The sequence below is a fragment of the Streptomyces sp. AF1A genome (assembly GCF_047340315.1).
Taxonomy (GTDB): domain Bacteria; phylum Actinomycetota; class Actinomycetes; order Streptomycetales; family Streptomycetaceae; genus Streptomyces.
In genome coordinates, this window is the sequence record NZ_JBLEBI010000001.1 from 1 (window position 1) to 230686 (window position 230686).

The window sequence follows — 230686 nt, forward strand, 5'->3', positions numbered from 1 at the left end:
GTCCCCGGCCATCATCCAGACGGTGACCAGCTCGTCTCCCGCAGCCACCCACCTCACGGCCACGGCGGGGACCGCGACCATCGGAACCGACAGGCTGGCACACATCTCCCCGCTGTCGGCGACGCTCACCGTGCTGAGTTCCGGCGTACCGGTAACCGGTCAGACGATCACCTTCAAGGTAGGCACCACGACGCTGGGGACGGCCGTCACCAACGCCAGTGGTGTGGCCACGCTGAGCAACGCCACAGTCGATCCGCAAACGATCATTCGCTCGGGCAGCCGCTACACTGCGACGTTCGCCGGCACTGCCGCCTTCGGCTCCTCCACCGCGACTGCTGCACTCGTCCTCGCCTGACAAGTGCTCGCGGACCCTTCCAGCGATAAACGGGTCCGGTGGCCGCGTGGGCGTACCCGCGCGGCCACCGGACCCGTCGTTGAGGGGACAGCTACTGTAAGCGCCGTGCCTTGGTGGGGCGCGGGACCGATTCTCATCCGCGCATCCTTCCCACGGCGTTTGAGGCGAGGCCACCGCGCCACAGGCCTGACTGAACCGTTCCGGGTTCGGTAGAGATCTCAGATGTTGGGTGTGACCCGGGGCTTCGTGGTTGCCTCTCAAATGATCGAGTCCCTACCGAACCCGGAACGGTTCAGACCCGCGGTCCATGCACCCCGACGTGGCCGGGCTGTTGGACCGGGAACCGTTCGACGCCCGCCTCCGGGCTGTCACCGACACCGCCACCACTTCCAGGCCACCTGTCCACGTTCTACTTCGACCGGCCGTCCCTTTGCCCAGCGGATAGCGGATTCCGGTACGCGCCCGATCCGACTGCCGCCCCCGAATAGACGCTTCCGGCTCACACTCGTCCAGCCGATCTTTTGTCGCGCAGCGTGGATGTCTGCAGGACGATCTGTACTGACGGACCGATACCCATGTCGTGAGACGACCTGGGATCACCGTCACCCCCTTCGCGCCGCACTATCTGATGATTTTCGCGTGAAACCCTCTGCGGAAGGGAGTCGCAGTCGGTGCTCCGAGAACTCCGCCAGGCAACGTCACGCGGCGAATCTCAGCCGTGCGCCACAGAGTCTGTCTGGAGAAACCATGCTTCCCACCAACGAAGGACCACGCAGACGGCCGTACCGCAATTCCCCGATGGCCATGAGCGGTCAATGCAGAGTGTGGTCCTTGGGACTTCTGGCCCTTCTCTTCTCCGTGCTCGCGCCAACCGCCACAGCACACGGCTCGTCTGACGATTGCTCAACGCCGCCCTCGACGGTGGCGGGCGTGGGCCAGGTGAAATCCGAGCCCAGTGGACCGGACCGGTGCCGGGACGGGGCTCAGGGCCCGCAGTCGCAGTGCTCTCACCGGGCCTTCGTGGTGAACCAGGGCGCGAACACCGTGTCGGCAGTCAACACGAGCACCAACAACGTGACCCGAACGATCCCGGTCGGCGCGGCTCCTTACGGTATCGCCCTCGACCACAGCCGCCACCGGGCCTATGTGACCAATCACGCTGCGGACAGTGTGTCGGTCATCAACACGGACAACACCCGGGTGATCGGAACGGTCCCGGTCGGTGCCGGGCCGTTTGGTATCGCGTTGGACGAACGTCATAAGCGCGCGTACGTGGCCGACGAGACCGCCGGTACTGTGTCGGTGATCAACACGAGCAACAACACCCTGGCCGACACGGTGACCGTCGGCGGCAACCCGCTCGGCATCGCCGTGGACGAGGGCCGAAAGCGGGCCTACGTCACCAACATCGCCTCGGACACGGTCTCCGTGATCAACACCGCCACCGACCAGATTGTCGCGACGATCGCGGTCGGCAGCGCTCCGGTGGCGGTCGCCGTCGATGACAAGCATGGTCGCGCCTATGTCAGTAACCAGGCCTCAGACACGGTCTCCGTGATCAACAATGCCAGCAACACCGTGATCGCCTCGATTCCGGTACGCTCCCTCCCGCTCGGTATTGCGCTGGACTCGCGGAACAACCGTGCCTACGTGGCCGGTGAGGGCTCGGACACACTGTCGGTGATCAACACCACGAGCAACACCGTCCAGGCCACTGTCCCGGTCGGTCAAGCCCCGGTCGGCGTGGCGACCGACCCCAGCCGTGGCCGCGTCTACGTGACCAACTTGCTCTCCGACACTCTGTCGGTGGTCAACTCCGCCACCAACCACGTGGTGTCCACCATTGCGGTGGGGTCCGGTCCTGTGGGAGTGGCGGTCGGCTGAGACACCCCCGCGTCCGGTTCCCCGGGATGGTAGGAGACGGTCGTCGCTGGTGTTACCGCGACCCGCCGGCAGGTCCGACGTCGGCCGCGTGAACCGTCTCCAGGATTCGGGACCAGGCCTGGTCCAGTCGTGCTCCAGGATTCGGGACCAGGCCTGGTCCAGTCGAGTCAACGACTCGTCATCCGCTTTGGGTAGCCATCACCTACCGCCAAGTGGGGGAAACGACCCACCCGATCGTTACGTTGCGATACCCGCTTCGTTCTCCATGCGATGATTTCCTGCCACCCAGGGCAATAAAACGCATAGAGGAGGTTTCTCCATGTCTTTCGCACGAAAGATCCCCCTCGCCGTACTTGTAGGCGGCATGGTGATGGCCGGAGCTGGTGTCGCGCAGGCAGACAATAACGCAGCGGCTGCCAGCAAGAACAGTTCCGGGCTCCTGTCGGGGATCGCTGTGGCCAACATCGTCTCCGAGCCTTTGAACAATTGCGCCAACCACATGCCGGCCGGCGCCAGTATGCTTTCGGGCACCGCTGAAAACATGTGCCTGGCCGAGTAGTTCGGCCCCACCACGAAGCGCGGGCCGAGGATCAGACATTCCGGCCCGCGTTTTGTGTGCCGGGGTGAGGATTCGGCCGGTCCGCCAGGTCGCTGTGCCTCACCGCTTGGGCGCCTGTCGTCGGATCTCATGCTCGGTGCGCGAAGCAGGGAGACATTGCATGCGTATAACTGGCGGACCGGCTCCGGCCAAAGGGGTGTCCCCGAAGGGATGGAAGCCGTATTCGGGGCTTGTCACGGTGAACCGGCTGTGAGTGGCTGCAAGGCAGCCGGCGGTCCAGCCTTGTGCCGCGCCGGCATCAGGGAGCCTGGGCGGGCCGCCGGCCTTTGGTTTGCCAGGTCGTCCCTGTGAGACCGAAGTGCTGGAGGGCGCCCCGGATCACCGGGACTGCGTCCTCACCGAGGAGGAGCGGGCGGCCGGTGACACGATGATGATCTGCGTGTCCCGGTGCCGGGGCGCCCGGCTGGTGCTGGATCTGTGACGGGCGCCGGACTCAGGAGGTCAGGTACGCCTCCACCTCGCTGAACTGCCCGGCCGGCCAGCCGGTGTTGGCGCTGACGGTGAGTCGCAGATAGCGCAGGTCGGTGCCGCCGGGCAGGGACACGGTCGCGGTGTTGCCGGTGGCCGGGTCGAAGCGGTAGGCCTGCGCCCCGACCACGGTGGAGTACGACGAGCCGTCGGTGCTGCCGAGCACGGCGACGGTCTGGGTGCGGGCGCCCCACGCGGTGGAGGGCGGCAGCTTCAGCACCAGGCGGCGCACGGCGTAGGACGAGCCGAGGTCGACCGTCCAGGACTGCGGGAAGGCGTTGTTGGTGGACTCCCAGTAGGAGTTCGCGTCGCCGTCGACCGCCTTCCCGGGCGTGTAGACGTCCTGCGAGCCGGTCGCGGTGGCCGGGCGGCCCTTGGCGAGGTTGCGGTTCGGGTCGGGGTCCGGGTTGCCCTGGCCGGGCTGGGGCCAGGTGGAGCAGTCCGACCAGGTGCTGGACCAGCCGGAGTTGCCGCCGCCGTCGGTGAGCGTGAAGGAGCCGGAGTTCGCCGGGTAGGGGCAGTTGTAGACGCCGGCCGCGCCGACGGCCGTGGCGGTGACGTTGCGGAAGGTGGCCGCGCCCTGCGCCTCGGCCTGGACCACGACCGTCCCGGTGTTGCGCACGGTCGCGCCGTCCACGGTGACGTTCCGCACCGGGTACCCCTGTCCGCCGCCGGAGACGAACTCGAAGGCGCTGTACGGACTGTCGGTGATCGTCGTGTGGGTGATGTTCACGGTCGCGTTGATCGCGCTGTCGTAGGAGTCGACGCGCAGGGCGCCCATCGGGTGGTTCCAGTTGGGGTTCATCGCGCCGGTGCGCACCAGCGTGTTGCCGTCGACGGTGATGGTGCCGGCCAGCGGCGAGAACGGGTCCAGGAACTTCTGGTTGGAGATGGCGATGCCGCTGCCGAGGGCATTGGTGTCGGAGACCAGGTTGTTCCTCACCGTGATGTCCGTGCCGCCGTAGATGGCGATGCCGTTGGCGAGGTTGGGCTGCGAGACGGTGTTGTTCTCGAAGCTGGAGTTCGTGTCCGGGGAGTACAGCGACCACATGGCCAGGGAGTCGTCGCCCTGGTTGCGCAGGAAGTTGTTGCGAACCCGGACGCCCTTGGCGGTGCCGTTGAGGTTGATGCCGTCGGCGGTGGTGTCGAGGATGCGGTTGTTCTCGACGACGAGGTTGTCGTTGGTGCCGGTCAGCCACAGCCCGCACTTCATGTGCTGGATCCACATCCCGGAGACCGACGAGCCCGGCCCGAGGGAGCCGTTGACGAAGTTGTCCGGGTTGGAGTCGACGCGCTCGGTGACCTCGCCGAGGACGGCGAAGTCCTTGATGTGGACGTTCCCGGCGGAGCCGGACTGGTCGATGAACCGTGAGGTGTGCACGACCGAGTACCAGCTGCCCGCGCCCTGCAGGGTGACGTTCTGGACGCCGTTCAGCGAGGACGTGAGCCGGTAGTCGCCCGGCGGAATCCAGACCGTGCCGCCCTGGGCGGCGGCGATGGCGTCCCGGAAGGCCTGGGTGGAGTCGCCGGCGCCGCTGGGGTCGGCGCCCTTGGCCACGACGGACACCGAGCCGGCGGGCTGGGTGGCCGCCGCGTCGACCTGCTCGAAGTCGGCGACGTCGACGGTGACCTGAGTGCCGGACGCCTCGACGGCGACCTTGTCGCCGGCCTGGACGTTCCGCCCGAGCAGCAGCCGGGTGTCGTCGAAGAAGTGGTGGGTCCTGGAGCCGGGGATCCAGCCGGTGTCGATGTAGGAGTACCTGGAGGTCACCGGGAGCGTCTTGGCGAGCCTCGCGCCGTTGACGTACACGTTCAGCGAGCCGGACTGGCCGTCCGGGACGCTGTAGGCGACGTTCACGGCGTTGACGGCGCGCGGCACGGTGAACTCCGCCCGCTGCCCGGGCGCCAGCCGCACGGCCTGGCGTCCGGAGGCCTCCGAGGCGAGGCTGCCCTGCGTGTGGTCCGGGCCGATCTTCGTGCCGTCGGTCACCGCCGACTCCGCCTCGACCGACGTGAACGGCAGCGTGGCGCCCGCGGCCGCGTGGGCGGCGGGGGCCACGGTGACGAGCATGCCGGCCGCGAGAGCGACGACCGCGCCGATGGCTGGCATGCGCCTGACATATCTCGGGGTGCTGCTGTGCATGGGCTGATCCCTTCGTGGTGGGGGTGCGGGGGACAGCGGTGCGGTGCGGCTCAGGCGTGCAGCCAGGCCGCCGTGTCCTGCGGCAGCCGGCCCGCGTCGTCCAGCGGGCCACTGCTCAGCAGAAGTCGGGAGTGGGCGGGGAGGTCGGCGGGCGCGGCCGCGAGGTTGACCACGCACACGACCCCCTCCGCACGGGCGAAGGCGAGTACGCCGTCGGGCGCGGGGAGCCAGGTCAGGGGGCCGGTGCCGAACACCGGGCGCAGGGCGATCGCCTCACGGTAGAGCGTGAGCATCGAGCGGGGGTCGCGCTGCTGGCGGTCGACCGCGTACGACGGCCAGTCGGCCGGCTGCGGCAGCCACGGCTCCTGGTGCGAGCCGAACCCCGCGTACGGCAGATCGGCCGCCCAGGGCAGCGGCACCCGGCAGCCGTCGCGGCCCGGATCGGCACCGCCCGAGCGGAAGTACATCGGATCCTGGATGCGGCCGGCCGGGATCTCCGCCTCCGGCAGCCCCAGCTCCTCCCCCTGATAGAGGTAGACCGAGCCGGGCAGCGCCAGGGACAGCAGGGCGGCCGCCCGCGCCCTGCGGGTGCCGAGGGCGAGGTCCGTCGGGGTGCCGAAGGCCTTGGTGGTGAAGTCGAAGGCGGTGTCCTGGCGGCCGTACCGGGTGACCGTGCGGGTGACGTCGTGGTTGCACAGCACCCAGGTGGCCGGGGCGCCGACCGGGGCGTGCTCGGCCAGGGTGGTCTCGATCGAGGCGCGCAGCCGCTCCGCGTCCCAGGGGCAGGAGAGGAAGGAGAAGTTGAAGGCGGTGTGCAGTTCGTCGGGGCGCAGATAGCGGGCGAAGCGCTCGGTGTCGGGCAGCCAGACCTCGCCGACGAACACGCCGTCGTAGGCGTCGGCGACGGCGCGCCAGGAGCGGTAGATGTCGTGGAGTTCGTCGCGGTCGACGAATGGGTGCGGCTGCGGGTGCGTGGCCAGGTCGGGCAGGTCCGGGTCCTTGGCGAGCAGGGCCGCGGAGTCGATGCGGACACCGGCGACGCCCCGCTCGAACCAGAAGCGCAGGATGTCCTCGTGCTCCTGGCGCACGGCGGGGTGGGCCCAGTTGAGGTCCGGCTGCTCGGGGGTGAACAGGTGCAGGTACCAGTCGCCGTCGGGCAGCCGGGTCCACACCGGCTCGGTGGAGCCGGCGAACTGCGAGGGCCAGTCGTTGGGGGGGAGTTCGCCGCGCGGCCCGCGCCCGGGCCGGAAGTGGAACAGCTCCCGCTCCGCGCTGCCGGGCCCGGCGGCGAGCGCCGCGCGGAACCAGGGGTGCTGGTCGGAGACGTGGTTGGGCACGATGTCGACGATGGTGCGGATGCCCGCTTCGCGGGCCTCGCCGATGAGCTTCTCCGCCTCCGCCAGGGTGCCGAACGCCGGGTCGATGGCGCGGTAGTCCGCGACGTCGTAGCCGCCGTCCTTCATCGGCGACAGGTACCAGGGGTTGAACCACAGGGCGTCCACGCCGAGTTCGGCCAGGTACGGCAGCCGGGCGCGGACACCCGCGAGGTCGCCGGTGCCGTCGCCGTCCCCGTCCGCGAAGCTGCGGACGTAGACCTGGTAGATGACGGCGGAACGCCACCAGTCGCGGTCCCTGGGGGCATGGGTGGGCTGTCCCACGGAGCTTGACCTTTCTGTAGGCGAGGCGGCGGCGTCAGCCCTTGGTGCTGCCCGCGCTGATCCCGGCGATGATGTGCCGCTGGAAGACGAGGAACAGCGCCACCATCGGGATGCTGGCGATCACCATCGCGGCGATGAGCACGGTGAGCTGGATGTTCTGCGACAGCTGGACCAGGGCCACGCTGATGGGCTGCTTGTCGGTGTCGGAGAAGACCATCAGCGGCCACAGGAAGTCCTGCCAGACGGCCACCAGCGCGAAGATCGACACGACCCCGAGCACCGGCCGGGACATGGGCAGCACCACCGACCACAGGATGCGCAGCTTGCCGGCGCCGTCCATCTCGGCGGCCTCCAGCACGTCCCGGGGCAGCTGGTCGAAGAACCGCTTCAGCAGATACAGGTTGAACGCGTTGGCGACGGCCGGGAGCCAGATGCCGAGGGGGTCGTTGAGCAGACTGGTGTGGAGCAGCGGCAGGTCGGCGACCGTGAGGTACTTCGGTACGACGAGGGCCTGCGCCGGGACCATCAGGGTGGCGAGGATGCCGCCGAGGATCACGGTGCCGAAGGCGGGTCTCAGCTTGGACAGGGCGTAGGCGGCGGCCGTGCAGAACACCAGCTGGAACGCCCAGGCGCCGGCCGCCTGCACCACCGTGTTCCACAGGTGCTGCGGGAGCTGCATCAGGTCCCAGGCGTCGGTGTAGCCGCCGAGGTGCCAGTGGGTCGGGATCAGCGTCGGAGGGGTCTGCGCCACCTCGTCCGGGGACTTCATCGCACCGGTCACCATCCAGTAGACCGGGAAGAGGAAGGCGAGCGCGAACAGGACGACGACGGCCGTGAACACCGTCCAGTAGACCGCCCGGCCGCGGGGGCGGGCGAGGGTGGCCGGGGAGATCAGGGTGCGGGTGGCGCTCATGCGTCCCCCTCGGAGCCGGTGAGCCGCAGATAGACGGCGGAGAAGGCGCCGAGCAGGACCAGGAGCATCACGCTGAGGGCGCAGGCGCCACCGAAGTCGTTGTAGAGGAAGGCGTACTTGTAGATGAGGTACAGGACGGTGACGGTGGCGTTCTCGGGGCCGCCTCCCGTGATGACGAACGGTTCGGTGAACACCTGCATGGTGGCGATGATCTGAAGGAGCATCAGCATCAGGATCACGAACCGGGTCTGCGGGACCGTGACGTGCCGGATCCGCTGGAGCAGGCCCGCTCCGTCCAGTTCGGCCGCCTCGTACAGCTCGCCGGGGATGGACTGCAGGGCGGCCAGGTAGATGAGGACGGTGCCGCCCATGTTGGCCCATGTGGCCACGATCACCAGGGAGATCAGCGCGGTGTCGGTGCCGTTGGACCAGTTCGAGGTGGGCAGGTGCAGGAAGCGCAGCGCCTCGTTGGCGAGGCCGGCCCCGGGGTCGTAGAACCACTTCCACAGCAGGGCGCTGACCACCGGCGGGATCATCACCGGCAGGTAGACCATGACCCGGAAGAACGCCTTGGCGTGCCGCAGTTCGTTCAGGACGAGGGCGAGCGCGAAGGGGATCGCGAAGCCGATGAGCAGGGCCAGCAGGGTGAAGTAGAGGGTGTTGCGCCAGGCCGCGGAGAACTCCGGGTCGTGCAGCACGCGGGTGAAGTTGGCGGTGCCGACCCACTGGGGCGGTGAGCCCGGCGTGTACTTCTGGAACGCGATCACGACCGCGCGGATCGCCGGGTACCAGGAGAACAGGGCGAAGCAGACCAGCCCGCCGAGGAGGAAGGCGTAGGCGCGGGCCTGGTCGAGGAGGCGGCGCCGCCTCCGGCCCCCTACCGGAGGCGGCGCCGGGACCGGATGGGCGGCGGTCTTCGTCAGGGGCCGCCACTCGGCCGTCTTCGTCATCGCGGTCAGCTCCGGGCCAGAATGCCGTCGATCTTGCCGGACGCGTCCTTGAGGAGCTGGTCGATGTCGGCGTCCTTCTTGGTGAGGACGGCGGAGACGGTGCCGTCGAGGACGGAGTAGATCTGCTGGGCGTCCGGCGGCTCGATCTTCATCTGCAGCTTCTGGTTGCCGTCGAGGAACGCCTGGTAGTTGCCCACCGGGACGTTGGCGTTGGCCTTCTTGACCTGCTGGTCCCTGGCGTCGGCCGCGCCGGTGAACAGCCGCGGCTCGGGCAGGCCGACGGGGGCGTCGTTCTTCTTGGCGCGGGCGTAGTCGCCGAGGAAGCCCGATCCGGGGGTCAGGAACATGTGGTCGAGCCACTTCAGGCCGGCGCGTATCTGGGCGGGCGTGTCGTGCTTGTTGAACATGTACCCGTCGCCGCCGATGAGGGTGGCCCGGCCGCCGGGCATGGGGCCGATGGCGATGTCCTCGTAGTCGGCGCCCTTCTCCTTGACCAGGATCGGGATGTTGTCGGGGGCGGCGAGGTACATGCCGAGCCTGCCCGCGCCCATCATCTGCTGGACGTCGTTGATGACGAGGAGCTGCTTGCTGCCCATCGAGTTGTCGGTCCACCGCATGTCGTGCAGGTTCTGCAGGACGGCGTGGCCCTCGGGGGTGTCGATGGTGGCCTTCTTGCCGTCCGGGCCGACGACGTCGCCCCCTTGCGCGTACAGTTCGGCGGCGAAGTGCCAGCCGCCCTGGTTCTGGGCGCTGTAGTCGGCGTAGCCGACGGTGCCGCCGCCGAGGGCCGCGATCCTCTTGGCGTCGGCGCGGACCTCGTCCCAGGTGGCCGGCGGCTTGTCGGGGTCGAGCCCGGCCTTCTGGAAGAGCTTGCGGTTGTAGATCAGGCCCATGGAGTAGCCGGTGCGCGGGATGCCGTAGACCTTTGCGTCCACGGTGTAGATGTCCCGCAGCTGCTTCTGGATGGTGTCGTAGGACTTCAGTTCCTTCAGGTACGGCGTGAGATCGGCCGCCTGGCCCGTGTCCACGACGTGTTTGGCGTCGGTGAAGTACGTGTAGAAGACGTCCTCCATCTGACCGCCGGCCAGCTTGGCGTCGAACGTCTTCGGGTCCTGGCACGGGAAGGCGTCGTGCGCGACGACGTCCACGTCCGGGTTCTGCTTCGCGAAGGAGGCGAGGTCCTCCTCGAAGAACTTCCGGTCGACCTTGGCGCTCTTCGGCGGTTCGCAGTTGACGGTGATGCGGGTCTTGCCGCTCGCCGAGCCGTCGTCGCCCGATCCGCAGGCGGTGGCGGCGAGGGCGAGGGAGGAACAGACGCCGATCGCGACGAAGGTACGGCGGAACCCGGTGCGTGTCATCGGTGACCCCTCATGGCACTCATGGCAGGAGCAGTGGGCGCCGCACACTCAAGCACCGCCAACATCCCTCCGCAAGATGTCGCGCGAATTCTGTAATTATTCGACAGTTGATTGGATCTCTTGGATCTCAGTCGCGCGGGGCTTGCGCGGTGGATCCGCGCACCACCAGCTCGGGCTCGAACAGCAGCTCCTCGGCGGGCACGGCGGTGCCGCCGATCCGCGCGTTCAGCAGCTCCACGGCCGCGCGGCCCATGGCCTCGATGGGCTGGCGCACGGTGGTGAGCGGGGGTTCGGTGCAGTTCATGAACGCCGAGTCGTCGTAGCCCACGACGGAGATCCGCCCCGGCACGTCGTGGCCCTTGCGCCGGGCGGCCCGGATGGCGCCGAGGGCGAGGGGGTCGCTGGCGCAGATGATGCCGGTGACGCCGCGGTCGATGAGGCGGGAGGCGGCGGCGTGACCGCCCTCGATGGAGAAGATGGCCCGCGCGACGAACTCCTCCGGCAGGTCCCCGGCGATCGCCCGGGCGGCTGCCAGCTTGCGCGCCGAGGGCACGTGGTCGCCGGGGCCGAGGACCAGCCCGATGCGCTCGTGGCCGAGCGAGGCCAGGTGCCGCCAGGCCTGCTCGACGGCCACGGCGTCGTCGCAGGACACGCCCGGGAAACCGAGGTCCTCTATGGCCGCGTTGACCAGCACGACGGGGATGTTGCGGTCGGCGAGCCGCCGGTAGTGGTCGTGCGGGGCGTCGGCCTGGGCGTAGAGGCCGCCGGCGAACACGACGCCGGACACCTGCTGCTGGAGCAGCAGCTCGACGTAGTCCGCCTCCGAGACACCGCCCTTGGTCTGCGTGCACAGCACCGGGGTGAGCCCCAGCTGGGCCAGCGCGCCGCCGATCACCTCGGCGAACGCGGGGAAGATCGGGTTCTGCAGCTCCGGCAGCACCAGCCCGACGAGTCGCGCCCGCTCGCCGCGCAGCTGGGTCGGCCGCTCGTACCCGAGCACGTCCAGCGCCGTGAGCACCGCCTGCCGGGTGGCCTCCGAGACCCCGGGCTTGCCGTTGAGCACCCGGCTGACCGTGGCCTCACTGACTCCGACCTTCTTCGCCACTTCCGCAAGTCGTCGCGTCATGCACGCAAGCGTAGCGCAATTTACGCAAGCGGTTTGCGTCGCCGCGGCGAAAATCTGGCGGACCCCGGGTCGTGGATCAATGAGCTGTCGTCGGCCGAAACAGGCCCCGCCCGGAAGGTGGGCCGGTTCCCGACGCCTGCAAGCGCGAGGCTTGAAGCCGACCTGTTCTCGACACCTGCGGGGCAGGCCCCAACCTCGACGCCGACCGGTTCCCGGTACCTGCGGGGCAGGCCCCAACCTCGACGCCGGCAGGCCCCAACCTCGACGCCGACCGGTTCCTGACATCCTGGGCAGGCCCCAGCCTCGACGCCGACCGGTTTCTGACATCCTGGGCAGGCCCCAGCCTCGACGCCGACCGGTTCCTCACAGTTGCCGGGCAGGCCCCAGGCATGCCGCCCACCGGCTCCTGACACCCGGAACGGGCCCGAGCCACACAGCCCGCCCGCTCCACCCGCCCGCGGCGGTTCGCAGTCGGAGGCGACCGGCGAGCGCCGGTCACTGGTCGCTGGCCGCTGTTCAGTCCTCCGGCGGTGGGACGACCGTCAGGTGGGCGGCCGTACCGCGTGGGCGCCGCTGGCGGCGTGGTGGGGCGGTGGCGCGGCGGGTGTCGCGGGGGATCATCGTCAGGCGCAGGTAGCCCAGTCCACGGAGGGTCTGGGGGGTCTCGTCGATGATGCGGCACTCCGCGGGACCCCGGCGCGGGTCGGGGTGGAGCAGGAGGCGGACGGCGCCGTCGAGGCGGGTCGCGGCCTCGCCGACGGCACGGATCCAGTGCGGCAGCCCCTGCCGGTAGGCGGCCTCCATGATGGGGTCCTGGGCGATGTCCCGGCGGATCGCCTGGAGTTCCTGATCGTGGCCGTACCTCTCCAGGGCGCCCTTCAGCTGGGCCAGCATGGGCAGGCACCAGCCCGGCTCGTGGTCGCCGAGCACGTCCGCCGCGTCCGGGTGGAACAGGACGAACCGCAGGAAGTTCTCCCCTGGCATGGCCGTCGGATGCGGGCGCAGACCGCGGAAGAGTGCCTCGAACGCGCCGTTGGCCATGACCACGTTCCATCGGTGGTCCACGACCAGGGACGGGAAGGGCAGGGAGTTCAGCAGCGCGGCGTAGTCGTCGACGTACTCCTGGGTCTCGGAGGTCTCGGGGACGGGCCGCGGTGCCGGCCGCTGCCCTCCTGCCTGATGTGCCATCGGGAGGTCACCCCTCTTGCCTCTGCGGCCTTCACGCGGCGATGCGATCCTGCTTCCCCTTGCGATCCATGTCAACTATCGTGGCATTTCACGGCGGTTGACGGCTGAAATTCGCCACAGTTGTGGCGACACCTGGATGTGAGTTCGAGGCACCGGCTACTCTCCGGGAAGTTCACGGCGACCGCCGGACCCGCCGAGCAGGCGGGAAGCACGGACGCACCTGTTGCCCTCGAGAGACGTAGGAGTTCTGTCGGTGACGGATGGCTACGAGGATCCGGGCGCCTCGGCGACCGCCCAGCTGCCGGCCGTCGTCGCCCGCGTCACCGCGCTCGCCGACCGGCTCGGCGTGCCGCACGCCGAGGTCTTCGACGTCGCGCGGCTCTCGGTAGCCTGCGGGGTACCCGAGCCGGTGGTCAAGGCGCTGCTGAACGGGCGCCCGGCGGGCGAACCGGACGTGCAGGCGCGCTTCCTGCAGCGCCTGGACCTGCTGCGCCGCAGCCGGCTGAAGCCCAACGGCCGCAAGTACACGCAGCAGGAGATCGCGGACGGCGCGGGCATGTCCCGGCAGCAGGCCGGCGCCCTGATCAACGGCGACCGGCGGCCCACCATGGAGCACTGCGACGCGCTGCAGCGCTTCTTCCGGGTGCACGCCGGCTTCCTCACCGCGGAGGACCCCGAGGCGCTCGCGGGGGCGCTGCAGCGCACCGAGCAGGAGCTGCTGCAGAAGCTCGCCGACCGCGAGCGGGCCGCGGCCGAGGCCTCCGAGGACCCGCTGGAGCGGCTGCTGCAGGACCACGGGGTGCGCGGAATCGCCTGGCGGGCCGCGCAGTTGCCCACCGACCAGCACCGGGACAAGGTCGCGGAGTGGCTCGACATGCTCCTGGAGAGCGTCAAGCGGCCCGAGAGCTGACCGGAAGACGCGGCACCCGGAGCGACGGCTCGCCGCCCGGTGACGTGCGGGTGCCGTTTCACCCCGCCAAGCGGGCGAACCGGGCCGGAGCCGGACGGCGTTGTCAGTGGTGGACGGCAAGCTGGATGGGTGCGCCGCAGGGCGCGTGACCGTGACGCCTATTCGGGGAGAGCCGATCGATGCCCACCGCCGTACTGACCGACCGTGAGCGCACCGCCGTCCAGGCCTATCTTCGGCTGCTGCACACGGTGCGCGCCGCCTTCGACGGGCCGCCGGACGGCGCGTCGCCCGCCGTCGTCCCGCCCACCGTGCTCGCCGAGGCGGAGGCGGCCCTGGCGCGGGCGGGACTGGCGGGGAACGAGGCGGAGTTCTTCCGGCTGCTGGGCGAGTGGTGCCCGCCCGCCTGAGGCGCCTCGGCGCGCACCGCGTCAGGGATGCGGTACGACGACGGCGGTGGTCACCACGCCATCCCGTACGGCCCAACCGCCGTCGAAGGCCCGCAGCCGACGCGCACCGACCCGGGGCCCGGGGACGAGGAGTTCGGCGTGGAGGGTGCCGCTCGCCGCGCCGTCGGCGCCCGGGTGCAGCGTGATGTCGGCCTCGGAGAAGTCCAGCCACGTGCGGGTGAGGGGGTACCAGGCCTTGTAGACCGACTCCTTGGCGCTGAACAGGATCCGGTCCCAGTGCACGGCGGGCCGCTGCGCGGCGAGCCGGACGAGCCGCTCGGTCTCGGTGGGCAGGAAGACGGTGGGGCCGACGCCTTCCGGCAGCGGCCCGTTCGGTTCGGCGTCGATGCCGAGGGAGGCCAGGTCGGCGGCGCGGACCAGGGCGGCGGCGCAGTAGCCGTCGCAGTGGGTCATGCTGCCGACGAGGCCGTCCGGCCACCGCGGGGCGCCCCGCTCGCCGCTGAGGACGGGCTGCGCCGGCACGCCCAGCTTCTCCATGGCGCGCCGGGCGCAGCCGCGTACGGCGGCGAACTCGCGGCGCCGCTTCGCCACGGCACGGACGACGAGCGCCTCCTCCTCCGGGTGGAGCGGGGCGTCCCACAGCGGGTCGTCAGCCTGTGCCTCCACGGCCACGACCGACTCCGGGAGCAGCTCCTCGATCACCGGCTTCGACCTCCATCGGCAGAATGCGGCGCAGCCTTCCCGGTGGTTCCGGGCGCTTGCGCCACTCACGGGGGTATCCCACGGAGACCTCGGTGAAGCGGACTCCGTCGTGCCAGGTGGTGCGGGGGATGTGCAGATGGCCGTAGACCATGGTGGCCACGCGGAACCGGCGGTGCCAGTCGGCGGTCAGCCGGGTGCCGCACCACATGGCGAACTCGGGGTGCCACAGGACCTCGGTCGGGTGCCGGTCCAGCGGGTAGTGGTTGGCGAGCACGGTCGGCAGGTCGGCGGGCAGTGCGGCGAGTCTGCGCTCGGTCTCGGCGACCCGGGCCCGGCACCACGCCTCACGGGTCGGGTAGGGGTCGGGGTGCAGCAGGTACTCGTCGTTGCAGACGATGCCCGTGCTCTCCGCGTAGGCCAGGCCCTCGGCCTTGGTGGCGCAGCCGGCGGGCAGGAACGAGTAGTCGTAGAGCAGGAACAGCGGGGCGACGGCGACCGGGCCGCCCGGACCGTGCCACACCGGGTACGGGTCCTCGGGCGTGACCACGCCCAACTCCCGGCAGACCTCGACCAGGTACGCGTAGCGGGCGACGCCGCGCAGGGTGACGACGTCCCTCGGGTGGGTCCACAGGTCGTGGTTGCCGGGGGCCCACAGCACCGTGCGGAAGCGGCCCGCGAGCGTGGCGAGGGCCCAGCGGATGTCGGCGACGGTCTCGGCGACGTCACCGGCCACGATCAGCCAGTCCTCCTCGCCGTGCGGGCGCATCTCCTCGACCAGGGCGCGGTTCTCCGGGTAGGTGATGTGCAGGTCGCTGATGGCCAGCAGCTGTCCGGCCCCGGCCGTCGACTCCACCCCGCGCCCCTTCCGATCATCAGCCCGCCGGCACCACGAGAACACATTTCGGGGACGAGGGACAAGAGGCTCCCCCGCCGCGTGTCAGACCCTGACCCGTTCCGCCGACCGGGGCCCGGTGCGGGCCGCACCGCGAGGTGCACCGGCCGGTCCGGGCGCTTCCCGGGGATCCGCAACACGCGCATCCCACCAGCCGACCCCGGCGGTCCCCAGGGATCCGCAACACGCGCATCCCACCAGCCCGCCCCAGCGGTCCCCAGGGATCCACAACACGCGCATCCCACCAGCCGACCCCGGCGGTCCCCAGGGATCCGCGACACACGAGGAGCACCGGCCAGCCCCCGGCGGTCTCCGGGGATCCGTAACACGCGCGTTGCACGCGGGGTCCCTTGAAAGCCGTATGATCGCCCCAACACCGAAGCCCTCGTCCCCCTTCGCACAGGGCCGTTTGGTGTCCCTTCCTTCCTCCTGCCCGGGCACGGGTCGCTGCGCCCTGCCCGCACACCCCGAAAGGCGGCCTGCATGCCCTCTCGCGTACGCGTCTGGCTCAACCGCACGTACGCGGAGAACGTGTTCTTCATGGATCAGCTGCGCCGAAATCCGAGCGACCGCGCGGTCGAGATCCATGCCACCCACGGCGACCCCGACTCACCCGTGCTGGCCGCGGCGGACACCGCCGACCTGGAGCCGGAGGGCCTGTCCCCGGCGGCGTACGTCGAGTACGCCCTCGACCAGTGCGCCCGGCGCGGCATCGACGTGTTCGTGCCCCGGCTGCACCAGTCCGCGATCGTCGCGCACCGCGCGGAGTTCGCGGCGGCCGGCACGGCGCTGCTGGCACCGACGCCCGAGGCGGTCGCCGTGTTCGAGGACAAGGCCACCGCGTACGAGGCGGTGCGCTCGGTGGGCGTCCCGGTGCCGCCGTGGTGGCGGGTCCGCACGGCGGACGAACTCCTCGCCGCGGTCGGGGAGTTGGAGGCGGCCGGGCACACGGCGTGCTTCAAGCCGGCCGCCGGTGCGGGCGGGGTCGGCTTCCGGATGATCACCCGGGCCCCCTTCTCGCTCACCCACCTCTCCGGCTTCCCGGGGCCGTACGTGCAACTGGACCTCGTCGTGGAGGCGCTGCGGCGGGCCGAGGAACCGGTGGACTGGCTGGTGATGCCGCGCCTGGAGCAGCCGGAGGTGTCGGTCGACTGCCTGACCGGTCCCGACAACCGCGTCCGGCTGGCCGTGGGCCGCACCAAGAACGGCCGCCGCCGGGGCTTCACGCTGCACGAGCAGTGGCTGGAGCCGGCCCGGCTGGTCGCGGAGGGATTCGGGCTGCACTACCTGTCCAACGTCCAGTTCCGGATGTTCGGCGACCGCCCGGTGCTGATGGATGTCAACACGCGCCCCGCGGGCGGCCTGCACCAGCTGTCGCTGTGCGGGGTGAACGTCCCCTGGGCCGCAGTGCAGTTGGCGCTGGGCGAGGACCCGGGACCCGTCGAGCCGCCGTTCCTGGGACAGGACTACACCGTGGTGGCCGGCCCCCGGCCGCTGCGACCGGTGTCGCTGCCGCAGCAGAGGGTGGACACCGAGGTGCTGCTGCCCGCCGTGCCGGCGCCCGTGCAGCCGTCCGCCGCGGCGCAGGCCCTCCCCCTCTAGGGCCGGCCGCCCCGGCCCGGGGCCGGACTCAGCGGCGCTGCCCGATCCGGTCCACCACCCGCAGGTCCCGCAACGTCCTGGTCTCGTAGTACCAGTCCGTCCGCGTCCACGTGCCGTGCACCCTCTTCGTTCATCTCGTCTTCCTCCGGGCGCGGTTGTGGTGGACGTCCGCTGTTCGCCGTTGCGCGGCGGGGAGTTCCACCCTCTCTCGCGACCTGCCTCACATTCCGCGACAGCGTCCACCGGTATGGACCAATTCCGTCGTTCTCCTTGACAGCGAGATTGGTCCATACCAAATTCGAAGGTGCACCACCGCACCTCCGTGCACTCCCAACACCCCCATCCCCACAGGGAGATCGCGTGCGCCAGACACTCGGACGTTCCAGACGCCGGCTGCTCGCCCTGCTCGGCACCGCCGCTCTCGCGTTCGGCGGAGCCATCGCCCTTCCCGGCACCGCCGAAGCGGCCAACATTCTCACCAACCCGGGCTTCGAGTCCGGCGGTCTCTCCCCCTGGAGCTGCACCGGCAACCTCGGCTCGGTCGTCTCCTCCCCCGTGCACGGCGGCTCGAAGGCGCTGCAGGGCGCGGTGACCGACAGCGACAACGCGCAGTGCAGCCAGACGGTCGCGGTCCAGCCGAACACGACGTACACCCTGAACGGCTGGGTGCGCGGCAGCTACGTCTACCTCGGCGTGAACGGCGGCGCCTCCACATGGACGACGTCGCCGTCGGCGTACAGCCAACTCAGCGTCTCCTTCACCACCGGCGCCTCGCAGACCAGCGCCACCATCTACGTCCACGGCTGGTACGCCCAGGGCACCTACTGGGCCGACGACATCAGCCTGGACGGCCCCGGTGGCGGCGGCGGTGGCGGTGACACCCAGGCCCCGACCGCGCCGACCGGGCTCACCTCGACCGGCAAGACCTCGACCAGCGTGTCGCTGAAGTGGAACGCCGCCACGGACAACGTGGGGGTGACCGCGTACGACATCTACAGCGGCCCCAACCAGCTGCTCAGCGTCTCCGGCACGTCGGCCACGGTCAGCGGGCTGTCGCCGAGCACCGCCTACACCTTCACCGTGAAGGCACGGGACGCCGCCGGGAACACCTCGCCGGCCTCCAACTCCGTGACCGTGACCACCGACGCGGGCGGCGGTGGCGGCGGCACCGGGTTCAAGCAGGCGGCGCCCTACCTCTACGAGGGCTGGGGCGACCCGCCGAGCCCGTCGACGGTGATGAGCGCGACCGGCATCAAGTGGTTCACGATGGCGTTCGTGCTGGACTCCGGGGGCTGCACGCCCGCCTGGGACGGCAGCCGGCCGCTGACCGGCGGCGCCGACCAGAGCGCCATCAACGCCGTCCGCTCCGCCGGCGGTGACATCGTGCCGTCGTTCGGCGGCTGGCAGGGCAGCAAGCTCGGCGCCAACTGCTCCTCCGCGGGCGCGCTCGCCGGGGCCATCCAGAAGGTGATCGACGCCTACGGCCTGAAGGCCGTCGACATGGACATCGAGAACACGGACGAGTTCGAGAACGAGGCCGTCCAGGCGAAGATCCTCACCGCGCTGAAGACGGTCAAGGCGAACAACCCGGGCCTGAAGACCATCGTCACCTTCGGCACGTCCACCACCGGGCCCACGTACTACGGCAACCGGCTCATCGAGCAGGCGCAGTCGCTCGGCGCGAACATCGACGTCTTCACCATCATGCCGTTCGACTTCGGCGGCGGCTCGGACATGTACGGCAACACGGTGAACGCGGCCGAGGGCCTGAAGAACAAGCTGAAGTCCACCTTCGGCTGGGACGACGCGACGGCCTACGCCCACATGGGCATCTCCGGCATGAACGGCCTGTCGGACCAGCAGGAGACGACCACGCCGGCGATCTGGACCCAGATCCGCGACTGGGCGAACTCCCACCACATCGCGCAGCTCGCCTTCTGGTCGGTCAACCGGGACCGGCCGTGTCCGGGCGGTGGCGTGGTGAGCAACTGCTCCGGCATCAGCCAGAACAACTGGCAGTTCACCTCGATCACGTCCGGGTTCACCGGCTGACCGCACATCCGGAGACCGCGGAGGGCCGCCCGGCGGAGCGGCCCTCCGTTCCGCGTACGCCTCGTGGGACCGGAGGTGCGCCCCGCGGAACCGGCTGCGGGCGCCTGCGGTCACGGTCGTCCTCCAACGGCGCGCGGCTCCCGTCGCCGCCGTCCCCGACGGTTGTTGCGGACCTGGGGATGCGGGATGCTCGGACGACCGGAAGCCGATCCGCCGAGACAGGGAGCCCGCCATCGCCCAGCCCCCTTTCTCCCCCGCCGACCGGCGCGGCAAGGTCGCCGTGCACACCGGGGAGGGCCGCCGTCCGGCGGTGACGGACCGGTCCGCGGCCGACCGGCTGCTCGCCGTGCTCGCCGCGTTCGACCAGGAGCACCCCGCGCTCCGCCTCACCGACATCAGCCGCCGCGCCGGGCTCAGCCTCACCACCGCGCACCGGCTGGCGGGCGCCCTGACCGCGTGGGGCGCGCTGGAGCGGGACGCGTCGGGGGTGTACCACGTGGGGCTGCGGCTGTGGGAGGTGGCCGCGCTCGCGCCGCGCGGCCTTGGCCTGCGGCAACTCGCGCTGCCGTACCTGGAGGACCTGTACGAGGCCACGCACGAGAACGTGCAGCTGGCGGTGCGGGACGACACGGAGGTCGTCTACATCGAGTGGCTGTCGGGCCGTTCGGCGGTGGGCGTGCACATCCGGGTCGGCGCCCGCTGGCCGCTGCACGCCACCGGCGTGGGGCTCGCGCTTCTCGCCCACGGCGACCCCGGCCTCCAGGAGGCCTACTGCGCCGCACCGCTGGCCGCCTTCACGCCGCACACGATCACCGATCCGGTACACCTGCGCCGCGCACTCGCCGAAGTACGGCGCAGCGGGGTGGCGGTGAGCGACCGTCAGGTGGCCGACGACGCCCTGTCGGTGGCGGCCCCCGTGCGCGGCCCGGACGGCGTCGTCGCCGCGGCCGTCTCCGTGGTGGTGCCCCACGACGGCGCCCGGATACCCGCCCTCGTACCCGCCGTACGCCTGGCCGCGCGCGGCATCTCCCGCGCCCTCGGCTGGCAACCGACGGCGCACTGAGCCCGGCGGCCACGGCCCGGCGAACGGGCTCAAAGGGCGGACCCCTGTTGCGAACGGGCTCAAGGCGCGGACCTGTTGTGAACGGGCTCAAGGCGCGGACCTGTCGTGGGCGGACCGGAGGCCGACGGACCGGGGACCGGCACCGCACTCCGAGCCGGTACCGGTGACTTCACCCGGTGAACTCCCCCTTCACTCGGTGAACTCCCCTACAAAGAAGGGACTTTCCTTGTTTCAACTCTTGACGACCGACGGGCCGGGGAGCACATTGGCGGCACCTTGAGAGCGCTCTCAAAGCGTGGGGGCGCCCTCGGGGACTCCCGCACACCCCCCATATCCGAGAGGCTCCCCATGAGCGAAACCTCCGGCATACCAAGACCCCGCCCCGTGCGGCGCGCGCTCGTCGCCGTCGTCGCCACCCTCGGCCTGGCCGCGGCCGTCGCCACCGCCGCCACCGCTCCCGCGGACGCCTCCGCGCCCGCCCCGCCGTCGGGCTGGAACCAGGTCTTCGTGGACGACTTCAACGGCGCGGCGGGCTCCGGCGTCAACACGGCGAACTGGCAGTACGACACCGGGACCTCCTACCCGGGCGGGGCCGCCAACTGGGGCACCGGCGAGGTCGAGACGATGACCTCGAGCACCAGCAACGTCGCCCTGGACGGCAGCGGGAACCTGCTCATCACCCCGCGCCGCGACGCCTCCGGCAACTGGACCTCCGGCCGCATCGAGACCACCCGCACCGACTTCCAGCCCCCGGCGGGCGGCAAGCTGCGCGTGGAGGCCCGCATCCAGATGCCGAACGTCACCGGTGACGCGGCCGCCGGCTACTGGCCCGCGTTCTGGATGCTGGGCGCGCCCTTCCGCGGCAACTACCAGAACTGGCCGGGCGTCGGCGAGCTGGACATCATGGAGAACGTCCAGGGCCTGAACAAGACGTGGGCCACCATGCACTGCGGCACCAGTCCGGGCGGCCCGTGCAACGAGACCTCGGGCCTCGGCAACTCGACGGCGTGCCCCAACTCCGCCTGCCAGTCCGGCTTCCACACCTACACGATGGAGTGGGACCGCTCGGTGAGCCCGGAGGCGATCCGCTTCTCCGTCGACGGCGTCACCTACCAGACGGTGACCGCGAACCAGGTGGACGCCACGACCTGGGCCAACGCCACCAACCACGGGTTCTTCGTCATCCTGAACGTGGCGATGGGCGGCGGCTTCCCGGGGGCGTTCGGCGGCGGCCCGACCGGCGCCACGGAGTCCGGCCACCCGATGGTGGTCGACTACGTGCAGGTGCTCCAGTCCTCGGGCGGTGGGGGCGGTACCACTCCCCCGCCGCCGGGCAACCGGGACGCCTACAGCCCGATCCAGGCCGAGTCGTACGACAGCCAGTCCGGGGTGAGCACCGAAGCGGCCTCGGACACCGGCGGCGGGCAGGACGTCGGCTACATCGCGAACGGTGACTGGGCGCTGTACAAGGGGGTCGACTTCGGCTCGACGGCGGCCACCCAGTTCTACGCGCGGGTGGCGAGCGGCGCGGCGTCCGGGGTGAGCGGCCTGGTGGAGGTGCGGCTGGACAGCCGCGGCAACGCGCCCGTCGGCAGCTTCGCGGTCGGCAACACCGGCGGCTGGCAGAGCTGGCGGACGGTTCCCGCGAACATCGGCTCGGTGACCGGCACGCACGACGTCTACCTCACCTTCAGCAGCGGCCAGCCGGCCGACTTCGTGAACGTGAACTGGTTCGACTTCGGGCACTGACGCGCGCGGAGCACCCGGCGCCGGGGGCCGGCCCGCACCACGGGCGGCCCCCGGCGCCGCCGCGTGCCCGCACTCCGGATGCCCCCTGGGGTCAGCGCAGTTCGGCGCGGAAGGCCACCGGTGTCCGGCCGGTGTGCAGATGGAAGAACTTGGAGAAGTTGGCGGCGTCGGGGAAGCCCACCGCCGCGCCGACCCGGCCTATCGGCATGTCGGTGTGGGCGAGGAGGCGTTTGGCCTCCAGGACGACGCGCTTGTCGATGAAGCCCTTCGGGGTCTCACCGGTGGCCGCGCGGACCGCGCGGACGAGGGTGCGGCGGGAGTAACCCAGGGCCTCGGCGTAGGCGCTGACGCTGTGATTGCCGGCGAAGCCCTGCTCGACCGCGTCCCGGAAGCGGGTGAAGGTCGTGTCCGCCTGGCTGCCGGAGGCCTGCGCGGAGCTGGCCGCGAGATGGGCGAGGCGCAGCAGGAACGCGGTCAGGCTGTGCCGCAGCACGGCGGTGTGCAGGCCGGGCGGGAGCGTGGCGGTGTCCTCGTACTCGCGGCGGAGCTGGCCGAGGGCCGCCTGAAGGGCGGTGAGCTGGGCCGGGCCGGGGTGCAGCAGCGGCGGGAGGTCGTAGCGGTACAGGCCGGTGGCCTCCACGGTGGTGCGCGGCAGGAAGCCGGGCTGCATGGCGAGGACGGTTCCGCGGTACACGCACGCCCGGGAGAAGCGGTGGACCTGTCCGGGGCGGATCCACAGCAGGTCGCCGGCCGCCGCCTCGTACTCGGTGAAGTCGATCATGTGCCGCACGGGTCCGCCGGTGAACAGCATGACGATGTGGAAGTCGATGCGGTGCACGCGGTCCAGGGGGGCGTCGGCGTGCCAGGTGTGGCCGGCTCCCATGGGGCCGATCTGCATCCCCACGCCGCCGAGCGCCAGTTCCACCGGGAAGGGGAAGGTTCTGATTCCGTCGCCGTCAGCGCCGTCGCCGCCGGCTTGGGGCGTTGTGCCAGCCATGTCGTTTTCGCGCCGTCCCTCTCCCGCGATCACTGTCCCAGATTCACCACAGACTGACACACCCCGCCCTACCACCGAAAAAGTCAGACTTTTAAGTTTGAACGCGTCCGGCCAGCCTTCCCGCACTGAACGAGGACTTCTTGAAGATGAGCACGCACACTTCCGACGGCTTCGAGTGGACCGACCTGGACCGGCGTGCCGTGGACACCGCCCGTCTGCTCGCGGCCGATGCGGTGCAGAAGGTCGGCAACGGCCACCCGGGCACCGCGATGAGCCTGGCCCCGGCCGCGTACACGATCTTTCAGAAGGTGATGCGGCACGACCCGGCGGACCCGGAGTGGACCGGCCGTGACCGGTTCGTCCTCTCCCCCGGCCACACCTCCCTGACCCTCTACACCCAGCTGTTCCTCGCCGGGTACGAGCTGGAGCTGGAGGACCTGAAGGCGTTCCGCACCCACGGCTCGAGGACGCCGGGCCATCCCGAGTACGGGCACACCGCGGGCGTGGAGACCACCACCGGCCCGCTGGGCCAGGGCGTCGCCAACGCCGTCGGCATGGCGATGGCCGCCCGCTACGAGCGCGGCCTGTTCGACCCGGACGCCCCCCGGGGCGCGTCCCCCTTCGACCACACTGTCTGGGCGATCGTCTCCGACGGCGACCTGGAGGAGGGCGTCTCCGCCGAGGCCTCCTCGCTGGCAGGCCACCAGAGGCTCGGCAACCTGGTCTTCCTCTACGACGACAACCACATCTCCATCGAGGGCGACACCGCGACCGCCTTCTCCGAGGACGTGCTGAAGCGGTACGAGGCCTACGGCTGGCACACCCAGCGTGTGGAGCCCACCGCCGACGGTGACATCGACGTCCCGGCCCTGTACGCGGCGCTGAAGGCGGCGCAGGCCGAGACCGAGCGGCCCTCGATCGTCGCGCTGCGCACGATCATCGCCTGGCCCGCCCCGAACGCGCGGAACACCGAGGCCTCCCACGGCTCGGCGCTCGGCGAGGAGGAGATCGCGGCCACCAAGCGGCTCCTCGGCTTCGACCCCGAGCAGACCTTCCAGGTCGACGACGAGGTGCTCCGGCACACCCGCCGGGCGCTGGACCGGGGCGCGGAGGCGCACGCGGCCTGGGACAAGCACCTCGCCGAGTGGCGCGCGGCACACCCGGAGCGGGCCGACCTCTTCGACCGCATCGGCAAGGGCGAGCTGCCCGAGGGCTGGGAGGACGCGCTGCCGGTCTTCGAGGAGGGCAGGTCCGTCGCCACCCGCGCCGCCTCCGGCAAGGTGCTGCAGGCGCTCGGCCCGGTCGTCCCCGAGCTGTGGGGCGGCTCCGCCGACCTGGCCGGCTCGAACAACACCACCATCGACAGCAGCAGCTCGTTCCTCCCCGAGGGCAACCCGCTGCCCGAGGCCGACCCGTACGGCCGTACCGTCCACTTCGGCATCCGCGAGTTCTCCATGGCCGCGGAGATGAACGGCATCGCCCTGCACGGCAACACCCGCGTCTACGGCGGCACCTTCCTGGTGTTCTCCGACTACATGCGCAACGCCGTGCGCATGTCGGCGCTGATGCAGCTGCCGGTGACGTACGTGTGGACGCACGACTCCATCGGCCTCGGCGAGGACGGCCCCACCCACCAGCCGGTCGAGCACCTGGCCTCGCTGCGCGCGATCCCGGGCCTGAACGTCGTCCGCCCGGCGGACGCCAACGAGACCGTCATCGCCTGGGCCGAGATCCTGAAGAGGCACGCCACGAACCCCGCCCCGCACGGGCTCGCGCTCACCCGCCAGGGCGTGCCGGTGTACGCGCCGAACGAGGACGCGGCCAAGGGCGGCTATGTGCTGCGCGAGTCCTCGACGGAGGTCCCGGAGGTGATCATCATCGCGACGGGCTCCGAGGTGCAGCTGGCCGTGGCCGCGCGGGAGCGGCTGGAGGCCGAGGGGATCGGCACCCGGGTGGTGTCGATGCCGTCCGTGGAGTGGTTCGAGGAGCAGCCCCGCGAGTACCGCGAGCGGGTGCTGCCGCCGGCCGTGCGGGCCAGGGTCGCCGTCGAGGCAGGTATCGGCCTGACCTGGTACCGGTTCGTGGGCGACGCGGGGCGGATCGTCTCGCTCGAGCACTTCGGCGCCTCCGCCGACGCCAAGACCCTGTTCGCCGAGTTCGGCTTCACCCCCGAGAACGTCGCCGCGGCGGCCCGCGAGTCGCTCGCCGCCGCCCGCGCCTGACCCCGACACCCGCAACCGACCCGAAAGAAGAATGATCACTGTGACCGAAGCAATCGCGACCCCGGGAGCCCTCAAGCGCCTCGCCGACGAGGGCGTGTCCGTCTGGCTGGACGACCTGTCGCGGAAGCGGATCACCTCGGGCAGCCTCGCCGCGCTGGTGGCGAGCGGGAGCGCCGTCGGTGTCACGACGAACCCCTCGATCTTCCAGGCCGCCATCGGCTCCGGCGAGGGCTACGAGGAGCAGCTCACCGACCTCGCCGTCCGCGGTGTGACGGTGGACGAGGCGGTGCGGATGATGACGACCGCCGACGTGCGCGACGCCGCCGACGTCCTGCGGGACGTGTACGACGCCACGAACGGCCGTGACGGCCGCGTCTCCATCGAGGTCGACCCCCGTCTGGCGCATCGCACCGCGGCGACCGTCGCCGAGGCCAGGCAGCTCGCCTGGCTGGTCGACCGCCCGAACGTGATGATCAAGATCCCGGCGACCAGGGCGGGCCTCCCGGCCATCACCGAGGTCATCGGCCTCGGCATCAGCGTCAACGTGACCCTCATCTTCTCCCTGGAGCGCTACCGCGAGGTCATGGACGCCTACCTGGCCGGCCTGGAGAAGGCCCGCGAGCGCGGCGTGGACCTGTCCACGATCCACTCGGTGGCCTCCTTCTTCGTCTCCCGCGTGGACACCGAGATGGACAAGCGGCTGACCGCGCTCGGCACCGACGAGGCCCTGGCGCTCAAGGGCCGCGCGGCCCTCGCCAACGCCCGTCTGGCCTACGAGGCGTACGAGGAGGTCTTCGCCTCCGAGCGCTGGCTCGCGCTGGCGCCGCAGGGGGCGAACAAGCAGCGTCCGCTGTGGGCGTCCACCGGGGTGAAGGATCCCGCGTACAAGGACACGCTGTATGTGGACGACCTGGTCGCCCCGGACACGGTCAACACGATGCCGGAGGCCACCCTGAACGCCGTCGCCGACCACGGCGAGATCACCGGCGACACGGTGACCGGCGGCTACGCGCGGGCCCGCGCCGACCTGGCCGCCGTGGAGCGGCTCGGCATCTCCTACGACGAGGTCGTCCAGCAGCTGGAGGACGAGGGCGTCGCCAAGTTCGAGGCGGCCTGGCAGGACCTGCTGGACGCCGTTGCGAAGTCCCTGGAGAACAAGGGAGTTGACGCGTGATGACCGAGAACGCAAGCCCCGCCCAGGCGCAGGCGGAGGTGCCGGTGCCGGTGGGCCCGGCCGCCGAGTGGGCGAACCCGCTGCGGGACGAGCGGGACCGCCGGCTGCCCCGCATCGCGGGTCCGTCCGGACTGGTCATCTTCGGGGTGACCGGTGACCTGTCCCGCAAGAAGCTGATGCCGGCCGTCTACGACCTGGCCAACCGCGGCCTGCTGCCGCCGGGCTTCTCCCTCGTCGGGTTCGCCCGCCGGGACTGGGAGGACCAGGACTTCGCGGAGGTGGTGCACAGCGCGGTGAAGGAGCACGCCCGCACCCCGTTCCGCGAGGAGGTGTGGCACCAGCTCGCCGAGGGCATGCGGTTCATCCCCGGCGACTTCGACGACGACACCGCCTTCAAGCAGCTGAAGGACGCCGTCGAGGAGCTGGACGCCTCCCGCGGCACCGGCGGCAACTTCGCCTTCTACCTGTCGGTGCCGCCGAGGTTCTTCCCCAAGGTCGTCAAGCAGCTGAAGAAGGTCGGCCTGGCCAGCCCGCCCCAGGGCTCCTGGCGGCGCGCGGTCATCGAGAAGCCGTTCGGGCACGACCTGGCCAGCGCGCGGGAGCTGAACGCGATCGTGCACGACGTGTTCGATCCGGAGCAGGTGTTCCGGATCGACCACTACCTCGGCAAGGAGACCGTCCAGAACATCCTGGCGCTGCGCTTCGCCAACCAGATGTACGAGCCGATCTGGAACCGGTCGTACGTCGACCACGTGCAGATCACCATGGCGGAGGACATCGGCATCGGCGGCCGGGCCGGCTACTACGACGGCATCGGCGCCGCCCGCGACGTCATCCAGAACCACCTGCTGCAGCTCATGGCCCTGACCGCCATGGAGGAGCCCATCGCGTTCGACGCGGAGGCTCTGCTCACGGAGAAGCTGAAGGTGCTGAAGTCGGTGCGGCTGCCGAAGGACCTGGGCGCCTCGACCGTGCGCGGCCAGTACGCGGGCGGCTGGCAGGGCGGCGAGCAGGTCGTCGGCTACCTCGAAGAGGAGGGCATCGACCCGAAGTCGAAGACCGACACGTATGCGGCGATCAAGTTGGGCATCGACAACCGCCGCTGGGCGGGCGTCCCCTTCTACCTGCGCACGGGCAAGCGCCTGGGCCGCCGGGTCACCGAGATCGCGGTGGTCTTCCAGCGGGCCCCGCACTCCCCCTTCGACTCCACGGCGACGGAGGAGCTGGGCCAGAACGCGGTCGTCATCCGCGTCCAGCCCGATGAGGGCATGACCGTCCGCTTCGGCTCCAAGGTGCCGGGCACCTCGATGGAGATCCGGGACGTGTCCATGGACTTCGCCTACGGCGAGTCGTTCACGGAGTCGAGCCCGGAGGCGTACGAGCGGCTCATCCTGGACGTGCTGCTCGGCGACGCCAACCTGTTCCCGCGTCACCAGGAAGTGGAAGAGTCCTGGAAGATCCTCGACCCGATCGAGGAGTACTGGGCGGCACACGGCAGGCCCGCACAGTACAAGTCGGGCGGCTGGGGACCGAGTGAAGCCGACGAGATGCTCGCACGAGACGGACGGAGCTGGCGCAGGCCATGAAGATCGACCTGACCGACACCACGGCAAGCAAGATCAACAAGGCGCTGGTGCAGGGCCGCCGCGCCATCGGCACGCCGGCCGTGGGCATGGTCCTGACGATGGTCATCGTCACGGACGAGGAGAACGCCTACGACTCGATCAAGGCCGCCGAGGAGGCCTCGCACGAGCACCCCTCGCGCACCCTGGTCGTCATCAAGCGGCACGCCCGCACCCTGCGCGACCGCACCCACTCGCGGCTGGACGCCGAGGTCCGCGTCGGCTCCGAGGCCGGCACCGGGGAGACGGTCGTGCTGCGCACCTACGGCGAGGTGTCCGACCACGCCGACTCGGTTGTGCTGCCGCTGCTGCTGCCGGACGCGCCGGTCGTCGTGTGGTGGCCGGTGGACGCGCCCGAGACCCCGTCGAAGGACCCGCTGGGCGCGCTGGCGCAGCGGCGGATCACCGACCTGTACGCGGTCGAGCGGCCCCTGGAGGTGCTGCAGAGCCGCGCCCGCAACTACGCTCCCGGGGACACCGACCTCGCCTGGACCCGGCTCACGCTGTGGCGCTCCATGCTCGCCGCCGCCCTGGACCAGGCGCGGACCAAGGTGACCTCGGCGGCGGTCGAGGCCGAGGCGGACAACCCCAGCGCCGAGCTGCTGGCCCGCTGGCTGGAGGCGCGGCTGGGCGTGACCGTGGACCGCGTGGTCACCGCCGGGCCGGTCGTCACGGCCGTGCGGCTCGGCACCCACAGCGGCGAGGTGGTCGTCGACCGCCCCGAGGGCCCGCTCGCCACGCTGACCCTGCCCGGCCAGCCGCCGCGCACCCTGGCCCTGAAGGTCCGCTCCACCTCCGAACTCATCGCCGAGGAGCTGCGCCGCCTCGACGCCGACGAGATGTACGCCATCGCCCTCAAGGGCGAGGCCGCCGAGGAGAACGCCTGAGATGGCCGACGCACACTTCCCGAACCTCACCCACCGGCCGCAGTGGACGGCGCTGGCCGACCACCGCGCGCAGGGGCAGCCGCATCTGCGCGAGCTGTTCGCGTCGGATCCCTCTCGCGCCGAGCGGTACGTCGTCAGGGTCGGCGACCTGTACATCGACTACAGCAAGCACCTGATCACCGACGAGACCCTGGCCCTGCTCCAGGAACTCGCCTCCGCCACCGGCGTGTTCGCGCTGCGGGACGCCATGTTCCGCGGTGACAGGATCAACATCACCGAGAACCGGGCGGTCCTGCACACGGCGCTGCGCGCCCCGCGGGACGCGGTGATCGAGGTCGACGGCGAGAACGTGGTGCCGAAGGTGCACGCCGTGCTCGACAAGATGGCCGGCTTCGCCGACCGGGTCCGCTCCGGCGAGTGGACCGGCCACACCGGCAAGCGCATCCGCAATGTCGTCAACATCGGCATCGGCGGCTCGGACCTGGGCCCCGCGATGGCCTACGAGGCCCTGCGCCCGTACACCGCACGGGAGTTGACCTTCCGCTTCGTGTCGAACGTGGACGGCGCCGACCTGCACGAGGCCGTCCGCGACCTGGACCCGGCGGAGACGCTGTTCATCGTCGCCTCCAAGACGTTCACCACGATCGAGACGATCACCAACGCCACCTCCGCGCGCACGTGGCTGCTCGACGGGCTGGACGGCGACCAGAAGGCCGTCGCCAAGCACTTCGTGGCGCTGTCGACGAACGCCGGGAAGGTCACCGACTTCGGCATCGACCCGGACAACATGTTCGAGTTCTGGGACTGGGTCGGCGGCCGGTACTCGTACGACTCCGCGATCGGCCTGTCCCTGATGATCGCCATCGGGCCCGAGCGCTTCCGGGAGATGCTCGACGGCTTCCGGATCGTCGACGACCACTTCCGCACCGCGCCCGCCGAGGCCAACGCCCCGCTGCTGATGGGCCTGCTGGGCATCTGGTACGGCAACTTCTACGACGCGCAGTCGCACGCGGTGCTGCCGTACAGCCACTACCTGTCCAGGTTCACGGCCTATCTGCAGCAGCTGGACATGGAGTCCAACGGCAAGTCGGTGGACCGGCAGGGCCGCCCGGTGGAGTGGCAGACCGGGCCGGTCGTGTGGGGCACCCCGGGCACCAACGGGCAGCACGCCTACTACCAGCTGATCCACCAGGGCACCAGGCTCATCCCGGCGGACTTCATCGGCTTCGCCCGGCCGGTCGCCGAGCTGAGCGGTGAACTCGAGGCGCAGCACGACCTGTTGATGGCCAACTTCTTCGCCCAGACCCAGGCCCTCGCCTTCGGCAAGACCGCCGAGGAGGTCCGAGCGGAGGGCGTGCCCGAGGAGCAGGTGCCGCACCGCACCTTCCGCGGCGACCACCCCACCACCACGGTCCTCGCCACCGAGCTGACCCCGTCCGTGCTGGGCCAGCTGGTCGCCCTCTACGAGCACAAGGTGTTCGTGCAGGGCGCGGTGTGGAACATCGACTCCTTCGACCAGTGGGGTGTCGAGCTGGGCAAGGTCCTCGCCAAGCGGGTGGAGCCCGCCCTGACCGAGGGCGCCGACGTCCCCGGTCTCGACCCGTCCACCACGGCCCTGGTCGCCGCCTACCGTTCTCTCAGGAAGTGAAGCTGACATGACAGTCATGCAGTTGGGCCTCATCGGTCTCGGCAAGATGGGCGGCAACATGCGCGAGCGGATCCGCCGCGCCGGCCACACCGTCGTCGGCTACGACCGCAACCCCGCCGTCTCCGACGTCAAGAGCCTCGAAGAGCTGGTGGAGAAGCTGGACGCGCCCCGCACCATCTGGGTGATGGTGCCGGCCGGCACCGCCACGCAGGGCGTCATCGACGAGCTCAAGGACCTGCTGTCCGCCGGTGACACGGTGGTCGACGGCGGCAACTCCCGCTGGACGGACGACGAGAAGCACGCGGCCGAACTCGGCATCAAGGGCATCGGCTTCGTCGACGCCGGCGTCTCCGGCGGCGTGTGGGGCCTGCAGAACGGCTACGCGCTGATGGTCGGCGGCGACAAGGAGCACGTGGAGCGGCTGCGGCCGATCTTCGAGGCGCTCAAGCCGGAGGGCCCGTACGGCTACGTCCACGCGGGCCGGGTCGGCGCCGGGCACTTCTCCAAGATGGTCCACAACGGCATCGAGTACGCCATCATGCAGGCCTACGCCGAGGGCTGGGAGCTGCTGGAGAAGGTCAAGTCGGTCGACAACGTCCGCGAGGTGTTCCGCTCGTGGCAGGAGGGCACCGTCATCCGCTCCTGGCTGCTCGACCTCGCGGTCAACGCCCTGGACGAGGACGAGCACCTGAACAAGCTGCGCGGCTACGCGGAGGACTCCGGCGAGGGCCGCTGGACCGTCGAGGCGGCCATCGACAACGCGGTGCCGCTCCCGGCCATCACCGCCTCCCTGTTCGCCCGGTTCGCCTCCCGACAGGACGACTCGCCGCAGATGAAGATGGTCGCGGCGCTGCGCAACCAGTTCGGCGGCCACGCGGTCGAGAAGAAGGCCTGAGATGGGCGACCTGCTGCTGGTCCGCCACGGTGAGACGGAGTGGAGCCGGTCGGGACAGCACACCAGCTGGACCGACCTGCCCCTGACCGGGCACGGCGAGGAGCAGGCCAAGTCCCTCGCCCCGCTCCTCGCCGGCCGGGCCTACGCCCTGGTGCTGTCCAGCCCGCTGAGCCGTGCCCTGCGCACCGCCGAACTGGCGGGCCTGCCCGGGGTCGCGCCCGACCCCGACCTGCACGAGTGGGACTACGGCGGCTACGAGGGCATCACCAGCGCCGAGATCCACCGCACCCGCCCCGGCTGGGACCTGTGGACCGACGGCGTGCCGCCCGGCCCCGAGGGGCATCCGGGCGAGTCGCCGGCCGAGGTCGGGGCCCGCGCCGACCGGGTGCTGGCCCGCGTCGGCGCCGTGCTCGCCGACGAGAGGGCCGGCGACGTGGTCCTGGTCGCCCACGGCCACTTCCTGCGGGTGCTGACCGCCCGCCGGCTGGGCCTGCCGCCCGCCGAGGGCCGGCTGTTCCAGCTGGCCACGGGGACGGTCGGCCGGCTGTCCACCGAGCACGGCCGGCCCGTGATCGCCGAGTGGAACCGACAGCCCTGACCGATCACCCCGTGCGGCCCGGGTCACTCCTGTGACCCGGGCCGCACCGCGGTACGGCGAGCGCGGGCCCGTCCGCCTTCGGCAGGTGCGGCGCGACGGGACCCGGTGGGACCTGGCCGTGACCGGGTGGACCCCCCGGGTCGCCCGGGCCGGGCCCCGGTTCGGCCCCCTGGGCGACCGGACAGGCCCCACGGGTCGACCGGGCGGGGCCGGCCGGCTGCCGAGTGGCCGCACCGGGGATATTCCGCCAAGGGCGGGTCACGAAGAACACAGTGGCCGCCGTCGGCTCTGCTTCTAGAATCACCGGACGCGAACGAGTGCGCCCACCCCGGCGTGGGACAGTGCGAAGGAATCCGATGGCCAGCGTCGACGAACCGGTACGGCCCGACGGGCACGTGCGCGACACCGCCCGGACCAAGGCCGAGATCCTGGACGTGGCCACGCGGGAGTTCGCCCGGGCCGGCTACGACGGCGCCCGCGTGGACGAGATCGCCGCCCGCACCCGCACCACGAAGCGGATGATCTACTACTACTTCGGCGGCAAGGAGCAGCTGTTCACGGCCGTGCTGGAGCGGGCCTACGGCGTGATCCTGGAGGCCGAGCGGCGGCTGGACGTGGAGCACCTGGACCCGGCCGCCGCGATCCGGCGCCTCGCCGAGCTGACCTTCGACCATCACGAGCAGCACCCGGACTTCGTCCGCCTGGTCAGCATCGAGAACATCCACGGCGCCGAGCACATCGCGGCCTCGCGGAAGCTCGGCCGCATCGGTTCACCGGCGCTGGACGTGATCCGCCGGATCCTCGCCGCCGGCCAGGAGTCCGGGCTGTTCACGGCCGACGTCGACGCGGTCGACCTGCACGCGATGATCGCCTCGTTCTGCTTCTTCCGGGTCGCCAACCGGCACACCTTCGGCGCCCTGTTCGGCCGGGACCTGGCCGACCCGGCCCGGCGCGAGCACTACCGGACCGTGCTCGGCGACATGGTCATCTCCTACCTGACGGCCGACCGGTCCGCCGGCCGGGCTCCGGCGCCGACCGGGCCGGGCCGGTCGTAGACACCGCACCCGGTCAGGTGGGCGGACGGCCTGCGTGCGGCCGGAGGAGAGGGGCCCGGCCGGCTCTCACGGCCGCGGATGCCGCGGCTCGTACAGGGCGACCTCGCCGCCGCCCGGCAGCCGGAACGCCGTCACCCGGCCCCACCGCGGCTCCTCCACCGGGCGGGTGAACTCCACTCCCCGCTCGGCGAGTTCGCGCCGGGTGGCGTCGAGGTCGTCGCACATGAGCATCAGCTCGTGCGCGGGGGCGCCGTCGGTGGGATGGCAGGCCACCTCCGTGGGCGGCGCCTGGAAGATCAGCCATCCGTGGCCCGCGTCGACGTGCGCCCAGCCGAGGACGTCCCGAAGAAAGGCCCGGTCCGCCTCCGCGAACCGGCTGTGGAGCACCACATGAGCACCGTTGATCACGCCCGGAGGCTAGTGCCGCCGGCCATGGCGGACAAGCACCGGCGTGCTCAGCGGGTCACGGCGGCGTCGAGCAGCGGCCCCAGTTCGCGGACCACCGTGGTCAGGGGCCGTACGTCCCGTTCGGCGCGGGCCATCAGGATCGCGCCCTCCAGGGCGCTGATCATCAGCGTGGCGAGGGACTCGGCGCGGGCGGCCGGAACGCCCATCCCGGCGAGGGCCTCGGCGAGGGGGCTGCGCCAGGTGGTGAACGCGGCGGCGACGGCCTCCCGGGTGGAGCCGCCGGAAGCGGCGCAGTCGACCGTGGCGGCGGCGACCGGGCAGCCCGCGGCGAAGCCCTCCCTCTCGTACTCGTCGGTCCACTGCGCGGCCATCGCCGCGAACAGGCCGCTCGGCGTGGGCTCGGCAAGACCGGCGAGGAAGCGGGCGATCCGCCGGCCCGCGTAGTGCCCGGCCCAGGCCACGGCCTCGTTGACCAGCTGTTCCTTGCCGCCCGGGAAGTAGTGCTGGAGCGAGCCGCGCGGCGCCCCGGCGTGCGCGGCGACCTCGCGCATGCCCGTCGCGGCGACGCCCTCGCGCCGGATGAGCTGGGCCGCGCTGAAGACCATCCGCTCCCGCGGTCCCCGCTGCGCCTCGGCCATCCGCACCCCTCCGCTCCTCGCCTCGCCCCACTCTATGACCGTCGTCATAACACTCGCTACTATGACGACGGTCATAGTCGGCCATGGAGCGAAGGGCGGCCCCGCATGCACGTCGGTTTCATCGGTCTCGGAGTCATGGGCCGGCCCATGGCACTGCGCCTGGCGGCCGCCGGCGCCCCCCTGGTGGTGTGGAACCGCACCCCGCACCGCACCGAGCCGCTGCGCGCGGCCGGGGCCGAGGTCGCCGCCGACGCCGGTGAGGTGTTCGCGCGGGCGGAGGTGGTGCTGCTGATGCTCGCCGACGAGGCGGCGGTCGACGCGGTGCTCGGCCGGGGCACCCCCGCGGCGGCCGCTCGCGTCGCGGGGCGCACCGTCGTCCACATGGGCACGACCTCGCCTCAGTACTCCCGCGCCCTGGAGGCCGACGTCCGCGCCGCCGGCGGCCGGTATGTGGAGGCGCCCGTCTCGGGCTCCCGCGTCCCGGCCGAGGAGGGGCGGCTGGTGGCCATGCTCGCGGGCGAGGAGGCCGCGATCGAGGTCGTACGGCCGCTGCTCGCGCCGATGTGCCAGGAGACGTTCGTGTGCGGCGCGGCGCCGGGCGCCCTGCTGATGAAACTGGCCGTGAACCTCTTCCTGATCACCCAGGTGACCGGGCTGACCGAGGCGTACCACTTCGCCGAGCGCCAGGGCCTGGACCGGCGGCTCTTCCTGGACGTGCTCGACGCGGGCCCCATGGCCAGCGCGGTCTCCCGGATGAAGGCGCCGAAGCTGCGCGAGCGGGACTTCGCGGTGCAGGCCGCCGCGCTCGACGTGCTGAAGAACAACCGGCTCATCGCCGATGCGGCCCGCAAGGCCAACCTGGCCTCCCCGCTCCTCGACGTCTGTCACGCACTGTTCGAGGAGACGGTGGCCCAGGGGTACGGCGGCGAGGACATGGTCGCCGTGCTGCGCGCGATCGAGACGCGGACCGCCGCGGCGCCCTGAGCGGTCAGCGCTTCGGGTTGCCGTACACCCGCTCGACGCGCAGCCGCACCACCAGGCGCTTGTCGCGCACCATCGCGGCCCGGAAGTCGTCCCAGTCCGGGTGCTCGCCGAGGACGGCGCGGTAGAGCCGGATCAGCTCCTCGACCGTCTCGTCGTGCGGGTCCCGGGCGACCGGGGACAGCTCGGCCGTGCCCTCGGCGACGGCGTACGCCCAGCGGTCGGCGGTGGTGACGTGGTAGGAGGCGCGCGGGTCCCGGCGCAGGTTCCGGGTCTTGGCGCGGTCGTCGGTGACCGAGATCCGGATGATCCGCTCGTCGGGGTCGTAGGCGTGGGCGACGTTGGACAGCTGGGGGCGGCCGTCGCGCTTGAGGGTGACCAGCACGCCGCCGTGGCCCTCGGCGAACAGCTGGAGCAGCGCGTCCTGCGTGGAGTCCTGAGTCATGAAGGAATCAACTGACCGGAGCCGCACTCGCATTCCCGGCGGCCCGGCCCGGTGGACACCGGCCACCGGGCCGGGCCGGGCCGATCCCGCGCGATGAGCGGCGCGGGTGTCCCGTCGCCGCGGGCGGGGCACACCGCGTACGACGGAACCGGAGGAGAGCGATGGCACAGCTGCGACAGGAAGCCGACCCGGACGAGGCGGGGCTGGACGCGAAGGCGCTGGACCGCCTGGACGGGCACTTCGCCCGCTACGTCGACGAGGGGCGGCTGCCCGGCTACCTGGTGGCCGTGGCCCGCGGCGGCCGCGTCGCCCACCTGACCGTCTACGGCCGGCGCGACCTCGCGGCCGGGCTGCCGGTCGAGGCGGACACGCTGTGGCGGATCTACTCGATGACCAAGCCCGTCACCGCGGTCGCGGTGCTGCAGCTGGTGGAGGAGGGCCGGCTCTCTCTGGACGACCCGCTCCACCGGCACCTGCCGGCGTTCGCCGAGCCCCGGGTGTACGAGGGCGGCTCCGGCGCCGGCCTGCGCACCCGGCCGGCCGCCGGCCCGATCCTGATCCGGCATCTGCTCACCCACACCGCGGGCCTGACCTTCGGCTTCTACCACCGGCACCCGGTCGACGCGCTCTACCGCGCGTCGGGCCTGGAGTACTCGGTGCCGCCGGGCGCCGACCTGGCCGAGACGGTCGAGGTGTACGCGCGGATGCCGCTGCAGTTCGACCCGGGCACCCAGTGGAACTACTCGGTCGCCTCCAACGTCCTCGGGCGCGTCGTCGAGGTGGTGTCCGGGCAGCCGCTGGACGCCTTCTTCGCCGAGCGGATCCTGCGCCCGCTCGGGATGACCGACACCGGCTTCCACATCGAGCCCCACCAGGCCGGCCGGCTCACCGAGCTGTACCGGGAGACCGACGAGGGTGGGATCGAGCCGGTGGCGGGGCTGCCGGTGCACGGCCGGCCCCGGTTCCTGTCCGGCAGCGGCGGCCTGGTCTCCTCGGCCCACGACTTCCACCGGTTCATGGAAATGCTGCGCCGGGGCGGCGAGTTGGACGGCGCCCGCCTGCTGTCCGCGGACACCGTCGCCCTGATGACCCGCAACCAGCTGCCGGGCGGCGCCACCATCCGCGAGGTCGGCGCCCCCGTCCACCAGGAGCCCGGCAATGGCGGCCTCGGCTTCGGCTTCAACGTCTCCGTGGTCGTCGACCCCGCGCACACCTTCGCCCCGTCCAGCCTCGGCACCCACGGCTGGACCGGCGCCGCCACGACCGCGTTCTGGATCGACCCCGCCCACGACCTGACCGTCCAGTTCCTGTCCCAGGTACGCCCGAAGACGCTGAAGGTCTTCCCCGAGCTGCGGCGACTGGTGCACGAGGCACTGCCGGACTGACGGGCTCCCCGCCACGGGGATCACCAGCGCTCGTCCCGTTCGACGGGGGCGACGTCGCGCACTCCGGCGCGCCGGGTGGTGGGCGGGGCTCGTGCCCCTCACCGCCGCCGGACGACGGCCACCCGGGCCCTCGGGTGCACCCGCCGCCTTCACCGCGCGGACCACGGCCGTCCTGGCGACCTGTCCGCGCGGTGGCCCCGCGAACCAGGTGCGCGCCTCACGAACCGTGGGCGACGGCGTCCAGATGCGGCAGGTGGTGGTCCATCCGCTCCCGCTTGGTCCGCAGATAGGTGATGTTGCTCTCGCACGGCTCGATCAGCAGCGGCACCTGCTCGGCGACCTCGATGCCGTGCCGGACGAGCGCCTCCCGCTTGCGCGGGTTGTTCGACATCAGCCGCACCGAGCGCACCCCGAGGTCCTGCAGGATCTCGGCGGCCACGCCGTAGTCGCGGGCGTCCACGGGCAGGCCGAGCGCGAGGTTCGCCTCCACGGTGTCCAGCCCCTCCGCCTGCAGGGCCATCGCGCGCAGCTTGGCGAGCAGCCCGATGCCGCGGCCCTCGTGGCCCCTCAAGTAGACGACGACGCCGCTGCCTTCGGCGACGACCGCACGCATCGCCGCCTCCAGCTGGTCGCCGCACTCGCAGTGCCGGGAGCCGAACGCGTCCCCGGTCAGGCACTCCGAGTGCAGCCGGACGAGGACGCTCTCGGAGCCGATCTCGCCGTACACCAGGGCGACTTGCTCGTCGCCGCGGTCGTGGTCCAGGTAGCCGATCGCCTGGAATTTCCCGTACACGGTGGGCAGCGGCGTATTCACGACGCGTTCCGCGCCCGAACGCCGCGGGGACTTCTTGCCGAGGACGCCGATGTTTTCTGTCATGATCTGATTCCTAAGCAGAGACGAAAGGCCGTGGAAAAGATGAGTGGTTCGGGCGCGCGCACTGCCGGCTTCGGGGTGGTGCCGACGGACACTACGGAAGACGTACGGACGCGGGGGGCGGACGTTTCAACACAAGTGGCCGTCCTTCCCGTGGGCAGCTTCGAACAGCACGGTCCGTTCCTTCCGCTGGCGACCGACACGCTGGTCGCGTGTGCCGTGGCGCGGGAGATCGCCGCGGCGTACCCGGTGCACCTCCTTCCTCCGGTGACGGTCTCCTGCTCGCACGAGCACGCGGCCTGGCCGGGGACCGTCAGCATCTCCGCCGTCACCCTTCACGCGGTGGTCTCGGACATCGCGGCGTCGCTGCGCCGTTCCGGGGTCGACGCGCTCGTCGTCGTCAACGGCCACGGCGGCAACTACGTGCTGGGCAACGTAGTCCAGGAGGCCTCGGCGCGTGGGGAAAAGGCGGCACTCTTCCCGGCCGCCGAGGACTGGGAGGCGGCGCGGGAGCGGGCCGGCGTCACCACCTCGCTGCTCACCGACATGCACGCGGGTGAAATCGAGACCTCGATTCTGCTGCACGCTCATCCCGAATTCGTCCGCCCTGGATACGAGTCCGCCGATTTCACCGCCGACGACCGCCGTCAGCTGCTCACCGTGGGAATGTCCGCCTACACCGAGTCGGGCGTCATCGGCCGCCCTTCCCTGGGCTCGGCGGAAAAGGGGAGGGTACTGCTGGAGAGCCTGGCCGATTCCTTCAAGCCGTATTTCGAGTTGCTGACCTCCTCCGGGGGGCGCGGGTAGTCCGCCCGGGGGGCGTCGCCGGCCTCACGCGCCCGAACGGGGGCTGCCTCGCGGTCCCCCGCGCGCAGGTTCGCGTACCAGCGCGCGACCAGGACGGCGGCGCCCGGCAGGCTCGCCACGAAGCTCAGCACGCCGTACACGACGGCGACGGCGACTCCGGTGCTCGCGCCGAGGCCGGCCGCGGCGAACGCCCAGGCGGTGACGCCCTCGCGGGGGCCGAAGCCGCCGACGTTCAGGGGCAGGCCCATGGCGACCAGGGCGAGGACGGCGAGTGGGAGGAGCACCGAGACGGGGGCGGCGCAGCCGGCGACGCGGGCGGCCACGACGAACATCGCCAGGTGCCCGGCCAGCACGACGGCGGAGGACAGCGCGACCCCCGGTCCGGCCTGCCGGGACAGCAGGCCCTGGCGTGCCTCGCGCAGGGTCCGGCCCAGCGCGCCGCCGCGCCGGCCGGGCGGGCGGTTCAGCCGGAGGGCGAGGACGACGGCGAACGCGCCGGCGGCCGCGAGCGCCGCCGGCGGGGCGAAGCTGCGGACCTGCGCGCGGACCGGGGACGGCAGGGTCAGCAGCAGCGCCGCGCCGCTGACCGCCAGCGCGATCTGCCCGGCGACCCGCTCCAGGACGACCGCCTTCACGCCGCGCCGGAGGTCACCGGCGCTCTGCCCGTGCCGCACGGCCCGGTGCACATCGCCGAGGACTCCACCGGGCAGGGCCGCGTTGAGGAACAGCGCGCGGTAGTAGTCGCCGACGGCGGCCCCGAACGGCAGCCTGATGCGCAGCGCGCGGGCCACCAACTGCCAGCGCCACGCGCTGAACACGGTGGTGACCGCACCGATGCCGAGCGCCGCCAGCACGGTCGCGGTGTCGATCCGCCGGAGCCCGTCCAGGAGCACTCCGGTGCCCAGCCGCCACAGGAGCACGGCGAGGATGAGGGCGCCGGCGACGGTGCCGAAGTGGGTGCGCAGGGCGCGGGTGTTCAGGCGCCGGCGCACGGGGGTCTCCGGGGGCGCGGGAGGGGCGTACGACGGCGGTTGAAGGAGCGTGACGACCGGGCGCGGGCCGCCTTCCGCGGGCCGGGCGGCCGTCGTCGCGATGCCCGCGGTGCGCGCGCTCATGACGCGCCGTCCGTCGTCCGGGGCAGCGCCAGCAGGTCCGTGTGGTGGATGACGGCCTGCAGCTCACCGGCCGCGCAGGCGGCGAGCCGCGCCTGCAGATAGGACTCGGCCCGCTCGCGCAGCTCGGGCCGCTGCTCGACGGCCGCGCCCACCCAGCCGCGCAGCCACTGCTCGATCAGCGCGGAGTCCTCGGGGCCTAGCCGCCACGGGCTCGGGTTCAGCCGTACGGTCGCCCCGCGCGCGGCGAACGCCTCGCAGGCCTCGGTGACCGCGTCGGGGCCGAGCAGCCCGTCGCGCCGCTGGTGGGCGTTGAACGCCTCGGCGATCTCGGTGTCCAGCGGGTCGGCGGGGGTGAGTTCGACGCGCCCGGCGACGGACAGGGTGAGCAGCGCGGGGCAGTCGGCCCCGGTGCAGGCGTCGGCGAGGGTGGCGACCTCCTCGTGGGTGAGGACGTCGAGCAGCGCGGACGCGGTCACCAGTGAGGCCCCGGCCAGCGCGTCCGGGGTCAGCCGGGCCACGTCGCCGCGGCGGGTCTCGACGGTGACGTGGCTGCCGTCGGCGGCGGAGCGCGGCGAGGCCACGGCGGCGAAGTGCAGCAGATAGGGGTCCCGGTCGTGCAGCACCCAGTGCTGGGCGCCGTCCAGCCGGGGCGCCAGCCAGCGGCCCATCGACCCGGTGCCGCAGCCCAGGTCGTGCACGACGAGCCCGCCGGGCAGCTCGGCCAGCCGCGCGCGCAACACGTCGAGCAGCCCCTGCGCCCGGGCCGCCGCGTCGGCGCCCTCCCGCAGCTGCAGCCACTCGGGCGCGTACCGCGGCGGCTCCTCGGGGCCACCGTCCCGCAGCCGTACGGTGGCCCGCTCACCGGGCCTGGTCACGGGCCCGGCACCGGCGATGACCGGCACGCAGGCGCCGTCGGCACCGGCCGCCTCGCCCCGCGGTCCGTCCGCTGCCCGCGCCTCCTCGGCCACGCGTTCCACCCCGCTCGCCCCGGCCTCCGCCGGAACCGGTCCGCTCCTCACGGTCTCCGAGCCCCTCATGCCGCCCTCCTCGGTGCCACGCAAGCCACCGCCCGCGCCCCGTCGGCCACACGCTCCACCACGCTCGCCCCGGCCTCCGCCGGAACCGGTCCGCTCCTCACGGTCTCCGAGCCCCTCATGCCGCCCTCCTCGGTGCCTCGGGGAGTCGCTGCAGGACTCCGGCCAGGCTTCGGGCGGTGGCCGCCCAGCCGTCGAGCGCCGCGCGGCGGCCACGGGCCGCGGCCTTCAGGCGGCGGCGCACGTCGGGCTCGCCGAACCAGCCGCGCAGTTCGGCGGCGAGCGCGGCCGGGTCCTCCGGCGGGACCAGGATGCCGGGCACTCCGCCGTCGGGGGCGCGGCCGACCGCCTCGGGCAGGCCGCCGACGTCGGTCGCGAGGACCGGGATGCCCCGGGCGAGGGCCTCGGTGACCGCCATGCCGTACGTCTCGGCGTAGGAGGTGAGGACCATCAGGTCGGCGGCGGCGTATTCGGCATCAAGGTCGGCGCCGGAGCGCGGACCGGTCAGCCGCAGCCGGTCGGTGAGGCCGTACCGGGCGATCAGGTCCCGCAGGTGGGCGACGTACTCGGGGTCGTGCCCGAGGCCGCCGACCAGCGCGCAGGTCCACGGCAGGTCCCGGACCGCCGCGAGCGCCTCCACGAGCCGGTGCTGGCCCTTGCGCGGGGTGACGGCGGCCACGCACAGCAGGTGGGAGACGCCGTCGGTGCCGGGCGCGAGGGGCGCGATGTCGGCGCCGGGGGCGGCCACGTGCACCCGGTCGGGGGCGAGTCCGTGGTGGGAGACGAGCCGGCGCACCGCCCAGTCGCTGGTGGCGATCACCGTGCCCGCCGCCCGCAGCACCGCGCGCTCGCGGGTGTCGAGGTCGGCGGCGACGGCCGGGTCGAGGCCGGTCTCGTCGCCGAGCGGCAGGTGCACCAGGACGGCGGTCCGCAGCCGTTCGGCCTCGGGGACGACGATCTCCGGGACTCCGCAGGCGACCAGCCCGTCGAGCAGCACGGCGCTGTCGTCGGGCAGTTCGCGCAGCGTGCGGGCGAGGGCCGCACGGTCCTGCCCGCCCGGGCGGGGCCAGGTGCCGCCGGCGGCGTGCCGGGTGACCTGCCAGCCGAAGCCGGGCAGGTCGAGGCAGACCCGGCGGTCGTAGGCGTTGCCGCCGCTCGGGGCGGCCGGGTCGTCGACGCCGCCCGGCATGACGAAGTGCACGGTGCGCAGGGACATGGGGATGATTCCGGCGTTCTCGGCGGGTGCGGACTGCGCGGGCACGTAGGTCAGCCGCGCCTTCTCGGCCTTGTGCAGGGTCACTTCGGTCACAGGCCACGCTCGTAACTCGCCCAGGCGATGTGCGACTCGTGGAGCGTGACCGTGATGCCGGAGAGCCCCTTGGCGCCCTCGCCCAGGGCGCCCTTGTGAACGCGTTCGGCGAGCCGGTCGGCGATGACCTTCGCCAGGAACTCGGTGGAGGTGTTGACGCCGGCGAACTCGGGCTCCTCGTCGAGGTTGCGGTAGTTCAGTTCCGCGACGACGGCGCCCAGTTCCTCCGTCGCGAGACCGATGTCGACCACGATGTTGTCCTCGTCCAGCTGTGCGCGGCGGAATGTCGCGTCCACGAGGAACGTGGCGCCGTGCAGTCGCTGAGCGGGCCCGAACACCTCGCCGTGGAAGCTGTGGGCGATCATGATGTGATCGCGGACGGTGATGCTGAACAACGGACGACCCTCCAGGTGCGGCGCGTCTGGCCCCCCTTGCCCTTGCCTGCCGGGGGATGCCGTGTAGTACGGCTCCTCGCTTCCCCGCGTTCAGCGTCCTCTCACCCTTTTCTCAGGTCAGGCCGGGTCGCTGTACCGGATGCGATGGCACAGCGCGGGGATCTCCCCGGAGGCGAGCCGGGGCATGACGTCCGGGAGTTCGTCAAAAGCGCTCTCACCGGTGATGAGCGCGTCCAGCGCCGGGTCGGCGAGCAGGTCGAGGGCGAGAGCCATCCGTTCGGCGTAGCCGCGCCCGGGGCGGGCGGCCGGGGACACGGTGCCGACCTGGCTGCTGCGCACGGTGAGCCGGCGCGAGTGGAACGCCTCGCCGAGCGGGAGGGTGACGCGCCGGTCGCCGTACCAGCTCAGTTCCACCACGGTGCCCTCCGGGGCCAGGAGTTGGAGGGCGCGGGTGAGGCCGGCCTCGGTGGCGCTGGCGTGCACGACCAGGTCGCAGTCGCCGAGCGCGTCGGCGGGCGCGGCGAAGTCGACCCCGAGCGCCTCGGCGGTCTTCGCACGGGCCGGGTCGGCGTCGACGAGTTGCAGCCGCACGCCGGGGAAGCGGGCGAGCAGCGCGGCCACCGAACAGCCGACCATGCCGCCGCCGACCACCGCGATCCGGTCGCCGATCAGCGGCGTCGCGTCCCACACGGCGTTCACGGCGGTCTCCACGGTCCCGGCGAGAACGGCCCGCTCGGCGGGCACCCGCTCGGGCACCACGGTGACGGCGCTCACCGGAACGACGTAACGGCTCTGGTGCGGATACAGACAGAAGACCGTACGGCCCCGCAGCGCGTCCGGTCCCTCCTCCACGACGCCGACGCTCAGATAGCCGTACTTCACCGGGCCCGGGAAGTCGCCCTCCTGGAACGGCGCCCGCATCACCGCGTGCTGGCTCTCCGGCACCCCGCCGCGGAAGACCAGGGTCTCCGTGCCCCGGCTCACCCCGGAGTACAGGGCGCGGACCAGGACCTGCCCCTCACCGGGCCCCTCGAGGGTGACGTCACGCAGCTCGCCGTGGCCGGGTGAGCGGAGCCAGAACGCGCGGGCCGAACGGTTCATCGGCATCCTCCTGAACGATCGGGAAGTTGTTCACGTACCGAGAAGTGCACAGGCCGCGCACAGTACGCGGCGTTGATCGACTCTGTCACTCGGCCGGAGGGTGTGCGGTGGCCCTGAACAACACGTACGACGCGAGGATCCAGCAGGAGACCGCTGTGGGAGCGGGCATCCAGATCCTGCTGCTCGCGCTGCTCGGCACGGCGATCGGCATGGGACCGGCCGGGTGGCTGACCGGGCTCGCCTTCGCGTTCGCCAGCTGGGCGGTCCTCTCCCGAGCCCTGCACCGCTCCCGGCTCAGCTCCTTCGGCCCCGCGAACCGCGTCACGCTCGGCCGGGCCACCCTGGTCGGCGGGGTGACCGCCCTGGTCGCCGACTCCTTCGAGAGCGCGCCGCCGGTGACGCTGCTGGTCGGCCTGACCGCCGTCGCCCTCCTCCTGGACGGCGTGGACGGCAAGGTCGCCCGCCGCACGGGCACCTCGTCCGCGCTCGGCGCGCGCTTCGACATGGAGGTCGACGCGTTCCTCATCCTGGTGCTGAGCGTGTACGTCGCCACGCAGCTCGGCCCCTGGGTCCTCCTGATCGGCGGCATGCGCTACGCCTTCGTCGCCGCCGCCCGCGTCGCCCCCTGGCTGAACGCCCCGCTCCCCGCGTCCTTCGCCCGCAAGACCGTCGCCGCGATGCAGGGCGTCTGCCTGCTGGTCGCGGGCGCGGAGCTGCTGCCGCACGGGGCGAACCTCGCGATCGTCCTGCTGGCGCTGGGCTCGCTGATGTGGTCCTTCGGCCGGGACGTGCTGTGGCTGTGGCGCACCGCGCACACGACGGCGGAGGAAGGCCCGGCAGGGCAGGCAGCTGTGACGGCGGCTACCGCTGCGGCTGCGGCTGGACAGGCTGCGGGTGTGGCTGCGGCGGGACGGTCCGCGGCAGCCGGGGCCACGGCGGGACAGGCCGCGGTGGAGCCCCGGGTGGTGGAGCTGGCGGCGGGGTGACCCCGTGCCGGGTAGGGTCTCAGCGCCCGGACCCGGCCACGGTGAGCAGCGCCCGCCGTACCTCGGCCGCGGGAAAGGGGGTGCGCTTGCTCCGCGTGAGCAGCCGGTGGTGGAAGTCGTCGAGGACGACGGCGTGCGGCGCGTGCCGGTCGATGACCCCGGCGAGACCGGACGGCACACTGCCGGGCCGGCGCCCCGCGACCCAGGCGCGCAGAAAGTCCCCGGGCCCCGCCCCGCCCCGCACCTCCTCCGGGAGATGGTGCCGCAGCAGGTGGGTGGGGGCGTACGACCGGTCGTACACCAGATGGTCAGCGAGGAACTCCCGCTCCCGCGCGGAGAGTTCGAAGTCGCGGCTGAGCGCGAGCCCGAAGTCCGCGAAGTACACCTGGCGGCCGTCGGTGAGCAGGTTGTCGAAGTGCGCGTCGAAGTGCACCAGCCCGCGGCCACTCATGAACTCCGTGCCGCGCACCAGCGCATCCTCCACCCACCGGTACGCCGCCGAGCCGTCCCCTCGCCCGGCCTGCTGGGCACCACCCGCGTCCCGGGCGTCGCGGAGCCACGCGGAGAGCGTGCGCGGCACATGCTCCAGGAAGAGAACCAGGCTGTACGAGGCCTTCCCTATGGCCTCCAGCCGCCGGCGCACGGCTGATGACCCGTCCCAGTGCGCGACGGCCCCCTCGACGCCGCCGAGCGCATCGGCGAAGCCGACGGGCGGACTGTCCGGCAGGACCCGCCAGTGATACAGCAGCGGAAACCCCGCGTACTCGTTCCTCAGCGCCCAGCCGGTGGTCAACTCGTGTGCGGCCAGCTCCCGCCAGGCTCCGAAGCCGGACGAGCCGACGCCGTACTGGTAGAAGAGGGGCAGCCGGAACAGGTTGGCGGTCGACCTGACATGGTCCGCGGCCAACTCGAGATCCGTGAGCGGCACGCGTTTGACGAACACCGGTGTCCCCTGGACCTCCATCGCGGCCGACCTGCCACCCACGCCGGACCCGAGCTCCGGCGCGGCGGCGACCGCGTCCCGCAGCCGTCGGTCGCTGAGCTGGGCCAGTCGCGCTCCTACGGCGGCGCAGGCGGACACGCGGGCGGCATGCCCCGACTCGGACGGACCCATCGGCGCACCTTCGATCACTCGGCTCTGCGACACGCGCCCATCCTGACCGTGCGCCACGCGGACGCCATCACTTTTCCACTACGCCGGACGGCGGGGCGCTGCGGCAGGGCGCGCCCGGCATGGCGAAGGGCCCGGACCGGCAGGCATGCCGCCGGACCGGACCCATGACCACGACTGCGCGCAGGCGCGTCCTTGCCGGACGAGGAACCCTACGACCGAGCCGACCGGCTCCGTACGAGCGCGAAGGCGCCGGCCGCGAGGCCGAGGACACCCACGACCAGGCCGGCGATGCCGAGCCCACGGGCCGTGGAGTCGCTCACGTCGGCCGCCTTGGCGGTGGCGGTGCCGGTCTTGGCCGGGGCGGCGGCCGCGGAGGCGTCGTCGGCGGTGAGCTTCAGCACCGGCGCCGGGTTCTCCGGCTCGTCGTCGCCACTGGTCGGCGCCTCGATCCAGCGGACGACCTTGCCGTCGGAGTACGTCTGCAGGGTCTTGAAGACCAACTGGTCGGCGTCCTCGGGCAGCTGGCCGAAGGCGACGTCGAAGTCCTCGTACTGCCCGGCGCCGATCTTCCCGCCGGTGAAGGTGATCTGGGACGCGGCCTCGCTGATGGTGCCGTCGTCGGTCTTGACCGGCGTCTTGAGCTTGGTGGTGGTGACCTTGGCGGTCCAGCCGTCCTGCGGGTGGACCATGATGCCGAGGACGGGGTGGTCGGTGGGCAGGAAGACCTGGACCTTGGTGGTGGAGGCGCTGTCCTCCTCGTTGGGGACGCGGAAGGTCAGCACGCCGTCGGTGGCGCCCTTGGCGTAGCTCTCCGGGTGGACGGTGACGTGCGCGGAGGCGGCACCGGCGGCGAGCAGGACCGAGGCGGCGGCGACGGCGGTGACGGTCCCGGCGCGGCGCAGCGTGATGCGTGAGATGGACATGGCTGTTTCGATCTCCGTACGAGTGACGTGTGAGGGGTGTCAGAGCGAGTACGGGATCGGGACAGGGGGCCCACGCCGGGTGACCGCATGCCGCAGCGGCACCTTGCGGGGCGGCTCGGGACCGGCCTGAACAGGCAGCACCGGTCCGGCGGGAGCGGGCAGCGGGGCGTCCCGCCACCAGGCGACGAGCCCGGGCACGAGCGCGGCGGTCCGCCGCAGCAACGACCAGAGCGCGGCCTCACCCCGCCGCAGCCACCAGGCGGCGACGAGGGCGGCGAGGAGATGGGCGACGGTGGCGTGGGCAACGGTGTGCCCGTGCACCGCGACCCCCTGCATGCCGGGCATACCGGCCATGGCAGCCATGGGGTGCCCTGACATGCCGGCCATGGGGTACCCGGTCATGCCGGCCATGGCGTGCCCGGACAGTAGGTGCCCGGACATTCCGACCATGGCGTGCCCCGGCAGGGCCGGCATCCCGGCGAGGCCGGACACGGCCGGCATCCCGGCCAGGCCAGTCCCGCTGTGGCTCTGATGAGCCGCGCCGAAGCCGAGGTGCAGGCCCGCCTGGGTGAGCAGCATGGCCGCGCCGATACCGGGCAGCGACCGCTCCCGCCCACCGAGCGCCGAGCCGAGCGCGAACACGGCGAGAAAGCCGGCGCCGTCGGCCCACAGCGGCGGCATGTCCCCCATGGCCATCCCGTGCCCCGCGGCAGCGAGCAGCACGCACACCGCGGCGAACACCGCGGCGCGCAGTCCTCTCACCGCGGGGGATGCGCTCATGGGGAAGGATCCTCTCACGGAGAAGGGATACGGACCGTGACGACGCCCGGTTCACCGACGTGTGGTCGCCCCCGTCTACTCCACGCCGGTCGCGTCAAGCAGACGGATCAGATCCTTGCGCCTGTACCCCAAGAGGGAGGCCCGGTGAGCGGCCAAGAGCAGCAGATGTCCCACAATCTGCGCCGCGTAGCCGTTCTTGTCGTTGCCGAGCCACTCCTGAGGCTTCTCGATGCCCATGCTGTTCATGACCAGGCCGTGCTCGCGGCGAATCTTCGCCACCGTACTCGTCACCGCGTCCAGCAGGGTCTTCTTCGGGCGCTCGCACGTCAGGGCGAAGCAGCCCCAGTCCTCCGGTTGGCAGCCCTCAGGCGGGTGGGAGCGCAGACCCGCGTACCGCCCGTCCTCGAAACCGGCCCCTGCGAACTCGTCGTGCACCAGGGAGAACCGGTGATACCCGGGCGGGGCGGGAGGCGGAGGGGGCGTGTACTTCCACCCTGCGTCCTCGTACAGCCGCTGCTCGACCTCCTCGTCGTCGGCGAGGGTCACGGTGAAGCCCATGTCCTCGTTGCGCCCTGTCGTCGTGCCGCCTGGGTTGCGGCAGAAAGTCAGGGACAGCACGAAGTCCGAGGTGGAGATGGACTCCTTGATGTCGATGACATCGCACAGGAGGGGCGGCTGGGCCATTACCTGTCACGCCCCCCGTCTGGCGGCTTCCGCCGCCGCTTGTACTCGCTCGCTGGTTAGACCCTAGGCGAGGATCCCGGAAGTACGGGTCGCCGGTCAGCGCGGCGACGTGCCGACGGACGCGGTGGCGGGGAATCGACGAGATCGCGAGCATCCCGAGCGGTCCGCCTGGCCCTGTCAGCTGATGAGAGGCAGTGTGCGGACGCCCAGCAGCGTCTCCGCGAACATGCGGTCCAGAGGGCTGACGTCAGGGGGACAGGGGCCGATCAGGACGTCGGCCACGCTGCTCAGGTTGTAGACCTGGAAGGCGAGCTCGGGATCGATGTGGTGGGTTCCCCGCAGGGGCTCACGGAGGCCCATGACGGTGACCAGGGTGCGGCCCGTCTCGTCCTGCTGGGAGGCGTACACCGTCCACCGGTCCTCGTCCACGTCGATGAGCGCGGAGTTCGCAGGTACCGTGATCTTCACGGGGGCCGCCGTCCAGCGGTCCATGTTCAGACGGTAGTCGGCGGGGCTCAGGTAGGCGCCGGGATCGGTCAGGAACTGGTCCACCATCGCAGAACGCGCCCGGACGATCTGGCCGATACCGGCCAGAAAGTCGCCATACGGCTCATCCCGGGACGTTTCGGCCACTCTCGCGCGAACTTTGGCGAACGACAGTTCCATCTCGCGAACCGAGCGGCCCAGGTCGTCCATCGTGGCGGGCTGGTCCGTCAGTTCGTCCCAGCGCCCGAAGAGACGGTGCCAGTCGCGGGGGGTTCGCGGAGCGGTGGTGGGGATTGCCTTGTCGGGGTTCTCCAGGAGCACTTGGCCCAGTCTGGCGAAGCGTACGACCGGGAACGCGTCCGTGCCTGATGCGTAGTTGCCGAAGAGGCACCAGCCCAGGAAGGCCGCGACCAGGCGCGCGTCCACCCGGCCCCTTTTGCGGAAGAGGAGACCGACATGCGCCAGTGCCATGCCGTAGCGGTTTCCCGGTGCGAGGAGCATGGCGGTGAATCCGTTGGCGGTCTCCGCGTCCCAGGCGCTCATGATCTCCGCCTGCTGGCAGAGGATCGCCGACGCCTCCGCGAACTGCTGGGGGTAGTACGGCGCCTGTTCCAGCCCTTCCGGCTTGCCGTTGAGCCGGCGGACGCGCTCCTGGTAGTAGCCGCAGAACTGGAGCTGCCGGGCGAGCACCTCCCAGGAGACGTCGTGCGCGCCGGCCAGCGCGCGATCGGGCGGCGACCAGCCGTCGGCGAAGTAGGGCAGTTCGGGCGGGCAGTAGTGGGCGCCGGCCCAGTTGAGGCCGTCGATCTCCGCCCGCCGCTGCTCCGGGTCCAGCCGGCACCAGTCGGACAGTGGGGTGAGGACGACGTTGGCGTCCCGCCAGGTGTCCAGACGCCGGAACGCCTGCACGACCTCCAGCATGTTCAGTACGACCTGGAGCCGGGCCCGCACGAGCCGGGCGCCGTAGTCCGAGATCAGGAAGTCGTGGAAGTGGCGCAGTTCGTGAATCGTCACACTCAGGCTGGAGACCGCGTCCAGGAACGCGTCGGGCGTGGATGCGGCGCCGAGATCAGGGGTCTCGGGGCCGAGGGAGTAGCGGACGATCCGCTCCCAGGCCGCGGCGGAGTCCGCGTGGAGGGAGATCCCGGGGAACTTGGGGTCGAACTCACCGTATCCAGAACTCATTCGTCGTCCCCCGAAGTCGATCGTCACTCACCCGCGACGTCCCGAACCCGGTCGTCACTCGTTCGCCGTGTCCGGAACCCGGCCGTCGCCTTCCGGCGCCCGCCCCGCGCCCGCCACCAGTTCCACGGCCGCCCTGATCTCGCTCTCCCCCAACGGCCGTTCGCCGGATCCGAGTTCGACCCGGCCGTGCGGGCCCTCGATGACCACCTTCTGACCGTCGCCGCGTCGGCGCAGCAGGCGACACAGCTCGGGAATCACCGGCTCCTTGAACAGCAGAGCACTGGCCAGCGTCACCACGGCGGTGACCGTGCCGAAGTCGAAGGCGAACCTTCCCGGATCCTCCGCGGGACCCTTGGACAGGATGTCGCCGCCGTTGTCCGTCACGATCCTGACGATCTCCTCGCCGACCTCCGCGTCGGTGAAGAACCGGATCTTCGGGCCTGCTCCTTGCGTCATGCCGCTCCCCACTCGCACAATCGCCTGACCGCTGCCGACCACCGTAGCGGGATCCGCAGCGCAAAACGACCGGAACCTGGCTCAACTCCCTGTATTCACCGGCGGTTTAAGGCCATACTGGACGCCTCCCCCTGCAGAACCTCGCGCGCCGTTCGCACCTCCCCGGCACGCGACCCACCGTGACGACGCACGCACGGGCAGCCGCTCCTGCGTCGCCGTGCAGTTCTCCCACACGATTCCCCCGAGGGCAGGGACATGGACGAACAGGAAGACGCCGACGGCCGTTTCGTCAAGGCGGAGCGGCTGCTGCAAGGGCTCGCCATGGCCCTGATGCGGCTCGGTGTGGAACTCGACATCAGAGGCGCCGACAACAGCGACTGGCTGGTTCTGGTGCGGCAGCTCTACGTGCTGAGCTCGCTCGGCGAGCACCAGTTCGTCTCGATCGCCGGCGAGCAGGGAGCCGGAAAGACCCTGCTCGCCCGCAACCTCTATCCGGGCACGGACACCTGGCTCGAGGACAACACCGGCCTGGGCGAGAAGTGCCCGGTCGCCATCGTCGAGCGGGCCGGCCTCCAGGAGCCGCGCGGAGTGGTGGTCTTCCGGCGGCCCGGCGCCGACGCGGAGCGCAGCGGCCGGCTCGTGGAGAAGCAGTACTACTCCGCCGAGCAGCGCGAGGAGTGGCGTCGGCATGTGAAGAGCCAGGATGCCCGGGTGCTGCTCACCCAGCTCGAAGTGCCCCTGAGCTTCTGGCAGTTGGAGGGTACCGGTTTCGTGCTGCTGCCCGGCCTGGAGCGGGGCCGGGCGCAGGAGCACTGGCAGGATCTGATGAAGATCGTCCTGGCCACCAGCCCGGCTGCGCTCCTGGTCGCCGACGAACGCCGGCTGGCCAACGCCGGACAGCCCGAACTGCTGAGCCTGCTGCGCCGGGACGAGGACGAGTTGCACCTGGTGGTGGCGGTGACCCGCTGCGAGGCGTCCACGCCCGACGCGATCGAGGAGCGCACCGCCCGCGCGGTGGAGGTCTTCGGGGTCGACCCGGTGGACGTCGTACCCGTCGGCAAGGACGGCAGCAGTCCCAAGGGCTGGATCGACACGCTCAGGGCGCGCATCGACGCCAAGCGCGGCAGCGCCCGGGACAGCCGGCGGCTGGAGACCGATCTGATGCGCGCGCTGATCCGGTCGGATCTGGCGGGTGTCCTCAGATCGGCGAGGGCGGTACGTGACCGCAAGGCCCTCGACAGCGAGGTCGCCGACCAGATCCAGGGACTGCTGGAAAAGTACGACGAGGCGAGCGACGGTTTGCGGCGCACGCTCACCGCCAGGGTGGCCGAGCACTACGGCCGGCACATGGAGCGGGCTTCGGCCAGGTTGACGCAGCTGTTGCGTGACGGCGGAGGGTTCAGGGAGGGAGCCCGCCGGACCGGCGAGTTCCTCCGGCTGCGCAGGGACGAGCGCGACGAACGCTTGGCCGAGCTGGTGAGGCAGGCGTGGCTGACGCCTGCGGAGTCGGAGCTGCCGGGGCTGCCCGGGCCCAACGCCGCCTACCTGGGCAGCATCGAGGCGACCGTCCAGGTCCAGCGCCAGGTCCGTCTGGCAGCCTTCACCGGGTCGCTGACCCAGGGCCGTCTCGACCGGGATGTCGCACTGGTGCTGACGGGCCGGCCCCCCGTCGACGGCGCCGACGCGCAACCGGACGCCGCCCAGGACGCCGCCAAGGGCACCGCGTCACCCGTCGTGAAGGTCGGAGGGCAGCTGAGCGAGGCCGTCAAGGCGCTGCCGTACATGACGCTCGACGCCCGGGCCTTCGCGGTCGGTGAGCTCGCGATGCCCGACGGGTCGCTGGAGACGACCAAGTCGCCCGAAGAGCTGTCCCACGCGCTGCGCGGCCTCGCGGACGAGCGCAAGGCGCTCCTGGGCACCGTCGGCCTCCTGCTGGGCACGGAACGGTTCGTCGACGAGGACATCGACCTGCTCGCGAACGTGGGACAACTCTCGGCAGGTCTGTTCGCTGGAGGCACGAGGACGGCCGGGATGGGTGCGGCCGCCTCGGGGCTGCTGCTCACCACGCTCGGCGTCGGTGTCGTCGGAGCCACGCTCCTCAACGCCGGGAACAACGCGATGGCCGAGCGCAGCCGTCTGGCCAGGACGCTGCTGGCCCGGCACCGGGAGGCGGCGGAGCGGCAGGTGCTGGAGAACGTGGACGAACTGCTCCGTGTGACCCGGGAGATCCTTGAGGCCCGGCTGCAGCAGGCGCTGGGGGCGGACAGCAAACTCAACGGCCAGTTCCGGCTGGTGTCGGCCACGCGTGCGGTGGAAAGCTACCGCGAGCGCATGCTGGAGGCGCTCGGCCATGACGAACTCGGCTGACCTCGACCGGCTGCGCTGGGCGTGGTCGGCCGAGGCCGTCGCACAGCTGCGGGCCCGGCTGCGGGGCGTGGACGAGGCTATGGAGCAGTCCGATCTCGCCCATGTGATGGTGCTCGGGGACTCCCAGGTGGGCAAGACGACCCTGCTGCTCAGGCTGCTCGGCGTGACCGACCCGGAGGCTGCGGCCGAGGCTGCCGTCCCCTTGCGGGCCGGACGGGGCCGCGGCCGGTCGGCGACGCCGGTGCCCATCCGCTACCAGTGGTCCGGGGACCCTGACCGATGGTCGCTGGCCTACGAGGACCCGGACGACGCGTCCGGCGGGCAACGGGAAACCGCCTGGCTGACCTCCGGGCAGCTGAAGAAGCGGCTGAGGTCGTTCCGGACCGGCGCCACCGGAGACCGGCTGCGCTGGGAGCCGCGGGCCCGGCCGCTGGAAATCGGGCTGCCGGACCGCTTCGCGGGCCCCGAGCGGAGGACGGACCTGCGGGTCTTCGACCTGCCGGGGCTGCACGGCGCCGGAGCCGAGGAACGGGAGGCGGCCAGGGCACTGCTGGCCGTCTACGCCCCCGTCGTGGACCATGTCGTGTTCGTCGTGTCGGCGGACCAGTTCGCCGAGATGGTCCGGGACCCGGCGATCACCGAGAACCCCTTCCTGCTCGGCTGGGGTGAACAGGCGCACCGCTTCAGCCTGGTGTTCACCCGGGCGTTCAGCGGGGACAGCGTGCGCAGGCACCTGCCCGCGGTGCTCGGCGAGCCCGGCTCCCCCGGCTGGACCCGCGACCGGGTGATCGTGGCCGTCCAGGAGCACTACGCGGACCAGTGGCTGGTGTCGGAGCTGCCCCCGGTCGCACCGAGCGCCTTGTTCCCGGTCGAGATCGGCGACTCCTGGAAGGAGTTGCTGGACAGCGACCCCGGCTACGCCGAGGCGGTGGCCCCCGTCTGTGACGAGCTGCTGCGCAGGCTGAGCGACACCATCGCCCGTTACTCCGACCCCGACCGCAGGCATCTGGCCGCGGCGGAGATCGCCGCCAGGGTCGAGATGGTCGTACGTGACAACGTCAGACGCCGTGAGCAGGCACTGAAGGCAGCGGCACAGGCCCAGCGGCGGGCGAAGCGCGAGCACGAGGAGGCGCTCGCCTTCCTGGACCGGGCCCAGGAGGCGGCCAAGGCCGCCTCCCGGAAGGCCGGGGCGCTGCGGAAGAGCCTGAAGAGACTCACCCGCTGGCCGGTCGTCTACGTCCGCCCGGAAGCCCCGGAGATGCGCGGCAACCTGGTCCGCGCGAAGCAGGAGGAGGAGCGCGCCGCCTGGACGGAGGCCGCCCGCAGGGCGTGGGCCGAATGGCGGGAGACCCTCGAAGGGGCGGAGGCGCCGTGGCAGCCGCCACACGACCTGAGCACAAGGATACGGGAGAAGTACGACGAGCTGTGCGGCTGCTGCGAGCTGTGCGAACAGGGGTGGTGGAAACGCTTCGTACGGAACTCGGAGACCCCGGACCACTGCTACGAGCGGATGACCGGCGTCGGCACGCACATGCCGGCCTGGATCCGGACCACCCTGCGCGAGCACGCCGGCTCCGCGACCGCCCGCCTGGCCAAGGCCGAAGCCGACGCCGGGCAGCAGTGCGCGGTGGCGTCCCGGTACGCCGACCGGACCACCGAGGCACTGGCGCGCGCGACCGCCCGTCTGGAGGACCTGCGCGAACGTGCGGCCGAAGAAGAGGCCGAGGACACGGCCAACCTCGCGGTGGCTCGGTCGGTACGGGCCGTCCACAGCCAGAGAAACGAGAGATACGTACGCCACTTGCTGGGCCGGGCGGCGCAGTCGGACGGGGACGAGCGGTCCTGGTTCGTCCTCGCTGCCCTGCGCGGGATCCACGACCTGAACCGGATGTTCCCATGACCGATGAGTCTTCTGCCGCCCAGCCGCTGTGGGCCTCCTTCCAGGATGTCGTCGAGCAACTCACCAGTCCGCTGGCCCAGAGCGCGGTCGAGCGCATCTCCGAAGAGGTGGGGCGACTCGACAAGTCCCTGGCCGAGCTCAGGAAGGACGTGAACGGGGCGGCCGTCGAACAGGAGGACACCGCCCGCGCGCTGAGGAAACAGTACGAGGCGCTGGCCCGGGAGAACCAGGATCTGCGCCGCCGGCTGGACACCGTCGGGAACGACCTGGCCGAGCAGCTGAGGCTGAACCACAAGGCCCAGTCGGCCGCCGCGCGCGAGGACACGGCCGCCGTTCTCAGCGACGTGAACCGGGCCGCCGAGGAGTCCCGGTCATCCGCGACAGCGCTTGGAGCATCGGTCGACGAACGGCTGACCAGGCTCGAAACGTCCTGGGCCGCCGCCATCGAGGCACTGCGCAGCCGCCAGTCCGCCACCGAACGGCTTGCAAGGGTCACGGTGGTGCTGCTCTCGCTGGTGCTCGTCGTCGGAGTTGCCGGAGTTGTCGGAGTCGTTCTGCGGTGACCGACAAGGTGCGCCAGTAGCCATTGTTGCCGATGGTGCCTCGACCGGCAGGCCGCCGTGCTCCACGAGGTCGTCGAGCACGGACAGCGGTGCCCAGGGCAGTACTTGGGCCAGGACGGCGTTCGGCAGGGGAATCGCGGACGATCCGGCGCCGTCGGTCAGGGCGCCGGGTCGGTCTTGGCGGTGTCGTTGACGTTGTTCAGGCAGGCCTTCATGAAGAGGTCCCTGTGGACGGTGCCGCCGTTGGGCTGCTGGGAGATGTCGGAGTACTCCTGCGAGCAGGTGCTGTCGGTCGCGGTGTAGGTCGTGTTGCCGTCGTCGGTGTACACGCCACCGGAGATGACGCCGGCCGCGTAGGCTCCGAGCAGCGTGGAGCGGCCGAAGACGGGCTTGTCCACGGTCTTGGTGACGACCTTGGGCGGGCGGGTCTCCGCCTGCCGGGCGCGGTGGTCGGCCGCGGCGGCCTGGCGGCGGGCGGCGGCCAGCGCGGAGCTGCTGCTGACGTGATCCGCGACGGCCGCGGTGACCGACAGGGCGGTCAACCCGCAGGCGGCGATGGCGATGACGTTGGCTCGGTTCACTGGTGTCTCCTTCGTGCGTGAGGTCGAAGCGGGCCACGACCGGGCAGGCTTGGGCGGCGAGGTCCGCGTGCGGACGTGGCGTCGGGTCACTCGGCGGGGTGGACCTGCGCGTAGACCGTGAGGAACAGCTCCAGTTCGGCGCGCTCGTCGGGCGAGGCCTTGCCCGACGCGAGACGCGTCCGGACCTCTTGATGGGCGCGGCTCAGATGGCCGCTGCGTTCCAGGTGGCGCCACAGCAGGCGAAACGTCTGCTGGTGGTCGTAGAGGGTGGTCTCGTAGCACCGGCTGGTGATGTGGCGGGCCTGGACGAGCAGGGCCTGGAAGTTGTCCCGGTCGTCGCGCTTCAACACCTGCGCCAAGTGGCGGTGGTACACGGTCAGTTCGGGCTCGTCCGTCTCGGTCAAGCGGTTCTCCCGAATGAGGTTCTGAGGGATCGGCCCGGACGGAACCGTCCGGGCGGGAGCGGCGGGGCACGGTGCGAGAGGTGGCCGGCGGGACAGACGCCGGACGCCCCCTCGCACGGAGGGCGGGCGGAGGGCTCTGGGCGCCTCTCAACCGGCGTTCGTGTCGGTCCACTTGCCGCTGAAGAGGTCCTTGCTGATCTCGCAGGTGGCGATGTTGTAACCGCCCGAGGCGGTGGACTGCGAGATGACCTTGCCGTTGACCTTCAGCCGGCAGGTGACGTGCCCGCCGCCCTGCAACTGCGCGGTGATCGAGTAGTACTGCACGTCGCGCAGCGGCTTGGTCACGGTCATCGGCACGCTGCCCTGGGCGGAGGACCCTGCCGGGCCGTACTGGACGTCGGCGCCGGCGGTGCCGGTCACGGAGTAGGTGACGGTCTGCGGCTTCTTCTTCTGCGGCTTCTTCTTACGAGTGGCGGACGGCGGGGCGGCCTTGGCGCCGTGCCCCGAGTCCGAGGAGGCGGTGGCCCGGCTCTCGGCGGCGGGCTTGTCGCCCGACTTGCCGCCGGCCACGGACATCACGCCGCCCAGAACCAGGACGCCCACGATGCCGAGGCAGCCGGCGCCGAGGCAGGACGCGGCCTTGCTCTTCTTCTTCGGCGGTTCCGGGACCGGCGGCTGCTGGCCCCACACGGGCGTGGACATGACCGAGTACCCCCCCATGAGGTGGTGCGGGAAAAGAACGGATTCGGCCGCCAGGGATGCCGAAGACACGGCTCCGCGGCCTGGGATGCGCTTCCAACCGGAAGCAACACCAGAGAAGCATGTCATTGAAAGCACTGTCAATCACGTTGACAGATTTGACGGCTGCTGTAGGTTGTTGCCATGTCCCCCATCGAGGAGTCAGCGACACCCTCCGCGCCTCAGCCGTCCGCCCAGGTGACCGCCGCCGACATCTCCCGCATCGCGGGGGTCACGCGCGCCACCGTCAGCAACTGGCGCCGCCGGCACGACGATTTCCCGGCGCCGGCGGGCGGTACGGAGGCCAGTCCGCTGTACGACCTCCACGCGGTGCGCGACTGGCTCGCCTCACGCGGCCACACGTCGGCCGCCACCGCGTCGGAGGAGCTGCGCACGACCCTCCGCCTGCACACACGCACCGCCGGCGGTACGGCGGACCTGCTGCTCCTGGTCCTCGCGGCAGCCGGCCACACGCGCGAGGAACTGACCGCCGCCGCGCAGTTGCCGGACGCTGAGCTCACCGCCCGCGCCCAACGCGACGCCGAGGCCGTGGCCGACGCCGTACCCGAAGGCGGGGAAGCCGTCCACTTCGAGGCGGCCGACGCGGAGGTGCTGCGCGCGCTGTACGCATGTGTACGAGAGGAGGGCGGCCAGGCCGCCCTGCGCGTGCTCGCGGAGCGGGAGCTGGAGGAGAGCGCGGCGAGCGGCGCGTACCGGACGCCCACGGCGCTCGCGGACCTCCTCGCGCGCCTGATCCCCGGCACTGCGGCCCGCGTCCTCGACCCGGCCTGCGGCAGCGGCTCCCTCCTGGCCGCCGCCGCCCGCCGGGGCGTGCGGGAGCTGTACGGCCAGGACGTGCTGCCCGTACAGGCTCAGCGGAGCGCGGTGAGCCTGATGCTGACGGCACCGGACGCCACGGTCACCGTGCGCGCCGGCGACAGCCTCCGTGCGGACGCCTTTCCCGGCCTCGTCGCGGACGCGGTGCTGAGCAACCCGCCGTACGGCGTCCGCGACTGGGGACACGACGAGCTGGCCTACGACCCTCGCTGGGCGTACGGCGTTCCGGCCCGCGCCGAGTCCGAGCTGGCCTGGGTGCAGCACGCCCTGGCCCATGTGACGCCCGGGGGTCACGCGGTGCTGCTCCTGCCTCCCGCCACGGCGGGCCGTGCGTCGGGGCGCCGCGTACGGGCGGAGCTCGTCCGCAGCGGTGCGCTGCGCGCGGTCGTCGCCCTGCCGCCGGGCGCGGCCGTACCGCTGCACATCGGGCTCCAGATCTGGATCCTGCAACGGCCCGAACCGGCCGGCGCGGAGCGCAAGACAGTGCTCTTCGTCGACACCGCGGAGGCGGAATCCGCGAACAGCACGGCGCTGGGCACGCGCACCCGAGGCGGCAGCCGCTCCGCCTCCCTTGACTGGGACCGGATCACCACCCAGGCCCTCGGCGCATGGGAGGCGTTCGCCGGCGACCCGGACGCGTTCGAAGGCGAACCCGGCACCTCCCGGGCCGTCGGGGTGGTCGACCTGCTGGACGATGTCGTGGACCTGACGCCCGCACGGCACGTGAGGACGTCACGCGCCGACATCGATCCGGCGGAACTCTCGGCGGAGGTCGACACCACCCGCCGGAACCTCGTCAGGGCCGCGAAGTCCCTCGCTCGGGCTGCCGGTCACGAGGGCTGGAGCGCCTCGGGCAGCGCGGCGCGCGAGTGGCGGACGGCGACGGCGTCCGACCTCGCTCGCGGTGGAGCACTCACCATCCTGCGGACACTGCCCGAGGGCGCGCGTGGCCGTGGGGACGGCACGGCTGACGGGCTCACGGCTCGCGCGGTCCTCACCGCGTCGGACATCGCGCGCGGGTCGGGTCCCACCGGCGACCCGGCGGGGCTGCGCAGCGACGCGCCTCGCGTGATCGCCGCCGGCGACGTCCTGGTACGAGCTGTGGCGAGCGGAGGCGGCCCGATGACCCGGGTCGCGGGAGAGGAGGACGCAGGCGCGCTGCTCGGGCACCAGGTCCACCTCTTCCGGCCGGACCCCGGCCGCCTGGACGCCTGGTTCCTCGCCGGGTTCCTGGGCGCGGAGGAGAACGTCGCGGGTGCTTCGACGGGCAGCAGCGTCCTGACGGTCAGCCCGGGTCGGCTGCGCGTGCCGCTGCTGCCGTTGGCGGAGCAGAGGCGATACGGGGAGGCGTTCCGGCACGTTGAGGAGCTGCGGACGCAGGCCCGGCGGGCATCTCGACTGGCGGAGGAGACGGCGCGGCTGCTGGCGGGAGGGCTCACCGGGGGTCAATTGCTCCCGTCCCGGGACACGACTCGGCATCCACCGGGCGAGGCCCCGGCCGGAGAAGTCTCCACACATTCTCCACCTGCGTCAGGTTGATATCTCCATCCCGCAATCCCAGCATCCGCCCGCGACCACATCCACTACCGTGTCCCATGGCGCCGTCGCGGTTGATCAGGCGCCTCGCCATAACGGAATTTCGAGGACATACGTGCAGATCACGCCCCTGAATCCCGACGACCCGGCCTCGTTGGGAGACTTCGAACTCCTCGGCCGGATCGGCCAGGGCGGCATGGGCCAGGTCTATCTCGGGGAATCCCTCGGCGGCGAGCCCGCCGCGGTGAAAGTGATCAAGCCGTCGGTCGTGGACTCCGAGTCCCGCCGGCGGTTCGCGCAGGAGATCGAGGTCCTCAAGACCATCTGGGGTCCGCGCATCGCGGCATTCCTGGGAGCCGACGCGGAGACGGAGCGGCCGTGGCTGGCCACCGAGTACGTGGCCGGCCCCGACCTGGCCCGGCACGTGGAGACGCACGGGCCGCTGCCGTCCGTCCTCACCGCCGCGCTCGGCGCGATCCTCGCCGAGGCACTGGCGGCCGTGCACACGCAGGGTCTGCTGCACCGTGACCTCAAGCCGGCGAACATACTCCTCGGGCCCAACGGTCCGAAGATCATCGATTTCGGCCTGGCCGCCTTCGCCGAGTCGAGCGTGTCCCTGACCGCGCCCCACCAGGTGGTGGGCACCCCGGTCTGCATGGCCCCGGAACAGGCGGCCGGTGAGAAGCCCCTGACGCCCGCCGTGGACGTCTACGCGCTCGGTGCGGTGCTGCTGTTCGCCGCGACCGGCCACTACCCGCACCAGGCGGCCACCCCCTACATGGTCTTCCACCTGGTCACCGACCCGGATTCCGCTCCGGACCTGTCCGGCGCGCCCACCGACCTCGTCCCCCTGCTGACGGCCATGCTGGCCCACCGCGCGCAGGACCGTCCCCCGCTGGTCGAGGTGGTGCAGCGGTGCCGTTCGGTCGTCGAGGCCCACGGACTGAAGATCGCCCAGGCCCGCCGCCGGCTCACCGCCCACACCGCACGTGAGCACGGGCCGACCGTGCCGCCGCCCATCCCCGCCCCGCCGCTCACCGCGCCCTTCGAGGACCTGCCCACGGAAACCGCTCCGGCCGCACAGGAGCCGGCGCCCGAGGCCGGCCCGGTCGTCCCCGCACCCACACTCCCGGCACCGACCGTCGTCACGGACCCTCCGGAACCCCGAGCGTCCGTCACCACCGAGCCCGGCGACACCCCGCACCGCTCCCCTGCGGAGCAGTCGGCGCCGAGCCGCCCCGTGAAGCCGCCCCGGCACGGCGCGGAGGCGTCGCGCGCCCCGCGCCACTCCGCCCAGGCGCGCATGACGGCCCAGCGCATCAGGGCCGCATACGCGGCGGGAGCACCGTTCGCCCCGAGCCGCAGCGCCTGACCATGGCACGGCAGCACGTCCCTTGACCCGGGCCCTCCGCGGCCGCACGGTGGCACCACCGTCGAGCCGGACGCGGCACGCCCAGCACTACGACCCCACGATCCAGGAGGCACCCGAGTGACCGCCGACCTCGCAACAGCCCCCGCAACGAGCGAGAAGGACGCCCAGTTCCCGCCGGGCGCCCAGATCCTCGTTCGCGACGAGGTGTGGCTGGTGCGCAACTCGACGCGGACCGAGCACGACGGGGTCCGCGTCGAGGCCGTCGGCGCCTCGGACTTCGTACGCGACCAGGAGGCGGTGTTCTTCACCGGCCTCGACCGGATCGAACTGCTCGACCCTCGCCGGACCCGCCTGGTGCGCGACGACTCGCCGAACTTCCGCCGCTCGCGCCTCTTCCTGGAGGCGGTCCTGCGCAAGACCCCGCTGCCGCAGGCCGAGCGCGGCCTGGCGCTCGCGGACTCCTTCCTCCTGGACTCGCTCCCCTACCAGCAGCGTCCCGCGCAACTCGCCCTGTCCGGCCGCAACCTGCGCCCGCGCCTGCTCATCGCGGACGTCGTCGGCCTCGGCAAGACCCTGGAGATCGGCCTCACCCTCGCCGAGCTGATCCGCCGCGGCCGTGGCGAGCGCATCCTCGTCGTCACCCCACAGCACGTCCTGGAGCAGTTCCAGCACGAGCTGTGGACGCGGTTCGCGATCCCGCTGGTGCGCCTGGACTCGGTGGGCATCGAGCGGATCCAGCGGGAGATCCCGGCGGGCCGCAACCCGTTCACGTACTTCAAGCGTGTCATCGTCTCCATCGACACGCTGAAGAACACCGACCAGTACAAGCACCACCTGGAGCGGATCACCTGGGACGCGGTCGTCATCGACGAGTCGCACAACCTCATCAACAAGGGCTCCCTGCGCAACCAGCTGGCCCGCACCCTCGCCCCGCACACGGACGCGCTCCTGCTGGCCTCCGCGACCCCGCACAACGGCGACGCCCGCTCCTTCGCCGAGCTGATCTCCCTCCTCGACCCGGCCGCGATCCGCGACCCGGAGCACTACCGCGCCGAGGACATCAAGCACCTGTTCATCCGGCGCACGAAGGTCAGCCCCGAGGTGCGGGAGCAGATGAAGGGCCAGTGGGCGGACCGCGGACCCTCCCGCTCGATCCATGTGACGGCCACCCCCGCCGAGGAGAGGATCTTCGAGGAGCTGGCCGCGGTCTGGCTGCCGTCCGACGGTTCGAAGTCGGTCAGTGACGTCCCCCTGTTCCCGTACACGCTGCTGAAGTCCTTCCTCTCCTCCCACGCGGCGCTGAAGGCCACGGTCACCACGCGCATCAAGACGCTGGAGAAGAAGAACGCCCCGCAGGCGACGGCCGCCGAACGCGCCGCGCTGCACCGGCTCCTGGAGCTGTCCTCGGACATGACGGAGACCGACTCGGGCAAGTTCCGGGCCCTGCTGGAGCAGCTGCGGGAGATCGGGGTCGGCCCGAAGTCCGACACCCGGGTCGTGGTCTTCTCCGAGCGAGTGCAGACCCTGGAGTGGCTGGCACGGACCGTGCCGCAGGCCCTCGGCTTCAAGGGCAAGGCCGCGCAGGAGGCGGCCCGCGTCATGCACGGCGGCCTGTCGGACGAGCAGCAGATGCAGTGCGTGGAGGACTTCGGCCTCGCGGACACCCCCGTCCGCATCCTGTTCACCGGCGACGTCGCCTCCGAGGGCGTCAACCTCCACCGCCAGTGCCACCAGCTCATCCATTACGACGTGCCCTGGTCGCTCATCCGCATCGAGCAGCGCAACGGCCGCATCGACCGCTACGGGCAGGCGCACGAGCCGCAGTTCCGTGCGCTGATCCTGACCAGCGCGGTCGACGGCGCCAAGGACGACACCCTCGTCGCGGAGCGCCTGCTGGAGCGCGAGGCCCAGGCCCACCAGTCGCTCGGCACGGCCGAGGCGGTATCCGGGCTGTACCGTGCGGAGGCCGAGGAGAAGTCCCTCATCCAGGACCTGCTGCGGGGCCGCAGCGTGGACGAGTCCCTGGACACCCGCCGCTCCCCCGGCACCGGCGCCGCCGCCACCGACGACGACGCCATGGACGACTTCCTCGCCGACTTCTTCGGCGCGGTGAACGACGAGCCGGAGGACACCGCCGGCACCAGCGCGGACGACGGCGACGGCACCACGTCGGTGCCGAGGGCGCACGTGCCCCGACTGTTCGCCTCCACCCGCGAGTTCCTGGACGAGGCGCTGCGCGAGGTCTACCCGGACGCGCACGACCGCCTGGACCTGTCCGCCGACCCCGAGACCGGCCTGCTCTCCTTCGTCCCGCCCTCCGACCTGGTCCACCGCCTCAAGGCGCTGCCCCCGGACTACGTCCGCGAGCAGGGCCTGCGCGACCGCCTGAAGGTCACCTTCAACCGGCGGCTGGCCGACCACAGCCTCACCCGCGCCCGCGCCTCCGCGACGTCGAGCTGGCCGGACATCTCACTGCTGACCGACCTGCACCCGGTCATGGAGTGGCTCACGGACAAGGTCCTGGTCCGCCTCGACCGCCAGGAGGCACCCGTCCTGACGGCCGACGTGCCCCAGCCCACCTACCTCGTGCAGGGCATCTACTCCAACGCGCTCGGCCGCCCGACCGTCGTGAAGTGGATGGCGGTGACCGAGGACGGCGAGGTCGACGATGACATGGTGGCGGTCCTGCGCCGCGCGAAGGTCGGCCCGACGATGGCCAACCCGGGCCTCGCCCACGACACGGACCGCCTCGCCGAGGCGATCCCCGGCGTCCTGGACACCGCGGAGGCGTTCCTGGAGCGGCACCGCGAGGCGTGGGACGAGCCGCTGCGGGCGCCGATCGAGGAGTACAAGACCCGCCTGGGCGCGTGGGAGCAGCCGACGCTGACGGGCGGCGGCTCCGCGCCCACCGGCACGCGTGAGCGTCTGGCGTCCCTCGCGGACTCCCTCCTCACCACGGGCCGCCCGATGCTCCGCGTCCTCGCCGTCCTCGCCCCCGCCAACGCCGCCTGACTCATCACCCAGAGGTTCACCACGATGACGTTCGACTCCCTGGTCAACCGCGGCGACTACTTCTCCGCGCACTACCTCGCCGAGGTCCTGCCCAAGGACCTCAAGTCCGGGCTGCTCGCCGAGTGGAAGCAGCGCGAGGAGGACGCCGCCGGCGCCGAGCGCCCCGAGGGCGCCCTGCCCGTCACCCCGCGCACGGGCCTGCGGGCCCTGCGCCGCACCTACTTCGCGGCCCGCTCCTACTTCACGATGGACGAGGAGCGGGCGGCGACCGGCGACGACGCCGTGACGTACGACGCCCCCGAGTGGCGCGACCGCGTCCGCGCCCTCAACGCGGAAGTGCTGCGCGCCCTCGGCTTCGACGCCAAGCCGGGCACGCTCAGCGTCGTCCGCGCCGACCAGTCGTACGAGGTGAAGGTCGCGCACACGGAGAAGGACCTCGTCGCCCTGGACTGCGGCTGGTCGGCCGAGCCGGACGACGCCCTGGACCCCGACGGCGCGGGCCGCCTCCTGGACGAGCTGCGCCTGGACGGCCAGCACACCATCACCACCGGCTCCAAGCTGGCCTCCTTCCTGTTCGCCTGCGAAGACGCTCCGCGTTATGTGCTGCTGCTGGTCGGCGGTGTCGTGGTCCTCGCCGACCGGGCCGCGTGGGGCGAGGGCCGCTACCTGGCGGTGTCGCTGGACCGGGTGCTGGAGCGCAACGACACCAAGGCGGGCGGCGAACTCGACACGGTGGCCGCCCTGTTCGGCGCGGACTCGCTGCGCACGCCGGAGGAGGGCGGCGAGAACCCCCTCGCCACGCTCGTCGACAAGTCGACCAAGCACGCGGTAGGCGTTTCGAGTGAGCTGCGGGACGGCCTGCGGCTGAGCGTTGAGTTGATCGCGAACGAGGTGCTGGACCGGATCCGAGAGGCGGGCGTCCGCCCGGAGCAGGTCAAGGAACTTTCGGAGCTGGGCCGCCAGTTGACTCGTGAGTCGCTGCGCTACCTGTACCGCATCCTGTTCCTGCTGTACGCGGAGGCCCGCCCGGAGCTGGGCATCCTGCCCTCGGACTACCCCGAGTACCAGATGGGCTACGGCCTCGGCCGCCTGGGCGAGCTGATCGCCGAACGGGATCTGGTGGACGAGAAGTCCCGCAAGGGCTTCTACCTGTACGAGTCGCTGGACCTGCTGTTCCGCAAGGTCCAGGAGGGTTACCGCCCGCGCCGTACGCACGGGGTGGATGCGGAGCCGGAGTCCACGGACCCCGTGACCGCGAAGACCTCGGAGGGCCTGGGGCTGCGGTTCGAGCCGCTGCACTCCAAGCTGTTCGAGCCGGACGCGATCCGGCTGATCGGGCGGGACGCGGTTCCGGACCCGCGCCTCGACAGTGAGGCAGTGGCCGAGGCGGGCGCTGAGGGCGGGGAACGCTTCATCGACACGCGGTTGCGCAACGAGACGCTGTACCGGGTGCTGCGCCTGCTGATGCTGACGCGCGGCAAGAAGCGCGAGCGCGGCGGCTTCATCTCGTACGCACAGCTCGGCATCAACCAGCTCGGCGCGGTGTACGAGGGCCTGATGTCGTACTCCGGTTTTGTCGCGGGCGAGGAGCTGTACGAGGTCGCGAAGAACGGCGACCCGAAGGACGGCTCCTGGCTGATCCCGGCCAACAAGGCCGACGAGTACCCGGACGAGGTGTTCGTCCGCCAGAAGGACGAGGACACGGGTGAGGAGCGGCGCGTGCGGTACGCGCCGGGCGCGTTCGTGTACCGCCTGTCGGGCCGCGACCGGCAGACTTCAGCGTCGTACTACACGCCGGAGTCGTTGACCCGCGTGACGGTCCAGCTCGCGTTGCAGCACCGCCTGGACCAGGACGGTACGACGACCGAGGCGCGCGAGCTGCTGGAGTGGAAGATCTGCGAGCCGGCGCTCGGCTCGGGCGCGTTCCTCAACGAGGCGATCAACCAGGTCGCGGCGGAGTACCTGCGGCGGCGGCAGGACGAGCTGGGCGTCGCGATCGACACGGAGAGGTACGCGGTCGAGCTCCAGAAGGCCAAGGCGTACATCGCGCTCCACAACTCCTACGGCGTCGACCTCAACGACACGGCGGTGGAGCTGGCGGAGGTGTCGCTGTGGCTGAACACGATGCATCCGGGGATGGAGGCACCGTGGTTCGGGCTGCATTTGCGGCGCGGCAACTCGCTGATCGGCGGGCGCAGGGAGATCTACTCCGCTGAGCGCCTGAAGAAGGGCGGCTGGCTGGGTACGACGCCGGAACGCTTCCCGCTGTCGGAGGCGCTGGCAGGGGCCCCGTTGCCTGAAGGGGCGGTGCACCACTTCCTGCTCCCAGCGAAGGAGTGGGGCGCGGTCGCGGCCGAGAAGGAGGCCAAGGCGCTGGCCCCGGCGGAGGCGAAGGCGCTGGCCGCCTGGAGGAAGGCGATCACCAAGTCGCCGAGTGCCACGCAGACGAAGCGGTTGCAGGGGCTGGCGCGGCGGGCGGAGTACCTGTGGGGGCTGGTCGTGCGCCGGCTGGAGATCTCCGAGCGGGAGATCTCGCGTCGGATTGATGTGTGGGGGGCGGAGGACGGCTGGCTGCGCTCGCCCGAGGTCGCGGTGCCGAGGGAGAAGGTCAAGGTCGACTTGGAGGCCGTCGACACTCCGTACTGGCGCTTGAAGACGCTGATGGACGCGTGGTGCGCGCTGTGGTTCTGGCCGGTGCAGGAGGCTGCGCTGCTGGACGGTTCGCATGAGGTGTACGCGCGGGCGGCGGAGGTCGCTTCGCAGTCGGGTGAGTGGGTCGTGCCGTCGGCCCCGGCTTCGTTTCCGGCTCAGTCGGGTGCACCTGCGCGGGAGACGTATGAGAAGGAGGACCTGTTCGGCGGGGTCGAGGTCGTCGAGGTCAAGTCGAAGAACGCGCGGGGCGGCAGCCGTAAGGAACAGATCCGGGGCGAGCGCCGCCCAGTGATCCCGCTCGCCTCGCTGGACGACTGGCTGGACTTCGCCGAATCACTGCTGGGCACGCAGGACGTGGCTGCGGACTCGCTGGTGTCCCAGTTCGACACGCTGGACGAACTGGAACGGTACGAGGACGAGTTGCCCGAGTGGATGGGCATGGAGCGGTTCTACTCGCTGGAGTCGCGGTATCCGTGGGCAGCGGTCGCGAAGGATGTGGCTGAGCGGCAGGGGTTCTTTCACTGGGAGTTGGAGTTCGGTCACGCTTTCGCTGCAAGGGGCGGGTTTGATCTACAGGTGGGGAATCCGCCTTGGGTCCAGCCGGACTGGAACGAGGACGCGGTTCTGGCGGAGTTGGATCCATGGTTTAAGTTGTCGGAGAAGCCAAGCGCTGAGGAATGGCGAGTGCGCAAGGCGCAGGTGCTGGAAGATCGGGCCTGCGGCTGCTTCGTCCTTAATGACCTAGCAAGCAACACTGCCTTGGCAGATTTCCTCACGTCACAGCCCATGTATCCCTTGCTGGACAAAACCCGGCCGGACCTTTACCGGGCTTTCATGGTACAGGTATGGCGTCACACAAACCTGGCGGGAATGGCGGGACTCATCCATCCGGACACACACTTTGGCGGGGTAAAGGAAGGGCCGCTACGCGGGTCGGCCTACCGGCATCTGCGCGTGCATGCACACTTCTCCAACCGCCTTCAACTCTTCGACGAGGTCGAAGGCACGCGGCAGTTCGGCATCAACATCTACGGCGAAGAAACTCCCGTCTCCTTCATCCACCTCAGCTGGCTATTCTCTCCAGACACCCTCAGCAACTCGCTCCGCCATGACGGCCGAGGACCACTGCCTGGCATTAAGCACGAGGGTAAGTGGGAACTGCGCCCCCATCGCGGTCGTCTCATCCACGTGGACGGGGCTCGACTTGCGGAATGGAACCAGCTTTCAAGCTCGAATAACGTGCCAGACGCCGAAGCTCCTCTGCTCTACCCGGTGACGTCTGAGGAGCAAGGAGCCGTCTCGGCTCTTGCAGTTACAACGTATCGCATGTCGAGTCGCAGCATCCACCTCACTCAGGGCTACAACGAAACAACCGCCAAGAAGGACGGTTTCATCCGATGGGGTACTGCCGACATCTCAAACCTCCGCGATCTCGTACTCCAAGGTCCACACTTCGCTGGTGCCACCCCATTCAACAAACAGCCGAACATCCCATGTAAAACAAACCGCGATTGGTCCGCTCTGGATCTGGTAACCCTCTCCGATGTAGCCGTCCCCCGCACGAATTACGTACGAGCGTCTTCCGAATTCGCCTACCGTGCCGCTCAGGACGTCTGGGATCCGGATAGGAACCTCCGCTACACGGACTACTTCCGTATCGCCTGGCGGAAGATGATCCCCTTCGATACAGAGCGCAGCCTCTTCGCTTCCCTCATCCCACCAGGGCCCGCCCATGTCCACGCCGTCTACTCAATGAAACTCCCAGACAACCGGCAGACAGTCCTTACTGCCGGCTTTTGGGCATCCCTGCCGATTGATTATCTCCTGCGTATTACAGGCCGCGCCGATCTCACACCCGCAGGCGTAAAACAACTGCCCGCAGCCCACCCCACTCACCCTCTAGCCCCTGCCCTACTGCTCCGCTCCCTCCGCCTGAATGCCCTTACGGCCCACTACGCCCCCCTCTGGGAAGAACTCTACGACCCCCGTTGGGCGGGCTACGAGGACTGGGCCAACCCGGGCTGGCCACATCTCCCGCCCCTGGCTGGGGGGCTCACCGCCACCTGGGAGTACGGCACTCCCCTTCGTACTGAATACGAACGCCGCGCCGCCCTTGTCGAGTTGGACGCGCTCGTCTCCGTCTGGCTCGGGATGACCGCCGATCACCTCGTCGCAATCTACAAGTCTCGTTACCCGGTTCTCTCCGACTACGAATCGGTGATGTACTTCGACGCCAACGGTCGCAAGATCGCGGGAAATCACAATACGTACGGCTTCGGTCAGACCAAGCAGGACTACGTAGACCTGCTCGCCCACTTGGAGAATCCGGAGACCACCCCACCCCCGGCCGGCTACACCGCACCTTTCTACAAGGCGGACCGCGAAGCCGAGATGCGCGCCGCACACGCCCACTTCCAAGCTCGCCTGGACAAGGAGATCGCCGCCGGGCGCTGGGCTCCCCCTGGGAACCGTGAGGCCTAAGTACCGTTCCTCACAACGACGGTCGGCGCTTCCTTCAAGGAAGCGCCGACCGTCGCAGGCAGCCGTACACCTCACATCGTCTCAAGCAACGCTGCCCACGCCGTCGAGCTGACCTTCAGCACTGGTCCGCCCTGCGCCACGCACTTCGAGTCACGCACGTGCACGCCGACAGCCGTAAGGGCGACCTCAACGCACTCGCCGCCCGACCCAGTGCTGTAACTGCTGGTGCGCCAGGGCAGGTTGGCCCAACCGTGCGCAACATCTTCCGCGTTCATAACTCTCCCAGCATCTTTTCGAGGAGCCCCAGCGACTCGCGTGGAGTCAGGGCCTGAGCACGCAGGATGCCGTACTGCTCCTCATACTCGCGTACCGACCTCCGCTCACTGAAGAGACGGCTGTCGTTACGTGCCTCGACGTACGCGAGTCGCTGGCCCTTCTGCGTCTCGTAGAGGGTGAACGGTCCATCCAGGGCAGCATGTTCCACGCAACCGACAGGCATGACCTGTACGACCACATTCCGCTGTTGCGCGCGCAGCAGAACCTCCTCCAACTGACCGCGCATGACGCTCCACCCGCCGAGCGGCCTCCGCAGCACGTGCTCCTCGATGACGAAGCTGATCGTGGGTGACGGCCGGCGGTCAAAGATCACCTGGCGAGCGAGACGGGAGCCCACACGCTGGTTGACCGTCTCAGGATCAAGCAGAGGCAGCCACATCTCGCAGACCGCCCGCGCATACTCCTCGGTCTGCAACAAGCCGGGCACCGCCTTACTGGCGTACACGTGCAGCTCGACGGCCTCCGCCTCCAACTTCGCCGCATCCCGGAAGAACGCCGGATACCGCGCCCGCGCCACCTCCTCCTTCATCACCGCCAGCAGCCCGCCGGCATCCAGCACCTCATCCGCCCGGTCGATGAACTCCGGCCTCGGGATGCGCCGCCCCAGCTCCACCGACGTCACCATGTCCTCGCCGTACCCGAGCCTCGCGCCCAACTCCGCCCGCGTCAGCCCCCGACTCGTCCTGAGCAACCGCAACTGCTGCCCGAAGCACCGCAGAATGCCCGCCTCGCTCTCCCCGTGCACCGCCATGGTGACCTCACCTCACCCACCCGCCGGGAAGCACCCGCCCGACCTCGTCCCGCCGCAGGCGCCGCACCCGTCCGTCACTCACTGCACACTGTACGGACACGCAGCGTCGCCACGGCCCCACTTCGCGCAGATCCCCCGCACCGCGTACGAGCGTCCGCCCCACCCTGTACAACCCCCGCCTGTACACGCACACCCGCGTGACTCACCACGGCACCGATCGCCTCATGGCGCGCTAATGTTGCGCCTCAAGGGGAGGACAGAGCGGCCGTTGGACCGCTCGCCGCATCAACGCGCGGACACGGCAGCAGGGGTGCCCACACCCCGCAGCTCAGCCGCCGCGAAACAGCCTGGGGGGTACGCGCCATGACAGACGCGCCGACGCACGCCGCCGACACCGACACCGACACGGCCGAAGCCGACGAAGCCGCCGACCAGAAGGTCGTCGAGCAGGAGCAGGCCGAGATCAAGGACTTCGTCAAGGGTCTGAGCGCGGACGACATCAAGTCGGGCAACTGGTTCACCAAGCTCGCCGCCCACGCCATGAACTCGTACACCCAGAAGGTCGACTGGCAGTACTTCCAGGACCGGTACGCGGGTGTGCCTGCGGACGCCATCGTGGATCAGCGGATCAAGATGGCGGCCCGGTACGCCGCGCTCGAAGGCGGGCTCTCCGCCGGGGCCTACACGGCGACCGTCGCAGCCACCATCGGCAGCCTCGGGGGCGCCTCACCGGCGACCGTCCCCGCCGCCGTGGCGACGATGATGGTCGACGTCGCGTTCACCTCCCAGCTCCAACTCCGCCTGGCCTACGACATCTCCGTCCTCTACCGGGTCCCCCTCGACGCGCACGACCCCGAGGACCTGTGGAAGCTGATCCGCGTGGCCTTCACGATCAAGAGCGGGGAAGCGGCCCGCGAAGGCGTCGCCAAGGCGGTCCCGGCCCTCGTACGGCCGTTGGTCAAGCGCTTCTACTCGGGATCGGTGCTCAACGCGGGGAAGGCGCTCCCGGTTGTCGGGAAGCACCTCCTCCAGCGCAACGTCATCAAGATCGGCATCCCTCTGATCGGCGTCCCCCTCGCCGTGCTGCTGAACCGCTACACCACGCTCGTCGCCGGCCGGCACGCGCGGGCCGTGTTCCGGAACGAGGCGCGGGTGATCGAGATCGCCGAGGGGATCAGCGAGCGCACCCGGCACCCGCAGTTGATGCTGTGGGTCGCGTGGCTCGTGCTCAGGGCGAACGCGAAGGCCAAGATCGCCGACGACGAGGCGCTGCTGATGCGGCATCTGGTGCGGCTGGTCCGGGAGCGGCACGAGGTGGTCGACGACAGGCTCGCGAACGTCGTCGACATCGACCCCGCCGAGGTGTGGAAGCGGGTGGACGCCGAGCCGGGCGATCTGGGCGATGTCCTGGACGCGGCGGAGCGCGTGGCCACCGTGGACGGTGACGTCACCTCCCGTGAGAAGGCGGTCCTCGCGGAGCTTCGGGAGCGGTGCCGCCGGGGCTGACACCGTCGCACGCCCCCTCGCACAGGTGCTTGCCGGGTGGGCACGTCGAACGGTCCGCGCCGTCCTGCTGGTCGAGCCGCGGTCAGCCGCGTCCTTCGTACCGGTAGTTGTAATAGTCCTTGCCGCCCACCAGCACCGACGTGACGTACCTCGGAAGGCCGTCGGCGTCCCGCTCGACCTCCTGGGAGGTCTGCCGGGTGAAGCCCAGGGACACGCCGGGGATCACCGGGTACTCGGGCTGCGACGTGTCGACCGTCCAGCCCCGCTCGGTCGCGCGCCGGAAGAGGTCCTCGGCGGGGGTGGTGAACACCTCGTCCCCGTCGAGCAGGACGCGGGTGCTGGACGTGCGGCCCTCGCCGGGCCACCACAACTCGATCGCGGTGACCTGGTCTCCACCCTCGGCCAGGGCCTGCACACCGACGTGGTCGAGGGTCCAGGACGCCTTCGCCGAGTTCCGGCTCGGGCGGCGCAGCACGCGGGGCTCGCCCCAGTCGGACGCCGCGGCGAGGGCCTCGTCGAGCGTCATGCCCAGCAGGATCGGCGCGACTCCGCGCGGCGGGTCGAGTACCAGATCCATCGCCTACCCCTCGCTCCCTCACGGTGGCGTCATTTCAGGATGTCGTAGTTTATCGTCCAGCCCTTCTTCTCCAGCATGGCCTGGAACTTCCTGTTGTTCTTCAGGCTGTCGATCATGTCCTTGATGTGGGTGTCGTACTTGTCGCCGTACAGCTCGCGGATCTCGTCGATGTCCATCTTCATGGCCAGGTCCCAGCGCCCGGCGTCGATCAGCTCCCGCTGCTTCGCGCGCCACTCCTCGCTCTCCTTGCTGGAACCCGTGCTGGTCAGCTCTCGGTGGTCCGCCGCGTCCATGCGGATCGCCGGTCCCATGCCGGCGCCGCCGTTCTTGGTCGTGCGGAAGCCGGGCATGTCCAGGTGGGCGTACGACGCCTTCGCCGGGATGTGGTTGATCTCCTGGTCGACGGGGTTGACCCGCTCCCCGCGGTCGTTCAGGAGGTTCGCGGGCTTCAGGCCGCTGTACCAACCGCCGTTCTCGGTGCACCCCTTGGCGATCAGGCCCTCGGGGTCCATCCGGGTGTGCGGGTTGGTGACGTACGCGACCGGGTTGGGCGCCGGTCCCAGGCCGAGTGGGTCGGGGCTGGTGTAGCGCGCCGTGTCCGGGTCGTAGTGGCGCTGGTAGTTGTAGTAGAAGCCGGTCTCGGGGTCGTCGTACTGGCCGGGCAGGCGCAGCGGGGTGTACGCCTCCGCGTCCCGTGTCCAGCCCATGATGCCCCAGGTGGTGGACCGGCCGCGCCAGGCGATCGCGCCGCGCTCGTCGACGAGTTCGCTGGGCGCTCCGACCAGGTCGGTGACGATCGCGAAGAAGCGCGCGTCGACATCGGCCTGCGGTTCTCGCGCGTGGTCGAGGCGGCGTTCGAGCTGGGTCAGGGGGCGGTGGCCCTCGTAGTCCCAGGTGATGGTGACACTCTGGGCGGTGTCCAGCTGCTCCGCCAGGCGGGTGCCGTCCCAGGTGAAGTGGACGGACTGCACGACGGTGCGCCCGTCGTCGGCGAGGCGGTGCTTGGCGGTGCGCCGTCCCAGCGGGTCGTAGGAGTAGGTCCACCGGGTGCCGTCGGGGGTGACGCAGGCGACGAGGCGGTTCTCCTCGTCCCAGGTGTAGCGCCAGGTGTCCGGCTTCTTCGACAACCGTTTCTTCTGGCGCAGGACGGTGCGGCCCGCGGCGTCGTACTCGTAGCGGATCCGTCCGGCGGTCACGACGCGGGTGCCCTCGTAGGTGCGCTCCCCCCGGGCCTCGGTGCGCGCGGCCTGGTCGGGCCACTCGGCGCTGGTCTCGTTGCCGGCGCTGTCGTACGCATAGGACTCCGACCAGTTCTCGGCCGTGACGCGCAAGGGGCGTCCGACCGGGTCGAGGTCGAAGTGCCGGCTCGTGCCGCGCAGTTCATCGGTGATCCGCTCCAGGCAGCCGTCGGGCCGGTAGCCATAGGCGCGGGCGCGCAGGGCCCGACCACCCGCGGACAGCTGCTGCGAGGTGAGCCGGCCCATGTCGTCCCACCGGGACGTGAGGGTGACAGGTGACTCGGCGGGTCCGAGGCTGCGGGCCAGTTCCCTGCCCCAGGCGTCGTGGGTGAAGGTCAGGGGATGGCCGTCGCTGAGCAGTGCCGTACGGTTGCCCACCGCGTCATACGCGGACCGTGTCACGGCGCCGGTGGGGGTGGCGCGCATGGTGCGCCGTCCGGCGGCGTCGTAGGCGAACCGGGTGGTGCGTCCGTCGACGGTCTCGGCGACGACCCTGCCGACCGCGTCTCGCTCCAGGGTCAGCGTGGAGGTGGGCGAGGTCACCGAGCCGACGCGACCGGCGGCGTCGTACGTGTAGACGGTGCGCCGGCCCGCCACGGTCTTGGCGATGACGCGGCTCATGGCGTCGTACTCACTCGTGACCCGTGCTCCGAGGGGCGTCGTGCGCGCGACGGGCCGGCCCATCGGGTCATGCTCGTAGGTGACCGTGCGTCCGTCGAAGTCCGACTCGGAGGTCAGGTTGCCGTTCGCGTCGTAGGTGTAGGTCCAGCTCAACCCTTGCGGGTTGAGGACTTCGGTCAGGCGGAGTTCGGTGTCGTACACGAAGCGGTAGCGGGCACCGTCCGCGCCGGTGCGGGCGGCGAGCCGGTCGAAGTGGGTGTATTCGAAGCGGGTGACGGCGCCGGAGGGGCCGGTGTGCGAGGTGCAGTTGCCCTCCGCGTCCCAGGTCCAGCGCTCCTCGGTGCCGTCCGGTGCCACGCGCCGGGCCAGCCACCCCTGCGGAAGCCACTCCAGCACGGTGGTGGCGCCACCGGGGGCGGTGGCGCGGACGGGCCTGCCGAACGCGTCGCGCTCCACCGACGCGGTGTGGCCGAGGGCGTCGGTGCGGGAGAGCACGAGGCCTGCCGCGTCGTGGGTGAGGTGCTCGGTCGCGCCGGTCGGATCGGTCTGGGTGAGCAGCGCGCCCCGCGTGTCGTAGGTGAAGTGGGTCTCGGTGCCGTCCGGTGCCGTGATCCTGGTGCGGTTGCCGCGCTCGTCATAGGCCTGGCGCCAGGTCGCTCCGTCGGGCTCGGTGATCTCTTCCGGGAGGTTGAGGGCGTTGTAGCGGGTCGTCGACTCGGTGCCGTCCGGGAAGGCGATCCGGATCAGGTTCCCCCGCTCGTCCCAGGTGAAGCGGGCGGTGTTGCCCAACTGGTGGGTGCGCTCGAGCAGGTTGTCGTAGCGGTCCCACTGGAAGTGGACGGTATGCCCGAGGGGGTCGGTCTCGGAGACGGTCTGCCCCAGTGCGTTGAACCGGGTGATGGTGACAGCGCCGGTCGAGTCGGTGAACCGGGTGACGCGTTCGGCGGTGTCGTACGCGAAGCGCGAGGACAGCGCGCCGTCGGGGCCGATCGTCTCCACGACCCGGCCTTCCGCGTCGTACCGGTAGGCGTAGGTGTGGTCGTTGCGGTCGGTCCACGACGTCACCCGGTGCTCGTCGTCGTAGGTGAAGAGCAGCGGGACGGTGTCGGAGAAGGACGTGACCTCGCTCAGGTCGCCGTCGTCATAGCCGAAGGAGGCGACTCTGACGGGGCCGTCCGCGGTGCGCAGCTCCAGGGCCGAGACGCGGCCGCTCGCCCGGTCGCAGGTGACGCGCACGTCGTAGCCGCCGTGGTGCAGGACGGCGGTGGGGAGGCCCTCGTCGTCGCGGACGATGTGTACGGCGTTGCCGTTGCGGTCCTCGATCTCACTGAGCCAGTACAGGCCACCGGAGGTGTAGGGGCTGCCGACGAAGCGGCGTATGTGGCCGGAGTACGGGTCCGTGGTGGCGTAGGTGACCTCGCCCAGCACGTTCCGGTCGACGTGGGTGAGCGGCACACGTTCGCCTTCGACCGGCTCGACGGAATCGTCCGGGGACACGGGCACACGCGGGTAGACGAGCAGCGAGCCGTCCTCCCGGGCCCAGACCGCGCCGCTGCCTGTCAGTTCCAGCCGTTCGTCGAGCGTCGATGCCCAGCTCGGCCCGAAGCAGTGGCCGTAGCCGTAGCCGGACACATGGGTGCGCCGCAGGATCAGGGGCAGGATTCCGGGCAGGGCGATGTCCGTCTGGGACATCACCATCTCGCCGCTCGCGACGTCGACCGGATCGGTCTTGCAGCGTCGCCGGGTCAGGGCGATGGACTTCGCGCGCGCGTCGGCCAGTACGTCCCTCAGGGATCGGGGGCGGCGTCTGCCCGTGCCGTCCAGGCGGGTGCGTCCGCCGCCGTCACCGCCGCCTCTCCTGCCGGCGTCGATGGCGTCGATCCTGCTGCGGACGTCGAGGTCCGTGCCCTTGTGCAGGCGCGAGGTGGCCCTCACGCGGTCCGGAACGGTCTCCGTGACATGCTTGGCGATCTTCTTGAGGGCCTTTTCCGAGCCCTCGATCGCGCCGTGCAGCACACTGTCGAAGGCCTGGGTGAAGGGGTCGCGGCCCCTGCTCCGGCCGAACGCTGCCCTGGCCCGCCCCAGCGGCGATGATGCCGCGGTGTGCAGCTCGCCGCCGTGCCGGGAGACCTTGCCGGCGCCGTCCTCGAACTCGTCGTAGTCGATCATGGTGGTCTTTCCGCCACTGGACGACCCGGAGTCACCGGCCGAGGCGAGCCGCATCCCGCCGTGCCGGCCTCCCCCGTGTCCGCCGCCACCGCCCCCGTCCCCGGGTGGCATGGAGAACGCGCCCTCGGCCAGGTCGAGGACCATGTCCTCGACCATTGCCTCCAACTTGGCGTTGACCGGCTCGGTGACCTTGGCGATCACCTCGTCGACGATCCGGTCCACGGCCTCGTCGAGGATGCGCTTGACCGCCTGGCGCATCGCCGCGATCTCGGCCGCGCCGAGGACTGCCGACAAGCCACCGGTCACCCAGGCGAGCCCGACGGACAGGCCCACCGACCCGGCCATGACGGCCAACTCGGCCTCGGCCTTGGTCTTCATCCAGAAGATGATGTCCGCGAGCACGTCACAGGCGTCCGCGAACAGGCGGGCCAGCTCGGGAAGTTTTTCCAGGTGGCCTGCCTTGACCTGGTTCCAGTGCTGCTCCATGGCGTCGACGGCCCACCCCTGGGAGGAGGACAGAACCCGGGAGAACGCCCTGTGGGCCTCGGCGCCGTGGCCCTCGAACTTGTCCGCGAACTCCCGCATGGCGTCCGCCATTTCGCGGTAGTCGTCCTCGTCCACGTTGGGGAAATTGATCCCGATGAAGTCGAGTATTTCGTCCAGCCAGTTGGGCAGCGTGTAGCCCATCCCCCGTTACCCTCCGCGCCTGCCGAAGCCATGACGTTGACTCATTACTCAGATCATCATTTTAGTAAGTGTCAGCAACGATGGCAGTCAGGGGGATTGCCCGGACACCGGATCCCGGACACACATGCCGGTGCGGAGAGCGATGGTCCCGAGGTCACACGCGAGGCGCTCCTCGCGGACCGCGCCTGCCCCCGGACCTCGCGCCGCACACCGTTCCTCCGGCGCGGCCGAACGCCCGTGTACAGCGCACGGCCGTACAGGCGTCGCTCCTGGTGACACGCCCGACGCGGCCGCAACGCTGACCCCATGCACACGACGCTCTTCCCTCTCTCCGGCCCCACGGGGACCGGCGAGTTCGCGATGTCGTTCACGTCGACGCCGCGGGGCGCCCGCCTCGCCCGGCGGTTCGTCGCACACTGCCTGGACACCTGGGGCCACCCCTACGACAGCGAGGCCAACGAGACGCTGAGCTTGATCACCGCCGAGCTGTGCGCCAACGCCGTACGGCACGGCCGGGTCCCCGGACGGGACTTCCACGTACGGCTGACGAGCGAGGCCGACGGTGCACTCCGCCTGGAGGTCTCGGACACCCGCGGCGAACGCCGGCCCGTCGTCCCTTCCGCGGACCCCGACGCCGCATCCGGCCGCGGCCTCCTCCTCGTCACCGCCCTGGCCGACGACTGGGGCGTCACCGACCGCCGTAGCGGCCCGGGTAAAACCGTCTGGGCGTCGTTCACAGCGGGCCGGCACTCGACGGAGCCGACCGTGGCGGATCGGTGACCGGATGTCAGCCGTGGCGGATACGCTGAGCCACGATCGTCCACGGCTGGTCGATCATCGTCCGTCCATGGACGCACGACACGGCGGAGGAGGCGCGATGCCCGCTCAGTGGGACGTCCGCGTGCAGCGCTCGTGCAGGAGCGCGCGCCTCGCGTCGGCGCCGCCCGCGCCGGTGTTTCCGCCGTGCCGTGCATCGACTCGATAGGTTGCCCATGCCCGGCCGTCTGCTAGAACTCCACGTCGAGAACTTCCGCAGCCTGCGGGATGTGACCGTGCCGCTCGGTCCCCTCACCGTGCTGGTGGGCCCGAACGGCGCGGGCAAGTCCAATGTGCTGGCGGTGTTCGACTTCCTCGCCGACATCATCCGCACCGACCTCCAGCCGGCGCTGGACTCGCGCGGCGGGTTCGACGAGGTGGCCTTCTGGGGCGGAGGCAGGCCGCCGACCTCCATGCGCATCCAGCTGAAGGCGACCTGGACCAGCAACGCGTCGCTGAACGCGCCGGACGAGTACAACCTCGTCATCCGGCGCCGCTCCCTGCCGTCGCACCGGGACGACAGGGGGACGCGGTACACCCTGTCGCGTGAGGAGAGGTTCGCGTTCAAACGCAAGCAGGGACGCGGCCGGCGCATCAGCATCTCCGGTGAGGAAGCACGTGTCGTCGACGAACGTGCGGGACAGACGAAGGACAGCGGCAACTTCAGCATTCGGAGGCTGAGCAGCGGCCTGTCGACGCTGCCCCGGCTCGGTCCCGCCGACGGCGGCGACGAGGTGACGCGGGTGGCGGACCGGCTGTCGTCGTTCCGGGTCTTCGACGTCGACGTGGCGGCGGCGCGTCAGCCGACACGACTGCGCGGGGCGGACTTCGGGACGCTCTCGCCGCGTGCCGAGAATCTGGCCGGGTTCCTGATCCATCTGAGCGGCCGGGAGGACATCTGGGTCGATTTGGTCGCCGACGCCCGGACCGTCCTGCCCCAGTTGGAGAACATCGAGTTCGAGGAGGTCGGCGGTTCCACGGACCAGCTGACCGTCGTCCTGCGGGAACGCGGCCTGCGCCGACTGACTCCGCTCGCCGACGCGTCGTACGGGACGGTCCGTCTGCTGGGACTGCTCGCCCTGCTCTACGACCCGAACCCGCCGGCGTTCACCTGTATCGAGGAGATCGACCACGGGCTGCACCCGCAGGCCCTGGAACTCGTCGTGCAGCGACTGCGCGAAGCCGCCGAGGGGACGCAGTTCATCGTGGCCACCCACTCCCCCGCGCTCGTCAACCGGCTGCGGCCGGAGGAGTTCGTGGTGTGCGACCGCGACGACGACGGAGCGTCGATCATCCCCGCGCTGACCGTGGACGAGGTGCAGGCCATCGTCGAGGAGTCCGGCGAACAACCCCTCGGGGAGCTGTGGTTCTCCGGTGTCCTCGGCGGTGACCTGACCGGAGGTGAGCTGTGACCTCGGGCGGGCGCCAGGGCGGCGGGCGGACGTCCAGGAGCCAGGGGCGGGGCGTCATCGTGCTGGCCGGTGAGGACCAGAACGACTGCCGGATCCTCGCCGAGCTGATACGGGCGCACCGGCCCGATCTGAGCGAGACCGCCAGACTGGTCCGTATCAACGACCCCGTGCGGCTGCGCAGGAAGTCCGGCGCGGAGCTCGCGGCCGCCGTGAGGACCCTGGCCGGGAAGGCCCGTGCCAAGGCCCTCCGGGAGCACGCGGACCTGCTCGGCTTCGTCGTCCACGAGGATCTGGACGGGTACGCGGATGCCGGCTACGACCGGATCCGCAAGGCGCTCGCCGACGAACTGGTCCGCCAGTGCCCCGGGTTCCGCACGGCTCTCGCGCTCGCCGCCTGGGAGAGCGAGAGCTGGCTGCTGCTGTTCCCGGACGCCTTCCCACATGTGCGTCCGCGGTGGAAGGTGCCCGCGAAACTCCTGGACAAGGACACCGGGCGCATCAGGGACGCCAAGGAGGAACTCAAGCGCGGGCTCGGCCTGCCGGTGTTCCGGGAGAGCGACGGCCCGGCGGTGGCCCGTGAGGCGCTGGCCCGCCGGCTGATCCCCTCCCCACGCGGCAGCAACCGCTCGTACGACGACTTCGTGGGCGACCTCACAAGCTGGACCTGACCGACATTTCGGCCGCATCGGGGCATGCGTGAGGCGGCCACCCCGGACCGGAATATGCCGGGGCGGGTCCCGTTGTCGGAGGTGAGCGGTATTTTTGGTGCTGATCGTCACGCCGCTCTCGCCGACCGTCACGGCGGTGCGCTCCCGGCGATCCCGGAAGCCGTCCTGTCCGAAAGGTCCTCGTGAAGCCCACCCTGGCCGCCGCTCAGCTCCGCGGCAGTCTGACGCAGTACCTCACGACGACGTACGCGCTGGCCGACGAGGACACGCGGCTCGCGCTGGAGCGGTTCCTCGGGGACCCGGAGACGGGGATCTTCCGAGGGCCGTACCTGCGGATCAGGACGCCGTTCCACCCCGCCGAGGACGGGTGGCAGTCGGCGCTGGAGTGGCAGCCGTCGTTCACGCCGTGGCGGCACCAGGCGAAGGCGTGGGAACGGCTGAGCACCTACCGGGGGGCGGCCGAGCCGACGCTGGTGACGACCGGCACCGGGTCCGGCAAGACCGAGTCGTTCCTGATTCCCGTGCTCGACCACTGCCGCAGGCAGAAGGCGCTGGGGCGGCGCGGGGTGAAGGCCGTGCTGCTGTACCCGATGAACGCGCTCGCCACCGACCAGGCCGGCCGACTCGGCGACTATCTGGCACAGCCCGAACTCGCGCAGGTGACGGCCGGTCTCTACATCGGCGACAAGCCGGACACGGACTTCCGTCGGGTGATGACGCGCCGCGAGGAGATGCGCCAGTCGCCGCCGGACGTGCTGATCACCAACTACAAGATGCTGGATCTGCTGCTGCAGCGGGCCGAGGACCGGCCGCTGTGGGAGGGGGCGGACCCGGCGTACGTGGTGCTGGACGAGTTCCACACCTACGACGGCGCGCAGGGCACCGACGTGGCGATGCTGCTGCGGCGGCTGGCGGCGGCCGTGGGCGCGTCGAAGCCGGAGCGGCCGCTCGGGTCGATCTGCCCGGTGGCGACGTCGGCGACGCTCGGTGAAGGTGGCGGCGACACCGGTGGCATCCTCACGGTCGCCGAGCAGGTTTTCGGGGTGCCGTTCGGTCCGGACTCGGTGATCGGTGAGGAACGGCTGAACGCCGACGAGTTCGTGGGGGACATCGACTACGAGCTGCCCGAGCCTCCCGGGCCCAAGGAGGTCATCGAGGTCTCGGGCGGGCCGGGCGTGGAGTCCGACCCGGACCGCCTCGACCTGGACGGGCTCGCGGAGCGGCTGCTGGGGCGGCGCGGCCTGGACGCCTTCCAGATCGGGCGCCTGCTGAAGAAGCACGACTTCACCCACGGTGTGCTGGCGTTGCTGAACGGCGATCCGCTCGACGAGTGGGGGCTGCGGGACCGCATGGCCCGCTTCGGGTACGCATGGGCGCGCACCGCGCGGGAGAACCCCCGGCTCGCGCTGGAGGCGCTGTCGCGGTTCGTGGCGCTGCTGTCGTCCGCGCGGGACCCGGAGTCCGACGAACGGCGGCCGCGGCCGCTGTTGCACATCGAGGCCCACCTGTGGGTGCGGCCGGTGGGGCGGGTGCTCAGCGGGGTGAGCGGCCGTCCGGAGTTCCGCTGGTACGAGGACGAGCGGGCCCTCGCGCGGCGTTCCGCGCTCACCGCGGCGTCGGTGTCCGAGGAGCCGTCCGACAGCGACGAGTGGCCGGCGGCGGACTCCCGGCGGCCGGAGGCGCTGCCCGGTTCGGACACTGTGCAGCGCCCGGCGCAGGCCCATCTGCCCGCCGTCTACTGCCGTGTGTGCGGCCGGTCGGGCTGGGCGGCGCTGTCGCCGGAGGCCGATCCGCAGAAGCTGGAGACCAGCCCGCCGAAGATCTGGTCGGCGTCCGTCGGACGGGACAAGCGGCGGCTGCGGTACTTCATCTCGGCGACGCCGGCCGAGGCGCGGGACGCTCTGGCAGCGCTGACCGGCACCGGTCCGAAGCAGGCGGGCGGCGTCGATCCGCAGACCGTGGTGGTGCTGGACGGGGCGCAGGGCACCTACCGGCTGCCCGTCGCCGAGGACGCCGACGGACTTCAGGACGCCTGGTTCGCGCGGGCCATTCTCGACAAGAAGAGCGCCGACCAGGCCGCCAAGGACGACACCTGCCCGGCGTGCAACACGGACAACGGCATCCGGTTCCTCGGCACCGCGCTCGCCGCGCTGGCCTCCGCCACCGTCACCCAGCTGTTCACCGGCGGCCACGAGATCGCGCTGGCGCCGGAGGAACGCAAGACGCTGCTGTTCAACGACTCCACGCAGGACGCGGCGCACCGGGCCGGCTACGTCGCGAACGCCTCGTACAAGTTCTCGCTGCGCTCCCTGCTGGCGCACCAGCTGGACGAGGCCGGTGCGTCGCTGCCGCTCAACGACCTCATCGGCGACGTCCTGGACTCGGTGGACGACCCGCAGACACTGGCCGCGGTCGTCCCGCCGGACCTGCACGACGAACCGGGCGTGGACCGGCTCCTGTCGGGGCGCGGCACCGGTGACGCGCGCACCTGGAAGCTCATCGGGGAACGGCTCGCGTTCGCGACCGTCATGGAGTTCGGGCTGCGCTCCCGGCTCGGGCGCACCCTGGAGCTGACCCGGACCACGGCCGCGGAGGTGGTGGTCGACGATCCGGACCGGATCGTCGCGCTCGCCCGCGACCTCCACCTCACGCTGCCGGGGCAGCTGGGACTGGACGGCGGACTGCCCACGCCCGAGCGGTACATGGCGTTCGTGCGCGGACTGCTGGAGCGGCTGCGGCTGCGCGGCGGGGTGCGGCACCGGTGGCTGGACACCTGGATCAGGGAAGCAGGCGTCAACCAGTACCTGATCTCCGGCCGGCGGCCGGACGGCATGCCCGCCTTCCCCGAGGGGCGCGTGGCGCCGCCGAGGTTCCTGCTCGACGGGCCGAAGGAGAAAACCAAGTTCGACACGATCACCGGTAAGAACAACTGGTACCAGGACTGGACGCGGCGCTGCCTCGGCCTGGACGCCGCGCAGGCGACCGAGTACCTGCGCAGGCTGCTGCCGGTCCTCGCCGACGAGGGCGTGCTGTCGGTGCGCACCGCCAAGGACCGCACCACCCGGGTCTACGGGCTGCAGCCGGGTCGCATCCACGTCAGGCTGCTCGCGGACGACCTGGTCAACAAGGCGTTCGTGTCCTGCGAGGAGTGCGGCTGGCAGGAGGTGGTGCCGCCCGAGCGGCGCACCCGCTGGTACGGGCACCCCTGCCCGCGCTGGCGCTGCACCGGCGTCCTCACCCCGCCGCAGCACGGCATGTCGTCGACCGGCGCGGGCAGCGGGGGTTTCGGCGGGAAACTGGAGCGCGACTACCGGGCCGACTACTACAGGCGGCTCTATCTGACCGGCGGCACCTACCGGGTCGTCACGGCCGAGCACACCGGCATGCTGACCCGGCCCGAACGGGAGCGCGTGGAGCGGACGTTCCGGCAGGGCATCCACTACACCGACCCCAACGTGCTGTCCTGCACGCCCACGCTGGAGCTGGGCATCGACATCGGCGACCTGTCGGCGGTGCTGCTCGGTTCGCTGCCGGGCGGCCCGGCGAACTACGTGCAGCGGGCCGGGCGGGCCGGACGCCGGACCGGCAACGCTCTCGTGGTCGCCTTCGGCGGGCGCCGGGCCCGCGACCGGTACTACCTGGACGACCCGACCGAGATGATCGCCGGTGACATCGTGCCGCCGGGCTGCTACCTGTCGGCCGTCGAGATCCTGCGCCGCCAGTACACGGCGCACCTGCTGGACCGGGCGGCACGCGGCGAGCTGACCACCTCGGACGGCGAGCCGCTGATGCCGCTGCCGCGCCTGTCGTCGGCCCTGTTCGGCACCACCGGCTGGTGCCAGGACCTGTCGGACGCGGCGCTCACCCACGGGGCCCGGCTGGTGGAGGAGTTCCTCGCCCTGTTCCCGCAGGCACCCGGCGGGGCGGACGACGACCGGGGGGTGTCCCCGCACGCCGCCGACGAGCTGCGCGCGTACGCCACCGGCGGCATCGCGCGCGCCCTGCAGGAGGCCGAGGAGGAGTGGACCGCGCGCCGGGAGGAGTTGCGCCGCCGTATCGCCGCCATCGACACCGCCGTGGACGGCCTGCTCGCCGACGACCGTGAACAGGGCGCCGAGCGGCGGGAACTGCTCGCGGAACGCCGCGCCACCGGCGAACTGCTGCGCCAGCTCAGCCAGTCGAGCGCGCACGGCGCCCTCGTCGAAGTCGGTCTGCTGCCCAACTACAGCCTCACCGACACCACCACCTCGCTGGAGGCCACGCTCTACTGGAAGGAGGCGGCCGGCGACGACGAGGACTCGGAGGCCGCGGAAGGCGACGAGGAGCGCCGGCAGTGGGTGTACCGCAGCGAGGTCCGGGACTACGAGCGGTCCCGCAAACTGGCCCTGACCGAACTCGCGCCCGGCAACAGCTTCTACGTCAACGGCTACCGGCACGTGGTGCGCGCCCTCGACATCGGCAGCCCGGAGCGGCGTGCCTGGGCGGTGTGGCGCATGTGCCCGGCCTGCGGTTACGCGCGCACGCACGGCGACCCGAAGAGCGACACCTCGCCCTGCCCGCGGTGCGGTTCGCGGGAGATCGCGGACGCGGGCTGCGTGCACCGCGTGCTGGAGCCCCGGCGCGTGATGTCGCGGGACAAGCGGGACGACGCACGAGTGCGGGACGACCGTGACGAACGGGAACGGAAGCGGTACGCGGTCCTCACCACCGTCGACATCGACCCCGCGCACCTGGCGGCCGGATCGTGGCGGCACGACACGGCGGTGTTCGGCGCCGACTTCACGCGCAAGGCCGTCATCCGCACCCTGAACCTCGGGGTCGACCGGCAGGACGGCAGCAGCACGGTTCCGCTGGCCGGGGACGACGTGCGCCTGAATCCCTTCTACGTGTGCGCCAGTTGCGGTGGCGCGACCGCCGACGGGCGGCCGGTCGTCGACCAGTCGCAGCACGCGCTCACCGCGTCCCTGGCCCGCTCCACGCGTGCCAGCGCCCACCACCAGCTGTGGTGCCCGCGCCGCCGGCTGCACGGCAGCGGGGAGGAGCAGGGCGCCGGACTGGACGTACCGCTGCTCCTGGCGCACGAGCTGACGACGGAGGCCGTCCGCATCCTGCTGCCCGCGTCGGTGGCGCGCGCCAAGGAGCGGCTCGCGTCGTTCACCGCCGCGCTGTTCGCCGGCATCGCGGCCCGCTACGGCGGCGACCCCGACCACATCGACATCACCGCCGCGTCCATGCCGGACGGCGAGGACCGCGACTGGCCCCGCCGCTTCCTGGTGGTGTACGACCGGCTGCCCGGCGGCACCGGCTATCTGCACCGCCTGGCGACGTCCGAGGGTTTCCGCGAGGTGCTGCTGAAGGCCCGCGAGGTGATCGAGGACTGCGACTGCCTGAAGAAGGGACTCGACGGCTGCCACCGCTGCCTGCTGCGCCGCGTGCCGCCGGCCGACTACGACAAGGTCAGCCGCAACGAGGTCCGGCAGATGCTGGACGAGCTGCTCGGGGCGGACGGTGAGCGCTGGCGCACCTCGCCCGTCGCCACCACCCAGCACATCCCGATGCACAGGCAGGCCGAGAGCGACCTCGAGGTCCTGTTCATCGACACCCTGCGGGAGTGGGCCGGGCTGCCCGAAAGCCGTGCCAGCGGCGACGCCTACATAACGCCGGCCGGCACCCACGCGCTGGATCTGCGGCTGACCGCGGCCGACGGCACCACGCTGAGCTGGCGGGTGTCGCAGCAGCGTGTCCTGGACGGCACCCGCCCCGACGTCCTCTTCGAACGGGTCGACGCCCCCGGCCCCCGCGTGGCGGTCTACCTGGACGGTTACGAGTTCCACGCCGGCCGCGAACACAACCGCGTGGGCGACGACGCCGACAAGCGCACGCGGCTGCGCACGGAAGGCCTCCGGGTCTTCCAGCTCACCTACGCCGACGTGGCTCAGTGGCAGCGCCACGTCCGGGACACCGGACACACGGGCGCGGGCCCCGCCGACCCGGTGTGGGAACCGTACGGCGACCAGGCGCGCGCCAGGGCCCGCGACTACTACGCCAAGGTGTGGCGCGCCCTGCCCGGTGAACTCGCCGAGACGCTGTGGGTCAATCCGGCCGTGCAGCTCGTGGAGTACCTGCGCCGACCGGACGCACGGCGTTGGCAGGGTCGGGCGGAGGCGGCCCTTGCGGGCTTCATGGGCGCCGGGGCCCGCCCCGTCCCGCTGCCGCCCGACGTGCTCGGCGAGCAGATCACAGCGGCGCTGCGCGGCGGTACGCCCGCAGGGCCCCGCGGCCCCGTGCAGCTGTTCTCGGTCACCGACCGCTCGGGGCTGCCGTTGGTCTTCGCGGCGGACGGGCGGGCGAAGCCGCCCACGTGGACCGGCATCGTCCTGCTCGACGACGCGCCGGGCGTCCACGCCCAGGAGGAGGCGCACAAGCGCCGCTGGCGGGCCTGGCTGTACTGGTCGAACGTGCTCCAGTTCCTGGACGCGGGCGGCGGCGACGCCGTCCAGCTCACGACCGGCCGCGTCGACGGGTTCCCCGTCGAGACGCTGGCGGTCACCGGCGGCCATGGAGTCCTGGAGAGCGTCCGCACCGCGCTCGGCTCCACCGCCGGCCCTGACACCGCGACCGCCATCGCCGGTCGCAGGTCCGCCCGGGCCGAGGCGACCGCACCTTCGGTCCCGGGCGCCGCGGAGGCGTCCGCGACGGGGCACGCCCCACCCACGCGTGACGCCGCGTGGGACCGGGTCGTCGAATACCTCGACCCGGACGAGCCCGGCCTGCTCGCGCTCGCCGAGGCACTCGCCGCACGCGGCCTTCCGGTCCCCGAGGACGGCTACGAACTCGACGAGAACGGCTGGCTGGCCGAGCTGGCGTGGCCGGGCGCACGCATCGGCGTCGTCCTCGCCCCGCGCCCGCCCACAGGCCAGGAGGAGGACCCGGAGGCCGCCGACCGCGACCGGGCGTTCGCCGCGGCGGGCTGGGAGGTGCGTCCCGCAACCGACTGGACCGCGGACGACCTGGCGGACCGGCTCGGCGGCACACAACCATCCGGCGGCCGGGAAGGTCGTAACCAGCCAGACGGCACCACCACGGACAGCGGGGAGAACGAACAGCTGTGACCGGCAAGAACGTGACGCTGCGCCTGCTCGACAAGGCGGACCGGGAGATCCTGAAACTCCCCCGCCCGGTCAAGGGCGCGATCTACGACTTCCAGCACAAGTTCAAGACCAACCCCGACTCCGCGGGACTGCGCCTCAAACAGCTGCAGGGGCACGACAAGCTGTACTCGGCGCGCGTCAACGACGAGTACCGTGCGCTGCTGCTGCGGCTGGCCGACGACGACTGGCTGATCGTCTCGGTCAAGCACCGCAAGGACGTGTACGCGCATCTCGACCGGCTCACGTACTCCGTCAACCGCGTCACCGGCGGCATCGAGTACGTGGACCTGCAGGTCGTACAGGAGGAAGTGCTCACTCCTGCGGCACCGCGCACCACCGCGGCCCAAGAGCCGACGCGTCCCGCCGAGCCCGCCGCTCCGCAGCCGCTGTTCGAGCAGTGGTCGGAACAGCAGCTCACGGACCTGGGTGTGGCACCCTCCCTGATCCCTGTGGTCGCGGCCCTGACCACCGAGGACCAGCTCCTCGGGCTGGTCGAGTACGCGCCGCAGCTCACCGGCGAGGTGCTGCTGGCGCTGTACGACGGCAAGGCGTACGACGACGTCCTCGAGCAGGTCACGGCTCCCGTCGCGGCACCGGAGCCCGTGGACACGGAGGACTTCCGGGCCGCCGTCGAACGTCCCGCCACCATCGTCACCACGACCGACGACGCGCTGCGCGAGGCGCTGGAGGGCGAGGACTTCGGACGCTGGAAGGTGTTCCTGCACCCCACGCAGGCCAAGCTCGTCACGCGGGACTACAGCGGTCCGGCGCGCGTGGGCGGCGGGCCCGGCACCGGCAAGACGATCGTGGCACTGCACCGGGTCAAGCACCTCGTCGAGCAGCTCCCGGCCGGCCGGACCAAGCCGGTCCTGCTGACCACGTACAACAAGAACCTCGCGGCGGATCTGCGGTCACGGCTCCTCGCCCTGGGCGGCGAGCCGTTGCTGTCGCGCGTCGAGATCAGCCACGTCGACCAGCTCGCGCTGCGCACGGTCCGGGAGGCGGAGCCGGGCAACCGCAAGCGGATCATCGACGAGGCACAGGCCGTCCGTGAATGGCGCTCGCTCCTCGACGAACTCGGCGAAGACGGCTGGGACGCCGAGTTCCTGAACGACGAATGGACGCAAGTCATCCTCGGCCAGGCCGTCACCTCCCGCACGGACTACTTCCGGGCCCGCCGCGCCGGACGCGGACGCACGGTCAGCCGGTCGGAACGCGCCGAGATCTGGCAGCTCGCGGAACGGTTCACGCAGCGCCTGGACCGGCTCGAGGTCCAGACCTGGGATCAGATCGCCGAGCGGGCGGCTCAACTGGAGACGGAACGTGCACGCCGCATCCAGGCCATCGACCGTCAGCGCGAGGAAGCGGGCGGGCTCGACAACATCCATGTGGCCGACGGTTCGGGCGGCTGGCTGCGCTACCGATACCGGCACATCGTGGTGGACGAGGCCCAGGACCTGCGGCCCGCGCACTGGAAGATGCTCCGTGCGATGACCGCGCCCGACCGGAACGACCTCTTCCTGGTCGGTGACACCCACCAGCGCATCTACAAGAACCAGGTGACCCTCGGCAGCCTCGGCATCAACATCCGCGGACGGTCCTCGAAGCTGTCGCTGAGCTACCGCACCACTCGGCAGATCCTGCGCTCCGCGCTGAACGTGCTCGGCGAGGAGACGTACGACGACCTCGACGGCAGCACGGAGACGCTGGCCGGTTACCGGTCCGTGCTCAGCGGCGCCGTCCCGGACCTGCACCGGCTCGACGACTGGGAGGACGAACGCGAGGCGATCGCGGCGCTGATCGAGTCCTGGGGCGACGTGCCGCACGAGCAGATCGCGATCGCCGTGCCGACCAACCGAATGGCCAGCGAAGCCGCGAACACGCTGGCCCAGCACGGCATCCGGGCCCTGGAGATCGGGCCGGACGGACCCCGCGGGGACAGCGGCGTCCACATCGGCACGATGTTCCGGTTCAAGGGCCTCGAATACCAGCGCATGATCATCGCCGGGGTGACCGACGGGCTGGTGCCGCGTGCGGACGTCCGGCAACGGCGAACCACGGACCCCGCGCGCTACCGGGCGGAGATGCAGCGCGCCCGGTCTCTGCTCTTCGTGGCGGCCACGCGTGCCCGGGACAGCCTGGACGTCTTCTGGCACGGCGAGCCCAGCCCGTTCCTGGAGGAACTGATCAAGGTCCGGCCGCCGGTCGCGGTATGAGGGGCCGAGGGGATCGTGCCGTGGTCGGCTTGGGCTACCGCGGCATGATCGGCCCCTGGGGCACGAGGAACGGCCGCCGGGGATCCTCCGGCGGCACCCTGCGGGTCGCGAGCGCCGGATCGGGGTCCGGCAGGTACGGGGCCAGCGCCGCGTACACCTCCGCAGCCCCGCTGGGACGGCCCTCGGGTCGTTTTGCGAGCAGTGCGTGCAGCAGGTCCTGAAGAGCGGCCGGGACGTCGACACCGCGGTCGGCCAGCCGGGGCGCAGCCGCGGTGAGGTGCTGGGTGACCAGTTCGGCCGGGCCCTCACCCTGGAACGGAGGGCGGCCGGTGAGCATGTGGTGCAGCAGGCAACCCACCGCGTACAGGTCGCTGCGAGCGTCCAACGGCTGCTCACCGGCCAGGAGTTCGGGCGACGCATAGGTGAGGTTGCCGAGCGTCTCACCCGTCATGGTGAGCCTGGGGTCGGTGTCCGAGAGGACCTTCACGAGACCGAAGTCGAGGATCTTCACCACGCCGGTGATGCCGACCATGACGTTCTGAGGCTTGAGGTCGCGGTGGACGAGACCGGCCGCATGGGCCGCGGACAGCCCGGAGCACAGTTGCGCGGCCACCGAGACAGCGGCGGGCACGGGCAGCAGCCCGGCGTCGGCGCCGTCGATGACGTTGTCGAGGGTCGTACCGTCGACGAGCTGCATCACCAGACAGCAGACGTCCTCGGTGACGGCCGCGTCGTACACGGTCGTGACATTGGCGTGGTCCAGACGAGCGGCGGCCTTGGCCTCCCTCTCGAACCGCGCCAGAGCGGTGTGCCGCCAGTCGGGAAGAGCCAGCAGGTCCGCGGCGACGGTCTTCACCGCGACAGGCCGCTCCAGATAGACGTCCGTCCCCTGCCAGACCTGCCCCATCGCCCCTCTGCCCAGGACCCGGTCCAGTCGATATCTGCCCCGCAGAACCTTGCCCGCAGCGAACTGCTCCACGTTCACTTCCTTACGTGCACCCCAGCGACAGGTAGCCGCTGTCCGCGCGCCCATACGGCTCGCCCTCGGAGCCCCGTGGAACAGTGAACCAGGGCCGGGGTGCGGCAAGGAACGCGGAGGCGCATCGGGGGGCCGGTCCTGGTGGGGCCGGGCACCGAGTCCGACCCCGCGACCGTGCCGGTGAGCAGCCGAAGGCGTGTCGCCAGATGATCCGACGGCACCGGCTGCCGCAACGCACACCCCCGCACCCGTCCGCCGACACCGCGGAGGCGGATCCGGCACGACGGTGTGAGTGGCGGCGTGCGCCGCGGAGCACGGGTGCTCGTGGTGCGGGGTCAGACCACCCCCACCCCGTTCGAGTACGACCTCATGTTGTACGTTCCGAAGCCGTTCTCGACGGGGTCGCCCGTGTTGTTGATGCAGTGCAGGATGCCGCCGCCGCCCGCGCCGTTGAGGCAGACGGTCATCAGTGAGGTGAAGACGACGCCCGGGGTGTCGGGGATCTCGTAGGCGCGGTCGGTGTAGATGTTGGCGTTGAGGTTGAAGAAGGCGTAGCTGCCCAGGCCCCACGCGTGGTGGTCGGTGACATGGTCGCCGACCTTGTAGGCGGCGAAGCCGTTGGTGTTGCCGTGTCTCCACGCCGACTGGGTCGGGACGTCGTACGGGTGCTCGTTCTGGAAGAAGTAGGTGCGGCCGTGGTTGCCGTTCCAGAGCACCTCGTAGTTCTGGTGGTGCTCGACGAACAGGCCGTAGGTGGTGACCCGGTCGCCATTGACGAGGAAGCCGACGCCCGCCGGGTTGACCGACCAGCCGACCGTGCCGTCGAGGCCGTGGTCGGCGCGCCAGGCCCAGACGTGGTCGACGATCACGTCGTTGCTGTCGATCCGGATGCTGACGTCGGTGCCGCCGGGGACGGCGCCGCCGATGCGCGGGAAGATGTCGAAGAGCGCCGTGGGCTGGTGCGCGTGGTTCCTGCGGGAGTGGCCGTCGCCCACGCGCAGCAGCACGGGGGAATGGGCCGAGGCGGCCTCCAGGATCACGCCGGCCACGGAGACGTCACCGATGTCGGCGACCTCGATGAGCGAGTTGCCCTTGACCGCCTGGAGGGTGGCCAGGCCGAGGCCGAGGGCGACGGTGCCCGGGCGGCGGATCCGCAGCGGCGCGGACAGCGGGTAGATGCCCGGGGTGAGCAGGAGGTGCTTGCCGCGCGCGAGGGCCGCGTTGATGCTCGCGGCGGAGTCGCCCGGCTGTGCGACATGGAACTCGGACAGCGGGATGCTGTGGCCCGCGGTCCGCCCGCCCTCCCAGGACGTGCCGGTGGTGTTGCGGCGCAGCGCGGGCACGAAGACGTGGTAGGCCCCGCGTCGGTCCACCGTCAGGAACGGCTTCTCCCGGATCACCGGGGTGCGGTCGACGGTCGTGTAGGGCGGGGCCGGAAAGGACGTGGCGGGTGCGCCCTGGACGCCGACGAAGACCATGTTCCAGTTGGCGCCCGTCCAGCTGCCGATGGTGTCGTTGCGCGACAGCCACTGCTGCTGCGAGCCGGAGTTGATCTGGCCGTCCACCACGCTGTCGGCCAGGAAGCCGCCGCTGGACCAGCCGTTGCCGGGCGGGCTCGGCATGAGGATCATGTCGCCCTTGACGTGGACCCGGCGCATCGGGCCGGCCTGGGCCACGGCCCAGCGGTCGAGGCCGTCCGGCGGCACGATGGTCAGGTTCTCGGCGGCCCGCCAGAAGTCCTGGGTGCCGTTGCCGTCGAACCACTGGGCGTCGACGGTCACATGACCGTTGATCACGACATCCTCAGGACTGGCGCCGAGGCCGAGCACGTGGGTGTAGAAGCCGACGTTGATCTCTACGTTGTAGGTGCCCGGCTTGAACGCCAGGGCGTACCGCTCGGCGCCGAACTGGTTGGACTGCTGGACGGCGAACACGGCGTCGATCTGCGCCTGGATCGCCGCGTCGCCCATCGACGGGTCGAAGACCAGGACGTTCGGCCCCAGGCCGCCCGTGCCGTGGCCGACGGCGCCGTGGCCGCCCGGGCCGGCGGGGGATGCGGACGCGGAGGCGGCGGGGGACGCGACGGCGGATCCTGCGGTGGCGCCGGCCAGCGGCACCGATGCGGCAGCGGCCGCCGCCCCGCGGAGCAGGGCACGACGAGAGGGAATCACGGACACGGCTCTCCCTGAACCTGGTGGGTGAACGGGACCGCGGCTGGTCCCCAACCGCGAGAGAGCGCTCTCAGCCACGGAGTGAATCATCGCCGGTAGGTAGGGTCAATAGGTCCGCACCAATAACTGGCGGCCCTACGTGACCAGTTGCCGCGCAGGCGGGTCGAGCGCTATCCGCGGATCAAGCGCATGACGGGCGATCCGTCAGCGCGGCCCTCATGCCCTCCCTGTCCATCGCCACCAGGCCCGGCACCGTGGCGTTCCACGTCTCGGCCAGGTCGTCCAGCGTGCGGGCCACGGAGCGGCGTATCCAACGGCCGGCCACGCCGAGGGCGACGGCCGCGAGGGGCCGTAGGAGACCGCGACCGCGGAGGGACAGGGTGACGCGCACGTCCCAGCCGCTGGTGTGGCCGTCGCGGTGCGGACTCGGTACCGCGCGCGCCTCCGCCCGGGCCCACCGGTGGTCGACGCGTGCCGTGGCCGGAGCGGAGTGCGCAGCGCCCTCGGTGTCCGCAGCGGCCCACCAGTCGTCGAGTTGCAGTCGCACCCGCCCCTTCAACCGGGACAACCCCAGCGGCACCCCGTCGAACCGCGACCGGCCGCCGACCTCGACCAGGCGGGGGTGGTCGGGACTCTGCAGGACGGCGTGCAGGTCCACCTTCCCGTCGTCCGCCGCGATGGCGAGCGCCAGTCGGACAGCGCGCCGGCGGTCCCATTCCTCGAGCCGGATCGTGGCCGTCTCGCCGCTGCTCATGCCCTTCGCGTCCTCGCGTCCGCCCCCGTTGTCGGCGGCCTCGCGCTCGTCCTCGTCCGAGATCAGGTATTCGGCTCCCGGCCGCAGGTGCCGTCCGCGGGTGAGCCGGACGTCCGGGATCACCTGTCCGTCCGGCAGTATCAGTCGCCGCCCCTTCGCCTGGCTCTCCTCGACCAAGGAGCGGACCACGGCGAGGGCGTCGACGAACCATGCGTAAGGCACCGGTGCGAGCACCACGGTATGGCTCATGGAAAGCATGAGGACAGCGTGGCCCACCTGATGTGCAGTCACCAGGTATGTGTGCAGCAGTGGTCGAACGGGCCGGCATGCCGGGGTCCGGCAATCTCGGAGCCGGTGCGTGCCGGGGGCACGGGCTCCCGCTCCCGTACCCCCGGCCGTCCGGGCCCGGCTCAGGCGGCCCGGCGTCCCTGGGCGCGGTGCACGCGGACGATGTCCGCGTACCGGCGTCCGCTGCCCTTGATCGTGCGCACCTGGGTGCGGTAGTCGACGTGGACCAGGCCGAAGCGCTTGTCGTAGCCGTAGGCCCACTCGAAGTTGTCCAGCAGGGACCAGGCGAAGTAGCCGGCCAGCGGGGCGCCCTTGCGGACGGCGGAGGCGCAGGCGGCGAGGTGGCGCTCCAGGTAGTCCTGGCGTTCGGGATCGTCGACGCTGCCGTCGGGGCGGACCACGTCGGGGAAGGCGGAGCCGTTCTCGGTGACGTAGATCTTGCGCGCGCCGTACTCCTCGGTGAGCCGCAGGAGCAGGGTCTCGATGCCGGTCGCGTCGATCTCCCAGTCCATGCCGGTGCGCGGGACGCCCTCGCGGCGCACGGAACGGGCGTACGGCGCCGGGCCGTCGGGGTCGTCGGCGACGTACGCCGGGAAGTAGTAGTTCAGGCCCAGCCAGTCGAGCGGGGTCGCGATCGTCTCCAGGTCGCCGTCCAGCAGTGGGAGTTCGACGCCGTAGGTCTCGACCATGTCGGCCGGGAAGCCGCGGCCGTGGACCGGGTCGAGCCACCAGCGGTTGACGTGGCCGTCGTGCCGGCGGGCCGCCGCCGCGTCCTCGGGGCGGTCGGTGGCCGGGTGCACGGTGGAGAGGTTGTTGACGATGCCGACCTGGGCGTCCGGGGCGGCGGCGCGGACGGCCTGGGCGGCCAGGCCGTGGCCGAGGAGGAGGTGGCAGGAGGCGCGCACGGCGGCGGTGAGGTCCGTCCAGCCGGGGGCCATCGTGCCCTCGTAGTGGCCGATCCAGGCGGAGCAGGAGGGCTCGTTGAGCGTCGCCCAGAGCTTGACGCGGTCGCCGAGGCGGGCGGCGACCGCGGAGGCGTAGTCGGCGAAGGCGAAGGCGGTGTCCCGCTCCGGCCAGCCGCCGCGGTCCTGGAGCACCTGAGGGAGGTCCCAGTGGTAGAGGGTGACGGTCGGGGTGATGCCGGCCTCCAGGAGGGCGTCCACCAACTCGTCGTAGAAGGCGAGTCCCTTGGGGTTCACCGGGCCCGTCCCGCCGGGCACCACGCGGGGCCATGCCACGGAGAGCCGGTAGGCGTTCGTGCCCAGGCGGCGCATCAGGCCGATGTCCTCGCGCCAGCGGTGGTAGTGGTCGCAGGCGACGTCGCCGTTGTCGTCGTTCGCGATCTTCCCGGGGGTGTGCGAGAAGGTGTCCCAGATCGAGGGCGTACGGCCGTCCTCGGCGACGGCCCCCTCGATCTGGTACGCCGCTGTCGCCGTGCCCCACAGGAAGTCGTGCGGGAGTGCGGCGAGGTCGATGCGTTCGGACACGGAAGTCCCTTCGGGATCAGGGGTTGGGGTCACTTGACGGCGCCCGCCGTCAGGCCCGCGACGAGATAGCGCTGCAGCAGGAGGAAGCCGGCCACCACGGGCACGCTGACGACCAGCGAGGCGGCCATGATCTGGTTCCAGTAGACGTCGTTGAGGGTGGAGTAGCCCTGCAGGCCGACGGCGAGGGTGCGGGTGGTGTCGTTGGTCATGACGGACGCGAAGAGCACTTCTCCCCACGCGGTCATGAAGGCGTAGACGGCGACCGCGACGATGCCGGGGATCGCGGCCGGTACGACGATCCGCAGCAGCGCGCCGAGCGGGCCGCAGCCGTCCACGAGCGCCGCCTCGTCCAGGTCGCGCGGCACCGAGTCGAAGTAGCCGATCAGCATCCAGATCGAGAACGGCAGGGAGAAGGTGAGATAGGTGATGATCAGGCCGCCGCGGGAGCCGAACAGGGCGATGCCGGTGGCGTTGCCGATGTTGACGTAGATGAGGAAGAGCGGCAGGAGGAAGAGGATGCCCGGGAACATCTGCGTCGACAGGACCGTCACCGTGAAGACCCGCTTGCCGCGGAAGTCGTAGCGGCTGACGGCGTACGCGGCGAACACCGCGATCACCACCGAGCAGGCGGTCGCGGCGCCGGCCACGATCAGCGAGTTCACGAAGTACCGGGCGAGCGGGACCGTGGACCAGATGTCGATGTACGGCCGGATGGTCAGCCCGCTGGGCAGCCACCGGAACTTCCCACTCACGTCCGCGAGCGGCTTCAGCGAGCTGGAGACCATCACGTACACCGGGATCAGCACGAAGCCGGTGAGCAGGGTGAGGAAGACCCGCCTCGACCAGAGGAACGAACGCGGGGGCGCCATGGGCGAGTTGCGCGTCGGCGGGGCAAGGGGCGGGCTAGACATCGGCGGTCCTCCGTCCGCGCGAGGTGAGCAGCAGGTACACGCCCGTGACGACGAGCAGGAAGAGCAGCAGCAGGACGGACATGGCGGAGCCGGTGCCGAAGTTCCAGGTGACGAAGGAGGCCTGGTAGATGTGGACCGAGATGAGGTCGGCGGCCTCCGGGGCGGACTTGCCGAACAGCACGTACGGGGTGTTGAAGTCGTTGAACGTCCACAGGAACAGGACGAGGACCAGCACCTGGTTGACCGGGCGCAGCGACGGCAGGGTGATGCGGCGGATCTGCTGCCACATGCCGGCGCCGTCGAGGGCGGCCGCCTCGTACAGCTCCCGTGGGATGTTCTGGAGTCCGGCCATCACGATGAGGAAGGCGAACGGCCAGCCCTTCCACACCGACACGGTCAGCAGGGCGTAGAAGCTGTTGTCGCCGATGAGCCAGAAGGAGGGCTTGCCGGTGAGGTGCAGCTGGTCGTGCAGCACGTGGTTCACCAGGCCGTTGTCGTGCTGGAACATGAACGCCCAGGTGATGACGGCCGTGTAGACGGGCAGCGCGTACGGGACCAGGAACAGGGCGCGCAGCAGGCCCCGGCCGCGGAAGTTCTCCTGCAGGTAGACCGCGGCGGCGGTGCCGATGAGCCAGCACAGGCCGACGGAAAGCAGGGTGAAGCCCACGGTGACGAAGAAGGAGTGCAGCAGGGCCTGGCCGACCGGGGCGTCGAAGTCCACCGACATCTTGTAGTTGCCGAGGCCGGACCAGGGGGCGCTGCCCCAGTCGCGGATGTAGAACTGGGTGAGTTCCTTGAAGCTCATCACGATGCCGATGACCATCGGCACCAGGTGGACGAGGAGTTCGAGCAGCAGGGCGGGCAGAAGCAGCAGGTAGGGCAGGGAGGCGCGGCGCAACCGCCCGGTGCGGCGGCGGGGTTCGCGCGCCGCCGCACCGGGTTGGGTCCTGCCCGCCGGTTCCTGGAGGGCGGTCATGGTCATCGCGGTCACGCCGCCGGCATCTGCTGCTGGGCCTTCTGCAGCGCGGCCTTGACCGAGCCGGTGGTCACGGCGCGGCCGGCGGCGGCGTCGGCGAACAGGTTCTTCACGGCCGTGCCGACCGTCGTCTCGAACTGCGACTCGGACGCGACCTGCGGCAGCGCGGCGGCGCTGGTGGCGAGGGTGTTCTTCAGGACCTCGTTGGACGCGGAGTTGAACGTCGGGTCCGCCTGTGCGGCCTTGACCGGCGGGATGGAGCTGTAGGCCGTGTTGAGGATCTTCTGCTCGGCGTCGGAGGTCATGAACTTCACGAACTTGGTCGCGCCGTCGAGGTTGTGGGTGTTCTTGAAGACGGCGATGTTGATGCCGGCGACCATCGAGTTGACCTGGGTGCCGGTGCCGGGGGTCCCGGACTGCACGGGCACGGGGGCGATGCCGTAGGAGTCCGCGCTCATCCCCTGGGACTTGAGGTTGGCGGCGGCGGACTGCCACAGCAGCATGGCCTGCCTGCCCTTGGCGAAGTCGCTGACGGACTGGTTCTGCGCGTACTCGGCGTCGCCAGTCGGGATGACCTTGTCCTTGGCCATGAGGTCGACGTACTGCTTGACCGCGTCGACCACCTTGGGGTTGGTGAAGTCGGGCTTGCCGTCGGCGGTGAAGAAGTCGGCGCCGTGCTGCTTGGCGAAGACGAAGACGTGGTGGATGTTCTCCGACAGGTTCGCGCCCTCGGCGCCGAGCGGGGACTTGCCCTTGGCCTGGATCTTCTTGCCGTCGGCGATCAGCTCGTCCCAGGTGGCGGGCGGCTTGGCGATCCCGGCTTCGGCGAAGATCTTCTTGTTGTAGTAGAGGGCGTACGCCATCGAGTACAGCGGCACGGCGGCCGGGTCCTTGCCCTGCGCGCCGGTCGAGCCGAGGGCGGAGTCGACGAAGCGGTCCTTGCCGCCGATCTTCCCGAAGTTCTTCGCGTCCCAGGGGAGCAGCGCGCCGGTGGCCTGCAGCGAGGCGCTCCAGGTGTTGCCGATGTTCAGCACGTCCGGGCCCTGGCCGGAGGTGGTGGCGGTCAGGATCCGGTTGAGCAGGTCCGACCAGGGCACGACCTCCAGCTTCACCTTGATTCCGTACTGCTTCTGGAACTTGTCGAGCTCGGGCTGGAGGACCTTCTTGTCCACCGCGATGCTGGCGCCCTGGTTGGAGGCCCAGTACGTCAGCGTCTTCGGGGAGTCGTTGGACCCGCCGCCGCTGGACGAACCGCCTCCACAGGCCGTTGCCGCGAGGACGAGAGACAGGGTGACGGCGCCTGTGGCGGCGGCTCGGATGCTGCGCATGGCTCCTGGTGTCCCTTTCCGGGAGTCGAGAACCCCGAGGCCGTTCCGGGGGGCCGGGACCCGGTTCCCCTTTCGAACGCCCTCATGGCTTAATTTAGGACGTGAGTTAAACCTCAAGAGAAACGCTCGTCAAGGGATACGGCACAGGTATCCGGCCGGACGGGCCGAAATGCGGCGGCAACCAGGGAGGCCGGGTGGCGGAGTTCGGCGGGCGTACGGTGCGTGACCTGCGGCGGGAGAGCCGGAGCGCCGTTCTGCAACGGTTGTATTTCGACGGGCCGATGAGCCGGAACGCACTGGTCCCGGCGGCCGGGCTGAGTTCAGGTTCCGTCAGCAACGTGGTGGGCGAACTGCTGGCCGAGGGCCTGGTCGAGGAGGCGGGCAGTGTCGGCTCGGACTCGGGTCGGCCCAGCCGGCTGCTGCGGGTGCGCCAGGACGCCGGGTACCTGGTCGGCGTCGACATCGGCGAGACACGGGTGCGGGTGGAGCTGCTCGACCTCGGGTTCACCGAACTCGGCCGCGTCGAACGGCCGTTGGGGCCGCGCGGGTACGACGTCGACGCCGTCGTCGGCCATGTGGCGGACGGCGTCGGCGCGGTGCTGCGTACGGCGGGCCTCGCCCCGGACGCGCTGCTCGGCGTCGGCATCGGGGCGCCCGGCATCATCGAGGACGCCGGGCTCGCCGGTGCCGTCGTCCACGGTCAGACGATCGGCTGGGACGCCGTGCCGCTGGAGCGGTTGCTGCGCCGCACGGGTCAACTCCCTTTGGACGTGCCGTACTTCATCGACAACGGCGCCAAGGCGCTGGGGCAGGCGGAGATGTGGTTCGGCGCGGGGCGCGGGGCGCGCAACGCCGTGGTGGTGCTGTTCGGCTCGGGGGTCGGCGCCTGCGTGGTCACCGAGGAGGCGGCGCAGGGCCGGGCGGTGGAGTGGGGGCACCTGACGGTACGGGTCGCCGGACGCCGGTGCCGGTGCGGGGCACGGGGCTGCCTGGAGGCGTACGCGGGCGCGGAGGCGCTCGTGGCGCGCTGGCGGGAGGCGGGCGGGCGGCCGTCGGCCGGGGCCGGCGAGGAGGCGGCCCTGGGAGAACTGCTGGCCGCGGCCCGCTCCGACGGCGGCCGGGAGCCGGACCCGGTGGCCGCGGCCGTGCTCGCCGAGACCGCCGAGTACCTCGGCGCGGGCCTGTCGGACCTGATCAACCTGTTCCAGCCGGAGCGCGTCCTTGTCGGCGGCTGGGCCGGCCTCCGGCTCGGCTCCGCCTTCCTGGACCAGGTGCGCGAGCACGCCCTCGCCCGCGCGCTGCGGCACCCGGCGGGCCGGGTGGGGATCGAACTGGGCCGGCTCGGGCCCGACGCGGTCACCGTCGGCGCGGCCGCCCTCCCCCTGGCCGCCTTCCTCACCGCCGGCGGCCACCGCCCGCGCCCCACGTCCCGGCCGTCACCCTCACCGGCGTGGCGAACGGCTCTGGAGGGGCGGTTGGCCCGACGCCGTCGCACCACGCAAGCGCCGGGAGACTGACGCGGACGCCCTCCGGGCCGCTGACGCCCACGCACGCGCTCCGTGCGCCGCGGCACCCTCGGGCGCGCCGATGTCGGGCGCCGTTGCGACACCGTCGACCGGGGTGTCGTACTCCTCACGCACCGCCGACGCGCGGAACCGGAAGATGCCGGTTCCGCACGCCGGACGGCGGCCGGGCACTACCGTGACCGCCGCCGGCTGGAATGCCGGTGCCCACCCGGCGGGCCGGGTGGTGAGGACGCCCCGGCCCCGGGCACGGCCGCCCACCCCGCCGGCAGAGCCGAACAACTCCGCCCACGGCACGGCCGCCGAGCCGGAGCCGACGACCCGCCCGCGCTGGGAAGGCGACCAGCCGCTACCCGACCACCGCCGGCCGGGAAGCCGGGGCATAGCCGACCGGACGGGACGTGAAGGTGCCCCGGCCCTGGGTGCGGCCGCGCAACCGCGTGGCATAGCCGAACAGCTCGGCCAACGGCACCATCGCCGTCAGCGTCGCCACGCCGCCGCGCGTCCCGGAGGCGGTGACCCGGCCCCGGCGGGCGGCGAGGTCGCCGAGGACCGTGCCGAGCGCGTCCTCGGGGACCGTGACGGTGACCTCGGCGACCGGCTCCAGCTGGGCGAGCGTGCAGGCCCGCAGGGCCGCGCGCAGCCCGAGCCGGCCCGCGGTGCGGAAGGCCGTGTCGGAGGAGTCCTTCACGTGGGTGGAGCCGTCGGTGAGGGTGACCCGCAGGCCGGTCACCGGGTGCCCGGCGAGCGGCCCGTCGGCGAGGGCGTCCCGGCACCCGGCCTCCACCGCGCGCACGTACTCCTGCGGCACCCGGCCGCCGACCACGGCCGAGGCGAACGCGAAGCCGGTGGCTCCCGGTTCGGCGCCGAGCGGCTCCACGTCGAGGACGACGTGCGCGAACTGCCCCGCCCCGCCGTCCTGTTTGACGTGGCGGAAGACGAACCCGCGCACCCCGTCGACCACCGTCTCGCGGTACGCGACCCGCGGGCGGCCGACGGCGATCTCCGGGCCGCCCTCGCGGCGGATCTTCTCCACCGCGACCTCCAGGTGCAGTTCGCCCATCCCGGACAGCACGGTCTGCCCGGTCTCGGCGTCGGTGCGTACGACCAGCGACGGATCCTCCTCCGCGAGCCGGGTCAGCGCCGTCCCGAGCCGGCCGGTGTCCGTGGCGCGCCGCGCCTCGACGGCCACGGACACCACGGGCTCGGCGGCCACGGGCGGCTCCAGCAGCAGCGGGGCGCCGCGGTCGCACAGGGTGGAGCCGGTCCGCGCCGACTTCACCCCGGCGAGCGCGACGATGTCACCGCCGACCGCCCGCTCCAGCTGGACGTGCCGGTCCGCCATGACGCGCAGGATCCGCGCGATGCGCTCGGTGCGCCCGGTGCCCGGATCCCACATGGTGTCTCCCTTCTCGATCGTGCCCGAGTAGACGCGCACGTAGGTCAGGCGCCCGGTGGCGCCGGCGTTCACCTTGAACACCAGCCCCGCGAACGGCGCCTGGGGATCGGCGGCCCGCCGCTGCTCGGCGCCGTCGTGGACGCCGCGCACGGCGGGGACGTCCAGCGGCGAGGGCAGGTAGGCCACGACCGCGTCCAGCAGCGGTTCGATGCCGCGGTTGCGGTAGGCGGAGCCGCACAGCACGACCACGCCGTCACCGCTGCGGGTGAGGTCGCGCAGGGTCGCGGTGAGGGTGGCGGCCGAGAGCGTCTCCCGGTCGCAGAACTCCTCCAGTGCGGCCGGGTGCAGCTCGGCCACCGCCTCCTCCAGCGCCCGGCGCCGGCGCGCCGCCTCGTCCGTCAGCGCCTCGGGCACGGGCCCCTCCATGGCCGTACCCTCGCCGTCGGCCCAGACCAGGGAGCGCATGCGGACCAGGTCCACCACGCCGGTGAAGCCCTCCTCGGCGCCGATCGGCATCTGGACGACGAGCGGTGCGGGGTGCAGGCGCTCCCGGATCGAGTCGACGGCCCGGTCCAGGTCGGCGCCCGCACGGTCCAGCTTGTTGACGAAGGCGATCCTGGGTACGCCGTGCCGGTCGGCCTGGCGCCACACCGACTCGCTCTGCGGCTCGACCCCGGCGACGGCGTCGAACACGGCGACGGCGCCGTCCAGGACGCGCAGCGAGCGCTCGACCTCGTCGGCGAAGTCGACGTGCCCGGGCGTGTCGATGAGGTTGATGCGGTGCCCGTCCCAGACGCAGCTCACCGCGGCGGCGAAGATGGTGATGCCGCGGTCGCGCTCCTGCGGGTCGAAGTCGGTGACGGTGGTGCCGTCGTGGACCTCGCCCCGCTTGTGGGTGGTGCCCGTCGCATACAGGATGCGTTCGGTGACGGTGGTCTTGCCGGCGTCGACGTGGGCGAGGATGCCGAGGTTGCGGACGGCGGCGAGGGTGTTGACGTGGGTGCGCACGGCCCGGGGCCTTTCTGCGGAGCGGGAAAAGGGCAGCGCGATTCCCCGTGCGCCGGCAGACACGGCGGTACGGCGGCGACCGGCCGGATGACGGGCGGGCCGCGGGGTGTCAGTGCGGCGTCACGGGCATCCGGTGCCGGCCGCGCAGCGGGCACCGGACGGACGAGGACACCAGGATCACCTCGGACCGTGCGGGGGGAACGACGGCGGCGGTACGGTCACGCACGGCCCGGCTCCCCTCTCGGTCTCTGTGTCACGACGCGCGCCGCTGTGGTGTCGCGGCGCGCGGTACGTGACGACAGTACGAGATCGCTCCGCGGGCAAGCACGTCATTTTCGGCGGCGCGCGCCACCGGCGGCCTGGGTGAGGGTGCATGCCACCGGCGGCCTGGGTGAGGGTGCGCGCCGCCGGCGGCCAGTGCGACCGCGCGTGCCCCGGACGGCCTGCGCCGGGCAGCACCGGCACGCTGCGCCGGGACGGCTGCACCGGTCTCGGGTCGCGGTCGGCCGCGTCGTACCCCGCGTGCGCGAGGCCGCCCGTGGGCGGCGTCGCCACCCGGGCGCTTTGCCTCACAGCCAGCCGCGTCGGGCGGCGATCAGCCCGGCCTGGAAGCGGGTCTCCACCCCGAGCTGACTCATCAGGCGGTGGATACGGCGCTGGGTGGTGCGCTCGCTCCAGCCTTGGGCGCGGGCGATCGCCGCGTCGGTGAGCCCGGCCGCGAGCAGCGACAGCAGGGACTTGGTCTCCTGGTCGGGTTCCCCCGCAGCGGTGGCGAGGCCCGGCTGCGCAGCGGGGGTGCGGCCGGGCAGGGGCAGCGGCACGGCCCGCTCCCACTCCGCCTCGAAGAGCGACTCCAGGGCCACCAGCATCGGTGAGCGCTTCACCAGGTAGGCCGCCGACTGGCCGACCGGCGCGGAGCTGAAGGGAATGATCGCGACCCGGCTGTCGCAGATCACCAGCTTGAGCGGCAACTCGGTGCGCACGCGCGCCTGTTCCCCGGCGTTGGCGCTGGGCAGGATGTCGTCCGCGAGCCGGCCCGGCCAGGCGACGGCGGCGCGGTCGTAGATCACCCGGTGGGCGACGCCCCGGCGTTGCCGCTTGATCTGCTCGTCGAGACCGCTGCCGGGCCGGTCGACGTAGGGCGGCCGGTCGAAGGCCCGTATCTCGTGCTGCGCCTGGGTGGTCAGGTACTGGACCGCGGCGCTGATGTCGGCGCGGTCGGTGAGGAGTTCCACCGCGAGGTCCGGGCTGCTGATCCGGGACGCCTCCCGGTGGGCCTCCATCAGCCGGTGCACCTGCGACCGGGCGTCGTCGAGCTGCTGCTCGCGGCGGCGGATCAGCGCGTTGACGGCGACGTCCGGGGCCACCGCGGTGAACCGCGGCGGCCGGCCCGTCGCGCGGGTGGCCAGGCCCTGCTTGACCAGACCGGACAGCTGCCGCGCGGTGGCGGCTACGGACAGCTCGCCCGCGCCGGCGAGCTCCGAGGCGGTGGCGTTGGGCAGATGGACCAGCACGGTGTAGACGCGTTCGGTCTCCTCCGCCAGCCCCAGCACGTGGAATGCCATGACGTCGTCCGCCTTCGTGTCGTCCGTCCGCCGGCCGGCGGACGGGCGGCACCACGGTCCTGGTGCCGCGCGTGTTCCTCGACATCTTTCCTGCCGTGGACGGGGCATGGTCCGGCGGGATGCCCTTGCCGCACGACACCCCGTGTCCGCGGGCGCGATCGCGCCCGCGGACACGGGGTGCGCGGCGGTGCGCCGGATCAGTAGGAGAACTGCTGGATCTGGAGACCGTCGCCCGAGTACGTCCAGCCGGTCCGGGTCGCCGGGTCGAGCTGGAGGACCCGTTCCCGGTGGGTTTCGAGCCGGCCGTTCCACGCGCCGAACAGCGGGTACTCGACACCGGTCACGGTGCCCACCGTCGCGCCGGTTCTCAGGTCGACGACCACGACGCGCCCGGTGGCGTTGTTGTCGGTGAAGCCGTACTGCTGGAAGCCGCCCGTCGGCTTCAGGTCCGGGAACTGGAAGGCGAACAGGCCGAGATGGTGCTCCCCGTCGACGGCGAGCGCGATGGGCGCCTGCTGCGCTCCGAGATTCACCGGGTCCCCGTCGGGCAGCTCGGCGAAGGAGCCGCTCCCCGGGAGGTTGACGCTGAACGAGTGGTACCACGACTCGTACAGGTGGCCCGCCTGGTCGGAGGCGAGGGTCCCGGCACAGGGGGTCCCCGCCCGAGTGTGGGTGACCGTTCCGTGGTCCAGGTCGACCTCCGCCACGGTGCCGGACCCGACCGCCGCCAGGCAGTTGACGGCACTTCCCGTCTTCTGCGCCGAGAACACACCGGTCGACTCGTCCACCTCCAGCAGCCCGTACGGGGTCGGGCCGTCCGCGCCGGGTTCGAGCTGGAGCGGCGAGCCGCCTGCGCCGGTCGCGGTGTCCACGGGGAGGACGAAGCCCGCGTGGTCGCTCGAACGGTAGGCGAGCACCGCCGCTCGGTGGCGCTTGGCGTCCACCCGGCCGCCCGTCACGACGTACTGGTCGTCGACGCGGACGGGGCCGCCGACCGCGTCGCCGGTGCCCGTGTCGTAGGTCTCCAGCCACTGCTCGCCGATGGTGGTCTGCTTGTGCAGGACCAGCGTGTGGTGGGCGGAGTCGACACCGAACACCTCGTAGACCGAGCCGGGAGCGGGGTCGCTCGCCAGCTTGCGCCCGTAGGTTCCGGTGGCGGCGTCGTAGTCGTACACCGCGCCCGTACCGGTGGGGCTCTCCACCGCCGCGACGGACGTGCCGCCCGGGACGATCGCGAAGTCGGTCAGGTTGCTGCCGTTGGGCGCCGGTCCGTCGTCGTAGGCCAGCAGCGACGTCGGTGAGGCCTGCCCGAGTGTCCGGCCGTGCCCGTCGACGGCGAACACCCGCAGGTCGTAGGCGATCGACGAGGGCAGCTTGAGCGCTCGGGCGTCAAGGTGCACGGTGCCGTGCGTGCCCTTCAGCGAGCGGTCCAGCGTGGCGGGGCTGTCCACCCCGTCGTGGTCGGGGGTGGTGCCGTTCTGGTTGCTGACCAGGTTGTACGAGTTGTACATGGTGGGTCCGGGCGCGGAGAACTCCAGCAGCGTGCCGGTCGCGCCCTTGACCCGGGAGACGTCGTAGTGCACCGAGAACCGCGGTGCGGCCCGGCCGATCTCCAGCAGGTGGCCGAGCGGTGCGGCCGTTCCCGCGGCCAGGGTGGGGGCCGGCGGGCGTTGGGCGGGGGTGTCGCCGTCGACCCGTATGGAGGCGAACTCCCCGTACAGGGGTGCGCCCTTGAGACCGCCCGTGGGGTTCTGCAGGATGCCGATCCCGTAGACGCCGCCGCCGGCGGAGAACGCGTCGGCCGGGACGGTGACCGTGCCGTGCAGGTCCGTCAGCGGTGTGCTGTAGGAGGCGGAGAAGATGGGCGCCGCGGCGGGGTTCCAGTGGCCGACTCCCGACACGACCAGCTGGGGCGAGTCGACGAAGCGGACCCCGGTGAGGTCGTAACTCACCCGCACCGAGTGCCCGGCCGCGACGACGGGCTGGACCACGGGGGCGAGCGCCTCGGCGTAGCCGCCGTCGGTGGGGCCGAAGGTCAGCGTGCGCGCGGCGGAGGCCAGCACCTGGTGGCCGCGGCGCACCTCGAAGGTGAGCGGGACCTGACGGTCCGCCGTGGAGACGACCGGCAGTCCGGCCGCGGCCAGCATCTGCCGGGGTGTCAGCCGGATGGCCGGCACGTCCGAGGTGAACGCGTGGCTGCCGATGCGCAGGGCGTAGCTCACGCCCTGCCTGCCGGGCAGGCCGGTCACGTCGGCTCCGACGGTCACCGGTCCCACCAGGCCCTCCCCGGTGGCGCCGGCGCCCGTGCCCGGTCCGGTCAGGTCGATCCGTCCGGGGTCGGTGGACTCCAGGTAGGAGCCGCCGAGCCCGCCGATGGTCTGACGGTGCGCCACCGAGAGCCGGACGATGTGGGGCGTGCCCTCGGCGGCACCGCTGCCGTGCGCCTCGGCCAGGACGGCCTGCACGGCGGCGGTGACGTCGAGCTGCGGGCCCACGTGCAGGGGCCGGTCGATCTGCGGCGCGGTGGGCACCGCCCGGCCGGTGCGCTCCAGCAGCGCGCGGACGTCCTGGGGCGAGGGGTGCTGCCCGGTCAGCCGGGAGGTCTGCAGTACGACCGCGGCGGCGGCCGCGATCTCGGGCGCGGACGCCGAGGTGCCGCCGTCGAGGACCTCCGCCACCGACTGCGCGGTCTGGCCCTGGTGCTCGAAGGCGGGGATGCCGTCGCTGGGCGCCGAGACGTCCACGCGCGTGCCGAATCCCGAGGAGAAGATCCCCGACCCGTTGTACCTGGTGGTCGCCCAGGTCCCGGTGGCCGAGGCGGCCCCGCCGTTCTGCGGCGGGACGGACAGCGTGTCGTCGGTCGTGGTGCCGCCGGCGGCGATCGCGCCGGAGTCCAGGACCTCGCTGGGCGTGGTGGACAGCTGGTCGTCGTCGATGCGGGTGGCGTCGGCGGCCCTGCGCGTCACGTCGGTCGGGGTGCTGCCGCCGTCCGGTCCGACGGCCGCGTTGGTGTACAGCCGGGTGCCGTCGTTGGACGAGACGACCACGGTGATGCCGTACTGCTGCACGATCGACGCGATGACGGCCTGCTGGACGGGGTCGTCCTCCAGGTAGCGGCCGGGCAGGCCCCACTCGTCGGTGCCGTAACCGAGGCTGGCGGTGATCACGTCGGGTCGGGGCTGCTGCCGGGCCGCGGCCAGCAGGGCCACGGCGATCTGGCTGAACGTCGGCTGCTGCGGGACGACGAGCCGGTACTTCGCGCCCGGGGCGATGCCCAGCAGGTCGGAGTCCCCGCTGCCCTGCATGCCCGGGCGCTGCAGCTCGTGCGGAAGCGGCGCCATCACGGAGAAGTCCAGCAACACCTCGCCCAGCGCGTCGTCCTGACCCTGGGTCGAGCCGGACGGGTCGAGTGCGCCGGTCTCGTCGGCGGTGTAGGTGGGGATCAGCGGCATCGTGGGGATGTCCAGGTACCGCCGGCCGTCGTGGAGGACGGTCGTCGGCCCCGTCTGCGGCAGGTTCGGTGTCGACGCGTCGGTGAGGTCGCCGATCGAGACGTTGGTGATGGTCTCCCCGGTGCCGGGCAGCTGGCCGAACTTCTTCTTCAGCAGGCTGTAGGCGCCCGTCGCGTCGACGCCGCCGGCGTTGAGGAAGCTCTGCGCCGAGGTGGCCAGGGCCGCGTTGCCGGGCACTCCGTCGGCTCCGGTCGGCGCGCCGTCCTGCCGTTTCGCCTTCTCCCCCTCGGTGCCTGACGGGGTGGGCAGCGGCACGGAGCCGGTGTTCATGGGTGAGACGGTCGCGTCGGGCTCGGCGTAGACGACACCGGCCGTGGCGGCCAGCCTCCGGGCGGCGGCCGTGGCGTCGCCGCCGGCGAGCCGGACGACCTGGACCCTGGACAGGTCAATCGCCCCGGAGCCCAGCTTCTGACGGGCGGCCGAGCGCAACTGCCGCGCCTGGGCGGCCGGGAGCCCCGGTACGAGCGGCCGCATGGAGACCGCGTGCACCCGGCGGAGCGCGGTGTTGACCGCGGCGTCCGAGGTCAGTGCGGTACGCGCCTGCAGACGGGGCTGCTTGCTCAGTGACGCGCCCGTCACCTCGGTGGCCGGGCCGAGGACCACCAGGACCTGGTGCGGGCCGCTCTTCGCCGACCGCGCGGGGGTGGGCTTCAGGAACGAGCGCCACGGGCCGAGCGCCGAGGATCCGGGCGTGGTGGTCGGCGCGGACGCGGGGCCGGGGCGGGATCCGGCCGCCGGGGTCCGTGCTCCGGTGGCCGCCGCGTACTCCACGGGTGTGCCGAGCAGCACGACCGCACTGGCGATCGTGGCGACGCCGCGAGCGAGCGCTCGTCTCCGCCGTTTCATGGGCACTCCACTTCCTGCTGGTGAGCAGCGAGTTGGTTCGGGGAAGCGCGGTAGCAGCACTGCCCCCGATCAGCGCCCACGCTGCGGGGAATCTTTCAATGCGGGAATGCCGGCACAAGATGATGAAGGTGGCGGACTCCCGACAGCTGGCCGGAAGCCGCCACCAACCAGCCGTAAGGCTCGACGGGTTGCCGGTGGTCCCGGTCCGCGATCCGGTGCCGGGTCGGGGCGGCCCCGGCGTGCGCCACGTGGTCCGGGACCGCCTCCCGCGTTCCTTCGGCGGTGTCGCCGGTCGTCGGACGGGACCGTGCCCGTCACGATGCCGAGGTTGCCCGTGCCGGAGGCGGCGAGTTCGCGCGCCGCCTCGACCGCTCACACGTCTCGGGGAACTGTGGTTCGACACAAAGGACAACGGTTCTATTTCCGTCACTCCGAAGGGTGACACCGGAGTCCTGGTGCGCGGTAACGTGCGCGTCCGGCCCGATCACCGCCACAGCACGGGGACTGTCATGCCTGATCCTTCCATGCCGCCGGGCGACCGGTCGGTGCCGCCGACGGCCTCCCGCGCGACCGCGCAGTCGCGAGCCGGGGCGCTGAGGCGGCGTCTGACGCTGTCGTCCGTGCTGCCGCCGAGCGTGGTCGCCGTGGCGGGCGCGGTGGCCGCCGTGCTGGTCCGGGACGGCCGCCTGGACCGGGCGGACCTGACCGTGGTGTGCGGGAGCCTGGCCCTTCTCGCCGCCGTGGCCGCCGGCATCGCGGGGGTGCGGGCATCGGCGGAGTCACGAGTGATCGGCGAGCACTGGTCGGAGCTGGCCCGCGCGGCCGACCGCAACCGTGCGGAGCTGGCCGAGCTGACCCGCACCGCGGCCGAGGGCAGGGCCGAACTCGAGGCCCTGTGCCGCCGGTTGCAGGCAGGTGAGCTGCCGGTACGGCGCCGGCCGGGACTGCCGCCGCAGACCGGCCCCGACGAACTCTCCCGCCTCGGATACGAGATCGCCGCGGCCCGGCACGGGGCCGAGGCGGCCCTGCTGGAGACCGCCGCCGGCGCGGTCGGTGCGGAACACGGCGCCCGGCTGGAGCAGTTCGAGGTCTTCGCCAACCTGGCACGTCGCCTGGAGTCCCTGGTGCACCGCGAGATCGGCCTGCTGGACAGCCTGGAGAACGAGGTCGAGGACCCCGACCTGCTCAAGGGACTGTTCCGGGTGGACCATCTGTCCACCCGGATCCGCCGCTACGCCGAGAACCTGGCCGTGCTCGGCGGCGCGAACACCCACCGCCAGTGGACCCGCCCCGTCGGCATCACCGATGTGCTGCGTTCCGCGGTGGCCGAGATCGACCAGTACGCCCGGGTCAAGCTGGTGCCGCCCATCGACGGCACGGTCAGCGGCCACGCCGTCGTCGACGTCGTCCATCTGCTGGCCGAACTCCTGGAGAACGCGACGGTCTTCTCCCCGCCCCAGACCACCGTGCACGTGCGGGTGGAGCGCGTCGCCGCCGGAGTGGCGATCGAGGTCGAGGACCGGGGCCTGGGCATGTCCCCGGCCGAACGCAACCAGATGAACACCGTTTTGGGCGCACCCGACAAGGTCGCCCTCGGCGAGCTGCTGCAGGACGGCCGGATCGGCCTGTACGTGGTCTCCGTCCTGGCTCAGCGGCACGACATCGCCGTGCAGTTGCTGAGCAACGTCTACGGCGGCACCCAGGCCGTCATGGTGCTGCCCAGCGCGCTGCTCGGCCCGGAGCCGGCGGCCCCCGCGCCCGCACAGCACCAGGTCCCCACCCCGGACGCGGTGCCGCAGGACCCGGCGGAGTCCGTGGCGGCGGACCCCGGGACGACGACGAACGCCGTCACTGATCCGCCCGTGTCCGACTCCGGACCCGAGCCCGCCCCGCTGTCCTCCGACGGCGTGGACGAGCGTCCGCGGCTGCCTCAGCGCCGGCGTCAGGAACAGGACGCCGAAGCCCCGCGCCCCGTGCGCGACGCCGGTGCTGCGGAGGACGTCGACCACGACCCGGGCCTGATGGCGGCGTTCCAGACCGGGCTGCGCAGGGCCGAGGAAGCGGAGACGCCCTGACCGCCGAGGCCGCCCCGGCGGCCGGGCCCCCGTCCAGCAACCGTTTCCTTCTGCCGAACAGGAGTACACGATCGTGGCGAGCGAAGACCTTTCCTGGCTGTTGACGGGTCTGGTGAACCGGGTGCCGCACACCCGGAGCGCCTTGTTGCTGTCCTCGGACGGGCTGGTGAAGGCCGCGGAGGGGCTGGAGAAGGACGCCGCGGACCAACTGGCCGCGCTCGCCAGCGGGCTGTACTCGCTGGCGCGCAGCGCGGGCCGGCACTTCGACGACGGCGGTGACGTGCGGCAGATCGTGACCGAGCTCAGCACCTCGCTGCTGTTCGTCTCCTCGGCCGGGCACGGCGCGGTGCTGGCGGTGCTGGCCGGACGCGAGGCGGACGCGGCGGTGCTGGGCTACGAGATGGGGATGATGGTGAAGAGCGTGCGCCCGCATCTGGCCACAGCGCCCCGGCGATCGGCGGGGTGACCGATGGCGCCGGTCCTCCCGGACGGACCACTGATCGACGAGGCGGCCGGGCGGCTGGTCCGTCCCTACACCCTGAGCGAGGGCCGGACCAGGGCCACGTCGCCCTTCACGCTGGTGACCATGGTGCGGGCCACCGGCGCCCCGACGCAGGGCGCCTTCGGCCTGGAGCACGCGCGGGTGCTGGAGCTGTGCGCGCGGCCCGTGAGCGTGGCCGAGGTCGCGGCCCGGATGCAGGTGCCCGCCGCCGTGGCCAAGGTGCTGCTGTCCGATCTCGCCGAGGGAGGCGCGGTCGTCGCGGGTGACGCGCCGCCGCAGCCCCCGGGCCGGCCCGCACGACCCGATCGAGACCTCCTGGAAGCGGTGCGCGATGGCCTCCTCAAACGACTGTGACCCGCTGCCCGACGGCCCTCTGCCGATGGGGATCAAGGTGCTGGTCGCCGGCGGGTTCGGCGTGGGAAAGACCACCTTCGTGAACGCGCTCAGCGAGATCGAGCCGCTGAGCACCGAGGAGATGCTGACCGCCGTCGGCGCGGCCACGGACCGGCTGGACGGAGTGGAGAGCAAGGCCACCACCACGGTGGCCCTGGACTTCGGCCGGATCACGCTCGATCCGGCGCATGTCCTGTACTTGTTCGGCACGCCCGGCCAGGAGCGCTTCTGGTTCCTGTGGGAGGAGCTCTCCGAGGGAGCACTCGGCGCGGTGGTTCTCGCCGACACCCGCCGGCTGGAGCACTCCTTCGCGGCGGTGGACTTCTTCGAGCGGCGCGGCATCCCGTTCGTCGTCGCCGTCAACGAGTTCGACGGGGCCCACCGCTATCGCGGGGAGGAGGTGCGCGGCGCGCTCGACCTCCGTCAGGAGGTGCCGGTGGTGCTGTGCGACGCCCGCCTTCAGAGGTCGGGCACAGCCGTGCTGCTCGAACTGGTTCAGCATCTGATCACGACAAGGAGTTGCCATGGCAGCGACGCCGACCAACCCCTCCTCCGGGCCTGAGGCCGGGATCGCCCTGCGCCATCTGCTCCTCCCCCCGGACGACCCGGAGGTGCGCGCCCGGTCCGAGCGGCTGCGCGAGCTGGGCATCGAGGCCCGTCCGGATGCGGAACTCGACGCTTTCGCACGGGAGCTGGCGCACCGCACCGGGGGCTGCTACGCCGGGGTCAACTTCTTCCTCGACGCCGACCGGCAGTACTTCGCCGGGTTGTACAGCGCCGCGCAGGACGCCACGGTGCACGTGGGGCCGCCGCTGCTGGAGGAGCCCGTGCCAGGCCGCGTCATGCCCCGCGACATCGACATGGGCATCTGCCCGCACGTGGTCAAGCGGCGCCGGGCGCTGGTACTGGAGGACGTCAGGGACTTCCCGCGGTTCGCCGGCAACCCGGTGGTCGACGCGATCGGCATCCACTCCTACCTGGGGGCGCCGCTGATCGACAGCACCGGCGTGGTGCTGGGCACGGTCTGCGTGGTCGACCAGGACCCGCAGCCGTGGGGGCGCGAGGGGCTGGAGACCATCAAGGCCATGGCCGCCGAACTGGTCGAGCGGCTGGAGAAGTCCGCGCGCCGCGACTGACCGGGCCGGCCGCCGGGCCGTTGCCGGGGCGGCGGTACGGTCCGGCCCGGGACAGCGGTGCGCTCCGGCGCGGGACGGCAGTACGGCCCTGGCGGGAGGCGGTACGGGACGGCAGTGCGCTACGGCGCGGGACGGCAGTACGGCCCGGCGCGGGACGGCAGTACGGCCCGGCGCGGGACGGCGGTGCGCTCCGGCGCCGGAGCGTGCTGTCGCCCCGGCACCGGGCCCGCCCTGTCAGCCCCCGCCCCCGCACCGGACCGCCGTACCAACCTCCCCCGGCACCGGACCGCCGGATCAGCCCTCGTCGCGCAGCCGGGACGCCAGTTCGGTCAGCGGCTCGGTCTCCTCGGTGTGGCCCTGGGCGGTGAGGCGCGCGACCGCCACGTCGAGGCGGGTGAGGGCGGGGGCGGGGCGTTCCAGGTAGATGCCCTCCACGACGGCGGCGAGACGGACGCACTCGGCCCACTCGCCGGCGTGCTCCGCATCGGGTTCCGGACCGCCGAGCAGGGTGAGGGCCTCGTCCAGAGCGGCCACGGCGGTCTCGTACTCACCGGCGAAGGCGTTGACCCGCCCGTGCTCGTAGGCCAGGGCGCTGTCCAGCGAGCGGCCGCGGGCCTCGTACCCCGCGGCGCGGGCCTCCTCGGCGACCCGGCCCGCGTCGGCGAGGAAGGCGAGGGCGCCGGCCAGGCCCTCAAAACCCTGCTGCTGCGCCTTCAGGCGCGCCAGTTCGCGCAGGCAGTTGCTGAGCTGCTCGTAGCGCGGGGCCTTGGCGTGAGCGGCGAGGGCCTGGTCCGCGGCCTCGCGCGCCCGGCCGAACTCGCCGGACTCCGCGAGGAGTACGGCGGTCTCCGCGGCGATCATGGCATGGCTCCCGGGGTCGTCGTCCCAGTCGGCCGACTCGGCAGCGAGGGCCGCGAACTCCGCCGTGGCGGCCTTGAGATCCTCGCCCGCGTGCAGCGCGCGGGCACGGATCAGCCGCAGCTGGGCGACGAGCCGGTCGTCCAGCTGTCCGGCGGCGACGTCCGGTTCGGCCAGGAGGGAGTCGAGCAGGGCGATGCAGTCCTCGACGCGGCCCAGGTCGAGGCTGAGCTCGGCCGCGTTGCTGTAGGTGCAGAACGCGTCCGTCCGGCTGGCGTGGCGCAGGTCCAGCTCCGCGGAGCGCGTCAGGTGCCGCAGTGCCTCGTCGGGGCGGCCCAGATGCATGCAGGCCTGGGCCAGGTCACGCTGGAGGCGGGCGGTGTCGACCCCGTCGAGCGGCCAGTCGGCGGCCAGGCGCAGGCTCTCGGTCAGGTCCGCGTGCGCGGCCTGCGCGTCCCGCAGACCGAGCCGGAGCCGGCCGCGCAGGCCGAGCGTGCGGGGCAGGTGCCAGGCGGGACCCTGCGCCTTCAGCCGGTCGAGGAGGGCGTCGGTCTCGGTGAGAGCGGCGGGCAGATCGCCGGAGAGCGCGTACGTGCTGGCCCGCAGCAGGAGGGCGCCGGAGACCTGCCCGGCGATGTCGTGCCGGCGGGCGAAGTCGAGCAGCAGGTCCACCTCGGCGAGGACCGGCGCGGCGTGCTCCGTCTTCCGCGACGTCTGCAGCCGCAGGCCGAGCGCGGTCGCCCGCAGCCGCAGCAGACGGGCCTCCTGGTACGGGGCGAGGCCGGGCGTCTCCTCGTGCAGCCGGACCAGGGCCGCGTGGGCGGCGGTCAGCGCGGCGGCCTTCGCCTCGTCTCCGTCGGCACGCTCCCCGGGGATCTCCGCCGCGGGGAGCACCGCGCAGGCGCGGGCGAGCGCCGCCTGAGCCGGCGCTCCGGCCTCGTCGTACAGACGGGCGGCCTCCTCGTACAGGGCGACGGCCGCCTCGAACTCGTCCCTCTTGCCGACCTGGACCGCCTCGTCGGCCAGCAGGTCCGCGCGCAGCCGGGCGAGCGGTCCCACGGCCGGGTCGTCGGGGTGGGCGTAGTCGGAGGCGTCGACGAGCGTGCGCAGCCGTGCCCAGCAAGCGGTCGCGTCCGGATGCCCCTGCTCGTCCAGCTCCCGTGCGCGCACGATGAGTTCGGGTAGCGACTCGGGAACGGCGGCGGTCGTGGGGGCGGCGGGCGCGGCGGCCGGGGCCATCTCGTCGAGGCCACGGGTGCGCAGGGTCAGTTCCAGCGCGTCCAGCAGGGGGGAGCGGTCGAGGCGGGCCCGGCGCTGGTCGGTGTGGGCCGTGGTTCCGTTGCGGGCGTCGAAGCGGGCGGCGAGGTCGTCGGCGCGGCCGCGCACCTCGGCGCGCAGTCCGGCCACCGTCCAGGTGCGGCCCGCGTATCCGGCGGCGGGCAGGTCGCCGCGGCCGAGGGACTCGACGCGCTGGAGGAGGACCTCCACGCCGGTGAGGAGGTCGAGCAGGTCCAGCGGCGAGTCGACCTCGTCGAACAGGTTCCGGTTCTCGGCGAGCAGTTCCAGGCCGCGTGCCTCGTTGCCGGTCAGCGCGCAGAACTCCAGGTGCCGGCCGACCTCCCCAGCCATCGCGGGGTTGCGGCGGCAGCCGCGGTAGCCGGCCAGGTGCAGCTCGCGGGCCCGGTCGGTGCGGCCGGTGCGCAGCAGGGGCAGCAGCGCGTACGACACGGAGCGGGCGGGCTCCTCCTGGCAGGACTCCTTCCCGGCCAGCACGGGCTCCCAGGTGGTCAGCGCCCGCTCGTCGTCGCCCGCCGCGAGGTGGTACCGGGCGCGCTCGCAGGTCTCGCACGCCTCGCAGTCGCTGAGCCGGGTGCGGGCACGGCCCGCCCACAGCTCGTAGGCGAGGGCGGTGTCCTCGCCCACGTGGGAGGCGAGCTGGTACGCCTGCCCGTAGCAGGGCTGGAGGCCGAAGCCGGCCTTCTCGTACCGGTCGCGCATCTCCGTCAGCCACTGGCGCAGACTCGACAGCGGCACCTCGGGCAGCTGGCGCAGGGCGTTGGCCACCCACTTGAACCGCCAGAACAGCGTGTGGCGCAGGCGCTCGTCGAAGACGTCGGGCTGCTCGTCGAAGAGGGTCAGCAGGCGGGCGAAGACGACGGGCGACTTACGGGGTTCGGAGCCGTAGGTGTACGCCTCCTGGAGTTCGAGGAGCGCGTGGACGAGCGGGAGGGGCTCCGCGAACTGCTCGGCGGCATCGGCCAGTTCCTCGGCCGTGACGGTACGGGTACGGCCGTAGGGGCGCTGGTCGTTCTCCTGCAGCGCCTGGTACAGCTCGTCAATCGTCTGGGGTGCGGTCGGCATCGTCAGCTGTCCTTGCGGAGGGCGTGGGCGAGGAGGTCGAGGAAGGAGCGGTTGATGAGGCTCGACTCGGCGGGCCTGAGCGGACGCCGGGACAGCATCGCGGCCTGCCCGTAGAGGGCTTCGGCGCTGGTGCGGGCCAGTTCGGGCTCGTCGATGGCGACGGCGGTGCGGACCAGCGGGTTGAGCTGGTTGAGGATCAGCTGGGCCCGCGGGGCCTCCTGGCGCAGATGGCCGAGGATGTCGCCCCACACCCCGCCCTGCTGCTCGCGGGCGAGCCGGGAGCGGGTGCGCTCGTGCCGGGCCTCGCGGCTGTCGAGGAGGAGGGCGGGCGCGGAGGCCGGCTGGAAGGTGCGCAGCGCGACGTCGCAGTCGAAGACGGCGAGGGCGTCGCGGGCCAGGGCGAGGTAGGCCGCGGCGGCCAGTTCCGTGTCCCGGTCGACGGGGTCGAGGTGGGCGGTGAGCGTGGCCGGGTCGAGGTCGGCGACGCCGACCTCCGGCCTGATCTCCGGCAGCCGGTGGACCAGTTCGCGGTCGTAGGTGTAGCCGCCGTTGACGACGCCGAGCCCGGCGGCCGAGGCGATCGCCGCGACCTGCCGGAACTCCTCCACGCTGGATGTCACGAGCACGGTGCGGTGGGTGCGCGCGAACTCGTCGAGGGTGCAGTGCCCGTCGGTGGTCTCGAACGGCAGCCAGGGCAGCAGCATGCGCAGGATCTCGTCGTCGTGCACCGCGAGCGACTTCACGGCCAGATGGTGGGCCTGGAGGAAGCGGCCCAGCAGGTCCGGGTCGCTGGCCGCGGCCCGGGCGATCCAGGCGCGCAGCCGCTCGGCCAGGGCGTCGCGGACGGCGGCGAGGGTGTCGTCCTCGTACAGGGACTCGCGGGACGCGGTCGGGCGCAGGCTCTCGGCGTCGACGACGCAGCGGACGAAGAACGCCCACTCGGGCAGGATCTCCTCGGCCTGCTCGGACAGCAGCATGCCCTTGACGTGCACGCGATGGCCGTGGCGGCGTCCGGCCGGCACCGTCTCGGGCAGCACGCACGCGATGCCCTTCAGGCCCACGGCCGGCAGGTCCAGCTCGATGGTGTCGAGCGGCGTGAACCCGAAGACCTCGTCGCCGTAGGCGGCCAGCGCGCGGGAGCGCGCTCCCGGCGTGGGGTACGTGCGCGACCACGGCGCGGGCTCGGGGTTGACGGACGCGCCCGGGCCGCCCGTGCCGTCGTCGAAGGTCACGGGGTGGCGCAGCAGGGAGCCGAAGTGGCGGGCCAGCGCGTGCACCTGTGCCGGGCGGGTCCACTCCCCCGCGTCGGCGCGGGGCGTCAGCGTGACGGTGGTGCCGGGCCGGGGACGGGCGGAGGCGGGCAGCGTGCGGACGCTGTAGCTGCCGTCGCCGCGTCCCCGCCACTCCACGGCGGGGGCGCCGGGGGTGCGGGCGGAACGGCTCACGACGTGGATCTCGTCCGCGACCAGGAAGCAGGAGAGCAGGCCGATGCCGAACTGGCCGATGAAGTCGCCGCGTTGCTCGGCGATCCGGTCCGCCCGCTTGCTGCTGCGGCCGATCGTGGCGAGGAAGGTGTGCACGTCGGCCTCGGTGAGACCGACGCCGTCGTCCTCGACGCGCACCACCGACCCGTCGGCGTACAGGCGGATGCCGAAGGCTCCGGCGGGGGCGGCCGGTTCGAGGCCGTGCCGTGCGGTCAGCGCGTCCACCGCGTTCTGCAAGAGTTCACGCAGGTAGACGCGGGGGCTGGAGTAGAGGTGGTGGGAGAGGAGATCCACGAGGCCGCGCAGGTCCACCTGGAAGGTGCGATCGGCGCCGGCCGGGCGGGGCGGGGTTTCGGGCAGAGTCATCGGGCAGTCCGGGGTGGGGTGATCGGTGAGTGGCAGGTGGGCCGGCGCCGTCAGGCGTTGCGCCGGGCGCGGGCGTACATCTCTTCCGGCTTCGCCATGTAGCGCCAGGGCCATGAGGTGTAGGCGCCCTGCAGCTCGTGGAAGACGCGCGGCAGAGCGATCCTCTCGGAGGCCAGGGACAGGGCCATGGCGAACATGTTGAAGTCCTGCTGCCAGCCGGGGCGGCGCACGTAGGCGGGGTGGAGGATGCTGCGCTCGGCCGCCTCCAGCAGCTCGTCCTGGGTCTCCGGGGTGATGAGGCAGTTCTTGTGGTCGGACTCGACCCACTCCTCGATATGGGCCATCGCGATCACACAGCCGAGGCGGTGGCCCTCGGGCGCCCCGGCGAACGCCTCACGGGCGAACGCCAGGGCCTCGCCCGGCTCGCCGCCCCAACGCGGCTGCAGCTGCGACACCCAGGCGACATGGGTCTCCAGGTCCAGCGGGTCGCGGCGCAGGGCGGCGTCCAGCCGGGCCTCGTTCACGGCGGGGCCCAGCGACATGCCGCGGCCGGAGGTGAGCAGGCGGCACCAGGGTGTGATCCATTCCGGCCGCAGCTCGGCGGCCTCCAGCAGCCGCTCCTCGGCGATGCCGAGGCGCTCGCGGAAGACCCGCCACTGCTCCGGCTTGACGTCGACGGCACGCGCGGACGTGCGCGCCTCCCAGCCCCAGTGGATGTACCGCGCCCCGGATATCAGCAGGGCCGTCGCCCGGTGCTCCTTGTCCTCCTCGACGGCCCGGCCGATCCAGTCCTGCACGCCGTCCAGCTCCGCCAGCTCGCCGAGGACCTGGTGGTCGCGGCCGGGGTCGAAGGGTGCCAGCGCCGCCTTGACCGCCGCCCAGTCGCCCGCCTCGGCCGCCTCCACCAGCGCGAGCACCCGCGCGTCGCCGAGCGCGCGCAGCGGGTACACCCCGTTCTTCTGCCTGCGCGACACGGGCACGGCGTGCGGATCCGCCGCCGGCCTCTCCGCACCCCTGCCGAACAACTTGCCGAACATGCCGCGCCCTCCCCAGGTTCCGCGTGATCGTCCGGTGCAGCATAAGCGGCCCCACCGACATCGCTTCCACAGGGTTTTCACCGAGAGCCGCTTCTTCCGGACTGCTCCGCCGCCGGCCTCGCACGCGTGAAGTGCTCCGACCGGACCGGCTCGTACGCCGTGCCGGCCTTCGTTCGTCCCGGCCGGTCCGGTGTGTGCCGGCGGTGGCGGCGGGCACCGGTCCGTCAGTGCTGCCGTCGGCCCGTGATCTCCTTGTACTCCGCCACGGTGGGCTTCGGGATCTGGGTCCCCGGTCCGTACAGGCCGCGGCTGAGCCGGGTGCGCAGGCGCCGTACTCGGGCGGGTGCGCCGTGCGCGCCGTGCGACGGGGGCGGTGCGAGGGGCTCGTACTGCTCATGGGTCGTCAGTTCGCGCAGGCGCTGCCGGCCGAGCGGCTGGTGCACCTCGACGAACTCACCGTGCGGGAGGCGCTTGATGATGCCGGTCTCCCGGCCGTGCAGGACCAGGTCCCGGTCGCGGCGCTGGAGCGCGAGCGCCCACCGCTTGGCGACGGTGAAGACGATGACGGGTACGGCGAAGAGGCCGATGCGGACCGCCCAGGTGACGGCGTTGACCGAGACGTGGAGCCGGATGGCGATCAGGTCGTTCGCCGCTCCGGCGAGTGCCACGGCATACACGCTGAGCCACGCGGCGCCGAGCGCGGTGCGGACGGGCCGGTTGCGCGGCCGGTCGAGGAGGTGATGTGCGCGGCTGTCAGGGGTCAGCCACGACTCGATGAAGGGGTAGGCGCCCAGGGCGAGGAAGAGGCCGACCCCCACGAGCAGCGGGACGAGGCTGTCCAGCGCGAGGGTGTGGCCCCACAGGACCACCTCCCAGCCGGGCATGACACGCAGCAGTCCGTCGGCGACGCCCATGTACCAGTCGGGTTGCGAGCCGGCGGACACCTGGTCGGCGCGGTAGGGACCGTACCGCCAGACGGGGTTGATCTGCGCGACGGCCGCGAGGACGAAGACCACCCCGGACACGAGGAAGAGCAGCCCGCCCGCCTTCACCGCGTACACCCTGAAGGGGAGCCCGACGACGTTCTTCTCGGTCCGTCCGGGCCCCGGGTACTGCGTGTGCCGATGGCGCAGGGAGAGGGCCACGTGGGCGGCGACGAGCATCACCATGGCCGCGGGGATGACGAACACGTGGATGGTGTTGAAGCGCGCGACGAGATCCTCGCCCGGGAACTCGCCGCCGAACAGGAACATCGACAGGTACGTGCCCACGACCGGTACGGACAGCAGCGTTCCGGCGACGACCGCCAGGCCGGTGCCCGACAGGAGGTCGTCCGGGAGGTCGTAGCCGGTCAGGCCGCCGAACATGCCCAGGATCAGCAGCAGGAAGCCGAAAACCCAGGTGAGTTCGCGCGGCTTGCGGAAGGCCCCGGTGAACAAGACACGCATCATGTGGGCGAGCATCGCCGCGACGAAGATCACGGCCGCCCAGTGGTGGGCCTGCCGGATCAGCAGGCCGCCGCGCACGTCGAACGAGATGTGCAGGGTGGAGTCGAACGCGTCCGACACCCACTGCCCCTGGAGCGGAACGTAACTGCCGTGGTATTGCACCGGTTCCGACGACGGATGGAAGTAGAACGTCAGCCACACCCCGGTGAGGACCAGGACGAGAAAGCTGTACAGGCAGATCTCCCCGAGGAGAAAGGACCAGTGGTCCGGAAAGACCCGCCGCGCGGTGGCCCTGACCAGACTCCGCGTGCCGAGCCGGGCGTCGGCCCACTCGGCGACCTGCTCTCCTGTGCGGCGGTGGTGTGGTGCGGACGGCTCAGGGCCGCTGACCATGTCTTCCCCCTCATCTCGGCGGTGGTGCTCCTGGCCGCCGATCGCGAACCGGTCTCACCCCCTATGACCGTGCGCCGCGCGAAGATGTGACACGTCGTGCCGCGGCCGCTCACCGTCGGTGTCCTCGCGCCCACTGTCCGCGGCACCGCCCGCCGCTGCCCGAGCGGGGCCCGGCCCCGGCACACCCGTCGGAGAACACTGGTCGTCCCCGGGTGTGCCGGTCGCGAGCGCGGCCGCCTCCGGCGCGCCGCACTCGACGCATTCCCACGGTGTGTCCGGTCCGACACGCCACAAGCTGTCACAAGGCAGCGGCATCCGTGGTCAAACAAACAGACGCAGCGGTCGGTGGACGACGCCACCCGGCGCGCTGGGACCCGGAGGAACGGAGACAGAAGGATCATGCACGCCACGACGCCATCCGAGGCAGATGCCCTGGACGAGGCCGTCTCCGTCTTCGTGGAACTCCGCCCCCGCCTGTTCGGGATCGCGTACCGGATACTGGGGAGCGCCGTCGAGGCCGAGGACGTGGTGCAGGAAGCATGGCTGCGCTGGCAGAAGACGGACCGTTCGGTCGTCGTGAACCCGATGGCCTTCCTGTCGAGCACCACCACCCGACTGGCGATCAACGTGGGCCAGTCCGCCCGGGTGCGGCGCGAGACCTACATCGGCCCGTGGTTGCCCGAACCCGTCGACACGAGCAGTGACCCCGAGGTGGGCGCCCAGCGGGCCGAGGCCCTGGAACTCGCGCTCCTGATCGTCCTGGAGAAGCTGACCCCCATGGAGCGGGCCGCATACGTCCTGCGACAGGCGTTCGACTATGACTACTCCGACATCGCGGAGATGCTCGGGATGACCGCCGTCAACGTCCGGAAGATCGTCAGCCGGGCCCGCAAGCACCTCGGCGCGGAACAGCGCGAGAGCGTCGACGTGGGCGAACACCGGCGCCTGCTGGAGGCGTTCGTGGCGGCGGCGCGGCAAGGCGACACCGACTCCCTGGAAACGCTCCTCACACCGAGCGCCGTCAGCCTGTCCGACGGCAACGGCATGCGCGGCGCCGCCCGGGTGCCCGTGCTGGGGCGCGCCCGCGTGGCGAACCTGTCGACCGCCTACCCGAGGTTCTGGGGCGAGGTGGAGGTACGGTTCGTGCAGGCCAACGGCCGCAGCGGGGTGATGCTCCACCGGGACGGCCGCCCCACGACCTTCATGACCGTCGCCGCCTCCCGCGAGGGGATTCACCGGGTCATGTGGGTGTTCAACCCCAGCAAGATCACCGCGTTCCTCGACTCAGGCTCCCGGTACGCCGCCCTGCCCGGCATCTGACCCGGGGAGGGCAGCAAGAGGAGTCCCCCATGCGAGTCGTTGTCGCGGGAGCCACCGGGCGGATCGGCTCCAGGACGGTCGCCGGGCTTCGGGATCGCGGCCTGGAGGTCGTGGCCGTGTCGCGCGCCGACGGTGTCGACGTCGTCACCGGAAAGGGCCTTCCCGAGGCCCTGCGGGGTGCCGACGTCGTCGTCGACGTCACTGACGCCCCGTCCCGGGCGGAGTGGGCGAGCGGGGAGTTCTTCGGCGCCGCGACACGCAACCTCGTCCGGGCTGCCGCCTCGGCGGGCGCCGAGCACCACGTGGTGCTGTCCCTCGTGGGAACCGGGCGTCTGCAGGCGGGGTACTTCCGTGCGAAGCTGCTCCAGGAGGAGCAGGTCCGAAGGTCGCCGATCCCCCACTCCGTCGTACGGGCCACACCGTTCTTCGAGACGATCGAGGCCGTCTCCCGCTCGGAGGCGTACGCGGACGGGGTGCATGTCGCGCCCGTGCCGGTGCGCCCCGTGTCGATGGACGACGTCGCCACCGCCGTCGCCCACGTCGCCGTCGGCCTGCCGCTGTGCGGCGTGCTGGAGGTCGCCGGTCCGCAGGAGCACCGCCTCGACGACCTCACGGGCAAGCTGCTGGCCGCCCGGGGCCGCATGCGCGAGGTGGTCGCCGACGCACACGCACCCTTCTTCGGCGTGGTGCTCGGGGAGCGGACGTTGCTGCCCGGGGCGAACGCCCGTCTCGGGCACACCACTTTCGCCCAGTGGCTGGAGCAGGACTGACCCGCCACGGGGACACGCGCACCGGAGGACTCGGTCACCTGCTCGAGGCGGATTGCCCGCGCTGCGCCCCGATCCCGGCCGGGCGGCCGGGCCCGTCGAGGGGTGTCACACCAGGGGTGACTTGCCGGTCAACCAGTCGTCCGCAGCCGACACGCCCCCGCAACGCAAAGGCGCATCCGATATGACACCCCGTACCTGCGACGTCGTGCCGTCCGCCCGTCGGCCGGCGGCCGCCCGTGCCCGGACGTCTGCTCCCGCTCCCCACCCGGTGATGCACCACGACACCGAGGGGGTCACGCGGTGAACGAGCTGGCCCGCCTGCCCGATCTGTCCATCGACCAGGACTACGACGGCGACTCCTTCACCCCGATCTACACCACGACCGTGACCGTGAGCGGAGGCGTGTCGAGTCACGGCCGCGCCACCGGCAGAGCCCGCTCGGCCGACGGAGGCCTGGACCTGGATCTGCGTCTGCCCGGTGAACTGGGCGGAGACGGGCAGGGCACGAACCCGGAGCAGTTGTTCGCCGCCGGCTTCGCCGCCTGCTACCACGGTGCGCTGAGCCTGGTGGCGCGGCAGGCCGCCCTCGACCCCTCGGTGATCTCGGTGCGGACGACCGTGGCCTTCGGCCGGGACCCGGACGACGGCGGTTACCTGTTGCGCGTGAACCTGGTGGTCGACTGGCCGCACGTCGACCCCGCCGTCGCCGCCCCGCTGATGGACCGCGCCGGTTCGCTCTGCCCGTACGTGAAGATGGCCGGGCAGGGAACCCCGACGAACATCACGCTGCACCACTAGCCGCACGCCCGGCCCCTCCCGGGCCGGGCCGACCCTTGGCGAACACGATGGGTGACGGGAACGCCGGCGACGCACGCTGTCACAGATACCCGCACGTACCGGTCGTAGTGAGTGACAACCCGCGCGATCGGAGTGGACCGTGGCTCTCACCGAACAACGTCTTTCCACCATGGTGCTCGTGATCGGCACCGGAGGTGCCGGGCTGCGAGCGGCGATCGAACTGGCCGAGGCCGGTGTCGACGTCCTCGCCGTCGGCAAGCGCCCCAAGGAGGACGCCCATACGGCACTGGCCGCCGGAGGCATCAACGCGGCGCTGGCCACCATGGACCCGGAGGACAGCTGGCAACAGCACGCGGCCGACACGCTCAAGGAGAGCTACCTGCTGGCCGATCCCCGGACCGTCGAGATCGTCACGCAGGGCGCCGCCCGCGGCATCGGTGATCTGGAACGCTACGGCATGGCCTTCGCCAGGGAGGACGACGGCCGCATCTCCCAGCGCTTCTTCGGCGCGCACAAGTTCCGGCGGACCGCCTTCGCCGGCGACTACACCGGTCTGGAGATCCAGCGCACGCTCGTGCGCCGCACCGAGCAGCTGGGCATCTCCGTGCTCGACGGCGTCTACATCACCCGGCTGCTGGTGCACGACGGCGCCGTCTTCGGCGCCTACGGCTTCGATCTCACGCACGGAACGCGGTACCTGATCCACGCCGACGCCGTCATCCTCGCCGCGGGCGGCCACACCCGCATCTGGCGGCGCACCTCCTCACGCCGCGACGAGAACACGGGCGACTCCTTCCGCCTCGCGGTGGAGGCCGGCGCCCGGCTCCGCGACCCCGAGCTGGTCCAGTTCCACCCCTCCGGGATCATCGAGCCGGAGAACGCGGCCGGCACCCTCGTCAGCGAGGCCGCGCGCGGCGAGGGCGGCATCCTGCGCAACGCGCTCGGGGAGCGGTTCATGAGCCGTTACGACCCCGTACGCATGGAGCTGTCCACGCGTGACCGGGTGGCCCTGGCGTCCTACACGGAGATCAAGGAAGGGCGCGGCACCCCCAAGGGCGGAGTGTGGCTCGACGTCTCCCACCTGCCCCGGCAGACGATCATGACCCGGCTTCCGCGGGTCTACCAGACGCTGCTGGACCTGCAGATGCTCGACATCACCCGCGAACCGATCGAGATCGCGCCCACCGCGCACTACTCGATGGGCGGGGTGTGGGTACGGCCCGAGGACCACAGCACCGACGTGCGCGGCCTGTACGCCATCGGCGAGGCGGCGAGCGGGCTGCACGGCGCGAACCGTCTGGGCGGGAACAGCCTCATCGAACTGCTGGTCTTCGGCCGCATCACGGGCCGGGCCGCTGCCGCCCACTCGCAGTCGCTGACCGCACAGCCGCGGTCGGCGTCCGCCGAGGCGCACGCCCGCGCGGAGGTCGACGAGCTGCTCGCGGCCGACGGGCGGGAGAACGTCCGCGCCCTGCAGCGCGCCCTGCGCAACACCATGACCGAGCACGCGGGCGTCGTGCGCGACGAGGAAGGCCTGCGTGCCGGTCTTGCCGAGCTGGCGTCGATCGAGAAGAGGATGGAGGACGTCGGCGTACACCCGGACATCGCCGGTTTCCAGGATCTCGCCCACGCCTTCGATCTCAAGTCCGCCGCGCTGGCCGCCCGAGCCACCCTCGAAGCGGCGCTGGAGCGCCGTGAGACCCGCGGCTGCCACAACCGCAGCGACTACCCCGACCTGGATCCCGCGCTGCGGGTCAACCTCGTGTGGTCCCCGACGACGGGGGTCACCCGCGAGGAGATCCCGGCCGTTCCCGACGAGATCTCCGCGCTGATGGAAGAGGTCTCGACCGACGGAAAACTCGCCGAATGACGCCGGCCCACGCCGCAACGATCGCCTGCTTGCCGGGAGTTCCCCGGGAGTTCGGTGTCACAAGCAGCACCGCTGCCCGGTCTCATCCACTGCGGGCCGCGTCAGCTCGGCGCCGGTGAACAGCTCCCTTCCGAAGCGGGCCGCACCAGGAAACAACGCCTCCGAGAGGAATCCGTCATGAAGGTCGTAGTGATCGGTGGAACCGGGCTCATCGGCTCGAAGGTGGTCGCCCTGCTGGGCGAGCACGGGCACGAGGCGGTCGCGGCCTCGCCCAACACCGGTGTCAACACGCTCACCCGCGAGGGCCTGGCCGGGGCCCTCCAGGGCGCGTCGGTCGTGGTCGACGTGTCCAACTCGCCGTCGTTCGAGGACCAGGCCGTCATCGACTTCTTCCGCGCCTCCACGACCAACCTCCTCGTGGCCGAGGCCGAGGCCGGCGTGGCGCACCACGTCGCCCTCTCCGTGGTCGGCACCGACCGTCTCCAGGGCAGCGGATACTTCCGTGCCAAGCAGGTCCAGGAGGACCTGATCAAGGAGTCCGGCACCCCGTACTCCATCGTCCACGCCACCCAGTTCTTCGAGTTCGGGAAGGGGCTCGCCGACGGGATGACCGTGGGCGACACCGTGCGCGTGCCCGCGGCCAGGATCCAGCCCATGGCCTCCGAGGACGTGGCCGCGGCCGTCGCCCGCGCCGCGGTCGGCAGTGCGGTCGACGGCGTCGTGGAGGTCGGGGGCCCCGAGGTGTTCCAGCTCGACGAGTTCCTTCGCATGGCGCTCGCAGCCCACAACGACCCCCGCTCGGTCGTCACGGACCCGAGCACCACCTACTGGGGTGCCGAACTGCAGGACAGCACGCTGCTGCCGGGCCCGGACGCCCACGTCGGCAAGGTCGCGTTCGCCGACTGGCTCTCCCGGCAGCGGTAGGCCGCAGGACGGCCCCTGCCGGAAGGCGGGGGTCACCCCGGCGGTCCGGCCGCATCGCGGCCTGTGCCGGCCGCGGGGCACCGAGCGGGACGGCCGCGCGCACAAGCCGGTGTCACAGGATTCGACTGTGTCCGGTCCAATGGTGGGAACCGCGAGGACGAACGATGTGTGGACCTGGGGCGCGCAGGGGGGCGCCCTGCTGTCAGGATGTCGCCGGGCCGAGGCGCTCCTGGGCCGACGGGACGGAGGCGTGCGGACGCGCGGTGCGCTGCCGCACGGGAGGGAGGATGCGGTATGGACGACCCCGACGCGGTACCGATCGCGGACCTCGTCGACGAGCGCCGGTATCTGCTGGACCTCGCCCAGTGGATGCTGGGCGGTGCGGAGGCCGCCGAGAGCGTCGTGGACGAGACGTACCGCCGCTGGTACGGCCTGCCGGACGCCGAGCGCCGGCGGATCGCCCCTGTCCGCTCGTGGCTCGCCAGGACCGCGGGCGCGATCTGCCTGGGCCGCCTCGCGTCCCCCGGCCCGGACGCGGCGGCCCCGAGCGTGGACCCCGGCACGCCGCCGGACGCCGCCGAGCCGGCGCGCACGACGCTGGTCCAGGAGGTCAGGCTGGTTCTGCTGAACGCGCTGGACTCCCTCTCGCCCGCCGAACGGGCGGCGTTCGTGCTCAACGACGTCTTCGGGATGCCCTCCGATGCCGTCGCCGACATGGTGGGCCGCCCCCAGCCGGAGTGCGCCGAACTCGCGGACCGCGCCCGCCGCAGCCTGCGGCGGCAGCGTTCACTGCCCACCACGCCCCAGGAACACGACGCCCTCGCCCGAGCCGTCCTGCAGGCCTGCGTGGACGAGGACACCGAGCAGCTCACCGAGCTCCTCGCCGCGGACGCCACCGCGTTCTTCGACGGCGGCGGCAAGGTCCGGGCACTCACCAGACCCGTGCACGGCGACCGTCAGGTCGCCCACAGCCTCCTCACCCTTCTCTCCGGCCGCCCCCGCACCTCCCTGGCCAACCATCCCGTCAACGGCCGCACCGGACTGGTCGCCCGCTACGACCGCCAGGTGGCCGCCGTCATCGGCCTCGACATCCGCGATCACCGTGTCTCACAGGTCTGGATCATCCTCAACCCCTACAAGCTGCACCTGTGGAACCGGCCGTCCGCTCCCGCCGAACCCGGCTCACCCCCGCTCCCGGCACCGCGGGAGGCTCACCGGTCGGAGCAGAAGGAGGCGTGATGCCGCCGGACCCCGACGCACACCGCGCGGACTGCGACCCGGCCGGCACCGGTGTGTCCCTGGCGGCCGAAGCCGCGCTCCTGGAGGCACGGCTGCGCATGCTCCGTGCGGAGATCGGCCGTGTCGACGCGCGCATCGAGGCGGACTCCGAGGCGCTGCGCGCGCCGGCCGGTGTTCCTCCCGCCGTCGCCGTGCCGCCGGACGCCGAGGAGTCCCGCGACACGTCCGGCCGCCGGAACACCGTATGACACGAGGTCCCTACCGCGCCCCTCGTTCCCAGTCGCACCTCACACCGTCACCGCCCCGCACGGCCGCGCGACAGCCCGTGCTCCTTGCGGGCCTCGTCCATCGGGAGACCCATGCGTGCCTTCGACCTGAGCCCTGTGGCGCTTCCCCGGGCGGCCGCGCGATGACGACCGTGGCTCCCTTCGGCTCCTGGCACTCCCCCATCAGTGCCGAGTCCGCCACCGCGGGCCTGTCCGCCGGTCGGATCGCGGCGCCCTCGTACGTCGGTGCGGTCGGCGACGAGGTCTGGTGGGTGGAACCACGGCCCGAGGAGGGCGGCCGGACCGCGCTCGTTCGCCGGCGCGCGGACGGGCGCACGGACTCGCTCCTGCCCGCGCCCTGGGACGTCCGCAGCCGGGTCATCGAGTACGGCGGCCGCCCCTGGGCCGCCGCGCCGGACGCGACGGGAGCACACGCCGTGTTCGTGCACTGCGACGATCAGCGGCTGTACGCGCTCCGCGTCGACCACGACCGGTGCGGCACCCCTCGCCCGCTGACCCCGGTGTCGCCGGTCGGCGCCGGCCTGCGCTGGGCCGAACCGGAGCTGGACCTCGCGCGAGGCGAAGTGCGGTGTGTGCTGGAGGAGTTCACCGGGGAGGGCCCCGGTGACGTCCGGCGGGTGCACGCCGCGGTTCCGCTGGACGGCTCGGCGGCCGGCGACCGGTCGGCGGTACGGGAGCTGGCGCCGGCGGCGCACCGCTTCATCTCGCAGGCACGGCGGTCGCCCGACGGGCGCCACGCCGCGTGGATCGCCTGGGACCACCCCCATATGCCGTGGGACGCGGCCGAGTTGCGCATCGCCGAGGTCGGTGAGGACGGCAGCCTGCGGCGGGCCCGGACGCTGACGGGCGGGCCGGGGGATCCGGTGGCCCAGGCGGAGTGGCTGGCGAACGGCACGCTGGTCGCGGCCTGCGAGAGCACCGGGTGGTGGAATCTGTACGCGGTGGACACCGGCACCGGGGAGAGGCGGCCGCTGTACCCGGTCGCCGAGGAGTTCGCCGGTCTGCAACGGCTGGGGCACCGCTGGTTCTGGCCCTTGCGCGACGGCCGCCTCGCCGTCCTGCACGGAGTGGGGGCACAGCGGCTCGCCGTCCTGGACCCCGATCGCGGGGAACTCACCGACGTGCCCGGGCCGGCCGACGAGTGGCTGCCCCACCTCGATGCCGCCCGGGACGCAATCGTCGGCGTGGCGGCGTCGAGCCGCTCGCCCTACACGGTGGTGGAGGTGGACGCGGCCACGCCGGCTCTCCCCGCCGGCCGCGTCGAGTCCGGTTTCACAGTCGACTCCGCGTATCTGCCGGCCCCCGAGCGGCGCGTCTTCGCGGGCCCTGGGGGCCGCCCGGTGCACGCGCAGGTGCACGCCCCGCGCAACCCGCGGTTCGCGGGCCCGCCCGGCGAGGTGCCTCCGCTGGTGATCTGGGCGCACGGCGGTCCGGGCCTGCGGGCCGCTCTCGCGCTCAACCCGGAGATCGCGTACTTCACCTCACGCGGCATCACGGTGGCAGAGGTCAACTACGGAGGCACCCCCGGATACGGACGCGCCTATCGCGAGCGGCTGCGTGGGCAGTGGGGTGTGGTGGACGTCGAGGATTGCGCCTGCGTCGCGCAAGCGCTGATCGAGGAGGGTACGGCGACGGCCGGGCGCGTGGCGATCCGGGGCGGCAGCGCCGGAGGGCTCACGGCGGCCCTCGCGGCGGCATCAGGAGATCTCTATGCCTGTGCCACGCTGTTCTATCCCGTCGTGGACCTCGTCTCGCTCGCCGCGGGAGGCACGCACGACTTCGAGTCCCACTATCTCGAGACGCTCGTCGGCCCCACCCACCGGACGGACCTCTACCGTGCGCGGTCCCCGCTCCTGCGGGCCGACCGCATCGCGGTTCCGCTGCTCGTCCTCCAGGGGACGGGGGACGTCATCTGCCCGCCCGCCCAGGCGGCCGCATTCGCCCGGGCGTTGTCCGGACCCGCGCGCCCGCATGTGTTCCGCACCTTCGAGGGCGAGGGTCACGGCTTCCGCCGCCAGTCGACCCTGATCGCCTGCCTGGAGGAGGAACTGCGCTTCTACGCCCGCGTGTTCGGCTTCACACCGTCCTGAGATCGCGCCTCCGCGCCCCATGCCAACAGCGTCATGGCTGGCCTCACGGTGCCTCCTGTGCCCCCGGCATGCGGGGCTCGGCCGGGCCCCCGTCGGCCTCCGGCTCCCGAAGGTAGTCCAGGAGGCTGCCGTCGATCGCGTGCCCGCGGCGGACGCCGAGGTCGTGCACCGCTTCGCGGACGGCCCGGTGCAGGATGGGCGCCCCTCGGCGCAGCACCTCGCGGGCGGCCGGGGTGAGCCGTACGTCGACGCTGCGGCGATCGTGCTCGAAGACGCTCGTCGTGAGCAGGCCGCGGTTCTGCAAGCGGGCCACCAGGCGGCTGGTGGCCGACTGGCTCACCCCGATCGCGTCGGCCAGGTCGATCAGGAGCAGCTGCCGCCGGGAAGCGATATGTGCCTCGTCGACGGCCCGCAGTGCGGAGAACTCGCTCGCCCGCAGGCGCAGATGCTGCTGCAGCCGCCGCTCGACACGGATCTCGATCTCGCGGTGGATCCGGTCGAGCGCGCGCCACCGCCCGGTCAACGCCGTGTCCCTGCTCGCCGCGGGCCCTTGGCCGGCCCCCGGCTCGAACGACGTGCTCATGCGCCGGTACGGCTCCCCGTCCGGCTCTCGCCGGCGCGCTGGGCGTCACCGTTCGTGACGAACGCGTCGCGGGGATGCTGAACGGCGGCCAGGGAGACGAGATCCCGGCCGAAGAGGGCGGCGGTGAGCCAGACGGTGAGGACGCGGATCTTGCGTTCCCAGGAGGGCACGGCCAGGACGTGGTATCCGCGGTGCATCAGCCAGGCGGGAAAACCCTTGATGACGATCCGCTTGTACTGGAAGATGCCCCGCCCCAGCCCGAGGGTCGCCACCACGCCCAGACTGCTGTGCCGGTAGGCGCGGACCCGCCCGCCGTGCAGGACGGCCGCGATGTTCTTCGCGAGGAGCCTCCCCTGCCGTACGGCGTGCTGGGCGTTCGGCACCGTGTGCGCCCCCGGCACGGGCGACGCCAGGTCGGGAACGGCCGCGTCGTCCCCGGCCGCCCACACGTCGGGCACCGGTTCGCTGTCGGTGCCCACCCGCAGATCGGGGCGGACCATGAGCAGACCGCGCTCGTCGACGGGGAGATCCGTGTGGTTGTGCACGACCGGATTGGAGGCGTTGCCGGCGGTCCACACGAGGAGCGAGGAGTCGAACTCCTCCCCGTCGGAGAGCACCACGTGCCCGTCCGCGGCGGAGAGGAGCTGCGTGTTCAGATGGACGCGCGCGCCACGGCGTTCGAGCGAGCGCACCACCCAGGCGCCCGGTTCGTCGCCCACTTCGGGCAGGATCCGGCCCCTGGCCTCGACCAGGTGGAAGGAGAGGTCGTCACGGCTCAGCTCCGGATACGACGTCAGCATCGCGGTGGCCAGCGACAGCAGCTCCCCGAAGCCCTCGACGCCGGAGAACCCGCCGCCGACGAACGTCACGGTCAGCAGCTTGCGCCGCTCGGGCCCCGGCGGCAGTGACGACGCCTGGTCGAACGCGGTCATCAGCCGGTCGCGGATGGCCACGGCCTCCTCCACGTGCTTCAGGCCGATCGCCTGCTGTGCGAGCCCGGGTACGGGAAAGGTACGGGTCACGGCGCCTGCGGTGACCACGAGGACGTCGTAACGCAACTCGTGCTCGCCGGCGCCGTTCACCGGCCGGACGGTGAGCCTGCGGTCCGCGTGCCGGATCTCCGTCACGCTGCCCGCGATCAGCCGGGTGCGACGCAGGTGCCGCCGGAGCGACACGGCGGCGTGACGGGCCTCGACGGACCCGGCGGTGACCTCCGGCAGGAACGGCTGGTAGGTCATGTAGGGCCGCGGATCGACGACGGTGACCCGCGCCTCCCCCGCGCGCAGCTTCTTCTCCAGACCCCATGCGGTGTAGAAGCCCGCGTAGCCGCCGCCGACAATCACAATCTCACGCATACGCACCCCTGCTCGTGGCTCGACACCACAGAGACCGGATGGCGCACGACGATGTGACAGGCATCCGTCACAGGCCCTCCCGCAGAGGGCGACGTCCAGGCTCTCCCGTCGCACCTGCCGGCGCCCGGCCCCGTGGCCTCCACCACCGGGCCGGGCGCGCAGCACAGGTGTTGCCGGTACCGTACCGGTCAGCCGCGCGGACGCTCGAAGGTCAGCAGCAGGCCCTCGACGGCTCCGGGGCCTATGCGGCCTTTCACGTCGGCGGAGGTGATGGCCTTGAGGCCCCAGCCGTCCTCGGCGTGCTTGTTCAGGACCTTCTCCAGTTTGTCGCTGTCCAGTGCGTCGCCGATCAGCGACTCCCGAAAGGTGACGACCTTGTATTCGTAGGCGTAGGCGCTGCTCATGACTGAGGGTCCTCCTGCCGGCCGGGCCGGGTCGGGGTGAGATTGCCGGAGCCAGACAATCATCCCCGGGGGGCATGCCGCATCCGCCCCCGCCTTTTCGGCCGGGCGGGGTCGACCCGGCAGCGGACCCCGGTCGCCCGCCCGGCAGCCGGAACACCCCCAGGACGGCCGGGCGGCCTCACTTCTTGACGGTGTTGACGTAGTTGATTCCGGTGTGGGAGAGGCCGTCCACGGCGCTCTGCACCTGTGTCAGGGTCTGGGCCGTGCCGGCCTTGTAGTAGAACCAGTTGACCTTCATGTCCCAGGTGCGTGCCCCCTGGAAGGGGAGGTCGACGAACCACGCGTTGAAGTTCACGGACATGTTGACGCTCGGGTAGTACTTACCGCTGCTGGTGAAGACCGTTCGGCCGTCCACGGAGTAGGTGACCTTCCCGCCCGCGGCGGTGATCATGACGGTGTGCCACCCCTGCAGGCTGCGCATGGCCTTCTTCGCGACCCGGTCGCCGTTCGCCTTGCTGTGCCACGTGACCAGGTCCAGCCTGGGCCCCGGCGCGCCCCAGCCGCCGTTCGGCTGGTACTCGGCGTCGAGTTCGCTGTAGCGGGCGCGGTCGGGCGAGATCGCGTAGAAGGCCTCGGTGATGTGGTCGCCGTTCGCGCCCCTGGTGGGCTTGTTGTTGAAGTAGATGCGAGCGGCGTAGGTCCCCGTCAGGAACTTGGTGCCACTGGTCATGACCTCGGCCTGCTCCGTTCCGGCCTTCGTTCCGTCGGTTCCGGCCCGCAGTCGCAGGACCTGACCGCCCACAGCGGTCTTCTCCTCCGGGAAGCCGACCGCCGAAGAGGACCATGTGCCGCGGATTCCGGGGCCGCCCTTGCTGGTGCGGACGATCCAGCCGTGGGCGTGAAGTGCGGGGTCGTCGGATCCGCTGTAGTGGAAGTTGTCGAACACGACTCCGGACGGGGGCGCCGGCTGCGCGCCGCCGAAGGCGCCTCGAGCGGTCTTGCGGCCGCCGGGTTCGTCCCCCCAGACGTGCTGCCCCCTCAGGTAGGCGGTCACCAGCTTCGACGGCTGAAACGTCTTGTCGGCGGCGTCGTAGGAGCGGTCGTTGCCCTGGTCCGTCCTCTTGCCGTCGGGGCGGTACAACTGGAGCCCTATGGCTCCGCCCTTCTCACCCGCCGCCAGGCTCCCCGCCCCGTCGGTGAAGCGGATCTCCAGATAGTGGTCGGCGCCGGACGTCGGCTCGTGCATCGCCACGACCGTCCCGGAGATGTGGGAGCAGCCGACGGGAGCCTGGAGGCAGTTGTAGGCGAACGAGGGGGCCGAGTCCTGGGTGAAGTAGTACCGGATGGTGACGTCCGAGAGGCTCACCGCCTTCTTGGACGTGTTGACCACTTCGAACCAGGGCTGGGTCGCGTCCGCCGTGGCGGGTGTGCCCGCCTTGTACCTGATGGTGAGCTGCGGGGGCTGCGCGGTGCGCCAGAAGTGGTACCCGCCGACGCCGGCGGCCGCCACGACCACCAACACAAGCAGTGCCTTGATCACGGCACCCGCACGGCGTGAGCCCGAAGACTTGCGACGTCGGGCGCGTGCGGACCCGACGGATGGGGTGGTGGCCACCGATTGCTCCTAGCTCAGGGCGTCCGAGGCCCTGATCCGGGCCAGATTGCGGTCGGTTCCGCCACCGCGGCGCGGGCGTGCTGCACGGGGTCGGCCGGGAAGCGCTCAGGGTGGGTGGCCACCGGATCGGTGCCGTACCCGGCCGTGTCCCACTCGTTACCGATGCCGTCGAAGGACTGCTCCGGCACGGCCTGGTGCGGGACCGCACCGCTCGCACCGTGGCCCTGCTGGTACGACCAGGCGGGCGACGCAGCCGGAGCGTACGGCTCGATGGGCCGCACCGGGTCCGCGGGGAACGGGGTCCAGGCGCGCCCGCTGTACGGCTGGGAGGGTATCGCCGAAAGCGTCGGCAAGGCCGGATCGTACTCGCCGCCTCCGAAGCCCTCGGTCTCGGCGGGGGTGCCTCCGTCAGTGCCGTGCGCCTCGTCCGGCGCGTCCTCCGCCTTGGTGATCTCTGCACCGTTCTCCCTGGTGCCCCACTTGGTCTTGTTCAGCGTGGCCAGGGAGTACAGGCGCAGTGGCAGGAGGAGACCAAGGTTGAGCAGGGCGTACAGCGGGGCGCAGGCGAAGGTGAAGATCCGGTCCAGGAACGGGATGCTGACGGCCCCCCGCAGGTAGTGCAGGGACCTGACCCAGGACATGAGGCAGATATAGCCGGCGTATCCCGCCAGGACCTTCCAGCCCGCGGGATGCATGGCGATGACGACCACCGCGGCGAGCAGCGCGCTGGTGAACGCCACCCACGTGACGAGTTCCAGCAGATTCAGCCACCAGAAGGCGCGGTGGATGTACCGCAGCCGCACGGCCAGCAGGCTGCCCTCGCGGAAGAACGACTTGCCCCAGCGGATCTGCTGGCGGACGTAGTGACCGAGTTTCTCGGGGACGTCGGTCCAGCCGACCGCAGCGGGCTGGATGAGCGAGCGGCCCTCGATCAGGCAGTAGTAGGTGAGGCGGCGGTCGTCGCCGAAGGTGGCGGGCTTGCCGAGGAAACGCTGGTTGAGGAAGTCGTCGACGTACTTGCGGGCGACCCACCCGCGGTATGCCGCCAGGGACCCGCACGCACACAGGACGGAACCGAGCCGGCTGTATGCGACGCGCTCACCGAGGAAGGCGTTGACGTACCGCATGTCGATCAGCCGGGTGAGCAGGTTCACCGCCCGGTTGTGCGCGAGGACGAGTCCCGTCACGCAGGTGACCCGGCGGTGGCTGAAGGGACCCAGCAACTCGTCCACGGCCCAATCGTCCAGCACCGTGTCGGAGTCGACGCACACGTAGACATCGGCGCCGGGGGCATCCGCGAACCCAGCGGCCAACCCATGCCGCTTGCCCCGGTTCTCCGGGAAGCGGATCAGGTTGATGCGGATTCCGGCCGCCTGGAACCGCGGTCGCAGACTTGCGATCACCTGCTCGGCATCGCGCGTCGCGGAGCAGTCGTCCACCACGGTGAGAGAGGCCAGGGGCCGCTTCTGCGCCAGAAGCGACTCCAGACATCGACGGAGCATGGCCGGAGACTCGTTGTAGACCGTGATCACGCCGTGGACCGTCAGCCGGTCCCCTCCCCGGCCGTTCCCACGGCGTCGCTTCCTGCGACCACGCCCAGGGCGAGGGATGGACAGCAGCAGCTTGAGCGCGAGGACACAGCCGACGGCAGAGCCGTATACCGACAGGTGGAGGTTCATGTCCTGCCGCCCGCCGAGACTTCTGCGGTGGTTATGCCGGTGTGCACGCCAACTCGTGCACGTCGCCCATGTACGGACATAGTTCCCTTAGATCGATGCGCCCGATGTGATAAAAGTATGAATCGTGTGTGTGGGGCATGTATATCACGCGAGTGATTGAAAGCCGCACAACAGTACGGGCCGGTAACAAAACGGCATACCCACAGATGACGGTCTTGCGGGGCCCTCATGCGCTCCGGCAGCAACCGTCCGCGGGAGCCTCGAGCGCGTCGCCCTCTCTCAGCGAACACCGTGCCCCGACCGTGCCGGCCGCCCGCGCGCCCGGCGCAGGATCCCATCCGATCCCCCTAAGACGAACGGAGTCCCGCATGCAGGGCAGTGCCCGCAGCATCGCTGTCTTTGGTGCCGGCTACATCGGACTGGTCACCGCCGCCTGCTTCGCCCATCTGGGCCACCGGGTCACCGTCCGCGACATCCAGCCCGAACGCATCCGTCTGCTGAACGCCGGCGACGTGCCCATCTACGAGCCGGGCCTGGGCGACCTCCTCGCCGAGAACAAAGAGCGCCTGACGTACACCCTGGACGCCGCCGAAGCCGTCCGCGACGCCGAGGTCGCCTACATCTGCGTCGACACCCCGCCGACCGCCTCCGGGGACGCCGACCTCTCCAGCGTCTGGGCCGTCATCCGCGCGCTCAAGGACGCCACCCACCTGGCCGCCGTCGTCGTCAAATCCACCGTCCCGGTCGGTACCGGGTCGCGCATCCGGGCCGCTCTCGACGAGGCCGGCCTCGCGCGCGTCGGTTACGCCTCGAACCCCGAGTTCACCGCCGAGGGTCGAGCCGTCACCGACTTCCTGCACCCCGACCGCATCGTCATCGGCACCGACGACCCCGCCACGGCCGCGCTGCTGACCGAGTTGCACGCCGGCATCGACGGCCCGGTGCAGCGGATGGACGTCGCCTCGGCGGAAATGGTCAAGCTGGCCGCCAACGCCCTGCTCGCCACGAAGATCACCTTCATCAACGAGATAGCCACCGTCTGCGAGGCGACGGGCGCCGACGTCACTCGCGTCGCCGACGCCATCGGCATGGATCACCGGCTCGGCCGCCACTTCCTCAACGCCGGCCTCGGTTACGGCGGATCCTGCTTCCCCAAGGACTCCCGTGCCCTTCGCGCCATGGCCAGCAACAGCGGCTACTCCTTCCAGCTCCTCAACGCCGTGATCGCGGTCAACGACCTCCAGCCCCGTCGCGCCGTCCAACGTCTCAAGGCGGAACTCGGCACCCTCGGCCGGCGGCGCATCGCCCTGCTCGGCATGACGTTCAAGCCGGGCACCGACGACATGCGCGAGGCCCCCAGCACCGTCCTCGCCTCCCGCCTCCTCGCCGAAGGCGCCACCCTCACCTGCTGGGACCCCATGGCTCGTCCCGCCGATGCGGCCCCGTGGGCAGCAGCGGAACGGCACCCCACCATCACGGAGGCAATCACCGGCGCGGACGCCGCCATCATCGTCACCGAATGGCCCCACCTCCACGACGTCGACTGGGAACGGGCCCGCCCCACCATGCGGAACCCCTTGCTCCTCGACGGACGCAACATGCTCGATCCCGACGCGCTTTCCCGTGCCGGGTACACATGCATGAGCGTCGGACGCGCCACGACCCGGCCCCGGGGCTGACCGGGACACCGATCGAACGCTGTGCCGCCCTCGGTCCGGCCGTTCAACCGCGTGCGGTGTGCGCCGCCGTCCAGTTCGCGAGCGCCTCGAGGGCGGCGGCCCTGATCCCGTCCGGCGCCGCGCTGCAGCGCAGTGAGTCGCGGGCCATGCCGGCGAGTTGGCGGGCGGTCAGGCCCATGTCGCGGTGGGCGGCGCGGTATTCGTCGATGATGTCCACGCCGAAGAACGCGGGACAGTCGCTGCCCAGGGAGACCGGCACCCCTGCCGCCAGCAGGCGGGGCAGCGGGTGTTCGGCCAGGCTCGGGGCCGCGCCGAGGCGGACGTTGCTCGTCGGGCAGACGTCGAGACAGATCCGGTGCTCGGCGAGAAGCCGGACCAGGGCCGGATCGGCTACGGCGGAGATGCCGTGCGAGATGCGGTCGGCGCCGAGGTCCCGCCAGGCCGAGCGCACGCTCTCGGCGCCGGCTCCCTCGCCGGCGTGCGGCACCAGCAACAGCCCGCTGTCCTTCAGCGAGGCGAACACCTCGCGGAAGAGGGCGGCCGGATACGCGGCCTCGTTGCCGGCCAGGCCGAAGCCGACGATGCCGCGGCCGGCGTGGCGGCGGGCGATTGCCGCGGTCGCCGTGGCGTCGGCGAGGGGCCGGGCACGGTTGTGCGCCAGGATGAGGCCGGCGCCGCAGCCCGTGGCCCGGGTGCCCTGGTCGAGCCCGTCGAGCACGGCCTCGACGACGCCCTCGGCGGCGCCGAGCCGTCCGGTGTAGCTGAAGGGGACGTGGTACAGCTCGGTCCACACGACGCCGGTGGCGGCGGCGTCCTCGACGATCTCGCGGGCCACACGCGCAAGGTCGTCGAGGCTGCGGACGAGGTCGCGGGCGGACTCGTACGCGGCGACGAAACCGGCCTGGTCCGCGTACGGTCCGGTGTCCAGGAGCGGCAGGCCGTACCGCTCGGCCAGCTCACGGGCCGTCTCCCGCCGTAGGGCGCCCTCCAGGTGGAGGTGGAGATGGGCCTTGGGCAGTGCGCGCAGGTCGTCGGTGGTGAGTGTCATGTGCTCCGTCCTGTCGCCGAGGGCCGGGGTCCTGCCGGGCGGCAGGGGCGGGCGGATGCCCGCGAAGGGCTCCGCCCGGCCCCGGCGGTGCGTCACGCCGTGGACGCCGGGGCCGGCCGGGGCCGGGTCGGGGTCCGTCAGTCCTCGAAGCCGACGTAGACCGACTTGGTCCAGGTGTAGAAGTCCAGCGCGGTGGACCCCTGCTCCCGGTAGGTGTTGGTCGAGGAGTCCTTGACCCCGCCGAACGGTACGTTGAGGTCGAGGCCCGTGGTCGGACGGTTGATCTTCACCACGCCCGCCTGGACACGGGCGGCGAAGCGGTGAGCCGCGCCGAGGTCGCGGGTGACGATGCCGGCCGCGAGTCCGAACGGCACGTCGTTGGCGAGGTCGATGGCCGAGTCGAGGTCGTCCGCGGTGAGGACGCCGATGACCGGGCCGAAGATCTCCTCGCGGGCGATGGTGTGCTCGGGATGGACACCGGTGACCACCGCCGGAGCCTGGTAGAGGCCCTCGGGCCGGGCGCCTCCGCACAGCACCTGGCCGCCCTCCTGCGCCGCCAGGTCCAGATACCGCCGGTCGGTGGCGAGTTGGGGCTCGCTGACGACGGGTCCCATGACGGTGCCCTCGGCGAGGCCGTCACCGGGGCGGTAGCGGTCCGCTTCCTTCAGCAGGGCAGCCACGAAGGCGTCGTGCACACCCGGTGTGGTGATCACCCGGCTGCTCGCCGTGCAGGCCTGGCCGGTGAGACCGAATCCGCCCGCGGCGGCGATGCGGGCCGCCGTCGCCGGGTCGGCGTCGTCGAGAACGACCAGCGGGTTCTTGCCGCCCATCTCGAGCTGGACCCGGGCGTGCCGTGCGGAGACCACGGAGTGGATGTGCCGGCCGACCGCGACCGAGCCGGTGAAGGAGACGGCGGCCACCCGCGGGTCGCCGGTGAGGTCGTCGCCGATCTCGGAGCCGGGGCCGTTGACGACGTTGAGGACACCGGCGGGCAGGCCCGCCTCGGTCAGGCAGTCCGCCAGGTGCTTGACGGACACCGGCGTGAGCTCGGCGGGCTTCAGGACCACCGCGTTGCCGGCGGCGAGCGCCGGCGCGGTCTTCCATGCGGGGATGGCGATGGGGAAGTTCCACGGCGTGATGACGGCGACCACGCCGAGCGGCTCGCGCCGGGTGTAGACGAAGGTGCCGGGGACGGAGGACGGCAGGTGGTCGCCGCCGAGCCGCCAGGCCTCGCCGCCGTAAAAGCGGAGGACGTCGATGGCGCGGCGCACCTCGCCACGGGCCTCGGCCAGCGTCTTGCCCTCCTCGCGGACCAGGTCGCGGGCGGCCCGCTCGGCGCGGGAGCGCAGGATCTCCGCGGCGTCCAGCAGGACGGTGCCGCGGGCCGGGGCCGGCAGGGCGGCCCACGCGGGTTGCGCCTCCTCGGCGGCGCGGACGGCCGCGTCGACGGTCTTGGCGTCGCCGTCGGCGATCACGGCGACCAGGTCGTCGGGGCGTGCCGGGTTGCGGCGTTCGCGGGTGGGTGTGCCGGTCCACTCGCCGGCGATGAAGTGCCGGATCTCGTGCGTCGGCGTCTGGGGGTCTGTCATGGGCGTACTCCGTTCAGAAACTGCGGGCCATGCCGCCGTCGACGCGGACCTGGCTGCCGGTCACGTAGGAGGCGGGTGCGCTGCACAGGAAGGCGGCGGCGGCGCCGAACTCCTCGGGCGTGCCGTACCGGCCGGCGGGGATCGCCGCGCGGGCGGCCGCCGCGACCGCCTCGACGGTGGTGTGCTCCCGTTCGGCCCGCGCGCGGTCGAGCGCGGCGACCCGGTCGGTGGCGATGCGCCCGGGCAGCAGCATGTTGACGGTGACGCCGTCGGCGGCGACCTCCGAGGCCAGGGTCTTGAGCAGTCCGGCCAGCGCGGCGCGGCCGGCGTTGGACAGGGCGAGGCCGGGCAGCGGCTCGTTGACGCCGCTGGAGCCGATGGCGAGGATCCGTCCCCAGCCTCGTTCCCGCATGCCCGGCAGGGTGTGCCGGATGAGGGCCTGATGGGGCAGCAGGAGGCTGCCGACGGCGGCGGAGAGGGACTCGGGCGTCTGGTCGGCGGCGGTGCCGGGGGCGGGTCCCCCGCCGTTGAGGACCAGGATGTCCACGGGGCCGAGGAGTTCCCCGGTCCGGCGTACCAGCGCCTCGGGGGTTCCGGGATCGGTGAGGTCGGCGGGGATGCCGACGGCGCCGGGCAGTGCCGCGGCCTCCCGTTCCACCACCTCGGCGCGGCGGCCGCTGATCACGACGCGGGCGCCCTCGGCGGCCAGTGCGCGAGCGGTCGCGCGGCCGAGGCCCGCGGTGGAGGCGGCCACCAGGGCCACGCGTCCGCTGATGCCGAGATCCATCAGGCGTTCACCCCGTCCGTCGGCTCCCCGAGCAGCCGTTCGGCCGCGGCGATGTGTGCGGCGGCCATCGGTGCGAGGCTCTCCGGGAGGGAGGGCGCCGGCGGCCGGACGCCGGACTCGATGAAGGTGCCGCGGCGGCGGATGCACTCCTTGCGGACGGCGAGGCCGATGCCGGGCTGCGCCTCGAAGTTGACCAGCGGCAGCCAGGGGGCGAAGACCTCGCGGGCCGCCTCGAAGCCGCCGGACCGCCATGCCTCGACCGTGGCGACGAGGGCCTCCGGGTAGGAGAAGCCGGTCATCGCTCCGGCCGAGCCCGCGGCGAGTTCGTCCAGCAGTCCGACGCCGCCGAGCCCGCCGAAGACGGGAAGGTCGGTGACCGCGGTGAGGGTGGCGATCGCGGGCGCGGTCGGCGGGGACTCGGACTTGACCGCGACCACGATGTCGGCGTTCTCGGCGACCACCCGCGCCAGGACCCGCTGATCGATCCTCACGCCGCTGATCAGCGGGTAGTCCTGGACGACGATGCCGGCGCCGGTCTCGGCGTGCACCGCCCGCAGGTGGCGGGCCAGGACGGCCGGGTCCGCGGTGTTGACCAGCACCATGAGGCCTGCGACGCCGTCGGCGCCGCCGGCCGCGTCCAGGACGGTGCGGGCCTGCTCGATCGCGACGCGGGTGGAGCGTCCGGCGAGGCCGACCACCATGGGCAGGTCGCCTCGGGTCTCACCGACGACCTCCACGACGTCGTGCTGCTCGGCGAGGTCGAGGTGGGCGGCTTCGCCGAAGACCCCGAGGACGGTCAGTCCCGTGGCCCCGGCGGCCGTGTAGAGGTCCACCGCCCGGGCGAGGGAGGTCTCGTCGACCTCGAGCGCGGAGCCCGCGAAAGGGGTGGCGAGTACGCCCCAGACGCCGGGGGCGAGAGGAGTGCTCACGGCGGTCACTCCCCCTTCCAGGCCGGCGGCCGCTTCTCCTGGAAGGCGCGTACGCCCTCCTCGGAGTCCTTGGACCGCAGGGCGCGCACCAGGGCGGCGCTGCGCTGCCCCTGGGCCTGTCGTGGCGTCATGTGCGTGGTGTTCTGCACCAGGTGCTTGACGGCGCGCAGGGACAGCGGGGCGCAGGCGAGGATGTCGGCGATCCAGCCGTCGACGGCCTCGTCCAGCCGTTCGGCGGGGACCACCTCGTTGACCAGGCCCACCGCCTCGGCCTGCGGGGCCTTCATCCGGCGGCCGGTCAGCAGCATGCCCATGGCCAGGTGGTAGGGGATCTGCCGGGGCAGGCGGACGACGCCGCCGTCCAGGGCGATGCGGCCGACCCGCGGCTCGGTGAGGCCGAACTGGGCGGTCTCGGACGCGACGATGATGTCGCAGCCGAGCACCATCTCCATGCCGCCGCCGAGGGCGTAGCCGTTCACCCGGGCGATGACCGGAACGTCGAGGGTCTCGCGCAGGGCGAGGCCGCCGAAGCCGTTGGGCTGGGCGTCGGCCCAGTAGTCCACACCGGTCTTGTCGACACCGGCGGTGCTCATGTCGGCGCCCACGCAGAACGCCTTCTCGCCGGCGCCGGTGAGGACGACCACGCGCACCCGCGGGTCGCGCTCGATCTCGTCGAAGAGCGCGTTCATCCGCTCCTGCGCGGGCTCGTCGAGGGCGTTGAGGACATGCGGGCGGTCGATGGTGACGCGGGCGACGTGCCCGTCGAGCTCGTAGCGGATCTCGTCGGTCATGCGAGCACCCCGGCGTCCTTGAGCTGGTCGATGCGCGCCTGGTCGTAGCCGAGTTCGGCGAGGACCTGCGCGCCGTGCTCCCCGAGGCGCGGCGGCGCGTGCCGTACGGCGGTGGGGGCCTCCGACATGGCGATGGGCGAGCCGACGGTGCGGACGGTCTCGCCGAGCGGGTGCTCGAACTCCAGCAGCATGCCGTTGTGCACGGTCTGCGGGTCCTGAAGGGCCTCGGCGAGGTTCTTCACCGGGGCGCAGAGCAGGTCCCGCTCCTCCAGGCGGGCCAGCCAGTGCGCGGTGGTGTCCGTGGCGAAGCGTTCGCGCAGGATGCGCTGGATCTCCGGCCGGTTCGCGAACTGCGCGGCGAGGTCCTTGAAGCGCTCCTCCTGGGAGAGGTCCGGGAGGTCCAGGGCGGCGCAGATGTCGCGCAGCGGGTTCTCCTTGAAGGCGCCGACCAGGACGAGCGCACCGTCGGTGGTCGGGAAGCAGCCGCTCAGCGGCATGCGCGCCCAGTTCAGCTCGCGGTCGCGCATCAGCTGCATGGTGGCCTCCTGCATCTGCATGTGCAGCAGGCCGTTGTAGAGGGAGACTTCGACCTTCTGGCCGGTGCCGGTGCGCTCCCGGTGCAGCAGTGCCAGCAGGATGCCCTGGACCAGCTGCATGCCGGCGGAGTAGTCGGCGAGGGCGGTGGCGTAGATCGCGGTCGGGTGGTCGGGGTCGGCCTTGCGGGCCATCACGCCGGTGTACGCCTGGGCGAGCACGTCCTGCCCGCCCTTGTGCATGTACGGGCCGGTGGAGCCGAAGCCGGAGCCGAAGGCCCAGATGATCCGCGGGTTGACGGCCTTGAGCTCCTCGTAGCCGAAGCCGAGCCGTTCCATCACGCCGGGGCGGAAGTTGCTGACGACGACGTCGGCCTCGCGCACCAGGTCCAGGACGACCTTGCGGCCCTCCTCGGAGCGGGTGTTCAGCGCGACGCTGCGCTTGTTCCGGTTGAGGCTGAGGAAGACCGGGTTGTCCTGGCCGAGCCGGTCGTTGATGCTCCAGCGGGACAGATCGCCGGAGCCCGGCTTCTCGATCTTGATGACGTCCGCGCCGTAGTCACCGAGCACCTGGGTGCAACTCGGGCCGAGCATCACCTGGGTGAAGTCGAGGACGCGGATGCCGGAGAGGGGCTGGTTGCCGGCGGTGCTCATGCGGGGGTCTCCTCCGGGGCGGGGGCGAGGGTGGCGTTGGCCGACGGGCTGTCGCCCGGGTCGGCGCCCTGGTCGCGCAACGTGCGCTGGACGGCGGCGATGTCGACGTGCCGCACGTCGACCCCGGCGTCCAGGGCGAGGGCGGCGGCGGTGCCGGCGGCCTGGCCCATCGCCATGCACGGCGGGATCTCGCGGGAGACGCGCTGCGCCTCGGGCGTGGCCGAGTAGTGGCGGCCGGCCACCAGCAACTGGTCGACGGAGCGCGGCACCAGCGCCCGGTACGGCGTGTAGTAGTCGCGGCCCCGGGCGACGCTGTCGGCGAAGTGGCGCCGCTGCATCACGTCGTCCTTGGTGACCACGTACTCGCCCTGGAGGAGCCGGGTCTGCCGGACCCCCATCTGCTCGGCGACGTCGAGCAGATACGCCTTCTCGAAGCCGGGGTAGTGGGCGCGGACGTACTCGACGACCTCGTTGATCCTGCGCCGGGCCTCGAACTCGGCGCGGGTGAGGTCCTCGACGCTGGTGCCGTCGAAGCCGCTCATGTGCGGGGCGTTGCACCAGGCGACGCCGGGCAGCGGTGTGCGCAGCCACCACATCTCCCAGGCGCCGCCCAGGATGCGCTTGGCCTGCCGGTTGACGGCACGGGCCGCCTTGGGGTCCTCCTGCTCGAACCGCTCGGCGGTCTCGAAGTCCACACCGCCCAGGCGGAACACCAGGGTGACGATGTACCCGTCCTGGTCGTACGGCGCCCCGGCGCGGGATGCGACGTCGATGTCGCCGGTGGTGTCGACGACGACGTCACCCATGATCGCCTGCGGGCCGGACTTGGTCTCGCAGACCACGCCCCGCATGCGGCCGTCCTCGACGATCGGCTCGGAGAACCAGCTGTGCAGCCGCAGGTTCACGCCGGACTCCTCGACGAGGTCGTCGGAGACGCGCTTCCAGCCGTCCGGGTCGAAGGCGACGGCATAGGTCACCGGCTTGGGAAGTCCGTGGCTGTGGAAGTCGAACAGGCCCCAGCGGGCCCACTTGTCCCACAGCGCCTGGCTGGTGGAGCGGTCCTCCTCCGGTGGACAGACGGCGAGGCCGATCTTCTCCAGCCGCTCCACGTACTCCTGGGCGATGCCGGTGACGGTGATCTCGTTGCCGTTGGCCATGTCGTCCAGGACGAGGACCATGCCGCCGGAGGCGAGGCCGCCCAGGTAGGGATAGCGCTCCAGCAGCGTGACCGAGGCCCCGTTGCGGGCCGCCGCGACGGCGGCCGAGACACCGGCGGGGCCACCGCCGACCACCACGACGTCCGAGGCGGCGACGACCGGTACCTCCCTCGCGGGGCTGGTGACGGTACTGCGCTGCAACGGCTGTCCGAAGCTGTTGCTCATGCGTTTTCTTCCTTACTGTCGTGATTCACATCAGGGCGTCCCGGGCGGTGCCCCGCGTGGGGTGACGGGGCACCGGGGGCGGCAGACGTGTTTGTCAGAGGTAGATCCGGCCGCGGCGGCGGGCCAGCAGGTAGAGGACGAGACTGACCGCGCTCAGCACTGCCACGTAGATCGGGAAGGTGTAGTACAGGCCGCGGGGGGACAGCCACTGCATCAGGTAGGGCGCGGTCCCGCCGAACAGGGCGACGCCGATGGCGTAGCCGAGCCCGGTTCCCACCCCCCTGGAGTGCTGCGGCATCAGGCTCGCCGAAACGGCGTTGTACAGCGTCATGTTGGCCGCCAGGACGACGCCTCCGCCGATGAGGATCACGCCCAGGGAGCCGACGCCACCGTGGTAGGCCAGGATCAGGAACACCACCGGGATGGCGAGCAGCCGGAACCACACGAAGAGCCGGCCCAACTGCACCCGGTCGGCGAAACGGCCGACGATCAGGGCCAGCACCACGGTCACCAACGAGTACAGCGAGGTCACCAGGAACACCTGGTGCGGCGACTCGTGGAAGACGGCCTGGGCCCGGGCGGGCAGGCCGACGGCCCAGCCGTAGTTGAACGCCTGGGCAGCGGCGACCACGAAGATGATGGCGAACAGGCCCAGCAGGTTGCTGCGGACTCCGCGCCAGGGACTGGCCACGGGGGCCTGCTGCGCGGTCTGCTGCGCCTTCTGCCTGCCCAGGGTCTCGGGCAGGCTGCGGCGCATCAGCATGATGACGATGCCGGCGATGCCGCCGAGCGCGAACGGGAGGCGCCACGCCCACTCGTTCAGCGCGGCGTCCCCGAGCACGGAGCTGAGGACGAACGGGACGAGGGCGGCGGTGAACAGGCCCGCGTTGACATAGGCCGACATGGTGCCCGCGGCTCGGCCGACCCGGTCCCTGGGCACGAGTTCCACGGCGTACGCGGTGCTCAGCGGCGCCTCGATGCCCGTCGAGAAGCCCTGGACGAGCCGCGAGAAGAGGAGGAGGACGCCGGACCAGACACCGATGGCGTCGTGGCCGGGCAGCACCGCGATGACGAACGAGGCCAGCGCCATGAGGCCGACGCTGAGCAGGGTGACGCCCTTGCGCCCGATCCGGTCGGCGACCGTGCCGAGGACGATGCCGCCGAGTGGCCGGGCGGCGAAACCGACGGCGAAGACGGCCATGGCGGAGAGCACCCCGGTGGCCGGGTCCTTGGCGGGGAAGAAGTGCGGAGCCATGGACACGGCGAGCAGGCCGTAGACCTGCCAGTCGTACCACTCGAGGGTGTTGCCGCAGCCGAGCGCGAACAGCGCGCGCCGGCGGATCGAGTCGTCGAGAACGTCTTCCGGCACGGCGCCCGAAGGACCGGCGCCGCTTTCGGGAGGCGGGCCGGCGTCGGGCGCCTGCCCGGCTTGATAGATTTGGGGCACGGTTTCTCCTCAGCGAGAAGTCAGCCCTGGGCTCTCCCGTGATCGAACCGCCAAGAACGAGTCGGGAGGGCTCGGGGCACACTGTGGCCACGAGATGTCTTTCGCGGCCGTTGGTGGTCGTGCTGGATGGCTCACAGGTTGGGCGGTGTCATCACCCACACGGCCTTGACCGTCTCGGGGCCCTCGTTGCGATACCAGTGCGGTGTTGTGCTCGGGTAGGTGATCGAGTCCCCCGGGCCCAGCTCGTGACAGACGCCGTCGAGGAAGACCTGGTGGCGTCCCTGCAGGATGATGCCGAATTCCTCACCCGGGTGGGTGAAGGGCGAGTCGGACGTGTCGTAGCCCGGCGGGGCTTCGATCCACACCGCTTCCAAGGTTCCCGTGAGGCCGGGGCTGAGCAGTTCGTAGGTGACGTCCAGCGTCCCCGAGCCGTGCAGGTCCAAGGTCCGCCGCTCTTTTGCCCGTACGACGGGGGAGGTCTGCTCGGGCCCGTGGAAGAGCCGTCCGACCGGCACCTGAAGGGCATGTGACAGCTGGATGAGCGTGTTGAAGGACGGGTTTCCGCGCCCTCGCTCGATCTGGCTGATCAACCCGATGCTCACCGACGCCCGGGTGCTCAGCTCCTCGAGGGTGAGTCCCCGGAGCTTGCGCAGCCCTCTGACCTGATGGCCGACGCCGGCGATCGCGGCCTCGGGGTCGGGCGGTGTGGAGGCGTCGGGTTCCTGCCCACTGTTGGCACTGCCCATGGCGGCCCTTCTGTGGCGTGTAGCTGCTGCTTGTCTGTGGCGTGTAGCTGCCGCGTGCCCTTCACTTCAGCAGCAGATTTTCATTCCGTCAATAAGTTGCGCGAGGATGGACGTCCAGAAACCCCGGCGCATCCGCTGACCGTGCGTTCGCCGACCGTCGCGCACCGGCTCGGGGGCGTCGGGGCGCTCCCGGCCGAGCCTGCCGAGGATGCCCGTGGCGAAGCGGCCGGTTTCCGTTGCCAGTCGGTGCCGCGTGAGCCGTGCGACGGCGGCCGTTACCGCGAAGCCTTGCGTTCCTCGGACTTGAGGCCGCGGAGTGTCCACAGTCCGTACAGAGCCAGCAGCGGTTTGACGACGATCCACTCGCCAGGGCGGTAGTCGTCCGCGCGCACCAGTCTCTCCGCAAGATCGGGGCGCTGCCGCCGCAGGTACGCCCGGGCCTTGAGCGCATGAGCCGGCTGGGAGGCGATCTTGATGCGGTCCACGTCCTCGAGCAGGGGGATCACGTTCGTGATGTTCTCCCACGTCGTCGCGCTGTGCTCTTCGAGGAGCACCGTGCCGTCGAACCCGAGCACCGACGTCGCGTAGTCGGCCATCAGCCGAGCCTCCGCGGTGCCGCTGCGGGTCGCGCCGCCGCTGAAGACCACGCGGGTCTCGTGCGCACCAGTTGCGCACGAGCGAATGCCGGTACGGACTCGCCAACGGTTGATCAGGTTCGCCGTCGGCCAGGGGTTCCGGTACCCCAACACCACCACGGCCTCAAAAGCGCCTGGCCTGTTCCCCACGAGCACCCGAGACCAGCGCCAGTTCAGCCACTCACCCCAGGCGAGGGCCGCAACTGAAGCCATCGCCAGTCCAGTCCGTCGCCGCATGCGGTGACTCTAGGGCACCTCGGCGCCGCCTGCTGCCGGTTGGCATCGGCTCGGCCCGCGCCGACGCGACAGCCGGTACCAGGGACACCAGTCGCCGCCGGGTGCCGTCATGCCTCATGTCCGGCGTTCGCATTCCGCAATGAAGGAATCAGGCTCGTGTCCTTGACCTGGACGTCCCGGTGTCGCACCCTGAAATCCGTATGGCGGAAAACGTATTTCGCATTACGGCAAGAAAGTGGCAAGGATGCGGTAAGAATGACGAGCCCCGACACCGTGACGCCGCATATCCGGACGGGCTGGGTTGCCTCGGCCGTGGCACGGTCGCGCTCCGGCCTGAGCGCGCGCTCTCCCACGCGGTAGCCGTGTTGCCGTAGCTGTCCCCCACCCCACGCAGCCACTTCGGCCGTCACGGGCCGTACAGGTTCCCCCGCACGCAGGACCACCCATGAAATTCCCTTCTCGCGGTGCCCCGGCGCCGCGTGTGAACAGCCGCGCAGCCCCTCTCGTGCGCGGCCCCGGACACCCGTGGAAAGACCGTTTCCGGCGCCGCCTCGCCGGTCGCAGCCGGCCGCCGGGCGAAAGCACCCGGGCGCAGGTGGCGCTACCGCTCCTGCTGATCGCGGCGATCACCCTCGCGGCATCCGTCGCCCCTATGGCCATTCACCTCTCGCCGCTGCTCGTGGCCGCCCCCACGTGCACCGCGGCGTTCGCCCGAACCCGGTCGACGGTCGCCATCGCCCTGGCCGCCAGCGCGGCCGCGGTCCTCGTCGACTGGCACGACGGTCTGCTGCATTCGCCCCTGTTGCCCATTCACGTCGGCGCGCTGCTGGCGGTCTCCGGCTTCGCCGTCGTCGCTCGCGCTCTGCACGATCGCGATCTGCGAGAACTCACGCAGGTGCGGGCGGTGTCCGAGGCGGCCCAACGGGTGGTGCTGCGGCCGCTCCCGCGCACTTTGGGCGCTCTGCACATCGCGTCGGTCTACCGGGCCGCCACCGCGTACGCCCTGGTCGGCGGCGACTTGTACGCCGCCGCCCGCACCGGCCGCACGACCCGCATCCTCATCGGCGACGTCCGCGGCAAGGGCCTGCCCGCCGTCGAGGACGCCTCCGCCCTGCTCGGCGCCTTCCGCGAGGCCGCCCATCAGCACGAGACGCTGCCGGAGCTCGCGGCTGCCCTGGAACGCAGCGTCCGCAGACACCTGGCCGAGATGACGGAGCGGGACCCCGACAGCGCCGAGCGTTTCATCACCGCACTGCTGGCCGAACTACCCGACGCAGAGGAGACCGTCCGGATCGTCAGCTGCGGGCATCCCCCTCCGCTGCTGGAGCAGCGCGGCCGGGTGAGCGTCCTGCCCGTGAGCCGCCCGGCTCCGCCCCTTGGACTGGCCGGAAGTGCCACGGACGCCTTCCCCGTGCACACCTTCCCGTTCGTGCCCGGCGACACGTTGTTGCTCTACACCGACGGACTCGTCGAAGCCCGTGACAGCAGCGGGACCTTCTATCCCGTCCTCGAACGCGCCGCCACGTGGTCCTGGAGGTGCCCACAGCGCCTCCTGCAGCACATCACCCAGGATCTCAGCAGCTACGTGGGTCCCCGCTTCCACGACGACCTCGCCATGGTGGCCGTCCACTGCCCCACCGGCTGACGCCTGTTCCGCACCCCTCCGACGAAAGATCCGACGGCGCCCCGGCACGCACGGACGTGCCCGCGTGCACGACACGCACACCGTGCCGGCACAACGCGCCAGTCACGAAAGGACAGTGATCGGGATGACCACTGTACGACGCCTGTCCTGGCGGCCGTGCCCGCTGCTGGTCGCCTACCTCGGTACAACCCTTGCCGTACAGCTGGCGGCATCCTCACGTGGTCTGGTCCGCCGGTCCGATTGCTCGGTGCCGGCGCCCCTGGTGGCAGCCTGCCTGCTTCCCCTGCGGCGCACCCTCGCGATCGGGGTGGTGACGCTGGCAGCCAGCGCGGCCGTCTACGGCTTCGCGCTCCGTGGGGTGTCGGAAGGCGGCCGCACGGTGGTGCTCGGCGCGGCCGCGCTCTCCGTTGCCCTGAGCCTCGTCCTGTGCCGGGCGCGCCTGCGCTCGCACGAGCGGGTCGGCACCGCTGCCGGGCGGCCCCTGCGGGGCGTCGACGACGCACGGACCGGCTCGGATGCGATGCAGACCGTCGACGACGCCTCCGGAGACACACCTCCGATCCCCACCACCCGCCTGCGTTCCGGCCCGCTGCCGCAGCCAGCGGCAATGGAACTCGCCCGCTGTTGCGCGGTCGCCGACGGCTCCGTGCCGGGCGAGGCCCACTGGCTCGACGCACTACCGCTTCCCAGCGCCCGGGTTGCCCTCGTCGCCGGCTGCGTCACCGAAGCCGGGAGTCCCGCACCCGCCCTTGCCGCTGAACTCCGCGCCGCGGTGCGCACGCTGGCCGACATGGACCTGCAGCCGGAGGAGCTTCTGGCCCACCTGGCGGATGTGCTGACCCGACTGCGGCACGACGGCGAGCCGCACGGCGAGGACGTGTCCGGTGTCACCGTCGGATGTCTGTACGCGGTCTACGACCCCGTCTCCGCCCGCTGCACCCTCGCCGGCGCCGGCTACCCCGCGCTGACCGTCCTCCGGCCCGACGGCGTGGTCACCACGGTCGACCTTCCTGCGAGCCCTCCCCTCGGGCAGGCGCCCTCGCCCGCGGTGGCCACTGAGGTCGATCTCCCCGATCGCACGGTGCTCCTGCTGCACGCTCACACCCCTTGGGGACCCGACCCGGCGGCCGGGGCCGCCCCCATCGTGCCCCCCGAGGCGGGCCTCGGACCGCAGTCCGGCCTGACGGTTCTCTGCCGGTCCGCCCTGGGCGTTCTGCAGTCCGACGGGCGTTACGTCCACGTCGGCGTGCTCGCCGCCCGTACCCGCACGTTCGACAGCGACCACGTCGCCTTCTGGGATCTCTCGGACGACCTCGCCGCCGTCTCCCAGGCCCGCGAGCACGTCTGGCGGAAGCTGACCGCGTGGGGCCTCGAGGACACCGCACCCACCACGGAGCTCATCGTCAGCGAACTGGTCACCAACGCCATCCGCCACGGCCGCCCTCCGGTCCGGCTGCGCCTGATCCTCCATGGCGCGGGACTGACCTGCGAAGTCTCCGACGGCAGCAGCGCGTCTCCCTACCTGCGGCGGGCCGACACCTTCGACGAGAGCGGACGGGGACTGTTCATCGTCTCCCAGCTCGCCCGGCGTTGGGGCACACGCGGTGATCCCCGCGGCAAGACCATCTGGGCGGAAGAGAAACTGGACGCGTCGGAGGGGCCGCGCCCGTGAACGCCGGTCCGGCCGTCCCCGGAACGACCGGATACAGTGCGCGAGACGGCCGGCCCGGTCAGGGAGGGGAAGCGTGACCGACACCAGCGACACCCGACCCGCCGACAGTCAGGCGCAGGCTCCGCGGCGCAGCCCCCTGCACCGCCTGCTGCGTCACATCCCCCGGATCGCCCCGTTCCTGCTGTGGGCCGTGCCCTGCTGGGTGCTCCTGTACGGCGGCCAGCACTGGCCGCTGCCCGTCACGCTGGTCGGCACCGCCCTGTGCGTGCTGGGCCTCATAGGCATGCCGCTCGCCATGGCGCGCGGCCACGGCCGGCGTCAGCAGGACGGGGCGGCGATCGTCGGTGACACCCTGCTCGGCACCAGCTGGGTCCTGTTCACCTGGTCGGTTCTGCTCGGCGTCTTCCTGCGGCTCGCCCTGACCGTGGCCGGGACGGGCGACGGCCAGGACCGGGCCCGCACCGTCACCTGGGCCGTCCTCGGCGTGTCCGCCGTGCTGCTCGGCTGGGGGTACGCCGAGGCGCGCCGCGTGCCGCGCGTGCGCCGGCTCGACGTGCAACTCCCGCGACTGGGCCTTGGGTTGGACGGACTGCGTGTCGTCCTCATCACCGACACCCACTACGGCCCACTCGACCGCGCCCGCTGGTCGGCACGGGTGTGCGAGACGGTGAACACGCTGGAAGCCGACGTGGTCTGCCACACCGGCGACATCGCGGACGGCACGGCCGAACGCCGCCGCGCCCAGGCCGCCCCACTCGAGACCGTGCGGGCCACCCGGGCCCGGGTCTACGTCACCGGCAACCACGAGTACTACAGCGAGGCCCAGGGCTGGGTCGACCTGATGGACGAGCTGGGCTGGGAGCCGCTGCGCAACCGCCATCTGCTGCTCGAACGCGGAGGCGACACCCTCGTGGTCGCGGGCGTGGACGACGTCACCGCCGAGTCCTCGGGCCTGGCGGGCCACCGCGCCCACCTCGCGGGCGCCTTGGACGGCGCCGACCCCCAGCTGCCCGTGCTGCTCCTGGCGCACCAGCCCAAGTTCGTCGACCGGGCGGCGGCCGCCGGCGTCGACCTCCAGCTCTCCGGCCACACCCACGGCGGCCAGATCTGGCCCTTCCACCACCTGGTCCGCATCGACCAGCCCGCCCTCGCCGGCCTCAGCCGCCACGGCGCCCGCACGCTCCTCTACACCAGCCGCGGCACCGGCTTCTGGGGCCCGCCGTTCCGGGTCTTCGCCCCCAGCGAGATCACCCTGCTCGTGCTCCGCTCCCCGCGCCTGCCCACCTCGCCGTAGCACCGGGCGGGGGACGCCGGACGCCCGCGGTACCGGTTTGCCGGCGGGTCAGTCGCAGGGCTGCAGCACGAAGTCGTATTCCGCGTGCAGGTAGGGCCGTTCCAGGCTGCCGCCGTCCGGCGTGGGCCCGGCGGGCCGCTCGGTGAAGCGCACGACCAGCGCCTCCTTGGTGCCGAAGACCACGTCGCTGTCGAGGTACGCGCTGCCCTCCTGGAACAGGTGGGTGATCAGTCTCCGGTACCCGGGTTCGTCGATGAGGCAGTGGACGTGTGCGGGCCGGAAGTGGCTGATGTCGGTCCCGCGGATCAGGTCGCCGACCGGGCCGTCCATGGGGATGGCGTAGCCGCGGGGAGCGATGGTGCGGATGCAGTAGCTGCCGTCCTCGCGCGTGCGGTACTTGGCCCGCAGCCGGGCCTCGTCGACCTCCGGGAGCTGCGCCTCGTAGGCACCGTCGGCGTCGGCCTGCCACGCGTCGATGACGGCGCCGGGAACGGGCTTGCCCGCGATGTCGGTGACCTTGCCCGTGAGGAACAGGGGGGTTCCCGCGATGCCCTCCGACATGTCGAAGCCGTACGGCGCGGCGGGCGAGCCGTCGATGTGGAACGGGCCGAGCACCGTGGCCGGGGTGGCCTGCGGCGAGAACCGGTTGTTGAGCTGGACGACGAGCATGCTCAGCCCGAGCACGTCCGAGGCCAGGATGAACTCCTGGCGCTTGTCGTCACAGACCTTCCCGGTCGCCGTCAGCCACTCGATCGCGGCCATCCACTCGTCCTCCGTCAGCCGCACTTCCCGGGCGAAGTCGTGCAGGTGGCGCACCAGCGCGGTCATCAGCTCCGCCGTGCGCGGGGAGTGGGCGGTGGCCCAGCGCCGGACGGCAAGGTCGGTGATGTTGTCCTCGTCGACGAACATGGTGTGCTCCTCGGTGTGCCCTGCGTGGGTGATGACGACCAGGTGCCGCTGGAAGGTGGTGAGTTCCCGGTGTACTGCCCGACTGCGGTTGCTGTCAGCCGTCGCCGTCCCCTTCCCCGAGTGGTTCGGGGACGAAGGGATCCGGGGGAACGGAGGTGTTGTTGAGGTCGACGGAGAGGAAGACGTCGCGCGCCACCGGGTGACGCAGTTCCTCGGCGAGCTGCCCGATCAGGCCCGCGGTGCGGGCCAGCAGCGCGAACGCGCGCAGCAGCGGCAGGGGCAGTCCGAGGTCGGCGAGGGCGGCGCCGCAGACGCCCGCCCCGTTGAGCGGCAGGGTCCGGCCCAGCACCGCCGGATGGACCCGCCCGATGGCGGCGAACAACGACAGGTGCGGACCGAACAGCCCCTCCTCGGCCGCGATCCGCATCAGCCTGGGCGTGCGGGGATCGCCCGCCTTGTGCACGTGATGTCCGAGCCCGGGGACGAACTCGCGCGCCGCGCGCCGCTTTCGCACCGTGCTCAGTGCCACCGCGTCCCAGCCCGCCTCGTCGGACGGCAGTGCGCCGCCCAGTGATTCCAGCACCTCGTGCAGAAACTTTCCGGTGTCCTCGGTGACTCCCAGGAACCGTGAGCCGCCGCCGAGCAGGCCGGCGGCCAGCGCGCCCTGGATGGAGTCCGGGGCCGACAGGTACGTCAGCCGGGTGACGATGGCGGTGGGGGTGAAGCCGTGGTCGGCGAGAGCGGCGAGCACCGCCTCGAAGACGCGGATCTCGCTTGGGGCGGGCCTGCGTTGGGTGGCGAGCCAGAACGCCAGCTCGCCGAAGCCCACCGCGCCCATGATCTCCTCGGCCAGGTCATGGCCGAGCAGCGTGATGGTCTCCGGGTCGGACGCCCCCAGGGCGGTGGGGTACGAGGCACGGTCAGCGGGTTCGGCCACGGTTCTCCTCCTCCGGTTCGGACAGCCACGTGCGCAGTTCGTCGCCGTGCTCGTCGAGTTCCGGCGGCGGGAGCCGGTAGGTGGCGGGAGTGGCGGAGAAGCCGATCGGGTGGCGGGTGGTCGGGACCGCACGCTCGCCCTCGCCCACGGTGACGACCGGTTCGAGCCCGAACCGGTCGGCCATGGCGAACCCGCCGTCGATGGTGTTGATCGGCCCGCTCGGCACGCCGGCCTCGACCAGCAGCTCGAACCATTCGAGGGCGCCGCGTGTCACCAGCCGCTCCACCAGGAGGGGCCGCAGCTCCTCGCGGTGGGCGGTGCGGTCGGCGTTGCGGGCGAAGCGCGGGTCGTCGGCGATCTCCGGGATGCCCAGGACCTCGCACAGCCTGCGGAACTGCCCGTCGTTGGCGGCCGTCACGATGAGGTCGTTGTCCGCGGTGGGCAGCGGCTCGTAGGGGAACACGCTGGGGTGGGCGTTGCCCATCCGGTACGGAACGGTCCCGCCCGCGACGTAGGCGGAACTGTGGTTGACCAGGCCGGTGAGCGCCGAGGACAACAGGTTCACCTCGACGAGCTGTCCCTCGCCGGCCGCGTCCCGGTGGCGCAGCGCGGCCAGGATGCCGATCGTCGCATGGTTGCCGGCCATCACGTCGAACACGGAGATCCCGGCCCGGTACGGGGGCCCGTCCGGGTCACCCGTGAGGCTCATCAGGCCCGAGACGGCCTGCACCATCAGGTCGTAGCCGGGCACATGGCGGCCGGCGCCGGACCCGAAGCCCGTGATCGACGTGTAGATCACGCCCGGGTTGGTCTCCCGGACCGACGCGTAGTCCAGGCCGTACTTGGCGAGTCCACCGGGTTTGAAGTTCTCGATGAGGACGTCGGCGCGGCGGGCCAGCTCACGGGCGACGCGTGCGTCGGCCTCGTCCCGGAGGTCGAGGGCGATCGAACGCTTCCCTCGGTTGACGCCGAGGTAGTAGGTCGAGACCCCGCCCCGCACGGGAGGCGTCCAGCTTCGGGTGTCGTCGCCGTCCGGCCCTTCGACCTTGACGACGTCCGCCCCGAGGTCCGCCAGCAGCATCGTGGCGTACGGCCCCGCGAGGATGCGGGAGAAGTCCGCCACCAGCACCCCGGCAAGTGGCCCCGCGGCACCCGGGCGAGTGGGGCTGGAGCGCTCTGCCATCGATGCCCTTCCTGTCCGAACAGCGGACAACTGTCCGTCGTACTGTCCGCCGCCTGATTCTGGGACGCGGCCGACCGGACGTCAAGGTGTGCCGGCCCTGCCCGGGGCCGGGCTGATCAAGGTGTGCCGGCCCTGCTCGGGGCCAGGCTGGTGTGCGGAACGGACTCGAGCCGGGCGAAGTCGACGCTGATCTCGCCCGCGGCCTGCAGCAGAAGCGGCAGGTAGTCGTCGACCAGCACCTCCACCGGGGTCTCGGCGGCATGCGCGTTGACGTTGACGCTCGCGATGACGCGCCCCGATCCGTCCCGCAGGGGCGCGGCCACCGACCGGATGCCCCGGGCCAGTTGCTCGTCGGTCAGGGCCCAGCCGCGCGCACGGACCTCCCGCAGCTCCGCCTCCCATTCCTGCCGGGCGGGCTGCCACACCGGCACCAGCCCGGACCGGCTCGGCTCGGCCAGCGCCCGCGCCGCCTCGTCCGGCGGCAGCGCGGCCAGCAGGACCTTGCCCAGCGACGTCTGCAACGCGGGGAACCTGGTGCCGATCTGCACGGCGAGCGTGACGATCTTCGGTACGGACACCCGGGCGACATAGACGATGTCCGAGCCGTCGAGCTGGGCGATGGAGCAGGACTCGTTCGTGCGCTCGACCAGCCACTCCAGGTGCGGGCGCGCCACGTCCCACAGCCCCGTGGAGCGGACGTAGGCGACGCCGAGGTCGAGAACGCGGGGGGTGAGCGCGAACCCTCCGGCCTGCTGGCGGACGTACCCCAGCTCGGCCAGGGTCAGCAGGATCCTGCGCGCCGTGGGCCTGGCCAGCCCCGTCGCGTTCGCCACGTCGGTCAGCGACATCACCGGGTGCCGCGGCTGGAACGCGGTGATCACCTCCAGGCCCCGCGCCAGCGCTTCGATGAAATCGGGCCCGGTTCCTTCGCGGGGCATGGGACTCCTCTGGGTGTGCGTTCGTCCGATGGGTGGACACTCCGAGGTTGGCACCCTATGCAGTCCGGTCTCCACCCGGCGATCCGGCCGGCGGCGGACGCCCTCGCTCGCCATACGGACAAAGCCTCGTGATCGTCGCTTTCACCGGCGGCGAGGTTCCCGGGTTTCCCGTATTGACAAGGGCAGTGGACCCCACGACGATCGACCAGCGAAGTTGGCCGCCATACGGACAGCTGTCCGTAATCGGGCGAGCGAGGGGAGCGGCCCTTGACGCGCATCGCGCCGTGCGAAGGCACCTCACGCTCTGCCGGCCGGCGTCCTGGCGCCGTCCGCCGGACCCGCTCGGCTCCCGGCACTCGCCCCGGGCGGAGTGAGGGCGCTCGCCGCGCAGCGTTCCGCCGTCGCCGGCCGTTCGCCGCCCCGGACAGCCGTCGCCACAAAGGAGATCAGCGATGAGCCGACCCACCGAGCCCGTATCCGGGCGACCCGTCGTCCTGCGCGGCGGCACGCTGCTGCCCATGGACCGCGAGCGCCGCGTGCTCACCGACACCGACGTGCTCGTGGTCGACGACCGGATCGCCGCGGTCGGCCCGCAACTGGACGTCCCTGAAGGGACGTTCGAGATCGACGCCGCGGGCGGCATCGTCATGCCCGGCATGATCGACACGCATCGGCACATGTGGCAGACGGTGATGCGCGGTTACGGCGCGGACTGGACCCTGACCCAGTACTTCGTCTGGTACTACCTCGAGCACGGCACGGCCTTCCGCCCGCAGGACATCCATGCCGGGAACCTCCTGGCCGCCGCGGAGGCCCTCGACGCCGGGGTGACCACCGTCGTGGACTGGTCGCACGGGCTGCAGACACCCGACCACGCGGACGCCGCGGTCGACGCCCTCCAGTCCGTGCCGGGCCGTTTCGTCCTCGCCTACGGCAACATCCAGCAGGCCCCGGCGGAGTGGACCGGGGCGCCGGAGTTCCGGGACTTCGTGCGCCGCCGCATCACGGGCGACGACATGCTCGGCTTCCAGCTCGCGTTCGACGTCACCGGCGACCCGGCGTTCCCCGAGAGGCCGGCCTTCGAGGCAGCGCGCGAACTGGGCGTCTCCGTCACCACCCACGCCGGAGTCTGGGGCGCCACCAACGACGACGGAATCCGCCTGATGCACGAGCACGGATTCATGACGCCCGGAACGGTCTACGTCCATGCGTCGACCCTGTCGGCCGACTCCTATCACCGCATCGCCGCGACGGGCGGTTCCGTCTCGGTGTCCACGGAGAGCGAGCAGAGCGCCGGGCAGGGGTACCCGACGACGTGGGCGATACGGTCGCACGACATCCCCGTCTCCCTGTCCATGGACACGAGCGTGTGGTGGAGCGGAGACCTGTTCTCCGCCATGCGCACCACCCTGGGCGCCGACCGGGCGCGTGAGCACCTGGAGGCGCACGCCGAGAACAGGACCGTCACGCACTGCTCCCTGCGCGCCGACCAGGTGGTCGAGTGGGCGACCCGCGGCGGCGCCCGGGCGCTGGGCCGCGAACACGACCTGGGCAGCGTGGAGGTGGGCAAGAAGGCCGACCTCGTCCTGCTGAAGAACGACCGGTCACCGGTCTCGTTCCCGTTGCTCAACCCCTACGGCCACGTGGTCTTCCAGGCGCAGCGGGGCGACGTCCACACGGTCGTCGTCAACGGGACGGTGGTCAAGCACGAACACCGCCTGCTCGGCGTCGACCTGGCCGCCGTCCGGCACGAGGTCGAGCAGACCGTCGAGCACCTGCGCTCGGTGATGGGCGAGGAGGAGTGGCGCAAGGGCATGAACCCCGACATCCCCGAGACCAAGGTCCTCGACAACCCCTACACCTACACCGACTACCGCAGCGCCACGACCCACGGCCGGTGAGCCGGTGGTTCCCCATCTTCTCGTGCACCCGGACGCCCCAGGGAGGTCGCCTCGATGAGTGTGGGGCTGCTCTCGCTCCGACTGCTCCTCGCCTGCTTGCTGTTCGGCCACGCCACACAGAAACTCTGCGGCTGGTTCGGCGGAGCGGGGCTCACCGGCACCGGCGCCGTCTTCGAGCGATGGGGGTTCACACCCGGCGCGCGGATGGCGCTGGTGGCCGGCCTGGCGGAGCTGACGGGCGCCGCTTCCCTGGCCTCCGGGCTGCTGACGCCCGGCGGCTGCGCGGTCGTCGTCGGCACCATGACCGTCGCCGCCGCCGCAACGGCTGCCAACGGCTTCTGGGCACAGCGGGGCGGGTGCGAGGTGCCCTTCTGGTACGGCGCCGTCGCGGCGGTGCTCGCCTTCACCGGACCGGGCCCCTGGTCGCTCGACGCCGCCCTCGGGCTGCACCGGCTGTCCGGCTGGGCCTGGGGCCTTGCCGCGCTGGCAGTGGGCGCCCTCGCGTCGGCCCTACCCCTCGCCGCCCGCGCCCGCGTTCTGCGCGAGCGGGCCAGGGCCGCGGACGGGAGCGGGGACGGCAGCGCGTCGGCGAGCTGAGCCGGCCGGTGTGCAACACCTCCGGTACTCAGGGCCGACGATGTGCGTCGACGTGGCTCGCGTCGGGTCCACCCCCGCCGAGGACGGTGCGGCGCGCCGCACGCTCAGCCGCCGACGAGGGCGACCAGCTTGATGAAGACCAGGTCGGGATCGACGGTGAGGTCCACGATCTCGTCGAGGTCCTCGACCTGACGCTCCCCGGCCAGCATGAAGAACCCGTTGGCCAGGAAGGCGCTCTCGGCGATCTCGGCCTGGCGCTCCCAGTCGATGCGGCGGGGCTCGCGGAGTCGGTAGCCGTTCAGCTCCGTCTCGGCGTCGTCGGGGCGGACGAGGCCATGGAAGCGGTGGGTCGGGCGCGCGTTGTGCCGGGCGACCTCCTCGCGGACCCGGAGCCTGATCAGCTCCCGTACGGTCACCCGTTCGGGAACGCCAGTGACCTCCCAGGCGGTGAGCGGCTTGCCGGTCGCGGTCTCGTCCCGGAACGTCACGGTGGCCATCAGGCACCTCGCTTGATCTGCATGAGGATGGACTCGTCGGTGATCTTGGTGTCGGCCGCGAGCAGGAGCGCCTTGCTGAGGATCAGGGAGAGCCGGGCGTCCTCGAACGGCAGGAACACCGTGCCCTCTCCCGTGCGCCGTGACGGGACGATGCACAGGTAGCTGTCGTCCGGTCCCATCAGGACGTTGGCCGACCCCAGATGGATCTTGTACGTGCGCAGCTCGCCGCGGACGGTCAGGAAGCGGCCGTCGATGCTGCACCGGTCTGCGATCTTCAGGCGGGGCAGGATCCGTTCGAGGGCGTCGCGGCGGGCCACGGCGCTCTCCGTCAGCTCGGTGAACCCGGCTCGTTCCCAGTAGGTGCGCTCGGGGCCGCCGTCGGTCCAGTCGGGGTCGGCGGCGATCGAGGTCACGCCCACGAAGAGGTCCACGTCGCGCATCGCCTCGCTGAACACCAGCGGGGGTACGTCGGCGAGCGGTGCCTCGCGCCAGGCGCCCCGCACCCGGCGGTCGAAGCGCACCTGGTCGGTCGCGGCCAGTTCCTCCTCGCCGTCCCAGTCAGCCCAGGTGTGGAAGAAGCGGACACGCCACTGTCCCGCCGCGAGGGTGCGCTGAGCCTCGTCGCGGTCCCCGCCGTCCCAGGGGCCGAGCAGCCCGCTCTTCCATCCCCGGGCCCGGAACAGGGCGAACATCGTGCGATAGTGGACGAGGTGCGCGGCGAAGCGGTTGGAGTAGACGCGGGTCTCCTCCTCCGCCGGGGTGAGCAGGTAGATCTCGCGGAACGCCTGCTTGAAGGGCTGCCGTAGACGCCGCTCGGTGAGCAGGTCCCGCCAGGCCCGCACGGCGTCCGGCGCGGAGCGCAGGGGGTGCCACAGCCGTACGGAGGCGTCGTCGGGCGCGTCGGGAAGGTGCTCGTCCGTCTCGGGCAGTACGGCCCGCCACTCACCGGGCGCGACCTCGATCTCCCAGATCAGCCTGCGTACGAGGGTCCGGGCGAGGGGGTGGCCGGCCAGTTCGGTGCGCCACCAGCCGTACGGGTGGACGGCGTCGGCGGTGTAGCCACCCTCCAAGGCGCGGATCAGAGTGGCGAGTTGGGCGTTCACTCGCTTCACCAGCTCGCGCAGTTCCTTGACCAGCGCCGCATGGTCGCGGCGGACCGGCGCCGGGACGCTGCGCAGCGGACGGCCGTCCTTCTCCCAGGTGAGTGTGGCGGTCTCGGCGACGGTGACGACGGCTTGGTAGTCGCCGGCCGTCCGGCGCAGGACCCCGCCCGCGGCGCAGTCGCCGATGGGCGCGGGGTCGAACCCCAGCCTCGGGAGGCGCAGCGCCACGTCGGTGCGTTCGGCCAGGGCCGCGTCGGCCTTCTTGAGCATCTTGTCGAGTTGCTTGGGCACCCCGGCGTGCCGCACGCTTCGGCGCACGGTGCGGATCGCGGTCACCAGCTCGGGCGTCGGGAAGTCCTGCGCGGCGCGGACCACCTCGTACAGCAGGGCCTGCGACGGAAGTGTCCTGGCGGACGTCGGGGCGAGAGCGATGCCGGGCAGCAGCCGCTCGAACAGCTCGGGCAGCCAGGGCTCGTCACGCAGCAGCGCCACCCGCAGGGCCCGTCCGAGCGTGGTGATCTCCCGGTCCGTGAACGCCTTGTCCGCCCGGTAGGGGATCACGCCCGCCCGGATCGCGTCGGTGCGGTCGGCCGCCGCTTCCAGCGCGCGGCGGGCGAATGCCGCGTAGGCGGGGTTGTCCGCCGACCGGCGCCACGCGAACGCGGGCGGCGTGTCGAATCTGCTGTCCCGGTCCGTCTCGGACGGCAGCGCCTGTTCGGCCCGGGCGACGCCGGCGATGGCGGCCATCTCGTCCGCGACAATGGGGCCCGCCTCACGGGTGAGACGCTCCATGGCCGCGCGCAACGGACCGTCGCCGGCGCTCCTCGCGATCGCGAGGAGCGCGTAGGGCTGCCGTACCGTGTCCTTCTCCAGCCACAACTCGACCAGGACGCGGGCAGGTTCGCGGACGTCGGGCAGCGGCCCGGTGCAGTGCTCCAGCGCGTCCATGCCCAGGGTGAGGTCCGCCCACCCGCGCGCCACGTACCTTTCGGCGAGTGCTTCGAACACCTGGCGGCACGCGTCGGGCGTGTAGCGCGGCTGCCGTTCCCTGGCCGCCTCCTCGACCGCGCAGCGGACCCTCGTCATCGGGTGCGTGGCCGAGGCGTCCACCCGGAGGGCCGCCGCGAGCAGGCTGCCGAGCTCCTCGTCGGAGACCTGCGTCAGGTCCGGGCGGCCGTCCTCGTCGTCGAGGGTGACGTCGTGGTCGGTCAGAGCCCGCATCAGCCGGGTCGCGTGGTCCATCAGGCCCCCCTCTTGATCTGACGGAGAATCGTCCTGTCCGTGATCCTACTGTCGGCGGCGAGCAGGAACGCCTTGCTGAGGATCAGGGACAGCCGCTCGTCCTCGAACGGCAGGAAGACCTTGCCGTCGCCCTTGCCACGGGACGGGACGATGCACAGGTACCTGTCGTCCGGTTCCATCAGCACGTTGGCCGAGCCCAGATGGATCCGGTAGGTGCCCAGGTCCCCACGGACCAGCAGGAAGCGGCCGGCGAGCGAGCACCGGCCGGCGATCTTCAGGCGCGGCAGAATCCGTTCCAGCGCCTCGCGGCGGACCTCGGCGCTCGCCGTCAGCGCGCCGAACGTGGCCGTCCGCCAGTAGTCGACGTAGCGGTCCTCCCCCCGGTCGGTCCAGTCGGGGTCGGCGGCGATCGAGGTCACGCCCACGAACAGGTCGACGTCGCGCATCGCCTCGCTGAACACCAGCGGGGGCACCTCCGCCAGTGCGACCTCCCGCCAGCGCCGGCCGTCCCGCCGCTCGAAGCGGACCTGGTCCGTCGCGGCGTGCTCGGGCGCGTATCCGCCGTCGTCGCCGGCCGCGGGCTCGTGGTGGAAGCAGGCCCGCCACTGGCCGTTGCCGAACTCGGCCCGCGCCCGTCCGTCGTAGCCGCCGTCGTACCGGCCGAGGAAGTTGGCCTGCCAGCCGCGCTCCTTGAACAGCGCGTACAGCTGCCGGTAGTGGACGACGTGGGCGGCGAACCGGTTGGAGTAGCCGCCGGTCTCCTCCTCCGCCGGGGTGAGCAGGTAGATCTCCCGGAAGGCCTGCTTGAACGGCTGCCGCAGCCGCTCGGCGACGAGCCGCTCGCGCCATGCCCGGATGTCGTGCGCCTGCGCCCGGATCGGATGCCACAACCGGACGCGCTCGGGCTCGCCGGGCGGCTCGACCGCCGGCGCCACCGCACGCCACTCGCCGTCCACATCCCCGGCGTTGTGGAACTCCCAGATCAGGCCGCGGACGAGAACACCGGTGACCGGATGGTCGCGGTAGTGGCGGCACCACTCGTCGTACGGCCACTCGCGTCCGGCCGACATCAGCGCCTCGACGCGGGCCCGCTCCCCCGACAGCGTCCCTCGCACCGCCTTGGCCAGGTCCCTCAACTCCCGCAGCTCGTCCGGGAAGTTCTCCTTCACCGCCGCCGGAGCCGCACGGGACGTCCCCCCGTCGGGACGCGTGAAGGTGAGCCGCACGGTCGCCGCGTCCTCGATCGCCACGCGTACCCGGTGTCCGCCCAGCTCCCGCTCCAGCGAACCGTCCGGCGCCAGGCCGTGGTCCGGGACGGTGCGCTCGATGAGCTGCTCCGCCGTGATGCCCTGTTTCCCGGCCGCCGTCACCAGCGCGGTGTCGAGTTGCTTGCGCAGCGCCCGGTGCTTGATCCGGGTCTGCAGCCGCCACAGGGCCTCCATCGCTGCCTGATCGCCCATCTCGGCCAGCGCGTTGATCGCCGCGCCCGCGAGCTTGGGGTCCTGGACCACACCGGTTCCGGCCGCGCCGGTGCGCAGAGCGAGCGCGCCGAGGTGCGGCGCCGCGGCCGGGCCGCCGGTCAGCGCGGCCGCCCAGACCACGCCCCGCGCCAGGTCCCCGTCGTTCTGGTGGACGACGTAGTGGTAGTGGTAACCGCCGCCGATCCAGCCGGTGTGCGCGCCGCTTCGCCTGCTGCACAGCGGCTCGCCCTCGGCCAGCGCCCGCAGGACGTCGGCAAGGACCTCCCGCGCCGACGCCGCCTCCGCCAGTTCGAGGCAGGTCCGCCGCCACCGCTGCGTGGGCCGCGGACCCGACAGGCTCGCCACGTGCCGCAGAAGAGCCGCCAGTCGGGGTGTCGGCGACGTCCCCGCGCGGTGGCTCAGCGGGGTGGCCCAGGGAGCGTCGGCGGGGATCAGTCCGTCGGGTATGGACGCCTCCTCGACCCGGGCGAGCAGTGCGCGCAGGCGGTCGGCGAGCCGCCCGCGCGAGCGTGCGGGAACATCGGTGTCCATGAGCTCCGCGTGCGCGTGCCGCAGCCAGGGCATGACCGCACGGCAGCCGTCGGCGTCGAGCTGCTCGGCGGCCGTCAGCACCGGCCCCAGCGCACCGGCGAACCAGAAACCCATGTCGTACTCGGTGGCCCGGAGCAGCATCACCGCGACCTCGTCGGGCGTCCAGCCGCGCAACCGCGGGACCAGGGACGCGATCTCGGTTTCGTACTGCCAGAAGCTCGTGTCGTCGAAGCAGGCCGCCAGCATCAGGCACAGGGCCGCGGCCCTGCCCTCCTCGTCCGAGCAGGCCGCGAGCCGCCCGTCGATCTCGGCCTGGGTCGCTGCCTGTATCGCCTGAATCCGCTCGAGTGTGTCCGCTCCCCCCAACGCCGCGGAGGCGTCCCACCGCGGCTCCGTCCGCTGACGTTCCAGCAGCTCCACGAGCCACCGGACGCGGCCGAGCGCGGCCGACCTCACGTCGTCGAGGCAGTCTTGTCCACGGGATTCGGCCAGCAGGGCTTCGTACAACATGGCGGGATGATGACAGGGGGGACTGACAACGCGATCGGTCCGGCGGCCGCTCGCGTCTGGATCGGCGCCTGAATCCCGCCGGCCGTGACTCGGCAGGCGACCGCACGAACGCCTGCCCCGATGCTGTCTCTTGGTCAGCGTCGTGACCCGGATGAGGCCGGCCGCGAGGAGAGGAGCGGCCTACTGGGGGATGGTGCCCTGGACCGGCCGAGTGCCGCGAGGACGAACGTGACGCTGATGAGCAGGGCCCAGGCGCCGAACTTGCCGACGCCGACCGGCTGCCAGCCGTGCAGCTGGTAGGGGTAGCGCCACGCGCCCAGGTACGTGGCGATGTTTTCCGCCACCCACAGGAAGAACCCGATCAGGACGAACGACAGCGCCAGCGGCATGCTGCGCCGCACCCCGCGCACCGTGAAGCGTACGGACGTGCCCGCCGTGACGACCGCGAGGACCGCCGCGAGGGGCCAGCGGGCGTCGGGCAGCCAGTGGTGGCTGAAGAAGTTGACGTAGACGGCGGCCGCCACCAGTGCCGTCGCCCGTGGCCGGTAGCGGAACAGCTCCAGGTCGAACAGGTGCCAGGCCCGGCAGACGTAGCTGCCGACGGCCGCATAGAGGAAGCCCCCGTACAGGGGAACGCCCGCGAACTTCAGCACGGCCGGCTCCGGGTAGCTCCACGAGCCCTGCGAGACCTTCACGAGCTCGAACGCGAGGCCGATGACGTGGCAGGCGCTGATGACGGCGACATCCCGTCCACTCTCCCAGCCGCGCCGCCAGAACAGCAGCGTGAGCAGCACGCCGTAGACGACGAGCAGGTCGTAGCGGGCCACCGGTAGCCGTGGCAGCAGTGTCGATGCCGCCACTCCGGACAGCAGGGCGATGGCGAAGGCGCAGGCCCGGGTCTGGTTCCAGGTGAAGTCGAGCAGCTGGCCGATCTGGGAGGCCGGGGAAGCAGCCGGCTTGGTAGTGAGCATGATGAGGACAGAGACGGTGCGAGGGCCCTTCCGGGTTGCCGGGGTCGCTGTTGATCACAGAATGCCCGCTTCCGCCCGCCGGTCTCACCCGCCGGTTCGCCGCCCCCGGGGCATGCCCGCGGCCGGCGGCGTGGGCGGCGAACGTCCCCGCGCCGGCGGCGCTGTCCTCCAGCGGACGTGCTGCCCTTCTTCACGGAGCCGGCGTCATCGTTCCCGTTTCGCCCGGCGAAGGCCTCCTCTCCCTCGGGGTGGGCCGGGGGCCTTCGCCGGGCCGCCGCAACGGCGGACGGGTCAGCTCCGCGGTAGTGCGCGGGCTCAGGGCGGGTCGATGCTGAAGACCACTCGATGGCCTGTGTACTCGTTCAGTCCCCAGAGACGGCCGGAGGCGTGACTGTAGGAGAGGTTCTGCGTGAGGCTGGGTGCCCGTGTGATGACGGAGGGCGCACCTCCCGGCTGGGCCCGGTGGACGCAGGAGTACGCCCCCTTGGCGATGGGGTCCGCGACCCAGCTGGTGGGACATTCGCCGGCCATGTAGTACCAGGTGCCGTCGGTGGCCACGCCCTGCATCTGATACACCGGGGTGCTGTACCCGGCGGTGGCCGTCGTCGTGCCGACGGTCGTGCCGTTGTCGGCCAGCGGCAGGTCGGTGGCGTCGTTCAGGGGCCACCTGATGACCCGGCCGCCGGCGCCCGCGTCATGGCTGCGGTACTCGCCCGAGATCAGCGCGGGCCCCTTGGCCGAACGATCGAGGCTGAGCGAGCCGAGGCACGGCTGACCACTGCCACCGGCGCAGGCGCGCGGGTCCCGGCTGCGGTCGCCGGTGTAGTAGACGCCCTGGAGCGGAAGCGCCCACTGGTGGTAACGCGCCGAGGAGACCCCGCTGCGGATGCCGACGTAGTCGCTCGACGTGCTGCTCATCCTCCACAGGTACTGCGTGTCGAAGACGAGGAGTTGACCGCCGTTGGCCACGAACAGCTTGTTGCCGTACCAGACGATGCCGTCGGCGTGGATGTTCGTGATCGGGATGAAGTCGCCGCCGTTCGCGTCACCGGTCGGCTGGACGAGCAGGACGTGGCCGTAGGTCACCGAAGTGCCGGTGGACTCGGCGATGGTGATGCGGGCGAACTGGTTCTCGGTGGTGCCGTTGCCGTAGTACCAGGAGGCGAGGTAGAGATTGTGGCCGCTGTAGGTGCTGCCGGTCGCGTCGTGCGCGGCGGTCAGGCCCTGAGGGTGCCAGCCTCCGCTCGACGAGTAGGCGCTGGTGTTGTCGTCGGTGGTGTCCCAGCAGAACCCGTCGTATTTGAGGCTGCCGTCCAGGCCGGTGTCATGGCACAGCGCCGCCCGCCCGGTGTGCTGCCCGGATTCGGCCACGTCGAGCGGGGTCGCCCGAGCGACGGCACCGCTCTTCTCCACGCCACGGATGGCGGCGCCGTAGGCGTCGTAGTCCGACGCCCGGTCGATGCTCAGGTGGAACGTCTTGACCGTACCCGACGGCAGAGCGGCGAACGGCGTGGCGGCGGCGGCCGGAGGCGCGGCCACCAACGAGGCCGCCACAGCGGCGAGTCCGGCGCACAGCGTCCCCAACACCCGTCGATACCTTGAACGTTTACGTGAATGCACTGCCGCATGCTATGTGCGTGGCCCCCTCGGCGACACGCCCAAACGCGCCGTGTCGCTGGGCGGGCACGGGCGCATCCAGAAGACGCTCAACCCCCCGCCGGCCGGCAGACCGCAACCCCGCGAACCTTCGCGTGCCGAGTGCCTCAGCCCCAACTGTCAGAAGAGTGGCGACCCCTCGCCCTGGGAAGAACCCATCGCAGCACAGGGGATCGTTCGCTGCCCCGAGAGGCCCTGACGATCGCAGGAGGTCTCATGCTTCCCTTGCGGTCATGGAAGCGCTCGGCCGTGATCGCGGGCGCGGCTGCGGCAGTGGTTTCGATCACACTCGTGGTCGTCGGACCTCTTGCGTGGCAGGTCGGTGGGCACACGGTGAGCTCCTTGCACGGAAAGGCACGGGCCGACGCTATTGACGCCGTCCGCCAGACACTCCTGGCGGCTGCGAGGGACTTGCCGCCCTCAGTGCCCTGCTCGCTCGTTCTACCTGAACCGGCGCGGACAGCTGACCGACCGGTATGCCAAGTCGGTGTCGCTGCTCGCATCAGACCAGATCGCCGAACGTATTGGCGGGGTCTATGCGTTGGAGCACCTGATGAAGGAGTCGCCCGCTGACCACGACACCGTCGTCCAGGTTCCAGCCGCCTTCATCCGTGAACGCTGCCCCTCCCCATCGGACACGGCGACTCTGCGTGAGATCGGCCGGGTCTCCAACGAGGCTGCCCAACCGCGATGCCCCGCCGATGCACAAGCGGCGCTCACCGTACTAGGAGCTCTCCACGGGGTTGGCGATACGGACTCGCCGGCAAGGACTGGCGCAGCACGTGTCCGTGCCGAAGGCGACGGTCTTCGTCCAGCCGGCAGCATTGTCGAGGACGCTGAAGACGGCCTCCCCCGTTCCGGGACCTGCGAGGTGGACTGGTGCAACGAGGACCTCGGTCGTCGGGTCGAGATCGCCGAGGTCGAGAGCGGCGCGGACCCCGACGAGGACCGGGGACATGGGGCACTCACGCAGCCGCCCGCCGGCACCCCGGCGAGGCCCCCTTCGGAGTGTGCCGACCGGTGGCCGTCGGGGGCGACTCAGGGGCGGGGCTCCAGCACCTCCAGGGCGCCGGTGTCGGTGTCGTAGCTGCGCAGGGTGATGAGCCGGACCGGCAGCGGCGGCGCGGGCACCAGTTCGGGGACCCGCCGGTCGGCGAACGCACCAGGGCGCCGGGTACGACCGAGGGTGATGTGCGGGCTCCAGCGCCCGGGCTCGTGGAAGGGGTTGAGGGTCTCGGGAGGGCTGTCCGAGGCCACCGCCTCCCACACCCGGCGGTGCAAGCCGACCAGCGCGGGGTCGCGGTTCAGCGCCCAGGCCAGCACCGAGGTGGGCCGCTCGAAGCGGACCACGCCGGCGAATCGCACCGGCAGCGGTAGGTCGGCGGCCACCTCGGCGAGCTCCCAGCGGATCGGGGCGGTCAGCTCCGGGCAGGTGGCCAGGGTGAGGTGCGGCCTGTTGGTCGGTGAGCGGTGGAACGCCAGACTGGGCAGCCCCGCGTTCGCGAGCCGCCGCCACGCCCCCCGAACCGCCAGCTCAGCCGCCTCGTCCAACAGAAGCTCGACCGTGCGCACCGCCGTAGCCTACCGGCGATCGCCTTTGTGATCACTACGATGCCTCACGGGCGGACCGGTGTACACCGCAGCCGACGGCGCCCTGCAGAACCTGGCCATCCGCGCATTCCGTTCGACAGGCATTCCGCTCGACGGGACGGGACAATCTCACCGGTGGCCTGCACCGCCTCGGGTGGGGCATGACCCGGCCGCCCGCCCCGGACCCACCTGGTCCTTCCGGAGTGATCGCGGGGGCGACGGAACCTCGGCGCGCCCCGGCGATCTACGCCTGGACAAGCACGGTGAGCCATTCCGCCGCACGTGGCCGGTATCCGTAGCGGTCCCACAGCCCCGACACGATCGCCGGGACGTGGCCGGCTCCGTAGACGACGGCCACCCGGATCGGCTCGGCGCCGCGCTCCGTGTGGATCTCGCCGAGCGCGTCGAGCAACCGCTGGTCGCGCCGAGCGGTCATCGCGTGCTCGACAGGACCGTCGGCCGTCATCTCCGCTCGCAGCGTCGACGGCAGGTCCTCGACGACCATGTCCTCATCGAGGAAGGCGCGTGGACCGCGCAGCGCGAACACCAGGCCCATCACCGGGGCCCCGACCAGGAGTAGTACGTACATCCACCGCGGCAGTGCCTTCAGGTCCTCGACGGCCTCCGCCGCGGTCACATCCGGGTTGACCACCGGCACGTCGTCGGGAAGCAGCAAGTCCTCGCGCTGCTCCTGCAGGTCGTTGCGCCGACGGCGTGGGGCGAACCGGTACGCAAGCGTGAGGGCACTCACGCCGACCGCTTTCCCTCGGATTCCCTCGAGGACGATGAGGTCGCACTCCCTGAGCCTGAGGCGGACCTGGGAGTAGAACGTGGGCGAAGCGACGTGCAGCATGGGGAAGATCACGAACTCAAGTGGCGTCCCTGTCCGCCTCATCGTGATCACAGCAGATCGGACGGCGTACCCGGTCACCTCGATGATCTGCATGACCACCCCCCGGCGCGCACCTCACCCGTTCACCCGTTGCAGGAGACGAGCCCGTCCGAGGCCATGGTTCCCGTCCCGGCGCCGGCAGCCACCGGACCGAGCAGACACTCCCGCGACGCCATCCGGCCGCGGACCGCCCACCGCGTCACGGGATCAAACCGGTCACCACGCGAAGACAACGCAAACCTGGTCTTCGGCGCCGCTCCGTTCCCGCGTCGGCTTGCCGCCGGGCAGGCCCCGGTCTCCGTTCTGGCCCATGAGGGCGTGCAGACCGTCAACTCGGGGCTCTCTGCTCGGTGGTTCGCCGACGCGGGAACTGGCCTCCGGAGATTCTCGGCACGTACCGTGCCGTGCTCCACGCCCCTGTCAGGGCGTGGTTGCCGACGTGCTCACGACCATCCAGTCGAGCACCGGCGTGCTCTGCAGGTAGACGAGCACGCACATGAAGAGCATGAAGACCACGCTCCACACGATGACCCGGCGGAAGAGGATTCCCTCGCGGCCCTCGAAACCGACCGCGGCCGCGGCGATGGCGAGGTTCTGCGGGGAGATCATCTTGCCGAGCACGCCACCGGAGGAGTTGGCCGCGGCCATGAGGGTGGGCGACAGGCCGGCCTGGTGAGCAGCGGTGATCTGGAGGGCGCCGAACAGGGAGTTGGAGGAGGTGTCGGAGCCGGTGACGGCGACGCCCAGCCAGCCGAGGATCGGTGAGAGGAAGGCGAAGGCCCCGCCGGCACCGGCCACCCACAGACCCAGCGTGGTGGTCTCGCCGGACTCGTTCATGATGTAGCCGAGTCCCAGCACCAGCATGACGGTGAGCACCGCGAACTTCAGCTGGTCCAGGGTGCGTCCGTAGGCGCGCAGGGCACGGCGCGGGCCGACCTGGATCAGCACCATGCTGATCAGGCCGGCGATCAGCAGCAGACTCCCGGCCGCCGAGAGGTAGTTGAGTTTGAAGGTGGTGGCGACCGGGTCGCCGTTCGGCTTGAATATGTGCAGCCCCGGCCAGTTGACGATGCGCGTCACCGACTCCAGGCCGGTACCGCTCGCGCCGACGCCGGCCGGCGGCTTTCCGGTGATCGCCGGTACCCGGGTGGCCAGCACGAACACCACGATGATGGCCAGGTAGGGCGCGTACGCCCTGAAGACGTCCAGCGGAGAGTCGTGCGTGTCGCGATCGGTGGTCGCGCGCGCCCGGGTCGGCAGCCGAGTCTCCACGGACTCGCCGCCTTCCGCATCCGGCGCACCGTCGGGGTTCTGCGGCCCGCGCGAGCCGCCGCGGGCACCGCTGAGGACGCCGCCGTTGCTGTCGTCGATCCCATCATCGATGCCGTCGTCCTCGCGGCTCTCCTGGTACGTCTCCTCGGCGTGCCACACCCGGGTGAACGCCAGGACCGCCAGCATGGAGGCGAGGGCGGCGATGATGTCGGCGAGCGGCACGGACCAGAAGTTCGAGGACAGGTACTGGAAGAGCGCGAAGGACACGCCGCACACCACCGCCGGAGGCCAGGTCTGCCGCAGCCCTCTTCGGCCGTCCACGATGAACACCAGGGCCAGCGGCACGAACAGTGCCAGGACCGGTGTCTGCCGGCCGACCATCGCGCCGAGGTCGTCCACGGGCAGGCCGGTGACGCCCGCCAGTGTGGTGATCGGCACGGCTATCGCGCCGAACGCCACGGGTGCGGTGTTGGCGACCAGGGCCACGGTGGCTGCCTTGAGCGGCTTGAAACCCAGGGCGATCAGCATGACCGAACTGATCGCGACGGGCGTGCCGAAACCGGCCAGCGCCTCCATGAGGGCGCCGAAGGAGAAGGCGATGATGATCGCCTGCACGCGCTGGTCGTCACTGATGGACGCGAACGACCTGCGCAGCACGTCGAAGTGGCCGGTTTCCACGGTGAGGTTGTAGACCCAGATCGCGTTGATGACGATCCACATGATCGGGAAGAAACCGAACGCGGCGCCCAGCAGTCCGCTGTTGAGCGCGTCGGCGACCGGCATCGAGTACACGGCGACCGCGAGCACCACGGCGACGACGAGGGAGATCAGCGAGGCCAGCCACGCCTTCATCCGCACGACGCCGAGCAGCACGAACAGGACGAGCAGCGGAAGGATCGCGATGATGGACGACAGCCCGAGCGAGTGACCCACCGGACTGTAGTCCTGCTGGTAGTTGGCAAGGATCATCTAGCACCCTTTTCTACGACATCGGAGAGGAGGGGCCGCACCACGGGTGCACCGTGGCGGTCAGTGGGTAGGCGCGCGCGACGACGGCGCCGGGGCCGTACAGCAACTTCGGTACGGGGACGCCGTGGATGGCGGCGTTGAACACCTGCGCGGTGCGGGCGAGAGGCATCCTTGTGCGACGCGGGCGAGAGTGGTCGCGACCTGCGTCCAGCGCGCGGCGCGGGCGGTCGTCATAGCCTCGGGGCGCGTGGCCGGCACCGCCTTCGCCCTGCGCTCGCCGGGTTCGCGGGCGGGTGCGGGATGCAGCAGATTGCACGTTTCGGCACTCGCTCCCATGGCGATGCGGGATCTGACGCGGTGTCTCATGCGGGACTCCGAGGTGTCGGCGACCAGGTCGATTCCACTACTCGGTAGACACCAACCGAATGGTGGAAGAATGCAGGGGTGACGGACGTGTGTCAAGGGTCACGGGTGGCCTGCGTCACAGACGAACTTCAGCCAGAACGCGGACACATGGCTGAGCAGCGACGGGCCGGGGCCCGGCCTGCAACAGAGGCCGGACCACCGCCCGAAGAAGTCGTTGGGCAGCGTGCCGGAAGCGCCGGCGAACGCGCCGAGGGACGACTTGCTGGTGGCTCGCGCGCAGCACACGCAGGCCACCGACGAGGACCGGCGTCTCGAGCCCGCGCCGAGGCGGTGGGGAGATCTCCGGTCCGAGGCGCGCGTCGCTGGTGGCTTCTATCCGCCGACCACGACCAGTAGATGGTGTCGCAATTCTCCTCGATCCGATCGGTCCCGCCGGTGGCCGGGATGCGCCAGTGGGTTTCGACGCCGCGTGCGAATGCGGCTTCGCTGGTGAAGCGGATCAGGTCTGGAGAGGCGATGTAGTGGTCGCGCAGCCAGGCGATGAACGGGGCGACCTCGGCGACAGCGTTGCCACGCAAGGCGATGGTGTCGCGGATTTCATTGCCGGCGAAGCCGTCGAACTCGGTGCCGTCGGCCGTCAGTCCCCAGACACCCAGACGGGCCGGGTGTCCCTCCTCGGGCCGGTAGCCGACGTCAGGGAAAGCCTCGCGGAGAGCTTGCCCGAACGCGTTCAGGTCGAGCTGCCAGCCGTGAGGGTTCTTCGCCGGGGCGTACGGCAGGAAGGAGGTGGTGTATTCGTCCAGGTTCATCGGGGGTCCTTCGTCCGGCCAGGGAACGCACTGGGCGGTGCCCTTACCTCGGCGCGCTGGCGGGACGCTCGGCATGGAAGTCACGGCCGATCAGGTCCGGGGCCGGCTTCGCCTTCACATCCGGCCGGGTCAGCGAACGCCTCTTGCCCCGGCTGATGCCGCGGATGTCGCGCTCACGCATCACGCGGGCGACGCGCTTGCGGTTCACCCGTCGGCCCAGGCGGCGCAGTTCGGCGTGGATGCGCCAGACGCCATAGGTGCGGCGGGAGGCAATGTGCAGCACGGTGATCTCGTGCGCGAGCGCGTCGTCGGCGGCCTGACGAGCGCGGCGGGCGGCCTCGCCCTCGCACCAGGCGTAGTAGGAGGAGCGGGCGACCTTCAGTACCCGGCACAGCAGGACGATCGGGTAGGCCGCCTTCTCCGCATGGATCAACCGGTACAGCTCGCTCACCGGTCGTTCTCCTTCACGAAGAAGGCCGTCGCTTTTTTCAGGATCTCGATCGTCTGCTGCTGTTCACGGACCTCCTTGCGCAGCCGCTTGAGCTCCTCGCGTTCGGCGCTGGTCAGCTCACCGGACTCGCTCTCGCCCCGCTCAGGGGGAGGTCCCCCTCCCTCACGGCCGGTTCGCGGGCCCCGAGTCGGTTCACGAGAGGGCCCGGCCCGAATGTCGCATGATTTTCGACACTTGTCAAACATGGTCGAGGAAATTTCTGCCTGCGTCTCAAATCTACTCGAAGAAGTTTCTTCCGCATCGTTGACATGGTCTCGAAACCTCTGCGATTTTCTTGGCAAGCGCCGGGCCGGCCACGCCCCCGCTCGCCCGGACCGGCCCGCAGACACCCAGGTGCAGGCGCCGGTACACGGCTTCTTCCGCCCTAACCCCGAGCCCCCTGCGGGTGGTCGGCGGCACCGACCTGCCCCGCACTTCGTTGAGAAGAGGCACCTTCCATGGCAATCCGACCCCCGCTACGCCGCCGAGCGCTCGCACTCTCGTCCGCGGGCATCGGGCTCACCCTGCTGCTCACCGCATGTGGGAGCGGCGCCGGCTCTGGCCGGGGTTCCGACGGAAAGATCGTCGTCGGGCTGATCACCAAGACCAACGACAACCCGTTCTACGTGAAGATGCGCGAGGGAGCGGAGAAGAAGGCCAAGGAACTCGGCGTGGAGCTGAGGACCTTCGCCGGCAGTGGACAGACCGACAACGACTCCCAGGTCAGCGCCATCGAGAATCTGGTGGCTGCAGGAGCCAAGGGCATTCTGATCACACCCTCCGACTCCAGCGCGGTCGTACCGGCCATCGAACGAGCCCGGAAGGCCGGCGTGATGGTCATCGCTCTGGACTCGCCCACCGATCCGGCCTCGGCCGTCGATGCCACCTTCGCCACCGACAACCGGCGCGCCGGCCAGATGATCGGCAAGTGGGCCAAGTCGAAGATGGCAGACAAGCGAGCCCGGATCGCCCTGCTGAATCTCAGCGCCGACCACGTCAAGGTCGACATCCTGCGCAACCAGGGTTTCCTTGAGGGCTTCGGCATCAACGTCGGTGATCCCGGGCGCATCGGCGACGAGCACGACCCCCGCATCGTCGGTCAGGAAGTGACAGGCGCGAACGAAGAGGGGGGCCGCAGCGCCATGGAAAAGCTCCTCCAGAAGGACTCCTCCATCAACCTCGTCTACACCATCAACGAGCCGGCCGCAGAGGGCGCCTACCAGGCCATCAAGGCGGCGGGCAAGGCGAGAGACGTGACCATCGTGTCCATCGACGGCGGCTGTTCGGGTGTCAAGGACGTGACAGCGGGCGCTATCGGCGCCACCTCCATGCAGTTTCCCGTGAAGATGGCTGCCGAGGGGCTCGCCGCTGTGGCCGCCCACGTCAAGAACGGCAGTAAGCCCTCCCCCTCGTCAGGGCAGGCCTTCACCGACACCGGCGTCAGCCTCATCACCAACACCCCCGTGCCCGACCTGCCCTCTCAGAAGTCCGACTGGGGCATGGCCCACTGCTGGGGCTGAGTCGACCCGGCGGACCCGCCTGGCCGGGGCGCCAGTCCTTCGCCGGCCCGCGGAGCCCTACGCCTCTTTCCGCATACGCCCCTGCGCCCGCAGATCTTCCCACCAGCACCAGGAGTTGACCATGGCACACGACACCGTCGCCCATCATGCCGCCGACCCCCCAGCCCTCCAGCCGCCGCGGCACGGCCTGCTCGCCCGCACGCAGGCCGCCCTTCACTCTCAGCCGCTGCTCGGCCCCCTCATCGTCCTCGTGCTCGCATCCGTCCTGTTCACCCTGTGGGTCGGAACCCGGTTCAGCGATCCCCTCAACCTGTCGCTGATCCTCCAGCAGGTGCAGATCATCGGGATGGTCGGCATAGCCCAGACGCTCATCGTGCTGACCGCCGGCATCGACCTGTCGGTCGGCGCCATCACCGTCCTCGCCTCCGTCGTCATGGGCAAGCTCGCGGTCGATCACGGTATGCCCGTGCCCCTGGCCCTGTTGCTCGGTGTTGTCACCGGTGCCGCCTGTGGAGGAGTCAACGGACTCGTTGTCACGCGACTGCGGATCCCTCCGTTCATCGCCACCCTGGGCACCCTCAGCATATTCTCTGCCATCACCCTCGCCTACTCCCGCAGCGAGACCATCAGTGCCCAGGACGTGCCGGCCCTGCTCAGTTGGCCGGGGCATTCCGTCCGGATCCTCGGTACGCAGGTGACGTACAGCTCTCTGTTGATGATCGGCTGCTTCGCCGCCGTGGCCTACATTCTGCGGTGCACGGCATGGGGGGCCCATCTGCACGCAGTGGGCGACAACCCCGAAGGCGCGCGTCTCAGCGGAATCCGCACCGGCCGCGTGCTGCTCAGCGTCTACATCGTGGCCGGCATCATCTGCGGTGTCGCGGCATGGTTCCTCATCGGCCGGATCGGCTCCGTCAGCCCTCAGGCCGGCGAGAACCTCAACCTCAGCAGTATCACGGCCGCCGTCATCGGCGGAACCAGCCTCTTCGGCGGTCGAGGCCATGTCCTCGGCACTCTCCTGGGCTCCCTCATCGTGGGTGTCTTCAGCAGCGGACTCGCTCTGGCGGGTGTGAATGACCTGTGGCAGGTCTTTACCATTGGCGTCCTCGTGATCGCCGCCGTGGCTGCCGACCAGTGGATCCGGAAGGTGGCCGCATGAACTCCGCCGACGACCACGCATTCGCGCTGCAGGCACACGGCCTGGTCAAGCGCTATGGACACGTCACCGCCCTCGCCGGCGCCGATGTCGAACTGCGCGCGGGAGAGGTTCTGGCCGTCATCGGCGACAACGGAGCCGGCAAGTCGACCCTCATCAAATGCCTGTCCGGTGCCGAGCTTCCCGACAGCGGCGAAATCCGTCTGTTCGGGCAACGCGTGCAGTTCCGCAATCCCCTGGATGCGCGCGGCCACGGCGTCGAGACCGTGTACCAGAACCTGGCCGTCGCCCCCTCCCGGGACATTCCGGCCAACCTCTTTCTGGGGCGCGAGCGCCGCAAGCCGGGGCCGCTCGGCAGCGTCCTGCGCCTGTTGGACAAAAAGGCCATGCAGCAGGAAACCCGCGAACTGCTGACCTCTCTGGGCCTGCTGACCATCCAGAACTTCTCCCAGCCGGTGGAAACACTCTCCGGCGGGCAGCGACAAGGCGTCGCCGTGGCCAGGGCCGCTTGTTTCGGCAGCAAAGTGATCATCATGGACGAGCCGACGGCGGCCCTGGGGGTGCGGGAGTCGCAGCGCGTACTCGACCTCATCCGTCAGATCCGTGACCGGGGCGTCCCCGTCATCCTCATCAGCCACGACATGCCGCACGTCTTCGATGTCGCCGACCGCATCCACGTGCAGCGACTGGGCCGGCGCATAGCTCTGGTGAACACGTCCGACATCTCCATGCCGGACGCCGTCGCGCTGATGACGGGAGCGTTGGACCCGGCAGACCTCGGCAGCCGGTCCACTGCGCGGAGCTGACGGGACGTGTCCACCGGGCGGCGGACACGCGTCACCGAGATGCAGAACGGAAGCCGGGCGGCGAGCCCGCGCCCTCCGGGCGCGGGCTCGCCGCACTGTCGGTCGTAGGCGGCGGCCGTATGCGAGAAAGGGGCCGCTGCGCTCACGCGAGCGGCATTGGACCGGCATGGAACCTGGAGTGCAGGAAGACCAGAGGAGACCCGGGTGGCCCCGGCGTCACGCCGTCCACGTCGACCAGGAGCAGTGCGCGGTCGCCCACGGTGTGTCCGGCACGTACGTGTCCTGTCAGTGCCGACAACGCCTCCCGGATGGCCCGTGCGGTGCCGAACCGGCTGAAGCGGCACCGGGCCGTCGCCACGCGAAACGACGAACTCGCCGTCCGGCACAAAGCGACATTACTGGTCGCCGCCATCACCGAACGGCTGTGACCAGCACGCGACCGCGTCTCAGGCCCACACCACCCTGACCACGGCGTGGCCCGCCGCAGCCGCCCGCCCGTAGAACCCTTGGAGGCTCCTGTGCCAGTCGAGGAACTCCTGCCTGACCTCTGCTTCGTCCCAGCCGATCCAGACGAGCTTGGCACCTGCGACGTTCCACAGTTCGTCGAAAGAGACACGTGCGAGGAAGGCTGCGGCCTGTGACACCTCAGGCGGCTCCAGAATCCCCAGGGGCGGGTTGGAGGGGTCGGCCTCGGCGCTGTATGGCACGGGGCGCGCGCCGTAAATCGGCAGCTCCCAAGAGTCGTCGGCATCCGCATCGAGGACATCGGCAGCGGCGTAGAGGTCATTGACGGCATTCCAGACCTTGTCGATCGAGAACGCGATGCCCGCTGCGTACTCGTCGGGGTGGTTCTCCCAAGCCTCTGACATGAACGCCGCAAGCCAGGTGTGGTCGTCCCGGATCTCGGATTCCGCGACGGCGCGCATGTGCATGTGCATGCTCACGGCGAGGAGTCCTCCCAGTTCGTCGGCCCGCCTGTCGGGCCGAAGGGAGAGAACCTACTCGACGGCACTGACAGCACGATGCCCGTCTCTCAACGCCGGGATGCCCGGCTCTGCCAGGACGCCCTCCGACACAGGTCCTGGCCCTCGAGCCCGCCGTGCTCACCTGGGAGGAAGCAGCGGGCGTACCCCTCGCAGGGCTCGCCGCTTGGCAGACCGTCCAGCGCACCGGCCTCCAGCCGCACGAGACAGTCCTCATTCACGGTGCGGCCGGGGGTGCCGGCTCGTTCGGGGTCCAGGTCGCCGCCGCCCTCGGGGCACAGGTCATCGCGGGACGTCTCGCTCGAACCGCTCGGCGCGCAAGGCCAGGTGCAGGGTGGATCAGCTGTCCGCGTCACCTTCCACAGACTGCTGCTCGGTGGACCGGGAGCGGCGGATGCCTGCTTCGTAGGTTTCCTTGAGATGTTGCAGTGTGGTGTCGACGTGACGTGCGGCGTAGGTGGCGTAGAGGATGTCGATGAGGAGGAGCTGGCCCCACTTGGAGGTGACGGACTCCCCGTACAACCCTGTTCCGGAAAGGTTCGAGGTGAACAGGGGAACGTTGCTGAGCCTGGCGACGGGGCTGTCCGGGACGGATGTGATCCCGATCGATGCCGCTCCGGTATGGCGGGCCAGCTGCATGGCCTCGACGACGGAGGTGGTCTGCCCGGAGTCGCTGATGGCGATGAGGACGTCCTGGGGTGTCAGGATGGTGGCGAGCATGACCTGCAGGCTCTGGTCCCGGTAGAGCAGGCATTTCTTCCCGGCTCGCGTGAAGCGCATGACGCCTTCTTCGGCGGCGATGCTGGAGGATCCCATGCAGCAGAAGACGACGGAGGCGGCGTCGTGCAGGAGGTCGACGGCTTGGCTGATGGCGTCGCCGCTGACGCGTTCGGCGGTCTGGGTGAGAGCGTGCCGGCTGCTCCGCTCGATCTTTCCCACGATGGCGGGGGCGGTGTCGCCGCGGAGGATGCCTTCGTAGACGAACTCCTCGTCCCGGTCCTCGCTGGTGGACCGGGACGCGAAGGTTGCCTCGGCGAGGCCGACCCGGAGGGAGTGGAAGCTGTCCATGCCCAGTTCGCGGACGAACCGCGACACTGTCGACTCGGCCACCTGGCAGTGTGAGGCGAGCTGCGAGATGGTCATCGACTGGGCCTGCTGGGGGTGGGCCAGCAGGTACTCTCCGATCTGCCGCAGGGCGGCCGGAAGGTAGGGCACCTTGCTGGTGATGAGGCGCAGCAGGTTGCCGGTCTCGTCTGCCGGGACAGCCATGACTTCTCCGTGGTCTCTTCAGGGGCGGGCGGACAGTACCCGCAGCAGATTCTCCACGGCCGCGCGGGTTGCGCGTTCCACGCTCTCCTTCGTGTACCCGCCGATGTGCGGAGTCATGGTCACCCGCGGGTGCCGGTGGAGCTCTCGCGGATCGGGGGGTTCCTGGCCGAAGACGTCCGTGGCGTAGCCGGCGAGTGTCCCGTCGGCCAGCGCCTGCCGGACGGCCTCGTCGTCGACCAGGGCCGATCTGGCGGTGTTGATCAGATAGGCACCCGGCTTCACGGTCGTCAGCGCTTCCTTGTCGATCACCGGGCGTGCGGCCGGCGGGCAGTGCAGCGTCACCACGTCGGCCTGGGCCAGCAGATCCTCCAGGGTGGTGAACGAGAAGTCGCCGGCCGGTGCGAACGAGGGATCGGGCACCGCGTCGAAGGCCCGGACCGACATGCCGAGGCCCAGGCCGAGCCGGGCCACCCGTCGGCCGATCTGCCCGCACCCGATCACGCCCAGGATCCGGCCGGCCACTTCCCTGCCTTCCAGCCGCTGCCACCGGCCGGCCTTGAGCGTGGCGTCCTGAGTCGGGACCTGGCGGAGTCCGGCGAGCATCAGGGTGACGGCGAGTTCGGCGACCCCCTGCGCGTTGGCGCCTGCTGCGGTCTCGACCGCTATGCCGAACTCGGCCGCGGCGTCCAGGTCGATGGCGTCGGTGCCGACGCCGTTACGACTGATGACCTTCAGTCCGCGCGCTGTGGTCAGCACCTCCCGGCTGATCGGCTCGACGCCCGCCAGGTAGCCGACGCAGGTGGGCAGGAAGCGCAGTTGCTCCTCGCGGGTGGGCTGGCGGCCAGGGGTGGGGAAAAGGATCTCGTAGCCGGCCGCCTCCAGGGCGGCCAGCGCACGGTGGCCGCCCTGGGAGAGTGCGCGGGGTGTCACCGCGATGATGCCGGTCACTGGGCCCACCTGGGGTTGTCCAGCACCGCCGGGGCGCCGTCGCGCTCCACGACGATCTTGCGGAATCCCTTGGACTCGATGGTGCCGTAGTCGTGGCCGGCGTGGCCGGGGAAGGCGAAGAAGGTGATGAGCTGTTCGTCCGCGGACGTGTTGATGCTGCGGTGGGCGTATCGGCCGGGCACGTAGACGGCCTTGCCGGGGGACAGCTCCTCCCACTGCACGTCGCCCTCGGGGTTCTCCATCATCATGATCCCGCGGCCGCGCAGACAGTAGTAGATCTCGGCCGTGTCGAGCACGGAGTGGAAGTGGCCCTTGGTCATGAAGTACTCGTCGCCCACCTTGCCCGGGTAGACGATGCTGGTGCCGTAGGCGACTTCACCGGAGCTTTCCGGGACCCCGGCGTCGAAGAACTCGTAGACGAGGACATCCTCCTCGCCCAGCCGGCGGGCGGCCTCCCGGTCGGCATACATGTCCGCCATCGCCGCGACCGTGCGGCGCAGGGGCGTCTTGGTCCGGGACAGTCCGTCGACCAGGCTGAAGTCGGTGACGATCGCGGGTCGGGTGGTGTTCATGCGTTCTCCTGGGAGGCGTCACGGGCGATACGGGACAGCCGCTCGAAGGCGGGTCCGTGGGTGGGGATGTCGATGTGGAAGACCTCGGCGATGACGCGGGTCCAGCCGTGGATGAAGTACAGCCAGCCGTCGACGACATGCACGTTGCGCGATTGCTGCTGGGCTCGGGCCTGGTCGAGGAAGACAAGGTCCCCGCGGTAGTTGAAGTCCCACGCGAGGCAGTCGCGCGGGAAGACGGCGGCGTTCGTGAGCGGCGACCCGGGCCGGTCCTTGCCCAGTCCGGTCGCGTTGACCACGACCGACTCCGGGGCGAGAGAGCGCAGTTGTTCGTCATTGCGCTCCGGTTCCGGCGCCAGACGGTACTCGATGGGCAGCGTGGAGCCCAGGCGCTCGTGCACGTCGCGCATTTCCCGCAGCCGGGCCTCGCGGCGGTTGGTGACGACGATGCGGGACGGCACGTCGCGGCCGGCCCGTGCACGGTTGTGCAGGTACAGGGTGAGGGCCAGCGAGGAACCGCCGGCCCCCAGCAGGAGCAGCTCGGCGCCGGTGGCGTTCCAGTAGCCGTCGGGCACGACGGCCTCCAGGGACAGACCGCTGGTGAGCGGGTCCATGGCGTGGCCCCACAGCTCTTCCCCGCGCTTGGAGATGCTGCTGACCTCCTCCAGCAGCCGGGTTTCCTCGCCGACCCCGTCGAACAGGTCGCGGCTGGCCCTGAAGAGGTTGAGCTTGTGGGTGGTGACCAGCGCCCCGAGGGACTGCGGGTCCTTCTTGATGAAGGCGACGACCTCGCGGTAGTGCTCCGGGGTGTCGTCCAGTGGCAGGTCGATGCCTTCGATGACAGCGTCCAGGTGCAGTTCCCGGGCCCAGGCCGGGAACACCTTCATGATGGACGACTTGGTGGTGGTGACCCCGAGGAAGTACATCGTCGGGCGAGTTGCGGGGGTATGGCGACCCGTCATGAGGGGTTCCTCCATGGGTGTGCTGGGGATGCGGGGCCGGGCGGCGGGTGCTCAGTGCTCCGCCCAGTCGCGGGCGCGTCCCACGGCCTTCTGCCAGCCCGCGTACAACCGGTCGGCCTGGGCCTGATCCATCTCCCGCTCGAACCGCCGGTCGAGTCGGAAGGCGTCGGCGAGCTCCGCGTGGTCCTTCCAGAAACCGGTGGCCAGACCGGCGAGGAAGGCCGCCCCCCGGGCCGAGGACTCGATGACGGTGGGCCGCAGGACGGGCACGCCGAGGAGGTCGGCCTGGAACTGCATCAGGAAGTTGTTGGGGGTGGCTCCGCCGTCGACCTTGATCTCCCGTACCGGGATGCCGGAGTCGGCCTCCATGCAACCGATGACGTCCCGGATCTGGTAGGCGATGGATTCCAGCGTGGCGCGGATGATGTGCTTGCGGTTGGTGCCCCGGGTCAGGCCGAGGATGGCTCCTCTGGCGTACTGATCCCAGTAGGGTGCCGCGAGGCCGACGAAGGCGGGGACGACGTAGACGCCGCCTGAGTCGGGCACCTGGCGCGCGGCGTACTCGGTGTCCTCGGCGTCGTAGACGATCTGCAGTTCGTCGCGCAGCCACTGGATCGAGGCCGCGGCCACGAATATCAGCCCCTCCAGGGCGTATTCGACCGTGCCGTCGATGCCCCAGGCGATCGTGGTGAGCATGCCGCGCCGGCTGGACACCGGCTTGTCGCCCGTGTTGAGCACCAGCGAGGCTCCGGTGCCGTACGTCGCCTTGACACTGCCCGGGGTGAAGCAGGCCTGCCCGAACAGGGCGCCCTGCTGGTCGCCGACGGCGGCCGCGACCGGGATGCGGGCGCCCAGCAGTACCGACTCGCTGGTGTGTCCGTAGACCTCACTGCTGGAGCGCACCTCGGGCAGGATCGCGCGGGGGATGCCGAGCTCGTCCAGCAGCCGCTGGTCCCAGTCGAGACGGGTGATGTCGAACAGCATGGTGCGCGATGCGTTGGTGTAGTCGGTGACGTGTGCGGCGCCCCCGGTGAGGTTCCAGATCAGCCAGCTGTCGACGGTGCCGAACGCCAGCTCGCCCCGCTCGGCGCGTTCCCGGGCTCTCGGCACATGGTCGAGAATCCACTTGATCTTCGTGCCCGAGAAGTAGGCGTCGATGATCAGCCCGGTGGTCTGCCGGACGTGGTCCTCCAGGCCGCGGGCCTTGAGCTCCTCGCACAGGTCGGCGGTACGGCGGTCCTGCCACACGATCGCGTTGTGCACCGGCTCGCCGGTCGCCCGGTCCCACACCACGACGGTCTCGCGCTGGTTGGTGACGCCGATCGCCGCGACGTCCTCGGCACCGCATCCGGCCTGCGACAGCACCTGCTTGGCCACGGTGACCTGGGTGTTCCAGATGTCGAGCGGGTTGTGTTCCACCCAGCCGGGATGGGGATAGATCTGCGGGAACTCCTGGCTGGCCTCGGCGGCGATGTCACCGGCCTTGTTGAACAGGATCGCCCGGATACCGGTGGTACCGGCGTCGAACGCCATGACATAGCGGTGGGTCATGGCGCTACCTGCTTTCCCGCGGCGCGATGCGCGGACCGGCGCCGGCAGTGGTGTCGAACACGTCACCACCGAACGCGATCATCGCCTTCATGCCGGCTCCGGAGGCGGCGTACGCGAAAGCGTCATGGATCTTGTCCAGTTCGAAGACCTGGCCCACCATGGGCGACAGGTCGACGCGCCGGTCGCCGACCAGCTGCAGACAGCGGCCGTAGTCGCCGTTCGTGGATCCGGTGGTTCCGGTCAGTGTCAGGCCCTTGTAATGCACCTTGTTGGTGTCCACAGGCACGCTCCCGGCAGCGCCGAGACCCGCGAAGTAGTTCAGCCGCCCGTGCGTGGCGAGCAGGTCCACGGCCTGTGCCTGCACCTGCGGGTCGGACACCGCGGTGATGACCACGTCCGCGCCGCGGCCGTCAGTGTGTTCCCGTACCACGTCGGCCAGGTCCCGCTCGCGCACGCTGACACACACGTCCGCGCCGAGACGGGCGGCGAGGTCCAGACGGGGCCGGCTCCGGTTGGAGATGATCACCTTCCGCGCCCCGGCGAGCTTGCCGAGCAGCACGTGGAAGGCACCGATGGGGCCCGCCCCTGCGATCACCACCACGTCCTCCGGGCCCACGCGCAGGGCCTGTTGGCCGCTGTAGCAGCAGGAGAACGGTTCGACCAGGGCCGCCTCGGCGTAGGAAATGCCCTCGGGCAGCTCGAAGACGTTGCCTCGCTGCAGGGCGAAGCCCGGCACACGCAGGAGCTCCTGGAAGCCCCCGTCGATGCTGATCCCGAACGCCTCGTAGTCGGCGCACATGTTGTTGAAGCCGTGGCGGCACATGTCGCAGCGGCCGCAGCCCACGTTCGGGGTGACGCTCACCCTCATGCCCGTGCGGAATCCGCGCACCTGTCCGCCGACCGCCACCACGTCCCCGGCCAGCTCGTGGCCGAGCACCCGCGCCTGGCCGGCCGGGAGCTTGAAGTGGCCGTGCTTGAAGATCCGCAGATCGGTCCCGCAGATGGAGGCGGCCCGCACCCGCACCAGGATCTCGTCGGCTCCGACGGCCGGCTCGGGCAGCTCCTCCACCGACACCGAGCCCGGCTCGTGCAGTACCGCGGCCTTCACCGGACACCCCCGACGACTCCCGGCCGCGCCAGCTCGTCGCGGGCCTCCTGGGCGACGGCGAAGACGACCTTGTTGTACCAGGTGCGGCGCTCCAGCATGTCCTGGAACATCCCCGGCGCCTCCTCCAGCGCGGGCGTGTGACTGATCAGGGGAGCCACCTGCAGGTCATGTCCCAGATGCCGTACGACCATGTCCCACTCGCTGCGGCCGGCCGGGGTGATCTTGGAGTTCCAGGTGCCGTACAGCCGCAGCTCGCGCCGCAGGACGGACGAGACCAGCGCGCGCGGAACGGTCAGGTCCCCCGACAGGTCGCCCAGCAGCATGACCTGGCCCAGCGGAGCCGCCGCGGTGATCGCCTGCAGCAGCGATGCGGGCAGACCGCTGGCCTCCACGGCGCAGTCCACGCCACGGCCGGAGGTCAGCTTGCGGACGGTCTCCACGGTGTCGTCGTCGGATGCGTCGACCACCGGGAAACCCAGGTCGGCCATGACGGCGAGCTTGCGTTCGTCGATGTCGGCGACGTAGACCTCGCTGACACCCAGGATGCGCAGCCACTGGGCGGCCAAGGCGCCGATCGGGCCGGCTCCGATGACCAGCGCGGTCGCGTGCGCCGGCAGCTCGAACTTCAGCATGGCGTGCAGGGCGACGGCCGCGGGCTCCACCATGGCGGCGTGCACCAGCGGCACCTGCGGGCCCACGGGCACGAGGTTGGCCTCCGGGACACGGAGTAGTTCCGCCATGGCGCCGTCGCGCCGGGAACCGTAGTAGTCGTAGCCGGAGCTGACCGTGTACTCGCCGATCTGTGTCATCGGATCCGCCGGGTCGGCCAGGAGAGGGAACACGGCTACCCGGTCCCCGGGCGAGAAACGGCTGTCCGCCGGGACCTCCTCCACGACCGCGGAGAACTCGTGACCGAGGACGAGCGGATAGTGGTACGCCTTGCCGCGGCCGAACCGGAGCACGTCCGAGCCGCACACGCCCACGCCGCCGACTCGGACCAGCACCGAGCGGTCGCCGACGGGCTCCGGGTCGGGGACGTCCGTCCAGGTCAAAACGCCCGGGGACTGCAGTACTGCTGCCTTCATCGCGGTGCCCTCAGACTTCCATGCCGTAGCGGTGCGCCTTGTGCGTGGGATACAGCGCGATCTGGGGGATCGTGACGTCGGGGGTGCGCGTGGCTACATAGAGTGTGACCTCAGCGACGTTGCCGACATCGATGCAACTGGCGTGGATGCCTTCGGCCATCTCCTTCTCGTCGAGCCATCCGTCCAGGTAGGCCGGGATGTCTCCGTCGTACAGACCCTTGTCGATGATCTCGGTCATGGGGGTCTTCACGTGTGACGGGTTGATCACCGTCACGCCGATGTTCTTGTCCTTGCCTTCGAGCAGGATGTTCTTGCTGAACCCCATCATTCCGTGCTTGGAGGCGCGGTAGGGGCTGTGCCCGGGGCCGGAGGCCAGTCGGGCAGAGGAGGAGCCCATGTTGATGATGCGGCCGCCGCCGGGCTGTCGCTCCATGGTGCGGAAGGCCTCGCGGCAGCACAGGAAGACCGCGGTGAGGTTCGGACCGATCGTCTTGTTCCACTCGTCCAGCGTCACCTCGCTCACCGGCGGGGACAACGAGTCTCGGCCCGCACTGTTGACGAGCAGGTCCACGTGGCCCCACTCCTGCACGGCGTGCCGGAAGAACGCCTGCACCTGGTCCTCGTCGGTGACATCGGCCTCGACGCCGACACAGGTGCCGCCCTGGGACTGGATGGAGCCGACGACCTGCTTGAGCCGGTCGCCGTCGATGTCGACGAGGAGGACCGCGGCCTGGTTGGCGGCGAAGATCCGGGCGACGGCTTCTCCGATGCCCGACGCACCGCCGGTGACGATGGCGACCTTCCCGGCGAGCGCGGTGCCGGGAGTGGGTTCGTAAGTGGGGGTCATGTCTTTTCTTTCCGTTTCGTGAGCAGGGTGAAGAACGCGCGCCGGAGCACGCGGGAGGGAAGGGAAGGTCAGGAGGCGGCCACAGCCCCGGACCGCGCAGCGGCGATCTCCACGGCGCGGCGGGCGTTGCCGGCGATGGCGGCGAAGTCGCCTTCGGCCAGCAGTGATGAGCCGGCGATCCAGGTGCCGCCGCAGGCGGCGACACAGGGGCGGCTGAGGTAGTCGCCCAGGTTGTCGGGGGTCACGCCGCCGGTGGGCATGAAGGACATCCGGCCGTACGGCGCGGCCATGGCGTCGAGCAGACGCAGGCCGCCGGACGCCTCGGCGGGGAAGTACTTGACCAGGGACAGCCCCCGGGCGAGGGCCGCCTCGATACCGGTGGGGTTGTTGACGCCCGGCACCACCGGGATGTTCAAGCGCAGGCAGTGGTCCACGACGTCCGGGTTGAACCCGGGGGCGACGATGAACTGCGCGCCCGCGTCGAGAGCCCGGTCGACGGTCGCCCGGTCCAGCACGGTGCCCGCGCCGACGAGCAGGTCGGGGTGGCGCAGGCGCAGCGCCGCGATGCCGTCGCGGGCCGCCTCGGAGCGGAAGGTGATCTCGGCGACGGGCAGCCCGGCTTCCAGGAGCGCCTCGCCGAGAGGAGCGGCCTGGCGGACGTCGGGCAGCGTCACGACCGGCACAACGCGCAGCCGGCGCAGGCGCTCCAGGAGGTGTGGTGAGTTCATCGGGCCTCTCTCACGGACGGGTTGGCGTGGGTGAGGACGTAGGCGTGGCCGGGCCGGGGCACGGTCCACGACAACCGGGTGGCCCGGCGCCGCAGTTCGGCGCGGGTGTCCTCGGGGTCAACGGTGTTGAAGTCGAACAGGCCGAAGTGGTGGCACAGCAGGTGCGGAATGCCGGCCGCCGCGCAGAGCTCGGCCGCCTCCCGCGCCGTGAAGTTGCCCGGGACACCGTTGCCGGTGCGGTAGGCGTCGCGGCCGTTGACGGGCAGCAACGCCAGGTCGACGCGCAGGTCGCGCAGCAGCTCGGCCTGTCCGGCGTACGGCACGCAGTCCCCCGAGTGGTACATCCGGAAGCCGCCGACGGTGACGACGTAGCCGAGGAACCGGTGGTCGCCGTGTTCGTCCTGCTCCAGCCGCTCGTGTGCGGCAGGCACCGGTTCGACGACGATGCCGTCCACCTCGACGCGCTCGCCCGCGGTGGTGCCCGTGAACAGATCCGCGGGAACTCCGCGCTCCAGCGCGCGGGTTCGCTCGGCCCTGGGGACGACGAACCGGGGGCGGTTGTGGAGCAGCAGCGGGTGGATGGTTCCGGGGTCCATGTGATCGGTGTGACCGTGAGTGCACAGCACCGCGGTCACCCCCCGGAGGTCCTCCGGGGCCACTGGAGCGGGGTGCATCCGTCGGTGGGGGAAGAGCTTGCCACGGTACTTCTGCGCGAGCGTGTCGGACAGGTACGGGTCGATCAGGACCAGGTGCCGGCCGTGGCGCAGGGCGAACCCGGCTTGACCGAGCCACCACAGCGTCACGTCCCGATCGCCCGTACCGGCGGGCGCCGGGAAGGCACCCGTCAGCGGGGACTGCGGCGCGGGCTGCGCAAGGACCTGAACGGTCCGGTCGCTGGGGCCGGGGGGTGGCGATGCGGGGCGGGCGGCTTCCGGGTTCGGGAGGCTGCACTGCATGGCGACGGCTCTCCTGACGTTTCTGCGGGCGGCTGGGGGGACGGAGGTGTCCGGGTGACGCGGTCGGCCGGTTTCCCGGCAGGCTTCTGGGGAGGCGTGCCGGACGGCCTTCTCGGGGCGCGAGTACCGGACGGCTTCTCAGACGACGGACCGGCGTGTGCCGCCGTCGACGGAGAGCGCGGCTCCGGTGGTTGCCGAGGCCTGCGGCGAGCTGAGGTAGATGATCAGGTTGGCCACCTCCTCGGTCGTGGCGGCACGGCGCAGCAGCGAGGTGGGCCGGTGCTCACGGACGAACTCGTCGACCTGTTCGTCGATGGACCGGCTGGTTCCGGTGCCCAGTTCGGCCACGAAGTCGGCGATGCCCTCGGAGTTCGTGGGGCCGGGCAGGACCGAGTTGACGGTGACCGCAGTGCCGGCGCAGACCTCCGCAAGTCCGCGGGCGACGGCCAGTTGGGCCGTCTTCGTCATCCCGTAGTGCATCATCTCCGGCGGGATCTGCAGGGCTGACTCGCTGGAGACGAACACGATCCGGCCCCATCGGCGTCCGATCATGCCGGGCAGATAGAGACGGGACAGCCGGATGCCGCTGAGCACGTTGACGTCGAAATAGCGGCGCCATTCGTCGTCGTCGATCTCCAGGAAGGGCTTCGGTTCGAAGATGCCGAGGTTGTTGACGAGGATGTCCGTGGCGGGCACCTCGGCGAGGAGAGTCTCGGCACCTTCGCCGGTGCTCAGGTCGGCCGCGACGGCGACGATGTCGGCGCCGGGAATGTCGTCGGCGATCCGCCGCAGGGCCTTCTCCAGACGGGCCCCGTCCCGCCCGGTGATGACTGTGCGCGCACCCGCGCGGGCCAGGCCCAGGGCGGTGGCGAAGCCGATGCCCTGGCTCGATCCGGTGACGATTGCGGTCTTGCCGCTCAGGTCGATGTGCATGAGGAATTCGCTCCTGCGAGATATGAGGCCGGGTCAGCGTGCGCCGCGGCGCAGCAGACGGGTGGCGGCGACGGCGAGAACGAGTGCCGCGCCGTTGAAGATCGGTTCGATCCAGAAGGGAGCGCCGAGCAGGGACAGACCGGTGGTGCCGACCTGCAGCGTGATGACGGCGATCACTGTTCCCCAGACGTTGAACAGACCGGGCTGGATGGCCGTGGCGCCGAGGAACACTGCTGCATAGGCGGGCAGCAGCATCGGGGGTCCCACCGTCGGGTTGCCGCTGCCGAGGACGGCTGCCTGGACCAGCCCGGCCACACCGGCCAGCAGGCCCGCTCCGGTGAAGGCGAGCAGAGTCAGCCGACGCACCGGCACACCGCTGAGCCGGGCTGCGTCCGGGGAGCCGCCGATGGCGTAGAGGTAGCGGCCGAGCGGCGTCCACTGCAGCACGTACCAGACGACCACCCCAAGGGCGGCGGCGTAGACGACCGGCAGCGGCACGCCCAGCAGGTCGCCCTGGCCCAGCTTGGTGAGTGACGAGGGGATGCCTTCGTAGAACACATTGCCGTTGGTGTAGGCGCCGAGGACACCGGTCAGCACGGTACTCATGCCGATGGTGGTGATGAACGAGTTGATGCCGAGCCTGGTGATGAGGAGGCCGTTGACGGCCCCGACCAGGGTGCAGGCCAGCACCGCGAGGAGCGCGGCGAGGGGCAGGGAGAGGTGCTGTTTCGAGGTCAGACCGGTGACCAGGATCAGGCCGACCCCCAGGTTGGCGGCGACGGACAGGTCGAGCTCTCCGACTATCAGGGGGAGCAGCAGGCCGATGGCGAGGATGGTGAGAACTGCCTGGAGGTCGAGGACCGTCTTGGCGTTACCCCAGGTGGCGAAGGTGTCCGGCCTCAGGAGTGAGAACAGCACGACCAGCAGCCCCAGCAGCCCCAGCAGCGTGACGCGGGTCAGGAAATCGGACAGGGGCTCGCTGCGCCCGCCCGGCAGTCGCAGGGAACGGGGCCGGTGGTGGGTGTCCGGGGTGGCGGTGTCGCCGGCGGGGGTGAGGGAGGATGTCATCGGGCAAGCTCCTGTTCGCTCCCGGGGCCGGGTTCGGAGTCGAAGTGCGTGAGTTGTGTGACCTCGTGGGCGCTGGTCGCCGCGGCGTCGAGTTCGTGGGTCAGACGGCCGTCCCGGAGGACCAGCACCCGGTCGGCGAGCGCGAGCATCTCGTCGATCTCCGAGGAGATCAGCAGGACACCGGCGCCGCGGGCGGCGGCCTGGTCGACCAGCCGGAAGATTTCCTCGCGGGCGCCGACGTCGACACCCTGCACGGGCTCGTCGAACACGATCAGATCCGGTTCGGTGTCCAGCCACTTGGCGATGACGACCTTTTGCTGGTTGCCGCCCGACAGGTTCCGGAACAGGCGTCCCGGGGCCGCGGGCCTGACCCGGTAGGTGTCGATGAGCCGGCTGACGGTGCTGCGCTCGGCCGCCGTCGCCAGGCGCGCACCGCGCCAGAAGCGGGGCAGTGACGGCAGGGTGAGGTTCTTCGTGATGTCCATGTCCAGGACCCCGCCCTCGCGGCGCCGGTCCTCGGGGATGAGCGCGATGCGCCGGCGGACCGCCTCCCGCGGTGACCTCAGCGTGGCCCGGACGCCGTTGAGACGGATCTCGCCACCGGTCGGTACCTGTGCACCGAACAGCATGCGGGCGAGCTCGCTGCGACCGGACCCGAGCATCCCGGCCACACCGACGATCTCACCGCGGCGGACCTGGAAGCTGACACCGCGCAGCCGATGGCCGGACAGGCCGCTCACCTCGAGCAGTTCTTCGCCTGCCGCGCGGGCCGCGGAGCGCTCCCGTCCTACCGGCCCCACGGCACGGCCGACGATGAGCCGCACCAGATCGCCGACCTTGAGGCCTGGAACCTCGACCGTGTCGATGCGCCGTCCGTCCCGCAGCACGGTGGCGCGGTCGGCGATGCGCAGGATCTCCTCCAGCCTGTGGGAGACGTACAGCACCGCGACCCCGTGCGCAGCCACCTGCCGCACCGCGTCGAAGAGCCGTTCCGCCTCGGCCTCGGGAAGAGCGGCCGTCGGCTCGTCCAGGACGAGGACGCGGGCGTCGTCCTCCGCCGTGGCCAGGGCCCGGGCGATGGCGACGATGGTCTGTGAGGCCACCGGCAGACGGCCCACCGGGGCGTCGACCGGCAATTCCGGGTGCCCGAGGGCGGTCAGCGCCCGCGTGGCGGCCGACCGGGCCGCCGACCAGTCGACGCGGGCCAGCATCCGGGTGTCGTAACGGCGGCAGATCGCGAAGTTCTCCGTCACGGACAGGGTGGGAATGAGCCCGAGGTCCTGGTGGACGAAGACCAGGCCGTGCTCGGCCGCTGCTGTGGTGGCGGCCGCCTCAAACGCCCGGCCGTCCACCTCGATGACGGCGCCGGGGTCGGGCTCGTGGAATCCGGCCAGGCACTTGATCAGGGTCGACTTTCCGCTGCCGTTCTCGCCGAGCAGTGCGTGCACCTCGCCCGCCCGCAGCTCCAGGGAGACCTCGTCGAGCGCGCGCTGCCCGGGGAACGTCTTGGACAGGTTCCGGACGGCGAGCACGGTGCGTGTGGTGTCGGTGGAGGTGCCGCTCACTTCAGGCCCCAGGCCTCGCGGTAGAGGGAGCCGGCGTCGAAGTCGCCGTCCCAGGCCTTGCCGGGCACGTCGCCCTTGACGATCAGCTTGCCCTTCAGACCCTGGTCGACGGGCTGCTTCCCCTGGAAGATCCGGTTGAGGTTGTCGATGTCGGCGTAGCCGGCGCGGGCGAAGGCGAAGCCGACCGCCGCCGCCTGGTAGCCGCCCTTACGGATCATCTGGGTATTGGCGACGTCGGCGTCGACGGAGACACCGAAGGCCTTGCCGGGCTGCGCGAGACCGGCCTGCTGCAGGCCCTGGGCAAAGAAGTTCAGCGCGGCGTCGTAGCCGGCGAAGAGGACGTCGTAGTCGGGGTGGCTGCGCACCAGTTGGACCACCCTGCCGGGCGCGACGGTGCTGATCTCGGACGCCAAGTACGAACCCTCGGCGACCGTCTGGCAGCCCGCGCCCGCTGCCTTGCAGTCGGCGATGAACTTCTTGACGCCCCGGATGCGGGCCTTGACTGTGTCGAACTCGTCGTCGGTAAGGATCACGAACTTCGGAGGGGCGTTGAACCGCTTGCGTGCCTCCAGGTAGGCGAACTCACCGAGCAGATAGCCGGCGCGCTCGTTTTCCTCCAGCGGAGGGACGACGGCCTGGTACAGGTTGCCGGTATTGCCACACATGTTGCAGACGACGGCGATGCCCGCCTTGCGGGCGGCCTTGAGGTCACCCTGGACGGCGGCGGCGTCGATGGAGGTCAGCACGATGCCGTCGGCCCGGCTGGCGATCGCCCGCTGGATCGCTGCGGACATCTTGGTGACGTCGCCGGCAGGGTCATCGATCCGCGCGATCCAGCCGATCGTCCGTGCCGCGTCGACGGTCGCGCGGGCGGGCCGGGCACATCCTTCGACGGACATCGAACACGGGATGACGACGATGCTCTTGTTCCTGATCGGTCTGGGACCGGGAGAGGGGACCGCGGCGGTGACAGGTGTCTGCCGGGCGGTGGCGGCATTGACGTCGGCCTGGGCCTTGGCGGCGAACTTCTTGGCCTCGGGGGACGACTGCCCGTTACCGGACGAGTCCTGGGGGGCGGAGCAGGCGGACAGCGCCAGGGCGGCGAGGACGGCTACGGCGAGGGCGGGCCTGGAGCGGCCGAGAGCGTGGCGGGCGAGTCGGATCACGGCGGCGGTTCCTTCGGTGCGGCGGGGAAGGGCGGCTCAACGGGTGCGGCACGGCTGTGACCTGTTCGCGCTGGCTGCGGTTGCGAACCGGGTACAGGGAGGAAGCTCTCGAAGACCCCGGTGGGGTCGGGGCTAAGCGGACGGAGGCGGGACTGCTGCTCGTACCTTCGGCTGCCGGCGGGTCGTTCCGGCCCCTCGGCAGCGAGGCACTCGGCGGCTGAGCCATGGTCGGTCCGGCCGCTTGCACAAGAACGTCGCAGACTTATCGACCCCCTGTCAATGGAATCGAAGAAATTTCTTCGAGCTTCTTTGAGAGTCTCGAAATCAATGCGATGCTGTAGGCGTCGACAGCGGCGCACATCGCGCCGAGTCCTGCGGGGTCCAGGCCGCGAAGAACTCAGCGCCGCGAGCATCGCGGCCGGCACCGCACCCATCCACAGACCCGAGCAGGCCCAGGCCCGCCAGGCGATCAAGGAATGCGACCGAAAGCTCACCCACCACCAAGCCGCCCTAGACGCCCGAGCCGACCCCGCCGTCGTCACCCAGTGGATCAACGACGCCCAGCGCGACAAGGACGGGCGGTGCGGTCGGGGAAGATGCCGACCACGTCGGTGCGGCGGCGGATCTCCTTGTTGAGCCTCTCCTGCGGGTTGTTCGACCAGATCTGCCGCCAGATCTCGCGCGGGAGGGCGGTGAACGCCAGCACGTCGGGCTGCGCGGCGTCGAGGTGCTCGGCGGCCTTGGGGAACTTCGTCTCCACCGCGTCGAGCACGTGCCGCAGCTGGGCCTTCACGGCGTCGGCGTCGGGCTTTTCGAATTCCGAGGGTGGCGCCGTGCTCGAGGTTCGAACCCGCCGGGGGCACAGAGAGAAGGGCCAGCTCAGGCGCGGTTTGCTCCATGCTGGCCCTTCGTCGTGTCCCAGGACGTGCCACATGCGTGCCACTGGAGTCCATGCGGAGTCACGCGGAGTCCATATCCCCTGGCCGGGGGCCCGTCCCCCGCCGTTGGGGATCATGGCTCCGAGCCGGTCGCCTCAGCCCAGCGGCTCTTGCCCGCATTCAGCGGCATCTCACCGCACGTCCGGCCCCGACGCCACCTGCTCGCTGCCCGGCACCACCGACGCGCGATGTGCGAGCGCTTCACCGTCTGGAAGCAGGTCGTCGGCTGTCCCCCCTTGCCGCTCAGCCCCGGTCCTCCGGCACACCGAGGGCGGCGCGGAGCGTGGTGAGCACCTCCTCCTGCCTCGGGACCAGATAGAAGACGAGCCGACCGACAACCTGGACCTGGAGTCGGCGGAGGCCCCGCAGGAGGGGCTGGAGGCGTACGAGGGGACGGTCCTGGCGGTCACCCACGACCGCTGGTTCGCACGCTCCTTCGACCGCTTCCTGGTGTTCGGCAGCGACGGCCGGGTACGCGAGACACCGGAGCCGGTGTGGGACGAACGCCGCGTGGAGCGGGCACGCTGACGGGGTGATGGGCGGTCCGGCGCTGGGCCGTGGAGAGCGGAAAACTCGTACAACGGGTGCCGCGGGTTCGCATCCTGCCGGGGCACCACTTCAGAGGGGCCCCACCTACAAACGTCCGTAGGTGAGGACCCTCTGACAGTCGTGCCTGCCATCAAGGCGGGCGGTCGCCGGCGATCACTGACGACCGGGGACGAGCATCATCGTGCGCAGGCGCTCGGGAGTCAGTTGGTGATGAGGCGGCTGTCGAAGCCGGCCCGCAGCAGGCGCCCGTAGGCCTCGTGGACGTCCCCCGGAGGAAGCCGCCCGCTACCCCGACCTCACCCACCCGCGCACCGTCTACCTGCGGGAAGACGTCGTGTGCCAGGCCCTGGACCGGTGGATCGCCCGGGCCTTCGCCCCGGACCGGCTCTCCGCCACCATCGAAAGCGCTCACCCCCGCGAGCGCCGCAGAGCCCCAGACCCCCGAACAGGCCCAAGCACGCCAGGCGATCAAGGAGTGCGAGCGCCGCCTCGCCCGCTACCAGGCCGCCCTAGACGCCGGAGCCGGCCCCGCCGTCGTCACCCAGTGGATCAACGAAGCCCAGCGGGACAAGGATGCGGCACAGAAGAAGCTCGACGCGCACACCGCCGTCCCCGGGAAGAAGCAAACCCCGCTCGACGCGCAATACGCAACGAGGACCGCGACCGTAAGGTCGAGGCCCTCGTCACCGTATCGTCAAGCGTTGTGTCCGAGGGGGGAGTTGACCGCTGACGATACGGTCGTGGTTGCGCAGGGGGGACTCATGCTGCAAGCCCCGTGAGGTGATCTCAAGGTCTCATCATGGAATCAAGCACCTGTCCCCTCACCTCCAGCCCCACGCCCTCTGAAGTAAAATCTCGGGGCCTCCCCCTGAGTGGTGGACACGCTGATACTGGATCTGCTTGATCCGGAGGAAGCGAGAAGACCGCCGATGGCGATGAAGGACTACTCGGACGAGTTCAAGGCCGATGCCGTGGCCCTGTACGAGTCCACGCCCGGGGCGACATACAAGAGCATCGCCGCTGACCTGGGCATCAACCGGGCCACCCTGCGGGAGTGGGTGCTGCGGGACCGCGGACGCCGCGGTGTCGCCGCTGCTGCCCCGTCTGTGGGCGGAACGCCGGCGGCCCAGGCCGAGCAGACGGCATCGTCCGCCGATCCGGACGAGCGGATCCGGCAGTTGGAGGCCCGGGTGGCCGAGCTCGAGGCGAGTGAGCGGAAGCTGGCGACCGAGCGGGACATACTCCGCAAGGCGGCCAAGTATTTCGCCGGGGAGACAAACTGGTGAGTCGCTTCCAGTTCGTCGCCGACCACCGGGACGCCTACGGCGTGAAGCGGCTGTGCGAGGTCTTGGGCCTGAACCGGTCCAGCTACTACAAGTGGCTTGCCGGCAGAAAGGCCAGGGCGTCCCGGCAGAGTGAGGACCGGCTCCTGGCCGAGCGGATCCGCAAGGTCCACGGCGAGTCCGGCGGCACCTACGGCTCCCCACGGGTGACCGCCGAGTTGCACGCGAAGGGCCTGCGGATCAACGCGAAGCGGGTCGCTCGCGTCATGCGGACGTTCTCCATAACTGGCATCCGCCTGCACAGACGCGTCCGCACCACCGTCCCGGGCCCGGCAGCCGCTCAGGTTCCGGACCTGTTCCACCGGGACTTCACCGCCACCGAGCCGGGGCGGAAATACATGGGCGACATCACTTATCTCCCGCTCGCCGGCGGGGAGTTCCTCTATCTCGCGACCGTGCTGGACTGCTTCAGCCGCAAGGTCGTCGGCTGGTCCATCGCCGACCACATGCGCACCGGCCTGGTCGCCGACGCGCTGCAGATGGCCGCCTCGACCCGCGGCAGCCTGGACGGCGCCGTGTTCCACTCCGACCACGGGGCGCAATACGGCTCCCGGGCCTTCGCCGATCTCTGCGACCAGCTCGGAGTGACCCGGTCCATGGGTGCCGTCGGTACCAGCGCGGACAACGCGGCCTGCGAGAGTTTCCACGCGACCCTGAAACGCGAGACCCTCCAGGGCATCGGCGACTACGGCGACGCCGGCACCTGCAGAAGGACGGTATTTGCCTGGCTGGCCCGCTACAACACCCGCCGCCGGCACGCCGCCAACGGCCACCTCAGCCCCAACGAATACGAACGCCGACACCACGCAGCTAAGCTCACGCTCGCCGCGTGATCAACGAAGCGTGTCCACCATCACGGGGGAAGGCCCACCCCATGAACAAGATCACGCCAAGTCGACTTGTTTCGCGTTGCGTCTGCAACGCAGGGTACGAGAGGATGTTCGATGCACTGCGCACTCTGGGTGGTCTCAGATGAAGCTGCGGCGACTGAGCAGTCCCAGCGCACAACACGCTTACGGGGTGGGTGGATGAAGTTCGACATGGGGTCGACGACCCTGTCGCAGCTCGGGAAGAGCACCGCCGGATCGAGTGACGACCTGGGCACGCTGATCAGGTTGCTGATCCAGGCGGCCGAACCGTTGGAGGGCAAGTTCAACGGGGCGGGCAAGGCCGCGTTCGACACGTTCAAGGCGCATGCCGACGAGATCACGGCGGAGCTGAACAGCTCGCTGGGCGCGATCCTCGGCGGCCAGTCCGGTATGGACACGGCGTTCGGCAGCGGTGACGTCGAGTTGGGCGACAACGCACACCAGAACATGGGGATGGCCAACTTCGACGCCGCCCGTTTCGGCGCGCGATAACCGTCCTCGAAGAGCAAGTCACCGCTGACGCCACCGTTTCAAGGGGGACTCGATCATGGCCCAGAACCAAGACCGCCGCTCGTACGACACCGGCGCCTCCGCCGACGTACAGACCAGCCTGTCCGGCATCATCGGCCAGTTGGAGCGCGTGCTGACCGACCGCGACCGGGCGGTCAAGGCGGCGATGGCGGACTTCGAGGCCGACGGTGTCTCGGACGAGTACCACGGCAAGGAGGTCCGCTGGCATAGGGCCGCGGCCGAGGTGCGCGAGATCATCCGTCTGGTCCGCAACACGCTGGAGCAGAACGACGGCACCGCTCAGGCCACCCTCGCCAAGGCGAAGGCCGCGGTCGACAACATCGGCTGATGCCAGGGGACTTGACGGGCGAACGAACGCCGACAGGCACATAAAAACGGGGACGAGGGGATTGCCGTGACGGGGTGGGACATTCACCCGGCCGGGGTGTACAAGGTGCTGTCCGAGTGCGGCACCGCCGCGAAGAACATGTCGGACGCCGGCAGTGCGATGCAGAGCAACCTGGAGGAGGCCGCTTCCGCAGCCGGCACACTGACCAGCCAGTACGGCCCATACACCAGCACAGCCGGGCTGGTCGGCTCGGCGCTGGGCCTGTTCATGCAGCACTGGAGTCGGGACCTTGTGTACATCGCCAAGCGCACCTCGAACGCTCTCCACGGGGCGGATCAGGCCACCCGCCACTACATAGCCGGTGACCTCGAGCACGCCGCGAACGCGCAGCGAGAGGCGGCCAAGGAGCCGACGGTGGATCTGCCCGGCGTGGGTAAGACGGGCCACGGCGCGAAGGGCCGGTGACGGTGAGCAACGAGGCGAAGCTGATCGACCCTTCGGGCATACCGCACTTCATCGGTGACCTGGACACCCTGGACACCGATGTGATGCTGCTGACCGCGGACGCGGGCCAGTTCCGCGCGTCCGGTTCAGACGTGCACACCACCTTCCAGCATCTGTCCTCCTTCTACTCGGCGCCCGAGGCCGAGCAGTTGTTCAGCACGACCGTCCCGGTGCAGAAGAAGTCCGACGCCTTCGCCGGCGATCTGGAGAAGGTCGCAGGCACCCTGTCGGACTACAGCCTCGAAGTCCGGCCTCTGGTGAAGAAACTCGACTCACTGAAGGCGGAGGCGACCGCCTTCGTGAACTCCGTTTCCGGGGACGACGGCTGGCGCAAGGACCAGGACAAGGTCAACCACAACAACGACCTGTGGCACGACGTCAATCACACGGTGGCCGCCTTCGAGGCCGCCGAGCGCAGGGCCTACAACAAGATCATGGCTCTGATCGGCGGCAGTCCGTTGATCGCCGACGACGGCTCCCACAGCTGCAACATGTACGGCTTCAACGCCGCCGACCTGGACCATGCGAAGGAAACTCCCTGGGGCGCACCGACAGAGCGGGAGTACGAGGGCTGGGCCTGGCTGGCCCACCAAGGCAAGCAGGTATGGGACGGCTTCTGGCACGACGGCGTGGTGGCCACCGTCCACGGCCTGGGCACCCTGGTCGGCTGGGACGGCGCGGACGCCGCCGGGCAGGCATGGACCAACCTCGCCAAGCTCAGCACAGCCGCCGGCCTGACCAGCGCCACCATGGGCGCCTGGTACCTCATCCCCGACAAGGACCTCCCGTCCTGGCTCCGCGAATCGCGAACCGCCCAAAATCAGGCCGCCAAAGGACTCGTGGCCTGGGACGAGTGGAAGACCAACCCGGGCCGAGCCGCTGGCGCCTTCGGCTTCAACGTGCTGACCCTGGTGGGCACCGACGGAGTCGGCGCCGCCGCCTCGGACGCCGGCAAGGCCGGTGCGGCAATCCGCGCAGTGTCGGCCGTAGGCAAAGTCGGCCGGGTCGTCGACCCCATGACGTACGTCGGCAAGGCAGGCACGTTCGCCCTCGCCAGGGTCGGTGACGCCTTCACCACGCTCAAAAACCTGCACACGGGCGTCACAGCCGACCTGCTCAAACAGGCCGATGCCGTCCGCTCCCCCAAGATCCCAGCCGACGCGATCCCCTACGTCGACAACGCCACCGGCAAGATCCTCTACCTCACCGACGAGGGTCACGTCCTCAATGTCGATGGCAGCCTGCGGCAGCACGTCGACGAAGCCGCGCACGAACTCTCCTCGGACGACCGCCAGGAGCTGAGTGGGCCACGGCTGGCGGACCACTCACATGATTTGGTCGGTGCCGGCGCCCGAGCCGAACACACCAGCCGCTCCACTCACGTCGGCGAGCAGACACCAGCGGAGACAGGTAGCAGTGGCGGCGGCCACGTGGCTTCACACGAAGGCTCGTCCGGTGGAACCGCTGGAGCACAATCGTTTGACCGCCCGGGAGCCAATGGCGGGAGCGGCAGTCACGGTTCTTCTGGATCAAGCCACGGCGATGGCACCCATGACGAGCCCCACCACGAGCTGACTCCAGCAGAGCGAAAGGCCATTCAAGACGAACACGTCCGGAAGGCCAACGAAGATCCCGAGTGGCGAAAACAACATTACGATATTCTGGGACGCAGGAAGCCCAACGTCGGGCTGGTAGACGGGGTCGAGCTCCCTCAGCTCGCAAAGGATGCTCATGGGCGTTTCATCGCCAAGCACGACTTGCCAAGCGGTCCGTCCGAAATTCGCCTTGGCGCTAAGCCGCTCGCTCGCCACACCGCACCCGCCGACGTTCTGCCGACTCTCGACAAGAGAGCTGCCGATCGCCAAGCCTATCGAGACCTCACAAATGCTAAAAGAGCGTTTGATCTGACACCCTCCCCCGAGAACCACACCACGCTTACCGATGCTCAGAAGGCATACGCAGAACAGCTTGGTGATGTTCCTCCCAACAGCAAGATCTCCGAAAGGCTCGGGGAGGACGCCTCCAGGCTTCATGCGATTCCCATCACGTTCCGGGATCCAAAGCCCATCCCGCTTCCTAAGACACCCAACGGAGCCCATTCGTTCGACGCTGCGTACAGGATCGAGAACGATGAAATCCTGATCGTCGAGGACAAGGCGCCGGGGAACGACCTCGACTGGCGCTTGGGGCGGGCTGACCCTGAGGACCCTGAGAATCCACACATAGGCGATGATGGCGGCGCAGAAGGCATGAGGGTCAAGCAGGGCACAACCCTGTACCTGCGGACCATCATGGCCGAGATGACGAAACGCGGTGGCCTTGACGCCAAGCTCGCACGCGAGTTCCGAAACGCACTGAAGGCGGGAAAGTTGAGGTATGTCCTGGTTAAGGTCCAGGAACCCAACGGCTCCCTCTATGCTGGGGCCGTAGTGGAAGAAGTGCAGATCTACTGAGAGAAGAGCACGTGGTCAACCGCATCCCCCGCCACGACTTCCCTGTGGAGGACGTGGACGAAGCCATGGAGCCGATCGTCCAGAGTGTCGAAGAAGCGCTGTCTGAGCTCGAAACCTCAGAGTTCGATCGTTTCGACGCCCTGGATTACTCGCTGACCCTGGCCAAATGGTCCTGCCTGGCGGATCCCATGGTAGAGGAGTTCGCGACGTGGGGGACTTGGGTCACCGCAATGCAAGTTGGTTCAGGCCTGTTCATCTCGGGCACTGCTGCGGAAGGCCCGGTGCCATGTCACATCGGAATCAATGGCGAGGTCAAGAACCTCCCAGCGACCGGCCCTCAACAATATCTGCACGCAGGTAACTGGCTAACCTCGTACTACCTAGCCGTTATCTGCCGTGAAAACGATCGACTCGACCAACTCGCCCGCGTTCCTGTGTCATTTCTTCGAGAATCCGGAGCCGAGTTCGATGAGTACATCTATGCATGGGTGGAAACCCTGCAGAACGCCTGGTTCGGTCGCCGAGAGACTTGGGATACCCTGCTCACCGCCATCAACGGCACGGACCCTGCGGCACCCCACATCGCCAGTGCCGAACTCATGTTGAAGATCCTCTACCCACCACTTGAAGTTTTTCATCGCTACCAGAGGCGAGAGCCAGAACGGTTCAATGCGGCCCTGGCAGACGCACTCATCTGGCACCGCGAGTATTGGTCTGCCGACCAGGCGCGCGCCAAGAGCGGTGAGGGGTTGGTGGCTCTGGGTCCGCTCGCCGTCGCCTGCATGGCCTTCGACGCGGATATCCCTGTTCAGGTGGAGTCCGAGTACCTACCCAAGTATCTCTTGGAACGTAGGTGGGTCGGACATATTCCCACCTGAACGGAAGATCAAGATGTTCGAACCGCTCGCTGGACTTCTCCCCGGTTGGGGCAAGGTGGTCAGGAGACAGAGTGACGTGGCTGGGGCGTCGTCGGCCTGCGTCGCTGGCGCCGGTACCGCATTGCGTCTGCAACGGGGTATGAGAGAGCATGTTCGATGACTGCGAGCCCCGCACGGCCCGGTGAGGGATCCCGATCGGCCAACCGCAGTGGATTACTCAGTGGCCCCCAGCGAACCGGAATCATTACGTGTCAGCCCAGGATTACGACAGTCAGCTTCTTGAGTCAGTGGCGGTCCGCCGGCGTCGGTTGCGTGATGCCGTGTTGTTCGGTGCGCAGCGGCAGCGGCGCACCGTGGATGAGCGGCTCGGGAAGGCGTTCGCGGGTGTGGTGATCGCCGCGGTGGTGTGCGCCGGTTGTGTGGGGTGGTCGTTCATCTCGCACCGGGTGGTCGGGAAGGGTCCTTACGGGACGTCGGTGCCTGCCCCGGCAGTACCCTCCGCGCCCACCTCCGGTGGGACCAGCGGAGCACCGCAGTCTGCGAATTCGGCCCGATGATAGGTTCGAACGCGTGATATCTCGGGGGACTGTGAGCCGTACGGCGCTGAGTCGGGTGACGTTGGTCGGTGAGCGGCGGCGGGTGGATCTGGTGCTGCCGTCCCGGGAGCCGGTTGGGCTGTTGCTGCCGGAGGTGATGTGGCTTCTCGAGGACCGGGTGGGCGAGCGTCCCCTGGTCCGGTATCTGGTGAAGGCCGACGGCAGCGCCCTGGAGCCGGATGACACGTTGGAGTCGGCCGAAGTGCCCGACGGTGCTGTGCTGCGTCTGGTGCGGGTCGAGGATGCGCCGTCCGCGCCGGTGGTCCATGACGTGAGTGACGAGGCGGCCGGCGATCTGGATGTGCGGGGCTGGCGGTGGGACGCGCGGGCGCGGCGGATCGCGGCAGCGGGCGCGGGCGTGGTGTGGGCACTCGCCGCCGGGTTCGTCGCCCGGCAGGGTTTCGAGGCCAGGGCCGCCGGATGGGGACTCCTTGTGAGTGCCGTGGTCGCCGCGGTGGCCGGTGTGCTGCTGGGCAGGGCCGGGCGCAAGGGACTGGCCGCGGCTCTGGTCGGAGTGAGTGCCGCTGTGGGCGCCCAGGGTGCTTGGGCGTTGGCCGACGCCCAAGCATGGTCGGGGGCGGTACGGCTGGCGGCGCTGCTCTCGGTCGTCGTGATGGCATTGCTGCTGCTCGGCTGGTTCTCGTCGTTCGGGCGGGGTGCTCTGCTGGGGGCAGGGGCCGTGGCCGGCGCCGGTGCGTTCTGGGAGGTCGCGCTCGCCTTCCAGGCGGGTGGTACGAGTGCGGGTGAATCGGCTCGCGCCGGGGCCTTGCTGGCCGTGGTGTCCGTGGTGGCGCTCGGGGTGCTGCCGCGGTTGGCGCTCGCCGCATCCGGACTGTCCGGGTTGGACGACCGGCGCTCCTCGGGAACATCGGTCAGTCGTTACCAGGTGGCCGCCGCCCTGGCCGCCACGCACCGAGGGTTGGCGCTGGCGACGGTCGTCACCGCGGTCTCCGGTGCCGTCGCCGGAGTGCTGGCGGTGCGTGCCATCACCGTATGGACGGCTGCGCTGGCCGTCACCGTCACGTTCGTCCTCGCGCTGCGGGCGCGCGCCTACCCGCTGGTTGCGGAGGTGGTTGCGCTGTTCGCGGCGTCCATGGTGGTGGCGTTGCGGCTGGCCTGGTTGTGGCTGGAGCACTCCGGACCGACAGCTCCGCTCGCCGTTCTCGGCGTACTGGTCGTGCTGTCCTTGGGTGTGCTTGCCGTGCAGCCCGCCGAGCATGTGCGGGTGCGGCTGCGCAAGGCCGGCGACGTGCTGGAGTCGACCGCTGTGATCGCTCTGTTCCCGCTGCTGCTCGGGGTGTTCGGGGTGTACGGGCGGCTGCTGGGCACCTTCGCCTGAGGAGGGGGTAGTGATGACGACTCCAGGCCGCTGGCAGGACGACGTGCTGCGCGACCTGAACCGTGCTTCTGCCGAGGACGACGCCAGGCAGGAGTCCTCCTCTGAGGACGCTCGGCCTCCGCTGCCCGTACGCGACTTGGATGAGGAGCGCCCGCGTCCGGGGCAGCCCGGCACCGCCTCCAGCGCGGGGCGTGCCACCGAGCCCGATCCACGCACGGATGCCCCATCGCCCCTCCCGCTTGTGCCGCATCAGGCACCATCACGCCCTGCGGCCGAAGCCCGCCTGCGCCATGCCGCGCCGTCTCCGAGCGCCTCTCCCGCCGTACGGCCGCCCCGTCAGGCCCGGCTGCCAATGGCGACGCCGGAGCCCGTACCGACGCTCGACCCGCGCCTCGCCATCGCACTCGGCTCGCCCCAGCACGGCGACTCCCTGTTCCGGCGTTCGGGCCGGTCGCTGCGCAAGCTGGCCTCGTCGGCCGCGCAGGAGGTCGCCGAGGAGAGCCGGCTGGGCGGCATGGTGCAGCAGCCGGTGACCACGGGCCGGGTGATCGCGGTGACGTCGATCCGCGGCGGTGTCGGCAAGACCACGACCGCCGCACTGCTGTCGCGGGCGTTCAGCCACTACCGGCACGACCCCGTACTCGCCCTGGAAGCGGACGCCGCCCTCGGCACGCTGCCGGTGCGGATGGGCGCGCAGTCCGTCCGCTGGTCGTGCGTCGAGCTCGCCGGAATCCTCACTCCGTCGATGCAACTGACCGACGTCACCGGGTACCTGGTGCCCGTCGCGGACGGTGGCTGGCTGCTGCCCGCCAGTCAGGGGCGGGTGGGCGCCCCGCTGGACGTTGCGACCTACCGCACCGTCACGCTCGCGCTACGACGCTACTTCGCGGTCACGGTGGTCGACTGCGAGACGCTGCCCGGCGAGGTGGCCCGCACGGCGATGGACACCGCACACGCGCGTGTGGTCGTCGCCCCGCTCACCGCGGAGGGCGTGGGCGGTACCCGGATCGTCCTGGACTGGCTCGGTGGGCTGCCTCATGCCGCGCTGGCCTCCACCGTGGTGGCCCTCACCTCGAACACTCCCGACGCGAACCTCGATCTGAAGGCCGCCACGGCCCACCTGCGGGAAACCGGAGTCACCCTCGTGCATCTGCCCTACGACCGGCACCTGGCCGGTGGCGGACCGATCATGACCGACCGGCTGGGTGCGGCCACGCGCCGCGCGGCCACCCAGCTCGCCGCCGAGTCCCTGCACAGGGCGGTGCGGGTGCGGTGACACAGCAGCAGGTCCACCGTCCGGCCCGATCGACGCGCCCCCTGCTCCCGCCGCCGGCCCGCACGATCGAGCCGCCGCCGAACCTGCCCGAGGGCAAGACCGGCAGCCCGGCGACAGCGCTGTTGCCGATGGCGGGTGTCATGAGCTCGGTCGTGATGATGACGGTGATCCGGTCCAGTCAGTTCGCGGGCCTGGGCGCCGTCGTGCTCGTCATCGCGCTGCTCGGTGCGGTCGCTCTGTTCCTGTCGCAGCGTGGCAAGGCCCAGCGGCAGCGGCGCGTTCAGCGTGAGCGGTACCTGGAGTACCTGGAGGAACTACGCGCCGAGTTGGGCGCGGCCGAGCGGGAGCGCCGCCGCGTGGCCCGGGTTCTCCACCCCGCGCCCACCGCCCTGTACGACGTCCTGCGTGATCCCGCCCGGCTGTGGGAGCGGCGCCGCACGGACACAGACTTCCTTCACGTGCGGGTCGGTGTCGGCGACGTACCCGTGCAGGAGCTGACCATCGGCCAGCAGACAGTCGGAGGCGTGCTCACACCGCCCGACCCGTTCATGCTGAACGAGGCGCGAGCCCTGCAGGTCCGCTACACCACTGTGTCGGACCATCCGCTGACCGTGCCACTGGACCGTGTCGGCAACGTCAGTATCGTCGGCGACCGGGAGGGCGTCCTGCGCGTCGCCCGCGCCCTGCTTGTGCAGGCTGCCGTGACCCACGCACCGGACGACGTGGCCATCGCGCTCGCCGCCCCCGGGGACCGTATCGAGGAGTGGGAGTGGGCGAAGTGGCTCCCGCACGTCCTCGACCCGCACAGCCATGACGGCGCCCTCGCAGCGCGTCGTGTCGCCCCTGGCATGGCTCAGCTGGCTCAGGTGATCGGTACGGATCTGGGACGGCGCGCCTCGTACGCGGCCGAAGTGCGCCGGGGGCTGTCCGACAACAAGGCGCTCGCTCTGACCGACCGGCTGCTGGTCCTCAGCGACGCGCACGGGGAAAACGCCGTCGAGCTTCCGCGTCCGGATGCCGCCGTCGCCCTGGACAACATGGGCGTCACCGTCCTGCACCTGCTCGCCGAACAGATCCACGAACCCGATCACGTCTCCGTACGCATCACCGTCGACGGCGACCAGGTCACAGTGGAGGACCTGCGCGGACAGCAGGTTGTGACGATGCACGGAGCGGCCGACCGCACCAGCCTCGCTGAAGCCGAAGGCCTCGCACGGGCGCTTGCGCCGCTGAGGCTGTCCGCGGAGTCTGCCGCGGAGGGCACGCCCGTCTCCGGCCCGGTCGACTTCCCGCAGCTGCTCGGCATCGACGACATGGCCGCCCTCGACCCGGCCCAGCAGTGGGCGCCGCGCGGGGAACGGGACTTTCTGCGGGTGCCGATCGGCCTGGACGACCGGCACCAGCCGGTGCTGCTCGACCTGAAGGAGTCCGCCGAACTCGGCATGGGCCCCCACGGGCTGTGCGTCGGCGCGACCGGCTCCGGAAAGAGCGAACTGCTGCGCACCCTCGTCCTGGCTCTGGTGACGACGCACGCGCCGGAGGACCTGGCGATGGTCCTCATCGACTACAAGGGCGGTGCCACCTTCGCCCCGTTCGCTTCTCTGCCACACGTGGCAGGTGTCATCACGAACCTGGAGAACCAGGCCGGACTGGTCGAGCGCGTCCACACCTCCCTCGCCGGCGAGATCAAACGACGCCAGCAGGTCCTCAAGGACGCGGGCAACGTCGCCGACATCGGCCACTACCGCACCCTGCGCGCCACCACCCGGCCCGACCTCGAGCCGCTGCCGCATCTGTTCGTCGTCATCGACGAGTTCGGCGAACTCCTCACCGCAAAACCGGACTTCATCGACCTGTTCCTGTCGATCGGCCGCATCGGCCGCTCCATCGGTGTCCACCTGCTGCTGTCCAGCCAGCGCATCGAAGGCGGCAAGCTCAAAGGTCTGGAGACGTATCTGTCGTACCGGCTCGGTCTGCGCACGTTCTCAGCGGACGAGTCGCGTACGGTCCTGGAGACCACCGACGCCTTCCACCTGCCGCCCCTGCCCGGCTTCGGCTACCTCAAGGTCGACACCTCCACCTACACCCGCTTCAAGGCGGGCTTCGTCTCGGGCGCGTACCGCGGCCCCGCCGCACGAGACAGCGGTGCTGACGCCGACCCGCTGGCCCAGCCCTATCCGGCGTTCAACACCCCCGTCGCAGAGACACCTGTGCCGGGCGAGGACGCCCCGGTGCCACGTGAGCGCGAGACGGGGCCGACGGTCCTCAGCGTCGCGGTCGGCCGGCTCACCGACGCCGCCGAACCGGTACGACGGATCTGGCTGCCCCCGCTGCCCGAAACCCTCACGCTCGACACGGCCGCCGGCCCGGTACAGGCATCCGCCGACGGCCTCGGACTCACCCACGCCGGCAGCGCGTTGCAGGTGCCACTCGGCGTTCTCGACGATCCCGCCCGGCAGTGGCAGGGCCCGTGGCTGCACGACATGAGCACCGCCGGAGGCCACACCGCCGTCATCGGCGGCCCGGCCTCCGGCAAAACGACCCTGCTACGCACCCTCGCGCTCTCCCTCGCCCTCACCCACACCCCACGCGACGTCGCCGTCTACGGCCTGGACCTGGCCGGCGGCGGACTGACCGCCCTCGCGAACCTGCCGCACGTCGGCGGCATCGCGACCCGCACCGACCACGAGCGCGTCGCCCGCACCGTCGCCGAGGTACGCGCCATGCTCGCCGAGCGCGAGGAAATCTTCCGCGAACGGGGCATCGACTCCATCGAGCAGCTGCGGGCCTTGCGCGAACGAGGGGAACTTCCCCAGCTCGGCTCCACCGACGTGGTGCTGCTCATCGACGGATTCGGCGCCCTGCGCGACGAGTTCGCCCACCTCGACGACGACATCGCCGACCTCCTCAAACGTGGCAGCGGCTACGGCATCCACCTCGTGGCGGGCATGCTCCGCTGGAACGACGTACGCATCGCCACCCAGTCCCTGTTCGGCAGCCGCATCGAACTGCGCCTCAATGACCCCGCCGACTCCTCCGTCGACCGCAAACTCTCCGTGACCCTCTCGGCGAACACCCCCGGCCGGGCCCTGACGGACGGCAAACTGTTCGCACAGGCGGCACTCCCCCGCATCGACGCGCAAGCCACCACGGACGGCCTCGGCCCGGCCCTGGAGCAGGCAGCGGCCACCCTGCGCGCCACCTGGCACGGTGAGCCCGCCGCCCCCGTGCGGGTGCTGCCGACCAGGCTGCCCGCGCAGCGCCTGCCCTCCACCGTGGCGGAACCGCGCGCGATCCCGATCGGCGTCGACCAGGACACCCTCTCCCCGACCGTCCTGGACCTGTTCGGCACCGACCAGCACCTGCTCGTCCTCGGCGACAACGAGTGCGGCAAGACGAACCTGCTCAGGCTCGTCTCCCGCTCCCTCATCGACCGCTACGACAAGGACGAACTGGTCTTCGGCGTCTTCGACCCACGGCGCGGTCTGCGCGGCGTCATCCCCGAGCCCTACCGCGGCGGCTACGCCCACAACACCGCCCTCTCCCAGGCACTCGCCACCGGCATCGCCACCGAACTGGCCAAACGCCTGCCGGAAGCCCCCGACCCCGACGCCCTGACCGACGAGCCGTCCTTCACCGGCCCTCGGATCGTGATCCTCGTCGACGACTACGACATCCTCACCGCAGCCGGGCAGCAGCCCCTTGCCCCGTTCCTGCCGTACATCTCATCCGCCCGGGACATCGGCCTGCACTTCGTCGTCGCCCGCAGGGTCGCCGGAGCCTCGCGCGCCCTGTATGAGCCGTTCCTGACGGCCCTGCGTGAAACCGGCACCACGGCCCTGGTGATGACGGGGGACCGCACCGAAGGCCAGCTGTTCCCCGGCCTGTACGCCTCCTCCCAGCCGCCCGGCCGCGGCACCCTGGTCCGCCGTGGCCGCCGCCACCAGCTGATCCAGACCGCCCTCGCACACGAGACGGAACCCACGGAGACGCCTGCATGACCAAGGACGTCATCGCGCTCACCGAGAAGATGCCCGACGCCCGGACACTGCTGGCCGCCCTGTACGCCGGCGGCCCCGACCTGAGCCTGACCACCACGGACGACGGCGCGGTCATCCACCTGCGCACACCGGCCGGCCGCCCCCTCGTCTCCGTCGAGTCCCCGCTCCTTGTCCACGTACCGGGCGAGGCCGAACGCCTCCTCAGCCCGCACATCACCCCACCACAGCCGCCGTACTGGTGGACCGAGACACGCGCCTCCACCGCCATCCCCGCTGCAGAACCACTCGCCGGATCCGTCTGCGGACGCCTGAGGATGCTGCTCGGCGGAACAACCTGGCCGCCAGAGGCGGCCCGCACTGCAGTCGTGGAGACATCCCAGGACGGCGACGACTTCACAGCGACCCGGCTGCCGGACGGCGCCCTGCCTGCCGTCGACGTCCTGACCGAGTCCACCGCGGTGGTCATCGCCGACCGCTCGATCCTGCCTCTCACCACCTGGCTCTCCGACATCCTGCGCTCAACGGCAGCGACCGGCCGTGCCCTGCACATCGTCACCCCGCCCCACGTCCGCCTCACCCTGCCCCTGCGCATGACCCTCGTCGGCGCACCGAACCGCTGGGTCGTCAAGGATCCGGAAGGCGGCTACTACGACGGCCTGTCCGGCGCCGTACTCGCCTGGCAGAACGGCACCTTCGCACCGACGGTCACGCCGGCCAAGGTCGCGGACGCCTTCACGCGAGGGGCACAGCACACCGAAGAACGCCGACTCACCCTCGCGCTGCGCACCGTCCGCTCCCCCAACACCGACCTCGTGCTCGGCACCGCGCTGGAATCAGCCTGGCGCCACCTCACCGGTGCCCCACCCACCGGCTGGGGCACAGCCGAGCCGATCAACCTCCCCTGGTCACCACGCCAGCTGACCGAACTGGCCCGGAGCCGCTCCCCACAGCCCACCCACGCCTTGGTTATCGGTACCCCTGACCAACCCGCCATCGCAACTCACCGCACCACCCGCACCACGGCCGGCATCGCCGAAGAAGTCACCTTCACCATCGGCTACCCGACGGCCGCAGAGGTCCCCCTGGACGCCATCGAACCCCTGGCCGCCGAACTCGTCGGCACCCATAGCCTGACGACCATGCTGACGACACTGACCGCAGCCGACGCGGATCTGACCCTGGCTCCTGTCCTCACCAGCCCGCCGATCCCGCTCACGTTCACCCTCGGCACCAGAGACACCCAAACCATAGGACTCACCCACGCCCGCCGTCCCCCGCTCATGTTTAGACCCGTACAGCTCGGCACAGCCACAGACCCGGCCCTGCACTACTCCCTCGGCGACGGAACCGACGCCGCCGCCTGGCCGGTGCTCCAGACCCTCATCGCACACCTCAAGGCCGGCACCCCGGGTACGGGGTGATCAGACAGTGCCGGCCCGCCGGGTCTCACCTCGACGGCCCATAGCTATCTGGCGTGGACACCGGCGGATGACTCCAAGCAGCGCGCCCTGCCCCTGGCAGACTGCTTCCCGGCTGCCGGTTCGTGTGGCATGCACAGGGTTCTCCCATCCCGTCCGCCGTCGACCCAGGCAGAGCTGAGCACACGCGGCCCCTGGCTCGAGGGCGTCCGTACAGCTGGCCTGGCACCGCCGCTTCATCGCCGCGAAGTGGGAGTCCCACAGGGTTTGGCGTAGTGCCCCCGTTCACCCTCATCTGGCACAACGCGCGCCAGTCGTTGTCCAATGTCGTCGGCGGCTCGGAGGGAAAGCGGTCCTACTTCAAGGAGATTGTGCAGCTGTTCGAACTGTGCCGGCGTGACTGTGCTCCTGCGGTGACCGGGCCCTGTGGCACAAGCGAACCTGCCGTCCGAGCATCGCGGCCGTCACAACCCCGGGAGCGGCTCCTGAGATCCTGGATCCGCGCCAGGCTGCCAACAGTTCTCGAGGCCAGTGGCGCGAACTTGGCCGTCTCGCAGCTCGAACCATTGCAGCCGGGGCGGTCCGCCACAGCCATCGAACTCCAGGTAAGCGGACTGACGATAGTGCAGCTGACGCAGGTAGGCGCGGAGCTTGGCAAGGTCGAAGTCGCGGTCACGACGGCGGGGTCGCCCGCGCTTGGCCTCCAGAGCTAGCAGGTTGCGCTCTTGGAAGCAGCCGTGTGGGTCATGAAGGATCAGATCGGGGTACACGGGCCGCCGGTCCGCCGCGTCGAAGCCGTCCACGTATAGGGCTTTCTTGATCACCCCGAAGTTAGGGTGATGCCACCGGTCGTACTCGACGTCCACTCGCCACCGCCCGTCCCAGGGCTTGATCTCCTCCTGCAGTGCATGCGCGACGCGGGCGACGACGGCGCGCTCGTTCACGCCCTCGCTCACCAGGTCCGACTCGCGTGTCCACACCGTGAGCAGCGCCTGCCGGAGGGCGTCGTGGATCTGCTGGTCAGTGACCGGGGCTGGCGGCCTCGTCGCCGGGGCAGGGCGGTCGGCCACGCTCACTGCTCCGCGCCGTCGCTCAAGTCGGCGGGCTCAGGGGTATGCACTCGGAGCCCGCCGCCGAGGTTCCATGCGACGACGTCCAAAACGCGCAGCACGCTCACGTCGTCCGGGGCGCATCGCATCAGCGTTTTCCACGTATCGGGCTGCTCGTCCAGGTCGCGCGCCACGGCGCCGCCGAGCAGTCGGAGGAACTCCGCCCAGGTGCGTTGGGGCGACTTCTTGATCGGATACTGAGCACCGGGCCCGCAGTAACAGGCGTAGACCTGGGTGTCGTAGAGCGGCAGGAACAGTGGACGCTTGCGGTGCATGATCTTCATCAAAATCGTTCCGCCCACCCCGCGGAGCGGGGCCGGGCCGTCAAGCAGCCCGCCGAGACGGCGCAATGGCTCCGCGTGCATGCCGGAGGCGACCGCATCCTGCAACGTGAGCCTTTCCGGGATCGCCGCGAGCACTGCCTCAAGGTCCGGGCGCACGGCTTGGAGGTTGAGAACGGCATGCAGCTTCGGCGCGACGTTCAGCAGCACCGGTGCCAGCAGGTCCCCGTCGTTGAGCTCGTTCGGCCCGCTTCCGGTGTCCATCCGGTCGTAGATCGGGAACGCATACGGTCTACCCTTCGCAGCGGCCGCAGCCGCCCGGTTCGACTCAGCGTCGAAGTACCGCCATATCCACTGCCTGGCCTGGTCCAGGGCCACGCATCGGCCACCGACACGCACGGTCTCCCCGCTCATGTCCCCCTCCCCCTGCCGCACATGCGGCAGGGAGCAAGTTATCAGGCATCGCCTCACACAATGGAGCGGTCGCCACCATATGCCGCTGCTGGGCGATCAGATCATAGATCCGTCCTTGCATGGCCTTAAGCAGGCGGCTTCATACGTTGGCACTTCGGCCTTGCCGGACGACGGCCATCACACCGGTTCGCTGCTACACCATTCGGCAGGGCACCATCGTTGATCGGCCTACCCGCAAATAACCGCACAGAGTCCAGAGGTTAGTCAAAGGCCCCCCGTCACCACGCCCTGCGGCTCACCGTTAACCGTCACGGCCGGGTCGGTTTCCACCCCGCTCGGGTCTGTACGGTGATCGGTGTAACTCCCGAGCAGGAAGCGGAAGTTGATGACCGACGTGAGTGTCGCCGAGACCGAGGGCCGGGCAGAAGAGCCGGCAGCCGGTGTGGATGACGAGCTGGTCGCCCAGCTGGTGGCGCGGGCCCAGGCCGATGGGCTGCGGCTGACCGGCGAGGGAGGTCTGCTGCAGCAGCTGACCAAGCGGGTGCTGGAGTCGGCCCTGGAGGGCGAGCTGACCGACCATCTGGGCCACGAGCACGGCGAGAAGTCCGAAGGTGGGCGGGAGAACTACCGCAACGGGCGTCGGGCGAAGACGGTGGTCACCGAGGTCGGCCCGGTCGAGATCGAGGTTCCCCGGGACCGGGCGGGCACGTTCGGGCCGATGGTGGTCAAGAAGCGGCAGCGGCGGCTCGGCGGGATCGACGAGATGGTCTTGTCGCTGTCCGCCAAGGGCCTCACGCACGGGGAGATCTCCGCACACCTCGCCGAGGTCTACGGCACCGAGGTGTCGAAGCAGACCATCTCCACGATCACCGACAGCGTGGTCGCCGGCATGCTGGAATGGCGGAACCGGCCCCTGGACGCGGTGTATCCGGTGGTCTTCATCGACTGTGTGCACGTCAAGGTCCGGGACGGGCAGGTCGCGAACCGTCCTGTCTATATGGCGCCGGCCGTGACCGCCGAGGGCACCCGCGACATTCTGGGCCTGTGGGTCGGCGATGGCGGCGAGGGCGCCAAGTACTGGCTTCAGGTCCTCACCGAGATCAAGAACCGAGGGGTGCGGGACCTCCTGATGCTGGTCTGCGACGGACTGACCGGACTCCCGGACGCGGTGAACACCGTCTGGCCTGCGACGATCGCGCAAACTTGCGTCGTTCACCTGCTCCGCAACAGCTTCAGGTACGCGGGCCGCCAGGACTGGGAGAAGATCGCCAAAGCCCTCCGCCCGGTCTACACGGCACCGACCGAGGAGGCCGCCATGGAGCGGTTCCTGGAGTTCTCCGAGGAATGGGGAGTGAAATACCCGGCCATCGTGCGGTTGTGGGAACGCGCCTGGGCGGAGTTCGTCCCCTTCCTCCAGTCCGACGTGGAGATCCGCAAGATCGTGTGCACGACGAACGCAATCGAGAGTGTGAACGCCCGGATCCGCAAGGCCGTCCGCGCCCGCGGGCACTTCCCCACCGAGCAGGCCGCCCTCAAGTGCGTCTACCTCGCGGTCATGAGCCTGGACCCGACCGGGAACGGCGCGAAACGCTGGACCAGGCGATGGAAACCGGCCCTCCAAGCCTTCGACATCGCCTTCGACGGCCGCCTCACCGCGACCCAGCGGTAACAACCAACCCACGAGTTACACCACTCGCTGGACACACCCGCTGCTGGCTCTTCTCACCCTTCCGAGGTACGACAGACCGCCACATGACATCCGCACAGCGCTCCACACCGCGCACGCCCTGGGAGGCCCGCCCCACGTGATCCGTTTCGCCTTCGCCGGACGCTGCTCCACCGAGGACCTTCAAGATCCGGAGGCCTCCAGGAACTGGCAGCTCACCCGCGCTCGAGCTCTGATCGAGCCCGCCGGGGGCCAGATCGTCACTGAGTACTTCGACGTCGGTCACAGCCGCTCTCTGCCTTGGCAGCGCCGCCCCAGCGCCAACGAACTCCTCCAAGCCCTCCGCGACCCCAACCGCGGTTTCGACGCCGTCGTGATCGGAGAGCCGCAGCGCACCTTCTACGGCAACCAGTTCGGCAACACCTTCCCCGTCTTCGTCCACTTCCGCATCCCCTTGTGGGTCCCGGAGGTCGGCGGACCCATCGACCCGGACAACGAAGCTCACGACCTCGTCATGTCCGTCTTCGGCGGCATGAGCAAGGGCGAGCGCAACAGGATCAAGATCCGGGTGCGGACGGCAATGGGCTCCCAGGCCCAGCTCCAGGGCCGCTACCTCGGCGGGCGGCCACCCTACGGCTACCGGATCGCCGACGCCGGCCCCCACCCCAACCCCTCCAAGGCCGCCGCCGACCAGCGCGTCCACAAACTCGAACTGGACCCCGCCGCCGCACCCGTCGTGCAGCGGATCTTCCGTCTGTACGTGGACGGCATGAGCTACAGCGCCATCGCCGCCCAGCTCACCCGGGAAGGCATCCCCTGCCCCTCCGCCCACGACGCCACCCGCAATCCCCACCGCAAGAAGACCGCATGGCAGCAGGGCGCCGTGCGCGCCATCCTCCTCAACCCCCGCTACACCGGCCACGAGGTCTGGAACAAGCAACGCAAGGAAGAACGCCTCCTCGACGTCGACGACGTCACCTTCGGACACCGCACCCACATGACCCACAATCCCGTCGAGGAGTGGATCCACTCCAACGAGCCCGCCCACGAAGCGATCATCAGCCCCGATCTCTTCGATGTCGCCCGCACCGCGCGCACACAGCGCGCCCGCAACCAGGGGCGGCAGGAGCGCGCCGGGAAGCGGGGCGCGCTCCCCTACGCTCTGCGCTGTCGGGTCCGGTGCAGCCTGTGCGGGCGCAAGATGCAGCCCGCCACCATCCGGAACCGCGTCTACTACCGCTGCGTGTTCAAAGAGGAAGAAGCCGCCCTCTATCCCGACCTCACCCACCCGCGCACCGTCTACCTGCGGGAAGACATCGTCTGCCAGGCCCTGGATGAGTGGATCGCCCGGGCCTTCGCCCCCGACCGGCTCTCCGCCACCATCGAAGCGCTCACCCATGCCAGCGCCGCAGCAAGCACCGTAGAGCCCCAGACGCCCGAGCAGGCTCAAGCGCGCCACGCGTTCAAGGAGTGCGAGCGGCGCCTCGCTCGCTACCAGGCGGCCCTCGACGCCGGAACCGACCCCGCCGTCGTCACCCAGTGGATCAACGAGGCCCAGCGGGACAAGGACGCGGCGCAAAAAAAGCTCGACGCGCACCCCGCCGTCCCCCGGAAGAAGCAATCCCCGCTCGACGCGCAACAGATCCGGCAGATCACTGAGAGCCTTGGAGACATTGCACAGCGCATCCAAACTGCCGCCGTCGAGAAGAAAGGCCCGCTCTACGACGCCCTAGGCATCGCTATCAGCTACGAAAACGCAACGAAGACCGCGATCGTAAGATCGAGGCCCTCGTCACCGTATCGTCAAGCATTGTGTCCGAGGGGGGACTTGAACCCCCACGCCCGATAAAGGGCACTAGCACCTCAAGCTAGCGCGTCTGCCATTCCGCCACCCGGACCTGGTGTCTGGCGCCTGCGGGACGCGTGCCCCGCGGCGACATGGACAACAATAGCAAGGTTTCGGAGTGCGTTTCACCTGCGTATCCGTCCGACGGGAGGGTGACCGGGGCCGGGGCGAGCCGGCCCCGGTCACCCGATCGCGCCTTGTGTGCGGAGCGGCACCGTGCGTGAGAATTCAGGGCATGAGCTGGTACTCCGGGAAGTTTCCGGGCGGCTGCTCGCCCGGCGGGCCCTGGGTGACGGCCCGCACCAGGAGGTCGCCGCCGACGAAGGCGCCGCGCCAGGACGCGCCGAAGCCGCCGAAGAGCTCGTCGCGGTCGCCGCGGGAGCGGGGGACGCCGTGGCCGGTCTTGAAGGCGCGGATCTGCGGGGCGAGCCGGTCGTAGGTGGCCGGGTCGTCGGTGGAGAGGGTGGCCACCAGGGCGCCGTTGGACGCGTTCATGGCGGCCAGCAGCTCCGCCTCCGTGTCCACCAGCACGATGGTGTCGACGGGTCCGAAGGGTTCCGCGTGGTGCAGCGGGGACGACGTCGGCGGGTTGAGCAGGGTGACGGGGTGGACGTAGGCGGAGGTGTCCTGGCCGGGCAGGAACCGTGCCGTGTCGGGCCGGCCGCGGTGCACTGGGACGGCTCCCCGGTCGACGGCCTCGGCCACCTGGTCGGTCAGCTCCTTGGCCTTGGCCGCGTTGATCAGCGGGCCGAAGTCGAGGTCGGGGAGCGGGTCGGCCGGGTCCGCGACGGCGAGTGGATGGCCGACGCGGACGGCCCGGACCGCGGGCAGGTAGGCGGCCAGGAAGGCGTCGAACAGGCGGCGCTGGACCACGAACCGCGGGTAGGCCGTGCAGCGCTGCTTGCCGTAGTCGAAGAGCTTGGGGACGACGGCCGTGAGCGCGTCCCAGTCGGAGAAGTCCCAGATGCCCCAGGTGTTCAGGCCCTCCTGTTCCAGGATGTGCCGTTTGCCGAGGTCGGCGACGGCGGTGGCGACGGCCGCGCCGGTGTCGCGGCCCCCGACGAAGGACACGCACCCGATCTCCGGCGCGCGCACCAGCGCCTGGTTCAGCTCGCCCCCGCTGCCGCCGACCAGCGTGACCGGCACCCCCTCGCGCGCTGCCAGCGCCGAGGCGAGGGTGAGGCATGCGACACCGCCGTCGGTCGGCGTCTTGGCGATCACCGCGTTGCCCGCCAGTGCCTGCACGAGCAGGGCGTGCACGAGCACGCTCATCGGGTAGTTCCAGCTGGCGATGTTGGAGACCGGCCCGTCCAGCGGGGCCCGGCCGGCGAGCATCGCGTCGATGCCGTCGGCGTACCAGCGCACGCCGTCGATCGCCCGGTCCACGTCCGCGAGCGCGAGCCGCCACGGCTTGCCGATCTCCCATACGAGCAGCAGGGCGAGCAGGTCGCGGTGGGCGGCGAGGGCGTCCAGGGTGGCGGCGATCCGGGCCCGCCGCTCGGGCAGGGGGATGTGCCGCCAGGCGCGGTGCTGGTCGAGCGCGGCGCGTACGGCCTGCTGGGCGGCGGCGCCGTCGAGGCGGGGCGCACCGGCGATCGGGGTGCCGTCGACCGGGGTGGTGGCCGGCAGCGTCCGCCCGTCGGGCCGCCAGGCGGCGCCCCAGAGGTTGAGGACGCGGTCGTCCCGGAACGCCTCGGGCGCGACGGCTCGGCAGCGCCGCCAGGCGTCGGCGTAGGAGGTGCCGGGCTTCAGGATCAGGGTCTCGGAGGTGAGGGTGGCTGCCATGCGTCAGCTCCGCTCTCGCCGTACGGCGTCCAGCACCAGCGCGGCCGTCTCCGTGGGCGTGCGGCCGACCCGGACGCCGGCCGCCTCCAGGGCCTCCTGCTTGGCGCGCGCCGTGCCGGTGGAGCCGGAGACGATGGCGCCCGCGTGGCCCATGGTGCGGCCCTCGGGGGCGGTGAACCCGGCGATGTAGCCGACGACGGGCTTGGTGACGTGGTCGCGGACGTAGGCGGCGGCGCGTTCCTCGGCGTCGCCGCCGATCTCGCCGATCATCACGATCAGCTCGGTGTCGGGGTCCGCCTCGAACGCGGCCAGGCAGTCGATGTGGGTGGTGCCGACGACGGGGTCGCCGCCGATGCCGACACACGTGGAGAAGCCGATGTCGCGCAGCTCGTACATGAGCTGGTAGGTGAGCGTGCCCGACTTGGAGACCAGGCCGATGGGGCCGGGCTTGGCAATGTCGGCGGGGATGATGCCCGCGTTGGCCTGGCCCGGGGTGATCAGTCCTGGGCAGTTGGGCCCGATGATCCGCGTGCCCCGGCGCCGGGCGTGGGCGGTGAAGGCGACGGTGTCGTGGACCGGGATGCCCTCGGTGATGACGACGGCGAGGGGCAAGCGGGCGTCGGCGGCCTCGGTGACGGCGGCCTTCGCGAAGGCGGGCGGGACGAAGACCACGCTGACATCGGCTCCGGTGGCCCGCATGCCGTCGGCCACCGAGCCGAAGACGGGCACTGGCTGCCCGTCGAAGTCGACGGTCCGCCCGGCCTTGCGCGGGTTGACCCCGCCGACGACGTTCGTGCCCGCCGCGAGCATGCGCCGGGTGTGCTTCATGCCCTCGCCGCCGGTCATGCCCTGGACGAGGACCTTGCTCTCCTTGGTGAGGTGGATGGCCATGTCCGGGCTCCTCAGGCGGTGGTGGCGAGGTCGGCGGCGCGGCGGGCGGCGCCGTCCATGGTGGTGACCTGTTCGACGAGCGGATGGGCGCGTTCGGCGAGGATGGCGCGGCCGCGGGCGGCGCTGTTGCCGTCGAGGCGGACCACGAGCGGCTTGGTCAGCCGGATGCGGTCCACGGCCGCCACGATGCCCTCGGCGACGGCGTCGCAGGCGGTGATCCCGCCGAACACGTTGACGAGGACGGACTTCACGGCCGGGTCGGAGAGGATCACCGTCAGGCCGTCGGCCATGACCTGGGCGGAGGCGCCGCCGCCGATGTCGAGGAAGTCGGCCGGCCGGGCGCCGCAGCCGGCGACCGCGTCCAGGGTCGACATCACGAGGCCGGCGCCGTTGCCGATGACCCCGACCTCGCCGTCGAGCCGGACGTAGGTGAGTCCGCGCGCCGCGGCCGCCGCCTCCAGCGGGTCCTGGTCCTCGTCGTCGTCGGCTCCCCAACGGGCTTGTCGGAAGCGGGCGTTGTCGTCCAGGGTGACCTTGCCGTCGAGGGCGACGATGTCTCCCCGGGCGGTGCGCACCAGCGGGTTGACCTCGACGAGCAGGGCGTCCTCGCGGACCAGCACCTGCCAGAGCCGGACGAGGACGTCGACGGTCTGCGGGGGGAGTCCGGCCGCGTCGGCGATCTCGGTCGCCTTGGCGGAGGTGACACCCTCGGCGGGGTCGACGGGTATGCGTGCCACGGCTTCGGGCCGGGCGGCGGCGACCTCCTCGATCTCCATGCCGCCCTCGGCGGAGGCGATGGCGAGGAAGCGGCCGGCCGCGCGGTCCAGGACGTAGGAGACGTAGAACTCGCGGTCGATGTCCACGGGTTGGGCCAGCATCACCTTCCCGACCATGTGTCCCTTGATCCGCATGCCGAGCATCTGGCGCGCGGTCAGTTCCGCGGCGGCCGGGTCGGCGGCGAGCTTCACTCCGCCGGCCTTGCCCCGCCCGCCGGTCTTCACCTGGGCCTTGACGACGGCCCGGCCGCCGAGCCGTCGGGCGATCTCGCGGGCCTCCTTCGCCGAGTCCGTGACCTCGGCGTTCGGCACCACGATGCCGTGTTCTGCGAAGAGTTGCCTTGCCTGGTGTTCGTACAGGTCCATTCCGGCTCCTGTCTGGAAAGTGCCGCACGCCCCCTGGACACCACCCACCGGATGCGGGATAACAAGCTTCATACAGTATTCGTCGACTGTATGCAATCTACTGCATACAGCCTGCCTCTGTACGCACGCAGTTGCACCGCGAGCCGACCGAACCCCTAGGAAAGGGACAGGACTTCGCCATGCCCGACGACACCCAGGACGTGATCTCCGGTGGTCATCTCGTTGCCAAGGCGCTGAAGGCCGAGGGGGTCGACCGCATCTACACGCTGTGCGGCGGCCACATCATCGACATCTACGACGGCTGCGTCGACGAGGGCATAGAAGTCGTCGACGTACGCCACGAGCAGGTCGCCGCGCACGCCGCCGACGGCTATGCCCGCATCACCGGCAAGCCGGGCTGCGCGGTGGTCACCGCCGGGCCCGGGACGACCGACGCCGTCACCGGGGTCGCCAACGCCTTCCGCGCGGAGTCCCCGATGCTGCTGATCGGCGGCCAGGGGGCCCTCACCCAGCACAAGATGGGATCGCTGCAGGACCTGCCGCACGTCGACATGATGACGCCGATCACCAAGTTCGCGGCGACGGTGCCGGACACCGCACGGGCGGCCGACATGGTGTCGATGGCGTTCCGCGAGTGCTACCACGGCGCCCCCGGCCCCTCCTTCCTGGAGATCCCCCGGGACGTCCTCGACGCGAAGGTGCCGCTCGACCGGGCGCGCGTCCCCCGGGCCGGGGCCTACCGCGCCTCCACCCGCTCGGCCGGCGACCCCGAGGCGGTGCAGCAGCTCGCCGACCTGCTGGTGCACGCCGAGAAGCCCGCGATCCTGCTGGGCAGCCAGGTGTGGACGACCCGCGGCACCGAGGCCGCGATCGAGCTGGTGCGCACCCTGAACATCCCGGCGTACATGAACGGCGCCGGCCGCGGCACCCTCCCGCCCGGCGACCCGCACCACTTCCAGCTCTCGCGCCGCTACGCATTCTCGAACGCCGACGTCATCGTGATCGTCGGCACGCCCTTCGACTTCCGCATGGGCTACGGCAAGCGGCTCTCCCCCGACGCCACGGTGGTGCAGATCGACCTGGACTACCGCACCGTCGGCAAGAACCGGGACATCGACCTCGGCATCGTCGGCGACGCCGGACTGGTCCTGAAGTCGGTGACCGAGGCCGCCTCCGGCCGCATCAACGGCGGCGCCGCCCGCCGCAAGGAGTGGCTGGACGAGCTGCGCGCGGCCGAGCAGGCGTCGATCGACAAGCGGCTGCCGCAACTCAGGTCGGACGCCTCGCCGATCCATCCGTACCGGCTGGTCAGCGAGATCAACGACTTCCTCACCGAGGACTCGATCTACATCGGCGACGGCGGCGACATCGTCACCTTCTCCGGCCAGGTCGTGCAGCCCAAGTCCCCCGGCCACTGGATGGACCCGGGCCCGCTCGGCACCCTCGGCGTCGGGATCCCCTTCGTGCTCGCCGCCAAGCAGGCGCGCCCCGACAAGGAGGTCGTCGCCCTCTTCGGCGACGGGGCCTTCTCGCTGACCGGCTGGGACTTCGAGACCCTCGTCCGCTACGGCCTGCCGTTCGTCGGCATCGTCGGCAACAACTCCTCGATGAACCAGATCCGTTACGGCCAGGCCGCCAAGTACGGCAAGGACCGCGAGCGGGTCGGCAACACCCTCGGCGACGTGGCGTACGACAAGTTCGCGCAGATGCTGGGCGGCTACGGCGAGGAGGTCCGCGACCCCGCCGACATCGGCCCCGCGCTGCGCCGGGCCCGCGAGTCGGGCAAGCCGTCGCTGATCAACGTCTGGGTCGACCCGGACGCGTACGCCCCCGGAACCATGAACCAGACGATGTACAAGTGAGGTGACGCCCGTGACCGCCAAGGCTCTCGAAGGCATCCGCGTCCTGGACATGACGCACGTCCAGTCCGGGCCGTCCGCCACCCAGCTGCTGGCCTGGCTCGGCGCCGACGTCGTCAAGCTGGAGGCGCCGACCGGTGACATCACCCGCAGGCAGCTGCGGGACCTGCCGGACGTCGACTCCCTCTACTTCACGATGCTCAACTGCAACAAGCGGAGCATCACGCTGAACACCAAGACCGAGCGCGGCAAGGAGATCCTGACCGAGCTGATCCGGCGATCCGACGTCATGGTCGAGAACTTCGGGCCGGGCGCGGTGGACCGCATGGGGTTCACCTGGGACCGGATCAAGGAGATCAACCCGCGGCTCGTCTACGCCTCCATCAAGGGGTTCGGCGAGGGCCCGTACACCGACTTCAAGGCGTACGAGGTCGTCGCGCAGGCCATGGGCGGGTCGATGTCGACCACCGGTTTCGAGGACGGGCCGCCGACGGCGACCGGCGCGCAGATCGGTGACTCCGGGACCGGGGTGCACCTGGTCGCCGGGGTGCTCGCCGCGCTGTTCCAGCGCGAGCGGACCGGGCGCGGGCAGCGGGTCAACGTGGCCATGCAGCACGCGGTGCTCAACCTGTGCCGGGTGAAGCTGCGCGACCAGCAGCGCCTGGCCCACGGCCCGCTCGCCGAGTACCCCAACGAGGACTTCGGCGACGAGGTGCCCCGCTCCGGGAACGCCTCCGGCGGCGGTCAGCCCGGCTGGGCGGTCAAGTGCGCGCCGGGCGGCCCCAACGACTACGTGTACGTGATCGTGCAGCCCGTCGGCTGGAAGCCCATCAGCGAGCTCATCGGCCGGCCCGAACTGGCCGACGACCCCGACTGGGCCACCCCGGAGGCCCGGCTGCCCCGCCTGAACAAGATGTTCCAGCTGATCGAGGAGTGGTCCTCGACGCTGCCCAAGTGGGAGGTGCTGGAGAAGCTCAACGCCCACAACATCCCGTGCGGGCCGATCCTGTCCACCAAGGAGATCATCGAGGACGCCTCGCTCGCGGCCAACGAGATGGTGGTGCGCGTCCCGCACCCCGAGCGCGGCGAGTTCGTCACCGTGGGCAGCCCGCTCAAGCTGTCCGACTCGCCCGTCGAGGTGAGCAGTTCACCGCTGCTGGGCGAGCACAACGAAGAGGTCTACGTCGGCGAGCTGGGCCTCGGGGACGAGGAGCTGCGCCTGCTGAAGTCGAACGGGGTGATCTGACGTGATGGCAGAGGACCGGGTGCTCAGGGTGCGGGCGCTGCTCGACTCCGTGCGGGCCGAGGGCCGTACCGCGCTGACCGCCCCCGAGGGCAAGGTGATCGCCGACGCGTACGGGATCGCCGTACCGGGCGAGGCGCTGGCCACGGACGTGGACGAGGCGGTGGCCGCCGCGGCACGGTTCGGCGGGCCGGTGGTCCTGAAGATCGTCTCGCCGGACATCCTGCACAAGACCGACGCCGGCGGGGTCGTCGTCGGGGTGGAGGGCGCGGCGGAGGTACGGGCAGCGTTCTGCCGGATCGTGGAGAACGCGCGCGCCTACGACGCCGAGGCCCGCATCGACGGAGTGCAGGTCCAGGAGCTGCTGCCCGAGGGCCAGGAGGTCATCGTCGGCGCGGTCACCGACCCGACGTTCGGGAAGGTGGTGGCCTTCGGGCTCGGCGGGGTGCTGGTCGAGGTGCTGAAGGACGTGACGTTCCGCCTCGCGCCCGTCTCCGCCGACGAGGCGCTGTCGATGCTGGACTCGATCCGGTCGGCGGAGATCCTGCGCGGGGTGCGCGGGCAGGCCGGCGTGGACCGGTGGGCGGTGGCCGAGCAGATCCGGCGGGTCTCCCAACTGGTCGCGGACTTCCCCGAGATCGCCGAGGTCGACCTCAACCCGGTGGTCGCGACGCCGCACGGGGCGACGGCCGCCGACATCCGGGTGATCCTCGCCGAGCGGCAGCCGGAGCCGCGGAAGACGTACACGCGCGAGGAGATCCTCACCTCCATGCGCCGGCTGATGCAGCCGGCCTCGGTCGCGGTGATCGGCGCGTCCAACGAGAGCGGCAAGATCGGCAACTCGGTGATGCGCAACCTCGTGGACGGCGGCTTCTCCGGGGAGATCCATCCGGTGAACCCCAAGGCCGATGACATTCTGGGCCGCAAGGCGTACAAGAGTGTCACGGACGTTCCCGGTGAGGTGGATGTGGCCGTCTTCGCCATTCCGGCCAGGTTCGTGCCCGCGGCCCTGGAGGAGGTGGGACGCAAGAGGATCCCCAACGCGGTGCTCATCCCCTCCGGCTTCGCGGAGACCGGCGAGCACGAACTCCAGGCGGAGATCGTGCGGATCGCCGAACGGCACGGCGTGCGGCTGCTCGGCCCCAACATCTACGGCTACTACTCCACCTGGCAGGACCTGTGCGCGACGTTCTGCACGCCGTACGACGTCAAGGGCGGGGTGGCGCTGACCAGCCAGTCCGGTGGCATCGGCATGGCCATCCTGGGCTTCGCCCGCACCACGAAGACGGGCGTGTCGGCGATCGTCGGCCTCGGCAACAAGTCCGACCTGGACGAGGACGACCTGCTGACCTGGTTCGGCGAGGACCCGCACACCGAGTGCATCGCCATGCATCTGGAGGACCTCAAGGACGGGCGGGCGTTCGTGGCGGCGGCGCGCGCGACCGTGCCGAAGAAGCCGGTCGTGGTGCTCAAGGCGGGCCGTACGGCGGCGGGCGCGAAGGCGGCCGGTTCGCACACGGGCGCGCTCGCGGGCGACGACGCGGTGTACGACGACATCCTCCGGCAGGCCGGGGTGATCCGGGCGCCGGGCCTGAACGACATGCTGGAGTACGCCCGCGCGCTGCCCGTCCTGCCCACCCCCAGGGGCGACAACGTGGTGATCATCACCGGGGCGGGCGGCAGCGGGGTGCTGCTGTCGGACGCCGTGACGGACAACGGGCTGTCCCTGATGGAGATCCCGCCCGACCTGGACGCCGCGTTCCGCCGGTTCATCCCGCCGTTCGGGGCGGCAGGCAACCCGGTCGACATCACCGGGGGCGAGCCGCCGTCGACGTACGAGGCGACGATCCGGCTGGGCCTGGAGGATCCGCGCATCCACGCGCTGGTGCTGGGCTACTGGCACACCATCGTCACCCCGCCGATGGTGTTCGCCGAGCTGACCGCGCGCGTGGTCGCCGAGTTCCGCGAACGGGGCGTCGAGAAGCCGGTGGTGGCGTCTCTCGCCGGCGACGTGGAGGTCGAGGAGGCCTGCCAGTACCTGTTCGAACGGGGTGTCGTGGCGTATCCGTACACGACGGAGAAGCCGGTGGCCGTGCTGGGCGCGAAGTACCGCTGGGCGCGGGCGGCGGGGCTCCTGTGACGGCGGGGCTCCGCACCACATCGGCCGGGGTCCGGGGGTCGTCCCCCGGGCGCACACACAGCCCGCTGGGCGCGGACGACGGGGCCCCTGTGACGCCGGGGCTCCGCACCACATCGGCCGGGGTCCGGGGGTCGTCCCCCGGGCGCACGCACAGCCCGCTGGGCGCGGGCGGCAGGGCCTCTGTGACGGCGGCGTTCCGCACGACGTCGGCCGGGCGTCCGGGGGTTGCCCCCCGGACGGAACACAGCCCGCTGGGTGCGGGCGGTCGGAGGGTTGGGGGGCGGTTCATGAGCTGAGTGACGCGGGGACCGGCCGGCGGTGCGCGTCGGCCGGTCCCGGGACCCGTGTGCGCACGAAAGGCATTGGACAGGGGGCGCTGGCCAACGAACTTTCGACGCAAGGGGTGTGACCGCAGCATGCACACCACCCATCCACCCGCCTCCCCCGTGTGCAGGGAGGTGAAGAGCCGCACAGGCCGCGTGTACCGGGTCGGCGAGAGCGATGTCGACCTCATGGGCCGCGGCCGCGTCCGGATGGCCGTCCTGCCCTGCGTGGGCATGGCGGGCATCGGTTCCACCGCGTACGCCGCGGTCGCGGCGCAGCACGAACTGCGCGCCGCGCACCAGTGGGGCGCGGACACCTACTGGCCGATGGCCGTCTGGGCCCTCCTCCAGACGGCCGTCGCCCTTCCGGCCGGCCGCCTGCGGGACACCGGCCGGCTCACCGCCCGAACGGCCGTGCTCCTCGGCGCGTCGGCCACCCTGCTCGGCTACCTGGCGCTCGCCTGGGCGCCGGATCTCCGGCTCGCCTGCCTCGGCTTCGCGGTGTTCGCGGGCCTGGGCTGCGGGGTCGTGCACGCCACCTGCCTCGCCCTGCCCGTACGGTGGTTTCCGGAACGCCGGGGTGGGTGGACGGCTCTCGTCGAGGGCGGCTACGTCCTGGGCGTCGTGCCGTTCGCGCTGCTCCTCGGGCCGGACCCCGGAGCGGGCCGCCACCGGTTCGCGCTCACCGCGGTGGGGGCCGGGCTGTGCCTCGCCGTGGCGGCGGCCGGCCGGTATTTCCGCGACCCGCCGGACAACTGGTGGCCGCCGCACGTGGACCCGCTCAGGGGGCCGGCCGCGCCGGCCGCCCGGCGGGTGCTGGAGAAGAACCCGCCCGCCGTACGGCAGTTCGGCCTGCGGGAGGCCGCCCGCACTCCGGCGCTGTGGGTGATGGGGTGCTGCCTGCTCGGCACGTCGGGGATCACCGTGTTCGGACCGCTGTCTCTCGCGGCGCCGGGTTCGGGCCTGCGGGTCTCGGACCGGACCGTGACGGCGGCGGTGGTGCTGGCCGCCGTCGTCGGCGGCGCCGGGCTGGGCCTGGTGGGCCTGCTGTCCGACCGTGTCGGACGGCGCACCGCGCTCATCGCGGCCTGTCTGGTGCTCGGCACGGCGCAGTTCGGGACGGCGGCCGCCGCACAGGCCGGCGGCGGTCCCCTCTTCCTGGGCTGCGCCGTCGCCGTCGGGCTCGGCGGCGGGGCGGTCCTGCCGCTGGTCGCCGCGCTGGCGGCGGACTGTTTCGGCGAGAACCGCATCGCGAGCGTCTACGGCCTGCTGTCCGCCTCCCGGGGCGTGGCCGTGCTCGCCGGTCTGGGCACCTCGCCCGCCGTGTTCGGCGCCCGGTACGGCCACGGCGCCTTCGTCCTTGCGGGCTGTACCGGGCTCGCCTGCGCCGTACTGGCGCTGTTCCTCAAGGCTCCGGGCCGTCCCAGCGCCCGGCGCATCGTCCCCAATCCGCATCCGCTCGGCGAGGAGATGGTCTGAATGACCGCGGATCCCATGGCAACACGGAACACACCCTCCGATCCAGACGCGCAGAACCGTTCCTACCGAGAAGTGACCGACGCGCGGGGCCGGGTCTACCGCATCGGCGAGACGGACCGGGACATCCTCGGCCACTCACGCAAGCTCATGGTGTACCTGCCGTGGGTCGCGATGATGGCCATCAGCGTCTCCGAGTACGCCTACGGCTCTGCGGAGGACACCCTGTCCAAGGCCCACGGCTGGACCCAGAGCAACACGTTCTGGATCCTCAGCATCTGGGTGTTCTTCCAGGCGGGCATCGCCTTCCCGGCGGGCTGGCTGCGCGAGCGGGGCATCCTGACCGCCCGCAGGGCCATGTACACGGGCGCGGCGATGTGCCTGGTGGGCTTCCTGGCGCTGTCCCATCTGGACAACGTCGTGCTGGCCATCCTCGGCTTCGGAGTCGTGGGCGGCGTGGGCTCCGGGCTGATCTACGCGACCTGCATCAACATGGTGGGCAAGTGGTTCCCCGAGCGGCGCGGCGCGAAGACGGGCTTCGTCAACGGCGGTTTCGCCTACGGCTCGCTGCCCTTCATCTTCATCTTCAACTACGCCTTCGACACCGGGAACTACAACGAGGTCCTCGACCTGATCGGCGTGTACGTGCTGGCCGTCGTGGCCGTCTGCGCCTTCTTCTTCAAGGACCCGCCGAAGAACTGGTGGCCGGCCGACGTCGACCCGCTGTCGCACTCCGGCAACAACAAGAGCACGGCCAGCCTGGCCAAGAACCCGCCGGCGGTGCGCCAGTTCACGCCGAAGGAGGCCCTCAGGTCCGGCATGCTGCCGCTGATGTGGATCACGGTGGTCATGACCGCCGGTGTGTCGATCTTCGGTATCTCCTTCCAGGTCGACTTCGCCAAGGAGGTCGGGTTCGGCCCGCTGGTCGCGGCCTCGTCCATGGGCGTCATGGCGGTGATCAACGGTGTCGGCCGGGCCGTGGTCGGCTGGCTGTCGGACCTGTGGGGACGCAAGACGACGCTGGTGTTCGTGATCGTGGTGCTCGGCCTGGCCCAGTTCGGCGTCATATGGGCCGGTGACGTCAAGAACGAGTGGCTGTTCCTGTTCTTCGCCTTCCTCTCCGGCTTCGGCGGCGGCGCCTTCTACCCGATGTTCGCCGCCCTGACCCCGGACTACTTCGGGGAGAACTACAACGCCACCAACTACGGCCTGGTGTACAGCGGCAAGCTGGTCAGCGGTCTGTTCGGCGGCGGCCTGGGCTCCATGGTGGTGGGCGCCTGGGGTTACAACGGCGCCTATGCGCTGGCCGGCGGGGTGTCGATGGTGGCGGCGGCGCTCGCGCTGCTGCTGCGGCAGCCGGGCCGCGCCGGCAAGGTCCCGAACCGGAGCCGGTCGCGCGCGGCGGACGCCACGACCTGACGGCGGCCACGGAGCGGGGAGGGCCGGTACCCGGCGCTCCCCGCTCCGCCTATTCGGCGGCGACCTTGCCGCTCAGATCCGCCACGCCGTGACGGGCGGCGGTGTCCACCGCGATGGCGGCGAAGAGATCCGCCGCGTGGGCGAGCAGCATGCGCTGGTCACCCGGATCGACGAGCGGGTCCTCGCCGAGGGCGGCGACCCTGCGGGCGAACTCTGCCCGCAGGGACAGACCCTCCGGGGTGAGCGCGGTGCCGAACGCCGGATTGCGCACAAGGGCGAGGCTGCCCCGCTGATCGGTGGTTCTCTGGCGCGGCCGCGGCAGGCACCCGTTGGGTTCCTCGGACGCCGCGCCGGGTGTGGTGGGAAGGATGACGGAGAGGTGGTGGAAGACCGTCTGCAGATCGAGGTACTGAGGCCCGTCCGGGATGCCCGTCCGGAACAGCCGCAGCAGACTGCCGGTGAATCCTGTGTGGCGGTCCGTCAGCTCGTAGAGGGCCGGGGTAGTCCGTCCCGTGGCGCACAGGACGTGCACGTCCCCCACGCCGGGGTCGTCCAGTGCTCGGCCCGCGAAGCAGCAGTCCAGCACGACCACCGACTGCTTGGCCCGCAGGTAGCGCAGCCTGCCGAAGACCGAGCCGATGGGCAGGCCCGTCCGCAGCGCCTCGGTCCGGTCGTCGATCGAACCGGGAAGCGCCAGGAACAGTTCGGTGCGCCCGCTGCTGTCGTCGGCGTAGGACGCCTGCATGCCATGGCCCACGTAGTAGAAGAGGACGACGTCGGGCTTGCGGCCCGCGAGACGGTCGAGCGTGCCGAGGACCTCCTCCGCGCTCTTCGGGTTCGCGACGAGGAAGACGTGTTCTTCGTCGAACATGCCCGAGGGGCCCGTCAGGGCCTTCCTCAGGTCCTCGATACTGGTCCTCGCCTGCGGAATGTCCGGCAGGTTGCTCGGTGGTTCATGTGTGGACGTTCCCACCAGCACGGCCCACGAGTTCTCGCGGTCGAGCAGACGCGTCGGCAAGGCCGCCCTCATCCGGCTTCTCCTCACCCCGCGCAGTCGCGCAGGATCCTGTCACGCACCTTCGGCACATCCGCCTGGGACGCCGCCACGGCGCAGATCTCCACGCCGTTGGGGCACGTGACCTTCACGCTGACCTTGCGGGACTTTACCTCGTCGGACAACCAGCGCACATAGGCGGTCAGCGCGGCCGCGAGCACCGGACCGACCTCGGCGTACACCCGCACGGCCTCGTCGATGAAGCCCTGCCGGCCCGCCTCGGGTGGGCGCCTGACCTTGCTGATGTCGGCACGGACGAGGTTCTCGGTGTCCTTGAGCCAGCGCTCCAGGCGCTGGGTGCTGCCTGCGACGTCCTTCTCGTCCTCGCCGAAGCCGAAGATCAGTTCTGGCATCGCGCCTCCCCCTGCAGTCAGCCGAACAGTGGACCGCGTGGCGCCTTTCCCTCGCGAAGAGCCGTGCCCGCCACCACCGCCAAGTGCTGTCCGGGGAGGTGGAGTCGAGGCCCCGGTGCACGGAGCCGGACGGAATTCCGAGAGTAGCCAACCGCCCGCCCGTTGACCACAGGGCCACCCCCGTTCGGAACGTGGCTCGGCTGCGGCGGCTCCCCTCGCCGGACACCGCCACGGGCCCCGATCCGTCCACCCCCCGCCTGAAGTGCGACCCCTCAGGACGCCTCCCGGGCGTGGTAGGTCCGGCGGGTGTGCTCCGTGTGGCTGCGCATGACCTCGGTGGCGCGCTGTTCGTCGCGGGACGCGATCGCCGCGATGAGGGCGCGGTGTTCGATCCAGGACTGACGGCCGCGTTGGCGGGCGACCGGGGTGTAGTACCAGCGGACGCGGCGGTCGACCTGGGCGGCGAGTTCGGCGAGGACCGTGTTGCCGGCCAGTTCCATGATCTTGGCGTGGAAGCGGGCGTTGAGGGCGACGGCGCCGTCCACGTCGTCGGCGGCGACGGCCTTCTCGCCCTCCTCGCACAGCTCCTCGAGGACCGCGATGCCGGCGCTGCCCGCGTTCGCGGCGGCCAGCCGGGCGGCCTCCGCCTCCAGCAGGGTGCGGACGGTGAGGAGCTGGTCGGCCTCGTCCTCGGTCGGCTCGTGCACGAACGCGCCCTGTGCGGGCCGCAGATCGACCCAGCCCTCGGTGTTCAGCCGCTGCAGCGCCTCGCGCACCGGCTGCCGGGAGACGCCCAGGTGGCCCGCGAGTTCGCTCTCGACGAGGTGCTGACCGGGCCGCAGCGCGCGGGTGGTGATGAGTTCGAGCAGCGCCTCGTAGACGCGGTCGCGCAGCGGTCCGGGCCGTTCCAGCTTGGGCACCGACCCCTGCGGCAGTCCGGCAGACAACATCGCGGTCCCCCCTTCTCGGCGGGCCGTACCCGGCCGTGCGCCGCGAACGCCAGTATCGATTGCCTTTCGTCTACAGTCTACTGTGCACAATGGCCAGAGGAAGCGGGAGTTGGCCTTGTCACATCACCCCCTCGCACCCCCGTCACGGGCAGCGGACGACCTGGCCCGCGTACGACAGGTTGCCGCCGAAGCCGAACAGCAGCACCGGGTCGCCGCCCATGAGCGCCCCCTGCTCGACCAGCTTGGACAGGGCGAGCGGAATGCTGGCGGCGGAGGTGTTGCCGGACTCGGTGACATCGCGGGCGATCACGGCGTTGACCGCGCCGAGCTTCTCGGCGAGCGGCTCGATGATGCGCAGGTTGGCCTGGTGGAGGACGACACCGGCCAGCTCCTCGGGCGCCACCCCGGCCCGCTCGCAGGCGTGGCGCGCGATGGCGGGCAGCTGCGTGGTGGCCCAGCGGTAGACGCTCTGCCCCTCCTGCGCGAACCGCGGCGGAGTGCCCTCGATCCGCACCGCGTTCCCCATCTCGGGCACCGAGCCCCACAGCACCGGCCCGATCCCGGGCTCCTGCCCCGCCGCACACGCCTCGACGACGGCGGCCCCGGCCCCGTCCCCGACCAGGACGCAGGTGCTGCGGTCGGTCCAGTCGGTGACGTCGGACATCTTGTCGGCGCCGATGACCAGGGCGCGGGTGGCGGCGCCGGCCCGGACCGTGTGGTCGGCGGTGGCCAGCGCGTGCGTGAACCCGGCGCACACGACGTTGACGTCCATCGCGGCGGGCCGCGGGATGCCGAGCCGGGCCGCCACCCGGGCGGCGGTGTTCGGGGAGCGGTCGATCGCGGTGGACGTGGCGACCAGGACCAGGTCGATGTCGGCGGGGGCGAGTCCGGCGGCGGCCAGTGCCTTGGCGGCGGCGTGCGCGGCCAGTTCGTCGACCGGCTCGTCGGGGCCGGCGAGGTGCCGGGTCCGGATGCCCACCCGGCTGCGGATCCACTCGTCGCTGGTGTCGACCATGCCCGCCAGGTCCTCGTTGGTGAGCACCCTGGCGGGCTGGTAGTGGCCGATGGCGGTGATGCGCGAGCCGTTCATGGCGGGATCCCCTCGGTGCCGTGGGTAGCGGGATCCACCAGTCTGATCAGTGACTCGCGGGTACGACGGCAGGTGAAGGCACAGGAATCGGGCATCCGAGTTGTCGGCTTCCCTCAGACCCTCGGACGCCCGAGTACTCCCGTGCTCAGCCCGTGAACAACTGCGTGGCCTTCTGTACGAGCTCGTAGACCCCGTAGGCGAGGGGCGCGCCCACCCACAGCCAGGCGAGGGCGATCAGGGCGGCGTGGGTCCTCCCGCCCGGGCGGAGCCGGGAGTGGGGGGTGTCAGGCGGGCTGCTGTCGCTGGGCATCGGCGGCCTCCCTCGGGGCGGGGATGTGGTGGCGGGCGTGGACGGGCCGGACGAACTCGTTGGCGACGAAGCCGACGACGAGCAGCCCGATCATGATGGCGAACGACAGACCGTACAGGGCCGGGCCGTGCTTCCCCGCGGCCTCCTGGTGGTCGGCGATCCGGTTGACGATCAGCGGCCCGAGCACACCGGCGGTGGACCACGCGGTGAGCAGCCGGCCGTGGATCGCGCCGACCTGGTAGGTGCCGAAGAGGTCCTTCAGATACGCGGGGACGGTCGCGAAACCGCCGCCGTAGAAGGACAGGATGACGAGGGCGCAGAGCACGAACAGCGGCTTGGCCGCGTCCCCGAACAGGGCGAGGAGCAGGTACGTCAGCGCACCGACGCCGAGGTAGACGCGGTAGATGTTCTTGCGGCCGATCCGGTCGGAGGCCGACGACCAGCCGATCCGGCCGGCCATGTTGGCCGCCGAGAGCAGCGCCACGAAACCGGCGGCGGCCGACACCGACACCGGGGTGGAGCTGTCCGCGAAGAAGTCCGTGATCATCGGGGCGGCCTTCTCCAGGATGCCGATGCCGGCGGTGACGTTCGTGCACAGCACGACCCACAGGC

Annotated in this window: 175 protein-coding genes, 1 tRNA gene and 5 pseudogenes (1 of these 181 cut by a window edge); 77 read left to right on the top strand and 104 right to left on the bottom strand. The window is 71.1% G+C overall.

Annotated elements, in window-relative coordinates:
• From ACLU3S_RS00005 to ACLU3S_RS00020, 4 genes and pseudogenes are all read left to right on the top strand, one after another.
• A pseudogene (locus tag ACLU3S_RS00005) lies at positions 1-355 on the top strand (Ig-like domain repeat protein); the annotation flags it as partial.
• Positions 356-1375: 1020 nt separating this feature from the next.
• Positions 1376-2239: a YncE family protein gene (locus ACLU3S_RS00010; protein ID WP_413949550.1), complete on the top strand. Its 864-nt coding sequence runs from the start codon at positions 1376-1378 to the stop codon at positions 2237-2239.
• Positions 2240-2558: 319 nt separating this feature from the next.
• Entirely contained in the window at positions 2559-2798 is a 240-nt protein-coding gene (locus tag ACLU3S_RS00015) for a chaplin (protein ID WP_413949551.1), read from the top strand.
• A 346-nt stretch (positions 2799-3144) separates the two neighbouring features.
• A pseudogene (locus ACLU3S_RS00020) lies at positions 3145-3279 on the top strand (oxidoreductase); the annotation flags it as partial.
• A 12-nt stretch (positions 3280-3291) separates the two neighbouring features.
• Here the strand turns inward: ACLU3S_RS00020 and ACLU3S_RS00025 are convergent.
• From ACLU3S_RS00025 to ACLU3S_RS00055, 7 genes are all read right to left on the bottom strand, one after another.
• A complete protein-coding gene (locus ACLU3S_RS00025; RefSeq protein ID WP_413949552.1) occupies positions 3292-5469 on the bottom strand; it encodes a discoidin domain-containing protein in 2178 nt (725 codons plus the stop codon).
• A 50-nt stretch (positions 5470-5519) separates the two neighbouring features.
• The gene (locus ACLU3S_RS00030; protein ID WP_413949553.1) at positions 5520-7127 is read right to left on the bottom strand and encodes a glycoside hydrolase family 13 protein; all 1608 of its coding nucleotides are present in this window, start codon (positions 7125-7127) and stop codon (positions 5520-5522) included.
• A 34-nt stretch (positions 7128-7161) separates the two neighbouring features.
• Positions 7162-8040, bottom strand: coding sequence for a carbohydrate ABC transporter permease (locus tag ACLU3S_RS00035; RefSeq protein WP_413949554.1), 879 nt, complete (start codon positions 8038-8040; stop codon positions 7162-7164).
• Complete coding sequence (locus ACLU3S_RS00040; protein ID WP_413949555.1) at positions 8037-8990, bottom strand: carbohydrate ABC transporter permease; 954 nt, start codon at positions 8988-8990, stop codon at positions 8037-8039. The genes ACLU3S_RS00035 and ACLU3S_RS00040 overlap by 4 nt, the downstream gene beginning before the upstream one ends.
• A 5-nt stretch (positions 8991-8995) precedes the next feature.
• Complete coding sequence (locus tag ACLU3S_RS00045) at positions 8996-10348, bottom strand: ABC transporter substrate-binding protein (RefSeq protein ID WP_413949556.1); 1353 nt, start codon at positions 10346-10348, stop codon at positions 8996-8998.
• A 127-nt stretch (positions 10349-10475) separates the two neighbouring features.
• A complete protein-coding gene (locus tag ACLU3S_RS00050; protein WP_413949557.1) occupies positions 10476-11474 on the bottom strand; it encodes a LacI family DNA-binding transcriptional regulator in 999 nt (332 codons plus the stop codon).
• Between the two features lie 516 nt (positions 11475-11990).
• On the bottom strand, positions 11991-12662 hold the full coding sequence (locus ACLU3S_RS00055) for a hypothetical protein (RefSeq protein WP_413949558.1): 672 nt from the start codon (positions 12660-12662) through the stop codon (positions 11991-11993).
• Between the two features lie 253 nt (positions 12663-12915).
• Here ACLU3S_RS00055 and ACLU3S_RS00060 point away from each other — a divergent pair, with 253 nt between their 5' ends.
• Complete coding sequence (locus tag ACLU3S_RS00060) at positions 12916-13572, top strand: helix-turn-helix domain-containing protein (RefSeq protein WP_413949559.1); 657 nt, start codon at positions 12916-12918, stop codon at positions 13570-13572.
• Between the two features lie 179 nt (positions 13573-13751).
• On the top strand, positions 13752-13979 hold the full coding sequence (locus ACLU3S_RS00065; RefSeq protein WP_413949560.1) for a hypothetical protein: 228 nt from the start codon (positions 13752-13754) through the stop codon (positions 13977-13979).
• 21 nt (positions 13980-14000) lie between these two features.
• Here ACLU3S_RS00065 and ACLU3S_RS00070 read toward each other — a convergent pair whose 3' ends face one another.
• Complete coding sequence (locus tag ACLU3S_RS00070) at positions 14001-14681, bottom strand: 4'-phosphopantetheinyl transferase family protein (RefSeq protein ID WP_413949561.1); 681 nt, start codon at positions 14679-14681, stop codon at positions 14001-14003.
• Positions 14629-15534, bottom strand: coding sequence for a metallophosphoesterase family protein (locus ACLU3S_RS00075; protein ID WP_413949562.1), 906 nt, complete (start codon positions 15532-15534; stop codon positions 14629-14631). The genes ACLU3S_RS00070 and ACLU3S_RS00075 overlap by 53 nt, the downstream gene beginning before the upstream one ends.
• A gap of 522 nt (positions 15535-16056) precedes the next feature.
• On the opposite strand from ACLU3S_RS00075, the gene ACLU3S_RS00080 reads away from it, so the two are divergent.
• The 4 genes from ACLU3S_RS00080 (at position 16057) to ACLU3S_RS00095 (ending at position 22039) form a co-directional block, all read left to right on the top strand.
• Complete coding sequence (locus ACLU3S_RS00080; protein WP_413949563.1) at positions 16057-17175, top strand: ATP-grasp domain-containing protein; 1119 nt, start codon at positions 16057-16059, stop codon at positions 17173-17175.
• Positions 17176-17535: 360 nt separating this feature from the next.
• Positions 17536-19227: a carbohydrate binding domain-containing protein gene (locus ACLU3S_RS00085; RefSeq protein WP_413949564.1), complete on the top strand. Its 1692-nt coding sequence runs from the start codon at positions 17536-17538 to the stop codon at positions 19225-19227.
• A 310-nt stretch (positions 19228-19537) separates the two neighbouring features.
• On the top strand, positions 19538-20290 hold the full coding sequence (locus ACLU3S_RS00090; protein ID WP_413949565.1) for an IclR family transcriptional regulator: 753 nt from the start codon (positions 19538-19540) through the stop codon (positions 20288-20290).
• Positions 20291-20638: 348 nt separating this feature from the next.
• Complete coding sequence (locus ACLU3S_RS00095; RefSeq protein WP_413949566.1) at positions 20639-22039, top strand: glycoside hydrolase family 16 protein; 1401 nt, start codon at positions 20639-20641, stop codon at positions 22037-22039.
• A 91-nt stretch (positions 22040-22130) separates the two neighbouring features.
• Here ACLU3S_RS00095 and ACLU3S_RS00100 read toward each other — a convergent pair whose 3' ends face one another.
• A complete protein-coding gene (locus ACLU3S_RS00100) occupies positions 22131-23036 on the bottom strand; it encodes a helix-turn-helix domain-containing protein (protein ID WP_413949567.1) in 906 nt (301 codons plus the stop codon).
• A gap of 146 nt (positions 23037-23182) precedes the next feature.
• Between ACLU3S_RS00100 and tkt the strand changes: the two genes are divergently transcribed.
• The 8 genes from tkt to ACLU3S_RS00140 all read left to right on the top strand — a co-directional run bounded on the left by tkt (position 23183) and on the right by ACLU3S_RS00140 (position 33137).
• The gene (gene tkt / locus ACLU3S_RS00105) at positions 23183-25258 is read left to right on the top strand and encodes a transketolase (RefSeq protein WP_413949568.1); all 2076 of its coding nucleotides are present in this window, start codon (positions 23183-23185) and stop codon (positions 25256-25258) included.
• Between the two features lie 31 nt (positions 25259-25289).
• Positions 25290-26432: a transaldolase gene (tal, locus tag ACLU3S_RS00110; protein WP_413949569.1), complete on the top strand. Its 1143-nt coding sequence runs from the start codon at positions 25290-25292 to the stop codon at positions 26430-26432.
• Positions 26432-28018: a glucose-6-phosphate dehydrogenase gene (gene zwf, locus ACLU3S_RS00115; RefSeq protein WP_413949570.1), complete on the top strand. Its 1587-nt coding sequence runs from the start codon at positions 26432-26434 to the stop codon at positions 28016-28018. The genes tal and zwf overlap by 1 nt, the downstream gene beginning before the upstream one ends.
• The gene (gene opcA, locus ACLU3S_RS00120; protein WP_413949571.1) at positions 28015-28941 is read left to right on the top strand and encodes a glucose-6-phosphate dehydrogenase assembly protein OpcA; all 927 of its coding nucleotides are present in this window, start codon (positions 28015-28017) and stop codon (positions 28939-28941) included. Before zwf ends, opcA begins: the two co-directional genes overlap by 4 nt.
• A 1-nt stretch (position 28942) precedes the next feature.
• Entirely contained in the window at positions 28943-30589 is a 1647-nt protein-coding gene (pgi, locus tag ACLU3S_RS00125) for a glucose-6-phosphate isomerase (protein WP_413949572.1), read from the top strand.
• A gap of 16 nt (positions 30590-30605) precedes the next feature.
• Positions 30606-31484, top strand: coding sequence for a phosphogluconate dehydrogenase (NAD(+)-dependent, decarboxylating) (gnd, locus tag ACLU3S_RS00130; protein ID WP_413949742.1), 879 nt, complete (start codon positions 30606-30608; stop codon positions 31482-31484).
• Between the two features lies 1 nt (position 31485).
• Positions 31486-32082 carry a histidine phosphatase family protein gene (locus ACLU3S_RS00135; RefSeq protein WP_413949573.1) on the top strand — a complete coding sequence of 199 codons (597 nt, stop codon included), beginning with the start codon at positions 31486-31488 and terminating at the stop codon, positions 32080-32082.
• 356 nt (positions 32083-32438) lie between these two features.
• Positions 32439-33137 (top strand): TetR/AcrR family transcriptional regulator, encoded by a 699-nt coding sequence (locus tag ACLU3S_RS00140; RefSeq protein WP_413949574.1) that lies wholly within the window; start codon positions 32439-32441, stop codon positions 33135-33137.
• A gap of 66 nt (positions 33138-33203) precedes the next feature.
• Here ACLU3S_RS00140 and ACLU3S_RS00145 read toward each other — a convergent pair whose 3' ends face one another.
• Positions 33204-33545: a VOC family protein gene (locus ACLU3S_RS00145; RefSeq protein WP_413949575.1), complete on the bottom strand. Its 342-nt coding sequence runs from the start codon at positions 33543-33545 to the stop codon at positions 33204-33206.
• Positions 33546-33592: 47 nt separating this feature from the next.
• A complete protein-coding gene (locus ACLU3S_RS00150) occupies positions 33593-34183 on the bottom strand; it encodes a TetR/AcrR family transcriptional regulator (protein WP_413949743.1) in 591 nt (196 codons plus the stop codon).
• A gap of 105 nt (positions 34184-34288) precedes the next feature.
• Between ACLU3S_RS00150 and ACLU3S_RS00155 the strand changes: the two genes are divergently transcribed.
• Positions 34289-35167: an NAD(P)-dependent oxidoreductase gene (locus tag ACLU3S_RS00155; protein ID WP_413949576.1), complete on the top strand. Its 879-nt coding sequence runs from the start codon at positions 34289-34291 to the stop codon at positions 35165-35167.
• A 4-nt stretch (positions 35168-35171) separates the two neighbouring features.
• Here ACLU3S_RS00155 and ACLU3S_RS00160 read toward each other — a convergent pair whose 3' ends face one another.
• The gene (locus ACLU3S_RS00160; protein WP_413949577.1) at positions 35172-35609 is read right to left on the bottom strand and encodes a PPOX class F420-dependent oxidoreductase; all 438 of its coding nucleotides are present in this window, start codon (positions 35607-35609) and stop codon (positions 35172-35174) included.
• A gap of 161 nt (positions 35610-35770) precedes the next feature.
• Here ACLU3S_RS00160 and ACLU3S_RS00165 point away from each other — a divergent pair, with 161 nt between their 5' ends.
• Positions 35771-36994: a serine hydrolase domain-containing protein gene (locus ACLU3S_RS00165; protein ID WP_413949578.1), complete on the top strand. Its 1224-nt coding sequence runs from the start codon at positions 35771-35773 to the stop codon at positions 36992-36994.
• A gap of 217 nt (positions 36995-37211) precedes the next feature.
• On the opposite strand, the gene ribA is transcribed toward ACLU3S_RS00165, so the two are convergent.
• On the bottom strand, positions 37212-37871 hold the full coding sequence (gene ribA / locus ACLU3S_RS00170) for a GTP cyclohydrolase II (RefSeq protein ID WP_413949579.1): 660 nt from the start codon (positions 37869-37871) through the stop codon (positions 37212-37214).
• A 39-nt stretch (positions 37872-37910) separates the two neighbouring features.
• On the opposite strand from ribA, the gene ACLU3S_RS00175 reads away from it, so the two are divergent.
• Positions 37911-38675, top strand: a complete 765-nt coding sequence (locus ACLU3S_RS00175) for a creatininase family protein (protein WP_413949744.1) — start codon at positions 37911-37913, stop codon at positions 38673-38675.
• 113 nt (positions 38676-38788) lie between these two features.
• Here the strand turns inward: ACLU3S_RS00175 and ACLU3S_RS00180 are convergent.
• The 5 genes and pseudogenes from ACLU3S_RS00180 to ACLU3S_RS00200 all read right to left on the bottom strand — a co-directional run.
• A pseudogene (locus ACLU3S_RS00180) lies at positions 38789-39790 on the bottom strand (lysylphosphatidylglycerol synthase transmembrane domain-containing protein); the annotation flags it as partial.
• A complete protein-coding gene (locus tag ACLU3S_RS00185; protein ID WP_413949580.1) occupies positions 39787-40827 on the bottom strand; it encodes a class I SAM-dependent methyltransferase in 1041 nt (346 codons plus the stop codon). The gene ACLU3S_RS00185 and the pseudogene ACLU3S_RS00180, both read right to left, overlap by 4 nt.
• Before the next feature lie 115 nt (positions 40828-40942).
• Positions 40943-42133, bottom strand: a complete 1191-nt coding sequence (locus tag ACLU3S_RS00190) for a glycosyltransferase family 4 protein (RefSeq protein ID WP_413949581.1) — start codon at positions 42131-42133, stop codon at positions 40943-40945.
• Positions 42130-42528, bottom strand: a complete 399-nt coding sequence (locus ACLU3S_RS00195; RefSeq protein ID WP_413949582.1) for a 6-pyruvoyl trahydropterin synthase family protein — start codon at positions 42526-42528, stop codon at positions 42130-42132. The genes ACLU3S_RS00190 and ACLU3S_RS00195 overlap by 4 nt, the downstream gene beginning before the upstream one ends.
• A 117-nt stretch (positions 42529-42645) precedes the next feature.
• Positions 42646-43629 carry a zinc-dependent alcohol dehydrogenase gene (locus ACLU3S_RS00200; protein WP_413949583.1) on the bottom strand — a complete coding sequence of 328 codons (984 nt, stop codon included), beginning with the start codon at positions 43627-43629 and terminating at the stop codon, positions 42646-42648.
• 107 nt (positions 43630-43736) lie between these two features.
• Between ACLU3S_RS00200 and ACLU3S_RS00205 the strand changes: the two genes are divergently transcribed.
• Positions 43737-44615: a CDP-alcohol phosphatidyltransferase family protein gene (locus ACLU3S_RS00205; protein WP_413949584.1), complete on the top strand. Its 879-nt coding sequence runs from the start codon at positions 43737-43739 to the stop codon at positions 44613-44615.
• 19 nt (positions 44616-44634) lie between these two features.
• On the opposite strand, the gene ACLU3S_RS00210 is transcribed toward ACLU3S_RS00205, so the two are convergent.
• From ACLU3S_RS00210 to ACLU3S_RS00235, 6 genes are all read right to left on the bottom strand, one after another.
• The gene (locus tag ACLU3S_RS00210) at positions 44635-45729 is read right to left on the bottom strand and encodes a protein kinase family protein (protein ID WP_413949585.1); all 1095 of its coding nucleotides are present in this window, start codon (positions 45727-45729) and stop codon (positions 44635-44637) included.
• A 209-nt stretch (positions 45730-45938) separates the two neighbouring features.
• Positions 45939-46652 (bottom strand): YcnI family protein, encoded by a 714-nt coding sequence (locus tag ACLU3S_RS00215; RefSeq protein ID WP_413949586.1) that lies wholly within the window; start codon positions 46650-46652, stop codon positions 45939-45941.
• A 39-nt stretch (positions 46653-46691) separates the two neighbouring features.
• Entirely contained in the window at positions 46692-47432 is a 741-nt protein-coding gene (locus ACLU3S_RS00220; RefSeq protein ID WP_413949587.1) for a hypothetical protein, read from the bottom strand.
• Positions 47433-47507: 75 nt separating this feature from the next.
• Positions 47508-48116 (bottom strand): hypothetical protein, encoded by a 609-nt coding sequence (locus ACLU3S_RS00225; RefSeq protein ID WP_413949588.1) that lies wholly within the window; start codon positions 48114-48116, stop codon positions 47508-47510.
• Between the two features lie 177 nt (positions 48117-48293).
• On the bottom strand, positions 48294-49787 hold the full coding sequence (locus tag ACLU3S_RS00230; RefSeq protein ID WP_413949589.1) for a hypothetical protein: 1494 nt from the start codon (positions 49785-49787) through the stop codon (positions 48294-48296).
• A gap of 54 nt (positions 49788-49841) precedes the next feature.
• Complete coding sequence (locus tag ACLU3S_RS00235) at positions 49842-50243, bottom strand: hypothetical protein (protein WP_413949590.1); 402 nt, start codon at positions 50241-50243, stop codon at positions 49842-49844.
• A gap of 255 nt (positions 50244-50498) precedes the next feature.
• Here ACLU3S_RS00235 and ACLU3S_RS00240 point away from each other — a divergent pair, with 255 nt between their 5' ends.
• The 3 genes from ACLU3S_RS00240 to ACLU3S_RS00250 are packed head-to-tail and all read left to right on the top strand — an operon-like array spanning position 50499 to position 55073.
• Complete coding sequence (locus ACLU3S_RS00240; protein WP_413949591.1) at positions 50499-52610, top strand: hypothetical protein; 2112 nt, start codon at positions 50499-50501, stop codon at positions 52608-52610.
• Entirely contained in the window at positions 52594-54510 is a 1917-nt protein-coding gene (locus ACLU3S_RS00245) for a hypothetical protein (protein WP_413949592.1), read from the top strand. Before ACLU3S_RS00240 ends, ACLU3S_RS00245 begins: the two co-directional genes overlap by 17 nt.
• On the top strand, positions 54507-55073 hold the full coding sequence (locus tag ACLU3S_RS00250) for a hypothetical protein (RefSeq protein ID WP_413949593.1): 567 nt from the start codon (positions 54507-54509) through the stop codon (positions 55071-55073). Before ACLU3S_RS00245 ends, ACLU3S_RS00250 begins: the two co-directional genes overlap by 4 nt.
• 158 nt (positions 55074-55231) lie before the next feature.
• Here the strand turns inward: ACLU3S_RS00250 and ACLU3S_RS00255 are convergent, their stop codons facing one another.
• From ACLU3S_RS00255 to ACLU3S_RS00265, 3 genes are all read right to left on the bottom strand, one after another.
• Entirely contained in the window at positions 55232-55654 is a 423-nt protein-coding gene (locus tag ACLU3S_RS00255) for a hypothetical protein (protein ID WP_413949594.1), read from the bottom strand.
• Positions 55655-55740: 86 nt separating this feature from the next.
• The gene (locus ACLU3S_RS00260; RefSeq protein WP_413949595.1) at positions 55741-56058 is read right to left on the bottom strand and encodes a hypothetical protein; all 318 of its coding nucleotides are present in this window, start codon (positions 56056-56058) and stop codon (positions 55741-55743) included.
• Between the two features lie 147 nt (positions 56059-56205).
• Positions 56206-56760, bottom strand: a complete 555-nt coding sequence (locus ACLU3S_RS00265) for a hypothetical protein (RefSeq protein ID WP_413949596.1) — start codon at positions 56758-56760, stop codon at positions 56206-56208.
• Positions 56761-56940: 180 nt separating this feature from the next.
• Between ACLU3S_RS00265 and ACLU3S_RS00270 the strand changes: the two genes are divergently transcribed.
• From ACLU3S_RS00270 to ACLU3S_RS00285, 4 genes are all read left to right on the top strand, one after another.
• Entirely contained in the window at positions 56941-59172 is a 2232-nt protein-coding gene (locus tag ACLU3S_RS00270; RefSeq protein WP_413949597.1) for an N-6 DNA methylase, read from the top strand.
• Between the two features lie 112 nt (positions 59173-59284).
• The gene (locus tag ACLU3S_RS00275) at positions 59285-60541 is read left to right on the top strand and encodes a protein kinase domain-containing protein (RefSeq protein ID WP_413949598.1); all 1257 of its coding nucleotides are present in this window, start codon (positions 59285-59287) and stop codon (positions 60539-60541) included.
• 117 nt (positions 60542-60658) lie between these two features.
• Complete coding sequence (locus ACLU3S_RS00280) at positions 60659-63553, top strand: DEAD/DEAH box helicase (RefSeq protein WP_413949599.1); 2895 nt, start codon at positions 60659-60661, stop codon at positions 63551-63553.
• 24 nt (positions 63554-63577) lie between these two features.
• Positions 63578-68686, top strand: a complete 5109-nt coding sequence (locus ACLU3S_RS00285) for a class I SAM-dependent DNA methyltransferase (RefSeq protein ID WP_413949600.1) — start codon at positions 63578-63580, stop codon at positions 68684-68686.
• A 71-nt stretch (positions 68687-68757) separates the two neighbouring features.
• Here the strand turns inward: ACLU3S_RS00285 and ACLU3S_RS00290 are convergent, their stop codons facing one another.
• Together ACLU3S_RS00290 and ACLU3S_RS00295 are read right to left on the bottom strand one after the other, a co-directional pair.
• Positions 68758-68961 carry a DUF397 domain-containing protein gene (locus tag ACLU3S_RS00290; protein WP_413949601.1) on the bottom strand — a complete coding sequence of 68 codons (204 nt, stop codon included), beginning with the start codon at positions 68959-68961 and terminating at the stop codon, positions 68758-68760.
• A complete protein-coding gene (locus ACLU3S_RS00295) occupies positions 68958-69773 on the bottom strand; it encodes a helix-turn-helix domain-containing protein (RefSeq protein ID WP_413949602.1) in 816 nt (271 codons plus the stop codon). The genes ACLU3S_RS00290 and ACLU3S_RS00295 overlap by 4 nt, the downstream gene beginning before the upstream one ends.
• Positions 69774-70136: 363 nt before the next feature.
• Between ACLU3S_RS00295 and ACLU3S_RS00300 the strand changes: the two genes are divergently transcribed.
• Positions 70137-71279, top strand: coding sequence for a hypothetical protein (locus tag ACLU3S_RS00300; protein ID WP_413949603.1), 1143 nt, complete (start codon positions 70137-70139; stop codon positions 71277-71279).
• An 82-nt stretch (positions 71280-71361) separates the two neighbouring features.
• Here the strand turns inward: ACLU3S_RS00300 and ACLU3S_RS00305 are convergent, their stop codons facing one another.
• Both ACLU3S_RS00305 and ACLU3S_RS00310 read right to left on the bottom strand, forming a co-directional pair.
• A complete protein-coding gene (locus ACLU3S_RS00305) occupies positions 71362-71856 on the bottom strand; it encodes a hypothetical protein (protein WP_413949604.1) in 495 nt (164 codons plus the stop codon).
• 29 nt (positions 71857-71885) lie between these two features.
• A complete protein-coding gene (locus ACLU3S_RS00310; RefSeq protein WP_413949605.1) occupies positions 71886-76571 on the bottom strand; it encodes a DUF6531 domain-containing protein in 4686 nt (1561 codons plus the stop codon).
• Between the two features lie 306 nt (positions 76572-76877).
• Here ACLU3S_RS00310 and ACLU3S_RS00315 point away from each other — a divergent pair, with 306 nt between their 5' ends.
• From ACLU3S_RS00315 to ACLU3S_RS00335, 5 genes are all read left to right on the top strand, one after another.
• A complete protein-coding gene (locus ACLU3S_RS00315; protein ID WP_413949606.1) occupies positions 76878-77351 on the top strand; it encodes an ATP-binding protein in 474 nt (157 codons plus the stop codon).
• A gap of 212 nt (positions 77352-77563) precedes the next feature.
• Positions 77564-78799 carry an AAA family ATPase gene (locus ACLU3S_RS00320; protein ID WP_413949607.1) on the top strand — a complete coding sequence of 412 codons (1236 nt, stop codon included), beginning with the start codon at positions 77564-77566 and terminating at the stop codon, positions 78797-78799.
• A complete protein-coding gene (locus ACLU3S_RS00325; protein ID WP_413949608.1) occupies positions 78796-79467 on the top strand; it encodes a hypothetical protein in 672 nt (223 codons plus the stop codon). Before ACLU3S_RS00320 ends, ACLU3S_RS00325 begins: the two co-directional genes overlap by 4 nt.
• Before the next feature lie 182 nt (positions 79468-79649).
• Positions 79650-86579, top strand: coding sequence for a DEAD/DEAH box helicase (locus ACLU3S_RS00330; protein WP_413949609.1), 6930 nt, complete (start codon positions 79650-79652; stop codon positions 86577-86579).
• Complete coding sequence (locus ACLU3S_RS00335) at positions 86576-88834, top strand: UvrD-helicase domain-containing protein (RefSeq protein ID WP_413949610.1); 2259 nt, start codon at positions 86576-86578, stop codon at positions 88832-88834. Before ACLU3S_RS00330 ends, ACLU3S_RS00335 begins: the two co-directional genes overlap by 4 nt.
• A 34-nt stretch (positions 88835-88868) precedes the next feature.
• Here ACLU3S_RS00335 and ACLU3S_RS00340 read toward each other — a convergent pair whose 3' ends face one another.
• From ACLU3S_RS00340 to ACLU3S_RS00370, 7 genes are all read right to left on the bottom strand, one after another.
• Complete coding sequence (locus ACLU3S_RS00340) at positions 88869-89813, bottom strand: serine/threonine-protein kinase (protein ID WP_413949611.1); 945 nt, start codon at positions 89811-89813, stop codon at positions 88869-88871.
• Positions 89814-90148: 335 nt separating this feature from the next.
• Entirely contained in the window at positions 90149-92074 is a 1926-nt protein-coding gene (locus tag ACLU3S_RS00345) for an adenylyl cyclase (RefSeq protein WP_413949612.1), read from the bottom strand.
• A gap of 91 nt (positions 92075-92165) precedes the next feature.
• Positions 92166-92987, bottom strand: a complete 822-nt coding sequence (locus tag ACLU3S_RS00350; RefSeq protein WP_413949613.1) for a hypothetical protein — start codon at positions 92985-92987, stop codon at positions 92166-92168.
• Between the two features lie 161 nt (positions 92988-93148).
• Positions 93149-94513: a GH1 family beta-glucosidase gene (locus ACLU3S_RS00355; RefSeq protein WP_413949614.1), complete on the bottom strand. Its 1365-nt coding sequence runs from the start codon at positions 94511-94513 to the stop codon at positions 93149-93151.
• Positions 94514-94542: 29 nt separating this feature from the next.
• Positions 94543-95382, bottom strand: a complete 840-nt coding sequence (locus ACLU3S_RS00360) for a carbohydrate ABC transporter permease (RefSeq protein WP_413949745.1) — start codon at positions 95380-95382, stop codon at positions 94543-94545.
• 34 nt (positions 95383-95416) lie between these two features.
• Positions 95417-96406, bottom strand: a complete 990-nt coding sequence (locus tag ACLU3S_RS00365; RefSeq protein ID WP_413949746.1) for a carbohydrate ABC transporter permease — start codon at positions 96404-96406, stop codon at positions 95417-95419.
• Between the two features lie 5 nt (positions 96407-96411).
• Positions 96412-97728: an ABC transporter substrate-binding protein gene (locus ACLU3S_RS00370; protein ID WP_413949615.1), complete on the bottom strand. Its 1317-nt coding sequence runs from the start codon at positions 97726-97728 to the stop codon at positions 96412-96414.
• 194 nt (positions 97729-97922) lie between these two features.
• Here ACLU3S_RS00370 and ACLU3S_RS00375 point away from each other — a divergent pair, with 194 nt between their 5' ends.
• On the top strand, positions 97923-99245 hold the full coding sequence (locus ACLU3S_RS00375) for an ROK family protein (RefSeq protein WP_413949616.1): 1323 nt from the start codon (positions 97923-97925) through the stop codon (positions 99243-99245).
• Between the two features lie 355 nt (positions 99246-99600).
• Here ACLU3S_RS00375 and fusA read toward each other — a convergent pair whose 3' ends face one another.
• From fusA to ACLU3S_RS00390, 3 genes are all read right to left on the bottom strand, one after another.
• Positions 99601-101658 (bottom strand): elongation factor G, encoded by a 2058-nt coding sequence (fusA, locus tag ACLU3S_RS00380; protein WP_413949617.1) that lies wholly within the window; start codon positions 101656-101658, stop codon positions 99601-99603.
• A 569-nt stretch (positions 101659-102227) separates the two neighbouring features.
• The gene (locus ACLU3S_RS00385) at positions 102228-103223 is read right to left on the bottom strand and encodes a helix-turn-helix domain-containing protein (RefSeq protein WP_413949618.1); all 996 of its coding nucleotides are present in this window, start codon (positions 103221-103223) and stop codon (positions 102228-102230) included.
• A 197-nt stretch (positions 103224-103420) separates the two neighbouring features.
• Positions 103421-107581: a S8 family serine peptidase gene (locus ACLU3S_RS00390; protein WP_413949619.1), complete on the bottom strand. Its 4161-nt coding sequence runs from the start codon at positions 107579-107581 to the stop codon at positions 103421-103423.
• A 509-nt stretch (positions 107582-108090) separates the two neighbouring features.
• On the opposite strand from ACLU3S_RS00390, the gene ACLU3S_RS00395 reads away from it, so the two are divergent.
• The 5 genes from ACLU3S_RS00395 to ACLU3S_RS00415 all read left to right on the top strand — a co-directional run bounded on the left by ACLU3S_RS00395 (position 108091) and on the right by ACLU3S_RS00415 (position 111687).
• Positions 108091-109656, top strand: coding sequence for a sensor histidine kinase (locus tag ACLU3S_RS00395; protein ID WP_413949620.1), 1566 nt, complete (start codon positions 108091-108093; stop codon positions 109654-109656).
• A gap of 73 nt (positions 109657-109729) precedes the next feature.
• Positions 109730-110122 (top strand): roadblock/LC7 domain-containing protein, encoded by a 393-nt coding sequence (locus ACLU3S_RS00400; protein ID WP_413949621.1) that lies wholly within the window; start codon positions 109730-109732, stop codon positions 110120-110122.
• A 3-nt stretch (positions 110123-110125) separates the two neighbouring features.
• Positions 110126-110512 (top strand): DUF742 domain-containing protein, encoded by a 387-nt coding sequence (locus ACLU3S_RS00405; RefSeq protein ID WP_413949622.1) that lies wholly within the window; start codon positions 110126-110128, stop codon positions 110510-110512.
• Entirely contained in the window at positions 110490-111113 is a 624-nt protein-coding gene (locus ACLU3S_RS00410) for a GTP-binding protein (RefSeq protein WP_413949623.1), read from the top strand. The genes ACLU3S_RS00405 and ACLU3S_RS00410 overlap by 23 nt, the downstream gene beginning before the upstream one ends.
• Complete coding sequence (locus tag ACLU3S_RS00415; protein ID WP_413949624.1) at positions 111076-111687, top strand: GAF domain-containing protein; 612 nt, start codon at positions 111076-111078, stop codon at positions 111685-111687. Before ACLU3S_RS00410 ends, ACLU3S_RS00415 begins: the two co-directional genes overlap by 38 nt.
• A gap of 294 nt (positions 111688-111981) precedes the next feature.
• Here the strand turns inward: ACLU3S_RS00415 and ACLU3S_RS00420 are convergent, their stop codons facing one another.
• From ACLU3S_RS00420 to ACLU3S_RS00435, 4 genes are all read right to left on the bottom strand, one after another.
• Positions 111982-114906, bottom strand: coding sequence for a hypothetical protein (locus ACLU3S_RS00420; RefSeq protein ID WP_413949625.1), 2925 nt, complete (start codon positions 114904-114906; stop codon positions 111982-111984).
• A 2-nt stretch (positions 114907-114908) separates the two neighbouring features.
• Complete coding sequence (locus tag ACLU3S_RS00425) at positions 114909-116756, bottom strand: HSP90 family protein (RefSeq protein WP_413949626.1); 1848 nt, start codon at positions 116754-116756, stop codon at positions 114909-114911.
• Between the two features lie 50 nt (positions 116757-116806).
• On the bottom strand, positions 116807-117793 hold the full coding sequence (locus tag ACLU3S_RS00430; RefSeq protein WP_413949627.1) for a hypothetical protein: 987 nt from the start codon (positions 117791-117793) through the stop codon (positions 116807-116809).
• 224 nt (positions 117794-118017) lie between these two features.
• Positions 118018-119634: a cytochrome b gene (locus ACLU3S_RS00435; RefSeq protein ID WP_413949628.1), complete on the bottom strand. Its 1617-nt coding sequence runs from the start codon at positions 119632-119634 to the stop codon at positions 118018-118020.
• Between the two features lie 399 nt (positions 119635-120033).
• Between ACLU3S_RS00435 and ACLU3S_RS00440 the strand changes: the two genes are divergently transcribed.
• From ACLU3S_RS00440 to ACLU3S_RS00475, 8 genes are all read left to right on the top strand, one after another.
• Complete coding sequence (locus ACLU3S_RS00440; RefSeq protein WP_413949629.1) at positions 120034-120954, top strand: sigma-70 family RNA polymerase sigma factor; 921 nt, start codon at positions 120034-120036, stop codon at positions 120952-120954.
• 29 nt (positions 120955-120983) lie between these two features.
• Positions 120984-121724, top strand: coding sequence for an SDR family oxidoreductase (locus ACLU3S_RS00445; protein WP_413949630.1), 741 nt, complete (start codon positions 120984-120986; stop codon positions 121722-121724).
• A 300-nt stretch (positions 121725-122024) separates the two neighbouring features.
• Positions 122025-122522, top strand: coding sequence for an Ohr family peroxiredoxin (locus ACLU3S_RS00450; protein ID WP_413949631.1), 498 nt, complete (start codon positions 122025-122027; stop codon positions 122520-122522).
• A gap of 169 nt (positions 122523-122691) precedes the next feature.
• Entirely contained in the window at positions 122692-124392 is a 1701-nt protein-coding gene (locus ACLU3S_RS00455; protein WP_413949747.1) for an FAD-dependent oxidoreductase, read from the top strand.
• A 177-nt stretch (positions 124393-124569) separates the two neighbouring features.
• Positions 124570-125316 carry an SDR family oxidoreductase gene (locus ACLU3S_RS00460; protein WP_413949632.1) on the top strand — a complete coding sequence of 249 codons (747 nt, stop codon included), beginning with the start codon at positions 124570-124572 and terminating at the stop codon, positions 125314-125316.
• A 294-nt stretch (positions 125317-125610) separates the two neighbouring features.
• The gene (locus ACLU3S_RS00465) at positions 125611-126555 is read left to right on the top strand and encodes a sigma factor-like helix-turn-helix DNA-binding protein (RefSeq protein WP_413949633.1); all 945 of its coding nucleotides are present in this window, start codon (positions 125611-125613) and stop codon (positions 126553-126555) included.
• Positions 126555-126803, top strand: a complete 249-nt coding sequence (locus tag ACLU3S_RS00470; RefSeq protein WP_413949634.1) for a hypothetical protein — start codon at positions 126555-126557, stop codon at positions 126801-126803. Before ACLU3S_RS00465 ends, ACLU3S_RS00470 begins: the two co-directional genes overlap by 1 nt.
• Before the next feature lie 161 nt (positions 126804-126964).
• Positions 126965-128932 (top strand): prolyl oligopeptidase family serine peptidase, encoded by a 1968-nt coding sequence (locus ACLU3S_RS00475; RefSeq protein ID WP_413949635.1) that lies wholly within the window; start codon positions 126965-126967, stop codon positions 128930-128932.
• A 43-nt stretch (positions 128933-128975) separates the two neighbouring features.
• Here ACLU3S_RS00475 and ACLU3S_RS00480 read toward each other — a convergent pair whose 3' ends face one another.
• From ACLU3S_RS00480 to ACLU3S_RS00500, 5 genes are all read right to left on the bottom strand, one after another.
• On the bottom strand, positions 128976-129515 hold the full coding sequence (locus ACLU3S_RS00480) for a MarR family winged helix-turn-helix transcriptional regulator (protein WP_413949636.1): 540 nt from the start codon (positions 129513-129515) through the stop codon (positions 128976-128978).
• Positions 129512-130870 (bottom strand): NAD(P)/FAD-dependent oxidoreductase, encoded by a 1359-nt coding sequence (locus ACLU3S_RS00485; RefSeq protein WP_413949637.1) that lies wholly within the window; start codon positions 130868-130870, stop codon positions 129512-129514. The genes ACLU3S_RS00480 and ACLU3S_RS00485 overlap by 4 nt, the downstream gene beginning before the upstream one ends.
• A 188-nt stretch (positions 130871-131058) precedes the next feature.
• Positions 131059-131274, bottom strand: coding sequence for a DUF4177 domain-containing protein (locus ACLU3S_RS00490; RefSeq protein WP_352222334.1), 216 nt, complete (start codon positions 131272-131274; stop codon positions 131059-131061).
• A gap of 178 nt (positions 131275-131452) precedes the next feature.
• Entirely contained in the window at positions 131453-132814 is a 1362-nt protein-coding gene (locus tag ACLU3S_RS00495) for a cellulose binding domain-containing protein (protein WP_413949638.1), read from the bottom strand.
• A gap of 89 nt (positions 132815-132903) precedes the next feature.
• Positions 132904-134421, bottom strand: coding sequence for a glycosyltransferase (locus tag ACLU3S_RS00500; protein ID WP_413949639.1), 1518 nt, complete (start codon positions 134419-134421; stop codon positions 132904-132906).
• Positions 134422-134936: 515 nt separating this feature from the next.
• Between ACLU3S_RS00500 and ACLU3S_RS00505 the strand changes: the two genes are divergently transcribed.
• Positions 134937-136247, top strand: coding sequence for a UDP-glucose dehydrogenase family protein (locus tag ACLU3S_RS00505; protein ID WP_413949640.1), 1311 nt, complete (start codon positions 134937-134939; stop codon positions 136245-136247).
• Positions 136248-136290: 43 nt separating this feature from the next.
• On the opposite strand, the gene add is transcribed toward ACLU3S_RS00505, so the two are convergent.
• From add to ACLU3S_RS00555, 10 genes are all read right to left on the bottom strand, one after another.
• Positions 136291-137295, bottom strand: coding sequence for an adenosine deaminase (add, locus tag ACLU3S_RS00510; RefSeq protein ID WP_413949641.1), 1005 nt, complete (start codon positions 137293-137295; stop codon positions 136291-136293).
• Between the two features lie 137 nt (positions 137296-137432).
• On the bottom strand, positions 137433-138884 hold the full coding sequence (locus ACLU3S_RS00515) for an aldehyde dehydrogenase family protein (protein WP_413949642.1): 1452 nt from the start codon (positions 138882-138884) through the stop codon (positions 137433-137435).
• A 13-nt stretch (positions 138885-138897) separates the two neighbouring features.
• Positions 138898-139671, bottom strand: coding sequence for an SDR family oxidoreductase (locus ACLU3S_RS00520; protein ID WP_413949643.1), 774 nt, complete (start codon positions 139669-139671; stop codon positions 138898-138900).
• Entirely contained in the window at positions 139671-140600 is a 930-nt protein-coding gene (locus ACLU3S_RS00525; protein WP_413949644.1) for a dihydrodipicolinate synthase family protein, read from the bottom strand. The genes ACLU3S_RS00520 and ACLU3S_RS00525 overlap by 1 nt, the downstream gene beginning before the upstream one ends.
• A gap of 5 nt (positions 140601-140605) precedes the next feature.
• Entirely contained in the window at positions 140606-141391 is a 786-nt protein-coding gene (locus ACLU3S_RS00530) for an enoyl-CoA hydratase-related protein (RefSeq protein ID WP_413949645.1), read from the bottom strand.
• Complete coding sequence (locus tag ACLU3S_RS00535) at positions 141388-142578, bottom strand: CaiB/BaiF CoA transferase family protein (RefSeq protein WP_413949646.1); 1191 nt, start codon at positions 142576-142578, stop codon at positions 141388-141390. Before ACLU3S_RS00535 ends, ACLU3S_RS00530 begins: the two co-directional genes overlap by 4 nt.
• Positions 142575-143960: an FAD-dependent oxidoreductase gene (locus ACLU3S_RS00540; protein WP_413949647.1), complete on the bottom strand. Its 1386-nt coding sequence runs from the start codon at positions 143958-143960 to the stop codon at positions 142575-142577. The genes ACLU3S_RS00535 and ACLU3S_RS00540 overlap by 4 nt, the downstream gene beginning before the upstream one ends.
• A gap of 94 nt (positions 143961-144054) precedes the next feature.
• Positions 144055-145407: an MFS transporter gene (locus tag ACLU3S_RS00545; protein WP_413949648.1), complete on the bottom strand. Its 1353-nt coding sequence runs from the start codon at positions 145405-145407 to the stop codon at positions 144055-144057.
• Between the two features lie 131 nt (positions 145408-145538).
• Positions 145539-146153, bottom strand: a complete 615-nt coding sequence (locus ACLU3S_RS00550; RefSeq protein WP_413949649.1) for a helix-turn-helix domain-containing protein — start codon at positions 146151-146153, stop codon at positions 145539-145541.
• Between the two features lie 275 nt (positions 146154-146428).
• Positions 146429-147025, bottom strand: coding sequence for a YdcF family protein (locus tag ACLU3S_RS00555; protein WP_413949650.1), 597 nt, complete (start codon positions 147023-147025; stop codon positions 146429-146431).
• A 595-nt stretch (positions 147026-147620) separates the two neighbouring features.
• On the opposite strand from ACLU3S_RS00555, the gene ACLU3S_RS00560 reads away from it, so the two are divergent.
• The 3 genes from ACLU3S_RS00560 (at position 147621) to ACLU3S_RS00570 (ending at position 151636) form a co-directional block, all read left to right on the top strand.
• Entirely contained in the window at positions 147621-148670 is a 1050-nt protein-coding gene (locus ACLU3S_RS00560; protein ID WP_413949651.1) for a PP2C family protein-serine/threonine phosphatase, read from the top strand.
• Positions 148671-148794: 124 nt separating this feature from the next.
• Positions 148795-150342 carry a SpoIIE family protein phosphatase gene (locus tag ACLU3S_RS00565; RefSeq protein WP_413949652.1) on the top strand — a complete coding sequence of 516 codons (1548 nt, stop codon included), beginning with the start codon at positions 148795-148797 and terminating at the stop codon, positions 150340-150342.
• A 73-nt stretch (positions 150343-150415) separates the two neighbouring features.
• Positions 150416-151636 carry a metallophosphoesterase gene (locus tag ACLU3S_RS00570; protein ID WP_413949653.1) on the top strand — a complete coding sequence of 407 codons (1221 nt, stop codon included), beginning with the start codon at positions 150416-150418 and terminating at the stop codon, positions 151634-151636.
• Positions 151637-151684: 48 nt separating this feature from the next.
• Here the strand turns inward: ACLU3S_RS00570 and ACLU3S_RS00575 are convergent, their stop codons facing one another.
• The 4 genes from ACLU3S_RS00575 to ACLU3S_RS00590 all read right to left on the bottom strand — a co-directional run bounded on the left by ACLU3S_RS00575 (position 151685) and on the right by ACLU3S_RS00590 (position 155603).
• A complete protein-coding gene (locus tag ACLU3S_RS00575) occupies positions 151685-152545 on the bottom strand; it encodes a dioxygenase (protein ID WP_413949654.1) in 861 nt (286 codons plus the stop codon).
• Between the two features lie 94 nt (positions 152546-152639).
• Entirely contained in the window at positions 152640-153482 is an 843-nt protein-coding gene (locus ACLU3S_RS00580) for a citryl-CoA lyase (RefSeq protein ID WP_413949655.1), read from the bottom strand.
• Entirely contained in the window at positions 153466-154665 is a 1200-nt protein-coding gene (locus ACLU3S_RS00585) for a CaiB/BaiF CoA transferase family protein (RefSeq protein WP_413949656.1), read from the bottom strand. Before ACLU3S_RS00585 ends, ACLU3S_RS00580 begins: the two co-directional genes overlap by 17 nt.
• A gap of 116 nt (positions 154666-154781) precedes the next feature.
• Positions 154782-155603, bottom strand: coding sequence for an IclR family transcriptional regulator C-terminal domain-containing protein (locus tag ACLU3S_RS00590; RefSeq protein ID WP_413949657.1), 822 nt, complete (start codon positions 155601-155603; stop codon positions 154782-154784).
• A gap of 452 nt (positions 155604-156055) precedes the next feature.
• Here ACLU3S_RS00590 and ACLU3S_RS00595 point away from each other — a divergent pair, with 452 nt between their 5' ends.
• A complete protein-coding gene (locus ACLU3S_RS00595; protein ID WP_413949658.1) occupies positions 156056-157504 on the top strand; it encodes an amidohydrolase family protein in 1449 nt (482 codons plus the stop codon).
• Between the two features lie 54 nt (positions 157505-157558).
• Positions 157559-158101, top strand: a complete 543-nt coding sequence (locus tag ACLU3S_RS00600; RefSeq protein WP_413949659.1) for a DoxX family protein — start codon at positions 157559-157561, stop codon at positions 158099-158101.
• Positions 158102-158205: 104 nt separating this feature from the next.
• Here ACLU3S_RS00600 and ACLU3S_RS00605 read toward each other — a convergent pair whose 3' ends face one another.
• From ACLU3S_RS00605 to ACLU3S_RS00655, 11 genes are all read right to left on the bottom strand, one after another.
• Positions 158206-158598, bottom strand: a complete 393-nt coding sequence (locus ACLU3S_RS00605; RefSeq protein ID WP_413949660.1) for a hypothetical protein — start codon at positions 158596-158598, stop codon at positions 158206-158208.
• Entirely contained in the window at positions 158598-160943 is a 2346-nt protein-coding gene (locus ACLU3S_RS00610; protein ID WP_413949661.1) for a DUF4132 domain-containing protein, read from the bottom strand. The genes ACLU3S_RS00605 and ACLU3S_RS00610 overlap by 1 nt, the downstream gene beginning before the upstream one ends.
• Entirely contained in the window at positions 160943-163465 is a 2523-nt protein-coding gene (locus ACLU3S_RS00615; RefSeq protein WP_413949662.1) for a DUF4132 domain-containing protein, read from the bottom strand. The genes ACLU3S_RS00610 and ACLU3S_RS00615 overlap by 1 nt, the downstream gene beginning before the upstream one ends.
• Before the next feature lie 134 nt (positions 163466-163599).
• A complete protein-coding gene (locus ACLU3S_RS00620; protein WP_413949663.1) occupies positions 163600-164436 on the bottom strand; it encodes a DUF817 domain-containing protein in 837 nt (278 codons plus the stop codon).
• Positions 164437-164751: 315 nt separating this feature from the next.
• Entirely contained in the window at positions 164752-166023 is a 1272-nt protein-coding gene (locus tag ACLU3S_RS00625; protein WP_413949664.1) for a hypothetical protein, read from the bottom strand.
• A 1107-nt stretch (positions 166024-167130) separates the two neighbouring features.
• The gene (locus ACLU3S_RS00630; protein ID WP_413949665.1) at positions 167131-167664 is read right to left on the bottom strand and encodes a 2'-5' RNA ligase family protein; all 534 of its coding nucleotides are present in this window, start codon (positions 167662-167664) and stop codon (positions 167131-167133) included.
• 262 nt (positions 167665-167926) lie between these two features.
• Positions 167927-168535 (bottom strand): hypothetical protein, encoded by a 609-nt coding sequence (locus ACLU3S_RS00635; protein WP_413949666.1) that lies wholly within the window; start codon positions 168533-168535, stop codon positions 167927-167929.
• A 459-nt stretch (positions 168536-168994) separates the two neighbouring features.
• Positions 168995-170815 carry an L-lactate permease gene (locus ACLU3S_RS00640; RefSeq protein ID WP_413949667.1) on the bottom strand — a complete coding sequence of 607 codons (1821 nt, stop codon included), beginning with the start codon at positions 170813-170815 and terminating at the stop codon, positions 168995-168997.
• Positions 170816-170828: 13 nt separating this feature from the next.
• Positions 170829-170984 carry a hypothetical protein gene (locus ACLU3S_RS00645; RefSeq protein WP_413949668.1) on the bottom strand — a complete coding sequence of 52 codons (156 nt, stop codon included), beginning with the start codon at positions 170982-170984 and terminating at the stop codon, positions 170829-170831.
• Between the two features lie 325 nt (positions 170985-171309).
• Complete coding sequence (locus ACLU3S_RS00650) at positions 171310-171990, bottom strand: hypothetical protein (RefSeq protein WP_413949669.1); 681 nt, start codon at positions 171988-171990, stop codon at positions 171310-171312.
• A gap of 43 nt (positions 171991-172033) precedes the next feature.
• Positions 172034-172441: an IS3 family transposase gene (locus tag ACLU3S_RS00655; RefSeq protein WP_413949670.1), complete on the bottom strand. Its 408-nt coding sequence runs from the start codon at positions 172439-172441 to the stop codon at positions 172034-172036.
• A 497-nt stretch (positions 172442-172938) separates the two neighbouring features.
• Here ACLU3S_RS00655 and ACLU3S_RS00660 point away from each other — a divergent pair, with 497 nt between their 5' ends.
• The 3 genes from ACLU3S_RS00660 to ACLU3S_RS00670 all read left to right on the top strand — a co-directional run bounded on the left by ACLU3S_RS00660 (position 172939) and on the right by ACLU3S_RS00670 (position 175962).
• The gene (locus ACLU3S_RS00660) at positions 172939-174000 is read left to right on the top strand and encodes a substrate-binding domain-containing protein (protein WP_413949671.1); all 1062 of its coding nucleotides are present in this window, start codon (positions 172939-172941) and stop codon (positions 173998-174000) included.
• Positions 174001-174250: 250 nt separating this feature from the next.
• Positions 174251-175159 (top strand): ABC transporter permease, encoded by a 909-nt coding sequence (locus ACLU3S_RS00665; protein ID WP_413949672.1) that lies wholly within the window; start codon positions 174251-174253, stop codon positions 175157-175159.
• Positions 175156-175962 (top strand): ATP-binding cassette domain-containing protein, encoded by an 807-nt coding sequence (locus ACLU3S_RS00670; RefSeq protein WP_413949673.1) that lies wholly within the window; start codon positions 175156-175158, stop codon positions 175960-175962. Before ACLU3S_RS00665 ends, ACLU3S_RS00670 begins: the two co-directional genes overlap by 4 nt.
• 446 nt (positions 175963-176408) lie before the next feature.
• Here ACLU3S_RS00670 and ACLU3S_RS00675 read toward each other — a convergent pair whose 3' ends face one another.
• The 16 genes and pseudogenes from ACLU3S_RS00675 to ACLU3S_RS00750 form a co-directional block, all read right to left on the bottom strand.
• Positions 176409-176900 carry a DUF1877 family protein gene (locus ACLU3S_RS00675; RefSeq protein WP_413949748.1) on the bottom strand — a complete coding sequence of 164 codons (492 nt, stop codon included), beginning with the start codon at positions 176898-176900 and terminating at the stop codon, positions 176409-176411.
• Between the two features lie 384 nt (positions 176901-177284).
• Positions 177285-178214 (bottom strand): MurR/RpiR family transcriptional regulator, encoded by a 930-nt coding sequence (locus ACLU3S_RS00680; protein WP_413949674.1) that lies wholly within the window; start codon positions 178212-178214, stop codon positions 177285-177287.
• An 18-nt stretch (positions 178215-178232) separates the two neighbouring features.
• A complete protein-coding gene (locus tag ACLU3S_RS00685; protein WP_413949675.1) occupies positions 178233-179162 on the bottom strand; it encodes a phosphoglycerate dehydrogenase in 930 nt (309 codons plus the stop codon).
• Complete coding sequence (locus tag ACLU3S_RS00690) at positions 179159-179734, bottom strand: glucose-6-phosphate isomerase (protein ID WP_413949676.1); 576 nt, start codon at positions 179732-179734, stop codon at positions 179159-179161. Before ACLU3S_RS00690 ends, ACLU3S_RS00685 begins: the two co-directional genes overlap by 4 nt.
• On the bottom strand, positions 179731-180693 hold the full coding sequence (locus tag ACLU3S_RS00695) for a shikimate dehydrogenase family protein (protein WP_413949677.1): 963 nt from the start codon (positions 180691-180693) through the stop codon (positions 179731-179733). The genes ACLU3S_RS00690 and ACLU3S_RS00695 overlap by 4 nt, the downstream gene beginning before the upstream one ends.
• A 51-nt stretch (positions 180694-180744) precedes the next feature.
• The gene (gene glpK / locus ACLU3S_RS00700) at positions 180745-182244 is read right to left on the bottom strand and encodes a glycerol kinase GlpK (RefSeq protein WP_413949678.1); all 1500 of its coding nucleotides are present in this window, start codon (positions 182242-182244) and stop codon (positions 180745-180747) included.
• A gap of 4 nt (positions 182245-182248) precedes the next feature.
• Positions 182249-183352, bottom strand: coding sequence for a zinc-dependent dehydrogenase (locus ACLU3S_RS00705; RefSeq protein WP_413949679.1), 1104 nt, complete (start codon positions 183350-183352; stop codon positions 182249-182251).
• Positions 183349-184437, bottom strand: a complete 1089-nt coding sequence (locus ACLU3S_RS00710) for a galactitol-1-phosphate 5-dehydrogenase (protein WP_413949680.1) — start codon at positions 184435-184437, stop codon at positions 183349-183351. The genes ACLU3S_RS00705 and ACLU3S_RS00710 overlap by 4 nt, the downstream gene beginning before the upstream one ends.
• 10 nt (positions 184438-184447) lie before the next feature.
• Positions 184448-185284 carry an SDR family oxidoreductase gene (locus ACLU3S_RS00715; protein WP_413949681.1) on the bottom strand — a complete coding sequence of 279 codons (837 nt, stop codon included), beginning with the start codon at positions 185282-185284 and terminating at the stop codon, positions 184448-184450.
• A 68-nt stretch (positions 185285-185352) separates the two neighbouring features.
• Entirely contained in the window at positions 185353-186012 is a 660-nt protein-coding gene (gene eda / locus ACLU3S_RS00720) for a bifunctional 4-hydroxy-2-oxoglutarate aldolase/2-dehydro-3-deoxy-phosphogluconate aldolase (RefSeq protein ID WP_413949682.1), read from the bottom strand.
• The gene (locus tag ACLU3S_RS00725) at positions 186009-186968 is read right to left on the bottom strand and encodes an MBL fold metallo-hydrolase (RefSeq protein WP_413949683.1); all 960 of its coding nucleotides are present in this window, start codon (positions 186966-186968) and stop codon (positions 186009-186011) included. The genes eda and ACLU3S_RS00725 overlap by 4 nt, the downstream gene beginning before the upstream one ends.
• A 138-nt stretch (positions 186969-187106) precedes the next feature.
• Positions 187107-187901 (bottom strand): SDR family NAD(P)-dependent oxidoreductase, encoded by a 795-nt coding sequence (locus tag ACLU3S_RS00730; RefSeq protein ID WP_413949684.1) that lies wholly within the window; start codon positions 187899-187901, stop codon positions 187107-187109.
• Positions 187902-187934: 33 nt separating this feature from the next.
• Positions 187935-188969: an ABC transporter permease gene (locus ACLU3S_RS00735; RefSeq protein ID WP_413949685.1), complete on the bottom strand. Its 1035-nt coding sequence runs from the start codon at positions 188967-188969 to the stop codon at positions 187935-187937.
• A complete protein-coding gene (locus tag ACLU3S_RS00740; RefSeq protein WP_413949686.1) occupies positions 188966-190534 on the bottom strand; it encodes a sugar ABC transporter ATP-binding protein in 1569 nt (522 codons plus the stop codon). The genes ACLU3S_RS00735 and ACLU3S_RS00740 overlap by 4 nt, the downstream gene beginning before the upstream one ends.
• A complete protein-coding gene (locus ACLU3S_RS00745; protein WP_413949687.1) occupies positions 190531-191700 on the bottom strand; it encodes a sugar ABC transporter substrate-binding protein in 1170 nt (389 codons plus the stop codon). Before ACLU3S_RS00745 ends, ACLU3S_RS00740 begins: the two co-directional genes overlap by 4 nt.
• 577 nt (positions 191701-192277) lie before the next feature.
• Positions 192278-192523 (bottom strand): annotated as a pseudogene (locus ACLU3S_RS00750) (transposase); the annotation flags it as partial.
• A 436-nt stretch (positions 192524-192959) separates the two neighbouring features.
• On the opposite strand from ACLU3S_RS00750, the pseudogene ACLU3S_RS00755 reads away from it, so the two are divergent.
• The 12 genes and pseudogenes from ACLU3S_RS00755 to ACLU3S_RS00810 all read left to right on the top strand — a co-directional run.
• A pseudogene (locus ACLU3S_RS00755) lies at positions 192960-193166 on the top strand (ABC transporter ATP-binding protein); the annotation flags it as partial.
• 950 nt (positions 193167-194116) lie between these two features.
• Positions 194117-195363, top strand: a protein-coding gene (locus ACLU3S_RS00760) for an IS3 family transposase (RefSeq protein ID WP_413949688.1) whose coding sequence is annotated in 2 segments (ribosomal slippage) — positions 194117-194459 and positions 194459-195363 — 1248 coding nt in all. Because the reading frame shifts where the segments join, the coding sequence is not laid out codon by codon here.
• 195 nt (positions 195364-195558) lie between these two features.
• Positions 195559-195891, top strand: a complete 333-nt coding sequence (locus ACLU3S_RS00765; protein WP_330336839.1) for a hypothetical protein — start codon at positions 195559-195561, stop codon at positions 195889-195891.
• 55 nt (positions 195892-195946) lie between these two features.
• Positions 195947-196258 carry a pore-forming ESAT-6 family protein gene (locus ACLU3S_RS00770; RefSeq protein ID WP_330336840.1) on the top strand — a complete coding sequence of 104 codons (312 nt, stop codon included), beginning with the start codon at positions 195947-195949 and terminating at the stop codon, positions 196256-196258.
• 66 nt (positions 196259-196324) lie between these two features.
• Positions 196325-196723 carry a DUF6507 family protein gene (locus tag ACLU3S_RS00775; RefSeq protein WP_413949689.1) on the top strand — a complete coding sequence of 133 codons (399 nt, stop codon included), beginning with the start codon at positions 196325-196327 and terminating at the stop codon, positions 196721-196723.
• Between the two features lie 2 nt (positions 196724-196725).
• Positions 196726-199215, top strand: a complete 2490-nt coding sequence (locus ACLU3S_RS00780) for a hypothetical protein (protein ID WP_413949690.1) — start codon at positions 196726-196728, stop codon at positions 199213-199215.
• A gap of 11 nt (positions 199216-199226) precedes the next feature.
• Positions 199227-200093: an immunity 49 family protein gene (locus ACLU3S_RS00785; protein WP_330336843.1), complete on the top strand. Its 867-nt coding sequence runs from the start codon at positions 199227-199229 to the stop codon at positions 200091-200093.
• Between the two features lie 248 nt (positions 200094-200341).
• Entirely contained in the window at positions 200342-200650 is a 309-nt protein-coding gene (locus ACLU3S_RS00790; protein ID WP_413949691.1) for a hypothetical protein, read from the top strand.
• Between the two features lie 13 nt (positions 200651-200663).
• Entirely contained in the window at positions 200664-202028 is a 1365-nt protein-coding gene (gene eccD / locus ACLU3S_RS00795; protein ID WP_413949749.1) for a type VII secretion integral membrane protein EccD, read from the top strand.
• 352 nt (positions 202029-202380) lie between these two features.
• Positions 202381-203304, top strand: coding sequence for a type VII secretion protein (locus ACLU3S_RS00800; RefSeq protein WP_413949692.1), 924 nt, complete (start codon positions 202381-202383; stop codon positions 203302-203304).
• On the top strand, positions 203301-207305 hold the full coding sequence (gene eccCa, locus ACLU3S_RS00805) for a type VII secretion protein EccCa (RefSeq protein WP_413949693.1): 4005 nt from the start codon (positions 203301-203303) through the stop codon (positions 207303-207305). Before ACLU3S_RS00800 ends, eccCa begins: the two co-directional genes overlap by 4 nt.
• Positions 207302-208726, top strand: a complete 1425-nt coding sequence (locus ACLU3S_RS00810; RefSeq protein WP_413949694.1) for a DUF6177 family protein — start codon at positions 207302-207304, stop codon at positions 208724-208726. Before eccCa ends, ACLU3S_RS00810 begins: the two co-directional genes overlap by 4 nt.
• A 461-nt stretch (positions 208727-209187) precedes the next feature.
• On the opposite strand, the gene ACLU3S_RS00815 is transcribed toward ACLU3S_RS00810, so the two are convergent.
• Positions 209188-209793, bottom strand: coding sequence for a hypothetical protein (locus ACLU3S_RS00815; RefSeq protein WP_413949695.1), 606 nt, complete (start codon positions 209791-209793; stop codon positions 209188-209190).
• Between the two features lie 2 nt (positions 209794-209795).
• On the bottom strand, positions 209796-210527 hold the full coding sequence (locus ACLU3S_RS00820; RefSeq protein WP_413949696.1) for a DUF6308 family protein: 732 nt from the start codon (positions 210525-210527) through the stop codon (positions 209796-209798).
• A gap of 385 nt (positions 210528-210912) precedes the next feature.
• Here ACLU3S_RS00820 and ACLU3S_RS00825 point away from each other — a divergent pair, with 385 nt between their 5' ends.
• Together ACLU3S_RS00825 and ACLU3S_RS00830 are read left to right on the top strand one after the other, a co-directional pair.
• Positions 210913-212196, top strand: a complete 1284-nt coding sequence (locus ACLU3S_RS00825; RefSeq protein ID WP_413949697.1) for an IS256 family transposase — start codon at positions 210913-210915, stop codon at positions 212194-212196.
• A 136-nt stretch (positions 212197-212332) separates the two neighbouring features.
• The gene (locus ACLU3S_RS00830; protein ID WP_413949698.1) at positions 212333-214042 is read left to right on the top strand and encodes a recombinase family protein; all 1710 of its coding nucleotides are present in this window, start codon (positions 212333-212335) and stop codon (positions 214040-214042) included.
• On the opposite strand, the gene ACLU3S_RS00835 is transcribed toward ACLU3S_RS00830, so the two are convergent.
• The 4 genes from ACLU3S_RS00835 to sucC form a co-directional block, all read right to left on the bottom strand.
• Positions 214007-214091, bottom strand: a tRNA-Leu gene (locus tag ACLU3S_RS00835). The genes ACLU3S_RS00830 and ACLU3S_RS00835 overlap by 36 nt on opposite strands.
• A gap of 176 nt (positions 214092-214267) precedes the next feature.
• Positions 214268-215824, bottom strand: coding sequence for an aldehyde dehydrogenase family protein (locus ACLU3S_RS00840; RefSeq protein ID WP_413949699.1), 1557 nt, complete (start codon positions 215822-215824; stop codon positions 214268-214270).
• 3 nt (positions 215825-215827) lie between these two features.
• Positions 215828-216715: a succinate--CoA ligase subunit alpha gene (gene sucD / locus ACLU3S_RS00845; RefSeq protein ID WP_413949700.1), complete on the bottom strand. Its 888-nt coding sequence runs from the start codon at positions 216713-216715 to the stop codon at positions 215828-215830.
• Positions 216716-216726: 11 nt separating this feature from the next.
• On the bottom strand, positions 216727-217857 hold the full coding sequence (gene sucC / locus ACLU3S_RS00850) for an ADP-forming succinate--CoA ligase subunit beta (protein ID WP_413949701.1): 1131 nt from the start codon (positions 217855-217857) through the stop codon (positions 216727-216729).
• A 179-nt stretch (positions 217858-218036) separates the two neighbouring features.
• Between sucC and ACLU3S_RS00855 the strand changes: the two genes are divergently transcribed.
• The 5 genes from ACLU3S_RS00855 to ACLU3S_RS00875 all read left to right on the top strand — a co-directional run bounded on the left by ACLU3S_RS00855 (position 218037) and on the right by ACLU3S_RS00875 (position 226317).
• Entirely contained in the window at positions 218037-219719 is a 1683-nt protein-coding gene (locus ACLU3S_RS00855) for a thiamine pyrophosphate-binding protein (RefSeq protein ID WP_413949702.1), read from the top strand.
• A 10-nt stretch (positions 219720-219729) separates the two neighbouring features.
• A complete protein-coding gene (frc, locus tag ACLU3S_RS00860) occupies positions 219730-220962 on the top strand; it encodes a formyl-CoA transferase (RefSeq protein ID WP_413949703.1) in 1233 nt (410 codons plus the stop codon).
• A 4-nt stretch (positions 220963-220966) separates the two neighbouring features.
• Positions 220967-223099 (top strand): acetate--CoA ligase family protein, encoded by a 2133-nt coding sequence (locus tag ACLU3S_RS00865; protein ID WP_413949704.1) that lies wholly within the window; start codon positions 220967-220969, stop codon positions 223097-223099.
• A 458-nt stretch (positions 223100-223557) separates the two neighbouring features.
• Complete coding sequence (locus tag ACLU3S_RS00870; RefSeq protein ID WP_413949705.1) at positions 223558-224901, top strand: MFS transporter; 1344 nt, start codon at positions 223558-223560, stop codon at positions 224899-224901.
• Positions 224902-226317 carry an OFA family MFS transporter gene (locus ACLU3S_RS00875; RefSeq protein ID WP_413949706.1) on the top strand — a complete coding sequence of 472 codons (1416 nt, stop codon included), beginning with the start codon at positions 224902-224904 and terminating at the stop codon, positions 226315-226317.
• A gap of 49 nt (positions 226318-226366) precedes the next feature.
• Here the strand turns inward: ACLU3S_RS00875 and ACLU3S_RS00880 are convergent, their stop codons facing one another.
• The 6 genes from ACLU3S_RS00880 to ACLU3S_RS00905 form a co-directional block, all read right to left on the bottom strand.
• Complete coding sequence (locus ACLU3S_RS00880) at positions 226367-227347, bottom strand: caspase family protein (RefSeq protein WP_413949707.1); 981 nt, start codon at positions 227345-227347, stop codon at positions 226367-226369.
• Positions 227348-227358: 11 nt separating this feature from the next.
• Positions 227359-227724 carry an effector-associated constant component EACC1 gene (locus ACLU3S_RS00885; RefSeq protein ID WP_413949708.1) on the bottom strand — a complete coding sequence of 122 codons (366 nt, stop codon included), beginning with the start codon at positions 227722-227724 and terminating at the stop codon, positions 227359-227361.
• Between the two features lie 272 nt (positions 227725-227996).
• Entirely contained in the window at positions 227997-228674 is a 678-nt protein-coding gene (locus ACLU3S_RS00890; RefSeq protein ID WP_413949709.1) for a GntR family transcriptional regulator, read from the bottom strand.
• Positions 228675-228816: 142 nt separating this feature from the next.
• Positions 228817-229764: a beta-ketoacyl-ACP synthase III gene (locus tag ACLU3S_RS00895; protein WP_413949710.1), complete on the bottom strand. Its 948-nt coding sequence runs from the start codon at positions 229762-229764 to the stop codon at positions 228817-228819.
• A gap of 145 nt (positions 229765-229909) precedes the next feature.
• Entirely contained in the window at positions 229910-230074 is a 165-nt protein-coding gene (locus ACLU3S_RS00900) for an MFS transporter small subunit (protein WP_413949711.1), read from the bottom strand.
• Positions 230049-230686, bottom strand: the final stretch of a protein-coding gene (locus ACLU3S_RS00905; RefSeq protein ID WP_413949712.1) for an OFA family MFS transporter. Its footprint extends 691 nt past the window's final position; 638 of the gene's 1329 nt are visible here — the last part of the coding sequence; its start codon lies beyond the right edge, outside the window; the stop codon is at positions 230049-230051. Before ACLU3S_RS00905 ends, ACLU3S_RS00900 begins: the two co-directional genes overlap by 26 nt.

Bases quoted from the DNA above. Each gene is read 5' to 3' on its own strand.
- ACLU3S_RS00015 (WP_413949551.1), top strand. From the start codon at position 2,559: ATGTCTTTCGCACGAAAGATCCCCCTCGCCGTACTTGTAGGCGGCATG.
- ACLU3S_RS00025 (WP_413949552.1), bottom strand. From the start codon at position 5,469: ATGCACAGCAGCACCCCGAGATATGTCAGGCGCATGCCAGCCATCGGC.
- ACLU3S_RS00035 (WP_413949554.1), bottom strand. From the start codon at position 8,040: ATGAGCGCCACCCGCACCCTGATCTCCCCGGCCACCCTCGCCCGCCCC.
- ACLU3S_RS00040 (WP_413949555.1), bottom strand. From the start codon at position 8,990: ATGACGAAGACGGCCGAGTGGCGGCCCCTGACGAAGACCGCCGCCCAT.
- ACLU3S_RS00045 (WP_413949556.1), bottom strand. From the start codon at position 10,348: ATGACACGCACCGGGTTCCGCCGTACCTTCGTCGCGATCGGCGTCTGT.
- ACLU3S_RS00050 (WP_413949557.1), bottom strand. From the start codon at position 11,474: ATGACGCGACGACTTGCGGAAGTGGCGAAGAAGGTCGGAGTCAGTGAG.
- ACLU3S_RS00055 (WP_413949558.1), bottom strand. From the start codon at position 12,662: ATGGCACATCAGGCAGGAGGGCAGCGGCCGGCACCGCGGCCCGTCCCC.
- ACLU3S_RS00065 (WP_413949560.1), top strand. From the start codon at position 13,752: ATGCCCACCGCCGTACTGACCGACCGTGAGCGCACCGCCGTCCAGGCC.
- ACLU3S_RS00080 (WP_413949563.1), top strand. From the start codon at position 16,057: ATGCCCTCTCGCGTACGCGTCTGGCTCAACCGCACGTACGCGGAGAAC.
- ACLU3S_RS00095 (WP_413949566.1), top strand. From the start codon at position 20,639: ATGAGCGAAACCTCCGGCATACCAAGACCCCGCCCCGTGCGGCGCGCG.
- ACLU3S_RS00100 (WP_413949567.1), bottom strand. From the start codon at position 23,036: ATGGCTGGCACAACGCCCCAAGCCGGCGGCGACGGCGCTGACGGCGAC.
- tkt (WP_413949568.1), top strand. From the start codon at position 23,183: ATGAGCACGCACACTTCCGACGGCTTCGAGTGGACCGACCTGGACCGG.
- tal (WP_413949569.1), top strand. From the start codon at position 25,290: ATGATCACTGTGACCGAAGCAATCGCGACCCCGGGAGCCCTCAAGCGC.
- zwf (WP_413949570.1), top strand. From the start codon at position 26,432: ATGACCGAGAACGCAAGCCCCGCCCAGGCGCAGGCGGAGGTGCCGGTG.
- opcA (WP_413949571.1), top strand. From the start codon at position 28,015: ATGAAGATCGACCTGACCGACACCACGGCAAGCAAGATCAACAAGGCG.
- pgi (WP_413949572.1), top strand. From the start codon at position 28,943: ATGGCCGACGCACACTTCCCGAACCTCACCCACCGGCCGCAGTGGACG.
- gnd (WP_413949742.1), top strand. From the start codon at position 30,606: ATGCAGTTGGGCCTCATCGGTCTCGGCAAGATGGGCGGCAACATGCGC.
- ACLU3S_RS00135 (WP_413949573.1), top strand. From the start codon at position 31,486: ATGGGCGACCTGCTGCTGGTCCGCCACGGTGAGACGGAGTGGAGCCGG.
- ACLU3S_RS00140 (WP_413949574.1), top strand. From the start codon at position 32,439: ATGGCCAGCGTCGACGAACCGGTACGGCCCGACGGGCACGTGCGCGAC.
- ACLU3S_RS00150 (WP_413949743.1), bottom strand. From the start codon at position 34,183: ATGGCCGAGGCGCAGCGGGGACCGCGGGAGCGGATGGTCTTCAGCGCG.
- ACLU3S_RS00155 (WP_413949576.1), top strand. From the start codon at position 34,289: ATGCACGTCGGTTTCATCGGTCTCGGAGTCATGGGCCGGCCCATGGCA.
- ACLU3S_RS00160 (WP_413949577.1), bottom strand. From the start codon at position 35,609: ATGACTCAGGACTCCACGCAGGACGCGCTGCTCCAGCTGTTCGCCGAG.
- ACLU3S_RS00165 (WP_413949578.1), top strand. From the start codon at position 35,771: ATGGCACAGCTGCGACAGGAAGCCGACCCGGACGAGGCGGGGCTGGAC.
- ribA (WP_413949579.1), bottom strand. From the start codon at position 37,871: ATGACAGAAAACATCGGCGTCCTCGGCAAGAAGTCCCCGCGGCGTTCG.
- ACLU3S_RS00175 (WP_413949744.1), top strand. From the start codon at position 37,911: ATGAGTGGTTCGGGCGCGCGCACTGCCGGCTTCGGGGTGGTGCCGACG.
- ACLU3S_RS00185 (WP_413949580.1), bottom strand. From the start codon at position 40,827: ATGAGGGGCTCGGAGACCGTGAGGAGCGGACCGGTTCCGGCGGAGGCC.
- ACLU3S_RS00200 (WP_413949583.1), bottom strand. From the start codon at position 43,629: ATGAACCGTTCGGCCCGCGCGTTCTGGCTCCGCTCACCCGGCCACGGC.
- ACLU3S_RS00210 (WP_413949585.1), bottom strand. From the start codon at position 45,729: ATGGGTCCGTCCGAGTCGGGGCATGCCGCCCGCGTGTCCGCCTGCGCC.
- ACLU3S_RS00215 (WP_413949586.1), bottom strand. From the start codon at position 46,652: ATGTCCATCTCACGCATCACGCTGCGCCGCGCCGGGACCGTCACCGCC.
- ACLU3S_RS00220 (WP_413949587.1), bottom strand. From the start codon at position 47,432: ATGAGCGCATCCCCCGCGGTGAGAGGACTGCGCGCCGCGGTGTTCGCC.
- ACLU3S_RS00225 (WP_413949588.1), bottom strand. From the start codon at position 48,116: ATGGCCCAGCCGCCCCTCCTGTGCGATGTCATCGACATCAAGGAGTCC.
- ACLU3S_RS00230 (WP_413949589.1), bottom strand. From the start codon at position 49,787: ATGAGTTCTGGATACGGTGAGTTCGACCCCAAGTTCCCCGGGATCTCC.
- ACLU3S_RS00235 (WP_413949590.1), bottom strand. From the start codon at position 50,243: ATGACGCAAGGAGCAGGCCCGAAGATCCGGTTCTTCACCGACGCGGAG.
- ACLU3S_RS00240 (WP_413949591.1), top strand. From the start codon at position 50,499: ATGGACGAACAGGAAGACGCCGACGGCCGTTTCGTCAAGGCGGAGCGG.
- ACLU3S_RS00245 (WP_413949592.1), top strand. From the start codon at position 52,594: ATGACGAACTCGGCTGACCTCGACCGGCTGCGCTGGGCGTGGTCGGCC.
- ACLU3S_RS00250 (WP_413949593.1), top strand. From the start codon at position 54,507: ATGACCGATGAGTCTTCTGCCGCCCAGCCGCTGTGGGCCTCCTTCCAG.
- ACLU3S_RS00265 (WP_413949596.1), bottom strand. From the start codon at position 56,760: ATGTCCACGCCCGTGTGGGGCCAGCAGCCGCCGGTCCCGGAACCGCCG.
- ACLU3S_RS00270 (WP_413949597.1), top strand. From the start codon at position 56,941: ATGTCCCCCATCGAGGAGTCAGCGACACCCTCCGCGCCTCAGCCGTCC.
- ACLU3S_RS00285 (WP_413949600.1), top strand. From the start codon at position 63,578: ATGACGTTCGACTCCCTGGTCAACCGCGGCGACTACTTCTCCGCGCAC.
- ACLU3S_RS00290 (WP_413949601.1), bottom strand. From the start codon at position 68,961: ATGAACGCGGAAGATGTTGCGCACGGTTGGGCCAACCTGCCCTGGCGC.
- ACLU3S_RS00295 (WP_413949602.1), bottom strand. From the start codon at position 69,773: ATGGCGGTGCACGGGGAGAGCGAGGCGGGCATTCTGCGGTGCTTCGGG.
- ACLU3S_RS00300 (WP_413949603.1), top strand. From the start codon at position 70,137: ATGACAGACGCGCCGACGCACGCCGCCGACACCGACACCGACACGGCC.
- ACLU3S_RS00305 (WP_413949604.1), bottom strand. From the start codon at position 71,856: ATGGATCTGGTACTCGACCCGCCGCGCGGAGTCGCGCCGATCCTGCTG.
- ACLU3S_RS00310 (WP_413949605.1), bottom strand. From the start codon at position 76,571: ATGGGCTACACGCTGCCCAACTGGCTGGACGAAATACTCGACTTCATC.
- ACLU3S_RS00315 (WP_413949606.1), top strand. From the start codon at position 76,878: ATGCACACGACGCTCTTCCCTCTCTCCGGCCCCACGGGGACCGGCGAG.
- ACLU3S_RS00320 (WP_413949607.1), top strand. From the start codon at position 77,564: ATGCCCGGCCGTCTGCTAGAACTCCACGTCGAGAACTTCCGCAGCCTG.
- ACLU3S_RS00345 (WP_413949612.1), bottom strand. From the start codon at position 92,074: ATGATTCACTCCGTGGCTGAGAGCGCTCTCTCGCGGTTGGGGACCAGC.
- ACLU3S_RS00350 (WP_413949613.1), bottom strand. From the start codon at position 92,987: ATGAGCCATACCGTGGTGCTCGCACCGGTGCCTTACGCATGGTTCGTC.
- ACLU3S_RS00360 (WP_413949745.1), bottom strand. From the start codon at position 95,382: ATGGCGCCCCCGCGTTCGTTCCTCTGGTCGAGGCGGGTCTTCCTCACC.
- ACLU3S_RS00365 (WP_413949746.1), bottom strand. From the start codon at position 96,406: ATGACCATGACCGCCCTCCAGGAACCGGCGGGCAGGACCCAACCCGGT.
- ACLU3S_RS00370 (WP_413949615.1), bottom strand. From the start codon at position 97,728: ATGCGCAGCATCCGAGCCGCCGCCACAGGCGCCGTCACCCTGTCTCTC.
- ACLU3S_RS00385 (WP_413949618.1), bottom strand. From the start codon at position 103,223: ATGGCATTCCACGTGCTGGGGCTGGCGGAGGAGACCGAACGCGTCTAC.
- ACLU3S_RS00390 (WP_413949619.1), bottom strand. From the start codon at position 107,581: ATGAAACGGCGGAGACGAGCGCTCGCTCGCGGCGTCGCCACGATCGCC.
- ACLU3S_RS00395 (WP_413949620.1), top strand. From the start codon at position 108,091: ATGCCTGATCCTTCCATGCCGCCGGGCGACCGGTCGGTGCCGCCGACG.
- ACLU3S_RS00405 (WP_413949622.1), top strand. From the start codon at position 110,126: ATGGCGCCGGTCCTCCCGGACGGACCACTGATCGACGAGGCGGCCGGG.
- ACLU3S_RS00410 (WP_413949623.1), top strand. From the start codon at position 110,490: ATGGCCTCCTCAAACGACTGTGACCCGCTGCCCGACGGCCCTCTGCCG.
- ACLU3S_RS00415 (WP_413949624.1), top strand. From the start codon at position 111,076: ATGGCAGCGACGCCGACCAACCCCTCCTCCGGGCCTGAGGCCGGGATC.
- ACLU3S_RS00420 (WP_413949625.1), bottom strand. From the start codon at position 114,906: ATGCCGACCGCACCCCAGACGATTGACGAGCTGTACCAGGCGCTGCAG.
- ACLU3S_RS00425 (WP_413949626.1), bottom strand. From the start codon at position 116,756: ATGACTCTGCCCGAAACCCCGCCCCGCCCGGCCGGCGCCGATCGCACC.
- ACLU3S_RS00430 (WP_413949627.1), bottom strand. From the start codon at position 117,793: ATGTTCGGCAAGTTGTTCGGCAGGGGTGCGGAGAGGCCGGCGGCGGAT.
- ACLU3S_RS00435 (WP_413949628.1), bottom strand. From the start codon at position 119,634: ATGGTCAGCGGCCCTGAGCCGTCCGCACCACACCACCGCCGCACAGGA.
- ACLU3S_RS00440 (WP_413949629.1), top strand. From the start codon at position 120,034: ATGCACGCCACGACGCCATCCGAGGCAGATGCCCTGGACGAGGCCGTC.
- ACLU3S_RS00445 (WP_413949630.1), top strand. From the start codon at position 120,984: ATGCGAGTCGTTGTCGCGGGAGCCACCGGGCGGATCGGCTCCAGGACG.
- ACLU3S_RS00455 (WP_413949747.1), top strand. From the start codon at position 122,692: ATGGTGCTCGTGATCGGCACCGGAGGTGCCGGGCTGCGAGCGGCGATC.
- ACLU3S_RS00460 (WP_413949632.1), top strand. From the start codon at position 124,570: ATGAAGGTCGTAGTGATCGGTGGAACCGGGCTCATCGGCTCGAAGGTG.
- ACLU3S_RS00465 (WP_413949633.1), top strand. From the start codon at position 125,611: ATGGACGACCCCGACGCGGTACCGATCGCGGACCTCGTCGACGAGCGC.
- ACLU3S_RS00470 (WP_413949634.1), top strand. From the start codon at position 126,555: ATGCCGCCGGACCCCGACGCACACCGCGCGGACTGCGACCCGGCCGGC.
- ACLU3S_RS00475 (WP_413949635.1), top strand. From the start codon at position 126,965: ATGACGACCGTGGCTCCCTTCGGCTCCTGGCACTCCCCCATCAGTGCC.
- ACLU3S_RS00480 (WP_413949636.1), bottom strand. From the start codon at position 129,515: ATGAGCACGTCGTTCGAGCCGGGGGCCGGCCAAGGGCCCGCGGCGAGC.
- ACLU3S_RS00485 (WP_413949637.1), bottom strand. From the start codon at position 130,870: ATGCGTGAGATTGTGATTGTCGGCGGCGGCTACGCGGGCTTCTACACC.
- ACLU3S_RS00490 (WP_352222334.1), bottom strand. From the start codon at position 131,274: ATGAGCAGCGCCTACGCCTACGAATACAAGGTCGTCACCTTTCGGGAG.
- ACLU3S_RS00505 (WP_413949640.1), top strand. From the start codon at position 134,937: ATGCAGGGCAGTGCCCGCAGCATCGCTGTCTTTGGTGCCGGCTACATC.
- add (WP_413949641.1), bottom strand. From the start codon at position 137,295: ATGACACTCACCACCGACGACCTGCGCGCACTGCCCAAGGCCCATCTC.
- ACLU3S_RS00515 (WP_413949642.1), bottom strand. From the start codon at position 138,884: ATGACAGACCCCCAGACGCCGACGCACGAGATCCGGCACTTCATCGCC.
- ACLU3S_RS00520 (WP_413949643.1), bottom strand. From the start codon at position 139,671: ATGGATCTCGGCATCAGCGGACGCGTGGCCCTGGTGGCCGCCTCCACC.
- ACLU3S_RS00530 (WP_413949645.1), bottom strand. From the start codon at position 141,391: ATGACCGACGAGATCCGCTACGAGCTCGACGGGCACGTCGCCCGCGTC.
- ACLU3S_RS00535 (WP_413949646.1), bottom strand. From the start codon at position 142,578: ATGAGCACCGCCGGCAACCAGCCCCTCTCCGGCATCCGCGTCCTCGAC.
- ACLU3S_RS00540 (WP_413949647.1), bottom strand. From the start codon at position 143,960: ATGAGCAACAGCTTCGGACAGCCGTTGCAGCGCAGTACCGTCACCAGC.
- ACLU3S_RS00550 (WP_413949649.1), bottom strand. From the start codon at position 146,153: ATGGGCAGTGCCAACAGTGGGCAGGAACCCGACGCCTCCACACCGCCC.
- ACLU3S_RS00555 (WP_413949650.1), bottom strand. From the start codon at position 147,025: ATGCGGCGACGGACTGGACTGGCGATGGCTTCAGTTGCGGCCCTCGCC.
- ACLU3S_RS00565 (WP_413949652.1), top strand. From the start codon at position 148,795: ATGACCACTGTACGACGCCTGTCCTGGCGGCCGTGCCCGCTGCTGGTC.
- ACLU3S_RS00575 (WP_413949654.1), bottom strand. From the start codon at position 152,545: ATGTTCGTCGACGAGGACAACATCACCGACCTTGCCGTCCGGCGCTGG.
- ACLU3S_RS00585 (WP_413949656.1), bottom strand. From the start codon at position 154,665: ATGGCAGAGCGCTCCAGCCCCACTCGCCCGGGTGCCGCGGGGCCACTT.
- ACLU3S_RS00590 (WP_413949657.1), bottom strand. From the start codon at position 155,603: ATGCCCCGCGAAGGAACCGGGCCCGATTTCATCGAAGCGCTGGCGCGG.
- ACLU3S_RS00595 (WP_413949658.1), top strand. From the start codon at position 156,056: ATGAGCCGACCCACCGAGCCCGTATCCGGGCGACCCGTCGTCCTGCGC.
- ACLU3S_RS00600 (WP_413949659.1), top strand. From the start codon at position 157,559: ATGAGTGTGGGGCTGCTCTCGCTCCGACTGCTCCTCGCCTGCTTGCTG.
- ACLU3S_RS00605 (WP_413949660.1), bottom strand. From the start codon at position 158,598: ATGGCCACCGTGACGTTCCGGGACGAGACCGCGACCGGCAAGCCGCTC.
- ACLU3S_RS00610 (WP_413949661.1), bottom strand. From the start codon at position 160,943: ATGGACCACGCGACCCGGCTGATGCGGGCTCTGACCGACCACGACGTC.
- ACLU3S_RS00615 (WP_413949662.1), bottom strand. From the start codon at position 163,465: ATGTTGTACGAAGCCCTGCTGGCCGAATCCCGTGGACAAGACTGCCTC.
- ACLU3S_RS00620 (WP_413949663.1), bottom strand. From the start codon at position 164,436: ATGCTCACTACCAAGCCGGCTGCTTCCCCGGCCTCCCAGATCGGCCAG.
- ACLU3S_RS00635 (WP_413949666.1), bottom strand. From the start codon at position 168,535: ATGCTGCACGTCGCTTCGCCCACGTTCTACTCCCAGGTCCGCCTCAGG.
- ACLU3S_RS00640 (WP_413949667.1), bottom strand. From the start codon at position 170,815: ATGATCCTTGCCAACTACCAGCAGGACTACAGTCCGGTGGGTCACTCG.
- ACLU3S_RS00645 (WP_413949668.1), bottom strand. From the start codon at position 170,984: ATGCCTCTCGCCCGCACCGCGCAGGTGTTCAACGCCGCCATCCACGGC.
- ACLU3S_RS00650 (WP_413949669.1), bottom strand. From the start codon at position 171,990: ATGAACCTGGACGAATACACCACCTCCTTCCTGCCGTACGCCCCGGCG.
- ACLU3S_RS00660 (WP_413949671.1), top strand. From the start codon at position 172,939: ATGGCAATCCGACCCCCGCTACGCCGCCGAGCGCTCGCACTCTCGTCC.
- ACLU3S_RS00670 (WP_413949673.1), top strand. From the start codon at position 175,156: ATGAACTCCGCCGACGACCACGCATTCGCGCTGCAGGCACACGGCCTG.
- ACLU3S_RS00675 (WP_413949748.1), bottom strand. From the start codon at position 176,900: ATGCACATGCACATGCGCGCCGTCGCGGAATCCGAGATCCGGGACGAC.
- ACLU3S_RS00680 (WP_413949674.1), bottom strand. From the start codon at position 178,214: ATGGCTGTCCCGGCAGACGAGACCGGCAACCTGCTGCGCCTCATCACC.
- ACLU3S_RS00690 (WP_413949676.1), bottom strand. From the start codon at position 179,734: ATGAACACCACCCGACCCGCGATCGTCACCGACTTCAGCCTGGTCGAC.
- ACLU3S_RS00695 (WP_413949677.1), bottom strand. From the start codon at position 180,693: ATGACGGGTCGCCATACCCCCGCAACTCGCCCGACGATGTACTTCCTC.
- glpK (WP_413949678.1), bottom strand. From the start codon at position 182,244: ATGACCCACCGCTATGTCATGGCGTTCGACGCCGGTACCACCGGTATC.
- ACLU3S_RS00710 (WP_413949680.1), bottom strand. From the start codon at position 184,437: ATGAAGGCAGCAGTACTGCAGTCCCCGGGCGTTTTGACCTGGACGGAC.
- ACLU3S_RS00715 (WP_413949681.1), bottom strand. From the start codon at position 185,284: ATGACCCCCACTTACGAACCCACTCCCGGCACCGCGCTCGCCGGGAAG.
- eda (WP_413949682.1), bottom strand. From the start codon at position 186,012: ATGAACTCACCACACCTCCTGGAGCGCCTGCGCCGGCTGCGCGTTGTG.
- ACLU3S_RS00725 (WP_413949683.1), bottom strand. From the start codon at position 186,968: ATGCAGTGCAGCCTCCCGAACCCGGAAGCCGCCCGCCCCGCATCGCCA.
- ACLU3S_RS00730 (WP_413949684.1), bottom strand. From the start codon at position 187,901: ATGCACATCGACCTGAGCGGCAAGACCGCAATCGTCACCGGATCGAGC.
- ACLU3S_RS00735 (WP_413949685.1), bottom strand. From the start codon at position 188,969: ATGACATCCTCCCTCACCCCCGCCGGCGACACCGCCACCCCGGACACC.
- ACLU3S_RS00765 (WP_330336839.1), top strand. From the start codon at position 195,559: ATGAAGTTCGACATGGGGTCGACGACCCTGTCGCAGCTCGGGAAGAGC.
- ACLU3S_RS00770 (WP_330336840.1), top strand. From the start codon at position 195,947: ATGGCCCAGAACCAAGACCGCCGCTCGTACGACACCGGCGCCTCCGCC.
- ACLU3S_RS00800 (WP_413949692.1), top strand. From the start codon at position 202,381: ATGGCGACGCCGGAGCCCGTACCGACGCTCGACCCGCGCCTCGCCATC.
- ACLU3S_RS00810 (WP_413949694.1), top strand. From the start codon at position 207,302: ATGACCAAGGACGTCATCGCGCTCACCGAGAAGATGCCCGACGCCCGG.
- ACLU3S_RS00820 (WP_413949696.1), bottom strand. From the start codon at position 210,527: ATGAGCGGGGAGACCGTGCGTGTCGGTGGCCGATGCGTGGCCCTGGAC.
- ACLU3S_RS00825 (WP_413949697.1), top strand. From the start codon at position 210,913: ATGACCGACGTGAGTGTCGCCGAGACCGAGGGCCGGGCAGAAGAGCCG.
- ACLU3S_RS00840 (WP_413949699.1), bottom strand. From the start codon at position 215,824: ATGGCAGCCACCCTCACCTCCGAGACCCTGATCCTGAAGCCCGGCACC.
- sucD (WP_413949700.1), bottom strand. From the start codon at position 216,715: ATGGCCATCCACCTCACCAAGGAGAGCAAGGTCCTCGTCCAGGGCATG.
- sucC (WP_413949701.1), bottom strand. From the start codon at position 217,857: ATGGACCTGTACGAACACCAGGCAAGGCAACTCTTCGCAGAACACGGC.
- ACLU3S_RS00855 (WP_413949702.1), top strand. From the start codon at position 218,037: ATGCCCGACGACACCCAGGACGTGATCTCCGGTGGTCATCTCGTTGCC.
- ACLU3S_RS00865 (WP_413949704.1), top strand. From the start codon at position 220,967: ATGGCAGAGGACCGGGTGCTCAGGGTGCGGGCGCTGCTCGACTCCGTG.
- ACLU3S_RS00875 (WP_413949706.1), top strand. From the start codon at position 224,902: ATGACCGCGGATCCCATGGCAACACGGAACACACCCTCCGATCCAGAC.
- ACLU3S_RS00880 (WP_413949707.1), bottom strand. From the start codon at position 227,347: ATGAGGGCGGCCTTGCCGACGCGTCTGCTCGACCGCGAGAACTCGTGG.
- ACLU3S_RS00885 (WP_413949708.1), bottom strand. From the start codon at position 227,724: ATGCCAGAACTGATCTTCGGCTTCGGCGAGGACGAGAAGGACGTCGCA.
- ACLU3S_RS00890 (WP_413949709.1), bottom strand. From the start codon at position 228,674: ATGTTGTCTGCCGGACTGCCGCAGGGGTCGGTGCCCAAGCTGGAACGG.
- ACLU3S_RS00895 (WP_413949710.1), bottom strand. From the start codon at position 229,764: ATGAACGGCTCGCGCATCACCGCCATCGGCCACTACCAGCCCGCCAGG.
- ACLU3S_RS00900 (WP_413949711.1), bottom strand. From the start codon at position 230,074: ATGCCCAGCGACAGCAGCCCGCCTGACACCCCCCACTCCCGGCTCCGC.